Genomic DNA, 230,686 nt, shown 5'->3' on the forward strand with positions numbered 1-230,686 from the left:
AACAGCCCCGGCCGATGGAGCGGGAGTGCCTGCGAGGCCGGCATTTTGCGGGTAGGCACTGTTTCTTCTTGACAGGGGCGGCGCAATGAGTAAGTTTTAGCGACGATAAAAGCGCCCGATTCAGCGGCGGCCCTTGAGACCGTGATGCGGCCCGGCAATCTTGCCCTTCAGGGTGAAATTCGAACGAAGAGAAGGAATGAAGCATGAGCAATCAGAAACAGGAAGATTATCTGAAGGACTGGCAAGGACTGGAAGAACACGCTGAATTGATGCTTCCCCTGATCGGCCGTCTGTACCGCGACCACAACATCGTTACCACGGTATATGGCCGTTCGCTGGTTCACAGCGCCACGATCGACATCATCAAGGCGCATCGCTTCGCCCGTCAGATCCTGGACAGCGAGTTGTCGGTGCGGGAGACGCTTCCCATTCTCGAGGCCATTGCCAAGCTCGATCTGGCACCGGCCAGAATCGATATCGGCAGGTTGACGGTCCGCTATCAGGCCCTGGGGGGCACGATGGGGGTGGAAGAGTTCGTCCGGCAGGAGCTGGCAGCAGTCAATACCGGCCGCAGCCCGATACTGGAAGAGCCGCAGGATATCGTACTCTATGGTTTCGGAAGGATCGGAAGGCTGTTGGCCCGCATTCTGGTCGAGAAGTCGGGCAGCGGTGAAAAATTGCGCCTGCGTGCCGCAGTAGTCCGCAAGGGGAGTGCCGACGATCTGGTCAAGCGTGCCAGCCTGCTGCGCCGCGACTCGGTGCATGGCCAGTTTCACGGGGTAATCACAGTCGATGAGGAAGAAAACGCAATCATCGTCAACGGCAACATGATTCGCATCATCTATGCCGATGCTCCCGAGAACGTGGATTACGGCCAGTACGGGATCCACAATGCCATTCTGATCGACAATACCGGCAAGTGGCGCGACCGCGAAGGTCTGGGGCGTCATCTGAAGGCACAGGGCATCAGCCAGGTGATTTTGACCGCCCCGGGCAAAGGGGACATTCCCAATGTAGTGGCCGGCGTCAACAACGAGCTGATCACGCGCAGCGAGAAGATCTTCTCCGCTGCCAGCTGCACCACCAATGCCATCGTGCCGGTGTTGAAGGCGATCAGCGACCGCTTCGGCATTCTCAGCGGTCACGTGGAAACCTGCCACTCCTATACCAACGACCAGAACCTGATCGACAACTATCATAAGAACAATCGCCGCGGGCGCAGCGCCCCGCTCAACATGGTCATTACCGAGACCGGCGCCGCCAAGGCGGTTGCCAAGGTTATCCCCGAGCTGGCCGGCAAGCTGACCGGCAATGCCATCCGCGTGCCGACCCCCAATGTGTCGCTGGCCATTCTGAACCTGGAACTGGGGCGGTCAGTCGACGTGGCCGAACTGAACGGGTATCTGCGCGATATCTCTCTCGATTCTCCGCTGCAGAACCAGATCGACTACACCAATTCACCCGAGGTGGTTTCCAGCGATTTCGTCGGATCGCGCCATGCCGGGGTGGTCGACTCCCTGGCAACCATCGTTCAGGGCAACCGCTGTGTCCTGTACGTCTGGTACGACAACGAGTTCGGTTACAGCTGTCAGGTTGTGCGCATGGTGCAGAAGATGGCCGGCCTGGAGCTTCCCTCACTCCCCAATTAGACACACTCGATCCTCCAGTCCTCGAAGGGCGCCCCTTGCGGCGCCCTTTTTCGTGCAGTCACTGTTTTATTGTAACTAAAAAGATTCTGCCGGTTGTGACGGTTCACCCCGTATGGTACGAAACGTGCTGCTACAGGATCGAGGGCAGCCACCCTGCCTTCAAAACCGCGCCCGATGCCGCAGGCACGCGGGGGCGTTACGCGGCGGTGCCTTAAAAAGAGGCGTATCGCCTTCCAAAACGGCGCACGGAGTTCCTGTCATGATCATGATCAAGCCTTCGGATCTCAAGTACAAATACCCCCGTGACATTGCCCGCCGCAATGAGCCCAAGTTCGCCGGCAAGCCCGATCCCCATCCCTTCAACCGCGATGATCTTTACGAGATCCTGCCGATGGCGGCTGCCGTCATGGACGCGCTCGGCAGCGACGACGGGCGGGTGCTGCATATGCTGGAGGACCTCCTTAACCGGGATATGCCGCGCTTCGTCGAAACCCGTGAGGATGTTTTCGATTTTCTGGTGGGCACGGCCCGGGAGCTGTTGGACGAGGAGTGAGCGTGATGCAGGAGATCGTCGCAGACATGTGGGGCTTTGCAGGGCAGGCGGTGATTGCGATCACGACCAATGGCACGGTCACCGGGGACGGCCGGGCCGTTTTCGGGCGGGGCTGTGCGCGCCAGGCGGGTGCACGCTATCCGGATCTTGCTCATCGGCTGGGGGGGCTGCTTCTGGAGCATGGCAATCATGTCTTCCCGCTTGGCCACGGCTTGGTCAGTTTTCCAGTGGAAGAAACCGCCTGGAGTCTGCCTGATCCGCTGCTGATCGCGCGTTCCGCCCAAGAGTTGCGGATGCTGGCCGATCATGAGGGGTGGACCCGGGTGGTGGTGCCGCGCCCCGGCTGCGGCTATGGCGGGCTCGAGTGGGGCATGGTACGGCCTTTGCTTGAGCCGATGTTCGACCAGCGTTTCACCGTGATTCGCATCGAATGAAGGGAGAAGAACATGGAAACTGAAAACATCGCAACATTGTCCGAGGCGGCGGCAGAACTGGCAACCACCGAGATGAAGGTGCTGATGCTGCTCAAGCGGAAAGAGCTGGAGGGAGAGCTGGTGGAAGGGGAGTGGCGCATTTCACGGCAATCATTGGCGCATTTCCGGACCCATGGCCCCATTTCGGCCGAGTCTACTACTTCCTGTGCCTCGGCCTGCCGGGGGTGTGGCCAGCATTGATTGCCTGCCGGCTTTCCTGCGCCGGATCAGGTTTCCCGTTACAGAAACGCCCCGCGGCTTGATGCCTGCGGGGCGTTATCGGGTGCTGCCGATGGTGACGCTCAGGCCCCCTGTTTTTCGAGCAGATACCGTCCCACCCAGTTCTTCGAAAACTGGAAGGCGGTCCGGCCGCAGCGTTTGCTCTTGTCGTGGGACCACTGGACGGCCTCCCGTTCCAGTTCCCTGCTCCAGGGGATATCCATCTTGCGCTCGCGGGCCTCGCGCTCCACGTTGAGGCGCACCGCATCCAGGTAGCGGTCCTGGGAGAATGCATAGAAGGCGACCCAGATGCCGAAACGGTCGGACAGGGAAACCTTTTCCTCGATGGCCTCGCTCTGCTGCAGTTCCCCCCGCACATATTTCCCCCCCAGGTGATCCCCCTCGTATTCGGGCAACAGATGGCGGCGGTTGGACGTGACATAGATCAGGACGTTTTCGGGAGCCGAATAGACCGACCCGTCCAGGGCGCTTTTCAGCATTTTGTAGCTGAGCTCTCCCACTTCGAAGGTCAGGTCGTCGCACAGCAGAATGAAGCGGTACGGCTGGTTTTCCACGGCGGTAAAGATTTCGGAGAGGTAGATCAGGTCTTCTTTCTCCACCTGGATGAAACGCAGCCCCTGGGGAGCGAACTCGTTCAGCAGGGCCTTCACCAGCGAAGACTTGCCCGAGCCGCGTGATCCCCACAGCAGGGCATTGTTGGCCGGCAGCCCCTTCAGGAACTGGCGGGTGTTGTTGACCATGATCTCCTTCTGCTCATCCACGCCCAGCAGCTCTTTCAGGGTGGTTGTATCGGTCACCTTGACCGGTTCCAGGTAGCCGGAAAATGAGTGGCGGCGCCAGTTGGCGGCATGGCAGGTCGACCAGTCGATGGGGGCGATGGCTTGCGGCAGCAGCATTTCAACCGAGCTGAGCACACGCTCGAGCCGGGCAACTACGTCGGGTTTCAGATTGAACATGGCATCTCTCTTACAGGGGAATGAACGGACCAAAGTCCGAAAGGGCGCGAAAAGCCATATTAAATACACTGCGCGCTCGTCCGCTGTCAAACCAAATCGACCTTCCTGCAGCCCACCCCCTTTCCGTACCCGGTCCCCGTTTCCGCCTGCTGCCTTTGCGCACGGGCGTGTTATACTATCATTGACAAGATCCAGGCGGCAGAAGGGAGCTGGCCATGTCCATCGATAAAACCTGGTACACCGTGGAAGAGATTGCCGACAAGTTCGGACTGGAAATACCGCTGATCCTGAAATGGGTCGAGGATGGCGTGGTGCGTGCCGAGATGACCGGAGCACGGGTGGATACGATCAACATAAACGACGTGGAACTCAAGGTGCAGGAGATGACCGGAATCTGAAACGCTCCTCGCAGGAAGGGACAGGAGGTGCGACATGAGGGAGTCCGAGATAATCAAGCAGTTGGATGAACGGAGAGACGAAAGTCACCGTTTCGTGAAGTGGTGGCGCAAGGAGCAGGATTTCCTGGATATCGACCTGATAGAGAGATTCGAAGAAAACGCGAGCGGATATGCCGAGATGGCCGGTTTCGAGTTGCTGACCCTGGACGATATGTGGAAGGAACTGAAGCGCCTGGGGGGTAAACGGGTGAATCTGTTGCACGATGCATCGGGTGACCGGATCGAGTGGGTGTATCGTGGCAAGAGCGGCGAGCGGGTACAGGTGTGCGATTACAGCCCCGCCAGCCTGATGACTATTTTCGATGTGGAAACCAAGGGTAATCCCGTGGATTAGCCGGCTGTTGAAATCCCCAGGTTTTTCAAAAATGGGGTAGGTCGTCGCACCCGCAGGAAGCCCTGCGGAGGCGTAGCACCCAAGGGTATAAACAGCGCTACGCCGCACAAGAGGACTGATGAGGGCGGCGGCGAGATGCCTGTTCTTCAACAACCTTATGGGATTGCGGCGTTTCCCACTGGGACTCGCCCCACAAAGGCCGCCGGATCGACGGCCTTTGTTGTGTGAGAGCGATTGGCAGGCCGGGCGGTTTGCGCTAGACTGTGACAGAGAGGAATTATGAAGAGCGCGCCCGACCTGATCATCCTCGGCTCCGGTTCAACCGCCTTTGCAGCGGCTTTACGAGCTTCGTCCTACGGGGCCCGGGTGCTGATGTGCGAGAAGAGCGTCCTGGGAGGGACCTGCATCAACTGGGGCTGCATTCCCAGCAAGACGCTGATCCATGCTGCGCTGTTCAATTACGAGGCCCATCTGGGGGCCGGACTCGGACTCCCGATCAGTGAGGCGAGCGGCGGACTCGATTATGAACGGCTTGCAGTTCATCGGGATGAAGTGGTATTAAAGCTCCGGCAGGAGCGCTATCTCGATGTGCTCAAGCAAATGCCGGGGCTGGAAGTGGTCAAAGGGACGGCCCGTTTCGAGGACCTCCACACGATCAGGGTCGACGAGCGCCGGTTTCGCGCCGACCGCTTTCTGGTGGCGGTGGGGGGAGTGCCGCGCGTTCCTGCTATCCCCGGCCTTGACCAGTGCGGCTATCTGACCAGCCGCAGCGCTCTTTTGACCAACAAGATCCCCGCCTCGCTGGTGATGATCGGGGGGGGAGTGATTGCGGTGGAACTGGGCCAGATGTACCACCGCCTGGGATGCCGGCTGACCATCCTCGAGCACGGACCGCGGCTGCTGCCTGCAGTCGAGCGGGAACCGGCCGAAGCCATCCAGGATATACTCGCGCGGGAAGGGCTGGCAATCGTGCCGGATGCGACGGTGTGCTCGGTGGGGCAGGCGGATGGCCAGAGCGTGGTGGAGGTCGAGGTGCGCGGAGAGCGCCTGAGGTTTTCGGGTGAGAAACTCTTGCTGGCTCTGGGAACCACCCCTGCCACGGCCGATATCGGCCTGAACAATGCCGGCGTGGAAATGGACGGTAAGGGCTTTATCAAGACCGACAGCTCCATGCGTACAAGCGCCGCCGGAATCTGGGCTGCCGGCGATGTCACCGGCGGGATGATGATTGCCACGGTGGGAGCCCGGGAGGGCATCGTGGCGGTGGACGACATGTTCAATCCCGGCTGTGGCTGCACCATGGATTATCTGACCGCTCCCATGGCCATTTTTACCGATCCCGAGGTGGGAATGGTCGGCCATGGGGAGGAGAGCGCCCGGCAGGCGGGCTACGATGTGATGGTCAACACCATCCCGGCCAGCGCCATTCCCAAGGCCCATGTAACCGGTGCCACAGCGGGCGTGATCAAGATGGTCGCCGACCGCGCCACCGGCAGACTGCTCGGCGTGCACCTGGCGTGTCACCGCGGTGCGGAAATGATTAACGAGGCCGCTCTGGCCCTGCACCTGAAGGCAACGGTGGAAGATCTTGCCACGACCATGCATGTCTATCCTTCCATCGGGGAAGGGCTGAAGCTTTGTGCCCAGGGTTTCAGCCGGGACCTCAGCAAGCTTTCCTGCTGCGCCGAATGACAGGTTGACTCGGAGAAGAGCCTGAATAATGGTTAAACACGGAGACGCGAAAATACAGAGAGAAATCCTGGCTGCCTGAAACCGAAGAATCAGACTCTCCCCCGGAAAAAATCCGGGTTTCCAGGTATCTCGTGTCTTGTGCTTTCAATGCTTTTCACGTTAAGAGGGATATTCATGACGCAACGTGCAGTCTTATGTCCGCGGTGCCGGCGGCTGATCGGAAGCGACGAATCGGTCTGCTCCTGGTGCGGCACCTCCCGCACGGCACCCTGGTGGCAACTGCTGTCCTGGTCGCGCGGCGCACTGGGTGGCGAGGGCTTGGTCAAGGCGATCATCACCGCCAATATCATATGGTATGCCGTGTCGCTGATATACTCCCGGGGCAGCGCCGGAGGAGGAGTGCTGGGACTGCTGGCGCCGGACAAGACCAGCCTGCTGGTGCTGGGAGCGACCGGTACGGTTCCGATTGACCATTTCGGACGGGTCTGGACCCTGTTAAGTGCGAATTACCTGCATGGCGGGATTTTCCATATCATCTTCAACATGATGGCCATGCGCCAGATAGCGCCATGGGTTTCCAGCGAGTTCGGCCCCAGCAGGATGTTCACCATCTATACCCTGGGTGGCGTGTTCGGATTCTGGGTCTCCTATCTGGCCGGCGTGGCATTTACCATCGGGGCCTCGGCCGGGGTGTGCAGCCTGATCGGCGCTTTGCTGTACTTCGGCAAAAGCAGGGGAGGAGCCTACGGCAATTCGGTGTACCGGGAAGTGAGCGGCTGGGTGATCAGCCTGGCGATCTTCGGTCTGATCATCCCGGGCATCAACAACTGGGGCCATGGCGGAGGCGTTGTCGCCGGCATCATCCTGGGCAGGCTATTGGGCTACGATCAGCGCCGAGCCGAATCTGCCGCCTATCGCGCAATTGCGGTTCTGTGCGCCGTTGCAACGATCGCTGTCCTTGGCTGGGCACTGGTGGGGGCTTTCTTCTGATCGAAATCCGCTGGAGGTCGTGATGAGAAAATTATTTCTGCTGTTGCTGTTGACCGGTACCTATGCCCATGCCGATATCTATACCTGGACCGATGCCGAAAATACCGTGCATTACGCCAACCAGTTGGAGGATGTGCCGGTCCGCTATCGGGACAGGGCCAAGGTAGTTGTTCCCACGGCCACAACAGCCCCTGCGGCCTCTCCGCCGCCGACAGGCTCCCCGGCACCGACGGCTGCCCCGGCACCGGCAGCCACACCGGTGACCCGGGCCGCACCATCGCCGTCAGCCACCCCGCGGCCGACGCCGGCACCGACACCGGCATCGACACCAACAGCCACGCCGGTACCGAGAGCCACACCGGCCCCGACAGCCACGCCGGTCCCCTTGCCGGTATTCACGCCTGTGCCCACTCCGGGGCCGACTCCCGGGATCACCCCGGCTCCCGGACAAATAACGCCGGCACCGGCGCCCACCCCGGCCCCGGGGAACCCGCCGATCCAGGTGGTGCCTCCCCCCCCTTCCGCCAGGCCGGGCCAGTAGATACGAAGAGGGGAGTAACGGTGGATGCGGCACGGACGGCCCTTTGTGATGCACTACCTACTTTGATTGGAGAGATGGAACATGATGAATAACCACGATTTGGGAGCTGCTCTCTATAAAACCTGGAGTCCGGCACAGCGTCGCGATGAGATTGCCAGGCTTGTTGAGGGATTCCGTTCCGGGCTGCCGGTAGGGATTCTGTGCAAGATGGCTGAGACGATTGCCGGCAGTCGCAAAGCGGCACGTAAATATTTGCAGGACATGCTGACTCCTCTCGAACGGCAGTCGGCCGTCGACCGGGAGACCGGCGGCATGCAGACCATCGCGAAACAGTTTCTGCTGTAGCGCCGCCCCTCCGGCCCCCACTCGGGACGGTACCGGATGTGTTTGCCGGACATACCTGCTATACTGAAAAGGAGAGTGTCGGGCAAAGAAGGAGGTGTCGACAATGGGAGACTCTCTATACGAAAAGGTATGCTACAGGACCGAGCAACAGGAGGAACACGTACCGGTAAGAAATGTCAGGACCGGCGAGATCGGTTACTCCTATCTCTGTACCGAGGCGGGCGCCACTATTCAGGTGCGGCTCGAAAACGGAGAACTCGATTCCTGGGAAAAAGAGGATTGCGCGCCGGTCACCGATGAAGAAGCGGCCAGGATTGGTGCATCCGGCAAGTGGACCGGGTGGGACAAGAACGACGTGTCCCCCAGCACACCCCAGCAGAAGGAGGAACCTGTAACGTGCACCGATGAGGGGCACGAGATGCATATGTGCGAACTCAAGAGAAGAGGTGAGTTCGATCGCATGAAGGTCCTTTCAGCCAATCCGATGGCGAAATGCCGCAGGTGCGGAGCCCTTGCGCGAAACCTCGAAAACCTCTGCGAACCGGATCAGTTCCCCGATGTAAAGGATGTGGGGGATGCCTACGAAGTGAAATGATCGATCACGTGCAGTGATCGGTCGTTTTGTTGCGATTTTTATTAAAATTGCGTCTGTTCTCTCCGATTCCGTCCGAAGTGCTTTCCCCTGAGCCGCCTTTTCCAAGGCGGCTTTTTTTATCCCGTTCGTCCGGTTATTCCCACCCCCTTCCCGGAATCAACGAAGCCGTTCGTCCGATAGTTTTCCTTAGGACGATTGCTGGGGTCCCACCTGCTTTCGAAAACAGACATTGTAAAAGGCAAATGTAAAACAGTTTTCCTTACTGTAAAACCGATCAGTCTTTTGTCGGAACGATTTACATTTTTGAAAGCTCGAAACGCTAAATATTGTTAAATATCAGTAACTTGTTTTGTGGCACCTAAATTGCTCAGCCGTTTCAGGCGTTGGCCCTAGTCCATCCGCTGGTTTTCCCATCCGAAAAATACTGAACACTCAGGCAGACTGAACCGAGGCTTTCTCGGGCATCTTCACTTCAGACGTACGTATCCGACTTCGAGCTATTTCAAGCCCGGCAGAAGTCTGATGGCAGGCCAGTCGGCTTATCTTTTTTCACGTGCACAACCATCATGAAATCAAAGGAGGTGACAGGCGGAACAGCCACGGCAATTGGCAGGACAGCACAAGGATCAAAGACGCTCATTCCACAGTCTCGAAAGGAGGTATCGGTATGGAGTGGCACAAGCATCTGAAGCTGATGTGCCTGATGTTGGCGGTTCTGGTCCTGGCCTGGGAGGCTCCGGGCCGTGCCCAGCCGGTGAAAGATGTACAAACCGGCATTCAGGGGGACGCAGCCACGGAAACGAAAAAGCCGGCTCGCCAGCGGAGGCAGGAGGCCCAAAAGCGTTTTCAGGATGCGCTGGAAGCACGAAACGCCAGCATCGCAGCCGGAGACGCCGCAGCGCCCGATAAAGGCGGCAAGGGGGTGAAAAAATGAGTACCCCCAATCTTCTGTCCAAGGTTCTTTCTGTTGCAGCCTTGATTACGCTTACCGCTCCCCCGGTTCAGGCGGCAACCCCGACCGGCATCAATCCTGCTGTGGACATCAGCCTGCCCAACTATACCAACAGCCCGAATATCAGAAAGTTTGTCGATTCATTGCCAGGGCTGGGATATGCCAACCGGAACAATCTGGGACAATACATTCCCATAGCGGTTCCGGACAAAAATACCTATTCCGGTTCCGATTATTACGAAATCGGGCTCAAGGACCACACCGAGCAGATGAACTCGGACCTGCCCTCCACAACGATCAGGGGCTATTACCAGATCAACGCCGGTGATCCCAATGTATCGGCTCCCCATTACTTGGGCCCGCTGATCATCGCCAACCGCAACCGGCCGGTGCGGCTCAAGTTTTTCAACCAGCTTCCCACCGGCGCAGCCGGCAATCTGTCATTGCCGGTCGACACCACCGTCATGGGCACCGGCACCGGACCGCTGGGCGGTGCCGAAAAATATACCCAGAACCGGGCCACCATCCATCTCCACGGTGGCTTCACCCCCTGGATCAGCGACGGTACCCCCCATCAGTGGATTACACCCGCCAATGATTCTACCTCCTATAAAAAAGGGGCCAGCTTCCAGAACGTGCCCGACATGATCAACGGTTCCGGCATTCCCTGCAAAGGGGGAGCAACCTGCTACACACCGAGCCCGGGCGACGGGATCGGAACATTCTACTATCCCAATCAGCAGAGTGGCCGGCTGATGTTCTACCACGACCACGCTTACGGCATTACACGATTGAACGTCTATGCCGGCGAGGCGGCCGGCTACCTGCTGACGGACCAGGTCGAGGAAGACCTGATCGCCGGCACCAACGTCTCCGGCGGAAACCCGGCCAGTGCCAGGATTCTGCCCGATCTGGGCATAGCCGAATACCGCTACGGTATTCCGTTGATCATCCAGGACAAGACTTTTGTCAATGATAACACCACCAATCCCCACCCCAGTTTTGCGAATACCGGTGCAACCCCCACAGCCAAGACCTCGCTCGTGGACCCGCTCTGGTACACCCATGTGCCCGGCAGCCCCGGCGGAAGTCTCTGGCTGCCGCACGAGTATCTGCCCAACGAGAACATCTATGACCCGAGCGGATTCAACGTCATGGGCAGGTGGGACTACGGCCCCTGGATGATCCCGCCCATGCTGGCGCTGAACAACACCCTGCCCAGCCCGACCATCGTGCCGGAAGCCTTCATGGATACTCCGGTCGTCAACGGTACCGCCTATCCGTACCTGGAACTGCCGTCGACAGCGGTGCGTTTCCGCATCCTGAATGCCTGCAACGACAGGATGCTGAACCTGCAGCTGTACAAGGCGGAACCGCTGACGGTGGTTGTCGGTAACGGTGGCTCCGGGTACACCGCTCCGACAGTTACCTTTTCCGCCCCTGCGAGCGGTGTAACGGCCACCGGAACCGCAGTGCTGTCCAACGGTATCATTACCGGGATCACGGTTACCAACCCCGGCGCCGGGTATACCTCTGCCCCGACAATAACCATCACGGATACCGGCAGCGGCAGCGGCGCCACCGCGTATGCCACACTCGGCACGGAACTCAGGATGGTACCCGCCAGCCCGAATCCCGCCTATCCGACCTGGCCGGTGGACGGCAGACCGGGCGGTGTGCCCGATCCGACCACCGCCGGTCCCACTATGTACCAGATCGGCAATGAAACCGGCTTTCTGGCCAAGGTTGCGGTTGTTCCGCCGCAGCCGGTGGATTTCGACTACAACCGCAGAAGCGTTACCTTCGGCGGCGTCACCAGCAAGGCATTGCTTCTGCCGCCTGCCGTACGTGCGGATGTGGTCGTCGATCTTTCCGGTTACAACGACGGCGACACGCTGATTCTCTACAATGATGCACCGGCACCGATGCCGTTGTACGACACGCGCTACGATTACTTCACCGGTGCCCCGGATCAGACAGGTATCGGCGGCGCACCGTCAACGCCGCCCGGTTTCGGTCCAAACACCCGCACCATCATGCAGATCCGCATCAAAGGTGCCAAGGGAACCCCCTATGACGTGGCCGCCCTGCAAACCGCCCTGCCAAAGGCCTTTGCCGTCGGCCAGGAACATCCCCTGGTACCGGCAGCAGCTTACAACGACGCCTATGGCACCACCTATCAGAACATCTTCGCCAACAGCGTCGATGAAACCTTGAACACAACCGGCACAGCCCAATCGGTATCCAGGGTAATGACGGAGCTGCCCGGCTTCGGCTACACTACGCCCCCCACCGTCTCGTTCTACGGCGGTTTCCCTGTCGGCTGCGTGGCTCCCGCCTGCACCCCCGCTACCGCCACCGCAACCCTGAACGGCGTAACCGGCATTACGCTGGTGACTCCCGGCAGCGGCTGTACCGCGCCTCCGACCGTTACCATCACCCCGGCAGCCGGTGGTGGAGGGACCGGCGCCACCGCTGCGGCCACCGTGTCGGGAGGTGTGGTCACTACCGTTACGATTACCAATCCCGGCTCCAATTACCTCCAGGCACCGACGATCAGCTTCACCGGCGGCTGTACCGTGACTCCCACGGCAGTGAGCAATGTGACCGTCGGATCAGTGGGCACGATCAATCTGACCAATGCCGGCTCGGGCTACATCTCTGCTCCCCGCGTTTATATTACCGGCGGTGGCGGCACCGGCGCCATGGCGGCAGCCCTGTTGAACGGCGCCATGATCATGACCGGCAAGAATCTGGTGGAGGGCCTGGATATGGAGTTCGGGCGCATGAATGCCGTACTCGGCTCCACCCCCAATCCCCTGGCCCCGACCGTCGGAGCCGGACCGGTTATCGGCGCCAGCTTCTATGTCGACCCCCCCACCGAGATCATGAATGCGGGCGAAACGGTGCTGTGGCGCCTGAATCACCTGGGAGTCGATTCCCATGCCATCCATTTCCACCTCTTCGAGGTGCAGGTGGTCAACCGGGTCGACTGGACCAACACCATCAAACCTCCCTACGATGACGAGATCGGCTGGAAGGAAACCATCCGGACCAACCCCTTCGAAGACATCATCCTGGCGATACGTCCCAAGGCGATGCATCTTCCCTTTACCATTCCCGACAGTGTCCGCCTGCTGGACGTTACCTCGCCGGCCGGCTCCACCACCATGTTCCAGCCGGTACTGCCCCCGCCGGGAATGCCGGCAGTGGCCCAGATCACCAATGTCATGACCAACTTCGGCTGGGAGTACGTCTGGCATTGCCACTTGCTGGGGCATGAGGAAAACGACATGATGCGCCCGGTGGTCCTGCTGCCCGGCACCCCTGTGGCTAACGTAAGCCCGGCCTCGCGGGCCTTTGCCGCACAACTGGTCGGCACGAGCAGTCCGGCCCAGGCCGTGACGCTGAGCGACAACGGGTTGCCCGGCACCCAGTCGCTGGTCATCAGGAGCATCACGATTACCGGCACCAATGCCGGTGACTTCGCCCAGAACAATGCCTGCGACGCCAGCCTTGCACCGGGTACCAATTGCGCGATCAATGTCACGTTCACCCCGACAGCCGTAGGCAACCGGAGTGCATCGCTGGTGATAGCCAGTAACGATCCGGCCCGTCCGACGGTCACGGTTCCGCTGACCGGCACCGGTTCCGTGGCAGCCGCGGCCCCGACCAACCTGACGGCCAAGATCACATCAACCACGGGCATTACCCTGAGCTGGACCGACAACTCCAACAACGAAACCAGCTTCGCGATCTGGAGCTCCATCGATGGCGGGGCCTTTGCGCAGATCGGCACGGTTACCCGGACCGGCACCGGTACGACCGGTACCGGGGGCACGGTTACCTTCGTTCACAACGGCCTGACAAGCGGCAGCACCTATGCCTACTACGTTACCGCCGTTAGTGCGACCGGGGCATCTCCGCCGTCCAATACCGTCTCGCTGGTGATGGGGCTGGGCATCGATGCCGCGGTGTGGCGCGATGCTTCCGCGATCAGTACCATCACCACCCCGGCTTTCAGCACCATTGCGCCGAACGAACTGCTGCTGGCGTTCATTTCGGCAGGCAACCAGACCGCCACCTCTCCGGCAGCAACCGCCAGCGGGGTAACGATCAGCGGCGGCGGACTAACCTGGACACTGGTCCAGCGTACCAATACCCAGCGGGGCACCGCCGAGATCTGGCGCGCTTTAGCCCCAGCCGCCCTTACCAACCGGACAGTGACCGCAACCTTCAACCAGACCATGTCATCGGCTTCGATTACCCTGGTAAGCTTCATCGGGGCCGATGCAACCGGCACCAACGGTTCGGGAGCCATCGGAGCGACCGGTACTGCCAACGCCGCAACAGGCGCACCATCAGCCTCCCTGGTCACCACCCGTAATAACTCCTGGATTTTCGGGGTCGGCAATGACTGGGACGGCGCCACCGCCCGCACTCTCGGAGCCAACCAGACCATGGTGCATGAGTGGCTGGCCGCGACGGGGGACACCTACTGGACTCAGCGGCTGACCACTCCCACGGCAGCGGCCGGCACCACGGTGACCATCAACGACACTGCGCCGACCAACCACCGCTACAACCTGAGCACCGTGGAAATCAGGACGCCGCAGCCCCCGGGTCCACCGGTAGCGGGCGTATCGACCGCGGCGCTGACCTTTGCCAATCAGTCTCTGACAACAACCAGCACTCCCCAGATGGTGACGCTGCTCAACAAGGGAGGGGCCGCTCTGACCATCAACAGCATTGCCCTCAGCGGCACCAACGCCGCCGATTTTACCCAATCCAACACCTGCGGCACCAGTCTGGCCGCAGGAACCAGTTGCACCATCAACGTCAGTTTCAAACCGACCATACTGGGCAATCTCGCGGCATCACTCAACATCAGCAGCAGTGATCCTGCCACGCCGCTGCTGACCGTATCCTTGAGCGGCACAGCCGTAGCAGTCGGCTCCATGCTGGCCATCGATGTCAATACCTCCACCGATGCCACCGCCATCCAGGCCATGACCAGCCCAGCATTTTCCACTACCGCTGGCAACGAACTGCTGCTGGCTTTCGTCTCGGCCAGCAATCCGACCGCCACGACACCCGCGACTACCGTTAACAGTGTCACCGGCGGAGGGCTGACCTGGGTGCTGGTAGCCCGGACCAATACCCAGCGCGGTACCGCCGAGATCTGGCGGGCCTTCACCCCCACCGTGCTGACCAACGCGCGGGTAACCGCAACCTTGAATCAGAATGTGCCGTCAGGTGCTATCACCGTCGTGTCCTTCACCGGGGTCGACACCACCGGCACCAACGGTTCCGGGGCCATCGGCGCGACAGCCAGCGCCAACGCTCCGAGCGGCGCTCCCACGGCCTCCCTGGTCACCACCCGCAACAACTCCTGGGTGTTCGGGGTCGGCAATGACTGGACTTTCAACGTAGCCCGCACGCTGGGGCCGAACCAGGCCATGGTGCACGAGTATGTCTGTCCCACCTGGGATACCTATTGGGTGCAGCGGCAAAACAGCACCACGCCGCTGGCTGGCACCACGGTCACCATCAACGATACGGCACCGACCACCGACATGTACAACCTGACCCTGGTGGAAGTCAGAACGCCGTAGTGATATGTGTGCAGGCGGGGAGGGTGCTTTCTCTCCCCGTCTCTTTTCGCAGTTTTCGGTCAAGATGCGTCAAAAGGGCCTCCCGAGCAACCAGGGAGGCCCTTTTGACGTGGTGAAGGAGTCTGTTCGCAAGCAATCAGCAGTCGGCGCTGAAAACCAGGATCGTCAGAGGATGAAATCGGTGGAGAGGAAGTTGGAGCGGCGCTCGCGGACGATTGTGCTGATCAGGGCCTTGTTCTCGGGCAAGTCCCGGGCCGCAACCAGCGTGCGGATCGAGAAGGTACGCAATGCGTCGCTGACCGAGAGGGTGCCTACGGCCGAATCCTTTCTGCCGGTAAAGGGAAAGATGTCGGGACCCCGCTGGCATTGGCTGTTGATGTTGACCCGGCAGACCTGGTTGACAAGCGGATCGATCAGGGCGGACAGCGAGGCCGGATCCTGTCCGAATACGCTGACCTGCTGGCCATAGGGAGAATCCACGATATAGCGGATCGGCGTGTCGGTGGTGCTGAAGGGAAGCACCGGCACCACCGGTCCGAACTGTTCCTCGTGGTACAGGCGCATCTGCGGGCTGACCGGGTAGACCAGCGTGGGGTGGAAAAAGCTGGCCAGGTTCGCTCCTCCCCCCTCGTTGACGATCTCTGCTCCATGCTGCAGCGCATCTGCAACCAGACCGGACAGATATTCCGGCTTTTCCGGTTCGGGCAGCGGCGTGATCTTAACGTCCGGCTCCCATGGCATGCCGCATTTCAGTTTCCCCATGGCGGCGGAGAAACGTTGCAGGAACTCGCCGGCTATCGAATCGTGTACGAAAATGATCTTGATGGCGGTGCAGCGCTGGCCGTTGAACGACAGGCTTCCGGCGATGCATTCCGACACGGCCGTTTCCAGATCTGCATCAGGCAGAATGATTGCCGGATTTTTGGCCTCCAGCCCCAGGACGACACGCAGGCGGTGCGGACGGGGATGGGCCTTCTGCAGGGCATTGACCGCCTTGCTGCTGCCGATGAAGGCCAGCGCATCCACCCTGCCCGAGGCCATCAGCGGCGGAGTGACGGTCCGGCCGGCACCGTAGAGCACATTCACCACGCCGGCAGGGAAGCAATCGCGGAAGGCTTTCAACAGGGGGGCGAACAGCAGGATACCGTGGCGGGGAGGCTTGACCACCACGGTATTGCCCATGATCAGCGCCGGAATCAGGGTCGTGAAGGTTTCGTTCAGCGGATAGTTGTACGGGCCCATGCTGAGCGTCACCCCCAGCGGTGCCCTCCTGACCTGGCCAATGATGCCCTGGGCGATGACGAAACGGGACGAGGCCCGGTCCAGTTCCTTGAGCGCATCGATCGTGTCGGCAATGTACTCCAATGTCCGGTCGAACTCCTTGCGTGACTCGGCCAGCGATTTGCCGATTTCCCACATCAGCAGGTTTACGACCGCGTCCCGCTGCTGCTTCATCCGCCAGGCAAAGTCCTGCACATGTCCGATCCTGCCCGATACCGCCAGGGTCGGCCAGTATCCCCGCCCATGGTCGAAGGCCCGCTCTGCGGCCTCCAGGGCTGCCAGAGCCTCCGGCTCCCCCATCAACGGAAAGCTGCCGATGTGCTGGCGACTTTCCTGGCCGTTCGCAACGACACAGACCGGAGAATACACCTGCTGCACCGGACCGTCCCAGCGCCGCAGCTCCCCATCGAGCAGATATTCGGTGTGGTGGAGCGGTTCGGTCATCCTGAATTCGGCGGGAATGTTTTCCGGGGAGGGGAACAGCGTGGCGAGCAGGTCGATTTCCGGCATGGGCAGCTCCTTCCTTTGGTGTCGGAGGTCCGCACCCGAACGGGTTACGATGAGACTGAATCCGTGGATTCCATGCCTCTCCCGGGTGTTTTACTCCCGGCATTTTGCAGGCATTTCACGGCATGATGTCACGGATTCAAGAAAAAGTCTAACAGCTCCAAGGCGGCAGTCAACGCGGGGAGAGGCTTCCGGAGCGGGCAGGCACCGGCTGGCGTTACGTTGCTGCGGCATCCCCGGAGGAGCAGCGGGCGTTCCAGATCTCTACGATCCTGTCCGCCACCTGTCGCGGAGTCAGGAGGTCGGTCTCGATTTCATGGTCGGCAGCCGATCGGTAGAGCGGGGTGCGGCGCGACAACACCTCTGCCACCTCTTCGGTGAAGCTTTTTCCTTCAGTCAGCGCAGGCCTCTGGTCGTCTCTCCGGATGCGTGAGACGATCGTCTCGACCGACGCCTTCAACCAGAAGATACAGGCGTTTTCCCGCAGCACCTCGATATTCTGCGGGCGCTCGATCACACCCCCGCCGGTATCGATGACGAGGTTGTCGCGTCCCCCCAGTTCCTGTGCCTCCCGGGATTCCAGGTCGCGAAAGCCTGCCCATCCGTGGCGCTCCACGATTTCCGGTATGGAAAGACCGGCCCGTTCGACGATGGCAGCGTCCATGGCAATGTACGGCATCCGCAGGCATGCTGACAGAAGCATGCCCACCCTGCTTTTTCCGGTTCCGCGGTATCCGATCAACACGAGGTTCATAGCCCGAGCCTTTCCATCACCACCCGCCGCATGACCTGGACCGGCGCATCGACGCCGGTGAACCGTTCGAACTGCAGCACCGCTTGATTAATGAACATCTCGACCCCCGAAACCACCGTGAGGCCACGCGATCTGGCATCGGCCAGCAACCGGGTTTCGAGGGGGGTATAGACGACATCGAACACCACCTGCCCCGGTCGGAACAGTCCGACCGGCACCAGGGTGGCGTCCCTCTGCGGATGCATGCCGACCGGGGTGCAGTTGATGATCACGTCGGCCTGTGCCATGGCCCGCGCCACGGAGCTGTCCGACAGCAGTTCGGATTCGATGCGTGAGCTTGTGCCGGCTTGCAGGTCCGCCGCCAGTCCGCCGAGCCGGGACTCGTTGGTGCCCAGGATCACCAATCTGTCCAGCCGGGCGGAACGGGCCAGGGTAAAGGCGATGGCGCGCGCCGACCCTCCCGCGCCCAGCATCAGGACATTGGCGCCCTCGAGAGTTACCCCCGCATCCAGCAGGGCTTTCAGAGCACCGGGACCGTCGGTGCCGAAGCCGATCAGCCTGCCGTTTTCATTGATGACGGTGTTGATAGAACCGATCGAGCGGTCCAGCTCCAGGATTTCGTCCACATGTTTCATGATCTCGATCTTGTGCGGAATGGTGACGCTCATGCCGCGGAAGTTTTCCAGGGCACGCATGCCGGCCAGGGCTGCCCCGGCATCCTCGACCCGGAAGGCCACGTAAACGAAATCCAGCCCCAGTTCGTTGAAGGCGGCGTTATGCAGGGCAGGCGAAAGGCTGTGTCCGACCGGGTTGCCGATGACGGCGCACAGGCGGGTGGCGGGGGATATGGACAGGTCCTTTTTCACATGTTCCTCCAGAGTGGATGCACACACGGCAGACGGCCGAAGCAGCCTTGTGCGGTGCCGTCACTTTATCCGACCGCCGAACGGCAGTCAACCTTGTGTCTGCGGTGGAGCCGGCCGGGCTGGATTTACCGGATGGCCGCACTGCGGCGGGAGTGATATAATTATTTAAGTTCGATGTAGTTATTATTTACGAGGAGGTGTGTCAATGAACAGGCAGGGGATCGTACTTGCGGCATTGTTGCTCGGCGCAGTGCCTGCGGTGTGCTTTGCGGCGCCCGCCGAACCGGGGGCCTATGTTTCCGGCTTCATCGGCGCGACTATTCCGAGGGATTCCGATGCATCCAGTACCGATTTCGTCACGGGTCTGAATTTTGACGACCGCGTGGAATTCGATCCTGGTATCTATATCGGCGGTACCGGCGGATACGATTTCGGTTTTCTGCGGCTGGAGGGGGAGATGTCCTACCGTCATACCGAGTTGAAGGCGGTCAGGGACAGGATCTCCGGCGTCAATTATCGCAGCGTGGACGGCAGCCTGGACATCTTTTCCATGATGGCCAACGCTTACATCGATCTGCACAACGCTACCCCGGTGACCCCCTACCTGGGAGGGGGGATCGGTTTTGCCGCGATGAATCTCAGTGACACCTCCGGCATCAATACTGTCAGTGGTGTCCGGACGAACCTGTATGGCGACGGAGATGACACCGAGTTTGCCTATCAGGCCGGAGGCGGGTTCGAGATCGCCTTGAACCGGCACTCGTCCCTTGATGTGGGGTACCGCTATTTCAGGACAAACCGGGCGAATTTCGAGTCAGACCGAGGGATCGACACCAGTTTGCGATTCGAAAGTCATAATGCCACCATCGGATTCAGGTACAGATTTTAAGCAGGGCCAGGCAGAACGATTGCCATAAAAACTTTGGCAGCCCGCCTGGCGATCAGTGATCACCGAAGGCTGTCGAAAACCTGAAAGGTCTTCGCAGCTCCACAAGGAGCGACGCAATGAGACGTTTCACAATGGCAATGATACAGGTTGCAGCGGTAATGCTCCTGCTGGTCGTGCCGGGGATGATCCGGGCCCAATCGCAGCCACCCGCCTCTGCTCCACCGATAGGGCAGCAAATGCTTCGGGAGGGCACTCTGGCAGTGGAGCTGCAGAAAGCCTTGGAGCTTGGCACGGATGATGATGAAGTCGAAGCGGAAAGCCGGCTGGGAGCGGTCGGGATTACCCCGCGCAACGGCTGGATAGCCGATTATCCGGTAACGCCGGATATCGTGGGCGAGCTTCTTAAATCGGTGCGTGATTCGGCGGCTGGCAACAGGCTCCCGATGGATGCCGACGAGGCGCAAAGGCGCTTGAGCGCGGTTCTGGATGCGCAAGGACTGGCGCTCAAGCCGGCCGAAGGCCCCACCAGTGTTCAGGCGCCTGTGCCCGGGCAGGTTACGGCCCCGGCTCCTCCCGGCGATCTGGGCAATTATTACGTGGACCAGGGACCGCCGATTGTGACGTATTATGCCCCCCCAGTCACCTATTATCCCTTGTACAGCTGGGTTCCCTACCCATTCTGGTGCGGCGGGTTCTGGTTCTCCGGATTTTTCGTGCTCAACGATTTTCACCGGCCGGTTTTCGTGCATAACCGGAACGTCTTCGTTTCGAATCATTTCAGGGATATCGACAGAAACCGCGTTTTTCGGGTCGATCCGTACCAGCGGTACAAAGGGCGTACCTACTCCGGTATCGGCGTCCGGAGCAGAACCGGTTTGCCGACCGGCGTTCGGCACAGTGAACAGACCATCTTCAATCGGAGCATCAATCGCGGAGGTGCGGGCACGCCTCGCACCCCTCATGCCGTGACGCCCGGAACCCGCATGCAGAGCATACCCCGCGGCGGATCACCCAGCGGTGCGGTCCAGACGTCCCCCCGTGGAGGTGCGGCACCCGGTGTCCGTATGGAATCGGTCCCGCGCTGGGGAGATAGTGGCGGATTCGGCAGCAGTCCTGGCGGCGGCGGCTTCAGCCGCGGCGGTGGAGGGGGCGGTGGCGGTGGTGGTGGTGGTCGTGGCGGCGGCGGAGGGGGTGCAGGAGGCGGTGGGGGAGGGAGAGGGCGGTAGCGAACTTTGGGGTACTAAAAAAGGGGAGGCGTGTCTGCCTCCCCTTGTAATGCAGGGATCCTATTTCCTGTTTTTTTGCGCTTTGGCCAGCAGGTCTCCCAGAGTTCCCATGCCGGCAGGTTTTCCCGTTGACTGCTGCCGGAATTCCGCCAGCGACGCTTCCTCCTCTGCGGCTGCGCGGGCGACCCCGCCCAGGGAGAGGGAGATACGCCGCTCCGCCCTGTCGATGCTCTCCACCTTTACCTCGACGCTCTCCCCTTCTTTCAGCACTTCGCGTGGATGGTTGATGCGCTTCCCGGCGCCGAGCTTCGATATGTGGATCAGCCCGTCCACTCCCGGCGCCAGGGTGACGAAGGCTCCGAAAGCAGCCAGCCGTGCCACGCTGCCGGTATGGAAGGAACCTTCCGGAAACTGCAGTGTCACCTGATCCCAGGGATCGGCCAGGGTATCCTTGAGACTCAGGGTAATTTTCTCCTTGTCACGGTCGATGGCTTTGATCGACACCTGCACCTGCTGACCGACACTCAGCACCTCCGCAGCATCCTTCACCCGGGCCCATGCGAGTTCGGAAAGGGGAACAAGCCCTTCCAGCCCCCCGATATCGACAAAGGCGCCGAAGGGCTGTAGAGAGGTGACCGTGCCGTTGACCCTCATTCCCTCGGAGATGCCGGCCTGAGCCTCTTCCCTGAGCCGTTGCTGTTCCTCCTCCAGGAGCACCCGGCGCGAGACGATGATGTTGCGGCCATGTTCGCCGTACTCCATGATCCGGAAGGACAGCCGGGTGCCGATCAGCGAGGCCGGGTCATCGATGCGCCGCAGCGCAATCTGAGAAAACGGGCAAAAGGCGCGTGCCGTACCCCCCAGTTTTACTTCGTAGCCCCCCTTGATCTCCTTTTCGACCAGCCCTTCCACCGGAATGCCCGACTGCCAGGCCCCCTCCAACTGAGCGCTGCCGGATGCGCCTCCGCCGACCTTGGTGGTGAAACGCATCTCGCCATGGCTCGATGACAGGAAATAGACCGAAATTCGATCACCTTCCCCGACGGTGACCTTGCCGTCAAGATCGAGAAATTCCTTACTGTCGATGATGCCTTCGCCTTTTTGGCCGATGTCGATGAAGATCCATTCGCCGGTAACCTTCAGAATCTGAGCCGTTACCTTTTGGCCCGGCTCATGCCAGCGGCTCCCCTTGCTGTCGAGGCTCTTTTCGAACAGATCGGCAAAATCTTCCTCTTCCTGCGTTTTGTCTCTGTTGTTTTCCGCGTCTGTCATGACTCTTCCGCTCCTGTTCCCGAAGTGCGTTTTTTTGCCGGGGGCGCCTTCTGGCATTCCCCACGGAAACGCCCCGCAGGCATGTGCCGGCGGGGCGCGATTGCCAGGAAGGCGCTGCGGACGCTATTCCTTGAAGGCCCGCATCATCAGCTCATAATCCTCCAGAAGAGACTGAAGGTCTTCCTCGTGCTCAACCTCCTGCTCCAGAATCTGCAGCACCATGTTGTAGGTGACCGGATCCTTGTCCCGCGTCAGATCCATCAGCCGCTTATAGACCCCGATGGCACACTGTTCGCCCTTGATATTCTGTACCAGCAGGGTTTTTACAAAGGGATCGTCCGGCGCGTCATACCCGCAGTTGGAGAGCTGATACCAATCGGCCGGCGTGGTCACCGGTGTGCCCCCCAGTTGGATGATTCGCATGGCCACCATGTCGGCATGCAGCAGCTCCTCGGTGGCGTGCTGCAGCAGCTCGGCCCCTACGGCATCTTTCATGGGGCCCTTGACCAGCTTTGCACCCAGCCAGTACTGGTAATACGCCAGCCACTCGTCGCAATATGCCCGCCGGAGCAGGTCCAGCAGTTCATCCACGTTCATGCCGATTATTTCGCGTCCTTTGGATCCCATGCTTGCCTCCTGAGTGTGGTTCTCGAGCTGCGATCAGGCCAGTATAACCAAAAATCGCCAATGTTCAATACAAACCCGATCTCCTATGGCGTCCCGGACTGCCGCTGGTGCTGATGTATCCACGACAGGATTGATTCCGTACTCCTCGTCCCGGATATCTGGGCGATGATGTGCCCGTTTTTCAACAGGAAAAGGGCGGGAATGCCCTTCACACCAAACCTGGCTGCCAGCGCCCGGTTTTCCTCGGTATTCACCGTTACCACCGCACCCGCGCCGGCCAGACTTTCGGCCACCTGTCGCACCACCGGTGCGAACGAGACGCAGTGGGGTCACCAGGGAGCCCAGAATTCCGCCAGGATGAAGCCCTGGCAGTTTCGGACAAAGGCATCGAAGGTTGTATCACTGAGCGGAACCGGATGAATATACAGTACGGGCAAGGCTGACCCGCAGCTGCCGCATCGCCCCGATATCCCTTCACGGGCGTCCGGGACCCGGTTTGCCGTTCCACAGGATGTGCACGTTATCACATGACCGGACATCAGTGTCACCTCCTCAATACGGCTTGTATTTTTCAAAGTATAGAAGAAAAACGGAAAGGAATCAAAAGGGGGGGCAGGGTCAAGATGTGAAAAGCCCCGGTCGGATGACCGGGGCTTGGTGATGCGGCCGTATCGGGAACGGTTACAGGCCCAACTGCTTGAAGAAGTCATTGCCTTTGTCATCGACCAGGATGAAGGCCGGGAAGTTCTCCACCTCGATCATCCAGACCGCCTCCATTCCCAATTCGGGGAAATCGATGCATTCCACCCTCTTGATGTTCTCTTCGGCCAGCACGGCGGCCGGGCCGCCGATAGAGCCGAGGTAGAACCCGCCGTATTTCTTGCAGGCATCGGTCACCTGCTGGCTGCGGTTGCCCTTGGCGATCATGATCAGCGAGCCCCCTTTGGACTGCAGCTCGTCCACATAGCTGTCCATGCGGCCGGCGGTGGTGGGGCCGAAGGAGCCGGAGGGTTTGCCCTTGGGAGTTTTTGCCGGGCCGGCGTAATAGATGGGATGGTTGAGCAGGTACTCCGGCAGCGGCTTGCCGCTGTCCATGATCTCCTTGAATTTGGCGTGGGCGATATCGCGGCCGACCACGATCGTACCCGAAAGCAGGAGCGGGGTGGATACCGGGTGCTTGGTCAGCTCGGCCAGGACCTCTTGGATGGGGCGGTTCAGGTTAACCTTGACGCCATGTTCATGTTTTCCGCGGTACTGCTCGGGGATCAGCCGGCCGGGATTGCGGTCGAGTTCTTCCACGAACAGGCCGTCCCTGGTGATCTTGGCCTTGATGTTGCGGTCGGCCGAGCAGGAAACCGCCATGCCGACGGGGCAGGAGGCGCCGTGGCGCGGCAGGCGGATCACCCGCACGTCGTGGGCAAAGTACTTGCCGCCGAACTGGGCGCCGATGCCGAGCTTCTGTGCCGCTGCCAGGAGCCGGTTTTCCAGCTCGATATCGCGGAAGGCCTGACCATGCGCGTTGCCCTTGGTGGGCAGCCCGTCCAGTTCCCTGGCAGTGGCGAGCTTGACGGTCTTCATGCAGGCGTCGGCCGAGGTGCCGCCGATCACGAAGGCGATGTGGTAGGGGGGGCAGGCGGCTGTGCCGAGATATTTCATCTTCTCGACCAGAAACTTCTCCAATTTTTCGGGGGTCAGAAGCGCCTTGGTTTCCTGGAAGAGCATGGTCTTGTTGGCTGAACCGCCCCCTTTGGCCATGAACAGGAACTTGTAGTAGTCGCCATCGGTTGCCATGATGTCGATCTGGGCCGGCAAATTGGTGCCGGTGTTTTTCTCTTCGTACATGTCGAGCGCAACGGTCTGGGAGTAGCGCAGGTTCTCCTCGGTGTAGGTCTTGTAGACCCCCTTGGAGAGCCATTCCTCATCCTTGACGCCGGTCCAGATCTGCTGCCCCTTCTTGGCGACAACAGTGGCGGTGCCGGTATCCTGGCAAACGGGCAGTTCCAGGTTTGCGGCAATTTCCGCATTGCGCAGAAACGCCATGGCAACACCCTTGTCGTTCATGGATGCTTCGGGATCGCTCAGGATCTTGGCAACCTGCTCATTGTGCGACGGGCGCAACAGGAACGAAACGTCCCGCATGGCTTCGTTGGCCAGAATGGAGAGCGCTTCCGGACAGACCCTCACAACATCCTTATCGGCGAATTTCTCGACGGTCACATATTTCTCTGAGCCCTCGATCTTGCGGTAGCTGGTTTCGTCCTTGCCCAAAGGAAACGGGTCCTGGTAGGTGAATTCGGGGGTTGCCATCGGTAGTACTCCTTTCATGGGGTATGATGCAGGCCTTGAAGAGGCGGATAGATTGGTACGACTCGGGAAAACGACTGTGCAGCACTACAGTCCAACAATAGTAGCAGTATATTGTATACAGTTCAACTTCACGGCATACTAGATAAAAAAGCCTCTTTTGTCGAGAGGGAAGTTCCGGCGGAAAAAAGGATTAAATTTGACAGTTTTCCTGGGGGTGTGATAGGTATGACCTGCTTTGACACTGAAAGTACGAGGGCTTTTTCATGTTTAAAAATCTCCGCGAGGATATAAATTCGGTTTTCGAGCGTGATCCCGCTGCGCGTAATGCGCTGGAGATCATCTTCTGCTATCCCGGTCTACATGCCCTCTGGATCTACCGTATTGCCCACTGGTTCTGGACCAGGGAGTTCTTCTTTCTTGGCCGCTTCATCTCCCATGTCGGACGATTCCTGACCGGTGTCGAGATCCATCCCGGCGCCAGGATCGGCCGCAAGTTCTTCATCGACCACGGCATGGGGGTGGTCATCGGCGAGACGGCAGAAATCGGCGACAATGTGACCCTGTACCATGGCGTGACTCTGGGAGGGGTGACCTGGGACAAGATCAAGCGTCATCCGACCTTGGACGACAACGTCGTCATCGGCTCCGGCGCCAAGATATTGGGACCCTTCACGGTCGGCAAGGGGGCCAAGATCGGCTCGAATTCGGTGGTGGTCAAGGCTGTGCCGGAGAACGCCACCGTGGTCGGTATTCCGGGCCGGGCGGTCCTGGCCCAGGAGAAAAAGGAGGATCAGGGCAAAGCCGATCTGCAGCACGGGCAACTGCCTGATCCGGAAGCCAAGGCCATCGCCTGCCTGTTCGACCAACTGCGCGATTTGGAGAAGAAATACGATGCCTTGGCAAAGGAGCATGAAGAACTGAAGAAACGGCTGGGTTAGTCAGCCAGGAACTGCTTTGCAACGCGTCAGGGATTTGAAAGTCCTTGACGCGTTGCTGTATTCACCATATGCGCGCACAATCCCCATCTTTCGTCCCACCTTCCGGCACCTGCCAAACAATGTATCACTCGGATTTGTCATGCGAATCGTACGTGTAATTTGTCTAAATTATTGCGCTTATATTTTAATTTAAAATTTATTGACATGATCCTGAATGTGTGGTGAAGTTCGTGCCCTAAAATAATTTTATAAGGGCATGCCAATGATGTTGCAGCACATACTGCACGTAATCCGCCCGTTGCGACGACCTTCGGGATTTTACAAAACCGCTCTTCCGGTTTGATGCCGGAGAGCGGTTTTTGCGTTCCAGGAGAGCTGGGGATGTCCCCTGAGCAGAAATAGCCAGCTAGACAGGCCCTGGAAAAGGGGAAAGTGAGGCAGAAACAGGTATCTTCTCGTCTCTGCAGAGCGTACCGGAATGATGAATGGCAATGCCAGCATGAAAGGAGGGTATATGACATATCCCTGGCTCCAACGTGAAATCACCTGTGTCGGCAAAGGCTTAAAGCGTGGCGATCACGTGCCTGACGTCAGGAAAGTGCAGGAATGGCTGACCCTGCACGACTTTGGCGTCGCCATCGACGGCGACTTCGGACCGGCCACGGAACGGGCGGTAATGGCGTTCCAGCAGAAAAATGATCTTTCCGGGAATGGTGTCGTGGATCAGGGTACGTTTGCTGCTCTGACAGCCCCTTTGCAGCGCGTGTTATCTCCTCCCTCTGCCGCGCCGACCTTGGGTGCGATGATGCTTGCCTGCGCCGGTCAGCATCTGGAAGAACACCCCCGCGAAGTAGGAGGTCAGAATCGGGGGCCATGGGTACGGCTCTACATGGAGGGGAACGAGGGGCAGGAATGGGCTTGGTGCGCCGGATTCACCTGTTTCATCATGCGCCAGGCTGCCGATGCCCTCCCGGCGAAGCTTCCCGTCAAACCTACCTTTTCCTGCGATGAGCTGGCTGCGCGAGCGCGGGCAGCAGGGATCTTCGTCTCAGGGATGCATCTCACCGATCCGGTCAGCCAACTCACCCCCGGCTCCATATTTCTCAATCGGAAAAGCGTTACAGACTGGACCCATGCTGGCCTCGTCACCGCCGTCCACAATGATACCTTCGAGAGCATCGAAGGGAACACCAACGACGCCGGTGATCGGGAAGGTTATGAAGTCTGCCGCCGCATTCGAGGGTATGACAACAAGGATTTCGTCCGTATCCAATAGAAAGAGGACCTGCCATGTTCTTTGTCACCAACAAGGCCATCAACGAACCGCTGCTCAGCAAGATTGAAGTACCGCGCCGCATTACCTTCAACACCGAAAACAACCAGGCCGGCCAATCCATCTACTTCTGCCGCCGTAACGGGGCCAACGACTATACCGAGATCGGCAGTGCCAACCTGCTTGAGGAGCTGCGCGTCTCTCCGGCGGAGCAGATCCTTGTCTATATTCACGGCTTCAACAATCAGCCGGAAAGTGACATCTTTCCCCGTGCCCAGGAACTGCAACGGCTTTTCGATGCCGTGAAGCAGAACCTGGTGCTCGTGCTTCCCATCATCTGGCCTTGCAGCGACCATATTGGCATCATTCGCGACTATTACTACGACGAGGATGCCGCCGATGCCAGCGCCTTTGCCTTTGCCCGGCTACTGGAGAAGTTTCTGAACTGGCAGAAAGTCAACTGCACCGATGGCGTGCCGTCATGTCTCAAAAGGATCAATATGCTGGCCCATTCCATGGGCAATCGTGTGCTGCGCGGCACATTGCAGCGTTGGCGTGAATACGGGGAAACTTCATCACCGCTGCTGCTGTTCCGCAATACATTTCTCGTGGCAGCCGACATCGAGGACGAATCGCTCCAGAAGAACGGCAAAGGTACCCAAATCTGCGAATTGTCCCGGAATGTCACGGTTTATTATGCCAATGACGACCTTGCCTTGCGTACAAGCAAAGTGGCCAATGACGGCAATATGATCAACGGCCGGAGAAAGCGCCGTCTCGGCCATTCAGGTGCGGAAGATACCGAGCTTCTTCCGCGGAATGTCTACCTGGTGGATTGCGACGAAATCAATAACCTCTATGACAAACCCAAAGGACACGCCTATTTCCTCAATGACGACAAAGGCCAGCCAGGGCTGGTGTTCCAGCATATTTTGCACTCGGTGCAGTGCGGGCGGGTAGATATTGATGCGGCCACGCGGATGAAGATTCTCGGGTGTACGTGAGAGTGATTCAATGACCCTTTTTGTGTATGGAATCGCCGCTCGTGTGCGGTTTTGAATCCGATCCTGTATTCCCCTGAAATCGGAGGGCAACGAAATGGAGACACGATCACTTCTGGGAATCAACCCGAGCCGTCAGTATCTGCTCGGCAAGCTGATCGATTATCGTGAGCGTTTGAAACGCTATAAATCAGCCGAAGCTGCCCCCGGACCCGAACGTGCCCAAGTACTGGCAAGCTGCGAGGCATACCTGCTGGACATTGAAAAGGCCCTGACCGCGCCGGGGCCGTTCTGGCGGAAAGAGACCTTCACGGCATGGCATCTTTTTCATCGCTTTGACGAAACGCTCTTTCTCCTCATGGAGCGGGCCGAACTGAAAGCCCAGGGATGGGAACTGATCCAGGGGCTGAAAAATTCCTCCCTGCCAGCGCAGAGTTGCGCCGAATGGACTGTCAAGCTCCAGGACAGTCTCAAAAAGCTCGAAGGCACACCTGCGCCTGAAGAGGTGCGGGAAGCAGCCTTCATGATCAACTCGGCCACCTATGTTCATAACGACTTCGCAGACAACCTTTTCTGGGACATCTGGTGCAAGAAGTTCATTGCGCTCATCCACGTAATATGCCTTGTGGTTCTGCTGGCAGCATTCATCTGGTGCTGCCATGGCAGTGGCATTGTCCTTACCTTTTGCTCCGTGCTCCTGCTCGGTGCCATCGGGGGGCTCGGAAGCGGTATCCTCACGTTTCAGCCGGTCAGTATGGCGTACGGGCACTTCTGGGTAACCACGCTGTATCATGCCCTGGTGCGGCCAGTTCAGGGGGCCATGGCTGCCCTTATGGCCTTCTGGCTGATTCAGAGCGGCTACCTGATCAGGATTGATCCTCCTCTGGCCTCCTGTACGGCAATCGTATCCTCATGCACGAACATACAAGGAGAACTGCCGGTGATAGGACATTTACCGTCAGGTGTTGTGCCGGCATTCAGTCTGTGTTCTTCGGCAAAGCAACCAGTCAAGGAAACCGCTTCGTTCATCAACCTGACCGCCACGTGCGGCATGCAGATCTACCTGTATCTGCTGGTTCTTCTTGTGGCGGGTTTCTCCGGTGACAAGGTGCTGAAGACCGTTTCAGACAGGATGATGAACCAGCTCTTCAACGACGCCGAGAAGACGAAGGAGGGGGGGAAGTGAGGTTGAAAGCCTGCAGATGAGCTGATGACGATTGAACTGAACAGCTAACCGGGATAAAGGGAGAATTGCTATGCAAAAAGTGATGATAGTGATATTCGGCGGTCTGCTGGTAGCAATGAGTGGCTGTGCAATACCACAAACCAAAGCTCTGACATTGAACATCGACACTACCAAAAGTTCCGTTCTTACCTATCCGGCTCAGATACGAGGAGCCTACTTTTTCAGACCTGAGGACCATGTGAAGATGTGTTCCGAGCCGGTACCCGACGTGGCGATGGAGTCGCTCGAAAAATTGGCGGCCAGCCTGAAAGCGAAGACTGCGGCAGACCTGACAATTGAACCATCATTGGCTTATGAGCTGAATTCCAAGGCTGTCGAGCTTGCCGGCAGAACGCAACTCGTTTTGCTGGCAAGGGAGATGCTTTTTCGTGCCTGCGAGCTCTCGATTAATGGGAGTGGCAGCTCCGAACTCTCAAAACAGATATTCGAGAAGGTTGTCGATGTCATAGGCGAAATCGCCAAAACCGATCAAACAAAGGCAGATACAGCCAAGGTCAAGGCAGAGAAGGAAAAGGCCGAAGCAGAGGCAGAGCTTGTCAAAGCTAAAAAGGCGTTGGGTGTTGTCCTTGATGGTGACAAGAAAAAGAAGGGAGAGGATAAATGAACAAATATCTCGATGTAATAAAGGCCCTGAAAGACCAGAATACAACGGTGTCGCTGTACTATCCAGGGAAAGGTTTTTGCCGTGGTACTATAGAAGATGTAAGAGACGACTTTCTAACTGCCAAGGTTGATCAGGGAAACGGCGGCAATGACAAACTGGTCATGCATTATACTCAATTCATTATGCAGAGAGACTGAACGGACGTTCAAGTAGTTCGATCCGATCCACGGAAAAGGGCGATCAGAGAAGCTGAATCGTCGCGAGACATCTCACACTCGATGGATATCATCGATCATCTTGACGCCTAAAATCAATTCTGCCATATTCGGACAATGATAAAGCGACAAACCACCATCAATCGCATCTTTAAGGTCTCAGGCATCGGGTTGCATACCGGCCGCGAAGTAACCCTGGAGTTCCTGCCCCGCCGCGAACCCGGCATCGCCTTTGTTCACAACGGTACCATCATCCCGGCCCGCTACGACATGGTGGCCGACACCCGGCTCTCCACCCAGATCGCCAGCAATGGCGCCTCGGTAGCCACTATCGAGCATCTGATGGCGGCCTTCTATTTCTCCGGCATCACCAACTGCCTGGTTTATATCGATGGGCCGGAAGTTCCGATTCTGGACGGTTCGGCCTGGGAGTTCTACCAGGGTATGTGGAAGGCCGGCGTTTACGAATTTCCCGAGAACGGTGTCTATCTCAAGGTGCAGCGCCCCGTGGAGGTCAGTCATAACGATGCCTGGGTGCGCATCAAGCCGCTCAACACCCTCGATATCACCATGTCGATCGAATTCCGCCAGCCGGTGGGCAAGCAGCGAAAGCGGGTCACCGATGTAGAGAATGCCTTCTCGATCGTCAACTCCCGTACCTTTACCTTGCTGGAAGAAATCGAGGCCATCAAGAAGGCGGGGTTGGCCAAGGGGGGATCGCTGGACAATGCGGTGGTGATCGGCGAAGACGATGTGATCAACCCGCAGGGGCTGCGTTACCGCAAGGAACTGGTCAACCACAAGATCCTCGATCTGATCGGCGACTTCTACACCAGCGGCTACCGCATCCTCGGCAAGGTCGAAGCCAACAAGACCGGCCATTATCTCAACAACAAGCTCCTGAGGGAGCTGTTCTCCGACCCCACCAATTACGCCATCTATTGAAAAACTGCAGCAGGTCCGATCTGTTGCGTTGCCACAAAAAAAGCCGCCCCGGGATTTTGGGGGCGGCTTTTTTACATGTTTGATTGGCTGGGTATTGAATAATCTCAGGTTGCTCAAAACTAGTCAGATCGTTGCACCCGCAGAAAGGCCCGCGGAGGCGTAGTACCCAAGGGCATAAACAGCGCTACGCCGCACAAGGATGGCTTTCGAGGACGCGGCGAGATGGCTGTTTTTCAGCAACCCGTCTAGACGTTGAAGCGGAAGTGCATTACGTCGCCGTCTTTGACCACATACTCCTTACCTTCCAGGCGCATCAGCCCCTTTTCCTTGGCCCCGGTTTCGCCGTTGCAGGCAATGAAATCGTTGAAAGCGATCACTTCGGCGCGGATGAAGCCCTTTTCGAAGTCGGAGTGGATTACGCCGGCCGCCTGGGGAGCCTTGGTGCCGTTGACGATCGTCCAGGCGCGTACCTCCTTGACCCCGGCGGTGAAATAGGTGATCAGCCCCAACAGCTCGTATCCGCTGCGGATCAGGCGGTCCAGGCCCGATTCGGCCAAGCCCATGTCCTGCAGGAAGGCCTGTTTCTCTTCCCCCCCCAGTTCCGAGATCTCCGCCTCCAGCTGTCCGCAGATCGTGACGACCCGGGCCCCTTCCTGGGTGGCGATCTCACGCACCATGGCCACATTGGGATGGTTGCCGTCCAGATCGTCCTCGGCCACGTTGGCCACGTACAGAACCGGTTTGTCTGACAGCAGGTGCAGTTCCCGCATCCACAGCCGCTCGTCCTCGTTCTCCACGATTCCCTTCAGCTTCTGGACCTGCTCCAGCCGAGCCTTGACCCGCAGGTAGAACTCGACCTCTTCCTTGGCCTTCTTGTCCCCGCTGCGGGCCATCTTCTCGGCGCGCTGGATCTTCTTTTCAACTGTATCCAGGTCGGCCAGAGCCAGCTCGGTATTGATCACCTCGATGTCATCGGCCGGGGAGACCCGTCCGCTGACGTGCACCACGTTCTCGTCGTCGAAGCAGCGCACCACGTGCACGATGGCGTCGGTGCTGCGGATGTGGCCGAGGAACTGGTTGCCGAGTCCTTCGCCCGAGCTGGCACCTTTGACCAGGCCGGCGATATCCACGAACTCGATGGTGGTGGGCTGGATCTTCTGGGGATTGACAATGGCCGAGAGCTGGTCCATGCGGGGATCCGGCACCTGCACGATGCCCACGTTGGGATCGATGGTGCAGAAGGGGTAGTTGGCCGATTCGGCGCCGGCCGAGGTGAGAGCGTTGAAGATGGTGGACTTGCCCACATTGGGGAGTCCGACAATGCCGCAGTTGAAACCCATGTTAAAAACCTTTCGCTACAGGCAGAGTGTAGTTATGTTTCCAGGAAATTGCGATTGTTGAACAGGCTCATGGTCTTGGGCAGCCCCTCATCCAGCAGCATCTCCAGCATGTCGAGCCCTCCGTCCAGCACGCGCGACAATGCTTCCATCTGGTCAGGGGGGATGGTGCCGAGTACGTAGCCGGTCGTGTCCCCCCGGGGAGGCCTGCCGATGCCGATGCGCAGCCGCAGAAAGTCGCCCCGTCCTAGCTGCTCCATGATCGAGCGCAGGCCGTTGTGGCCGCCATGCCCCCCTCCCTGCTTGAGCCGTACCGTGCCGAAGGGGAGATCCAGTTCGTCGTGGACCACGATCAATTGTGACAGCGGCAACTTGTAGAATTGGAGAGCCTGCATGACCGACCGTCCCGAAAGGTTCATGAAGGTCTGTGGCTTGAGAAGAATCTGGCGGTTTCCGCGGTAGCTCCATTCCCCGGTTAACCCCGAAAAGGCCTTGCGGGTGATGGGAAACTGCTCCAGATTCGACAGGCGGTCCAAAAAAAGGAAACCCGCATTATGGCGGGTCCATTGATATTGGGGGCCGGGATTGCCCAGCCCCGCGATGACAAATGTACTCATGAATAGTAATCGTGCTCTGTGCGCCTTTAGGCCTCAGCAGCCGCTTCTTCCTTGGCCCTGCCGAGTATGCTGACTACCGGCGTGCCGGGGTTGTCGAGAACTTTTACGCCATCCGGAAGCGGAATTTCATTTACGTGGATGGAGTGAGCGATCTTGAGATCGGTGATGTCGATTTCAATGCGGTCGGGGATGTTGCCCGGCAGGCATTCCACATGCAGCTCGTGGTGCGCCAGATCCAGCAGCCCACCCTCCTTGACGCCGACGGCAGCACCTTTCAGAACGACCGGCACCGTGAGGCGCAGCTTCTCGTTCATATTGATGCGGTGCAGGTCGACATGCCGGTAGGTGCCCTTGACGGCATCGCGCTGCAGGTCGGCGATGATGGCCATGCACTGGTCCAGGCTGCCGCCTCCGATCAGCGTGATCAGGTTGTTCTGGCCGCCATCGCCGGTCAGGACACCCTGCAGATCCCGGTATTTTATGCTGACTGCAATCGGGTCCATACCTTTGCCGTAGACGACGGCCGGAACCATGTCGGAGCCCCGCAACTGGCGGCTGATGCTCTTACCGGTCTTCGATCTCAGTTCGACGTTCATCTGTTTCTGTTGCATGGTGTCCTCCCCTGGTAGTGGTGGGTAGTGGCCCTCTTCAACGTGTATTAAACGAACAAAGAACTTACCGATTCATCTTCGTGAATGCGTTTGATAGCCTCGGCCAGCAGGTCAGCCGACGAAAGGACCTGTATCTTGGAGGTCTGCTCTGCCTTGTCTCCCAGCGGGATGGTATCGGTCAGCACGATCTCCTCGATAACGGAATTGTTGATGCGCTCGATGGCCGGACCGGACAGCACGCCGTGGGTGGCACAGGCGTAGATGGCCTTGGCACCGTTGTCCTTGAGTGCCTTGGCTCCGTGAGTCAGTGTGCCGGCAGTATCGATCATGTCGTCCAGCAGGATGGCGATCTTGCCGCGCACATCGCCGATCAGGTGCATGACTTCGGCCACGTTGGGAGAGGTACGGCGCTTGTCGATCACGGCCAGAGTGCAGCCCAAACGTTTGGCGAAGGCCCTGGCGCGCTCGGTGCCGCCTGCGTCCGGGCTGACCATTACCACATCCTGGCCGTCGAAACGTTCCTTCAGGTAGTTGAGGATGACCGGAGCGGCATAGAGATTGTCGACCGGAATGTTGAAGAAACCCTGGATCTGACCGGCATGCAGGTCGATGGTTACGACCCGGTCGACACCGGCGGTGGTGATCAGATCGGCCACCAGCTTGGCGGTAATCGGCGTGCGGGGTGCGGCTTTGCGGTCCTGGCGGGCATAGCCGTAGTAGGGGATGACGGCGGTGATGGTGGCTGCCGAGGCGCGCTTCAGAGCGTCGGCCATGACCAGCAGTTCCATCAGGTTATTGTTGGTGGGCGCACAGGTGGATTGAATGACATAGACATCGCGGCCACGCACGTTTTCACCGATTTCGATCATGATCTCGCCGTCGGAGAAGGTGCGGACGCGGGCGGCGCCGAGCGGAACGCCGAGGCTTGCGCAGATCTTCTCTGCCAGTGGAGAGTTGGAGTTGCCGGTGAAAATTCGTATCTTGTTCTGCATGGCTTTGATTACCTTTCGGCCCCCGAAAAATCTGAAAAAAACCGCTCAAAAGTAACTGCAAGGTATACTAAAAGGACAGCCAAAAAGCAACTTCTTTCGACAACGGACAACCGGGATCTTCGGAGGGATTTCCCGGATAGTATACCAGATTAACAAGGCCCTGCAGGGGGCCTGGAAACCCGCCTCTGATTCGATTCGTCGCCCCTGTCGCGGGAGTCCCGTCATCTAAACGGCGGACGCCTGGGGCTGTCGTATCGTTTCGGCATGCTGATCAGCCCTTCGGTCAGGGCGAATTCCACAAACGATTGTGCTTCATCCGCAGGGATGCCCAATTCTTCGGCGATCCGGCCGCAGGAGGTGTTGCCGTCCAGCCGGTCGAGCAGGCGGTAATACGGCTCCGCAAGAGATTCCGTCAGTATTCCGTCCCGGTGCGGGTAGATCACCGCCCAGGAGCCGGTCGGCGCGTGCCGGCCGGTGAAGGAAATCAGATCCGGCTCGCCTGCCGCCAGGATGTCCAGAATTTCGTAGTGGAAGCTGACCAGGCGCGTTGAGGGTGCAAGCCGGGCAGTACACCCGAGCAGTGCCCCGTGTTTCGGTCGGTGCCGGCCGGTCGGCGGCGGAGTAAGCAGGGCTGCGGCGTAATGATAATGGTAGTCAACTAGGTCGAGAGCCAGGGGCAGTACCCGTTTCCAGCGCCCGGCCCCGAACGCCCCGCTCAGAAAAGTGCGCTGAATCTGCCAGATTTGCTCATCGCTCAGCTGATCCTCGCTGATATCCGCTCCCCTGGCGGCGGCCAGCCAGTCCGCGAACCGGTGGAGCAGTTCCGAAGGGCGCAGCTTGAGTGCCGCACAGACGCTGTTGAACCAGGCGACCGCTTTGCCGCGGGTATAGAATATGTCGCAGGCAGCGGCCAGGGCATGTGCGCGCGACATGTCACCGGGGCTGAAGCTGGGGGAGGAAATCAGCGTGTAGGGCGGGGCAGGGAGATGCTCAAGGCCGATGGCGCCGGCGCGCTCCGCCAAGGCGGTGCCGGGCAGAATCGCCAGAGGAAAGATGTCCAGGTGATTTGGATAGAGGGTGAGCGCAAAGTCGATGCTGGCGGAGAAGCCGGTGAAGCTGTCTCCGGGCAGTCCGTAGATCAGATCGAAGCCGAAGACGGCCCCGGATTCGTTGAGCAGGCTTGCCTTGGCCCTGAAATCGCGGGGATCGAACCTGCGGCCGACCCCCTGCATCACCTGCGGATCGGCGCTTTGCAAGCCGATCTGCAGCGAGCAGCTGATCGCCGCGAACAGATGTGACATTTCCCGGTCGATGAATTCGCTGCGCACCTCGAAATGAAAATGGATCCCGGGTGCGATCCTGGCGATCATCTTCAGGATGGTCTTGGCCCGCACCCGGTCCTGGTTGAAGGTGGAGTCGAGTACGAACACCTGGCTAACTCCCTCTTTTGCGAAGTGCCGCAGCTCCGCCTCGATCCGCTTGAGCGAGAACCTGCGTACACCATGCGCGCCGCGTGCATCGTAGCAGAAGTCGCACTTGAAGCCGCATCCGCGTGAGAGTTGCCAAAGAATGCCGCCGAGGCGGCTGCTGTCGATGATCGAGTTCAGCCAGGGCGAGGGAATGACATCCAGATCGGGCAGAGGGGAGGCGGATATTGTCGATATCGTGCCATCCCTCCCTTGGAGGGCAATGCCCGGTATGCCGGCGACAGCGTCGCCGGTTGCCAGCCTGTTGCAGGCGGCTGTAAAGGGACGTTCTCCTTCGCCCAGGATCAGGAACTCGAAGGGTGCCTCGGCCAGTATGCCGGCTGGATCGGCGGTCGCCTCAGGGCCTCCGGCGAACAGTCGCACTCCCGGCTGGCGGATTGCCAGCTCACGGGCGATCTCCCGGCACATCGTACGGTTCCAGACATACATCGAAAAACCGATTGCATCGGGTTCGAGGGCGAGCAGTTCACGGGTGCAGTTGACGATGTCCTGTCCGGCATAAAAATCCAGCTGCTCGATCTGTGGAAGCGGACCGGGGCTTGCGGCAAGGAAGCCGCGCAGAAAAGCAGTACCCAGTGGTACCGCCTGTGGCGAAGGGTAGGGATGGATGGCGACGAGAATAATGCGCACGGTCAGTCCTGCGGCTGATCTCTGAAGCAAGAGGTGGACGGCAACAAAAAAGGGACAGCCACGTATGGGCTATCCCTGTTTAATAGTGGCTGGGGCGCCAGGGATCGAACCTGGGAATGCCGGAATCAAAATCCGGTGCCTTACCGCTTGGCGACGCCCCATCATACATTACATAGATACTATGGATTCATAAGGTTTCAACTGCCGCGGCGAACCAGTCTCCACGTTCCGACAGGGTAGCGCATGCCGCTTCCGCGGTCGATTGATCCCTGAAAAGGCCAAAGACGGTGGGCCCGCTGCCTGACATCATCGCGCCGAGCGCCCCCATCCGCAACAGCGTCGTTTTGATCTCCTCTATGACCGGAAAAGAAGGGATGGTCACATCTTCCAGATCGTTGGAGAGGATCGCGCAGACATCCTCGATGCTGCTGAAAAACTCCGGGAGCTTAGCCAACTGCCGCCGGTTTGTCAACTGCAAATTTTGGTAGACCCAGGCCGTCGAGACGTGTACGCCGGGGTTCACCAGTACCACCCAGGCCGGCGGCATGGTAGGCATGGCCCGGAGCTGTTCGCCGATGCCCTCGGCCAGTGCGGTCTGCTTGAAGACGAAGAAGGGGACGTCGGCGCCGAGGGTCACGCCGATCTCCATCAGGCGCCGGTCCGAAAGGCCGAGCTCCAGCAACTGGTTCATGCCCATCAGTACGCTGGCGGCGTCGCTGCTGCCGCCACCCAGTCCGGCAGCAACCGGGATGTTCTTGGCGATCGTAATGGAGGCACCCTGCCCGGTGCCGGCCAGGTCCAACAGCGTGCGCGCCGCCTTCCAGGCGATGTTGCCGGGGCCGTCGGGCACGCCGTTCTTGCCGCAGGTCACGACCAGTTCGGCGGTGTCGTTGAGCGTGATCTCTATCCGGTCGCACAGGTTGATCCGCTGCATGACCATGCGCAGGTCGTGATAGCCGTCAGGTCGACGACGGATGACGTCCAGCAGATAATTGATCTTGGCCGGCGCCAGGATGGTCAGGTGATTCACTGCAATCCTCCGAAAATATGGTCATGTCCGGATGCGTGAGCATCCCGGACGCATGTTCAAAGCTCACTGATTACTAGAGCAAAGACCTCTTGAAATCAAGTCAAAACTGGCCGTGACCGGGTTCGGGTACTTGCAAGCATCTTTCGCTCACGATATACTGCCCCCGCAGGTGGCCCTGCGCCATCGATGCCGGAACCGGGAAGGACGGCTCCCGTTACAAATTCAATCGAAGCTGAAAGGATAGTGGCTATGAACCCGAGATTGCCCGCCGAATGGGAAGCGCAGGATGGAGTCCTGCTGGCGTGGCCCCATGAAGGCACCGACTGGGCCTATATGCTGGGCGACGTGCGTCCGGTCTTTGTGGAGATCATCCGTCAGATCACTCGCTTCGAGCGGGTTGTGTTGACGTCGCCTCGAACCGCCGAAACGCAGGCCTACCTTGCGGAGCAGGGCATTGATACGCGGCTGGTCACCATCTGCGAGATGCCCAACAACGACACCTGGGCCCGCGACTTCGGTCCCATAACCGTCGAGTACAACGGCCAGCCGGTGCTGCTCGATTTCGCCTTCAACGGCTGGGGGCTCAAGTTTCCCGCCAACCACGATAATCTTATCACGAGGCAGCTCAAACAGCAGGGGGTGCTGGCCCCCGGCCTCAAGACGATCGGGCTGGTGATGGAAGGGGGCAGCATCGAGAGCGACGGTCTCGGCACCATTCTGACCACTGCCGCCTGCCTGATGTCCGGCAACCGCAATCCCCAGTTGGATCAGAACGAAATCGAGCAGGCCCTGGCCTCGCTCCTGGGAGCGCGGCGGGTGCACTGGCTCAACCATGGGTTTCTGGCCGGGGATGATACCGACAGTCATATCGATACCCTGGCCCGGATCTGCCCCGATAACGTAATTGTCTATCAGGCCTGCGACGACGAGCGCGACGAGCATTACCGGGAGCTGAAGCTGATGGAACAGGAGCTGTCCGCCTTCAAGGCTCCGGACGGTTCCCCCTATCGGCTGATTCCACTCCCCTGGCCCAAGGCGCGCTTCGATGAAGATGCTCACCGTCTGCCGGCCACCTACGCCAATTTCCTGGTGATCAACGGCGCGGTGCTGGTGCCGACCTATCGGGATGAGGCGAAGGATCATCTGGCCCTGGAGCGGATCGGACAGGTTTTTCCCGGCCGCGAGATCATCGGTATCGACTGTCTGCCGCTGGTGGAACAGCACGGGTCGCTGCACTGCGTGACCATGCAACTGCCCCGGGGGGTGTTGTCATGACGATCAAGATTGCCCTGATTCAGCAGTCCTGCGGCGAAGACCGCCAGGCCAACCTGGACAAAAGTGTCGAGATGATTACCCGTGCCGCTGCTGCCGGTGCGGCCCTGGTGGTCCTGCAGGAGCTGCACGCCGGACCCTACTTCTGCCAGGTGGAGCATCCGGACCTGTTCGATCTGGCAGAGTCGATCCCAGGCCCTTCATCCACCCGCCTGGGCGACCTGGCCCGTACACTGGGCATCGTGCTGGTTGCCTCGCTCTTCGAGCGACGTGCCGCCGGCCTGTACCACAATACGGCCGTGGTATTCGAGAAGGACGGCTCCATTGCCGGCACCTACCGAAAGATGCATATCCCCGATGATCCCGGCTTTTACGAGAAGTTCTACTTCACGCCGGGGGACCTGGGCTTCAATCCCGTCAAGACTTCTCTTGGCAAACTGGGGGTGCTGGTCTGCTGGGATCAGTGGTATCCGGAGGGGGCACGCCTGATGGCGTTGGCCGGAGCGGATCTGCTGATCTACCCGACTGCCATCGGTTGGGACCCCTTGGACAGCGAGGCTGAAAAGGAGCGCCAGCGCGAAGCCTGGATCATCAGCCAGCGCGGCCATGCCGTTGCCAACGGCCTGCCGGTGCTGGCGGTCAACCGGGTCGGCTTCGAAGCCTCCAGCGACAAGCCCGAAACCGGTATCCGCTTCTGGGGCAGCAGCTTTGTGGCCGGTCCCCAGGGTGAGGTCCTGGCCGAGGCGACCAGGGATAAAGAGGAAATCCTCATGGCGGAGATCGATCTGCGGAGGAGCGAGACCGTGCGGCGGATCTGGCCTTTCCTGCGCGATCGTCGCATCGATGCCTACGGGGATATTCTCAAGCGTTATCGGGATTAGTCGATTATTTATTGTTGCCACAGAGGATACAGAGAGCACAGAGAACGTCAGAACAAACTGCCTGCTGTGAATTTGAACGGTTGGCATTTGTAAATTGGGTTCGGCTTTCCTCTGCGATCTCTGTGCCCTCTGAGGCAAAAGAGGTTTTACATGGCTCTGCTCGAAAAAGAACTGCTCGATGCACTCTCCAGCTCCCGCATCCTGTCTTCGATGATCACCCCTGCGGTGCTGATCTCGGCCTGCGGCACCCTGATCTTTTCCACTTCGGCCCGTTTGGGACGCATTTTCGACCGGGTCAATGTGATGAAGGGCGAGGTCGAGGCAGTCGTGGACGGTAAGATATCCTATCCTGCCGAGCGTTTGCTGCATCTGAAGGGACAGGTCAACCTGCAGAAGCGGCGGGCCTTTCTGCTGCAGAAATCCATGGCCGCCCTGTACACCGCTACCTCGCTGTTCGTGGCCTCCAGTCTGGCCATTGCCATCAACGTGGCCTATGGCGGGCCGGAGTACAACTGGATAGCGACCGCCATCGCCCTGGGAGGCGGCCTGTTTCTGTTCGCTGCCAGCGCCCTGCTGCTATATGAGAGCCGCTTCAATCTGCGCTTCGTCACCCGTCATATCGACTTCATCGAGTTTTTGGAGGATAAGGCGACCCGATCGGGCGTTGTCACGCCATCAAATAGTATAAGTGCAATTCCGGATGGCAAAGAGGTAGAACCCTTGGTGCTGAAAGTTCAGTGATCCATTCTTCCCGCTCGGTGTGCTTAGCGTAGAAGGAGAGAGTAATGAAGAGCTCAAATGTGAAGATAGGAATCAGACTTGGTGCAGGTTTCGGTATAGTACTTCTCTTTATGGTCACCATGGGGATCTATTCCATCCTGCGCCTCTCCTCCATCAATCAAGAGATCCAGAAGGTGACGGACGACCGTTGGCCCAAGGTGCGTGCCCTGGCTGAACTCAAGGACAACGCCAATATAATTGCCCGGGCGATGCGGAATATGGTGCTTTTGAGTGATCCTGCCGAAGATCAGAAAGAGAAAAAAAGGATACTGGAAGCACGCGACGTGATCGGAAAGAGGATTGAAGACCTGGGCAAAACGGTCGAGTCCACCGAAGGCAAGGCCATGATGGCCAAGCTTCAGGAGAAACGAGTCGAGTATATCAAGTCTCAAAACCTGGTGATCGAGCTCACCGAAAAGAATAAGGACGATGAAGCCAAAATTGAGCTTTTCGGAAGCGTACGCAAATCTCAGGGGGAATATTTCGCCGCCATCGATGAACTCATAGCATATCAGGGTAAATCGATGGATAAGGCGGGCGACGTGGTTGAAGCATCGGTCAGGTCGACGCGTACGATCACCATAATTATTCTTGTTGTTTCGATTGTGATGTCGTTTGTTATCGCGACGGTCATCGTCCGAAGTATTACCAGACCGGTTGCGGCCCTGGTCGAAATGAACAGGAAGTTTGCTGCAGGAGACCTGACGATAGCTATCGATGTGACCGGTGAGGACGAAATAGGACTTCTGGCAGCATCCTCCCGCACGGTTGTGGCAAATCTCAGGAATATACTGAATCAGGTGTCCGATACATCCAGCCAGGTCGCATCGGCGTCGAACCAGCTCCAATCCACCGCCGAACAGATTGCCACGGGTGCCGAAGAAGTCGCCTCGCAGACCAGCACGGTGGCGACCGCCAGCGAGGAGATGGCTGCCACCAGCAGCGACATTGCCCGCAATTGCAGTATGGCGGCGGAAAGTTCCCGGGAGACGAGTGCTTCGGCCACCAAGGGAAGCGCCGTCGTCCAGGAAACGATCACCGGAATGACGAGAATTTCCGAGCGGGTCAAACAAACCGCTAAAACGGTTGAAAATCTAGGAGCACGGTCGGAGCAGATAGGCCAGATTGTCGGCACGATCGAAGACATAGCGGACCAGACCAATCTGCTGGCGCTCAATGCCGCCATAGAAGCGGCACGCGCAGGTGAACAGGGCAGGGGATTTGCGGTGGTTGCGGATGAGGTCAGGGCGCTGGCTGAACGTACGACGCGGGCAACCAAAGAGATATCCGACATGATCAAGACCATCCAGAGCGAGACCAGATCGGCTGTTCGCGCCATGGAAGAAGGCGTGGAGGAGGTCGAAAGAGGGAGTGCAAGTTCCGAAAAATCAGGTCAGGCGCTTGAAGAAATACTCGCCCAGATCAATGAAGTTACCATGCAGATCAATCAGATAGCCACAGCAGCAGAGGAACAGACTGCCACGACAGGCGAGATTACAACCAATGTGCAGCAGGTCACGGAGGTGGTTCAGCAGACAGCCCGCGGGGCAGGTGAAACGGCGACCGCCGCTGCCCAACTGTCATCGAATGCCCAGAGACTGCAGGAATTGGTAAACAGGTTCAGGTTGGCGTAGTCGCGATGCGTGCCCAAGATTCCTCAGGAGGGGCAGGGAAACCGGTTCAAATTGCGGGAAAGCGGTAAACCAGAATTGACCATGTTTTCTATTCAACTGTAAAAGCCGGGATTTCCCGGCTTTTACAGTTGAATAGAAAAATTCTGTCAAAGATTCCGATCAGGTTGGGCAAGCGAAGCTAGGTGGGCTCGGATTCAAGGTACCATACATGCCCCATTGACCCAGGTATTCACCGTTGCTGCTGAATTTCTGGATGCGATAGTTATAGTCATCCACAACATATATGTTTCCATTCTTATCTATGGCTGCAGCGGACGGATATTTGAACTGGCCATTATCGCTTCCATATGATCCCCATCCCATGATGAATTCGCCGCTGCTGCTGAACTTCTGGATACGGTTGTTATGCCGGTCGACCACATATACATTGTCATCCCTGTCTACAGCTATCGCAGACGGGGTCGAGAATTGGCCATCGCCGGTTCCTGGCGTTCCCCATTGGCTTAAATATTGACCGTTGCTGTTGAATTTTTGGATCGTCTTGTTGCGGTTGTTCGCCATGTAAAGGCTGCCGCTGTCGCCTACAGCCAATGCCGTGTAAAAATTGTATAGAAGGCTGCCGTTGTCCGGCATGCTCCATTGTGACAGATATTCGCCGTTACTGTTGAATTTCTGAAGGCGAGGGTTATCTATGATATTGTCGAGAGCGTAGAGGATATTGTTTTTGTCTATGGTGAATGCCGAAAGATAGCTGAACTCCCCATCGCCGGTTCCCCGTCGACCCCATTGTGCTATGAGCCTACCGTCATTGCTGAACTTCTGAATACTGATATCATTGTCGTAATAGTTGCTACCTGCATATATATTTCCGGATGTATCCGTGCCTAATAAGGTTGTGTACGTGAATTGCCCTCCATTTGTGCCATATTTTCCCCATTGCCCCAGGTAGGTACCGTCGCTGCTGAACTTCTGGATGTTGCTATTGAGCACATCTGCTACGTAAATAGTATCGTTCTTATCGATAGTTATTGCGGAAGGATAAGCGAACATCCCCTTGCCGCCATAATCGGCCGTGAAATCCTTTCCCGTGACGTTGGTTGTGTCAATAACCACTTCAATAAAGTCCTGTGTCAATCCGTAACCGGCCAGAGAGGAGACTATCCAGTATCTTCCGCGCTGGACATATAAGGTGTAATTTCCAGCCGAATCGGTCTTTACATGTGGCAAGATCTGGAGTGAAGGCGATTGCACATTTTTATCGGTGGATTTACTGCTTGGTGGAGGCTGAATAGGTATTGCAATTGGGCCGCCGCAGCCCAGAAACGGATAAGCGGTCACGACCACTCCGGGTATGCCTGCGCCGGACAATGTTTTTACGTTTCCTGTTATGGTGCGGAGTCCCAGCTTGCCGGAGTCCGGACTTCCCGTAAGCAGGCCTGAAGTAATAGGGGTGGAGGGAAGAATCTCCTCGCCCCCCTGTTTGTCGATAATGCTCACGCTGCCGTTACTGACATTGATCGAAGCAATGTCGAACAACATGTCCAGTCCCTGTCTGTCGGCCGTGTACTTATCGTTGATTATGTTGTGGGGCGATGCTCCGACCGACTCGAAAAGCGGAGTCAACGTTGTCTGCAGGCTGGTTAGCGAGGTTGGAAGGGTGGAGGCGAGATTTCGCATCGTGGACAGAGAAGGATTGGCAAAAAGATCAGCCGGTGTCTGTCCACCATTCGCCATGGTCACTGCCAAATCAGTCAAGGGGTTGATATTGCACGTTCCGGGATTTGAGCTCAGCGAGTGAAGCGTATAGTTGACTCCAGCGGCACTTCCGGTGGCCTGCAAAAGAAACGGCGGAGCCAGGCCGGTGACGTCGAAGCTGAAAGATCCATCTTCCGCAATAGTAGATGATAACTGTTTGGTTGGGGTTGAGGAATCTTTAATGGTAACGGTGCCTGCGAGCGGTAATCCCGCCGCCGCAACACCCGTTATCTGAGGGGGCGAACCACCATCTCCTCCGCTTCCGGCACAGCCGGTAAGGCAGATGAGCAGAAATGCCAGGTGCACCATCATCATCCACAAATTTGTCGGTTTCACTTCCATGGTCCCCTCCTTGTCTATCCCGTGATTTCAGCCAGAACAAATACTGCCGCAGTTAGCTTCTTTCATTTTCTGTTCCTTCTAAACAGACGATCCTCCTCCTTGTCCTTTCCGTCAGGTGTGTCACTTCCCGACGGTTGATGCCGGTGGCGGTGCTGATACGGCTGATCGTGCCGTGGCTGTATGAGACCTGCAGCAGTGCGGCCGCCTCCTCAACAAAGGCCCGTTTTGGATCTCTTCGACTGCCGAGCCGGGTAAGGTGTGTCAGCGGTGCCAGCAGGTGGCTCAATGATCCATGGTTTTCTGTAATGAGTTGATTTTATAAATGTGCAATTTACACATTTATTGTCAAAAGACAAGATTTTTTTAGAGGGCATTACAAGTTTGATGCTGGCAAAAGGGAGAGCAGAGAGAATAAAAAAGGCGGAATCCCTTTCGGAATTCCGCCTTTCCAGCAACTATCAATGATTGTGTGAGTGTTATCCCCTGAGCCCCGCTTCTTTGGCCAGACTGCTCCAGGCCGGCAGGCTGCGCTCGATCACTCCCTGGTCCACGCAGTAGGCGATCCGGAAAAAACCGGGTGCGCCGAAGCCGGCTCCCGGCACCAGCAGGATATGGTGCTTCTGGGCCAGTTTTACGAAGTCCACATCGTCAGTAAGGGGCGATTTGGGGAAGAGGTAGAAGGCGCCATCCGGCATGACCATCTCGAATCCCATGGCCGACAGGCTGGAGCACAATAGATCACGTTTGGCCTGGTAGCTGGCGATATCTACGGACGAGTTCTGCAGTTTCGCCACCAGCCGCTGCATCAGGGCCGGCGCATTGACGAATCCCAGCACGCGGTTACTGAAGATCGCCCCTTCCATGAACTGCTGCACCGTGTCCATGCGCGGGTTGGCAGCCAGATAGCCGATTCGCTCGCCCGGCAGAGCCAGGTCCTTGCTGTGGGAGGTAACGATGATCGAGCTTTCCACCAGCGGAAAGATGTTGGGTACCTGCTTGCCGTCATAAGCGATGCGGGCGTAGGGTTCGTCGGAGATGACATAGATCAGGTGGCCGTTACGCTGGTGGACCTTTTTGACAAGCTCTCCCAGTTGCCGCAGGTTCTCTTCGGGGTAGATCACGCCGGTCGGGTTGTTGGGAGAACAGATCAGGATCGCCCGTGTCTTGGGAGTCAGGGCCTTTTCAATGGCTTCGATGTCCAACTGGAAGGTTGTGCGGTCGGTCCATACTTCTACTGGCACACCACCATGGTTATCGATGTAGAATTTGTATTCCACAAAGTAGGGGGCCAGGATGATGACCTCCTCCCCGGGATTCAGGATCGTCTTGAGAACCACATTCAGCGCTCCGCCGGCGCCGCAGGTCATGATAACCTGATCGGCGGTGACCCCCAGGCCCGATTCGCGGGCCAGTTTTTCTGCCACGGCAGTGCGCGTTTCCGCATAGCCGGCATTGTTCATGTAGCGGTGCATGCCGGGCAGCGGCTGTCCTGCCAGTGTCATCAGTTCGCGACGAAATGCCTCGGGGGGCTCCACATCCGGGTTGCCCAGGGTGAAGTCGTGCACGTTGTCGACGCCGAATTCCTGGCGCAGGCGTTCCCCTTCCTCGAACATTTTGCGGATCCAGGACGATTTCGAGATGTGGCTGGCGATCTTGTTGGCTATGGCCATGGTGGTCTCCTAGAGCGGGAAGAGATGAAGAATGCGCTGATTCTGAAAGCCCCGGCTTCAGCAGAGGGGCTTTGCCCCGTGGACTTTTCGGCACTCTTCATGGCACCTGTCCGGGGTATTGACATAAATGAAGGCATGTGCTGGATTGTGCCGGTGAACTATGGAATACTACAAACTATTGCCGGAGAACTCAATGCAAATTCCTGTCTATCCCGATTCACGGGCGCTGGCTCTCGACGATAAGGTCTTGCTGGACCCTCTCCTGGGGTCGCTCCAGCCGCAGGTTTCGGAACTGACTTTTGCCGGTCTGTATCTATTCATGTCGGCCCACCGTTACCGTTTGGCCCGCATTGACGAATCACTGATCATACTGGGAAGAGGCTATGACGGCAGGGAGTATTTCCTGCCGCCGCTCGGTGGGGATATTTCCGCAGCCCTGCAGGTGCTGTTCGCCGACGGACGTGAGCTTTACGGAGCCGACGATGCCTTTGCGGTCAACTATCTGACAGGCGAAGATCTGCAGGTGTCGGAGGACAGGGATAGCTTCGACTATGTCTATCTGCGGGATGAGCTGGCCAGCCTGCCGGGCAACCGCTTTCACAAGAAGAAGAACCGCATCAGCTATTTTTCCCGGCGGTATGACTATCGGACGGAGCAGTACCAGGACCGGCACCGGGATGGTTGCCTGGTGCTTTTGGAAGAATGGCGCAGATCGGTTGTGGAAGCGGACAACCCCTCCCTGGAAGCCGAGGTGGAGGCAACCGCCATGGCACTGAAGCTGTCCGGCGAACTGGGACTGGAAGGGGTGGTCGTGCTGGTGGCGGATTCGGTCAAGGCCTTTTCGCTGGGAGAACGGCTCAGAAACGATACCGCCGTATGCCATTTCGAGAAAGCCGACCCTTTCATGGAGGGGCTTTCGCAGCTGGTCAACCGAGAATTCAGCCGGATGTTGTTTCAGGACTGCCGCTATATCAATCGTGAGCAGGATCTGGGGGATCAGGGGCTGCGCAGCGCCAAGCTCTCCTATCATCCGGTGGAGATGATCAGGAAGTACAGGGCATCGCGCCTGGTTGAATGAAGATGAGAATGAGTATGACCTTTGCTGTGACAAGTATCGAAACCAGCGGGAAAATTACTGTTGCGCTCAGTGCGGAAACGTAGTATAAGATCTGTTCTTTAAAAACGGCTTCGGCCGAATCTCCTTGCTCCGGGTTGGACCGGGGCTCGAAAACCGTGAGGAGGAAGCACACATGAGGAAGTACGAAACGATTTACATCCTCCAGCCGGACCTGAACGAAGATGAAATCAAAGTCATCGCCGACAAGGTCCAAGACGTCATTGCATCCTACAAGGGCAATTTTCAGCGACTGGAAGACTGGGGCATCAGGAAGCTGGCCTACCCCATCAGGAAAAGCGCCAGGGGACGCTACCTGTACCTGCGTTTTGATGGCGGCGCCGAGATGATCGCCGAATTGGAGCGTCGTCTCAGGCTTGACGAGAAGGTGCTCAGATACCAGACCGTTAACATCACCGATCAGCCCGAAAAGCCCGTCGCCGAGAAAAAGGCGCCGCTGGCGGAGCCTGAGGCTGCTGAGGCTGTCGAAGCCGGCGCACCTGCTGCAGAAACGGCAACTGAATAATTCCCTGGAGGATAGAATACCATGAGCAATGAGAGACCCGCATCCCAGCAGAGACCCGCAGGCGGCCCCGGCGGCCCCCGCAAGAAGCGTCCGTTCCAGCGTAGGAAGGTGTGCCGCTTCTGCGCCGAGAAGAACCTGACCATCGACTACAAAGAGCCCCGCACGCTCCGCTACTTCATCTCCGAGCGCGGCAAGATCATTCCGCGCCGCATCTCCGGCAATTGCTCGATGCACCAGAGGGAGATCACCGAGGCTATCAAGCGCGCCCGCAACCTGGCGCTGCTGCCGGTTGCCTCGACTCACGTGCTCCCCTAAACCGGCTGCATGAGTCCGCAACCACAAGGCACAGCAGGGGTACGGCTGGCTGCCGCCGTTCTTGGCGTGCTCGGATCGTTCGCTCTGTTTGCCGCGTATATCGCAGTTCCGCCGGCAGGCCTGATATCGGGCCTGCTGGCGCCTTTTCCAGCCGCATTTTCACGATTCAAATTCGGCCGGGGCACGGCAGTAACCATCATTCTGGGGACCATAGCCCTGCTGACCAGCCTTTTCGGGGTTCAAACCGCCATCCTGTATTTGCTCCAGTGCGGGATGGTCGCCCTGATAATGCCGGAACTGCTGGTACGGGGGCTGGGAGCTTCCCGCTCCATCGCCTGGGCCACGGCGGCCGGTTTGGGCATTTGCAGTATGGCAGCTCTGGCAGTAGCCGTTACCAGCGGCCAGAACCCCCATCTTCTGGCGGTCAAGGAGATCAACGACAGTATCACCCACGCCATAAGCCTTTATGAAAAGGCCGGCATCAAGGGTGAAGAACTCGACTTGGTCAAGCAGTCGATGGCCATGGCTGCCGGCTTGATCGTCAAGATCTACCCGGCCCTGATCACCATTGCCCTGATCGCCATAAGCGGTCTGAATCTGGCCCTGCTCAAACGCTCCTCTTCGCGCTGGAATTTTGAGCTGCGAATCGGTGATTTCAAGGATTTCAGAAATGCGCAGTTACTGGTGTGGCTGCTGATAGTCGCAGGATTTGCCATGCTGGCCGATACTCCGGTCATCACCGTACCTGCTCTGAACGTACTGGCAGTTTTGGCGGTGCTTTATTTCCTGCAGGGACTGGCGGTCATTACGGCAGTCCTCGCCCGCCAGGCCTTTTCCGGGATCCTGAAAGCCGCATTGTACCTGATGTTGCTGTTTCAGCCGTATCTTTCCGCCCTGGTGGCGATCATAGGAATATTCGACCTGTGGGGTGACTTCCGCACTCCCAGAAATCAGGAAAACCTGTAATACAGGCTTGAAAGGAGAAGAAAATGAAGGTAATTCTGCAGGAGAACATCGACACCCTCGGCCACATCGGCGATATCGTCAAGGTTGCACCCGGTTATGCGCGCAACTACCTGCTCCCCAAAGGACTGGCTGTCGTGGCCACCGAGAAGAACGCCAAGGCCCTCGAACATGTCAAGCGCCAGATGGCCTACAAGAAGGACAAGGCCCTCGAATCCGCACGTTTGCTGGCTGCCAAGCTGGGCGAACTGGTAATCGAGCTGACGCATCAGGCCGGTGAAGAAGGTAAACTGTTCGGCTCCGTTACCAACATGGAAATCGCCGCCTCCCTCAAGGAGAAAGGCTTTGATATCGACCGCAAAACCATCGTGCTGGCCGACCCCATCAAAAACGTCGGCGAGTACACCGTGCCGGTCAAGATCAATCCTGAAGTCTCCGCTTCGCTCAAGGTTACGGTCAAAGCGGCCTAATAACACTTTACGCCAATTTTAATTGTACTCAAAGAGCCTGCCGGTCACCCGGCAGGCTCTTTGTTTTAGGACACTGTTTCTCCGGTGCGTGACGTATATCACGAACTGATGCAGTCCCCGTTGACAATATTTGCCGCGCAGGCGACAATGACAGTTTATCGGGAGGGTAGCGTGGATACCATGTTGCTTGAAATGCTGGTTATTTGCCTGATGGTCGTGCTGAACGGCTTTTTTTCCTGTTCTGAATTCGCCATCATCTCTGTTCGAAAAAGCCGGATCGCACAACTGCAGACCGAAGGAGACGAGCGGGCGCGCATTATCGACGGTCTGCAGCAGGACCCCCATCGCCTGCTGGCAATCGTTCAGATCGGCGTCACCGTGACAGGTTCCACCGCATCGACCGTCGGCGGCATCATCGCCATCGAAAAGATACGTCCGATCCTGCTCGATCTCCCTTGGCCGGTCATACAGCATGCCGCCGAACCCCTGGCGGTCATGTCGGTCGTCGTTGTGGTCTCTTACTTTTCCCTGATTATCGGTGAACTGGTACCCAAAGCCATCGGCCTGCAATACGCCGATACGATCGCGCTCTGGGTCGCCAAGCCGATCGATTCTCTGGCGCGTGTGGGGTCGATCGGAGTCAGTCTCCTGACCGCTTCCAGCAAGGCCGTCATGCAACTGATTGGCGTAAAAGACGACCGCTCCACCTTCATCACGCGGGAAGAGGTTCAGCACATCGTGGCCGAGGGGCACGAGAGCGGCGTGTTCAGCACCACTGAGCACGAGTACATCCAGAACGTATTCGAATTTACGCATACCTGCGTCCGTGAAGTCATGGTGCCTCGTACCCGCATCGTCGGTCTTGAGCTGTCCGCCTCGCGCGACGAGGTCGTCAGGGTGGTGCTGGAGAATATGTATTCCCGCTATCCGGTCTACCGGGGAACCATCGAGGACATAGCCGGTGTGGTGCACGGCAAGGACCTGCTGGGAAGGCTGGTGGCTGGGGAGCCTTTCGATCTGCTGGCCATCATGAGGCCGCCGGTCTTCGTGCCGGAAAGCATGATGGTCAACGATCTGCTCAAACAGATGCAGCGCAGCAGGAATCAGATGGCGCTGGTGGTGGACGAGTATGGCGGACTGAGCGGGCTGGCGACCTCCGAGGACCTGATCGAAGAATTGCTGGGAGAGATCGAGGACGAGCACGATGCCGGAGAAACGGGTGCTGTTCAGAGCCTGCCGGATGGACAGCTCCTGGTGGCCGGCTACCTGTCGGTGTTCGACCTGGACGAGACGATCGACATCAACCCCGAGGATGATCTGCCCTACGACACGGTAGCCGGGTTGATCCTTCACGAGCTGGGCCGGTTTCCGTTGCGCGGTGAGGCAGTGGAGTGGCACGGGTACCGCTTCATCTGTGAAGAGGTGACCCGCACCTCCATTCTCAAGGTGCGCATCGTTCCGGTCAAAGGATGAACGTGCCGAAACTGAAGCCTTCCTACATCAAAATTCCCGGTCTGATCCTCCTCGCCCTGAGTACCCTCATGATCAGCCTGGCGTTTTTCCTGCCGCGCCTGATCGATGTCAATGCCTATCGCAACGAGATAATCGACGTTCTGCAGAAAACCCTCAATCGCAAGGTCAGCTTCTCGCGCGGCGAATTTTCGATGCATATCGGTCCGACCTTTACCTTCGACGACGTCACGGTAAAGGAGCCGGACGGCGTTTCGGATTTCCTGTCGGCCAGACGCATCACATTCCACCTGGCGCTGCTCCCGCTGCTCGAAAAAAAGGTCGTGCTGAACGACGTAACCCTGGATGGTGCAGGGCTGCGCCTCAAGCGGGGAAGTGACGGCACCTTGAATATCGAGGACCTGCTCAAGCCGGGGAGCGAGTCATATCAGATTCATCTGAAGCGGGTGCAGGTCAGGAATGGTTCTCTGGAATGGCGTGACATGTTCATAGGCAAAGGGGAATTTTCTGCACGTGCCGAACATGTCAACCTGTCGATGGAAAATCTTTCCCGTGGACGCAAGGGGAGCTTCAAATTGTCCTGCGAGCTGCCGGGACAGGCTTCCGGCCCCGCCCTGGTGTCTTTGTCAGGAACGGCCCGTCTGCCGGCCGGCACCACCCCCCTGACGGAAACGGAGCTGAATGCGAACCTCGACCTCAGACAGGCTGATCCGGGACATTTCTGGCCCTACTACGGCAGGTACATTCCCTTCGACAATCCCGGCGGCCGGATTGACCTGGCAACCAGCTTCAAGGGCCGCATGCGCGAGTTCAGTGCCAAGGGAAAGCTGAAACTGGCCGGGGTTACGGTTCACTGGCCCACGGTTTTCCACCATCCGGTCAACCCGCGCCTTGCGCAGCTGGATTACGAACTCAGGCTCAATAAAAACGCCATCGACATGCCTTCGCTCCAGTTCTCCGCCGATGGCTTCAGGATCAAGGGGAGCTGCAGGCTTCAGGATATCACCTCATCCGATCTGCGGATTACCGCGCGAGCGACCTCCGAACCCTTCCGTCTCGAGGGACTGCGCCAATGGATTCCCTACGGCATCATTGCCAAGGACGCCTCGGAATACATAGAGGAACATATCACCGGAGGCACGTACAAACTCGATGAAGGCTCGCTCGATGGCCGCATCAGCCAGATCGTGCACATGGAAAAGGGCACCAACTACAACGTGCTCCATATCAAGGGCAGGGTCGAAAACGGCATTGTCAGCTACGGTCCCAAGGTGCCAACTTTTACCAACATACGGGCCGGGCTGGAAATGCTGGGCAAGGACTTCATCGTCAGCCATGCCACCGGTACGTTCGGCAATTCTCCCTTCAAGGTGGAGGGGCGCATAACCGACTATCCCCTCGACAGCCCCTGCAGCTATCCCTTTCAGATGGAGATAACCCCGCATCCGGGCGATGTGGCGTGGCTCTCCCGTCTGGCGGGTGCCGACCGGCTGAATTTTGCAGGCACCTCCACGTTGCAGCTGCGGGGAAGCGGCCTCGTCTCCTCCTATCGTCTCGCGGGGGAGTGGGAGCTGAAGCAGGCCAATTACGCATTTCCCGGGATCATCCGCAAGCCGTCGGGCATGCCCAATCATATGAGCTTCAGTTCCATTCTCGGTCCCAGCGATACCCGCCTGACCAGTCTGTCCTACACTCTGCCGCCGATGGCCCTGTCCGGAACGGCACACTTGAAATACGCGAAAGAACCGCATCTCGATTTTGAACTGCAGACCAACCAGTTTCTCTTGAGCGAGTCGCTTCCGATTCTCTCGCAGTGGCAGACCTATCGGCCGCACGGCAAGGTCCAGGCTCACATCACCGGCAGCGGCAATCCGTCCGATTTTGCCGCCATGGACTACAACGGCACTGTCGGGCTCACTTCGTTTGCCTTTCTACCCGGACAAAATCTCAAGCCGATCAGCAATGTCAACGGTTTGATCACCTTCAAGGGAAACAGTCTGGAAACATCCAGTATCAGCGTGCGTTACGGCAGTTCGCTTATCAGTGCCAAGGGCAGGATCAGGGATTTCAAGAACCCCGAAGCTGAAATCACCCTCGCGTCACCTGAGCTTTTCCTCAAGGATATCGCCGATGCCGCGCCCAAAAACAATGTCGCCATCCGCAGGCTCCAGGCCTCGCTTGCCATCAGGAGCAACAGCTATGTTGTCCGCAGTTTGTCCGGGCAGCTCAACTCCTCCAATTTCAACATCAGCGGTACCTATACCGGCGGCAGCGCCCCCCAGGCCAACCTGTCGCTCGGCTCTTCCCAGCTCGATATCGAGGATCTGCTGCTGCTGACCAAGCTGACAGGGCAGGGTGCGGGGCCATCCAGTGCATCCGACGGGGAATTCAAGATCACCCTGGCTGCCGATGCCGGCAAATACGGCAAGCTGCCATTTACCGCCCTGAACGCCAGCCTTTCCAGGGATGAAGGCATTGTGTATCTGCAGAAGCTTGAGGCCGGCATATACGGGGGCAAGCTGTCGGCCAAGGGCAGAATCGGGCCCAATACCGCCGGTCCGGGCAGCCGCTACGATCTGAAGTTCAATCTCGAGCGGGTCAATGCCGAACGCCTCCTGCATGCCCTGGACGCCTCCCGCGAAGTTACCGGCACGCTCAATCTGGAAGGGGAGGTCACGGCCCGTGGCGACAGTCTGGCGGAGATCAAGAAGACCGCCCTGGGCAATCTGCGACTGCGTCTGGAAAAGGGGAGCCTGCGTAAATTCAGCGTGCTTTCCAAAATTTTTTCCATCCTCAATCTCTCGCAGTTGCTGAAATTTCAGCTCCCGGACATGGTGGCGGGTGGCATGCCGTACAATACCATCAAAGGCAGCTTCGCCGTCCGTGACGGGCTCCTTTCCACCCAGGATCTGTTCATCCGTGGCGATGCCCTCAATATTTCGCTGGTCGGTAACGCAGACGTGGTCAGGGAGGAGCTGAAATTCACCATCGGAGTGCAACCGCTGCAGACCGTGGACAAAGTGGTGAACCGCATCCCTGTGGTGGGCTGGTTGCTCACCGGCAAAGACAAGGCTTTCCTGACCGCCTATTTCGAGGCAAAAGGGCCGTGGTCCAACCCCCGTGTGGAGGCCATTCCGGTCAAATCGATGGCAAAAGGGGTCCTCAATATTTTCAGGAGGGTATTCGAGTTGCCCGTGCGCCTGTTCACCGATACCGGTGAGGTCATCCTGGGGAAATGAATCGTTCCTGCATCCTCTCGTACAGCCTGACTGAACGGACCTCAGGCGGGGGATCTTTGGGGCGGCACATAAAATTACTGAATAAAAAACGACAAACTGTTGACAGACAGGCCTGATTTCCCCTATTATTGAAAATCAAGTTCAATAGGGGGCGCGATGGACCTGGAAAAGAAAAAGACGTTCAACAATTTTGCTGCACGCAAAGGGCTGCGCTCCACGCGCCAGCGCGACATCATCCTGGACGCCTTCCTGTCCACCCACCAGCATGTCAGTGTCGAAGAACTGTACCTCAAAATCAAAACCACCCATCCCGGGATCGGTAACGCCACGGTATACCGTACACTCAAGCTGTTCGTCGAGGCCGGCCTGGCCCGCGAGATGCTGCTGCACGACGGCCAGACCCGTTATGAGCACATAACCGCCGGCGAACACCACGACCACCTGGTGTGCACCGGATGCAACAGCATCATCGAATTCGAGAACGAGACCATCGAACAGTTGCAGAACGAAATCGCCATGCGTCACGGATTTCTGATCCGGAGCCACAAGCTGGAGATATACGGCCTGTGCTCCGCGTGTCGTGGATAAGGTTTCCGCTGGATCCTGCAGCATAAAAAACCGATCCACACGATACTTACACTGAAACGAACCGGCGAAGGCTTCGGGCATTCAAGCTCAGCTTGTGATGCGGCCCGGAGCCTTTTTGGCGACCGGATGAATATGGATTCCAAAGGCAGAAAAGGGAGCGGTGTATATGGCAACATGCTGTGGCAAGCAATCTGAAGTGAAGAGCGGCCATGCCGTCAGACGGGTTGCGCTGGTCGGCAATCCCAATGTGGGCAAGAGCGTTCTCTTCAACGCCCTGACTGGAGCTTATGTCACGGTGTCCAACTATCCGGGGACCTCGGTGGAGGTATCGCGGGGCACGGCTGCCATCGAGGGGCAGGAATGGCAGGTCATCGACACTCCCGGCATGTATTCGATTCACACCATCACCGAAGAGGAGCGGGTTGCCCGGGAGATCCTGCTGCACGAGACCCCCGACGTGGTGCTGCATGTACTGGACGCACGCAACCTGGAGCGGATGCTGGCCATGACGATCCAGCTGATCGAAGCCGAATTGCCGGTGATCCTGGTAGTCAATATCATGGACGAGGCCGAGCGCATGGGGCTCAAGATCGACCTGGCCCTGCTGCGCGAGCGTCTGGGAATTCCGGTGATCGGGGCTGCCACGGCGCATAAGCGTGGCATGGACGAGATCCGCAGCGCCATTGCCGGCTACTGCCGCACTGATGGCGCAGAGGGGCGGTTTCCCTACAGTCGCCTGCTGGAGCATGACATCAGGGAGGTAGCCGCTCTCATGGAGGGGGACTACATCCTTTCCCGCCGTTCCCTGGCGCTGCTTCTCCTGCAGCAGGACGAGGAGATCATCGGAATGGTGCGCCAGCGTGAGGGGGAACGGTATGCAGTGCTGGCAGAAAAGGTGCGCGAAATCGCCTTTGAGCGCCGTGAATCGTTTCACCTCGACCTGTCGCTAGAGCGCAAGGAGATCGTCAAGAAGGTGGTCCGCGATGCCTTCATCATACCCGACAAGCGGGTGGTGACCTGGCCCGACCGCCTTGCCCGTCTTGCGGTGCAGCCCCTGACCGGCGTACCGCTGTTGTTGATCGTGGTCTATTTCGGCCTTTACAAGTTCGTCGGTGAGTTCGGCGCCGGTACTCTCGTCGATCTGCTGGAAGGCAAGCTGTTTGAAGAGCTGTTCAACCCCTGGGTCACCAGTGTCGTGAAGGGGCTCATCCCCTGGGAGATCATCCAGGAGCTGTTCGTGGGGGAGTACGGCATCATCACTCTGGGGATCCGCTATGCCGTCGGCATCATTCTGCCGATCGTGGCCACCTTCTTCGTCTTTTTCTCGTTTCTGGAAGATACCGGCTATTTTCCGCGCCTGGCGCTCCTGGTGGATCGCATCTTCAAACGGTTCGGCATGAGCGGGCGGGCGGTGATCCCGATCGTGCTCGGCCTGGGCTGCGATACCATGGCCACCATGGTGACCCGTACCCTGGAGACGGTGCGTGAACGGATCATTGCGACTCTGCTGCTGGCCCTGGCCATCCCCTGTTCGGCCCAGATCGGCGTCATCATGGCGCTGCTCTCCAAGACCCCCGGCGCCTTGGCTGTCTGGGGTGCGAGCATACTGCTGCTGTTCATCGCGGTCGGTCTGCTGTCGGCCAGGCTTCTGCCGGGCGATGCCCCCATGTTCTACATGGAACTGCCTCCCATGCGGCTGCCGCAGTTCAGCAACGTGCTGACCAAGACCTATACCCGTATGCAGTGGTATTTCCTGGAGATCCTGCCGCTCTTCATCCTGGCGTCAGTGCTGCTCTGGCTGGGCAAGATCACCCACTTCTTCGAAAAGATGGTGGAGGCCATGACGCCGGTCATGGGGGCCATTGGTCTGCCCAAGGAGGCTGCGGTTGCCTTTATCTTCGGTTTTTTCCGCCGCGATTACGGTGCTGCCGGGCTCTATGACCTGCAGACCAAGGGGTTGATGAGTGCCCGCCAGCTGACAGTGGCGGCCGTGACCCTGACGATCTTCATTCCCTGCGTGGCCCAATTCCTGATCATGAAGAAGGAGCGCGGCTGGAAGGTGGCCTCCGTCATCGGCCTGTTCGTCAGCTTCCTGGCGTTCGGCAGCGGCTACGCCCTGAACCAGTTGCTGCTGGCAACCGGAATTCTCACGTAGGGCAAGGGGGAATCCCCGGAGCATTCGCCTGAAAGCTTTTTGCCACAGAGGACACAGAGAAATTATGAAGGTCTTTTCCTGTGTCCTCTGTGTTCTCTGTGGCTAAGACAGTTTTTATGGTTTAATAACGATTCAACAGGGGCGCATGCATATTCCCCGGTATGGTGGCATACGATGATATGCGGTTTTTGCGGGTACGAGTTCGATGAGAGCGAAGGCAAACGCGGCTGCGGCGGCTGCGGCGGCGGGTGCCATTCTGTCCACTGCCCGCGCTGCAACTACAAAAATCCGGCGGAACCGAAATTCATCGGCACACTCAAAGGCATATTGAAACGCAAAGGAGATTGACATGAAGCTGTCCGACAAGGCGGAAGAGATCCTGGAAGCGCTGTGGATCGCAGTGGAGGAAGAGGGGGCAGCGTTTCTGGACCCGGAGAAGTCGGGCATCGCGATACAGGATCCGGCATACGCCGAACTGACCGGTCATACCCTGGTGGAGATCCGCCAGGGCATGGTCTACTTCCGACCGGAAGGGAAGGAGGAGGGGCGCATGACCATCCGGCGCCACCGCCTGGCTGAACGCCTGATGATGGACGTGCTCAATATCCGCGGCGAGGACGGCGATTACAAGGCCTGTCAGTTCGAGCACCTGCTCAACGAAGGGGTGGACACCAAGGTCTGCACCATGCTCAATCATCCCGTCACCTGTCCCCACGGCAAACCGATTCCTCCCGGTGAATGCTGCGCCGCAGCCCGCGCCCAGGGGGATCTGGGGGTCGTGCCACTGACCGAGTTCAAGGCGGGCCAGGAGGGGGAGATCGCCTACATCCAGACCGAGGACAACAAGAAGATGCAGAAACTGATGGCCATGGGGGTGCTGCCAGGCAACAAGATCGCCCTGGTGCAGTCATTCCCCTCCTACATCTTCAGGGTGGGCTTTTCGGAATTTGCCATTGATACGAATCTCGCCAAGGAGATTTTCGTCAGGAAATAGGGCCCTGGCGAGCCGGGAAGGTTGACAAGCGGCTGACCGGGAACTTAATATAACCGCACCGCTTCCAATTCAGAAAGGCTTCTATGAAGGTTATCATTCTTCTCGGCGACGGCATGTCGGACGAGACATACGAACAACTGGGCAACAAGTCGCCGCTTCAGGCGGCCCAGACACCAAATATGGATTTCATGGCTCGCCATGGCCAGGTGGGACTGGCCAGCACGGTTCCCGCCGGACTGCCTCCCGGCAGTGACGTTGCCAATCTTTCGGTCTTCGGTTACGACCCGCGCAGCTGCTATACCGGCCGCTCGCCGCTGGAGGCTGTCAGCATGGGGGTCGAGCTCGGTCCCGAGGACGTCGCCTTCCGCATGAACCTGGTGACGCTCAAGCCCCACGGCACCAAACTCTACATGGAGGATTTCTCCGCCGGCCATATCTCCACCGCCGAAGGGCGTGAACTGGTGGAGACGCTTCAGAAAGAGATCGGCAGCAAGGAGATCGAATTCCACGCCGGGGTCGGCTACCGCCATTTGATGGTCTGGCGTGGGGGCAAGGACGGTATGAAATCCACACCTCCCCACGACATCACCGGTAAGTCGGTGCTGGAATATCTTCCCAGCGGGGAGGGTGCCGAACGGCTGAACGAGATCATGAACCATGCCCAGATGGTGTTGCATGGTCACCCCCTCAACAAACAGCGCAAGGACGCACATAAGCTGCCGGCCAACTCGGTCTGGCTGTGGGGGCACGGCAAAACGCCCCGCATCGACAGCTATCAGGAGAAATTCGGGCTCAAGGGCGCCGTCATTTCAGCGGTTGACCTGATCAAGGGCATCGGCCTCTGCGCCGGCCTGGACAGCATCGCGGTCGTGGGAGCCACCGGCTACATCGATACCAACTACCTGGGCAAGGCCCAGGCTGCCCTGGCTGCGCTCGAAACGCACGACTTCGTCTACGTGCATGTGGAGGCACCGGACGAAGCGTCCCATTCCGGCAGAATGGACCATAAGCTGCAGGCCATCGAGGATTTCGACCGGCAGGTGGTCGGCACGGTACTGGAAGGCATCAAGCGCTTCGGTGACTATGCCATTCTCTGCACGCCGGACCATCCGACGCCGGTACGCCTGATGACTCACACCGCCGAAGCGGTGCCTTTCGTCATCTACCGCGGCGGCAGCGGTGCGGGCAACGGTGCAGCTTCCTACGACGAGCAACAGGCCCACGCTACCGGACTGGCGGTGGAGGGGCACACGCTGATGGAGATGCTGCTGAAGAATTAGCCATTGCCGGTTTCAGGCGTGGAAACACAAGAAAGGGCACCGTAACGGGTGCCCTCTTTGCGTTTGCAGCAGCGGAAGTTTGGACGCCGCCCTGCCCTATAAGGGATGTCAGCGTGCGAATGTATCGATGATCCAGCGTGCGATGCTCCGGCTGGGGGGCAGGATCGGCAGGGCGTCAACCGGAAACCAGCGGGCATCCTCCAGCTCGTTTTTGTCCACCTGGATATCGCCGCCGGCATAATCGGCCACGAACCCGGCCATGAGCTGGGCCGGGAAGGGCCAGTTCTGACTGCCGACATAGCGGATGTTCTCGGCGATAATGCCGGTTTCCTCGCGGATCTCGCGCAGGGCGCATTCCTCGAGCGATTCCCCGAAGTCGAGGAATCCCGCCACCAGGCTGTAGCGTCCGGCGGGCCACTCGGCCTTGCGGGTCAGCAGCACCTGGTTGCCCCGTTTTACCAGGACGATGGCGCAGGGGTGGATGTGAGGGTAGTGCTCTGCGCCGCACTCGCGGCAGCGTCTGCCCCAGGTGCCGGAAATGTTGTCGGTCTCAGCTCCGCAGCGGGAACAGTGCCGGCCATTACTTTCCCAGTGCAGGATCTGTTTGGCAAGTCCGGAGATGGTCAGGGTGCTTATATCGAGCCGGTTTTCGCTGGCGTTGAATGCTTCGGCAGTGAGAGGGGCCTGCAGTTCGAGGCTGCTGCTGACGGTAAAGCCCCGCAGCGGTTTACCCCGCCACAATCCGATGTACAGCGGCGCCTGATCCGATTCCAGCCAGGAGGGCAGTTCCCCTTCGGGCAGGCTCGGTGCTCCTCCCGGTTGTTCCTGTACGATGATGCCGCCACCCCGGATGATCGCCCAGTAGCCCGGTTCGCGCGGTTGCTGCGGCAATGGCGTGCATGGCTGGAATTCACTCCTGATGGAGGAATAATTGAAAGGAAGATTGATCTGTTCGGGATAGGGCATGGGGGCCTCGTGCGCCCGGCTGAAATGCCGGCTCGAAATGTGTATCTCCTTGTCTAGCAACTTCGGTCAGGGCTGTCAACCCTTGCGGACCAGCTCCTGTGCTTGACTGTACGGATAAAAACCGGGATAATGCTCCCGATGCCTGCTCTGAAACCCACACCTAAAATCCTCACGACACTTCTCGTTCGCGTCTGTCTCTCGATTCTACTGGTCTGGTACCTTTACTGCCTGCTGGTGCCGGCCGGGAAGGGCGCCGTAACTCGCGACGTTTCATTTCCCGCGGGCAGCGGTATTCGCAAACTGGCTGCGGACTTGAAATCGGGCGGCATCATCCGCAGCACCTGGCACTTTGTCCTGGTCAGCCGGCTGAGGGGGCAGGCCCAGCGGCTCAAGGCAGGTGACTATCGCTTCAACGACGGTATGAGCACGGCTGAGATTCTGCGCAAGGTTGCTGCGGGTGAGGTGGATTTCAGGCGTTTTGCGCTGCCGGAAGGCTACTCGATCTATCAGGCAGCGGAGCTGCTGGAACAGCAGGGTATTTTCAAAAAAGATGTCTTCCTGGAGAAGTGCCGCGACAGCGCTCTTCTGGCGCGATTGGGTGTTCCGGGTTCCAGCGTCGAGGGTTATCTTTTTCCTGCGACCTACAATCTGTCGCTGAACGGCACCGAGGAGCAGCTGATCAGCCAGATGGTGGCGCACTTCAACAAGATGGCCGGCAGTCTCGATCTTACCGGACGATCCGGCCTGACGCTGCACAAGCTCGTCACCCTGGCCTCGCTGATCGAGAAGGAAGCGGTCAGCCCCGAGGAGAAGCCGCTGATATCTTCCGTATTCCACAACCGACTGCGTCTCGGCATGCCGCTGCAGAGCGACCCGACTTCGGTCTACGGTGTGCGGGCCTTTGCCGGGAAAGTCACCAAAAAAGACATCGGCCGTCAGTCAGAGTACAACACCTATCTCAATCGGGGCTTGCCCCCCGGTCCCATCGGCAACCCCGGCGCCGATGCCCTTCAGGCCGCATTGCAGCCCGCGGATACCCCCTATCTCTACTTTGTCGCCCGACAGAACGGAACCCACCAGTTTTCCCGCACTCTCGAAGAACACAACCGCGCTGTCAATCACTACCTCAGGCGTTGATCCATACATAAACCTTATCCGTGTTTGGATTCCGCGGGTTGGCCTTATTTTCCTGCCGGCACGAGATCGATGACAGTAACCTCCGGCGGGGCCAGGAAGCGTATGGGAGGACCCCAGGTGCCGCTGCCCCGGCTGACGTGCAGCAGAGAGCCGGCTTTGGTTCTCGCCGTGCCGCTCGTCTGGGGGTAGTGGAGCCGTACCAGCAGGTTGAAAGGAAATATCTGTCCCTGGTGGGTGTGTCCCGAAAGCTGAAGGTCGAACAAACCGTCGCTGGCAGGATGCACCAGCGGACGGTGCTTGAGCAGGATCTTGAAAGAATGGGGAGGCGTCTGCCGCAATAGTCCCTGTTCAGAAGCAGCCAACGCTTCCTTGCCCGCGGGGCCGGCAGGATCGTCGACCCCGGTTATTGAGAGGTACGGTGCGACCGCATATGATCCCCCCTGCAGCAACCTGAATCCCGCTGAACGGGTGAACGCCAGCGCATGCTCGGGTCCGGCATAAAATTCATGGTTGCCGGACACAGCGAATTTTCCGCGTGGCGCCTTTATATCTGCCAGCATACGCTCCATTCTGCTGTCGGCGGTGTCCCCCTCTCTGAGAGAAAGTCTGCCATCCACCAGGTCGCCGGTGGATACCAGGATGTCCGGTCCGGCAGCCCTGACCGCAGCCAGAATGCGCTCCAGTCGTGCTTCGCGTGTGATCAGCCCCAGGTGAACATCGGATATCTGCACGATTCTGATCCGGTTTACACCGGCCGGGATCTTGGCAGAGGGGACGGAGAGATACTCCGTGCGGATTGCCCGCGCTTCGAAGAACCCGTAGATCGTGGCGCTGATAGCGGTCAGCAGCGCAATTTCGCAGGTGCAGCGGGGAGAAAGCAGAACAGGGAAGGGGAGGTTGAAGAGGCTGGTGAATCCGGATGCGGTGAGGCGAAGGATGTCCAGGGTCAGCAGGGCCGCACCCAACAGGAACAGGACGCCCATCCAGAGATAGGCGGGCCAGGCCAAAGTCGTGGCCAGGCGGTCATGGCCGTGATGCTCGGCCAGCCTGACCAGTATCGGGGCTGCGACCATCAGGAGCATCAGTCCGGCCAGAAGGACGGTTACCCCCTGCGACAGCCGGAAGGCAGTACGCAGGCTGATCAGGATGTAGGCGTGCAGGCCGCCGTAAAGGCCCAAAAAAGAGATCAGGAAGAGGGACATGGCACATGCTCGCGGACACCACCGAAGGTCAGGCGGTGGACAATACAGGGCCCCAGTTGCCGGATGGCCTCCAGATGAGAGGCGCAGCCATAGCCCTTGTGTGCGGAAAATCCGTATCCCGGATAGTGCAGATCCAGTTCGCACATCAGGCGGTCGCGGGTAACCTTGGCAATGATCGAGGCGGCGGCGATCGAAAGGCTGAGGGAATCCCCCTTTTTGACGGTCTTCTGGGGGATGGGGGCTTCAATGGTGCTGATGCCGTCGATCAGCAGGAAATCGGGAATGGGGGAAAGCTGCGTGACCGCCTCCAGCATGGCCTGCCGTGTGGCCTGCAGGATATTGATCCGGTCGATCACCTCGGGCCCGACGATGCCGATGCCGACCGCCGAGGCCTGCTCCATGACCAGGTCGAACAGGCGTTCCCGTGTCTCAGGGGTCAGCTTTTTGGAGTCGTCAACCTCGGCCAGGCGCAGTCCCTCCGGCAGGATGACGGCAGCCGCTACCACAGGGCCGGCCAAGGGGCCGCGGCCGGCCTCGTCGATACCGGCAATCGCCCTGTATCCACGGCGTTGGGCCTGCTGTTCGAAGGTCAGGATATCAAAGGGGGGCGAGGCGAACAGTTCAGGCTGTGTCATTGCTGGTCCCCTAAATGCGAAAGGCCCCGCATATGCGGGGCCTTTCGGCGTGATTCAACTGTTACGCACCGGCCACGTATTTCTTTTCGCGGATCCTGGCTGCCTTGCCGCGCAGCTTGCGCAGGTAGTACAGCTTGGCGCGGCGGACATGACCGCGGGTGACGACTTCGACGGCTTCGATGGAGGGTGAGTGAATCGGGAAGACCCTCTCCACGCCGATGCCGTTGGAGATCTTGCGAACCGTGAACGACTCGCGGATGCCCCCGTTCTGACGGGCGATCACCACACCCTGATACGCCTGGAGGCGACGCTTGTCCCCTTCGACGATGGCCACCTGCACCTTGACGGTATCCCCTACTTTAAAAGCCGGGATGTTCTTCTTCATCTGCTCGAATTCAAGAAAATCGATGGTGTTCATTGGTACTTCCTCCTCTATGTCTCTATTGCTGATCGAATGAATCTACCGCGTTCCCCTCAGACGGTCGAGCATGATGGCAGCTGCCGAACGCACCGAGAGGTGATTATATGTGCCTGCCCCGGCAATGGGTGCCAGGATGTGGTCCGCTGACGCAAAGCACTCTTCCGTGAGACCCCAGCCGGTGCCGAGGAGCAGCAGGTAGGGCTGCCCGAGGTCAGTCTGCAGCATCTGGCGCAACTGGTCGAAACCGATGCTGCCGGAGCGTTGCGTTGCACCGGTGATTATCGTTCTGACCGGTGCCGAAAAGCCGCTTTGGAATTCTGCAACGGCTGTCTTGAGCTTATCGCAGATTCTGACGATATCGAGCGCTGCCTTGCGGTCCTTGTTATAGTCGGCGCCCCAACCCTCCTGCCAGTGCCCGGCGATGCGCTGGGCCAAGGTACGCTGATCGGCGGAGGGTGTCACGATATAGAAGCGGTCCAGGCCGAACGTTTTCGATGCGCGGGCGATGTCATGCAGATCGAGGTTCGTCAGCGCGGTCGTCACGGTCTCGCCATGCTTGTTGTAGACCGGGTAGTGCAGAAGCGCGATGGCCAGATTAACCGAAGGTGGTGTCATCTTCCCTCTCCAGTTCGGCCAGCAGCTTCCGGTCTTCCTTGTTCAGTTCAAAGCCTGCCAGCAGGTCGGGGCGCAAGGCTCGCGTCCTGCGCAGAGATTCGCGCCGCCGCCACTTCCTGATCAGCGCATGATTACCGGAAAGCAGAATCTCCGGCACCTTGAGCCCGCGAAAATCGGTCGGACGGGTATACTGGGGATACTCCAGCAATCCGTCGCAAAAGGAGTCGGTCAGTGCCGATTCTTCGCTGCCGAGTACCCCGGGGATCAGTCTGGTGACCGCATCCACGATGGTCATGGCAGCAATTTCCCCCCCGGACAGAACGAAATCACCGAGCGAGATATCCTCCTCGATGTACAGCTCGCGTATCCTTTCGTCGATCCCCTCATACCGGCCGCAGATGATGATCAGGCCCGGCAGGACCGCCAGTTCCGATGCGACCGCATGAGTGAGGCGCCGTCCCTGGGGGGAGGTCATGACTACCCGGGAAGCGGGCTGCAGCGTCTTGACCGCTTCGATGCAGGCAGCCATCGGCTCGACCTTCATCACCATTCCGGCGCCGCCGCCGTAGGGAGTGTCGTCGGTGACCTGGTGCTTGTCCGTGGCATAGTCACGGATGTTGTGCAGTGCTATGTCAATGAGCTGCTTGTCTCTGCCCCGCTTGATGATGCTCGCGTCGAAAGGTCCGACGAACATCTCGGGGAAAAGCGTCAGTATATCGAACTTCATAGGTCCAGCAGGCCTTCCAGTGGGGTGATCAGCATTCTGCCGTCGGCCAGGTCGACGCTGCTGATAACGTCGGCGATGGCAGGTATCAGATATTCCCGATCCTTGCCGGTGACCACATATATGTCGCTGGCGCCCGACTCGAAAATGTCACTGATGGTGCCGAGTTCGATTCCATCCACCGTGGCGACGGAAAGGCCGATCAGGTCGCACCAGTAATACTCGTCCTCTTCCGTTTCAGGCAACTGGCTCCGCAGGAGGCAGATTTCACTCCCTACCAGATGGAGAACCTGGTTGATGTTCTCGAATCCCTTCAGTCCGATCAGGAACTTTCCGCCATGGGCAACCAGACTTGCAACAGCGTGCTTCTGCAACGAACCATCCGACGACTTCAGCGTTATCGTGCCGGCTGCGTTAAGGCTTTCCATGTTACCGGAAAAAGAAAAAACCTTGAGCAGCCCCCTGATACCGTGGGTTCCGATAATTTTCCCCACGGGGACCAGCGTGTCAGGAGCAGGCATTATTCCACGATCTTGAGGATGGCTTTTTTGTTGTCCTTGGTGGAAACCGCATTGAGGATGGTACGGATAGCCTTGGCCGTACGTCCTTCCTTGCCGATGATGCGTCCCATGTCTTCTTTTGCCACGGTCAATTTTATGACCAGCGTATCCTCTTCCATCTCTTCTGCAGCTTGGACCTGTGCGGGATCATCGACGAGTGACTTGGCAATGGTTTCAACAAGTGCTTTCATGTCGGTTTCCTCTGCTGATTAGAATATCCGGAGTACCGGAGGTGGATGACGGATACGCTTTTTCGTCAGGCTGCCGCCTTGTCCAAAATGCCGGCTTTTTTGAGAAGCTGACGGACAGTGTCGGTCGGCTGCGCGCCCTTGCCGAGCCAGGACAGGATTTTTTCTTCGTTCAGTTTGAAAACAGCGGGATTCTTGGTGGGATCATAGGTGCCCATGTTTTCGATGAAACGTCCATCCCTGCGGCTACGCTCGTCGGCGACTACCACCTGGTAGAAGGGTCTCTTTTTTGCGCCTGCGCGTGCAAGCCTGATCTTTGTTGCCATGGTTTATCCTCCTGAGTTGATTCTTTTTTTTAAAGTTGTGAGCTGCTATGTACCCGGGCAGCGTAGAACTGCCGTTCATGCATCGAATCTATCCAAAGGGCAGCATACCCTTGCCCAGTCCGCCCATTCCTTTGAGCAGGCCTTTGGGGCCGAGTTTCTGCAATTGCTTCATGACCTTCTGGGCCTCGGTAAAGCGCTTGAGGAGCTGGTTGATCTCCTGAACCGTTGTACCACTTCCCTTGGCTATGCGCAGACGGCGGCTGCCGTTGATAATGTGATGATTGGCCCGCTCGCCCGGCGTCATCGAACGGATAATGGCCTCGATCCGCTTCAGCTCCTTCTCGCTCGGCTGGGCCCCCTGCATCTGCTTCATCATCTTGCCCATGCCCGGGATCATGCCCAGAATCGACTCAATCGATCCCATCTTCTTGATCTGCTGGAGCTGGGCGAGGAAATCTTCCAGGTCGAACTGGTTCTTCTTGAGCTTCTGCTGAAGACGGGCAGCTTCCTTCTCGTCAAAGACCGACTGGGCCTTTTCCACCAGGGAGAGTACGTCACCCATTCCCAGAATGCGCGAGACAAGCCGGTCGGCGTGGAAGATCTCCAGCGCGTCCAGCTTTTCGCCCAGACCCACAAATTTGACCGGCTTGCCGGTAACGGCCTTGATCGAGAGGGCTGCGCCCCCTTTGGCGTCGCCGTCAAGTTTGGAGAGAACCACGCCGGTGATGCCGAGGCGATCGTTGAAGCCGCTGGCAACGTTGACCGCTTCCTGCCCGGTCATGGCATCCGCCACGAACAGGATTTCCAACGGCTGAACCGCGCCCTGGATCTCGGCCAGTTCGTTCATCAGAAAATCGTCGATCTGATGACGACCGGCAGTATCAAGGATGACGGTGTCGTAGCCGTTCAGTTCGGCGAACCGCATGGCAGCGGTACAGATGTCGAGCGGCTTCTGGTCGGCCGAAGAGTCGAATACTTCGAGGCTGAGCTGTCTGCCGACAGTTTTGAGCTGCTCTATGGCAGCGGGACGGTATACGTCCGCCGGCACCAGCAGGGGACGCCGCTTCAGCCCTTTGATGTGTCGGCCGAGCTTGCCGCAGGTGGTGGTTTTTCCGGCCCCCTGCAGGCCGACCATCATGATGGCGACCGGCGGCTTTGCCGCCAGATTGAGGCTGTTGTCCTCGTGTCCGCCCATCACGGCAATCAGCTCGTCATGGACGATCCTGACGACCTGCTGGCCGGGGGACAGACTCTGCAGCACCTCGGTGCCGACCGCCTTGGTCCGGACCGCCTCAATGAAATCCTTGACCACCTTGAAATTGACATCTGCCTCAAGGAGTGCCAAGCGCACTTCACGCAGCCCTTCCTTGATATTCTCCTCGGTCATTACCCCTTGGCCGCGGAGTTTTTTAAAAGCAGATTCCAGTTTTTCAGACAGGCTATCAAACATCGTTGGTACGCCACTCGATGGACTAATAATTATAAAGAGGATAACTATAAAGTAGACAATTGAAAACTGTCAAGAAATATTTATTTTTCGGGAGTTCCGCTGGGACGCGACAGCGATCGATGAGTTGGGGGCCGAAACCAGGGCTGGAGGGCCATTGAGCGGGCAGCGCCGGCACAAGCCGGCGCATGCCGATTACTTCGCCACCCTGTTTCCGGCTCTCTGCGTATCCCGATATTCGCGGGCATTCCGTGCGGAAGGGATAAGGGGGATGAGCGTTTTACGGCCCAGTGAATTCGTTGTCAAAGTTTTACAACCCGGCCGGCCGTCAGCAGATTCTCGGCCGTGGTGAGCATGTTGGTGGTCTCTCCGACGCGCGGTTTTTCCTTCAGTCCGAAGTAATCGAGACAGAGGCCGCAGGAAAGAACCTCCACTCCCATTCCCCGCAGTTTTTCCAAGGCTTCGAACACATCCGACCCTTCGGTGCTGAGCAACACGCCGGTGTTCATGAAAAAGATGCGGGTGGGGCAGGACCGGGTTTCCAGCAGGGTGTGAATGAAATTCTTCATCAGCAGTCTTCCCAGGTCTTCCGGCCCGTCTCCCAGGCGGTCGGAGGTGATCAGCAGCACCAGATCCTCCTGCATGCCTGCTTTTTCCCCCTGCGGCACAGCGGAGTCGCCTGCCGTCAAATCGACTGCCCAGCCATCTTCCAGGCGCCGTTCGGAAACTTTGAACCCGCGATTGCGGGCAAAACGTGTTACATTTTCAAATGGTGCGCCGTCGTCCAGCAACACCTGCAGCTCGGGCTGCTCCTCCAGGGCCCTTTTGACGGCGATTACCGGCGCGGGGCAGGACATGCCCCTGCAGTCGATGACATTCATATTTCGGTAGTCTCCTTCGAAGAAGTGTCCTTCGCATTCCAGATGACGACGTATTCCGTCGATTGATACCGGGCAACGAATTCCGGCAGGAGCTGTTCACGCTCCAGGTCGTGCATGATCGACTCCCTGTGTTCCTCTTCGAACCGGATGGCAAGCCCGCAGTCGGTCTGAAGCTGGCGGGGGGCCGGCATAAGCAGCATCGGCAGACGGTGCTCCTTGAGGAGCGACTCGGCCTTCATCACGCGGTGGGCCGAATTGAATACCGCCAGCAAATTTCCTTCTTTCACCATCAGTCGATTCTCCATGGCATCGGTCTCCAGGCGCGCCATAAGCGGATTGACAAACCAGACGCTTGTTTCTACTATGCCTGAAAGGAGTGGCTCCATGCAAGCACCAATCCCGACGATCGCCGGACTGCTCACCCTGGCGTTTCTGATCAGCGTCCCGTGCGGTTATCTGCGCGGGAACTACAGGAAGTATTCTTTCATGTGGTTTCTGCTGATCCATATTCCCATTCCGCTCATCGTATTCTTGCGCATCAAGGCCGGGCTCAACTGGCATGTGATTCCTTTGACACTGGGAGGAGCGGTGGCCGGACAGGTCGTGGGGGGCATCATCAGCCGCCGGAAGAGCCGACATGGCTAAGCGATCTCGAATGCGCCATCCCCGGCTTTTGTCGGACCTTCTAGAGGATGGCCTGAAGGAGCTGGGAATTGCCGGACGCCTGCGTGAAGCTGCCATCTGGCGGATCTGGCCTGAAGTGGTCGGCCCGGCGGTCGCTTCCCGCGCACAACCTTTGCGCATCATCGATGGTGCCCTCACCGTCGCTGTTTCCAGCGGTCCCTGGATGCAGGAGCTCTCTTTCCTGAAGGAGATGATAAAGCAGAAACTGAACGCCAGGCTGGGGGGAGAGGTTGTCAGGGATATCCTCCTCCGGTCAGGAAAGGTGGCTCAACCGGTCGTCTCCGCCGAAGAATCCGCACCGCTGAAGAATAAACTGACCGAGCATCAGTTGCAGATGATTGAAGAACAGGCTGCCACAATTTCCGATGCCGAAACCCGGCGTGCCTTTGCCGAGTTGATGAAGTCCAGTCTCGAACTGAAGCGGTGAACGATGTGACGGACTCCATCAACGATGACACTCCCGAGTGGGATGCACTGTGCCACCAGTGCGGCCGCTGCTGCTTCGAAAAGCTGGAAGATGCTCGCGGCAGGATTATCTACACGCAGAACGCCTGCCGTTACCTCGATGTCATTACCCGCCGCTGCAAAATATTCGGGCGCCGTTTCGAAATCAATCCCGAATGCGTCAAGCTGACCCCCGAACTGGTACCGCAGCTGCATTGGCTGCCCAGAGACTGCGCGTACCGTCCCCCCGCTGCCAAATACAAGCAGAAGGAACGCCGCGACCGCCGGAAGCGGCAGCCTTAGGCTATTCCGTCCAAATTCGGAGCAACGCCTCGTAGAAACCCATGGCTGCATCAGCCGGAAACGTGGCCCGATGGCACTTCTGTCCAGGCTCCCGGAACGTCGATCTGCATCCGTCGCTCCGGGTGTATTCCGTAATCCCGCCACATTCGTGTAACGGCGCAGAAAAAACTCTCTTCCGTACAGGCTGTGCACCGCGCGTCGGTGCCATCTCATTCTCCCATCGATAACAGCCCGGCCCGGAGCAGCCGGGAAAAAAGCCCCGCACTGCAGGTGAGACACGCAGAGCGAGGCCGGAAATGATTCCTCTGTGCTTGTGGGTCAGCTTCTTGTCAGCTGGCGGTACTTGATGCGGTGGGGGATTTCCGCTGCCGCTCCCAGTCGCTTCTTTCTGTCCTCTTCATACTCGGAGTAGTTGCCTTCGAACCAAGTTACCCGCGACTCCCCTTCAAAAGCGAGGATATGCGTGGCGATCCGGTCCAGGAACCAACGGTCGTGGCTGATGACCACGGCGCAGCCGCCAAAGCTCTCCAGGGCCTCCTCCAGTGCCCGCATGGTATTGACGTCGAGATCGTTGGTCGGTTCGTCCAGCAGGATCACGTTGGCTCCGCTCTTGAGGATCTTGGCCAGATGAACCCGGTTGCGTTCCCCCCCCGAAAGCAGGCCGACCTTTTTCTGCTGATCGGAACCGGAGAAGTTGAAGCGCGAAACATAGGCCCGGGAATTGACCGCCACCTTGCCCAGTTGAACCATGTCCTGCCCTTCGGAGATCTCTTCCCAGATATTCCGGTCCGGATCCAGGGCGTCGCGGCTCTGATCCACATACGCCAGCTGTACGGTGTCGCCGATCCGGAACGAGCCTGAGTCGGGCTGGTCCTGGCCGGTGATCATGCGGAAGAGGGTCGTTTTGCCGGCACCGTTGGGGCCGATGATCCCCACAATGCCCCCGCGCGGCAGCCGGAAGTTCATCCCCTCGAACAGGAGCCGGTCACCGAATCCCTTGGCGACATTGTCGGCCTCGATGACGATATCCCCCAGACGAGGCCCGGCCGGAATGAAGATCTCCAGTTCCCGTGCACGTTTCTCGCCGGTTTCCGCTGCCAGTTCCTCGTAGGCGCTGATGCGGGCCTGCGATTTGGCATGGCGTCCCTTGGGGGACATCCTGATCCACTCCAGTTCGCGCTGCAGGGTCCGCTGGCGGTCGCTCTCCTGCTTTTCCTCCACTGCCAGACGGTTCTGCTTCTGTTCCAGCCAGGATGAATAATTCCCTTTCCAGGGAATTCCCTCGCCCCGGTCCAGTTCGAGAATCCAGCCCGCCACATTGTCCAGGAAATAGCGGTCGTGGGTGACCGCGATGACCGTACCGGGGTAGCCGTGCAGGTGATGCTCCAGCCAGGCCACGGTTTCCGCATCCAGATGGTTGGTCGGTTCGTCCAGGAGCAGGATGTCCGGTTTTCTGAGCAGCAGCCGGCACAGGGCCACACGACGCTTTTCGCCGCCGGAGAGCACCTTCACGGGTGTGTCGCCTTCGGGGCAGCGCAGCGCATCCATGGCCATTTCCAGCCGGCTGTCCAGGTCCCAGGCATCCAGGTGGTCAAGCTTTTCCTGCAGTTCGGCCTGGCGCTCGCACAGCTTTTCGAAATCTGCGTCCGGTTCGGAGAACTTGTCGGTAATGGCATTGAATTCAGCCAGAAGATCGACTGTTTCCTGGACCCCTTCCTCCACGATCTGGCGCACCGTCTTGGTTTCATCCAGCTGCGGTTCCTGCTCCAGGTACCCGACGGTGTAGCCGGCCGAGAGCACTGCCTGGCCGTTGAAATCCTTGTCCACCCCTGCCATGATTCTCAGCAGCGAACTCTTGCCGGAACCGTTCAGGCCGAGCACGCCGATCTTGGCGCCATAGAAGTAGGAGAGGGAGATATCCTTGATGATCGGTTTTTTATCGTAAAATTTGCTGACCCGCATCATGGAATAGATGATTTTGTTCGGTTCGATTGCCACGCTGAAACCTCCTGATTTTACGTGCTGAAAGGAAAACTTCTTTTACACGCTCGGCCCTGCGGCTGTCAACCGCTTTGGCGTCCCGGCCCCTTACAGTCCGGATGCAGGCATTTGCTTGACAAACCCGGCCTGAAAATTATTATTAAGCAATATTTTTACTCTGATCACACGCGGCATGAAAGGAGCCATACCATGAGCATCGATGTGCAGGAGGCTGTGAAACGTTCGATCCAGACCGAAAAGAATGCCATGAATTTCTATCACATGGGTGCCCTCCGCATGAAGGACCCGGATGCCCGCCGGATGTTCGAAACCCTGGCACGGGAGGAACGTGAACATGCCGGGCATTTTTACCGGATCTACCGCGGCAGCGACATTCCCTCCCTGGATGCCTTCCTGGATGCCCCGCCCGATCACCAGGCCGCCTGGATGTCTTCCCTGGAGCGTCTGATCGAATCCGATTTCAACGAGAAGAAGGCTCTGGAACTGGCCATGGAAAAGGAAAAGAATCTGGAAGCGACGCTGCGTGAAACCGCCGCGGAAATCGAAGACGGCGAAGTGCGCGCGGTGTATGAACTGAATGCCCGCGAAACACACAATCACTACCTGTTGATCGAAGCCGAATATGCCCGCATCATGGGCATGGTGGACGAGTCGGAGATGGATACCTACGTACGGGAGTAATCACGGTCTTCACGTTTTCCCACGGCAGTGCCTCAACGGCCCATTCTTTCTGGAGGATGGGCCGTTTTGCTTGTAATTCCTTTTGATTACCGCCATCTGCATGTGCTATAAATCCAAACCTCTTGCCTATGACATTCCCACACTACGAGGCCTTTTTTTATGTTGCTTCGCACCGCCATTCCGGCATTGACAGCCTGTGTGCTGTTTTCCGCATGTTCGAAGAATCAAGAAAAGCCGCGCCCCCGGCCGCCGGCCTTGGTTGCGGTTGCGCCGGCTGCCCAACGGGATGTGCCGGTACAGCTCAAGGCTGTCGGTACGATGGAGGCCTCGGAGAGTGTCGTCGTCAAGACCCAGATCAGCGGCGAGCTGACCAAGGTGGCATTTCGCGAGGGGCAGGAAGTCAACAAGGGCGATCTCCTGTTCCAAATCGACCCGCGCCCCTATCAGGCTGCCGTGAGGAAGGCCGAGGCTACCCTGGCCCGTGACAGGGTGGTGATGGAGAATGCCCGGGCCAACTATGAGCGCTATCGCCACCTCGTCAAGGAGGGCATTGTCACCCAGGAGCAGGCCGAAGCTTTCCGCACCACCGCCGATGCGGCCGCTGCTAGCGTAGCGGCTGATCAGGCCGAGTTGGAGAATGCCCGCGCCCAGCTTTCCTACTGCACGATCCACTCGCCGATCAGTGGCAGATTGGGCGCCCTGACGGTCGACCGTGGAAACGTGGTCAAAGCCAACGAAACAGTATTGGTCACGATCAACCGGATCAGCCCGATCCATGTCTCCTTTACCATCCCTGAAAAAGAGCTGCCTGAAGTCAAGCACCAGATGAGCATCGGCAAACCGGCCCTGGAGGCGGGGGTGGGTGGCGCCGCCGGCATAAGCGAAAAGGGGATTCTGTCATTCATCGACAACACGGTTGATCCAACCACCGGAACGATCAGGCTCAAAGGAACCTTCGAGAATGTGCAGAAACGACTCTGGCCGGGCCAGTTCGTCAACATCTCGATTACCATGGCCGTGAAGCCGAATGCGGTGGTGGTTCCGACCCAGGCTGTCCAGATCGGCCAGAAAGGGCCCTTCGCCTTTGTCGTCAAGCCGGACGCCACGGCCGAAGTCAGACAGGTATCGACCGGCCCGGCCGACCAAGGGATGACGGTCATAGAAAAGGGGCTGCAGCCGGGGGAGCAGGTAGTGGTGGATGGACAGATACGGGTGATACCCGGCGCCAAGGTCGAGATCAAGACCGAGAAGGAACCGCCGCTGGCAGCCGCACCCGCGGCACCCAAGCCTGCCGATAACGGAGCGGTAGCCGGACGATGAACCTCTCCGAACTGTTTATAAAGCGTCCGATCATGACCAGCCTGGTGATGCTGGCAATCATGATCTTCGGCCTGTTCTCCTATCGGCTGCTGCCGGTCAACGACCTGCCGACCATCGATTTCCCCACCATCCAGGTCAGGGCCGACCTGCCGGGCGCCAGCCCGGAAACCATGGCCTCGGCAGTGGCCACGCCGCTGGAACGCCAGTTTTCGACCATCTCCGGCCTGGACTCCATGACCTCCACCAACGGCCAGGGGATTTCAATCATCGTTCTGAAGTTCTCCCTGGAAAAAAGCATCGACTCTGCGGCCCAGGACGTGCAGTCCGCCATTGCCAAGTCGGCCCGCCAACTGCCCCAGGACATGCCCACCCCGCCGTCCTACCAGAAGGTCAACCCGGCTGACCAGCCGGTCCTGTACCTGACACTCAGTTCTCCCACGCTGCCCCTGTCCGAGGTGAACGAATTCGCCGACACGGTCATCTCGCCCCGGATCTCCATGATCAACGGCGTGGCCCAGGTGCTGGTGTACGGCTCCCAGAAATACGCCGTGCGGGTCCAGCTCGATCCCAAGGCCTTAAGCAGCAAAAAGATCGGACTGGATGAGGTTGCCGCGGCCTTGGCCGATTGGAACGTCAACCTGCCGACCGGAGGTCTGCAAGGGGACCGGCAGGCCTTTACGATCCAGGCCAGCGGCCAACTCTACCGGGCCGCCGACTTCAAGCCCTTGATCGTTGCGCAGCGCGGCGGCGCGCCGGTGCGTTTGCAGGACATCGCCCAGGTAAGCGACAGCGTCGAAAACGACAAGATCGCCGCCTGGTACAACACCAAAGGGATCTCCACCCGGGCGATCGTAATGGCCATACAGCGGCAGCCCGGCACCAACACCATCGAGGTGGTCGACAGCATCAAGCAGCAGATCCCCAACTTCCGCAGCCAGTTGCCCGCCTCGGTAGAGCTGAATACCCTGTTCGACCGGTCGGAAACGATCCGCGAATCGGTGGCGGACGTGAAATTCACTCTGCTCTTGACGATCGCGCTCGTGATCATGGTGATCTTCCTGTTTCTGCGCAATCTTTCGGCCACCGTGATCCCGAGTCTGGCCGTGCCGCTTTCGATCATCGGCACCTTTGCGGCGATGTATGTGCTGGGGTTCTCGGTCAACAACATCACCCTGATGGCCCTGACCCTGTCGGTCGGTTTCGTGGTGGACGACGCCATCGTCATGCTGGAGAATATCGTCCGCCACATGGAGCATGGCGAGCAGCCCCGGGAGGCCTCGTTCCGCGGCTCCAAAGAAATCGGCTTCACGATCATCTCCATGACCATTTCCCTGGTGGCGGTCTTCATCCCGGTGCTCTTCATGGCCGGCATGCTGGGCAGGATGCTGCACGAATTCGCCGTCACGATCACCTGCGCGATCCTGATCTCCGGTGTGGTATCGCTGACTCTGACGCCGATGCTCTGCAGCCGTTTTCTGAAACCGCCGGCCGAGGAGACGCACGGGCGATTCTACAACGCCATGGAGCGGCTGTTCGATGGCCTGCTGCGCCTGTACGAGCGCTCCTTGTCCAGGGTGATCCGTTTCCGGCGCACCACCATGATCGTGACGTTCGTCATGACCGTCGTCACGGTCTGGATGTTCACGCGCATGCCCATGGGGCTTTTGCCTTCGGACGATATTGGCGCCATCCAGGCGACCACCGAGGGGGCGCAGGGGATTTCATTCGAGGATTTGAAGCGGCAGCAGCAGAAACTGGCCGATATCGTGCTCCAGGAGCCCAATGTCGAGGCGTTCATGTCATCGGTGGGGGCCACTGGGTCGCGGGTCGGCGGCAACAGCGGCTCCATGTTCATGAAGCTCAAGCCGCGCCACGAGCGCACGCTGAACGCCGACCAGATCATCCAGAAGCTGCGCCCCAAGGTTGCGGAGGTGCCGGGCATCATGATGTTCATGCAGAATCCGCCACCGATACGCCTGGAAGCGACCACGACCAAGTCCGCGTACCAATTTGTGCTGCAAAGCCCGGATACCGAGGAGTTGTATCGCCAGGCGGCGGAATTCGAACAAAAGGTGCGCAACCTGCCGATGCTGCAGGACGTGACCAGCGACCTGCAGATCAAGAACCCCCAGGTGAGCCTGGACATAGACCGCGACCGGGCCGCGGCCCTGGGGGTAACGGCCCAGAAGATAGAAGATGCGCTCTACTCGGCCTACGGTTCGCGCCAGGTTTCCACAATCTACTCGCCAACCAACCAGTACCAGGTGGTGATGGAACTGGAACGTCAATACCAGCTCGATCCGACAGCCCTGGGGCTCTTGTACGTCCGCTCCTCTGCCAATCAACTGGTGCCGCTGTCGTCGTTGGGTACCCTCCGCAACACTCTGGGGCCCTTGTCGGTCAATCATCTCGGACAGATCACCTCCGTGACGATCTCCTTCAACCTCAAGCCGGACGTGCCGCTGGGGAATGCCGTGTCAGCCATCGAAAAAGAGGCCAAAAACCTGCCCGCCTCGATCACGACCGGGTTCCAGGGCACCGCCCAGGTCTACCAGGCTTCCACCAAGGGTCTGGCGCTGCTGCTGGTGATAGCCATCCTGGTGATCTACATCGTGCTCGGCATCCTGTACGAGAGCTACATCCACCCCCTGACGATCCTTTCCGGCCTGCCGTCGGCCGGCTTCGGTGCCCTGGTCACCCTGCTGATCTTCGGCAAGGATCTGAACCTGTACTCCTTTGTGGGCATCATCATGCTGGTCGGCATTGTCAAGAAGAACGCCATCATGATGATCGACTTTGCCCTGGAGGCCCAGCGCAACGAAGGCAAGAGCCCGGTCGATGCCATCTACCAGGGCTGCCTGGTGCGTTTCCGGCCGATCATGATGACCACCATGGCGGCCCTGATGGGTACGCTGCCGATCGCGGTCGGGTTTGGTGCGGGGGCGGAATCGCGCCGCGGCCTGGGCTTGGCGGTGGTCGGCGGCCTTTTGGTGTCGCAGCTTCTGACCCTCTATATCACGCCGGTGGTTTACTACTACATGGACCGGGCATTGCTGTGGCTGCGGAAGCGCTCGCCAAAAAAAGCTCAAAGGATGGCTTCGTTTTCCGATACAAAAATAATGACTGAATTTGATCAGTAACGGCTCGGGAGAGAACAGTGGCAGCACAGGCAGCGGAATCGGTAAAAACCGTCAAGATACCGGATGACATCGAGTACCGGGCGATCGGAGACGCCTTCGGGCTGTTGATCGCCTGCGGCGGTCTCCTGCCCGGCGCGATGGTGAGCCAACGCAGTCTGGAATACTGGCTGGAGGACATCGTGCCGCTTCTGCTGATCATGGTGATGGGATTCCGTCTGATGCGGAACCTGATGGCGACCATGCTTGCGGTTCAGAACGCGCCGCCCCCCCAGCCGGCGCGGCAGGTCGTTCAGCCGGAGGCGGCCGCCATGGCGCAGCTTCCCGAAGTGCCGGGTTACACGACGGAGCAGGTTCTGGAGGAAGTCGCCCGGCGCATCGAGGCCAAGCGCGCAGCCGCAGCCCATTAGCAGAGTGAGTAAAGGGACCAATGTCATCGCCGAAAAGACTCACCACCGAGAACGTCGCCCACCTGCTTCACCATCGCGGACTGATTTCAAGCGAGCAGTTCAATGATATAAAGACGCGCGGCAAGGGCCAGGAGGCGCGCCTTTTGTCCTCCTCCCTGCCGGGCTCCTCGCGCCGGACCCAGCCCGGCACCGAGAACGTCTCGCCGGCCGAGGTGATCGCCTCGTTCAATATGGAGCTCGGGGGCGCGCCGGGTTCATTTCTGACCGAAGATCTCATCACCGAAGCGGTGGCTGCAGCGGTCGGCATGCCCTACCTGAAGATCGACCCTCTCAAGCTTAACCTCGATGTCGTCACCGCCCACATACCACGCCCCTTTGCCCTCAGAAACCTGATCGTTGCCGTGGCGGAATCGGGGGGAGTGCTCACCGTTGCCGTTGCCGACCCCTTCAACAAGGCCGTGATCGATGGCTTGGCCGGTGCCCGTCGTCTCGAAATACGTCCCGTTCTCAGCACCAAAAGCGACATCCTGAAGATCCTGCGGGAATTCTACGGGTTCAGGGCCTCCGTCAAGGCGGCCGAATCCGAAGTCGGTTCTGTCGTTGACCTGGGAAACCTGGAGCAGCTTTTCAGGCTCAAGGGGCACAATGAGATCGGCGACAACGACCGGCATGTGGTGTCCGCAGTCGATTTCATACTGCAGTACGCCTTCGACCAGGGAGCCAGCGATATCCATATCGAGCCCAAGCGGGAAAAAACGCTGATCCGCCTGCGGCTGGATGGCGTGATGCACAACATTCACGCCATCCCGAAGCCTCTGCACGCCCCGATCGTATCCCGCATCAAGATGCTCTCCCGCATGAACCTGGCCGAAAAACGCCGGCCCCAGGACGGCAGAATCAAGACAACCTTCAATTCCAAGGACATCGAGCTGCGCGTGTCGACCGTGCCGGTGGCCTTTGGCGAAAAGGTGGTCATCAGGATCTTCGATCCGGACATTCTGCTGCAAAACCTGGACAGCATGGGCTTCTACCCCCGCGAGATGAGCCTGTACAACTCTTTCATCCGCCGCCCCAACGGCATCATCCTGGTGACCGGTCCGACCGGCAGCGGCAAGACCACCACGCTCTACTCGACCCTGCGGGCGCTTTCTTCGCCCGAGGTCAACATCGTCACCGTGGAGGACCCGATCGAGATGGTGATGGAGGAATTCAACCAGATCGGCGTCCAGCAGGGAATCGGCGTCGGCTTCGATTCGATTCTCCGTAACATCCTGCGCCAGGACCCGGACATCATCATGATCGGCGAGATCCGCGACCGCGAGACAGCCGAAAATGCCGTTCAGGCTGCCCTGACCGGTCATCTGGTGCTGTCCACCCTGCATACCAACGATTCGGTTTCGTCGGTGATCAGGCTGTTGGATCTGGGAGTACCCCCTTTTCTGATCTCAGCCACCCTGATCGGTATCATTGCCCAGCGCCTGGTGAGAAAGATCTGCCCCCACTGCAAACGGGAGCGCGAACTGACCCGGGACGAGCGGGACTATCTGCAGCTTGGCCGCAAGGCACAACGGGTATGGGAGGGGGAGGGGTGCAAGGAGTGCCGTGGCACCGGTTACAAGGGGCGCACCGGCCTGTTCGAGGTGCTGGATGTGAACGAGCGCATCCGGTCACGGGTCGCAACAGGGGGAGGGCTGGCCGAGCTTGCGGAGGCCGCGCGGGAGGATGGCCTGGTCACGCTGCGCCAGGTAGCCATCCGCAAGATGCTGGAGGGGGCGACCACCTATGAGGAAGTGATCGCCATGACGGGATAACTCTGCCGGCTTGCGTGCCCTGGTGACATGAAGCCGCCCCGGTTTTTCGGGGCGGCTTCGCTATTGGTGGGGCGGAAAAGGCCGGGAATGCTATGGGAGAACGTTCTCCTCGGTCATTTCGACGGTTGGCGGGCAGCCTTTTTTCGGGCCAGGATATGGCAGGCATAGATGAAGTCGTCCTGGTAATCGTGTCTGGCGTCGCCGTTGAGGTCATATTTCGGCTTTTTGGCGTCGCCATCCTTCAGAAAGTCCGCAAAACCGGCTTCAGTCGGCGAGAAACCCGCAACAGGGGGGGCAATCGCGAGGGGGAACTCGATCAGGGCGCTCTCGCTCAGGATGGTAATGACACCCCTGATGGCATTGGCCTGCGGCAGTACCTCCAGGATCCAACCCCCCGTATCGTCATCCCCTTTCAATGAGATCATCCGGGCACCGGAAAAGGCGAAGTTGGGCGCGGTGTCGGTTTTGTAGGCATCCACCACCACCTTCACGGCCGATGTGCCGTCGCTGATGGCGCAGTTTGGTTCCTGGCGGATCAGCGAGGAGGGATGTTCTTCCTGGAGGAGCGCCATCATGCGTGCCGGAGAGCGTTCTCCCTGGTAGGTGCGGAAACGTTCGAGAGCACTGCGGTAGGTGGTCTGTTTTGGCTCTTTGAGCTCGGTTCGCCCCCCACTCTTTCCGTCAGGCTGCTCGCCGGCTTTGGGTGTTTCCTGAACTTCCTGGGGCGCAGGAGCCGGTGGAGGTGCGGGTGCCGGTGGGGCCGGTTCCGCCGGCCGCGCCTCGGTTTGCGGCTGATTTCCGGGCAGGGTGATGGTGCCGGGAACAAAGCCGGTGCCGCTGGTTGAGGTCGACCCTGAATTGCCCGTGCCAGGGGGGAGGGCGGGGTCATCGTTTTGCGGTTCAAGTACGTTCCCAGGGAGCGGAGTCGCCTTGCTGTCGATAAAGCTTGCGGAAACCGAGGGGGTTTTTGCGCCGGACTGCCAGTTGGCGAACCGTATCGTGGCGATGCTGCCGCTGCTGCCCGACAAGCCGCTGGCGCTGATGATGGCGATCTTGATCCTGCCCGCCGCGAAATTTGGATTGGGCAGAAACATTGCTCCGGAAACCAGTCCGCCGGGATTGACCGAAGGATTGGAGAGCGGTGCGCCGTAACTGATCAGCAGATCGATTCCCCCCACTCCCTGCATGTCGCTGCCCTGGATGTCGAACGTGCCGTTGCCGCGGTTGGCAACGGAAACCGTGGCCCCCGGGGCGACCGAAACGCTCAGCAGCGCCAGGAAAACCGCCGCAATTGTTTGCCTGACAAGGCTTTTCATGGGACCTCCATACCGAAAAGTGGGGACGTTTCGTTGCGGCAGTGTACCAGAGCTGCAGCACCAAGGGAATACGCAAAAATAACGGTACAGGGGGTTGTGCGGTATCGGGTATGAACAGTTTGACATCATCCGCAGACCGAGGTTGTAAACTTGTCGGTGGTGCTGCGGTTGACAATGCCTGGTTCTCTGTGTTATCGGTGCTTCCGGAGGTATTTCATGACCATGCGTAATTTTATCCAGAATTCGGCGGACCAGGTTCTCGAGGGTGGAGTCATCGGAGCGGACGACGCGCTGCGGCTCTCCGAGGCTGCCGGCCCCGATCTCTACCTGCTGTTTGCCGAAGCGAGCCGGATCAGGGAGCATTTCAAAGGCACCGCTGCTTCGCTCTGCTCGATCATCAATGCCAAATCCGGCCGCTGTCCCGAGAACTGCGCCTTTTGCGCCCAGTCGTCGGCCCACGCCACCAATGCGCCGGTCTATCCCCTGGTGGATGAGGAGCAGATCGTAGCCTGCGCCAAAAGCGCCGAGAAAAACGGTGCCCGCTGCTATGGCATCATCACCAGCGGAACCGGCATCGGACCGGGCAAGGAGCTGGAAACCATCTGTCGCTCACTGCGCCGTATCGCGGCAGAAACCACCATCGAACCCTCCTGCTCGCTCGGTATCCTGGATCGGGAAACGGCCCGGCTACTCAAAGAGGCGGGCATGGTGACCTATCACCACAACCTGGAAACCTCCCGCAGTTTCTTCCCCACCATCTGCAGCACCCATGACTACGAAGAGGATGTCGAAACGGTCCGGGCGGTCAAGCAGGAGGGGCTGCGGGTCTGCTGCGGCGGCATCTTCGGCCTTGGCGAGAACTTCGGCCATCGCGTGGAAATGGCCGAGACCCTGCGGGAGCTGGACGTGGACACGGTGCCGATCAACTTTCTCAACCCGGTGGAGGGGACCCGCCTGGCGGATGCCCGCTTCCTGACGCCGATGGAGTGTCTGAAGATCATCGCCATCTACCGCTTCATGCTGCCGGGCAAGAGCCTGACGGTCTGCGGCGGCCGGGAGAAGAATCTGCGCGAGCTGCAGTCGTGGATTTTCCTGGCCGGTGCCAGCGGCATGATGACCGGCAACTACCTGACCACTCCGGGACGCGACCCGGAACAGGATCATCAGATGCTGAGCGACCTGGAGCTGACCGTGGAGACCTGTTCGTGAGCAGGGGGCTGTTCGTAACCGGAACCGACACCGGGGTAGGCAAGACCGTGGTGGCGGCGGTGCTGGCCCGCCTGTTGAGACTGCGCGGCGTTGACGTGGGGGTGATGAAGCCGGTCACCAGCGGCTGTCGTGAAGAGCACGGCAGCTTGATTTCGGATGACGCCGAACTGCTCTGCACCGCTGCCGGCATTCCCTGCTGCCCGGATGTGGCCCCCTATCTGCTGCGCGAGCCGCTGGCGCCGGCCGATGCGGCCCGGATCGACGGCGTGCGCATCGACTTCGAACATATCCGGGAATGCTACGACAGACTGGTGAGCCGGCATGAGATCGTGATTGTCGAAGGGGCAGGGGGGCTGATGGTTCCGCTGGTCGGGGGGCTGCTGGTAGCCGACCTGATACGGCAGTTGGACCTGCCGCTGCTGGTTGTGGCCCGCCCGGCGCTCGGCACGATCAACCACACCGTGCTGACCTGCTTCTGCGCCCAGCAGATGGGCCTGTCGGTAGCCGGGGTGATCATCAACAACTATCCCGAACAGCCGGGCCTGGCCGAGCGGGGCGCTCCGCACCAGATCGGCGGGCTGTGCGGTGCGCCGGTCCTGGGGCTGTGGCCGCATCATGCGGGAACGGACGAATTCAGGACGGTGGAATATCTGGCGGGCTGGCTCGACAGGCAGCCGGAGACGGATATCGTGTTGCGGCAGCTGGGTCTCTGAGCCGGTGACGGTACTATTCCATCCCTCGTCGGCCGAAAGCAATCCACCTGGTATTTCTCTTCCTTAAAATCACACCGAAGCAGACACATCCCCGTTTCAATTGTCATTGCAGATACTTCCCCTGTCTCCCGCTGAGGGGCAGGGGAAGTCCTCGAAACGCCAGGCCCGACGTCTCGGCACACCCGTGTGAGGGTCGGGTGCTCTGTAGTAGAAAGAAAATGAAAATGAATATCATTTTCCTGTTGACACTTCCGTTGCTTAGTTTGTATAAATTGACACGATGCTCCTGTCTTGTATAAGGACAAAGAGAGTGTTGTTCGTGCTTTAAGGAGATCAACACGATGAAGACAAGCGGTTTTGAAGGACGTTTCCGCGCCAGGGATGAGGCATTCAAGGTGGCCGCGCTGGTTGGAGCAGTCCGTGATGCATTACTGGCCGTGCCGGGTATGGTTGAAGTGGCGGACAACCGCAGGGTTGGCAGCCTGCTGATCGTGTACGATGTTTCGGCCACAAACAGCGCTGCCGTGCTGGATGTACTGGGCCGGTTCCTGCCGCAGGACAGCAGGGGCGCAGCCAAAGTGTGCAGATTCTCCCGGCCGGCCGTGGGGTTTACGCTCCCTGGCAAGCGGCGCATGATCAATGCAGGGCTCCTGGCCTCCTTCGTGGCAAGCGCAGCAGGTGCAGGGCTGCATCTCAAGGCGCTGCACGTGGCGACCGGAATCATCTTCAGCGCCTTTGCCGGCATACACATGTTCGACAAACGGCAGACTCTGCTGTCGTAGCCGTACACCGGAATCCGTAACACCTCCCTGCCCGGCAAGCTTCCCTTCCGAAAGGCGGCGGCCATAGAGCAGGGGCCCACCCCATAAAAAAAGCTACTGTTCGTACAGGCGGCGTTTTGATCCGGATTCCTCCGGTGATTCGGCTTGTATTCAATGTTCGGCAAGGAGACAGCATGGCGCCGTTGAGCATTCTGCCCGGAAGAATCCGCATCGAAAGCACTCTGGTGGCGGGACGAAGGGACATCATTCGCAGCTTTGAACAGAGGATCATGGAAACGCCGGGCACGCTGGAGGTGTCCGTCAATCACCGCACCGGCAGGATTCTGGTGCGCTACGACGAAGCTGTCGTCAGCCGCGATCTGCTCTGCGAAACCATCTCCGCCGCCCTTGAAGCGCTCAGGTTCGGCGAACTGCCGCTGCCGCCGCACCCGGACCACTCCGGCAGCAGGGACAGGGAGCCCGCTGCCGCCAAACACACCCGCAACATTCTGCTGGACATGGCAGCCCATGTCCTTCTGCCAAAACCCTTTGATCTGCTGGTTCCCGCACTTGGCGTATTACGCGGTTGATTCGAGCCGTTGCATGCTGAACCACCGCCACCTCTGGCGGTGTGATTACATTTGATCAGGAGGTCACGCAGATGGAACACGAAAAAGCGGAACATGCCGAAAAGAAAGGCGAAAAGGAGCGTTATCCCGGTCTGTTCGTGGGTAAGCGGAACCTGTGGCTGCTGGCCGGAGGAGCCGTGGGCGCACTCGCTGCGCTGAGCCTGGAGAAGCTGTCCCCGAAAGTCCGCCCCACTGCCGTGGGGGTGGTCAAAGAGGGCTATGCCTTCAAGGAGTGGATCGCTGCCAAGGCCGAGCGGGTGAAGGAGGATGTGGAGGACATCGTCGCAGAGGGGATCCATAACTACCACAGCGACCTGGAGGCCAGTGCCGATGCCGTGAGGCGTGAAAAAGAGATACTCGACCGCATCGGGAAGTGCGTTGACGAACGGCGTGCAAAAATGTCACGGGACAAGGGGGAGGCATAACCATGGAAAAAGAGCATGCCGAAGTCAAAAAAGGATTTGCCGGAGGCCGGTACCTGCGCGAAATTCTTACCGTGGCAGCCGGAGCGGGTGCCATGCTGGGCGCCTCGTATATCGCCTCCCGCGTCAGGGAAAAGCAGGATACCGAAGCGAGCCTCAGCCGCCTTGAGCAGATGCTGGACGAGCTGTCGTCAACCGGTGGCCGTAAGGAAGCTGAAGGGGCGACGGGCGAGTAATGGAATACCGCATCCTCCATGAAACCAGAGACCGTCTCAGGCTGGGGCTCGCGGTACCTCGCCGCCCCGCGGTGGATGGCGCGCGCATGGAGGCTGTTTTTCACGGTATCGCCGGGCTGCACAGGGTTTCCTTCAGTCCGCGCACCGGCACCATTCTGTTGCGCCATGACGGCAGGGCTTCCACCCGGGAGGCCCTGTTGTCCTTGGCATCATCCGCCTCCTGTCCCGGTTCGAGGCGCCCCCGTCCGCTGACCGAGCTGGAACACAAGAAAAAGGTTGTTGTCCGCTCCGGCAGTCTGCTGCTCCTGAGGCCGCTGATTCCCCCGGTCCTGCGGCCGGCCCTGGCCCTGTACGGCGCTTTGCCCATATTCCGTAAAGGCATGGCCGCACTGGGCAGGCGGGAGCTGAATGTAGATGTGCTCGATGCATCCGCCATCAGTGCAGCCATGGCAACCCGGGATTTACTGACCGCCTCGGTCATCTCGTTTCTTCTGAAACTGGGAGAATATCTGGAAGAGTGGGCCAGGGGCCATTCCCGCCGGCTCTTGGCCGAAATGCTCCATTGCGAGGATGAGTGGGCCTGGGTCGTCAGGGACGGGGAGGAGGTCTGCGTACCCGTTGAGGATGTCCGGACCGGGGAAACCGTGGTGGTGCGCATGGGCGCACAGATTCCGGTCGACGGCCGGGTGCTGGAAGGGGAGGCCCTGGTCAACCAGTCCAGCCTGACCGGCGAGAGCATGCCGCTCTTCCGGTGCGCAGGCTCGACGGTCTATGCCGGCACGGCAGTGGAGGAGGGGCTGCTGCGTATCAGGGCCGAACAGATCGGCTCCGCCACGAGGGTTGCCAGAATGGTAGGCATCATCGAACAGGGGGAGGCACTCAAGGCGGAATGCCAGAGCAAGAGCGAGCAGATGGCCGACAAAGTGGTGCCCTGGTCGTTCCTGCTGAGCGGCCTCACCTTTGCAGCTACCGGCAGTCCGGCCCGAGCGGCTGCGGTGTTGCTGGTGGATTACTCCTGTGCCATCAAGCTTTCAACTCCTCTGGCGATCCTGGCGTCGCTGGCCCGCGCCGTCCGGTCGGGGGTCCTGATCAAGGGGGGCAAATTTCTGGAGCGCTTGGCTGAGGCCGATGCCTTTGTGCTGGACAAGACCGGCACCCTTACCGATGCCGCACCCCAGGTGGCGGAGGTGGTGGCCTTCAACGGCTTTGAGCGCCAGTTCGTCCTGCGTCAGGCCGCCTGTGTGGAGGAGCACTTTCCTCATCCGGTGGCCACTGCCGTGGTGCATCGGGCGGCTGACGAGGGGCTGATCCACTCCGAAGAACATGCCGAGGTGGAGTACGTGCTGGCCCACGGCATCGTCTCCCGGCTGCACGGTACCCGCATCCTGGTGGGAAGCCGCCATTTCGTGCACGAGGACGAAGGGGTGGACGTTACCGTGGCCGAACCCCACGTGGCTGCCTTTGCCGGACAGGGATACTCGGTACTCTATGTGGCCATGGCCGGCAAACTGGCCGGTCTGATCGCCATTCACGACCCGCTGCGAGCCGAGGCCTCGACGTTTCTCGCCCTGTTGCGGAAAGAGGGGATCGAAAAGATCGTCATGCTGACCGGCGACAGCGAGGCCACTGCCGCCGCCATTGCCGGCCGGCTCGGCATCGAGGAGTTCCATGCCCAGGCCCTGCCGGACCGGAAGGTCGAGATCGTGCGGGACCTGCAGCGGCAGGGATACATTGTGGCCATGGTGGGAGACGGCATCAACGACTCCCCGGCCCTGTCCCACGCCGATGTGGGGATCTCCCTGAAGCATGGGGCCGACATTGCCCGCGAGGCATGCGACGTGCTCCTGGTGGAGGGAAACCTGACCAACCTTCTGGAGGCCCGCACGGTCGCCCGGGAGGGGATGGAACTTGTCCACTCCAACTACCGTACCATCATTGCCGTCAATTCCCTGGCCCTGGCCATGGCCATAACCGGCATCATGCCGCCGGTCCTTTCGGCGGCGATGCACAACGCCAGTACCATCGGCGTGGGGCTGAAGGCCCTGAAACCACTGCGTCGCCGGGCGCAGTGATCGCACGTTTTCCCCATCCTCCTCTGTCCCCTGTTGCTCCCCCCTGATTTTCATTTGCTGGCACTGCCTGTTGGGTAGCACCTTCTGCCGATTGATATACTCTCGGAGGCGAATGCGATCGATGTCCGCCGGGAACCCGGCCCGGCGCTCGCAGTAACAATACGGAAGGAAGAATCGGCAGAAAAAGCACGTAATTCAAAAGCTTGACGAAACATCCCGATGTGGTTACCATGTGTGCTGATTATTAGCAATGCTAATTAATATTTGATATTGCGGGGGCTGCCATGAAGCAGGAAATCGGAGCGGTCACAGGGGTAATCGACAACCTGCGGCGGCTGTTTCAGGCCATCAATGAGTATTCGAAAGAGGCCGAGCGCTCGACCGGCCTGACCGGGCCCCAGCTCTGGGCCCTGAAGATTCTGGCCGGCTCCGCTCCGTTGCGGGTTTCCAGCCTGGCCCGCAGGATGTGCCTGCGCCCGCCCACGGTCGTGGGGATCCTCGATCGCCTGGAGGCGAAAGGGCTGGTACGGCGCAGCCCCTCCCGGGAGGACCGTCGGGTAGTGGAGCTTGAACTCACCGAACAGGGCAGGGCCCTGGTGGCGCAAGCTCCCGAAGTGGCCCAGGACATGTTGATAAAAGGGCTGGATGAATTGTCGGACGAACAGTTTATCTGCGTCGAGCAGGGCATGGGGCTGATGGTGGCGCTGCTCGGAGCGGAGCAGCTTGTCCCGCAGCCACTCCACAGTTGAGCGGGTGTATTGGATGCATGACATCTTCAAAACGACTCTGACCCGGCAGGCGCGTCTTTCCGCCCATGTCTGGCAGCGCCGCATGGTCTTTTGGGGAGGCGCCGTGGTGGTCGGCTTCACCGCGGTCCTCTTTTCCCTTGGCAGCGAATATGCCAATCGCCTGTTTCAGCGCCTGCCGGGATACTCCCCCTATCTGCCGCTCCTGGTCACCCCGCTCGGTCTGACGCTGATCGTTGCCCTGACCCGGCGGTTTTTCCCCGGCTCGGAGGGGAGCGGCATCCCGCAGAGCATGGGGGCCATTGCCCTGACGAACCATGCTGACCGGACGAAGGTGCTTTCTCTGCGGATCGCATGCGGCAAGATCGGCCTGACCATGGTCGGGCTGCTGGTGGGGGCCTCGGTGGGGCGCGAAGGCCCTACCGTGCAGATCGGCTCGGCCATCATGTATTCCCTGTCGCGTTTTGCCCGTTTTTCGCGCCTGGAAGTGGAGCGGGGATTGATCCTGGCGGGAGGGGCCGCCGGCATAGCCGCGGCCTTCAATACCCCCCTGGCGGGGATTGTCTTTGCCATCGAGGAGCTGAGCCGCTCCTTCGAGGAACGCACCAGCGGCAACACCATGACGGCGGTCGTGATCGCCGGTGTCGTTTCCCTGGGCTGCATGGGCAACTACAGCTATTTCGGGCACACCTCCATTTCCCTGCCTCTCAATCTGAGCTGGATGGCGGCGGTCATCTGCGGCCTTGCGGGAGGACTGGCAGGGGGCATGTTCAGCCTCATACTGATCAGTGTTGCGGCCAAGGGGCTGCCCGGCAGGGCCGGCAGCATCATGAAAGAATCGCCGGTGCTGTTTGCCGGCATCTGCGGCCTGCTGCTGGCGCTGATCGGCCTTGCGTCCGGCGGCCATACCTATGGCACCGGGTATGCGGAGGCCCGCGGGATTATCGAGGGGACGGACAATCTCCCGCCCAGCTACGCCATCATGAAGATGCTGGCCACGCTGGTCTCGTATCTGAGCGGAATCCCGGGAGGGATTTTTGCTCCTTCCCTGGCGATCGGAGCCGGTTTCGGCGACAATCTGGCCGGGATCATGCCGATCGCGCCGGTCAGCGCCGTGGTGATCCTGGGGATGGTCGCCTATTTTGCCGGCGTTGTGCAGGCTCCCATCACCGCCTTCGTGATCGTCATGGAGATGACCGACAATCACACCATGATCCTGCCGCTCATGGCGGCGTCGTTCATTGCCTGCGCGATTTCCCGGAGAATCTGTCCAAAGCCGCTGTACCGGACCATGGCGGAAGGTTTCATATCGCGCATAAAGTCGCCCGGCTGAGCGCCGGATGGTGCCCTCCGGCACGGCGTGCCTGTCGGGGGCGCCGTCCGGATGGCGTCAAAGGAGATCAGATATGGATGTAAGAAAAGTGACCTCGTCGCTCCGCTCTCTGCACCTTTCCCTCCGTTTCGTGATTCCGCTCGCCATTGCCCTGGGCCTGCTGGCCTATGCCGTAGTGCCGCTGGTGGACGGCCTGACCCTGCGCTGGGCCGTGCGGGACATGGACATCCGCTCGCGCCTGATCAGCAACACCCTGCAGGAACCGCTGGCCGACCTGCTGCAGAAGGACGCACGTGCGCGGATCAATGCGCTCCTGTTGCGGGTAACCAAGGACGAACGGCTTCTGGCCGTGGGGATCAGCGACGAGGCCGGAACGTTCCTCTATCGCACCGCAGCCTTTCCCCCGGCGCTTTCCGGCAGGGTGCCGGAGGAAAAAACGGGCAAGGACCCCGCCCACCTGATCCGTCTTCCCCAGGGGCCGGTGCATGTGGCCGTGTACCCGCTGGAACTGGAGGAGGGTATGCCGCCCCGCTCCCTGGTGCTGGTGCACGACATGAGCTTCATGGAGCGCCGCAGCGAGGCCACGCGCAAGTACATCATCGCGCTGTTTGCCGTCATGGGGGTCGTGATCTCCGTCATCACCGTCTTTGTAGCCCATCTGAGCTGGCGGGGATGGATGGAGGGGGTCAGGGCCATGCTGCGCGGGGAGGGGATTCTCAAGCCGTTTGCCAGTCAGCATGAGGTCGGTTCCGAGCTTCAGCCGCTGGTAGGGGATCTGCGAGCCCTGCTGCGCAGCCTCGATGCGGAGCGGCGCTTTGCCGACGACGCCACCATCACCTGGAGCCCGGACAGTCTCAAGAACCTGCTGCACAAGCAGTTGGTGGGAGAGCGGATCATCGTGGTCTCGAACCGCGAACCCTACATCCACGACAAAAAAGAGGGCCGGATCCAGGTGCATCGGCCGGCCAGCGGTCTGGTGACCGCGGTGGAGCCGGTCATGCGGGCCTGCTCCGGCACCTGGATCGCCCATGGTGGCGGGGCGGCCGACCGGGAAACCGTGGACCGGCACGACCGGGTCATGGTCCCGCCCCACAAGCCGGAATACAACCTGCGCCGGATCTGGATGAGCAGGGAGGAGGAAAACGGCTACTACTACGGGTTTGCCAACGAGGGGCTCTGGCCGCTCTGCCATATCGCCCATGTGCGCCCGATCTTCCGCACCAGCGACTGGAAACAGTACGTGAAGATCAACCAGCGCTTTGCCGATGCCGTGGTCAAGGAGGCGGACAACGACGATCCCGTGGTGCTGGTGCAGGATTACCACTTTGCCCTGCTGCCCGCCATGATCCGCAAGGCCCTTCCCAAGGCCACCATCATCACCTTCTGGCACATCCCCTGGCCCAATCCCGAATCGTTCGGCATCTGCCCCTGGCGCGAAGAGCTGTTGAAGGGGATGCTGGGCAGCACCATCCTCGGCTTCCACACCCCCTATCACTGCAAGAACTTCCTGGAGACCGTGGACCGCTACCTCGAAACCCGCATCGAGCACGAATCATCCACCATCTCCCGCAGGGGACAACTGACCATGGTGGAGAGCTACCCGATCTCGATCCAGTGGCCCCCACCCTGGCAGGGGACGCTGCCGCCGATCGGACAGACGTGCCGGGAGGTGCGGGAGGCCCTGGGTGGGGCTCCCGGCGATCACCTGCTGGGGATCGGGGTTGACCGGATGGATTACACCAAGGGGATTCTGGAGCGTTTTGCCGCGGTGGAGCGCATGCTGGAGCTGCATCCGGAACTGGCGGGGCGCTTCAGCTTCGTGCAGATCGCCGCCCCCAGCCGCTCGGCCCTGGAGGAGTACCAAACCTTCGAGGCCCGGGTGCACGCCCTGGCGGAACGGATCAACAGCCGCTTCGGCCGTCCGGAGCGACCGGCCATCATCCTGAAGGCCGAGCATCACGAACCGGAAGAGGTCAACCGCTATTACCGCGCCGCGCAGGTCTGCCTGGTTACCAGTCTGCACGACGGCATGAACCTGGTGGCCAAGGAGTATGTGGCGGCCCGGGACGACGAACGCGGGGTGCTGGTGCTGAGCCAGTTCACCGGTGCGGCCCATGAACTGCACGAGGCCTTGATCGTCAATCCCTATCACGTGGAGCAGACCGCGGAAGCGCTGTATCAGGCGCTCGTCATGCCGGAGTACGAGCAGCAGGAACGGATGCGCAGCATGCGCGCCCTGGTGCGGGATTTCAACGTCTACCGCTGGGCCGGCCGCATGCTGCTGGACGCCAGCCGGGTGCGCCAGCGCGAGAAACTGGCACTGCGGATCAACAGCAACCTGACAAGCTGACCCAACGAGCCAACTTGGCACGCTGAACTCATAACGCCTCCCTGCCTCCGCGTCTGAAAGGCCTCTGCCCCCGCATTTTCGCGGCATGGGGTATTTCGTCGGAGGGCCAGCCGATTCAGCCACCGCAGCAGCCCGGTGACGTTCGGGCCCCGGCTCTTTCAGGCGCTCCGGCAGTACGGCGTCATGAGTTCGGCTTGAGCGCCACCGGAAGATTGACACAAATCAGTTTACGTCATGACCAGGGAGCATCCCGATGACCTACCTCTTCAGCCCGGCCGGCAGGACTGCCCTGCGCGAATTCACCGCCCATCCGGCCCTGTTCGCCTTTGATCTCGACGGCACCCTGGCCCCGCTGGTCGACGACCCGGCCCTGATAAAGATCCCGGATGAACTGCGCGAGCGCCTGATCCGCCTGAACCGCATGGTGCCGCTGGCCATCATCACCGGCCGGGCCTGCGCCGATGCGCGCCCCCATCTCGGCTTCGAGCCCGCCTTTCTGGTGGGAAATCACGGTGCCGAGGGATTGCCGGGGCAGGAACAGCGGGAAAAGGAGTTCCGCCGACTGGGGCGGGAATGGCGGGCCCGGCTGGAACGGTTACTGCCGGACAGCAGGGAGAGCGGCATCTGGCTCGAAGACAAGGGGGCCACCTTGTCGCTGCATTACCGCAATGCACCCGACCGGGAGGCTGCCAGAGAGCAGATCGTGCAGGCCGTCATGCAGCTTGAGCCGCTTCCGAGGCGGGTTTCCGGCAAGCAGGTGGAAAACATCGTGCCCGCAGACGCGCCCCACAAAGGGGATGCGCTGCTCCGGCTCATGGACCACGGTGGTTATTCGCGGGCACTGTTCGCAGGGGACGACCTGACCGACGAGGATGTGTTCAGGCTGAGGGACCAGCGTATCTTCGGCATCAAGGTCGGGTGCGGGATGCAGAGCGCTGCTGATTACTGCCTTGAGGACTTCTGTGAGATGACCCGTCTGTTCGATGAAGTCCTGAATTCGCACGTTGGCCTGCCCTGAGCTGCTGCAAGGTAATGATCGCTGCCCATGGGGAGGAGAACGTCAGTGGTGCCCATGGCGGTGGTGGATGTCGGGCCAGTGCGGGTGCCGGTGAGTCAGGTGTTCGTGAACATGGTAATGGTCATGGGGCGTCTGCTCTTCCCTTTTTCGGCCGTGGTCGTGGCGATGCCGGTGGCCCTGGGGGAGATGGGTATGGAGATGGTCATGCCGCTCCCGGCAGAGCAGGACAACCCCGGCTAGCATCAGGATAGTGGCAAGCCAGAAGGAGAGGGGCGGGCGCTCGGGGAACAGTACCAGCGAGAGCAGGACCCCGATGAACGGGCCGACGCTGAAGAAGGTGCTGGTGCGGGCCGAACCGATCTCCCGCAGGGCCCTGATAAACAGGACAAGGCTCAGTCCGCAACTGAACGCCCCGATCAGCAGGACGCTGCCCACATGGCCGGCAGTGGCGGTACCCGAACCCAGGGCCAGAGCCAGGAGGATGTTGAACAGCCCGGCTCCGTACCCCTTGATGGCGGCCAGGGCCGTTGGCGGCAACTCCTCCACCTCTCTGGTGAGGTTGTTGTCGATCCCCCAGAAGACGCAGGCCAGCACTACCAGCAGCCCGGAAACGGAGAAGGCAGCCTCCCCTCCGGGGCCCAGAACCACCAGGGCCGCGGCCAGTACGATCAGTACCTTGCCGGCCCAGACTGGGAGGCTGACGTGCTCCTTGAAGATCAGCCGGGCAATGAGGGTGGTGGCCACGGTCTCCAGGTTGAGCAGCAGGGCCACCTCCGAGGCCGTGCCGTACCTGATGCCATAGGCCAGGCAGGCCGGGGCGACGACGCCGCCGGACAGGACCGCGCCCAGCAGCGCGCGCCGGTAGCGTGGGGAGATGCGGGACAGTTCGTGGCGCAGGTTGCTCCCCTGGCCCACGAGAGTCAGGGACAGCCCCATACCGGAGCCCAGGTAGAGCAGGCCGGCCAGGAGCAGGGGGGACATGTCGTTGATCACCAGCTTGCACAGCACCGGTGCAACACCGAACAGGGCTGCGGAGAGCAGGGCCTGGAACGGTCCTCTCAACAAGGATCGGGGGGATGGTGCTGACATGTCATGCTCCAGGTTCATCTTTGAAAAAAAGGACGGAGGAATGGATACTTCCGTCAAAGACAGACAATGGCACGCAGATCTTCGCGGATGCGGCTGATTTCCGCGGATTCAATCGTAACGGTGCTTTTGTTGTCCGCGTAGATCCGCTCAATCCGCGTCATCCGCGTTCCATTACCCTTCAGGTCCGTTCGTTCAGGTCCGTCTCCAGCATCCGCGCCAGCTCAGTGCAGGAACGGGGCGCAGCTCCCCCGGCCGACAGCACCCCCCGTTCCACCAGCAGAGGATGGATCAGCGCCACCTGTGGGACACCCAGACCGTGCTGTTCCAGCACCCCAGTCTGTTGGGGGAAACACTCGGCAGAGAACCGCTTCGCCAGCCGGCCGCGGTCCAGCAGGCAGGCCTCGTCGGCCCAGACATAGGCCAGGTCCACGTCATGGGTGGCCATGACAATGGTGATCCCCTGGCAGTGCAGTCGGTGCAGCACCTCCAGCAACTCCCGCTGCATCCGCAGGTCCAGCCCGGCCGTCGGTTCGTCCAGGATCATAACCTGGGGCCGCATGGCCAGCACTCCGGCGATACAGACCCGTTTCTTCTGGCCGTAGCTCAGGTTGTGCACCGGCTTGTCAGCGCAACTGGTCATGCCCACCGCTTCCAGGGCCTGCTCCACCCGCTCCCGAACTTCACGCCGCTCCAGTCCCATATTCATGGGTCCGAAAGAGACATCCTCCCGCACGCTGGCGGAAAAAAGCTGACTGTCCGGGTTTTGGAACACCAGGCCCACCTTGGAGCGAAGTTCGCGTAGCCCCTGGCGGGCGTAGTCCAGGGGCGAGCCGTTGAACAGGACCTGGCCGTTTCCGGGGCGCAGGATGCCGTTCATGTGCAGAAACAAGGTGGTCTTGCCCGCGCCGTTGGGCCCCAGCAACACGGTCCGGCTGCCGCGTCGGAGAGACAGAGAGCAACCATCCAGCCCCACGCTGCCGTCCGGGTAGTGAAAACTTACGTTCCGCAGTTCCAGGATATTGTCTTCGGTTGTCGATATCATGGTATCACCACTGTCAATACGATCAGGCTGCCGCCGGCCAGGACCGCAATAGTCAGGCTGGCGGCGCTCCGCGGATAGCCGGGTTCCAGAAAGCGCAGCGGCCCGTCGTTATTTCGGGCCAGGGCTCCCTGGTGCAAGGCAAGTGAACGCTGCCAGACCTGTACCATCAGGTTGGCAGCCAGGATGCCGAGGGAACGCAGGGCCAGCCGTGGAGTGGCCTGCCCCAGGCGGGCCGCCTGGGCCGTATGCATGTCGTGCACCGCCTCGGATAGCACGAACAGCATGCGGTAGCAGAGAGTCATCAGGTCCAGCAGCACCTCCGGGGTTTTCAGGCGGCGCAGCAGGGCGATGATGTCGTTCATGGGCGTGGTCAGGCCCAGGAAGAGCAAGGCAGCCAGTCCGCCAAGAGAGCGGGCGCAGACCCGGGCCACGTGGTGCATTTCCTCCGCCGGAACCGGGCGCAGGCTGGGTCCGGCCGGACCGGACATGTTCAGGGAAAGGGACAGGGTCAGGGCGCTGGTGGCCAGGAACAGCAATGCCGGGGCCGCCACCCGCAGGTAGTCCTTGAGCGGTGTGCCGGCCCCCAGCAGGGTGACAACCGCCAGCACCAGGGCCAGCCCGGCGGCCACGGCCGGACGTGGTGCCATGAACACGGCCGCGAGCCCGCACAGGGTGAAAAGCCCCTTGGCGGCGGGATCGACCCGCCGCCAGCGGTTGGCATGGGCATGACGCTCCAGGAGCATCATGCCTGTTCTTCCTGTGCCCGCCGCAACCTGACCCGGGTCGAGGAACTGCCGTACCAGTAGCCGAGGAAACCTGCCCCAATGGCGGCCTGGAGGGAGAAGAGCAATGATGCCACCTCACCGCTGGGGGGCTCCATCAGAGATTTTGCCCAGGGCTTGTAGGAAGGGTTGATCTTGGTGATGGCATCCTTTGCCTGATCGTCGGAGCCGGTGAAGATCTCCACCTCTTTACCGTCCGGGCCGGGCTCCGGCTTCTTGATCATCAGCAGGGGAACGGTAATGAGCACAATCACCAGCACCAGCAGGATGAGATTCTGGAACCGTTTCATGCCTTCACCTCCTGAGGGGAAACTACGTTCAGTTCCTGTAATTCACGGGGATTGAAGCGGGCCAGGGCATTGAAGACGATCACCGTCAGGAATCCCTCGCTGATGGCCAGGGGCACCTGGGTCACGGCAAAGATGCCGGCGAATTTAAGGAACGAGGCCATGAACCCGCCCGCAGGATCGGGAAACGCCAGGGCCAGTTGCATCGAAGTGGTGACATAGGTCATGAGATCTCCCAGGGTTGCTGCCAGGAAGATGCCGACGCCGAAGGGGAGGCGTGCCGTCCTGGCCAGACGGTAGACGGTAAAGGCGGCAAACGGCCCTACAATGGCCATGGAGAAGATGTTGGCCCCCAGGGTGGTCAGGCCGCCGTGAGCCAGCAGCAGGGCCTGGAACAGCAGTACCACGCCGCCAATAGGGGCCATGGCCGCCGGTCCGAACAGCACGGCCCCCAGGCCGGTGCCGGTGGGGTGGGAGCAACTGCCGGTGACCGAGGGCATCTTCAGGGCCGACAGCACAAAAGTGAAGGCCGTGGCAACCCCCAGGAGCATACGCTGCTCCGGATTCTCCTTGATTCTCCTGTTGACGGTGGCGAGCCCCCAGGCTACGAAGGGGGCCGAGGCAATGCTCCAGCCCACGGCATGTTTGACCGGCAGAAAACCTTCCATGATGTGCATGAGTGTTTCTCCTTTTGTTGTTGGAATTGTTGGAATAGTGGTATCCAAGGTACAAGGGCGGCAAGCAGGATCCGCCCCGGCCAGAGCTGCTATTGTGTCACTGCCTTGCGTTTGGTCTTGTCCCAGTTGAAGGTCAGCATGGCATAGGCGTAGCTCAGGTCCTTGCTGCTGCCGGAAGCCTCCCGGAAGAATCCCTCGGTAAAGAAGTGGTCGTAGGCCAGGGTCAGGGCCAGGTTCTTCTGGATCTTCCAGGTCAGGCCGAAGTCGGCTTCTATGCCCAGGTGGCGGCTGACGATGCCGGTCGGTACGTTGTTGGCCATGAACTTGTGGCCGGTGGCTGCAAAGCTCAGACTGTCGGTGAGTTCGATGCCCCAGCCCAGGGTGTAGACCTGCAGACCGCTGGCATGGCTTCCGGCCACATCGATGCCGGAAAGATCGCCGAACAGATGCATGTCGCCCACAATGGAGGTATCGTTGTTGGGGTTGCGGAATTCTTTCCTGCTGGAGATGCCGTCGGCAGCATTCTGGTCGCCGGAGCCGATGGCATAACCGAAGGTCAGGGCATTCTTGAATCCGCCCAGTTCGAATTCGCCGGTCAGGTCGGCATGGCCGCCGTAGGCGTTGACATCTTCGCCGCCCAGTTTACCGGTCTGGAAGACAGGCTCGATCTCCAGGGAGAGCGGTCCCAGTTTGGAGACACTGCGCAGACCCCAGGTATCCAGGTATTCGCCCCGCTGGGGCTCGCCTTCGGCAGCCTGGTTGTCGCGGAACACGTACAGGTCAAGCGTGCTGTCCTCGGTCGGGGCATAGGTGGCATAGGCGCCCCACAGGTTGCCGGTCTGACCACCCGAGAACGGCTTGGCATACACGCCCCCCAGCAGGTCGACACTGAGCCCTGCCAGCGGCTTCAAGCGAAGGCGGGCACCGTCGAAGGTCATACCGTCGAAGGCTGTATCGGCACCCTGGATAAAGGCGCTGCCGTACACGAACTCCTGACGACCTCCCTTGAGTGCAGCCCAGTCATGACCGGGAGTGCGTGCCTCCACGAAGCCCTGATAGAGATTGAAGCGGTCGAACTCGCCATTTCCGCCGGTAAAGCCGTAGCCCTGTCCTTCCAGGTGGATATCGAGGTAATCGGTGGGATGCCAGTACGCGAACGGCTTGACGCGCCAGGTGAACTGCCCCATATCGAAGCCGGGTTCATGGCCGTCGAACAACCGGAAATTCCTGCCCCACTCGCCCCTCAGGAAACCGTTCACCCCAAATTTGTAGGTGTAGGCCGGCGTTTCCGGCTCCACCAGATCGAGGATATCCTCAATGCTGGCGCGTTTTGCGCCGTATTCGGGCTGCTTGGTCAACTCGCCTTCCAGAGCTTCGTGCAAGGCGGAGATACGGACCAGATCGTCACGCAGCAGGGCTCCGCCCCCCTCCTTGTCATACTTGTCCACGACCTTTTCCAGAACGGAAAGCAGACACTGGGCCAGCTCACCTTTTGAACACGGCTTGCCTTCGGGCAGCTTTTTCTGGGCCTCGTACTTGTCCACCAGATCCTTGATCTCCTGGTAGGCCCAGTTCTCGGCATTTACCTGCTCCGGGATCTGACGTTCGCCGGCCCCTTCCTGGGCCTGGTTCATCTGGGGCGCCTGGTCCATGGTGCCCGCGCCTTCCTGGGCATGTGCCGCCCCCGCCAACAGCAGCGTGGTCGATAGTATCGGCAGTATCCTCTTAAACATCCTTCATTCCTCCTGTGTTATGGAATTTCAGGTCAGTCAATCCGGCGATTACGGCTGAAAATAAAAAAAGTCCGCACCTGCAATCGCAGTATGCGGACTTTCCGTATTCAAAGTCTGATAATGGTTCCACTCTCCCTTTACCGTCGGGACTGGTGAGTGCTGAGATCAGGCAGGTCTTCTGGCTCGCGATTCATCCTCCGGGCGCCTTCCCGATCTTTCGATCAGTGACATCTTGCCCTTTGTCCTCGCTTACAGCGGCGGGTCCGCGGGGGAATCTTTCCTGACGGAAATACACCCCTCTTCCCTTTTCACCCTTACGGGCACCGTGATCCGGTATTCGGTTGTCGTACTGATTATGCCCGCTGCGGGAACAGCAGTTCCCTATCCAAAACGGGCAGTTAACCCTAACAAATTTCCGTCATGAAATCAATGTGCATCCTTGCACCACCAACTTCTCCCCCCATTCCTTTTCCACCATGCGCTGCATCGCTTCGATTCGTCCTCCTTCCTCCAGAAAGGGGTCCAGGGTGGTGCGGAACTGGTGGGACACGCCGCTGCGCCGCACCAGCTCCGCGCTTGTCCGGGCCGCCGCACCGCTGTCCGGAACGCCGGTGATCCGCTCGTACTCCTCGAAGGGGGCCTTGAGATCCATGCCGATCCAGTCCAGATGCGGCAGGCACTCCAGCAGCCGGGCCGGGTATGGGCCGGCGGTGTGCAGTCCCACCGCGAACCCCATCCCCTTTACTGTTCTGATGGCGTCGGGCAGGTCGGCCTGCATGGTCGGCTCGCCGCCGCTGAACACCACCCCGTCCAGCAGGCCGCACCGGCTGCGGAGTAGGGCCATGATCTCCAGCCACGGCACTGCTGTGCCGCTCATGGTGGGGAGCAGGTGCCGATTGTGGCAGTAGCCGCAGCGCCAGGGGCATCCCTGGCAGAAAAGCACCGCCGCCAGCCTGCCGGGGTAGTCGATGGTGGTGAAGGGGAGCAGTCCCCCGATCTCAAGCATCTCGCCCGGTTGCCGCGCCCGGCTCCCGGAAGAAGCACCGCGCGGCATGTTCGGCCTTTTTGCCGGTGTTGAAGGACTCCACCGGCCGGTGGTATCCCATGACCCTGGTCCAGACCTCGCAGGGCTGGCGTTTCAGGTGTTGCTGCTCTGTTTCCTGTTGCAATGCGTTGTTTTCAGACATGAGGCTGTTCTCCTTTGGCGTGGTAATACCCGCGCACCAGCTCCTGATCGCAGACCGGGCAGTAGCGGTGCTCTCCGGCCAGGTAGCCGTGTTTGGGGCAGATGGAAAAGGTGGGGGTGATGGTCAGGTAGGGGATGCGGAAATTCTCCAACACCCGTTTCACCAGCGTGCGGCAGGCCGCAGTGCTGGAGACCGGCTCCCCCAGGTAGAGGTGAAAGACCGTGCCGCCGGTGTACTGGCGCTGCAACAGCTCCTGAAGTTCCAGGGCCGCAAAGGGATCGTCGGTGTACCCCACAGGCAACTGGGACGAGTTGGTGTAGAAGGGAGCTGCGGCAGTGCCGGCCTGGAGCATCTGCGGGTAGCGCTTCTTGTCTTCCCGGGCGAAGCGGTAGGTGGTCCCTTCGGCCGGGGTGGCCTCCAAATTGTACATGTGGCCGGTCTCCTCCTGGAAGGCCAGCATGCGCGCCCGGATGTGGTCCAGGAAGCGGAGCGCCAGGTCGTGGCCGGCCGGGGTGGTGATGTCCTCCTGGTCTGACGTGAAGTTGCGGATCATCTCGTTGATGCCGTTGATGCCGATGGTGGAGAAGTGGTTGCGCAGGGTCCCCAGGTAGCGCCGGGTGTAGGGGAACAGGCCGTTGTCAATGTGGCGCTGGATTACCTTACGCTTGATCTCCAGGCTGGTGCGGGCCAGGTCCAGCAGCCGGTCCAGGTCTCGGTACAGGGCTGCCTCATCCCCTGGGTGCAGGTGGCCGAGCCGGGCGCAATTGACGGTCACCACGCCGATGGAGCCGGTCTGTTCGGCCGAGCCAAACAGACCGTTGCCCCGCTTGAGCAGTTCCCGCAGGTCCAGTTGCAGGCGGCAGCACATGGAGCGGATCATGGTGGGGGAGAGCTCGGAGTTGATGAAGTTCTGGAAATAGGGCAGGCCGTAGCGGGCGGTCATTTCGAACAGCAGTTCCGCGTTCTTGCTCTCCCAAGGGAAATCGGGGGTGATGTTGTAGGTGGGGATCGGGAAGGTGAAGACCCGCCCCTTTTCATCCCCTCTTGTCATGACCTCGATATAGACCCGGTTGATCAGGTCCATTTCCTCCTGCAGCTCGCCGTAGGTAAAGGGCATCTCTTCACCGCCGATGACCGGCACCTGGTTCTTCAGGTCCTCCGGGCAGGTCCAGTCGAAGGTCAGGTTGGTGAACGGGGTCTGAGTGCCCCAGCGGGAGGGGACGTTCAGGTTGAAGATCAATTCCTGCATCTGCTGCTTCACGTCTTCGTACGTGAGCCGGTCCTTGCGCACGAAAGCGGCCATGTAGGTGTCGAAGGAGCTGAAGGCCTGGGCCCCGGCCCATTCGTTCTGCAGGGTGCCGAGGAAGTTGACGATCTGTCCCACTGCACTGGACATGTGTTTGGGGGGGGCTGCCTCCACCTTGCCCGGTACGCCGTTGAACCCCTCGGTGAGCAGCATGCGCAGAGACCAGCCGGCGCAGTAGCCGGAGAGCATGTCCAGGTCGTGGATGTGCAGGCTACCCTCCCGGTGGGCCTCCCCCACCTCCGGCGGATAGACGTGATTGAGCCAGTAATTGGCCACCACCTTGCCGGAGACGTTCAGGATCAGGCCCCCCAGAGAATAGCCCTGATTGGCGTTGGCATTGACCCGCCAGTCGGACTGCTCCAGGTATTCGTTGACCGAGGATGCCACGTCCACCACGGTCTTCTGGTCCTGGCGCAGCTTGTGGCGCTGCTCCCGGTAGACCGCGTAGGCCCGCAGAGTGGCAAAGTGGTTGGCTGAGATCAGGGCCTGCTCCACCACGTCCTGGATCTGCTCCACCTGGGGCGGTTCAAGGGGGAAGCGGTGGCGCAGGACTTTCAGTATCTGCCGGGTCAGAAGGTGGGCCTCGTCCTCGGTGAATTCGCCGGTGGCCTTGCCGGCCCGCAGGATGGCGGACTGGATGCGGTTGGCGTCAAAGGGGGCGCGGGAACCATCGCGTTTGACGACGATTGCCGGGACGGGCAGTGGTTCGGTGTGGGGCATGGTGAAGACTCCTTAAAGGCTTTTGCCACAGAGGACACAGAGAACCCCAAAATCTTCATGGAACGCGGAAAAGGCCGGATTTGAGCGGATAGACGCGGATAACCAAAATCTGCGTTCATCCGCCGCATCCGCGTGAATCCGCGTGCAATTGCAGTTCAGGTTCATAGTCAGGCAGAGCAAAGCGTGCCCAACTCTCTGCTGTGGTTTTCTGGTTTGGAGTCCGGGGGGGAGGGTACCGCAACGGAAACAGCCATAAAAAAAGTCCGCATCTGCCGAAGCAGCATGCGGACTTTCCGTGTTCAAAGTCGCCTGTTCCCGTTATCCACCTGCTCCCAGTCCCGGAGAGTTCCGGCCGATGTTCTGGCATCGGCCTTCTGAATAGTGGTTGGGATCATGGCAGGTCTTCTGGCTCGCGATTCGTCCTCCGGGCGCCTTCCCGACCTCATCAGTCAGTGGCATCTTGCCCTTTGTCATCGCTTACAGCGGCGGGTCCGCGGGGGATTTACACCCCTCTTCCCTATCAAGCCCTTGCGGGCGCCGTGATCCGATATTCGATTGTCATATTTTCGCAACAAGATATTGCGTCCGTCGTATAGCACGGTGCCATATTGTGTGTCAATGGCTTTTCTTTTTGCACGGCCGGAAGCGGACATCACGGCAATGGAAACGTGCCGGCCGCCTGGGCAAGCAGGTAATACTCATCCACTTCCTGGATGAGAAAATCGACAAACGCCCGGTTGGCCCGGGAAAGGGTGGTGTTCTTTTTCCAGGCTATGGAGAGATCGAGAAAGAGCGGCGGATCGCAGGAGATCGCCGCAACCTCCGCATCCCGAGCAACCACCATTTTGAGGAAAAAGGCCAGGCCCAGTTCCTCCCTGACCAGACTTCTGACCAGGGAAAACAGGTTCGATTCCGCCACCGTAACGGGAGAGAGCCCTTCCCGGGCTGCCAGTTCGTCGATCATCTCCCGCAGGTGATATCCTTCCTCGAACTGGATCAACGGTTCCCCCAGCAGCTCGGCCAGCGGCATCTTTTTCCGCCCGGCCCAGGCATGGCTGCGATGGACGCAGGCCACAACCTCCTCCCGCACCATGTGGTGGGAATCGAGCCCCTCCGGCACTGCTCCGGCCACCACTCCCATGTCGATCTCTCCCGACTCGATCCTGCGCTGGATGTTCCAGGCGCTGTCGCCGTGAACGGACAGGTGCAGGGCCGGATAACGCCGCTTGAAGGCGGAGATTATCCCGGGAAAGAAAAAACTGCTCAGCATCGGGGTCAGGCCGACCCGCACCTCCCCCTTGAACAGTCCCCGCAGGTCGTCGATCTCCTGCCGTGCCTTTGCCACCCCCTGGCGTATCTCCCGCGCGTGCCGCGCCAGCACCTCCCCCTCGGCGGTCAGGGTAATCTTCCGGTCCCGCCGGTTGAAGAGCACCACGTCCAGGTCCTCTTCCAGCTTTTTGATGGCAATGCTGAGGGCCGGCTGGGCAATGTGCAACTTTTCCGCCGCACCGGTAAAGCTCCCGGAATCGGCCACTTCCAGAAAAAACCGTAACTGTCGCAGATCCATGTCAGCCTCCGTTTGTGTATATATAAAATATATAACGACGATAAAAACAATATATTTTTTATATACACTTTGGTGTTCTATAGTTGGAAAAAACACCGGGAGCGGGATATGGCGATCTATCTGGACTGCAATGCAACCACGCCGCTGGAACCGTCCGTCATTGCGGTGATGCGGCGTTTTTTCGAAAAGGACTTCGGCAATGCCGCCAGCCCGATCCACGACCACGGGGCTTTTGCGCGGAGTGCCGTCGAACATGCCCGAGGCCAGATCGCGGAGGTGGTAAGGGCGCGGCGCGACGAGGTGATCTTCACCAGCGGGGCCACGGAGAGCAACAATATGGCCATCCTGGGACTGGCGGAGACCGGCAGGCAAAGCGGGCGGCGCCATGTGCTGACCACTGCCATCGAACATAAGGCGGTGCTGGAACCTTTCGAGGAGCTGGCGCGGCTCGGTTTCGAAGTGGAGATCCTGCCGGTGCAGGCGGACGGGCGCTTCGAGCCGCAGCGCCTGGCGGATGCGCTGCGCCCGGACACGCTGCTCGTTTCGACCATGCAGGTAAACAACGAGACCGGGGTGCTGCAGCCCCTGGCGGAAACAGCGGATATCCTAGGGGGCCACGAGGCCTGGTGGCATGTGGACGCGGCCCAGGGATTCGGCAAGGAGATCGACCAACTCCGCCATCCCCGCCTGGACCTGATCGCCGTCAGCGGGCACAAGATCTACGGTCCCAAGGGGATCGGCGCCCTGATCGCCCGCAAACGGGATAACCGGCTGCCTCCCCTGCAGCCCCTCATGTTCGGCGGCGGTCAGGAGCAGGGGCTGCGGCCCGGGACCCTGGCGGTCCCGCTGATAGCCGGGTTCGGCGAAGCAGTCCGGTTGGCGCTCAGGGACCGGGACGCTCGCCGGGAGAAATGCCGGGCATTCCGGGCCGAGACTCTGGCGGCCCTGGCCCGGCTCGGCGCGGAGCAGAACGGCGACGAGGCCTGCACGCTCCCTCATGCGGTCAATGTCTCCCTGCCCGGCATCGGCTCGGATCGCGCCATCCATGCCCTGAAAGAGGTCATAGCGATATCGAGCACCTCGGCCTGCACCTCCCATACGCGCACGCCCAGCCATGTCCTGGCGGCAATGGAGCGCTCTCCGGAGCAGGTGGAATGTTCGATCCGGCTCTCCTGGTGCCATATGACCCCGGAGGTGGACTGGGACAACGTTGTAGATATCCTCGAAGCTTTACGGAGATAGGAAAGGAGCGGACCATGGATCAGGTCTTTCAGGAACTTGAAGCGGCCACGATCGAGCAGTACGAACAGCAGGACCTGCCGCAATGGCTGGCGGACCCGGTACTGGCGGTTGCCAGGAACCCGGAGGCCTATCAGGGCAAGGAGTATCTGGTGGAGATCCTGCTTGCCCAGGTGCGGGAGTATGACGTGTATGCCGAGGCCGGTTGCTGCAAGTGGGCCTACGATCACGAGGACATCAAAAGGACCCTGCGCTGGCTGGAGGAGGAGCGGACATGACCGTATTCGACAGGTTGCGGGCCGCCACCGAGGCGGCCCAAAGCGAGCAGGACCTTCCCGACGGTCTGGCAGAGCAGATCTTCCGGATCATCGAGAACCGGCACGATTTCCATGGCAGAGAGGCCGACCTGGCCATACTCGTGGAACAGGTGGCGCTGTACGATACCTACGGCCAGACCGGCTATCTCGGCATGGGGGTCAATAATGCCATCCTGGAAAATGCGCTGAAAAGGCTGACCGGGAACTGACGGACCGTCATGGGGCGGTCCGTCAGGGATGATGCCGATATCCTTCCATCCCCGCACCGCTATTTCACGGTCGCATTCTTGATCAGGAAGAAAATCCCTCGTTTGTTGTCGCTCGCCAAGGTCAGGGTGCCTGAAACCGTGACCAGGTCTTCCTGCCATTTCACCGGTTCAGAGGTAAAGACCTCCACCACCTCGTTGGGGGCTCCGGGAGGGCAGAAGGCGCAGGTAGGGGCGCGCTTGCTCAGGATGAAATGGGTGAATTTCTCCTTGGCCTCCAGGGGCAGCATGAAGCCGCTGATCACGGTCTGCCTGCCGTTCATGGCCTTGACCTCCGGGGTATAGGCGATGCCGTAGGAAAAATCCTGATTCCGCCTGAGCTTGCATTGGGCGAAATGTTTCCAGATCTGGTCCTCCGACTGCATCTGGCGGGGTCCCGGTGGCAAGGGCACCGGATCGCCGGAGCGGGAAAAACGGGCATCGGGCGGGGTAAAACCGCAGGCCAGCGCTACCATCAGGATGCAGAACACAATGCGTATCATAGGGCCTCCTCAGCGTTGTACCAATGTCTTGAAAATGTCGATCCGGTAGACCTGCACCGCCGGCAACAGGGCCGCGGCAGCGCCCACCACCAGGCACAGGGGGAGCAGCCAGGCCTCCTCGGCCAGGAACAGCCGGCCCGTCATGTGCAGGTGTTTGGTGTGCTCCAGCCAGGCGGCGATACCCCCCACCAGCAGATGACCTGCCACGAGCCCGACAGCCGCGCTGATCAACGAAACGGCCAGGCTCTCGGTCATCATCAGGGCGAACAGTTTTCCCGGTTTGGCGCCGAAACCGCGCATCAGGGCCAGGTCGTAGCGCCGCTCGTTCATGGCGTTGTACAGCCCGGCAAAAATGCCGAGGCCGGCCAGTGCGATCAGGAACCAGGCAAAGAAGGTGAGCGTTTCCGTGCCGGTCCCCATGAACGAGGTCAGGCGCGCCACCTCGAAGGCCGGGCTGGCCGCTTGCATCGAGGTGGTTCCGTTGATCATGCGGGGAAGCTCCGCCGCTGCAAGCGGCGAATTGTAGGAAACCAGCAGGGAGGTGATTTCACGCTTGCCTTCGTGTTCATCCGCATCGTGGTGGTCGTGGTCGTCGTCATGGTGGTGCGCCTCCTCCGCATGATGCTCGTCATGGTCCTCATCGTGGTCTTCGTCGTGGTGATGGTGCTCGTGGATATGCCAGACGCTCTCCAGGCCGGTCAGGATCAGCCGGTCCACTACGGTGCCGGTCGGTTCGAGGATGCCGGTCACGGTGTAGGGAAACTCCGCATGCACCTCGCCGCCGGAGGTCAGGCCGTGGGAACCGGCAAAGGAGTCGCCGGGCCTGAGCCCGCTTCTGGCGGCGGCTTCGGCACCCAGCACGGCTTCCATCTCCTTGTGCCAGTAGCGTCCCCCCGGTTTCAGCCTGGCCTGGTAATGACCGGGATAGGCCGGGGTGGTGCCGACGATGCGGAAGCCGCGGTAGTTGTCCCCCAGAGAGAGGGGAATGGCCTCACTGATGAGCGGGTGTTTGCCCAGCTTTTCCGCCTCGTCCAGCGGAATGTTGCCGGTGGGAATGTCCAGGTAAAACACGCTGGAAAGGATGAGCTGCATGGGGCTGCCCTTGCCCCCCACCACCAGGTCGATCCCTTTCAGGTTGTTGGAAAAATCGGACTGGAGCTGGGCATTAACCAGCAGCAGGACCACGATCATGGCCACGCCGGCGGCAAAGGTGACGATGGTGAGGGCGGTGCTCAGCGTCTTGTGGCGCAGATAGGCGAAACTCAGGCTCAGATTGTTCATCGGTCACCTCCGACCATGATCTGTTTGTGGAAATATTTTTTGATGCGCTGGTCGTGGGTGGCGACCACCAGGCTGGCATTGTCGATCGCAGCCAGCTTGAGCAGGAGCCCCATCACGGTTTCGCAGGCCGCGTCGTCCAGGGCCGAGGTGGGCTCGTCGCCGACAATGATCCGGGGAGCATTGATAACGGCCCGCGCGATTGCCACACGCTGCTGCTGCCCCTGGCTCAATGTCTCGGGTTTGTCGTCCTTCTTGTCCGCAAGGCCGAGCTGTTCCAGCAGATACAGGGCCTTGGCCCGGTCCTGGGGCAGTCCGGCCGCATAGCGGGCCAGCAGCAGGTTCTGCATGACCGTCAGGGCACCGGCCATGTGCAGGGTCTGGTAGATGATGCCGATGTTCCTGCCGCGGAACTCGTCCAGGGCCGCTCCCCGCAGGTCGCCGAAGCTTGTGCCGTCCAGGGTCATTGTTCCGCCGAGCGGGGTCAGCAGGCCCGCCAGGGTGCACAGCAGCGTGGTCTTGCCCGAACCGGACGCCCCGAGGAGCAGGCAATGCTCTCCGGGAGCAAGCGTGAGCTGCGGCAGTTCCACGACAACCTTGTCTTCGTATCCTGCCTTGAGTTGGGTGATTTCTAACATGGAAACCTCGTGAGATGATGGGGATGTGGAATGACGGTCGCATCCCGGCGTTTCAGGGATGCCGTTTTTTCCCTTGAGGAAGATCCTGAGCGCGAGCAGGGCGAAAAACAGGCCGGCCAGCCCTGCCACGATGACCGGGGCCGTGGGAAGGTCGAGCCTGAACGAGAGGAAAATCCCGGCCATGCTGACCAGCACCCCCACCAGCCAGCCGGTCACGAGCACCCGGGACGGTTTTCGGAAAAAGAGCCGGCCGATCAGGGCCGGGATAACGAGGAACGAGAAGACCTGCAGGATGCCGGCCATACGTACCGATTTCACCAGCACGATGCTGAAGCTGGCAAAGAAGAGCAACTCCGTCGGAAAGCCCCCTTTACCCTCGAAGGATAGGGCATGGAAGCGTTTTCTGAGCAGGAAATGCAGCAGGCCGACGCAGCCGTACAGGGCCGCGGTGGAGAGGAGTTCATGCGGCGTGACCCACAGGATATTGCCGTTCATGATGGTCTTGAACTCCTCCATGCCGTGGGGGCTGCGGTCCAGGATCAGGGTGGCGGCGGAGAAGGAGAAGATGTAGAGCACCCCGATAAAGGCCTCGATGTTCACATGGCGGGCCGCCGTGCGGGAAAGGGCCAGGACGACCGAGCCGAGCAGGGCGAAAACCAGGGAAAGGAGCAGGCCCCGCTGCTCTCCCACGACAAAGGACAGGGCCAGGCCGATCCCGATGAACTGGGCCAGGGCCAGGTCAACGAAGATGATGCCCCGCTCCAGGATATGGATGCCGAACCAGGCATGGATCAGGATCAGCAGCAGGCAGGCCAAAAACGGCCAGATCAGAAAGGTGAGCGCTTCCATCGGTTCTCCTTCGCGCGCTGCAACGGCGTGACATGACTTTTCAGGACCTCCGGGGCCGCCGATGCCCCGGAGGTTTGTCGTGAATGGCCGGTCCGTTACCGCAGGGCCGCCAGCACCGTATCCATGAAGGCGAACCAGGTGTCGCTCCCCTTCACGGCACCCACATCCTGGGGCAGCACGATCACCTTTACCCCTGTTTTGGCGGACAGGGCCTCGGCTTCCTTCAGGCCGTAGGAAGGGGTGACCAGAATGCCGTCCGGTTTGCTGCTCCGCATGTCGCTGACCAGCTTTTCGATATGGGCCGCCGAGGGGGGAATGCCCGGTTTCGGCTCCACATATGCCGCAATCCCGAAGCCGTAGTCCGCTGCCAGGTACTCGAAGTAATGGTGATAGGCCACGTAGCGCTTCCCTTTCAGGTCAGGGCGGTTCCACTGTTTGCGTTTTTCCTCGAACCTGGCGGCAAAGGCCTTGAAATTGGAGCGGTACGCCTCCGCATTGGCCCGGTCCAGGCCGGCCAGGACGGTGGTCATGCCCTCCGCCACGCGCAGCACATTGACGGGAGAAAAGTTGTAATGGGGGTTGCCGAGCGGATGGATGTCCCCCATGCTCCGCTCCACCACCGCATGCTTTTCGATCACGTTGACGAACCGGGAGCAGTCCAGGTTGCCCGGCCGGCCCGGCATGATCAGCGGATTCCGGGATTGTTCGATAATGATGGGAAGATAGCCGATCTCCAGGTCCAGCCCCTGGTACATGACAATATCGGCCCTGCGGGCGGCCAGGATCATGCTCGGTTTTGCCTCCAGAAAGTGCGGGTCCTGGCTGGGTTTGACCAGGGTGGTGACCGCGACCTTGTTCCCGCCGATCTCCTGTGCCAGGCTGCCGATCCAGGGCAGGGTGGCGACCACGTTGAGCTTGGCAAAGGCGGGGGAGGCCAGTGTCAGTGACAGCAGGACGGTGAATGCAAGCATTGTGTTTCGCATGGTGTATCTCCTTGAAAAGCCTTTAACCACGGAGGACACGGAGTAGGATCAAAACAAGGTCTGCCCGGTTTTCTCCGTGTCCTCCGTGGTAAATCGCCTTTGATTCTTTCGTTAGAACCGTCAGAACGTATGGGCCGGATGGGCGCCGATGGTGAAGATCGCCTGCAGGATGCCTTCGTTGTTCACCCGGCCGCCGGGGTCCGAGCGGTCGTGGGTGTACTGGGCCCGGATGGTGCTGAATTCGGTCGGATTGAACTCCAGGCTACCGGTGGCGCGCCACGGTTTGCCGCTGAACTGCTGCTGGACCCCGGCCACCCGGAAGGTGTCGTCGAACAGCTCCAGCCGGTCGTAGCGCGCCCCGGCCCGCCAGCGGCCGTAGCGGTAGAGCGCCTGGATGTAGGCCCCGTCCTGGTGGCGCTTGAGGCGCTCAACGGAGACCGGGGCACCGCTGGGGTCGCTGGTGGTCAGGTCGCCGTTCTGCACCAGGTAGAGGTATTCCCCCTGCACGGTCACCCCCTGCTGGCCGGACTTCCACTTCCAGACCGCCTCCAGGCCGTAGAGGGCGCTGTCGCCCCGCAGGTTAAAGGTGTTGCCGGTTGCTTCATCGGCCGGCAGGATGGAGCCGCTGTTGGTGGAGCCGAACAGGACCCAGGGGCCGGCATAGAGGGTGGAATTGTCGGAGGTGTCCAGCGACACCTTGGCAAAGGCCGAAAAGGCGTGGGGACCCCAGCGGTCGTCCTTGCCGAACAACAGGCTGTTGCTGTCCCCCTGCAGGACCTCGATCCCCAGCAGGGTATAGACCGGCAGGGGGGGCAGCCAGGTGAACTGGACCCCATTCTCGCCGCCCAGCCCCTCGGACCCGAGAAAGGCCTTGTAGGGCAGGGCGATGTCGGCAAAGTCCCAGGCATGGGGATGCTGGGCATTCAGGCGGCTGGTGTTGCTCTTGAAGCGCCCCCCCTTGATCTGGAAGCCGGCCGGCAGGGAGGTGGTCACGAAGTAGGCCTCTTCCAGTTCGACCCCCTCTTCGTTGATCGGGATGTTGACGTAGAGGTTGAAATAGGGGTCCACCGGGGCAAAGAGGAACAGCTCGGCGGCATCGATATTGAATCCGTTGTGCAGGCCCCGCCCCTCGGTGGTGAAGCCGGGCACGCCGCGGCTCTCCAGTTCGCTGTTCTTGAGGTTGGAGACATAGCCCTTGGCGTCCAGCACCAGCGAGACATAGGGGTTGGTCATCAGCGAGCCGCCGAACAGGCCGGTGGGCTTGCCGCTCTGTTCCGGGACGTGGCTTTCGACCGGCTTCTGCTCGTTCAGGCGGTCTTTGAGGTCATCGATGGTCTTCTGCTGTTCGCGGATGGTCTCGGTCTGCTTGCCCACTTCCGCATCCAGGCGGTTCAGGCGCGAGTTCAGGTCTTCTTCTGCAAAGGAAAAGGAACCGCAAAGGCACACGGCCATGACGGCGGCCGCGGCAATGACAGGCGTACGCATGCAATCCTCCTGTGTCTGAGTAAACCGATAACACGTGACCACAGAGGACACAGAGTTCTCAGAGGAAAACCTTCAGGGGCAAACGTACCTGGATGGGCGGGACCAACGGGATGTTGGCAACGTCAAGACTCTGGTTTTTCTCTGTGTTCTCGGTGAACTCTGTGGCTGATTGATGGTGTCGAAGGTATGTTCAGGCAGGAGGAGCGCGGTTGTGCGGCAGCAGCGGGGCCTTGGCGGCCGGCGCCGTCGGGACGGCGGAGGTGAAGAGGGTGGGGAATTCGACCGGCAGGCTGAGCAGCACGCGATGTGCCACGGCCGTGTCGGCGCTGTGGTGGTGCGCCACGGCGCAGATGCTGCAATCCGGGTGGTCCTGCTCGTCCGCATGGTGATGAAAGGCGGACAGCACCATGGCGGCTGTCAGCAGGAACGACAACAGCAGCGCGCCGGCACGGTTTTTCAGCTTCCGGATGCGGATATGTCCGGGAGGGGCATGCGTCATTCAGTAAATAGAAATTATTTTCATTTGATTGTCAAGTGTCTCCGCAAAAAAAGTCATTCCTGTTCAGCGACGTACTCATAGCGGATCGGCTTGTCGTCAGCCTTGATGTCCCGCGCGATGCCCGATTCCGCCAGCAGCTTGAGCGTGCGGTACACCGTGCTGCACCCTATGTTCTTGTGCCTGGTCCTCAGGTGCCGGTAGAATTCGTCCACACTCAGGTCCTGGCTGCAGTTGAGGAAGGCATCCACAATGAGATTCCGCTGCCGGGTCCACTTGAGGCCGCGGCTCTGAACGATGTAGTCGCGAAATTTCTGTTTGATGTCGGATTTCACAGGTACCTCTTTCAGTGTTTACGCTGCCGCGCTCGCCGCGCCGAGAATCCGTTCCGAAAACCTCCGCGCCAGAAAGGCTTCCGGAGCCGCAAGTATTTCCCGTATTTCATCGCGCCGCCTGCCCAGCATGCCGATGACCGCCGGATCGAACTGTGAACCGGAACAGCGCCTGATCTCGGCCAGGGCCTGTTCGAAGGAACAGCCCCGGCGGTAGGGGCGGTCGCGCAGCAGCGCCGACAGGGTGTCTGCCACTGCCACGATCCTTGCCCCCAGCGGAATGTGTTCTTTCCGCAGGCCCTGCGGATAGCCGCTGCCGTCGTACTGCTCGTGATGCCCGAGTATGATGTCAGCCACCCCTCCCGGAGTATTGAAAGGAGCCACCGGACGCACTATCTCCGCTCCGATCTCCGGGTGGCGTTTCATCCAGCACCACTCGTTCCTGTCCAGGGCCCCCTGCTTTTGCAGCACCACATCCGGAATCCCTATCTTGCCGATATCGTGGAGGTGCCCGGCGATGTGGACCAGCTCCACTTCCGTCGGATCGAGCCCCATGGCGCCGGCCAGGATGCGCCCGGTTTCGGCCACGTCATGGGAATGATTGAACAGCTGCGGATCTTTGGCATCGACCGCATTCCCCAGCGCCTCCGCGAACTGGTGCAGGTTAAGACAACCCGCCAGGCACGGTTCGGAACAACCGGTGTGGGCAACGGGGTTACGTCCGGATGACGGCAGCGGGATGCAGGTTTGCAGAAGAGGTGACATAGGTGCCTTTCATTCGCTTTCTCCGGGTAAATCGGAAATTGCCGGCCATTACAGCTTGAATCGTCCGATCAGCCGCTGCAAGCTGCCGGCATTGTCGTGCAGCAGATTGGACGATGCCGCCGATTCTCTGGCATTGCGGGCAGTCACCTGGGCTGCTTCGACGATGGCGCGGATGTTGTCGGTGATGTCGCTGGTGGAAGCAGTCTGCCCCTCTGCCGCGGCGGCGATCAGGTCAACCAGTGCGGCAACCGTGCCGATCTGCTGCCGGATATCCTGCAGGGCCTGCCCCGATTTTTGCGTCTCGACCGTTCCCTCTTCCACCTGGTGGATGCTCTGCCCCATGGTTGAGACGGCATCCCTGATGTCGGACTGGATGGCTTTCAGCATTTCGTCGATCTCGCGGGCAGCGTTCAGGGCTCTTTCCGCCAGGGCCCTGACCTCGTTGGCCACCACGGCGAATCCGCGTCCCTGGTCGCCGGCCCGGGCCGCTTCGATGGCCGCATTCAGGGCCAGCAGATTGGTCTGGTCGGCGATATCCTCGATGGTGCTGATGATGCTGCCGATCTGGTCGCTGCGGGCTCCCAGACTCTGCACGGTCCTGGTTGATTCCTGCACCTGCTCGGAGATCCTGGCCATGACGGCCACGCTCTTGTGCACCACTTCCGCGCCGTTGTGGGCCACCAGCGCCGCGCGGCGCGCCTCCTCCGTAGCAGTTTGGCAATTGCGGGCAATATCGCCGGAGGTTGCAGCCACTTCGCCGGCTGCCGCGGCTACGGCACTGGCCTGCATCAGAATTCCCTCCGAACTGCCGGCGATCCGCTCCGATGCCGTTCGAAGCCGGCCGGCAGCGGCGGCTACCTGGGACGATGTGCCTGCCACCTGGCTGATGATGGCGTGCAGTTTGTCCATGAAAATGTTGAACCAGCCTGCGGCAGCGCTGATCTCGTCGTTACTGGACTGGGTGAAGCGTTTTGTGAGATCTCCTTCGCCTTCGGCCACATCGTGAAGTCTCAGCCGCAGTTTTTCGACCGGACCGATGATGCTTCCGGCAACCCACCAGCCGAAAAAGACGGAGGCCACCACCACATACGCTACTGCACAGAGGAACAGGCGTTTGTCCTCCGACATATATCCCAGCACCCCCAAGCCGGTGGTCAGAGCGGCTCCGCTGGCGAAACTGCCGATGACGCGGGTCCTGATGGTAAATCTCCGCGGCCATTCGAGCATGCTGCTCTGTGCGATCGGGCGGGACTCCCGATGGGGCCGGCCGATTCCCAATGGTGATACGATCGATTGTTCCATTGCCATGTTTGCCTCCCGGCTTGTTGCGTCTACGGTTTACAGTGTGGCGGAACGATTCCGTGGGGCCCGCCGTCGTATGTCGTTTTCCCGGCGCTTTACCCGCCCCGTTCATTCAGCTGAGCGCCACCCGGTTTCTTCCCCCCCGCTTGGCGCAATAGAGCGCCCTGTCGGCTTCGGCCACCAGGCGGTCGAAACCGCGGCAGGGGGGTACCGTGGCGGCACCGAAACTGACCGTGACCTGACCGCTCCCCTCGAAGGGATGGAATATGGCATCCGCGATCCGCTCCCGGAACCGGTCGGCGATACGCCGGGCCTCATCGGCCACGGTTCCCCTGAGCAGTATCAGAAACTCTTCGCCACCCCAGCGGCACAACAGGTCGGAGCGGCGCAGCCCCTGGCGGATGATATCGCTGAAGTGCTTCAGGACGCTGTCTCCCGCATCGTGGCCGAAGGTGTCGTTGATCCGCTTGAAATGGTCGATATCCGCCATCAGCAGGGAGAGCGGCAGCCCCTCGCTGGCGAAACGCTCCACTTCGTTGCGGATGATGCTGCCGGCGGCGTGGCGGTTGAGACAGCCGGTCAGGTGGTCGTAGTGGGCCATGTTGCGGATGACTTCGAAGTATGCCTTGATGGGGCGCACCGTGATATGGGCGGCCAGCATGACGTCGAAGCCGATCCGCGTGCCGCCGACGCCGATCATCACTTTGCGGGAGACCAGGGGGTCGAAGTGCAGCAGCTCGATCAGCTTGCCCTCCCGCAACCCCATGTTTTTCAGCTGTCTGACCTCCGGGACCGTCTCGCTGATGGCGACGATCTCCGCGGTTTCCCCCACGAACATCTCATCCACATGCATCAATGCCATATCGTTCCTCCGGTAGCGGTATTCCGGGGTTTAGGGTGTGCCGGTGATTCTGTTCCGAGAGCGGGCAGCCTTGCCGACCGGGGTGAAGGAGGGAGCCCCGGGCGGCAGAGCCGGCCCGCTGCCGGAACAGGCCTGTGCGGCGGCCGCCTCCGAGCTGAAGCGACGTTCGCGTACCTGTCGGTCGAGCCTGAAACGATGCCGTCTCACATGCTCTTGTATAGTCGTTGATCTTGATAATTGTTATCGTTATAAGGGCAAAAAACAGCCGGCAGGGACCATCCGCCTCGGGCAGCACCGGCCGGTTACAGCAGTTCGCGCACGGTCTTGTCGAAAACCTCTTCGGTCAGCTCTCCCACGATCATTTTCCTGGCAATGCTGCCACGGTCGATAAAGAAGGTAGTGGGAACGGATTTGACGTTGTACTTCTTGGAGGCGATCTGGGCCGGATCGCACAGCACCGGATAGGACAGCTTCAGCTTCTTGGCAAAGGCCTCGACCATCTCTTTGGAACTGCCCATATTGACGGCAATTACGACCAAACCCCTGTCCGCATAGCGCTTGCTGTACCTGTCCAAAGCCGGCATTCCCTCGACGCAGGCCTTGCAGCCGGTGGTCCAGAACCTGACCACCAGGGCTTTGCCTTGGAAGTCGGAGAGTTTAACGGTGGCATCGTTAAGATCGAGCACGCTGATCTGGGGAGCCTTGGCACCGACCTGCCAGGTCTGCTCTTTCTGGCAGCCGGCGCTCAGCACCGCGCATACTAGGAGCATGACCAACAGCAGGAGTGAAGCGGCGCGCCGCATGATTCTAGCAGGTTGTTGAAAAACAGCCATCTCGCCGCCGTCCTCGAAAGCCCCCTTGTGCAGCGTAGCGCTGCTACGCCTCCGCAGGGCTCTCTGCGGGTGCGACGATCTGACTATTTTTGAACAACCTGAGTTTTTCAACAGTCTGCTAGGCATTGCGGGCAATCCTCCCGTGTTGCAGCCTGACAACCCGGTCGGCGAAGGTGGCCAGTTCGGGGTTGTGGGTAACCAGCACGATGGTGCGCCCCTCGGCATGCAGTTCCTTGAAGAAATCGAGCACAATGCCTTCGTTGGCTTCATCCAGGTTTCCGGTCGGTTCGTCGGCCAGGATGATGGCCGGCTGATTGATCAAGGCCCGGGCAATGCAGACCCGCTGCTGCTCTCCGCCGGAAAGCTGGGAGGGGAGGTGGCCGATGCGATGTCCCAGGCCGACCCGCGTCAGGACCTCCTCGGCGTCGTTGCGGTCGATCATGCTGTGGTAGTACTGGGCCAGCATGACGTTTTCAAGGGCGGTCAGGTAGGGCACCAGGTGGAACTGCTGGAAGACCAGGCCGATCTTTTCCCGCCGCACCGTGACGCGCTCCTTCTCGGACAGGGTGGCGGTGGCGACCCCATCCAGGATGTATTCCCCCTCGCTGGGGGTATCGAGGCAGGAGAGGATGTTCAGCATGGTGGTCTTGCCGGAGCCGGAGGGCCCCATGATGGCGACCCACTCTCCGACCTCGACCTGCATGTCGATACCGTCCAGAGGGGTGACGCTGCCGAACCGTTTGGTCAGGCCCCTGGTCTCCAGGACTATCTTTGCCATCTTCTGTCTCCTTTAAAAGGTTGTTGAAAAACAGCCATCTCGCCGCCGTCCTCGAAAGCCTCCTTGTGCGGCGTAGCGCTGTTTATGCCCTTGGGGCACTACGCCTCCGCGGTGCTTTCTGCGGGTGCGACGATCTGACTATTTTTGAACAACCTGAGTTTTTAACGATCTGCTCTATGAGCGTCGTTTTTTACGGATCCTGAGGTCAGTCTTCCTTCAATACCCGCGCCGGCACGATCCCCACGGCCATGCGCACCGGCAGTGCCGCTGCCAGCAGCGACGCCAGCAGTGACGGAACCAGGGTCATGGGGAGCACCACCAGGCGGAAGGCTATCGAGGAGCCGAAAACCGCATGACCCAGCACCTGGGCCAGGACAAAGCCGGCCACCAGCCCGGTCGCCACACCGGCTATCCCGATGATCAGGGTCTCGGCCAGGAACTGCAGCACGATGTCCCGGTCATGGGCGCCAATGGCCTTCATCAGGCCAATCTCGCGGGTCCGTTCGGAAACCACGGTGATCAGGGTGGTCATGACACACAGGGTGGTGACGGTCAGGATGATCACGGCGATGATTGCCATCAGCCCTTTGATCTTGTCCAAGATGCGCCCCTCGGAGTAGGAGATCTTGCGGATCGGTTTGGCATCCAGCTCGGGAAAAGCTTTCTGCATCCCCAGGGCCAGGGCGTCGATATCGGTCCCTTCGGTGACGATGCTCAGCAGGGCGTGGTTGGCCCGTCCGCCGCTCCCCAGGATCTTCTCCGCCAGATGGATGTTGACGAAGATCTGCTCGTCCTCGGCCTGGCCGGTCTCGGCGATCCCTTTCACGGTAAGCGCCTTCTGGAAGCCGGTTTCGCTGCGGATGACATTGACCGAATCCCCCACCTTGAGCTCCATCTTCTTGGCCAGGGTTTTGCCGATCATGCAGGCGTCCTCGTCGAAATCCACCGTGATCCATTTGCCCTCCACCTGCCAGTAGGGGGAAAGGCGCCGCAGGCCGGCAAAGTCGATTCCCGCCAGCACGGCATTGCCCAGGTCGAGCCGTACCACGCCGTACAGGTAGGGAGAGGAGCCGGTCAGCTTGTCCCGGGGAACCATGGCAATGGCCCGGGCAATGGTGTCGCTGTCCAGGCTCCGCTCTCCCTGCGAGGCGGCCGGACCGATGAAGAAGTTGGCCCCGTAGGCACGCAGTTCCCGGCTCATCTTGGCCGAAATGTCGAAATAGATGCTCGACAGGGCGGTGATGATGGATGCACCGATCATGATCGAGAAAAAGGTGATGAACACGCGGTTCTTGCGGACCTTGAGGGATTTGAACAGGATCTGCAGAAACATGGCGTTCCTGCTGATTTCATGACGTTTATCGCCTGCCATGGAGCACCTCCGCGGGATGGAGCCTGGTTATCAGCCGGGAGGGCATGAAGGAACCGGAAAGGGCGATCAATACCGAAACAGCGATGTTAACCGGGATGACGATCGGGCTGAACGATACGGTGGAGCCGAAAATGGAGAGCCCGATGATCTGGGACAGGATCGCGCCGGCCCCGCACCCCACAAGACCGCCAACGACCCCCACCACGGCCGATTCGCTCAGAAACAGGAGGTACACCTCCCAGTCGGCGGCACCCAGGGCCTTCATCAGACCGATCTCCTTGGCCCGCTCCATGATGGTGGTAACCATCAGCGACGAGATGCCCAGGCCCGAGGCGATGAAGGCGGCAATGGTCACCACGATCATCAACAACTGGATTTTGCCCACCACCGCGCCTTCGCCGGCCGCCACCTGCCAGATGGGGCGGGAGGTGACATTCGGAATGGCTTCTTCGATCTGCAGCGATACGGAGCTGACATAGGCCGTGCAATACCAGCGGTCGTACTCGGCGGAATCGAGGCTGTCGGCGCTGTGGCGCGCCTTGCGGGACAGCTTGTCTTCGGGCACGGTCAGGGCGCTCACGCTGACGGACTGTACCTGGCCCGGCCGGCCGGCAAGCTTCTGCACCGCGGCCAGGGGAGCCACCAGGGCCGACTCCTCAGGGCCGCCGGTGGTCAGGATGCCCCGGATGGTGTAGCGCTCTTCGCGGGGCTCCTTTCCGGCTGACCTGACCGTTATCCGGTCTCCGGCCTTCAGGCTCAACTCGCGGGCCAGGGCGGCGCCCGCCAGAATGTCGCTGTCCCCGGTATTCCCGCTTCCCGTTTCCGCGGGCCAGGTCCCCTGCACCTGCCAGTAGGGGAACACCACCTTGGTGCCGGTATGAAACTCGTCGTCCCCGGCAATGGGCACCTGCTTGTCGAACCAGGTGCCGATCAGGTTGACCCCCTTGCCGTTCGCCCCGGCCAGGGTTACCGGCGTCTTCAGGAACGGAGCAAAGCCGGCGATGTTGTTGTGCCAGAAGATCTCCTTGATCTTGGGCAGATCGGCTTCATTGATGAAGACCCGGTCCTTGAGCGGGTTGTAGTCCACCCCGCCGATCTCCAGGGGAATGGCTTCGCTTTTGGGAACCACGTTGATGTTGGCCCCGTAGGATTTCATTTCCCGGGCCATCTTGTCCCCCACGTCGATGGAGATGTTCATCAACGCGGTGATCAGGCTGGCCGACAGGACTATGGTGGCGGCGGCCAGCACCTTTCTGCGGCGCCCCCGGAAAAAGGACTGTTTCAACATCATGAAAAACATTTTAACTGACCTCGCTGGGTAACCTTACGATATCGGAAAATCTTCAGAGAAATTCAAAGACATGGAATGCGGAAAGGGCGGTACAAACGGATCAAAACGGATAATTTCAATTGGATCCTGACGTTTCCGCCGTTTCCGCTTTTTCCGTGTGCAATGCCTTTCCGGTACTCCTCCGTTGTTACGACTCCCGGAAACCCTGCGCCCGGAAATAGCGCGATTCCTGCTGTCCCACATACTTGTCGGGCTCGGCCTGGAAGCGTTCCAGCGTTCCGGCCGACTCGAAGAAATAGGTGCGACCCTTGTATTCGTAGCGCTGAGGCGCATCGCGGCTGATCAGCTCCTTGCCGCTGACCGGGTCCTTGACCTTTACCGTGACCACCTGGGAGAAATAGCGGGCACCCTTGTCCAGTTCCGCCGCGCTGACCAGCACCTCGCCCCCCTCGATCTGGTGGGGAAGGGGGATGGGGTTGCAGCCCCCGGCCTTGCCGATGGAGGGAATGAAGATCCGCACGTTGCAGGCAATGCAGATGACTTCGTTCTTTTCCTGCAGGTATCCCATGTCGCCGCACAGCATGCAGGCGTCGTAGACCACGCCGATCTTCCTGCCACCGGAGCGGTTGATCATGAAAAAGCGCACCACGTGCCCGTCGTCGGTCACATAGGCGTAGCGGTGGAGATTGCCGTCCGCCAGGTCCTCGACCTTCACCCGGATGATCCCCCGGTTGTCGGGCGTCAGCCGCAGCGGCTCCGAAATCTTGGGGGGGCGGGAGGCGTAGAGATCATGGTACAGGAGCGCCGTCACGAGCAGCAGCACCGTTGCCAGGGCACCGCGGAACCAGCGCTGCTCCAGCAGCACCCGGCTGAGCGTCTTTCTCCGTTCCGCCATTCCCATTTCCGCCAGTGCATCGGGCGCGGCCTTCGGCCGGTTCCGGAAAAAGGCCAGGGAAAGGGTCGCCACGGCCAGTATCAGGAGATAGGAAATCAGGGGGGTGTATTTGCCGATCCTGGCGACGATCGAGACGCGGGTGCTGGTAAGCTCGACCAGTTCCAGGCGCATCATGCCCAGCAGCAGGTCAGCCGACCAGGCGGTCATCAGCAGTGCCGAGACCAACAGCAGCAGGCCTCTGACGGTCCGCTTCCCGTTGCGCGCGCTCATGTGAACCGTCAGGGGAACGAGTAGGCCGGTAAGCGACAGCCCGGCCAGAATTCCGGCCAGGTTCAGGATCAGTTCGGTGTTCAGCACCGAACTGGCCGAGACGGTCTGTTCGGTAACGAAGGCTGAAAAGGAGAAGCCCGATACAACGGCCAGGGTGCCGGCAAAGAAGAGCGCCGCTCCATGAACGAGGGTGTCCCGTATCCGGCTGCGTTGAGGGATGAACACAAGGGCGGCTGCATTGAGCAGGGCCGCCGCCAGGGCTGTGCCGTTAAGGACGGTGCGCGCCGCAGTGATGGTTTCATGGCGCAGCGCCAGCGGGTGAAGGATGCAACCGGCCAGTATGCCGCAGGCCACGGCAATCATCAGGGGACGGCAGGGGCGTTTCCCACCGGTTTGCGGCAGCAGGGGGATCAGCAGCCCGATCACCAGCGACAGGGGTATGAAGGCATGGACGAAATTAACCAGAAAGGCCAGCATCTCTTCTCCGTTCAACAGTGGCGAGACGCGCCGGCGGCACGTCTCGCCATTTTTTGACAGGACCCCTTGTCACAAGGGGAGGGTGAGTCTACTTGATCGGTACGTACTTGAACTTGTAATCAACGGTAAAGGTCTGGAACCATTTGCCGACGCCGCTGTATGCGTCGGTATGGCGGCCAAAGCCCTGCTTGGCGGGAGAGTCGATGGTATAGGTGACCTTGTAGTTGCCGGCACCCATCATCTTGATGTTGCTGCCGTAGTGGGGGCCGTCCTTGGCGACCATGGGCATGAACTTGCCTTCCTTCTTGGCGCCCGTATCCAGGTTCTCCAGCTTGTAGGTCACGGTCAGGTAGGGAATCCATTCACCGGCGCCGAAGCCGTTCGGGTTTCCTTTGAGGGCATGGATATCCGCTTCCAGGTGGATGTCAGCCTGCGATGCAGCCAGATCGGCACCGCGCGGTTCCATGTCGATCGGCCGGAGATACACGGCAGCGATCTTCATGTGATTGATTTCCTTTTCCTCGCCCGCCGGATACTCCTTCATCTTCTCCGCCCCATATGCAGCCAGGGAAAGCCCCGACAAAAGGCCCGCCATCAGGCAACCGGTCAACAGCTTTTTCATCTTGAACTACCTCCTTGTTATTTTTCCGGATCATGCCGGTCCATGCGGTTACTGCATAAATCCACATTCAAAATTCAGATGTCTCAGGTCCTATCCTGTTCATCCTGTCCATCCCTGTAAAAGTTCTTACACGTTTTGAAGATTATCCTTGGCTGCCGTCTGTTCTGCATGCAGGTTCCGCTGCCGTGATACCACGGCCAGTCCCGCCAGGGCGGCCAGGACGATCAGCGCCTGGGGGATCAGGGTCTGCACGTAGGGATAGACGCCGATGAAGGGCAGGGACGGCATCCACGAGATCAGCGAAGGGGTGAACATTTTCCCTTCGATCAGCTCCATGACCCCTTTGCCGGCGAAGACGAACGCCATGTAGTACATGAGCGCACCGGTGAAGAGGAAGAAAGGGCGTATGGGCAGCTTGACGGCACCGTGGCGCATGGCCAGGTAGATCACCACCAGCAGGCCGCAGCCGATGGCAAACCCGGCCACCAGAGCGGTCAGGCCGGAGGCGCTGCCGGCATCGACTGCCAGGGCCTGGTAGAAGAGCACGGTTTCGGCCCCTTCGCGGTAGACCGCCAGGAAGGCGGTGAACCACAGGGTCCACATGGAGCTGGAGGAAATCGAATCTCCCACCTTATCCTTGAGGTAGGCACTCCATTTCTGGGCTTCGGCCTTGGAGATCAGCCAGTAACTGATGCTGAACAGCACCACGCAGGCCAGCAGCATGGTTGCCCCTTCCATGATTTCCTGGCTGGCGGCCGATGTCTTGAAGACCCATTTCACCAGCACCGCCGTGATCACGCTCAGCACCAGGGCGGCAATGCTGCCGTTGTAGATGACCTTGAGCTTGTCCCGGTTGCCGGTCTTGACCAGATAGGCGATGATGGCGGTGATGATCAGGATCGCTTCGAAGCCTTCCCTCAGGATGATCATCAGCGAGTAGATGAAGATGGCCATGGGAGAATCGCTGCCGGTGCCGAGCATGTCCACGGCCTTGGCAAAATCCCCTTTCATGGCGCCCAGGGAGGCTTCCAGTTCCGAGGCATCGGCATGGTTCTTCATCTGCCCCACGATCCTGCTGAAGTGTCCTTCCAGGGTTACCTTGAAGTTGGCGTCCCGGCTGCCGATCTTGGCCTCCATGCCGCTGGCTTCGAAGACGTCGAAGTAGGTGTCCTGCATGGCCAGGAGCGCCTCTTTCACCGAACCCTGCTTGTACAGGGCAATGGCCTTGTCGATCTCACGGAACAGGTCTGCCGTAACCGCGCTCCAATCCTTGCCCGAGGTGGCGTTGGCGGCGGTTCCGGCTGCTTCGCGTTTGGAAACTGCGCCCTCCACCAGGGCCAGTGCCGGCAGATCCGCTTTGATCTCGTCCGACAGGAGTTTCATGCGCTGCTCCACCTCGGCCGGAGCGGTCCCCTTGGCGATCATGGCCTGAATTTCGGAAAACCCGGAATTGTTCTCGAAATCTTTCTTTTGGGAGACGGAACGTCTGACCGCCGTTTCGAGCAGCGTGTTCTTGTAGCCTTCGAACTGGGCCTGAACCACCAGCTCGGCCGCTTTTTTGCGGTCTCCTTTCCGGTAGGTCTCAAGGGCATTTGCCAGGCCGGTGCGCACGGTTTCCAGCGCCTGGAGCCAGACCGGTTCTCCCTGCGCCTTGCCGGATTCGGCACTCTCTTCGGCATGTTTCGGTTTTGCACCCTTGTCGGCTTCAGCGACGAGTTCGACCCCTCCTTCCAGTTCAGGGGCCAGGGTCCGCAACTGGGCCATGAAGTCGGTTATCTTCTTTTCCACCGAGCCCGCCGGTTCCCCGGCCACGATCATCTTGCGGATGGCGACAAACTCCTCCTCCAGCTCGATGTTCTTTTTGGCTGAGACATTGACGCGGATCGGGCCTTCGAGGTTTTCGTACACTTCGAAGTAGGCCGCCTGGGCCTTGCGCTTGGCTCCCTGTTGGTCACCCTTGCGGTACAGGTCGAGGGCCTGGTTCAGGAAGGTGCCTGTTTCCTCGATCAGCTCCCGATAATTCAGGGCGTGCTTATCCTTGGCTGCCGCAGTGGAGACGAGCCCCGTCGCAACCATCAGCGCCACGGCGCAGAAGATGCCAGCCGCTCTCAGCATTCGTACCATTCTTCCCATATCCGCCTCTTTTCAAAAAAATCGATTGTCCGCGAAGCACACGACACGTAATTACCAGGGCGATCAAACCCGTAGGCTGACCAGAACGGCAATGGAACGCGGATTTGGGCGGGTGCAGCGGATTTGCACGGATTCACATCGTGTACCTGTTCGGTTTATCCGTGAAAATCCGCTGCGATCCTGCCTGTACCGCGTGTCATCGCCTTTTGATGTGCTGCAGGATTATTCTTTGACCGCCTTGCGCTTGGTCTTGTCCCAGTTGAAGGTCAGCATGGCATAAGCGTAGCTCAGATCCTTGCTGCTGCCGGAAGCCTCCCGGAAGAACCCCTCGGTAAAGAAGTGGTCGTAGGCCAGGGTCAGGGCCAGGTTCTTCTGGATCTTCCAGGTCAGGCCGAAGTCGGCTTCTATGCCCAGGTGGCGGCTGACGATGCCGGTCGGTACGTTGTTGGCCATGAACTTGTGGCCGGTGGCTGCAAAGCTCAGACTGTCGGTGAGTTCGATGCCCCAGCCCAGGGTGTAGACCTGCAGACCGCTGGCATGGCTTCCGGCCACATCGATGCCGGAAAGATCGCCGAACAGATGCATGTCGCCCACAATGGAGGTATCGTTGTTGGGGTTGCGGAATTCTTTCCTGCTGGAGATGCCGTCGGCAGCATTCTGGTCGCCGGAGCCGATGGCATAACCGAAGGTCAGGGCATTCTTGAATCCGCCCAGTTCGAATTCGCCGGTCAGGTCGGCATGGCCGCCGTAGGCGTTGACATCTTCGCCGCCCAGTTTACCGGTCTGGAAGACAGGCTCGATCTCCAGGGAGAGCGGTCCCAGTTTGGAGACACTGCGCAGACCCCAGGTATCCAGGTATTCGCCCCGCTGGGGCTCGCCTTCGGCAGCCTGGTTGTCGCGGAACACGTACAGGTCAAGCGTGCTGTCCTCGGTCGGGGCATAGGTGGCATAGGCGCCCCACAGGTTGCCGGTCTGACCACCCGAGAACGGCTTGGCATACACGCCCCCCAGCAGGTCGACACTGAGCCCTGCCAGCGGCTTCAAGCGAAGGCGGGCACCGTCGAAGGTCATACCGTCGAAGGCTGTATCGGCACCCTGGATAAAGGCGCTGCCGTACACGAACTCCTGACGACCTCCCTTGAGTGCAGCCCAGTCATGACCGGGAGTGCGTGCCTCCACGAAGCCCTGATAGAGATTGAAGCGGTCGAACTCGCCATTTCCGCCGGTAAAGCCGTAGCCCTGTCCTTCCAGGTGGATATCGAGGTAATCGGTGGGATGCCAGTACGCGAACGGCTTGACGCGCCAGGTGAACTGCCCCATATCGAAGCCGGGTTCATGGCCGTCGAACAACCGGAAATTCCTGCCCCACTCGCCCCTCAGGAAACCGTTCACCCCAAATTTGTAGGTGTAGGCCGGCGTTTCCGGCTCCACCAGATCGAGGATATCCTCAATGCTGGCGCGTTTTGCGCCGTATTCGGGCTGCTTGGTCAACTCGCCTTCCAGAGCTTCGTGCAAGGCGGAGATACGGACCAGATCGTCACGCAGCAGGGCTCCGCCCCCCTCCTTGTCATACTTGTCCACGACCTTTTCCAGAACGGAAAGCAGACACTGGGCCAGCTCACCTTTTGAACACGGCTTGCCTTCGGGCAGCTTTTTCTGGGCCTCGTACTTGTCCACCAGATCCTTGATCTCCTGGTAGGCCCAGTTCTCGGCATTTACCTGCTCCGGGATCTGACGTTCGCCGGCCCCTTCCTGGGCCTGGTTCATCTGGGGCGCCTGGTCCATGGTGCCCGCGCCTTCCTGGGCATGTGCCGCCCCCGCCAACAGCAGCGTGGTCGATAGTATCGGCAGTATCCTCTTAAACATCCTTCATTCCTCCTGTGTGGTTGATGATATGCATGCACTTCAGACATTCGCGGAGCGTGCACACCCCGCAGGCATGGTGCATAAAGACCGGTATCTTGTTGGCCTTGGCGGCGCTCAGGGCCTCGTTTCTGGCCCGGTGGGAAACCTTGTTGGTGAAGATCACCACGGCATCGACATTCTTCAGCTTGGCTGCAATGCCCGGTTTGGCCGTATTGAAGACACGCAGGCTGACACCGGCGCGCTCGGCTTCGTCCACGTACTGCCGTTCAAGGCGGTCCATGCCGCCGATCAGGACAACGCTCATGACAATCCTCCTTGAAAAAGATGTTGATAGCCATTATCAATTGCTGTTGAAAAAAACGTCGTCGTTTCGAGCTTCCGTTTATGTTGTGGGTGAATCCGGTGGGTAGTGCGATGCGAAGTCTGTAGTGCAGGAGCACTGTGAATCCGGCGGTCATGTCTCCTGCGGGGGGACCGCCTCACCATGATGCCTCTCCCGGACGTAGTTCCAGGATAAGGGAATGCTCATGGTTGGTATTGAAATTCGTTATCAACATACGGAAGGAGTTGCAGGTTGTCAAGATTAAAAATATAGGGGTGCTAAAAAAAGGCTCTCATTACCCGGGCTGGAGCTGTTGCAGCGACGTTTCTCATGAGGAGGAAGTTTCGCAGGAACAGGGATGGGCAGGTATGAGGGACAGGGGGCGCTGGCGATGGAGGCAAAAAAAGGGGATGTCAGATATACCCCGTGACATCCCCCTGGATTCTTACTTGCGGCCGTCGTAGTAGAACGAATTCCCGTCCTACACGATTATGTCTCTTCCTCCGATGCGCTTGGGATCGCTACCCACCTTTTAGTATCAATTACTTCGAGGACAGGACTCTGCAGTGCAATCAGTACTTCTCTTTAAAGGAGGACTGTTTCCACTGGTTGAGCAGCATGATGACCGGCAGGATGGCACGCGCTCCTTCCACCACGGAAGTGCGGGGATTGCCGGAGACGGTGACGCCGATGCCGGTGCGCTGTTCGAGAAATTCCCGAACGCCGGGAATCAGGGCACCACCGCCGGTGAGGCAGATGCCGCTTTCGATGACCTCGCATCCCAGATCATCGGGTATATCCCGCAAAAAGCTGTCAATGGTGACGGCGATCTCTTCCAGCACCGGTTGCAGGGCAGCGGCCGCCATCTGGCTGCCGGTCCGGTCGACCGAACGGGCAAGGCCGCAGGTGCGCATCAGGGTATCCGCATATGAATCGTCGATGGCGGCGCACCCTGCCTGGTGCGCGGCATGCACGATGGCGCGGCGCATCCGGTCGCACCCGATCCTGATTGCACAGGTGGCACGAATTTTACTCGATCGTATGATGGCGCAGTCACTGACCCCTTCGCCGATGTCGATCACCATCTGGGCGTAGGGGGAAGAGACGTCAAGGCCCGATCCAATGGCTGCTGCGAGCGGTTCGGGCACCATGGAGACCGATGCAGCGCCGGCCTTCATGATCGAGTCGAACAGGGATTGCCGTTCTTCGCGCCGCGCATCGCTGGGAGCGCAGGTCAGAACGTACGGTTTTACGATTCCGAATGCCCTGGTCCGGTCCAGAAGCGGTTTCAGCATGTGCGAAACCGCCTCGCCATCCACCACCACTCCATTGCGGAGTGCCCGTTTCGTACCTACGCAGGAGGGCTGTTCTATCGTCCGGGATGTGCCTGCGGCAATTCTCGTGGTTGCCGTGCCGACATCCAATGCGACATGCTGCCGCCAGTGCGTGCCTTTGAACATGGATACCATGATTGACCTTCAATGCCTTTCCGGCGGTCCGACATAAACGCATGCAGAAGCGATGCGGCCGATGTTTGCTTCAGTTCGTTCCGGAACAGGCAAAAATGCGAAACCCCACGGGCCCGTGCCGGTGGGGTCGTGATCCAGAACTGGTTATCTTCATTGTGGAATGCCTTCACCGGTGCGGAATGATCAACCGCTGCGATTTCAGACAGAACCTGAAAAGACTCGGTCCCGCCAGGCGGGAATACCGTATGATTTCAACACATTCTAGTCCAGCGAAAGGGATGAGTCAACTGCCTGTTTGGCGGGGGAATTGAACTCGGTCAGCTGTTTTCTGTAGCGGAGGGGAACATGTTTCCGTTGCAGCTCCGGATTATGCCGTTCAGGGATGGCAAGGCGCTGGAAGTAGCGCTGCCAGAGACCGGCGTAGTCCTGTTCACCGGCCGCCGGATCCGGCTGCGCCAGCAGTTCGACATCCGTCACCAGACGCCAGGTCCTGAGGTCGAACAGCACAGCCTGTGCGCGGCCGAGGTCGTGGATCATCCAGGGGCGGTCCCCGATGCGGCCGACAAAATGCGGCGCAATCAGTGTCAGGATATCGGCAACCGGTTCGATCGGCGCATACAGAAAGCCGTCGGCCACCTCGCCGAATCTGACAAATCCCTTGAACTTGTGCGCCTCGTGGGAAACCTGCCGCGCAAGGCGTTCGACGGTGTGCACCGGCTCCGTGGCCTGCATCAGGGCCAGGCGGGGTCCTGCTTCAAGCCCCAGCTTGAAATAACGCCACAGCAATCGCTCGATCCCCTCCTTCCGGCTGTGAAAGGCATAACGGGCAGCGGCAAAAGCCGACTGCGAGACGGTTTCCACGAATGTCTTCCGAAAGGCCAGCGCCGTCTCCCGTACATAGGGCACTTCGCAAATGTCGGCACTGAAAAGCCCGTTGTTGCCGTTGCGTTCGCCCGTGAATTCGGGATGGCTCTCCTGCCGCCCGAGCGCTTCGGTCACGGCGCAGATAAAGCCCTCGAAGCTGTTGTCGTAGCGATAAACATGCATCACAACTCTCCCGTCAGGGCCGAAGCGTCCGCTGGGGCAGGCGTGGTGGCAAACAGCTCCAACTGGTCCAGGCGGGCCGGCCGCCGTGCCGGCGCCAGCAGGCGTTCCATCAGGCGCGGGCCATCCAGTCTGATTCCCCCCAGATAGCGTCCGCCGGCGGTCAGGAAGTATCGGGCCCGCCTCAGCACCACCCCCAGCTTTTTCAGCTCCGCCTCCCCCAGGCGCGTGACGCGCCGCGCCTGCACGATCCGCTGGGCCGAGCGGACCCCGATGCCTGGCACCCGCAGCAGGACCTCGTACTCGGCCCGGTTGACCTCTACGGGGAACAGCTCCAGGTGCCGCAGGGCCCAGTCGCTCTTGGGGTCAAAGCGCATGTCCAGGTTGGGGCGCTCGTCGTCCAGCAACTCGTGGGCGGCAAAACCGTAAAAGCGGAGCAGCCAGTCAGCCTGGTACAGTCGATGCTCGCGCAGCAGCGGGGGAGGGGCGAGCGTCGGCAGCCGGTTGTCGTCCGAAACCGGCACAAAGGCCGAATAGTAGACCCGCTTCAGTTCCAGGCGCTTATACAGCCCTTCGGTCAGGGTGATGATCTCCCGGTCGCTCTCCGGGGTCGCTCCCACGATCAGTTGCGTGCTCTGGCCGGCCGGAGCGAAGCGGGACGCCCTGGGGGATTCCTTGCGGTTGGCGCGCGATTCGACAATCAGGCCGCTCACCTGGCGCATGGGGTTGATGACCGATTCGCGCGGTTTGTCCGGTGCCAGCAGCGCCAGGCTGTGGCGTGTGGGAAGCTCGATGTTGATGCTGACCCGATCAGCATAGCGTCCGGCCTGGGCGACCAAAAGCGGATCAGCCCCCGGCACCAGCTTGAGGTGGATATAGCCGTTGAAGCGCTCCTGTTCCCGGAGTCTGCGCGCCACGTCGATCAGAAGCTCCATGGTGTAATCCGCGGAACGGATCACGCCGGTGCTGAGGAACAGTCCCTCGATGTAATTGCGGCGGTAAAAGTTCATGGTCAGGGCCACGATTTCGTCCGGGGTAAAGGTGGCGCGGGGGATGTCGTTGGAGCGGCGGTTGAGGCAGTAGGCGCAATCGTACATGCAGACATTGGTGAGGAGGATCTTGAACAGCGAGATGCAGCGGCCGTCCGCGGTCCAGGTATGGCAGATGCCGCCGGAAGCGGTATTGCCGAGGCCGCCTGGTCGAGCGGTGCGACTGCTGCCGCTGGACGAACAGGAAACGTCGTATTTGGCGCTGTCGGCCAGGATTTCCAGGCGCTGTTCAAGGGGAAGTGCTGTCATGGCGGCCAATATAGTTCATATGCACGACATAATATGTCGTACTCTGTTTGCAGTTCAAAATAGCGGAAAAGTTTCATACGGCGTGCCCGGAATATGATAGCATTGCGCGACGCTCACGGTGGCGGAAATACTGCCCGAGAACAATCTCGGAAGGGAATATATCACACTCGTATGGTGAACGGACGCAGGGAATCGATATCTGATCGTACCGGAAAAACGGTGTCCGCGCTGGTGGCAGTGGTGGTTGTGGCGGCCTGCGGTTTACTGGCAACGGTGCCCGAACTGCGCCTGGCGGTGCCGCTGCTGGTCGGGACCACGGCCGTCATGGTAATGGTGCTGGCGTTTCTGCTCTACCGGGGAGAACGAGGCACCCTGGCATGGCCGCCGGTCATGATCCTGGGCATTGCCCTGCTGCTGCGCCTGATGTTTGTGTTCTCACCACCGCAGCTCTCCGACGATCTTTACCGCTATCTGTGGGACGGCGGCAATCTGCTGCGGGGGATCAATCCCTATGCCGCGGCGCCGGCCGTTGTCCGGCCCCCTCCCGAACTGGCAGCCACGCATGCGTTGGTGAACCATCCCCAGTATGTCACCATCTACCCTCCGGCCGCCCAGGTGGTGTTTGCGGCCGGAGCCGCCTGCGGCGGTTCGCTCCTCGGGATCAAAAGCCTGCTGGTGACGCTGGACCTGGGATTGTGCGCCCTCATGATGGTGCTGCTGCGGCGCCTGGACCTGCCGGTCTGGCGGAGCGCGTTGTACGCCTGGAACCCGCTGCCGGTGCTGGAGATAGCCGGTTCCGGGCATATCGACGGGGCCGGGCTGACCATGGCAATGGGGGCCTTCTGCCTGATCTTCGGCAATCGGGACCGTGCGTCCGGTTCACGCTGGCGGCCGCTTCTGGCCGGAGCCCTGCTGGCGGCGGCCGGACTGGTGAAGCTGTTCCCGTTCCTGCTGGCACCAATAGCGTTCATGCTGCTCGCCAAACGGGAACGCGCCCTGTTTGCCGCCGGTTTTGGCACAGCCCTGGCAGCGCTTGTGCTGTCGTTCATGCCCCATCTGGCCAATGGCCTGGCCACCCTGGAGGTATATGCGCGCAATTGGGAGTTTGCCGGCTTCGGATTCAACCTCCTGCGCCGGACGACCGGCTCGGGAACAACTGCCCGCCTGCTGCTTTCGGGATGCTTGCTGCTGATTGGCGTGGCGCTGTACGGCAGACTGTTGCGTATCCTGCAGCGGGAGCGGGATGCGATCACCGCACGGCGGCGGGCAATCGAAACCTGCTACGGCATTGCCCTGGCCCTGTTGCTGCTTACTCCCACACTGCAGCCCTGGTATGCGCTCTGTCTGGCGGCATTCCTCCCGTTCTGTGCCGGGCCTGCCGGGCTCGTGCTCTGCTGGACGGTCTTCCTGACCTATCAGGTGCAGATCCCGTATTTCATTCTGGGGGAGTGGATCGAAAACCCGGTTGTCACTGCCGCGGTATTCGCGGCACCGGTGACGGCCGGGGTGCTCGGCCGGATGATCGGCGGCGCGGGCGGCATATCTGCGGGGCGGATGAAAGCGGGTTGCGTCAGTCCGCCCAGTTGAGAAGGGTAAGGGCAGGGATGCGCCCAAATTCGCGGGTGTTGTTGGTAACCAGGGGAATACCCAGGGACAGCGCGTGGGCAGCAATCAGCATATCCATGGCGCCGACCGGCGTGCCCGCTTTTTCCAGCGCAGCCCGGATCTCGCCATAGACGCGGGCTGCTTCCTCATCGAACGACACGACTTCCAGCGGAATGATGAACTCGTCCAGGGCCTGAGCGTTCTTCTCACGGTGGGCACTTTTGGCGACACCGTAGCGCAACTCCGCAACCGTAATGGAGGACAGTGCGATCTCTCCGACCTGATACCCCAGAAACCGTTCGAGCACGGCAGCCGGCTGCTGCTTGATAATGTAGATGCAGATATTGGTGTCGAGCAGCAGCTTCATCAGAACTCGTCCCGTTTGTCGAACTCCGGTTGTATGCGTTCGGCCATGAAGTCGCCGGAAAATTTTTTCAGACTGTCGAACAGGGAGTTCCAGGAGCCGCTACGGGGGATCAACTGCACCACATTGCCGCTTTTTTTGATGAACACTTCGCTGTCGTCGAAGCGGAACTCCCTGGGAAGCCTGACAGCCTGACTCTGGCCGTTCTGAAATATTTTCGCCGTCTTCATCGTACGCCTCCTCATGGTAATATATATTTAAAATATATACTGGTGCATTCGCAATGGCAAGCTGAGTTTGCACAAAATGTATGCCTGCCCCATTGAATCGCTATTCTCTGCCGCTACCGGGCTGCCAGAAAGGCTTCCCTGACATCCTTGACCACAACCAGGGCAAAGCCGAACGGAAAGACCAGGAACAGCGGAATGGCGGGCCAGGTTTCCCGCTGCCAGGCGAACGTCAGGGGCAGCAGGCAGTACAGGCAGAGCAGGGTGTTGATGAGGATATAGGGTAGATTTTTACGATGATAAAGAAAGGCCAGCCCCGGTATGCGTTCCCGCCCGAGAATGCCGAACTTGGGGGTTCGCTCGAATTCCCCCCCTCTGCTGAACATCCCCTTTAGAACCGAACACGAGATGCTGGGAGCCAGCCCGATGGTAAGGGCCGGGAGCAGCAGCACATGCCTGAGACTATGCCGCCTTCCGCTGCCGAAGGAGTAGACCAGGAAGTAGCCCATGATGGCGCCGCTGGTGGCCAGAAACAGGGGCAGGTCGATCCTCAGGATCTGGTGCAGGCCGATCCCGACCCGCCAGGTAACGGTCGGATAGAGTGTCAGCATGACGATCATGCCCAGCAGCCAGTAGACGTTGGCCATCAGGTGGGCGATCGCTTCGAGCTTGACCGCCAGCGGCAGGCGCTCCTTCAGCAGGCGGGGCAATATCTTGCGGGCGGTCTGGATGGAGCCCTTGGCCCAGCGCTGCTGCTGGCTGCGCAGTGCGGAGAGGGTGATCGGCAATTCGGAGGGCACCGGGCATTCTTCGCGGTAGATGAAGCGCCAGCCGGCCAGCTGCGCCCGGTAGCTCAGGTCGAGATCCTCGGTCACCGTGTCCGACTGCCAGCCCCCTGCCGTCTCTATGGCCTGTCTGCGCCACACCCCGGCTGTACCGTTGAAGTTGAAGAACAGCCCCTTCTGATAGCGCAGGCGGTGTTCGATGCTGAAATGCGGCCCGAGCAGCAGGGACTGGATGCCGGTAAACCAGGAGTGCTCGGCATTGCAGAAACTCCAGCGGGTCTGGACCATGCCCACTCCCGGGGCGCGGAACCACGGCATGACCGATTGCAGAAAATCGGTCGGCGGGATGAAGTCGGCATCGAAAATCGCCACGAACTCCCCCCGTGCCAGCGTCAGCCCGTGCGCCAGAGCCCCGGCCTTGTAGCCTGCGCGGTTGTTCCTCCTCACCACGCCGATGGTCACCCCCTGGCGCTGCCACCAGGCAGCACGCTCGTCCACCAGTTGACAGGTGTCATCGTCCGAATCGTCCAGTACCTGGATCTCCAGCCGGCCGCAGGGCCAGTCGATCCGCGCGGCAGCGTCGATCAGGCGCCGGGCAACGAAACGTTCGTTGTAAAGCGGCAGCTGTACCGTGACAAAGGGGATGTCATCCGTAACGGAGGCTGGGGGGAACGGCGGCGGTTGGTCGGCATGTTTGTCGGCCCACAGGCAGAACATCAGCCAGACCCGGTGCAGGCCGTACAATGAGAGCCCCAGCAATGCGGCAAAGTGCAGCACGGTCAGGGCCGGTATCAGAAGTGTCGAAAATGGAATGGTCATGCTCCTGGTTCATGGGGGCGCACCGGCACGGTCTTGTTACGGTTCGTCCGGCTCCGGGCAGTCGCACGGTATACCGAGCTGCTTTTCCTCGAAAAGGTATCGCTCCGGCCGCCAGGCGGTCAGCGAGCCGGCCTCTCCCACCTTTCCCTTTACATCCTCGGCCGCTACCAGCCAGAATTTTTTGGTCCAGTTGTGCCAAGTACCTGCCAGTTCCAGACGCCCCTGCCGGTCGGCCTGGGCTTTGGCGAGAATTTCCACTTTCGGCGGAGTGTCGGCATATCTGACCAGGGCATAGGACGCGCGGGAGCGGAGTCCGGCGGCAGTCAGGGTGAACGCTCCCGTTGTTGCCCGGTACACCATTTTACCGCTGCCGCCGTTTTTGATAATGCTCCAGGTGGCGGGGTTCTTGGCAAACAGCAGCAGTTTCTTTTTTCCGGTCGTGACCGGCGGGTTGGCCCCTGGTTTGGCTCCCGGTTCCGCTGCCAGACACGGCACAACGGACAGGAACAGGACAAGAATGATTGAAACAAGTGCAGGCATCGCATCTCCAATGGGTATGGCCGGACGAACCGGCAATCCCGACTCAAGCGTTATGTACCGTTGTGCATGTGTCTTCTGGGGCAGCCATCCGTTTATCCGGAACTACCGGCCACTCCGTTTTTCCCAGGCAGCCCAGCTGCCCTTGTAATTGATCGCCTCCGACAGCCCGGAGAGCTGGTGCGCCATCCAGGCATACCCGGAACGCACGCCGCCGGTGCAGTAGTACACCACGGGCCGGGAAGTGTCCACGCCATGTTTTGTCAGCAGTTTTTTCAGCTCGGCCGCAGGGAGCGGCCGGCGTTCCTTGCCGGTGTAGAAATCATCCCAGGGGATGTGCACCGCACCCGGTATCCTTCCCTTGAGCCATTCTAAGGTGGAGCGGACATCCACCAGCGTAAACGTTCCCCTGTGCTGCTGTATATCTTCGGTCGAAATAAGGTAGCGCGGCTTGAGATCCACCAGGTAGCGGGCTTTCGCGGCCGTTGCTTTTTCCTCCCCCTTGACCAGCGGCAGGTTCAGGGAGTTCCAGGCCTGGATGCCCCCTCCCAGCAGTCGGATCGGCCCCTTGTGACCCAGCCAGGAAAACAGCCAGATGTCATATCCCTCGCCCCCCCAGCTCTTGTCGGCATCGCCGTAGATCACCAGCGGAGTTTTCTCATCGATGCCCAGGCCGGCCAGAATGCGGGCCAGCTCCTGGGGAGGGAAGGAACTGAACTGTACCCCTTTTTCATCGGTGCGGGTGTAGTTGTCCCAGGAAAACGACAGGGCGCCCGGGATATGGCCCGCTTCCCAGGCCGACTTAGGACGGGCGTCCAGGATGACCCATTTGGTTGGGGTGCTCCGCAAGGCACCGGCCTCGATCACCCCCAGATCGGCAGCCGGAGCCACTGACGGCGATGCGAAGAAGATCGCCGCCAGCAGCAGGAACAGCGCCAGCGTGTTACGTACAAGAACTGTGTTCCAGCGTGTCATTGCTATCATGTTTTCTTGTCTCCTGTGGATGTGGTACGCCTATGGAACGGTGCTGCCGCTGCAGGACGAACCTGAGCCGGCGGTGCAGGTAAAACAGTAATCGGCCGTGGCGATGGGGCTGCCCGGCTGCGGCAGTTCGCGCAGTTCCGTGATGTGTCGCCGGGTTCCGCCGAGGGGGATTCCGGCGGCCAGGTTGAAATCGCAATCGTAGAGATGGCCGTTCCAGTCCACGGAGATGAAGGAACGGCACATCAGTCCCTCCACTGCGCACGGGTTGAAACCGGCCTCCAGCTTCTCCAGATAAGGGGTCAGGTTGCCGGAGGACTCCAGCCATGACCGGAAGCGCCCCAGCGGCGCATTGGCCAGGGTGAAGAGTTTGCTGAAGGTGATGCCGTGACGCCGCTCCAGGTCCCGGTGGAAGCGCTGTTCGGCCTGGGCCTGGGCCGGGGAAAGAAACGCCCCGGCAGGATTGGAGATCAGGATCAGTTCCAGGCCGCTCCCCTCCCGGCCGTATCCCAGATCGTTCAGCCGGCGGAGCATGTCCAGGCTTGCGCTCCAGACGCCGCTTCCCCGCTGGGCCTCGGTCTGTTCCGGGTTAAGGGCCGGGAGCGAGGCGGCGACGGTCACGCCGCAGCTCCGGTACAGTTCCGGCAGGCTGCGGGCTTCCGGGCGGGCCAGGGCGGTCAGGTTCGTTCGCACGATCACCTTTGGCGTCGACTGCGCCAGGGCGGTCACCAGCCGTGACAGGCCGGGAAACAGCTCCGGCGCCCCGCCGGTGATATCCGCGGTTTCGAAGCGCAGCCGCCGGGCGCAGGCAATTACTTCATCAATAACGGCCGCAGACATCTGTTCCGGCCGGTGCGGTCCGGCCTGCTGATGGCAGTGGCGGCAGGTCAGGTCGCAGGTAAGTCCGACATTCACCTGCAGGGTGGTTGTCTGGCTGCGTTCGAGGAGCAGACCATGTTTCTTCACGGTATCGCTGAAAGTCATTTCGGCTCCGAGCGCTACAGTGAAATCTTCTCGGCCAGCTTGCGCATCTGCACGCCATGCACCAAGGAGGCGCCGCCGCGGATGGCCGTGACCACATGCAGGGCTTCGGTCATCTCTTCGATGCTGGCCCCTTTTTCCAGGCTGTCCTTGGTGTAGGCATCAATGCAGTAGGGACACTGGACCGCATGGGCAACGGCCAGGGCGATCAGGGACTTTTCCCGCTGCGTCAGGGCGCCTTCCGCGAAAACGGCACCGTAATATCCGAAAAACTTCTCGGCCAGTTCAGGGGCGCTTTTGCCGATATCGCCGAATTTGGCCAGGTCGGCCGGATCATAGTAGGTTTCCATCTGCGATGTCTCCTTTGTGTGTGGAATCGGCACCCGTGCAGGATACCGGAAAACTCGACGGGCCGCGGTTCTCGGTGATCGAACATCGCCGGAGCAGGCTCTGAATTCGTGGCGATGCATTGCCGGAGCGCCGGGCAGATGTCAGGAGTTCAGAGTCTGCGGCCGCAGAGCCCTGAGCCGGTCAGGGCGGATATGCAGCGAAACCGTTTCGCCCACCGTCGGGATGCTGTCGTTGGGGGCATCCACGGTCAGGGGACATCCGTCACAGGCAACGGTCAGGCTGGCCCGGCTGCCGAGAAAGAGCGAGGAGGTCACCTGTGCCCGCAATTGTCCGCTCCCCTCCGGCACAATCAGGATATCCTCCGGACGGATCATGACCGCGCAGGGACCCGCTGCGGAGCCCGCCGGGGCCGGCAGTTCGGCGGTCAGGAAGCGCAGGCGCGGCCCCTCCGGGGCGGATATGCACTCGCCGGCCAGCAGGTTGGCCGAACCGAGAAAGTCGGCCACGAAGGGGCTGGCAGGGTGCCGGTAGACATCGAGCGGCGCGCCGGCCTGCTCGATACGCCCTTCCTGCATGATGATCAGTTCGTGTCCCAGGCTCATGGCCTCCACCTGATCGTGGGTGACGTAGACAGCGGTCAGCGACAGCTCGTTCAGCAGGCGCCACAGTTCCCCCCGCAGGCTTTCGCGCAGCTTGGCGTCCAGGGCCGAAAGCGGCTCGTCCAGCAGCAGCACGCGTGGATTGAAGGCCAGGGCCCGCGCCAGGGCCGTGCGCTGCTGCTCGCCGCCGGAAATCTGATGGATGCGGCGTGGGGCCAGGTGCACCATATGCACCTTTTCGAGCGCGGCCAGAGCTCGCTGGCGCCGTTCGCGCCGGCCAACGCCCCGCACTCTCAGGCCGAATTCGACATTTTCCAGCACGGACAGGTGCGGGAAGAGCGAGTAGTTCTGAAAGACCAGGCCGAAGTCGCGTTGTTCGGCCGGCCGACGGGTGATATCAGTTCCGTCCAGCAGGACCGAACCGGCATCCGGGTCAGTCAGGCCGGCCAGCATGGCCAGTGTCGTGGATTTGCCGGAACCGCTCGGGCCGAGCAGCGTGGTGATCTTGCCGGCTGCGAAACAATGGCTGAAACCGTGCACGGCAGCGACCGTGCCGTAATTTTTTCCGAGGCCGCGTGCCTCGAGGAATGCGTTCATGCTCCCTGCTCCAGGTCTGCCGTCTCCCGGTCGCCGAGCCATTGCACGGCAATCAGGGCAGGAATGACGATGGCAAGGAAAATGGTTGTGGCCGCGCTCGAAATCTGGATGCTCTGGTTGGTGTAGGTATCGTAGAGCACCGCCGGAAAGGTCTGGGGGCGGCCGCGGTTGAGCAGGAAACTCACGTTGAACTCGCCCCACGACACGGCAAAGACCAGCAGGCTGCCGATTGTCATGGCATGTCGCAGGTTTGGCAGGACCACCAGGAACAGCCGCTGGAAAAGCGAGGCCCCCAGGCTGCGGGCCGCGTCTTCCAGCCGGGCCACATCGAAGCTGCGCAAGGTGGCTGTCACGACCTTGAACATGAAGGGAATGGTGTAGAGCAGGTGACCCGCCAGGACCAGCAGGGGGCCGCGCAACTCGCCATAGGTCGACAACAGGGCGATGGACAGGGTGATGCCGGGCAGCGAGAGCGGCAGCAGCACCAGTTCCTCCAGCACCCCCGACCCGGGAAAGGGATGGCGCACAACGGCATATCCGGCCGGAACCGCGGCCAGCAGGCAGATAACCACGCAGGCCAGGGCCAGTTCCAGGCTGAAGAACGCCCAATCGCCATAGTGTTCCAGGATATAGCCGAAGGCGCTGAAGTCCAGCAGTTCGTGCCGGTTGCCGGACCACAGGTCGGACGAAAGCCCCAGCAGCGAAACATTCACGCACGAACCGAGCACTACCGCCAGCAGCGGCAGCAGGATCAGCGCCATCAGGGCCGCGGTCACGGCCAGGCAGAACAGAAAGCCGGCATTCCTAGGCATGACGGATCTCCCCGCGTCCGGCCAGCCGGCGCAGGCCATAGCCGGTGGCAAAGGCTATGGTCAGCAGCGTCAGCGACATGGCAGCCGCAATGCCGTGGTCGCTGGGCGGGGCCAGGTACTGGGTGAATATCTCCAGCGGCAGCAGGGTGAAGCGGCGGATGGAGAGGACCAGCAGCACTCCGAACGAGCCGAGCGAAACGCTGAAGGTGACCGCAAAGGTCGAGAGAAGGGCGGGCCATATGGTCGGCAGCACGACCAGGCGGAAGCGTTGCCAATGGCCGGCTCCCAGGCTGCGGGCGGCCTGTTCCAGGCGGCTGTCCAGCTTGGCCAGGGCCGACTCCAGGGTCAGGGTGGCGCGCGGGATCTCGAAATAGAGGTAAGCCAGCACCAGTCCCGGAAACTGGTAGCCGACCCCGCTCAGGAGCGGCCTGCCGGTCAGGCTCTCCAGAAATTGGGGGACAAAGCCGGCCCGTCCCAGCATGATCACCATCAGGAAGCCGACGATCATCCCGGAGAAGGTCATCGGCAGGGTCAGGATGCCGCGCATCAGACGCTTGCCGGGAAAACGGTAGCGGGTGAAGAGCCAGGCCGGAGCAAGGCAGATGGCGGTGGAGCCGGCTGCCACTGCCAGGCTGAGTTCCAGCGACCACAGCAGGGCGCGGCGGTAGCGCGGAACCGCGGCGATCTCCAGGTAATTATGCAGGGTGATGCCGGCCGTGGGCGCATCTGTCAGCAGCAGGCTCTGATGGAGCAGATGCGCCAGGGGGCGCAGCAACAGCGCCAGCAGCAGCAGAAGCAGCGGAAGGCAGAGCAGGAGCGGCGCCACTGTGCGCCGCTCCCCGACCCGGTTGGCCGGCAGTGCGCATGAAGAATCCCGGATAGGCACCGCTCGTCACCGTCCCCCGTCGATCTCTTTTTCCCACCGTTTTTTGATCTCGTCGGCCTGGGCCGCCATGCGGTCCAGCGGAATGACCTTGGCCTTGGCATAGGCGCTCTTGGGGGGGAACTTGGCCTGCAGCTCGGGGGAAAGCTTGACCGGCATGACCGGCTGGAAGAACGATTCGGCCATCAGGCTCTGGGCCTCGCTGCCCAGCAGCCAGTCCAGGTATTTCCTGGCTTCTTCCTTGTGGGGCGCACCTTTGACCAGCGCCATGACCAGCGGCATGGTAATGGTCCCTTCAGCCGGAATGACCACTTCGATGCTGCCTTTATCCACATGCTTGGCCTTCAGGCCGTTGCCGTCGGCATTGATCCAGATCGGCACTTCGCCGCGCAGCAGCTCGTTGTAGATGTTGTCCTTGTTGTACTTGAGGATGTTGGCGTCCAGTTTTTTCAGGTAATCGAACCCGGCCGTGAGATCCTTGCCCCCCAGCACGCTGCTGATCCCGGCCACAAAGGTGAAGCCGGTGCCGTTGAAGCGGGGATCGTCATACACCACCATCCCCTTGTAGATCGGGTTGAGCAGGTCGGCAAAGGAGCGGGGAATGGGTTTTCCCTTCAGGGCCGCGGTGTTGACCAGGATGGCGATATGCCCGGTATGCACGGTCCACCAGGCGCCGTTGGGATCTTTCAGCCCGGCCGGGATCTTGTCCCACCCCTTGGGCTTGTAATGGTCGTGCAGCCCTTTGGTAGCCGCCTGATAGCCGATGGCCCCGGAATAATAGACGCAGTCGGCTTTGGGATTGTTCCGCTCGGCTTCCAGAGCGGCCATGCTGGGGCTGGAGCCTTTCATGTCCGGCGGCACCACCACGCCGGTCTTCTGCTGGTAGGCCTTGGTCACGCCCCCCCAGTTGGCGTAGTTGGGGATGCAGTCATACTGGATCACAGTGGTTTGCGCCGCCAGGACGGGGACAGCGACCAGCAGGGCTGCTGCCAGGAATTTCACGATACGGTTCGGTTTCACGTACATTACCCCTTTCAGTTTCTTTACGGACAACAATGGATATAGGGCAACAAAAGTTTCTTTTCCTGAGCCCCTCTGGCAGTGAATGGTATCTGAATCCGTGAAGCCTTCCAGCCTTCACTCGCTACCCATGCCTCTGCTCGTGCGTTTCCGGTATGAGAAACATTTCGCCGTAGATGAGACAGTTGGGCAGCATGAGACAGGGTCGGCGACGATCGAGCCCCGGCATGACGCTCGCTTCGGCTTCCAGGCTCCACGGATTCAGATAGAGCTCAAGAGCAACAGCCTGACTTTTCTCTGTGAACTCTGTGTCTCCGTGGCAAAGCCTTTTACGTTTGCAACGCCTCCCTACCAATCACCCACAGGATCTTGGCGCCGGCCCGGACAACTCCGGTCATGGTACGGCTGATCTTGGACTCTCCGGCGATCCTGACAAAGTAGGGCAGGGGGATTTCGGTCACCCGCAATCCCGCTTTCAGGGCCCTGATCTGCATCTCCACGGTCCAGCCGAAGCTGCGGTCGTGCATCTGCAGACGTTTCAGGGCCTGCCAGGTAATGGCGCGCATCGGTCCCAGGTCGTGGTAGTCGTGCCGCCAGAACAGGCGGATCAGGCGCGTGGCCAGCCAGTTCCCGAAGCGCTGCTGCGGGCTCAGTGCCATCCCGGCCGCGGGCAACCGCCGGGAAAGGGCCAGGTCTGTCTCCCCGGCCAACAGCGGCTGCAGCAGCAACTCCAGGTTTTCCACGCCGTCGCTGCCGTCTGCATCGGCAAAGGCCACGATGTGCGGTGGATCGTGTTCGAGCGCCGCCAGCCCCGCCAGGCAGGCGCTGCCGTAACCGGCCCGTGGTTCGTGCACGACCTGTGCACCATGGGCAGCCGCGACCCCGGCGGTGTTATCGATGGAGCCGTTGTCCACCACGATCACGCGGCCTATTTTCCGGGGCACGCGTTCCAGCACCTGCGGGAGCGCGAGCTCTTCGTTGCGGGCTGGAATGATCAGGGCTACGGAAGGGACCGTCACAGGGGTGGCGTCCCGTTCCCGTTCCGCCGTGCCTTGAAGCGCCGGTACAAAAGCGGCAGCAGCGACACCAGCACTATCAGCCCGATGCCGATGATCGCCGCGGGCGATACTGTCCCCCGGATCAGCCCCAGCAGGGAGCTGGAAAAGACGATGAAGGCGATGCAGGCCGGCAGCATGCAGATGAACGTGGCAACCAGATAGTGGGTGAACGGGATCTTGGTCAGGCCAAAGGCGTAATTCAGCAGGTTGAAGGGAAAGGCGGGTATCAGCCGGGTGAAGGCCACCACCTTCCAGCCGTGCAGGGCCACCTCGCTGTCCAGTTTCTCCCATTTGGGACCGGTCAGCTTGGCAGCAACCCAGTCGCGCGCCACGTAGCGCGCCACAAGAAAGGCCAGGGACGCGCCGATGGTGGCGCCGGTAATGGCGTAGACCACGCCCCAGAAGGGCCCGAACAGGATGCCCCCCGCCACGGTGAGCGGCAGGCCGGGCAGGAACAGTACCGGCGCCAGGGCGTAGATCAGGATGTAGATGGCCGGGGCAAGCGCACCATAGGAGCCGATCAGTGCCTGCAGTTTTTCTTGCTGCAGGTAATGCGTTGCGCCGGAAAGATGCACGCCGATCACGGCAGCCACCAGTAACAGCGCGACGATCAGGGATCTGAACGGGCGTTTCTTTTTTTCTTTTTCCGGGGCAACGGTGCGTTCGCGGGTCACGGCGGTTCCTTTCATTATATTGTAGCGCTTTTTAAGCCTGAGGCGGTTCAGATAGGTAAACGGGGTGCGGGCGCCCCGGGTTTTGCCGGCCATGGTCCGGGCCGGCGCAAAGAGCAGATCCACCAGATGGCTGGTGGGGGTATGCGTTCCCAGGGCCTGGGTGCAGCCGGCACAATAGGTGACGATCCTCCGGCCCGCGGCCTCGCTTTTACGCAAGGCGCCCCAGGAAGCGGCCAATTCCGGGGCCAGCATGTCCACCGCCCCCCCTTTGCCGCAGCAGACGGTCGTTCGGCCGGAATGGGGCATTTCCTCCACTGTCAGCCCCTGGCGTGTGAGCAGGGTCCTGACCGCGCCGTGTACCGGCTCGGCGTAGCGGATCACGCACGGGTCATGAACCGTCACCGTACCGGTTGTTCGCTGCAGTTGAAGGCCTGACGCGGCCAGCGCCTCCCAGACCGTTTTCACGGCCAGGCCGGCTCCGAATTTCTCGAACATCACCTGGCAGTTGGGGCAGGCGACCAGCACCTCCCTGACCCCCTGTCCCAGCAGGTATTCCCGCATCTCTTCGAACATGGCGCTCACGTACTGTTCGCGTCCCAGACTGTGGGACGGTTTCAGGCAGCAGTCGAAGACGATGCCGATATTCGGGTCACCCTCTTGGAGACGGGCAAAGACCTGGTTGACCCCTTCCGGCCGGGTGCCGGAAAGGGAACAGCCGGGAAAGAAGATGGTTGTACATCCCTGCGGCAGGCGGTAGAGGGTGAAGCGCCGGGAGGTTCCCAGCCGCTCGTAGGTTACGAGCGGCTGGTGTCCCGGGTATTCCCCGCAGCCGCGGTCGACCGCTTCGCGCCGCATCTCCAGAAACAGTGCGTCCAGTTCGAGCCGCTCCGGGCAGACGGCGGTGCAGAGACCGCACAGGCTGCATTCGAACGGACGGGAAAGGCTGGCGGCATTGCCCGGATCGAACGAGGCGGCGATGTCTTTCGGTGTGCCCTGTTTTTTCAGGAACGAGCACTCCCGGACGCACAGGCCGCACTCGCTGCAACCGGCAATTGTCGCTTCCCGCAGTTCTCTCAGTGCCGCACGTTCGGCGGGGATGCTGGTGGGGTTCACGCTTCAGGCTCCTCAGGGACTCGTGTAGTACAGGGCAAAGGAATAGTTGGCGCCGGCAGCGGTGTTCTGTCCGTAGATGTCGGGCCGGTAGCCGATTTCAACGCCGAATTTCGGAGTGATCTTGTATCCGAATGCAACATCCAGCTTACCCAGGTCGAAGTTGTTGGTGGCCGTGGGATTACCGTTGCTGTCCTGTTTTTTCCCGTTGTCCATGCTATAGGTGCCATCCAGCTTGACCCGGCCGTAGATGTTTTTGGTGATATCCACGCCAAACTCGATCAGGTAGCGCAATTCGTCGGATGGATCCTGGGCGCGCCAGCGGTACCCGATTTCCACATTACCGTATCCGGGAATCAGCGGGTAGAGCGAACGACCGTACAATAGACGCAGTTCAGTGTCAAACTGACCATTGCCGAGGGGCAGGGGGTCGTTTTTGTCATAGGTGCCCGGCACTTTTACCAGCAGTTGCGTGGAGACGATGCCGATCTTGTCGTGATCCAGCAGCTTGTAACGCAGCCCGAGGTCCACGTCGCCAAGCCCGTACCCTTTGCTGCGCAGGTTGTTGTCCTCGTTTTCCAGCCATTTGTAGGTCAGCGAATTGATTGCGGTCAGGTCGTCGGTCAGGCCGATCTCGAAATAGTTGCTGATGTCATAATCGGTGAACTTTCCGTTATTGGGTGTCCCTTCGCGATGCCCTGTGCTGCTGAAGTTTTCGTGGGCGTAATAATAGTTGAAGGAAGCCTTCTCGTAGAATCCCCCTTTAGGCGCTGTCCAGGCACCGGCAAAGGCGGTGGTGGCAGAGGCCAGCACTGCGGTCAGAGCAAGAAACGTGAATATCTGTTTTTTCATTGGTTCTCCTTGTTTGGCTACGGCTCAGTAGGCAGTGTCGCATCCGCATTCCATTCAGCCCAGGAACCATCGTAGTTGCTGACATCGTAACCCATGAGCCGGAATATGAAATACTCCTGCCCGGAACGGTATCCCACGTAGCAGTGGGTAATTACTTTTTTATCCAGGGTGATTCCTTTGCCGTTCAGCAGCGCCTTGAGATCGTCGTAGGATTTGACCGCGTTGTCGGCGTTCAGGAAATCACCGTTCAAAATATTGATGGCATTGGGGATATGCTTGGCACTATAGGGCAGCATGGTCCCGGTTTTGGTGCCGGTCGGGTCTGTGGCATCCCGGGAATCGACAATCGCATAGCTGCTTCTGTTACTGTAATTGGCCAGCACGATCGCCTTGGTGGCAAGTTTGGTGTCATCCACTGCCGGAACAAAGGTTGCTGCCGTCGGCACCGGCACCGTTGTCACCGTGGCCCTGATATCGCCGACCCAGTTGTCGTAACCGCCATTCAGGATGTGTACATCCTTGGCCCCCAGGTACTCCAGCATCCAGAAAACACGGCCGGCACTGGCATCCACTGTTTTGCCGTACACCACAATACGGGAGTTGGCCGAGATTCCGGCATTACCAAGTATGGTGGCAATATCCGCGGGGGTTTTCAGGTCGCTGCTATCCACACCGGAGCCACCCTTGTCGAATGTCCCCGGGGTCAGGTTGACTGCTTTTGCGATATGTCCGGCAGCGTAATCGGTGGCACTTCTCACATCAATAACAACCAGGTTGACATCGTTGAGCCCCGCTGCCAATTCATCGACACTGACCAGTAATGCGCTGTTTTTATACGTCTCCGGCGCCGATGTCAGTACTGTGGCACTGCTGCCGCACCCCGTAATCACTGCCATGCACAGGGTGACACTCGCAACCAGAACTACCCATCCAAATCGTGCTGCTGCCTTCATAACTGCCTCCTTCCAGTAATATCGGGTAATCCCCGGCAAAAGGGGGGTACGGTAGCAAAGCCCGAAACTGGAAGTCAAATTATCATTACCGCGTGTTTTGTCAGTTTTTATTGAAAATACCAATAGTTAAGCGTTTTAAATATGCGGTGTAAACAGTTTGTAGAGCAGTCAGCGATCGACATCCCACAGGATACGACCGTGGCGTATTGCCATTGTTTTCCCGTCGTCTGCACGTCAGGGATTGGTTCCTGTTGAGATGGGATATTTATAGGTAATTCCATCGGGTTTGAGAGCAGCGCTCCACTCACCCCATGAGCCGGTGTAATTTTTTACCCTGGTGAAGCCCAGCCCCAGCAACGTGTCGGATGTATAGGAGGAGCGCACCCCGGCCTGGCAATAGATGATGATTTCCTTGTCGGGAGTGATGCCATGCTGTTGCAGCAGTTCCAGTATCTCGGAAGGGCTCTTCAGGACATACACGCCATTGCTGGTCGGCTGCTGCAGATTCGTCCAGTCGAGGCTGACGGCATAGGGGATGTGGCCTCCTCTCGGGTTGGTGCGCAGGTCATAGCCGATATACTCCAACACCGAGCGGGAATCCCAGATTACGATTCCGGGGGTATTGATGCGGGCCAGGACGTAATCGGCGCTGACATCGATGTCGGCTGTATTGGTGACCACGTACGAAGTTGCGTTGGGGATAGGCAGGTTTGCGGCGGTTTCGGTCGGGCGTCCCTCAGCTGCCCATTTCTGGTAGCCGCCGTCCAGTATGGCGACATTTTTATGTCCGTAGCGGAGCAGTGTCCAGACAAAGCGGCCGACCGAGGAGCTGTTGTCCGTATCGTAGGCAACGACTTTTGTTGACGGGGTGATGCCCAGGGTGTCGGCCAGGGCAATGAATTCTGCCTGGGTCAGGCCGAGGGTTCCGGCAGAACCGGTTGCCGTGGGTGTAGTCGAGTTAATCGAAACGGTATTGCGGATGGCTCCCGGAATGTGCCCGGCATTATACAGGGCCGCAGAACGGACATCCACGACCAGAATGTTCTGCCGGTCAGCGCTCAGGGTATCGGTAGTGGTGAAGGTTTCGACGTTTTTGGCAACCGCTGCCGGTGCGTTTGTTGTGGACGTCGATTCCACCGAGCTTCCGCATCCTCCCAGGAGTGCCGAGCCAGAAAGGACTACTGCTGTCAGCATGGTGATTACTGCTCTTGATTTCATTTGTGCTATTCTCTCCTTTAGCCGCGGTTCAGGCGGCGCCTGTATTTTTCTTCATTCATACCCGGTCATCCGAAAGACAGCACTTCCATGCAAATACACCATGCCGCCAGCTCCGGGGTTCTCCCTGTCATTTTCGCTCTCCTTTCCGATGGTCTTCAGCGGCCGCAAAAACAAAAAGGCCATGTTCTATCTCCCGGGGAGATAAACATGGCCTCCAGTTTTTCTGGTCAGCTGTGAATATACGCGAGCGCAATCCCCATCCGTGAGGGAAGGAGTGCGGGTTCTGCCTTTCGGACGGGTGACCGACCGAAAAATATGGTGTTGTATAACAGACGCGAAATCGCCTGTCAATAAATTAAATATATTGTCTATTGATTTTGTAGTGTTTTTTAATGACCGGCAAAAGCTGGGTGCGCGGTAAAGTGGGGAAGCGCCGGAATGCGTGGCTTGGCATGGTTTGCCAGGTCGATAGGGTGTCCGGAAACATTTGTTTGGTATTGAGGAGAGAGCGAGGCTGAGAGTGGATTCCCAGTCTCGCGTTCCGGAAGGCAATTATCTTTGGATCAATGGCAGGGCAGCATGTTGGCAATGGCAAGGATGGTGTCATCGGTCAGGTAGGAGAGCGTACCCATTCCCCCGGTGTTGCTCGCGATGGCCGCCTTGATGTTGTTGGGTGTGCCATTGGTGATGGAAGTGGCCGTAACCGGTCCATGACATCCTGCGCAGAGGGTGCTGTAGAGATTGGCACCATCCGTGGCAGCCACTGTCGCCGCCTGGCTCGATGCAGGGCTTTCCACACCGTGGCTGACGGCGGTAACAACATAGAAATATGTCTTGCTTACAAAAAGGCCCTCATGAACATAGGGGCTGGTAACCCCGGCGATTTTGGTCCCGGTTGCGGGTGACGGTCCGGGAGTGTCCGACCAGTAAATATTGTATGAATCGGCACCGGCAACAGGATTCCAGGAAAGGGTGATCTTGTTGATGCCGCTTGTCGCCGTCACATCGGCCGGTGCAGCCGCAACCTTGGCGGCTGCTGCCGCTCCCCCGGAGCCGTCTCCACAGCCAGCCAGCATGAAAACGCTTAGCAGCAGGCAGGCCAGCGAGATGTGAATGATCGTTCTTTTCATTACGCTTCCTTTCTCTGAAGTGAAAATTCCCTTCAACCTATGCCGGTTAAACGGTGCGCGCCCGTTCCCTTTTTCAGGAAGCGGGCGCGCGTTTATCTACCCTGCGGGTGCTAATCTCCGTTCACACCGGGAAACAGGACACCGTGGGGGTTCCAGCCGATCTTGAGGCTGTCTCCGACCTTGGTGACGCTGGGGGTGGCATTGGACAGACCGCTGGTGTCGAGCTTGATCAGCCATCCCTGGCCGTCGGCATCCGCGCTGACCGCATAGTACAACAGCCCTGTGGTCGGATCCCATCCGGCATGGCTGCCGCCGTATCCCGGGTGGTTATAGTGCAGGATATCCTTGATCTTGGTCGGATCGGGGGTGGCGGTGAGCAGGGTGGAGATGTCGATGAACTGCAGCAGGCTGGCCGGGTCGCCGGGGGTGATATCGCAATCCGCTGCGGTGGATTCCGTGGAAATCAGGTACTTGCCATCCGGAGAAATGGCGAAGTTATGCGGGCGACCCGGTATGGTGGCGATGATCTTGGGCGGATTGGCGGTAAGATCGATGACGTTCACCCCTGAGGTGGAAGTCTTGCCGGTCGGTACCGGCCAGGTATTGTTCCCGGCAAACAGATACTTGCCGCTGGGGTGCAGACGCAGGGCATGGATGTTGCCGTAGCCGAAGTCCACATCCAGGACTTTGTTCAGATTGAGCGTGGTCCTGGTGGCGGTGTCCGTGGTGGACTCGGCCGCAGTGGCCAGGCCCGAGATATCGTAGCCCACCACATGGTAGGAACCGGCCGTGGAGGTGTAATAGGTCTTGTTGTCCGCGGAAACCGCGCCTACGTGGGGAGCGGTATTGCCATTGGTGATATTGCCCAGATAGGCCTTCTTTTCCACATCAAACACATTGACCCCTTTGGGGGACTGATCGGACGAGATAAAGACATACTTCCCGCTGGGGGACTGAACGTTCTGCACGCCGCATCCCACGGTCCAGGATTTCTTGATCAGCGTCGCCTTGTTGCTGTCGTTGAGGGTGCTGTAGTTCTTGAAGCCGACCAGATCGAATACGTTCACGTCGCCGGTGGCGCCGCCGGCCTTGTTGGTGCACAGCCACAGCTCGGAGCCGTCGGTGTTGACGTTGCCGAAATGGTTGACCCTCACGCCGGGCAGATTGGTGAACCGGACGGTTTTTGTCACGGTTTTGGCTACACGGTCGATGATCGAGAAACCGGGCGTAGCGGTTCCGGAACCGCCGGTGTTGATCACGTAGCCGACGGCCAGATTGGGCAGCACTTCACCCTGCACATCGGCAACCTTGGCAGCAACAGCGGCGAGGGTGGTACCATTGTGAAGCACGCCGCCGTCACCCAGTACACCGCCGTGAGCCAGATCAGCGGACACTTTGGTGACAACCACATCCGAATTCGGACCGATGGCCTTGCCGGAAAGCGTAGCGCCAACCGTCAGCGTATCGGTGACCAGCAGACGGTAGGCTTTGCTGTTGGTGGTGAGGGTCGCTTTCAGAATGACCCCGGCTTGAGTGGTGGGAGGGGTGACATTGAGGCTGAAGGTTCCGTCGGCATTGATGTTGGCATCGGCGGTGCTGATCACGTTACCGGTGGCGGCATCAATGGCCTTGACCGTGCCGATGGCGCCGGTCGCCGCTGCCGCCGTTTTCAGCGTAACCTTGCTGGCGCCCGGTTCCAAAGCCCCGCTGATAGTGGCGGTCTTTGCCGCTGCCGGTGCGGAGCTGGAACTGCCGCAACCGGCCAGGCCCAGGGACACCACGGCCATGGCTGCAAGTAACAATCGTGATACCTTTTTCATCTGTTCCTCCTATGGTTGATTTTCCTCCGGCGAAACCGGGGTACTGTCATGTCAGAAAAACAAAAAGGCCGGGAATAGCGCGCTCAGGGCGCATTACTCTCGGCCTCCGGTTTTTCCGGTCAGCAGATTGTCGTGAAACATCGGTTCCTGTTGGTCGGGGCAGTTGGTACCGGTTTCACATCCGTTTCCCCCTTTGCTGGAGGGACAACAGAATACGAGATTTTAAAAACCAAGCACCTCGGCAATTGCCTGGACCTGCTCCGCCGCAAGCGTAGACAGGCTGCCCATTCCGCCCTTGTTGGCCGTTATTGCCGCCTGGATCTGGGTTGCGGTTCTCCCCTTCTTCTCGGAGATTGCCAGCGGATTGTGGCATGAGGCACATTTGGCACTGTACAGGGCCAAACCGTCGACGGTCGAGGTTGTGGCCGAAGCGATCTCCGATTCGCCGCTTTCACCGATGCTGTTCACTGCCGTGACAACATAGGCGTACGGGAGACCGGCGGTCAGGTTGGTGTGGCGGTACGGACTGGTAACACCGGCAATCTTCGCGGCCCCCATTTCTTTCATCACGTGAGTCGGGTCGTTGGTCCAGTAGATATTGTACGAGGTTGCTCCGCTGACCGGGCTCCAGGTGATAGTTGTCTGGTTGATGCCTCTCGAGGCGGATACACCGGCCGGTATTGCCGGAACTGTGGGAACAGCGGCGGGCGTGCTTGCGGACACCTGGCTCGACGCGGCACTCTCGCCGGTGCTGTTGACCGCGGTGACGATGTAGTAGTACGTACTGCCGGCGTTCAAGCCGGTGTGCATGTAATGGTGATCGTCGACAGCGGCGATTTTGGTACCAGTGCTTTTGGTGACGCCGCTGGTGGTTGACCAGTAGATGTTGTATGAGGTGGCACCGCTGACTGCTCCCCATGACAGGTGAACTGCATTTTCTTCAGCGGTAGCGGATACGCCGGCAGGAGTGGCAGGGGCATTCGGGATGCCGGTCAACACGGCGGAGGGACTTACTGAAGCGGCGGCAACGGAAAGCAGCGTTACCGGGATGGCATCCCTGTTGCTGACGGTGATCCCACTATCCGGCCTGACACTGATAGTGTAGGAATCGAATACTGCATCTATCCCCTTACCGGCGGTGATGGTTCCGGTAAAGAAATCCGAGGCTGAGGCGCCGGCTGGCAGGATGGCGGCCAGGGCTGTGGTGACCTTGGCAGCCTGGGCGGCATAGGTGGCGTTGATGTCGGAGAGTTTCTGGGCGTTCAGTCCGCTGAACAGCGCCTCCGGATCCGGGTTTCCGGCGGCCAGGGCCACGACCGCGGTCGTGACGGGGTTTATGTTGGCTGTTCCGGCTGTTGGTGCAAGGGAGACATAGGTGCCGTTGGTGCCGGTCACGGTTACCAGAAACGGGGCCTTGAGGCCCGAAACATCGATGGAATAGACGCCGGTTGCAGCATCGGTCGTAGCTGCAGGGGCGGTCTTGTTCTCCGCGTCCCTGAGCTGCACGGTCTTGCCTTTGATCAGTGCTCCTTCGGAAGCGGTACCGGTCACCTTCGGGCTCCCCGCCGTCCCGGAGCCGCCGCACCCTGCGATCAGCAGCGCCCCTCCGATGATGTATCCCGCTGCCAGCCTGAATACGGTTCTCCTTGTCATGCGTGTTCTCCTTCTCGTTGGTCTTCATCAACCGTAATAAATAAAAAAGGCCATGTTTATCTCGTGGGAGAGATAAACATGGCCTCCAGTTTTCTGGTCAGCTGTAAAGGTTCGTGAAAGCAATACCCGCCGTGAGGGGGAAGTGCGATCGGTCTTTCGTGCCGGGCACGGCCGAAGAATATGTGCTCGTATAGCAAATGAAAATTGCCGTGTCAATAAATAAATATATTATCTGGTGATTTTATAGAATTATCTAACGGTAGCCACCTCGCCGCTCATGCTCTCCAATGCACGCTGGTGCAAACAGGCCCCGCATTCTTTTTCCCCGTGCTTCTCTTGTGCTGCATTGATGGATATGTCGAGCAAATACCACACGTTTCAGAAAACGATGAAGGGTCTAGGATCCGCCAACCAAAAGCATCCGGGGGTGAAAAAAGGACAGGCCGCTCTGCGCGGGAGCGGCCTGTCCTTTTGTGCAGCAGTCACGTTTGAAACGTGTCCGCAAATAACCGTGTTCAGGTATCGCGCCGCTATCTGCCGGATGTCGTTCCAGCTTTGAAGAGCAGCGCCAGTGATCCGGCCAGCAGAACAACCCCGACGTAGCCCAGGGCACTGAACCGTTCGCCGAAAACCATCCAGGCCAGTATGGTGGAGGTAAGCGGTTCCATGAGGGTCGCCACACTGGCGACGGTTGCCGTGGTATGACGTATTCCGGCGATGAAGAGCACATATGCCAGGGCCGTCGGGATCACCCCCAGGTAGAGCAGAAGCCCCCAGCCGACCGGGGAGTAGTGCAGGACAATCCCCTTGGCCAGGGCAACGAAAAACAGCAGCAGTGCGCCGATGCTGAAGCTGATGGCTATGGGCTGGATCGGGTGGTAACGACCGGACAGCCTGCGGGTGGTCAGGGTGATGACGGCATAGCCGAAGGCCGACCCGAGCGCCAGGAACTTCCCGCTCATGCTCCGGCTCACGTCGCCGGTGCTCTCCTGGAAACCGACCAGGACGGCGGTACCGGCCAGTGCGCCTGCCAGAGCCAGAAGGACAGGGGCAGACAGCCGTTCCCCCGTTATTACCATGGAAAAGGCTGCCACCATGACCGGTGCGGTACAGAGCGTGATCAGCGTCGCCACTGCCACGCCGGTCCGTTCTACGGCAGCCAGATAGCAGAGCTGGTACAGTGCCGTCATCATGCCGGTCAGCAGCATCAACAGCAGGTCGTGCCGCGGTATGGCGAACATCCGGCCCCGCTGCGTGAGCCAGCAGGCCGACAGCAGTACCGGCACTGCCAGGGCCAGACGAAAGAAACCTACGGACAAGGGGGTCGTGGCTGCCACTCCGTAGAGGAATTTGCTCGTGATGCCGACGGTCCCCCACAGGACTCCGGCCAGCAGAATACAGGCGAGTCCGCGGCGTGATACCACGTGGTCGCGGGATAGGGAATGCATGGAAGTATCTCCTTGTTCTCAAGATGAATTAACGGGTTACAGGAACAAGGCAGATAGGCGCAATTCAGGTGCGGTCGCGGAAAGGCGAGAGAGTGAAACGATGCCAGTCTGCCCTGTCAGGCGAGAATGGCTGGTGGAGGGGGAAGTATGCTAAAGGTAGGGTAGAACATGGCGTGAACATATCACGCAAAACCTGGCCATGTCATCTACTTTCGGTTCCCGAGTTCTCGAGGCCCGCTTCTGCGGATGCAAAGTGTAAACATTTTCTCTCCCCGCCTCACCCCATTTCGTGCTAAATTTCCCGGCATGAGCGATACGAACATAACAACCGAACAACTTCAGGAGTGGGATAAACGCTACGTCTGGCACCCCTTTACCCAGATGCAGGACTGGGAGCGGGAGGAGCCGATCGTGATCGTCAGGGGAGAGGGGAGCTGGCTGATCGACAGCGAGGGGCGCCGCTACCTGGACGGGGTGGCCTCCATGTGGACCAATGTCCACGGCCATTGCCGCAAGGAGCTGAACGAGGCGCTCAAGGCGCAGGTGGACCGGCTGGAGCATTCCACCCTGCTGGGGCTGGCCAGCGAGCAGAGCATCCTCCTGGCCCGCCGGCTGGCGGGGATCACGCCGCCGGGGCTGGACCGCTTCTTCTACTCCGACAACGGCTCCACCGCCATGGAAGTGGCGGTCAAGATGGCCTTCCAATATCAGGTGCACCGCGGCCGGCCCGAGCGGACCCGTTTCATCACCTTCAAAAACGCCTATCACGGCGATACCCTCGGCACGGTCAGCGTGGGGGGCATCGATATCTATCACGCCACCTTCCGCCCGCTCCTGTTCGAAACTATTCAGGCCCCGGCCCCCTATTGCTATCGCTGCGAACACGGCTGCGCCAGCCCGGCTGTCTGCGGCATGCAGTGCCTGTCCGCCCTGGAGGCGCTGATGGAAGAGCATGGCCCAGCCTGTGCCGGACTGGTGATCGAGCCGTTGGTGCAGGGCGCGGGGGGGATGCTGGTACAGCCTCCGGGATTCCTGCGCGGCGTGCGGGAACTGTGCGACCGTTATGGTCTGTTGATGATTGCCGATGAGGTGGCCACCGGCTTCGGACGAACCGGCCGAATGTTCGCCTGCGAGCACGAAAACGTGGTGCCGGATATCATGGCCATCTCCAAGGGTATTGCGGCCGGCTACCTGCCGTTGGCGGTGACCGTCACCAATGACCAGGTTTACAACGCCTTCAGGGGCGATTATGCCGAACTGAAAACCTTCTTTCACGGTCACACCTTCACCGGCAACCCGCTGGCCTGTGCGGTGGCCCTGAAGAGCCTGGAGCTGTTCGAACGGGACAACCTGCTGGAAACGCTGCAGACCAGGATCATCAGGCTGGCCGAGCGCCTGGCCCGTCTTACGCAACTACCGCACGTGGGGGATATCCGCCAGTGCGGCCTGGCGGCAGGGATCGAACTGGTCGAGGACAAATCCACCAGGCGCCCCTATCCCTGGGAGCTCAAGACCGGCATCAGGGTCTGCCTGGAGGCGCGCAGGCACGGGGTGTTCTCGCGCCCGCTGGGGAACACGGTGGTGGTGTTCCCGCCGCTGGCGATCACGGAGGATGAGCTGGAATTGCTGATGGATGGACTGGAACGCTCCATCGTCGCGGTGACCGGTGAATGATGCAGCTTTTTCCGGTCACCGGCCTCACATCCGTGAAGTGATCTCCCATGAAACCCCGCCTCCAGCGGGGTTTCGCATTCCGGCCAATGATTTTCTGATTGCATTTCCCCTTGATTGCAGATTAAATGCCACACATCTGACCCGGCACGAGGTACGACAATGACCCCTGAAACCCGTCTGCTGCTGGTTGACGATGACGATTCCGGCCGTGAAATGCTGGAATTGCTGCTCAAGGCCTCGGGCTATGCCGTCGTCTCGGTTGCCACCGGTGATGAGGCCTTCGAGGCCCTGGAGCGGGAGCAGTTCCACCTGATCGTTTCCGACCTGTTCCTGCCGGACAGAAGCGGCATCGAGATCCTGCAGCATTCCCGCCGGATTTCCCCCACCACCGAGGTGATCGTACTGACCGGCTACGCCTCGGCCGAAACCGCTGTCAGCGCCATGAAAGAGGGGGCCTTCGACTACATCACCAAGCCGGTCAACTTCGATGAATTGAAGATCCTCCTCAAGAAGGCGCTCGAAAAGCAGCAGCTTTTTCTGGAAAACGTTTACCTGCGCAATCAGCTCAAGGGACGTTTCGAATTCAGCAACATCATCGGCAGCTCGCCGGCCATGAAGCTCGTTTTCGAGCGCATGTCTCGCATCGTAAAGACCGACTCGACCGTACTGATCACCGGCGAATCAGGCACCGGCAAGGAATTGGTCGCGCAGGCCATCCACCACAACGGCAGCCGCCAGAACAAACCCTTTATTGCCGTCAACTGCGGGGCGATCCCGGAGCAGTTGCTGGAAAGCGAGCTGTTCGGCCATGTGCGCGGCGCCTTCACCGGGGCTATCAGGGACAAGGCCGGCAAATTCGAGGCGGCCAATCAGGGCACCATCTTTCTGGACGAGATCGGCACCATGCCCATGCATCTGCAGACCAAGCTGCTGAGGGTGCTGCAGGAGCAGGAGGTGGAGCGGGTCGGTTCCTCGACCAGTCCCATCAAGCTGAATGTGCGGGTCCTCTCGGCTACCAATCTGGACCTGGAGCAACAGGTGCGGCAGGGGAACTTCCGCGAAGACCTGTTCTACCGCCTCAACGTCATTCCGCTGCACCTGCCCCCCCTCAGGGATCGCAAACAGGACATCATGCTGCTGGTGGGCACCTTCCTGGAAAAATACTGCCGGCTGATGGGACGAGGGCCCATGACCATCAGCAGACGGGCCCTGGAGGCGCTCGAACAGCATGCCTGGCCCGGCAACGTGCGCGAACTGGAGAACCTGGTGGAGCGCCTGGTGGCACTCACGGAGGGGGATGTCATCCATGTGGAGGACCTGCCGACCGAGATGTCGGGACAGCGGGGCATGCCGGGCGGCCCCAGCCTGGAGCTGACCGAGGCCGGGATCGATATGGTGGCGGCCCTGGCCGAGATCGAGCGCCAACTGGTAGCGCAGGCCATGGAGCTGGCCGGCGGGGTAAAGGCCAGGGCGGCCGCGCTGCTGGGGATCAACCGCACGACCCTCGTCGAGAAACTGAAACGGCTGGGAATGGGCTGAACCACCTGAAATCTTCTTTTCCTCGATCGATATTCCCGCCGAACAGCGCGGAGCCCGGGCGAGATCAACCCCTTGTCCGTGTTGGACGGGCGTGCCGGACACCCGGAACCGTGACAGTTCCCACCCTGAAGGCCTGAAAATCATCTGCTGCATTATTGCTCCCTACCGACTCCATTCCTGAGCTTTTTCCCCATTATTCCCGTTATGATCGGGAATGCCCCGCAGTTGATGCTGCCACCCCACGGGATCTTCCCGGTACCACAAGCACCGCCCCCCATGAGCCCGCTACTGCCGGCGTCGCCGGTCTTTCCTTTCGTCCCGGACTCCATCCTCTTTTTTGACTAATGTAAAAAAAAACTTATGCGTCAGTTGAAAGATTAAAAAACGATGATACAAAGATAGGAATGTTGGGAGAACCTTCATGTAAAGGAGCGGGTATGAACGGAAATGCCAAGCTGGTGATGGGGGGTATCGTGCTGTCAATTGCTGTCGTGTGCCTCGGCGGCTGCAGCAATTCCTCGAAAGCTGAGCCAGAAGCCAAGATCGCCAAAAGCGGCGCCAAACAAATGGCCATGGCCGCACAGGGGGAGGGCAAACCGGCGGTTGCCGCGGCTGCCCAGGTCGGCGATCAGCCCTCGGGCGCAGTGGCAGCCAAAGAGGATTCGAAATCCGCAGCCGGCGAGGCGGTCACCGAAATCAGCAGCATTTCCGGAAAGGTCGTGGAGACCATGTCCGTCAGCAATTACAGCTATGTATACCTGGATAACAACGGCAAAAAAGAGTGGGCAGCCATTCCGCTCGGGAAGATCCAGGTCGGCGCCGTCATGAACCTGCGTCCCGGCATGGTCATGCATGACTTCCATAGCAAGAGCCTCAACCGGACCTTCGACAGGATCGTCTTTTCGGAGGGACCCATGGTGACCGCTCAAGCCCAGCCGGTAGCGCACGGCGGCAAGCAATAACTGTCATTTCTGTTCTGTCATGGCGTCGTAATCCGGGAGAGGGCGATGGGAAAAACGGCTGTGTGCCGCCTGATTGTCATGCTGGGCGTGTGGGGATTGCTCGCTTTTCCGGCGGGCGCTGCGGAAACGGGCAAAAAAAAGCAGAACTCCAGGGATGGCTCGTTCTCATTGACCGCTACCGTTGGCGGCTACCTGTTTGCCGGATCGGAAAACCTCCGGGCAACCCCGCTGTACGGGGTCAAGCTGGGCTATGACATGCAAGGGCGCTCCATTGCCGACAGTCTCGGCATCGAGGTTTCCTACAGCTATCTTTCGACCTCTTCGACAAAATCTTCCGACGACACCCGGGGCCATCTCGTCCGTCTTGACGTCACCTACCCGTTTACCCCGGGAGCGCGCCTGGTTCCCTTCATCGCTGTCGGGGGCGGGGCCCTCGACCTGATCACCGCTTCCCGTTCCAACGTTGATCCGTTGCTGAATTACGGCGGCGGCCTGAAGTACCTGATTGAGGACTACCTGGCCGTGAGGGGTGATGTGCGTCAGCTGCTGGTCTATCATGAGTCCCATTTTCGGAACAACTTCGAATTCGTTGCCGGGTTGACCTACTATTTCGGCAAGGAGCGCAAGAAAAAAGCAGTCACGCCGCCGCCCCCCCCAAAGCCGGACAAGGGGGCCGGTTCAGGGAAGGTTTCGGGGACCGGGGGAGCGTCTGCAGTGCCGGTCTGGCCGACAGAGGGCAGCCTGCCTGAAAAGCTCGAAAAAGCCGGAGTAGTTGGGATAGGCGTGCTCTATCCCCCTGCTGACAAAATCCCGCCACCGCCGGCTCCCCCTCTTGCCCCCCCCGCGCCGGCTGCTCCGGCAATCCCGGCCGATCCGTCTGCCGGGGGTGACGGCAGCGCTGCGGCCAAGATGTCGGAACAGGCTGCGACCGGAGGAAGCACGGATGCCGCGGCACCGGGCACTGTCGCAGAAGGGCCCGGCGGGGGCGCTCCGTCATCCGCCCCGGAGACGGCCTCTGCCGCACCCGTTGCGCCGCCGCCGGAGCGGCCGATCGAGCAGCGGGTTTCGAAAGTGACGGAGATCGATTTCGACAAGGGCAGCAGCTTCATAAAGCCGGAGTACTACCGGGATCTGATCGATCTCTCGCTCTACCTCAAGGCATACCCGGATGCCTTCCTGACCATCGAAGGACAGGGAGATCTCCCCGACAGCCGGGAAGCGGAAGAAGGGCTCTCCCGGGAGCGGGCCGACAGCGTCAGGCAGAAGCTGCTTCTGTTCGGCATCGAGCCGGAGCGGCTCATCATCAGGGAGGGCAAGGCCAGGCATCAGAGCAGGCAGGGCAAGCACCGGGCCATCATTACCATCGACCCGTTCGATGGTCAGCAGTGAATGCGGACCCCCAGCGGAAGCGCTATGAATCACATCACACCACCAAAGGAGAGCTTCGCCATGAAAAGAAGAGAGCTGTTGACCATCGGCGCCATAGCTGTCTGTATTGCCGCCGGAGAGGCTTTGGCAATCACCGAAGCGGACCTGCTCAGGGATCTGGCCGAGCCGGCTGCCGGGCCATCCGCGGCCGTCAAGGAAGTTCGGCCGCTCGAAGCAGCTTCCGGAGCGCCGGAGGCCAGTGCCGCCCGGCTGCCGGATGCGCCGCTTCTGGCGGGGAAGGTCGCGGAGACGATGGATGCCGGCGGATATACCTACATCCTGCTGGAAAAAGATGGCAGGAAAAAGTGGGTGGCCATCCCGGAGGCCAAGGTTGCAGTGGGGCAGGAGGTTCAGGTTGCGCCGGGGATGGAAATGGGGCGCTTTACGAGCAAGAGCCTGGGGCGCAGCTTTGACGATATCCTGTTCTCCGTGGGACTGGTTGCGGATACGGAGCAGAAAAAACCGGACGGACACATGCAGATGCCTCCGGGCCATCCCGGCGGAGAGGTCCAGGCCATGCCCAAGGGGATGTCCGCCATGCTGGCGGCCGGCGGCGGAGCACAGGATGCTGCGGCACTTGCCGGTAAGGTGGTGGAAACCATGGATGGCGGCGGCTATACCTATCTCTGCCTTGAAAAGGAGGGGGGTAAAACCTGGGCTGCGGTGCCGCCTATGAAAGTCGCGGTCGGCGATGTGATTGAACTGCAGCCGGGCAATGTCATGACCAATTTCACCAGCAAGAGCCTGAACCGTACCTTCGAGCGCGTCGTGTTCTCGGCCGGCCCTGCCCCTAAAAAGCAGGAGCAACGCTGACGGGGGCAGTGCTTCCCGGAATAACAGGGAAGGCATATCTAAAGGGGCTTGGGGAATCGATTTCGATCCCTCAAGCCCCTTTTTCAGAAACTCCGGCAGCTGAATCCGTGAATCCTTCCAGCCTTCACTCGCTACCCATGCCTTGTACGATACCAGAGACTTATGTTGTAAAGCTGTTTACTCCAGGACGCTGAAGTAATAGGGAGAGGTGAATCTGTCACATGCCTGTGGTTTTGAACCTGTAGTAGAGATGAGATCCCTTTCCCATGCGCTTTGTTCAAAGTTTGGAAAATTCTATTCTTAATGGCCTTTATCTTTACTGTCTTATTCGGCTGACTCACCAAGAGACTGAAAACAGCAGACATCCGAACAGGTTTCGTTGAAGCAGATTTTCAATTTCTAAAGGACGGCTTCAGCGTGGGCATCCTAAATCATGTTCAGAGAGAGGAGGTGAGCCCAGATAAGAAAAAGTGCAAAATCCCCTGCACATCCGCATTGTAAGCAAGCTTCCCGGCAATGAAAGTCCAAACATTTTCTGAATCCAACCAAGGAGGGAATAAGAATGATCCGTTTAGCTTCTCTCGGAATTCTGCAGTACCTTTTGAGGATAACGTTGATTATCTGTGCAACAGTGGGGTTGAGTGGAACGGGACGTGCCGTATGGGCATTATCGGTTCAGTGGACAGAACAGGCAGATTTTGAAACCAATGCTGTAACCACCGGTACGCCAACCACTCGCGTAAATATCGATACAGCGACAACTCCTGGTGACATCAAGATCGGTGTCACAAAAGACTTTGTCACCACCGCGACCATTACGTATGGTACCTCGCATAACAAGATCTATACCACTGGAGTTGATCGCACCTCTATTGCCGTCATCGATGCCGCAACGAATACAATGATCGGAATGATACCCCTTCAGGCGCGGCCGGCAGGCGTCATCTACAACTCTGCAGGCAACAAGCTGTACGTGGGACAGTACAACGAGAACAAGGTCTCAGTGATAGACCTCAACTCCGAGCCACCCGGCGTCTATACCCTCACAAGCCCCATCGTCGGCAACGGCGCCTATGCCGCAGCCTACAACCCGATAAACAACAAGGTCTACATCGCCAATACCGGCGATCAGACCGTTTCGATTCTTGATGGAGTTTCCGACTCTCTTCTCGCTACCGTGCCGGTAGCAGCAGGGGCCACGACCGCTTCCTTCGATTCCGCCACCGGAAAGATCTATCTGACGAGTATGGTTAATCAGTCAGTTACTATACTAGATGGTGCCACGGATCAGGTGGTCAAAAACTTCGAAATCGACCCGGCACTGAACCTCCTTGGCGGGCAAGACCCCGGAAAGGTCGGGTTGCGGGTGTATGCTCCGGCAAAAGGAATCACCGGAGCCGATGCCCTGCGTCTGTCATGGAATCACGACCCTCTCGGGCCACACCAGGACATCCAGTTCCAGGTTCGAACGGCGCAGGATATCCAGTCCCTCGACAATGCCACGTATGTAGGGCCAGACGGTACGGCCAACAGTTGGTATGTCACCGTAGCAGGTGGCTCGGAGACGACCGTTGATCTCAATGTTCCCTATTCCCCTGCTGTGGAGATCCAGGGGAAGTTAATTTCCGATGGGTCCGGTACACCGGTACTGCATGAGGTGAGACTGGAATTTATATTCTACGCCGACCTCGTTGTTTCCAACGTCAGCGGACCATCCTCCGCTGAGATAGGGGCCGTCGTGCCAGTGTCTGTGACCGTTGCAAATCAGGGGGAAGGGACTGCGGCTCCGTCCAAACTTGGATTGTTCCTTCATAACGAATCCACTGGTGCGTCCTACCTCCTTGGTGAGCAGGCAATAGGGGCACTTGCGTCAGGCGCAACCGCACCGGGTACCTTGCAGGTCACAATTCCATCGATCCCGCCCGGTAATTACGAGTTCAAAGCGTGCGCCGATTATCTAATGGAAGTGATGGAAGGGCCCAATGAAAACAATAACTGTAGCACGAGTCCGATAACTATTCAGGGAACTGATTTAGTCGTTACAAGTGCATCAGGAACGGTAAGCGGTGGAGCCCTCACATATTCGATTACAGTAAAGAATCAAGGCAACCTAGCTACCAACAAGACTTTTTACGTTACAATCTATCTTTCTACTGACGACGTGATCACAACATCTGACAGCCGCTTTAACGTAACTCCGGCCGTATACGGCTTGGCAGCAGGGGCAAGCAAGACGCTCACGGGGACAATAGTAATTCCTGTACGTCTACCTGTGGGGCATTATTATATAGGTGCAATTGTGGACAGCAATCCATTACCCACCAGCAATAATCTGGTCAAAGAATCGGATGAAACAAATAATGCTTTGAGCAGCACAGCTACCCAATACATTTACAATGATTTGGTCGTTACATCAGTCGAAGGGACATTCGTTAACGGACAGTTACAATATTCGGCAACCATCAAAAATAATGGCAATGGCTCAATGGCGGCGACAAATTACTCCTTTAAACTTTCTCAGGATCAAGTCATCGAAGAGGGAGATATTACGGTAAAGGCGGGGCAATACCTTGTTCTTGATGGCGGCGAAGAACACGTAATTTCCGGAACAACCCCCGTCTCTGGTTCGCTTCATGGCCCGTATTATATTGGAATTATTGTAAAACCATCGGATACGATTTATGAGGATAATCCGCTAAACAATACGCTTGTAGGCAATCAAGTTGTCATTCCCTAATTGACGGGAGCGGTGCGGCCAAAAGGCCGCCCCAGACCATTGGCAACCCCGTCTTCTCAGGCGGGGTTGTCAATTTTATGCGTGTTGCAGTGTTCAAGGCTTGTTTCTTTGAACCTTGATATTATCGCCACCAGCTTCTTGGCACGGTCTTTTATAGAACTCCCATGGCTGCCAACTCTGCTGCAACAGCTTCAAAGCGCAACAAATCGTCCCAGGCATTGCTCAAAGCCTTGCTGATACCCCGCAGTCGCGCATATCGATGATCATGGAGTTGTTTGGAATCGACAAAGCTCCGCTCGACAGTTTCTTTTCGTCTCCGGTAGATCGCTTTACCCTGTTCCGTATCGCGATGTTCGTTGATCCGGTCTTTATGGTTCTGCCAGATGTGGCGGATAAATATTCTGGTGGAATTGGGACGTGCCGCTAAAAAATGGAACCGGCGACGATCAAGCCCCGGCATGACGCTCGCTCCGGCTTCTATGCTTCACGGATTCAGGCTGTGTAGCAGAACTCACCGATAGCTGAATCCGCAAAGCCTTCCAGCCTGCACTCACTATCCATGCCTCTTGCTCGTACATTTCCGCATGATAAGCATTTCTTTGCCGGTGGGGCAATGCTGCCGGGATGAAACTGAGCCGGCGACGATCGAGCCCTGGCATGACGCTCACTCCGGCTTCCATGCTTCACGGATTCAGGCCGTATGACAGAACTTCCGATAGCCGAACCCGTGAAGCCTTTCACCCCGTCTCCGCTCACAAAGCCTCCTGTCCCATGAGCCTCCATTCCTGTTTCAGATCGTCAGAAGCATGGAAGTCTTATAGGTGCTGTCGTCATAGTCGGTCCTGGTTGCCTTCACCCGGAAGGTGTAGGTGCCTGGAGCCAGGCCGGTAATGGTGGTGCTGGTGGAACGGCCGCCGTAAGCCGGGGTCCACTCGCCACCGTTCAGGCTGTACTCCAGGATGTAGGTCACGCCGCTGACAGTGCTGTTGCCCCAGCTTATGAAAATGCTGCCCGGGCCGTTGGCGGCCGGAGCGGAAATGGAGTCCGGCATTCCGCAGGCAAGCGCTACCGTGCAACTGCCGGAGACCGTGCTGGCGCTGTCCGCAAAAGCCGGTTTGGTTGCCCTGACCCGGAACACATAGGAGCCGCTGACCGGGACGGTGATGGTGGCGCTGGTGGATGGCCCGCTGTAGGCCCGGGTCCAGGCGCCGCCATCGGCGCTGTACTCGATAACATAGGTTGCGCCGCTGACAGTGCTGTTGCCCCAGTTCAGGTAGATGCTGCCGGTGCTGTTGGCGGCGGGGGCATTGATGGAATCGGGCGTGCCGCAGACCAGTGCTACCGCACAGGTGCCGGAGAGGGTGTTGCCGCTGTCCGCAAAGGCGGCCTTGGTTGCCCGCACCCGAAACACATAGGAGCCGCTGGCCAGGGCGGCGATGGTGGCGCTGGTGGACGGTCCGCTGTAGGCCTGGGTCCAGGCGCCGCCATCGGCGCTGTATTCAACGATGTAGGTGGCGCCGCTGACGGTACTGTTGCCCCAGCTCAGGTAGATGTTGCCGGTGCTGTTGGCAACAGGAGCGCTGATGGAGGCCGGGGCGCCGCAGACCAGCGTGACCGCGCAGGAACCGGAGGTGGTAAAGGCGCTGTCCGGGAAGCCGGCCTTGGTGGCCTTGACCCGGAACGTATAGGTTCCGTTGATCGGCACCGCAATGGTAGCACTGGTGGATGGCCCGCTGTAGGCCGGTGTCCAGGCGCCGCCGTCTGCACTGTATTCCACGACGTAGGTGACGCCGCTGACGGTGCTGTTGCCCCAGCTTACGAAGATGCTGCCGCTGCTGTTGGCAGCGGGAGCGCTGATGGAGGCGGGTGCGCCGCAAACCAGCGTCACTGTGCAACTGCCGGAGCTGGTATAGCTGCTGTCGGGAAAGCCGGCTTTGATTGCCTTGACCCGGAAGAGATAGATTCCGTCGGCAGGGGCATTGAATACGGTGCTGATGGATGTGCCGCTGTAGGCCGGGAGCCAGGCTCCGCCATTCGTGCTGTACTCCAGAATGTAGGTGACGCCGCTGATGGTGCTGCTGCCCCAGTTCACGGTGATGCTGCCGGTGCTGTTGACGGCGGGCACGCTGATGGAATCGGGAGCGCCGCACAGCAGCGTTACCACGCAATTTCCGGAGACCTTGGCGGCGCTGTCGGCATAGCCGGCCTTGGATGCCCTGACCCGGAACAGATAAGTTCCGTTGGTGAGCCCGTTAATGATGGCGTTGGTGGCCGGCCCGGTGTAGGCCGGGCTCCAGGCGCCGCCGTCCATGCTGTACTCGAGCAGATAGGTGGCGCCGCTGACGTCGCTGCTGCCCCAGCTTACGTTGATACTGCCGGTGCTGTTAGCGGCAGGTACGGTAATGGTGGCCGAGGGGCCGCAGGCGAGCGTCACCGCACAGGGGCCGGATGTCGTGTAGGCGCTGTCGGGGAAGTCCGCCTTGGTCGCCTTGACCCGGAAGGTATAGGTGCCGTTGGCAAGGCCGGCGATGCTGGTGCCGGTGGCGGTTCCGCTGTAGGCCTGAATCCAGGTGCTGCCGTCGCTGCTGTACTCGAGCGTGTAACCCGCCCCGGAAAGAGTGCTGCCGGACCAGGTTACGGCGACGGTTCCGGTGTTGTTTGCGGAGGGTACGTTGAGGGAGGCGGGAGCGCCGCAGACCAGCGTTACCGCACAACTGCCGGAGACCCTGGCGGCGCTGTCGGCATACCCTTCCTTGACCGCCTTGACCCGGAAGGTGTAGGTCCCGTTGCCCGGCACCGTAATAGTGGTGCTGTTGGTTGTCCCGCTGTAGGCCGAGGTCCAGTTGGCGCCGTCCGTGCTGTAGTCGAGGATATAGGTAACGCCGCCGATAGTGCTGCTGCTCCAGGTTATGGCGATGCTGCCGGTGGTGTTGGTGGCCGAAACCGAGATGGTGGCCGGTGTGCCGCACGTCAGGGTGACCAGGCAGGTTTCGGAAGTCTTGGCAGGACTGTCGGCATACCCTGATTTGGTGGCCTTGACCCGGAAGGTGTAGGCGCCGTTGGCGAGTCCGCCGATGGTAGTGCTGTTGACTGTGCCGCTGTAGGCCTGGATCCAGGTTGCACCGTCGGTGCTGTACTCGAGAATGTAGGTAACGCCGCTGACGTTGCTGCTGCTCCAGTTTATGCCGATATTGCCGGTGCTGCTGGTTGCCGGAACGGTGATGGTGGCCGAGGCGCCGCAGGCGAGCGATACCACGCAATTCCCCGAAACCTTGATCGCACTGTCGGCATACCCTGCCTTGGTGGCCTTGACCCGGAAGGTATAGGTGCCGTTGGCGAGTCCGCTGACGGTGGTGCTGTTGAGCGTGCCGCTGTAAGCCTGAGTCCAGGTTGAGCCGTCGGTGCTGTACTCAAGGATGTAGGTAACGCCGCTGACGTTGCTGCTGCTCCAGTTTATGGCGACATTCCCGGTACTGTTGGCGGCCGGCACGGTGATCGTAGCCGAGGCGCCGCAGACCAGGGTTACCGCACAGGCAGCCGAGGTCTTGGCAGTGCTGTCGGCATATCCCGCCTTGGTGGCCTTGACCCGGAAGATATATGCCCCATCGGTGGAAACGGTAACAGCGGTACTGGTTGCCGTTCCGTTGTAAGCCTGGGTCCAGGCGCCGCCATTCAGGCTGTACTCCAGGATATAGACTGCTCCACCGGTACTGCTGGCACCCCAACTGGCAGTGATCGTGCCCGTGCTGTTCGTGGCAGGAACGCTGATGTTTCCGGGAGTTGCACAGGGGCCCAGTACTGTGACGTTAACGCTGCCGGTAACGGTGGCGTAGTTTGCGGCATCGGTCGGGGTAAAGATCACTCCTGCACTGTAGACGCCCGGCTCGGGCGTGACCGAAGGCGTCGTGAAAGCGAAGCTGCCCGCAACCGACGCCGATCCGCCGCTGAGCGCGGCTGTCGCAAGCGTCTGGCCATAACCCACAGTACCGGCAACCGGCCATGCGGTGACGCTGGGAGTGGCCTTGATGACGCTGATCGTGACGGACTTGGTGGCTGTGGTGTAGTTGGAGGAGTCGGTCGGCGTGAAGGTCGCCGAGATGGTCTGGCTGTTGCCTGCGCCCAGCACGGTTCCTGCGGCAGGCTGGTAGACGAAGCTGCCGGCCACTATTGAGGCGGCATTAAGCTGGGCAGCTCCCAGAGTCGCTCCATAGCTGATGTCGGCGGGATTGCTCCAGGTGATGACCGGTGCCGCCTTGAGGACATTGATCGTAACGGCCTTGGTAACGCTGCCGTAGTTGGCCGGGTCTTCCGGTGTGAAGGTGACGGACAGGGACTGGCCATTGCCGGTGTTCGGTACGGTGCCGGCAGCCGGCGTATAGGCGAAGCTGCCGGGCGCGGGGGCAGCGGCGTTGAGCTGTAAAGCCCCCAGTGTCGCGCCATAGGTGATATCTGCCGGGTTGGCCCAGGTGATGGCGGGGGTCCCCTTGAGGACAGTGATCGTCACGGTGGCAGTGGCCGTATCGTAATTGGCGGTGTCGGCCGGCGTGAAAATCACTGACAGGCTCTGGCCGCTGCCGGCCTTTGGCATGGTGCCGGCAGCCGGCGTATAGGCGAAGCTGCCGGGCACCGTGGCAACGGCGTTGAGCTGTGCTGCCCCCAGTGTCGCGCCATAGGTAATGTCGGCCGGGTTGGCCCAGGTGATGGCAGGGGCTCCCTTGAGCACGTTGATCGTTGCGTTGGCGGTGGCAGTACCGTAATTGGTACTATCGGCCGGCATGAAGGTCGCGGACAGGGTCTGGCCGTTGCCTGCGTTCAGCATGGCGCCGGCCGCCGGCGTGTAGGTGAAGCTGCCGGGCACCGTGGCAACGGCAGTGAGCTGAGCTGCCCCCAGCGGCGTGCCGTAGCCGATGTCAACGGGATTATTCCAGGAAACTGTCGGCAGTGCCTTGAGGACGTTGATCGCTACGGTTTTGGTTGCGCTGTTGTAATTGAGCGTGTCGGCCGGCGTGAAGGCCACCGACAGGGTCTGGGCATTGCCTGCGCCCAGCACGGTGCCGGCAGCCGGCGTATAGGCGAAGCTGCCGGCCACGGTGGCGGCGGCGTTAAGCTGGACGGCTCCCAGAGCCGTACCATAGGTCGCATCGGCGGGGGTGGCCCAGGTAATGACCGGTGTCGCCTTGAGAACATTGAGGGTCACGGTCTTGGTGGCCGTAGTGTAATTGGCCGCGTCAGCCGGTGTAAAGGTAACCGAAAGGGTCTGGCCGCTGCCGGCATTCAGTACGGCCCCGGCCGCCGGGGTGTACTCGAAGCTGCCCGGCAGGGGGGCGGCTGCATTGAGCTGTGCTGCTCCCAGGGCGGTTCCGTAAAGGATATCGGCAGGATTGTCCCAGGTGACGGTATGGCTGGCCTTGGCGATGGTCAGGGTGTCGGTGGCGCTTCCCTGGTACCTGGCGTCGGCGATGGCCGCTGACACGGCATAGCTGCCGGCAGTGGTGGGGAGCGTGGCAGAGCCGTTATAGGTTATGGCGACATTCAGGCCCGCCGGGGTCGTTCCGGCTGAAACGGCCTTGGCAGTGCCGTCGTAGATGGCCGAAAGACCGGCCAGGGTGACTGTTGCCACGGCTTTTTGGGCAGTGGTGGTGCTTGTCACCTGGCTGGCCGGATTATAGTTGCCGTTGCCCGCCTGGTCGTACAGCACGATGCAGGCGCCGCTGCCGCTTACCATGGTGAATTGCGGACCGATGTTGGTGCACACCTCCGGGGAACCGCTGCCGTAGGTTACCGGCAGGCCGGAGGCGGCTGTTGCCGCCACGGTGAAGGTGGTGTTCGCGGTGGCATTCACCGGTGCCGGAGCAGTCACGGTAATGGATTGATTGGCCTTGGCGATGGTGAAGCTGCCGCTGGCGCTTCCCTGGTAGTTGGGATCGTTGATCGTGGCTGTCACTTGATAGATGCCGGCATTGGTCTGCGGTGCGTTGGTCCAGGTGATGCCGAGGTTGTCGGGATTGGTGGCAACGGTCGGGCTCAGGGGGGTGCCCGAGTAAGTCTGGGTCAGATTACCCAGGGTCAGGGTTGCCGCGGGCCTGTCGATCGTCAGCGTGCCGGTGCCGGTAACGGCATTGACACTGTTGCGCACCGTAAAGGTGAAGCTCCCGGCAGGGGTCGTCGGCATGGTGACGATCGTTAAAACGGTATCCTGGGTGTATTTGAGGTTGAACCAGTTGGGGTAAAACAGGACCATGGCACCGGCGGGCAAGCCGGTGACCGACAGTCCGACGGTCTGGCTGCCATTGCCCACGGTGGTGATCGAGGTGGTGTAATTCGCGCTGTCCACGGTCCCGTATCTGAGAGTACCGTTCTGTATGCCGACGGTGATTCTGTATGGCTGGGTATTGCTGTCCGCGGCAGTGTACGGTCCCAGGTACGGCCCGCCGCTGCCGACAGGTGCCGCGCCGGCCGGCTGGACCGGTTCGGTCGAGGTATCGGCAAGGGCGTTGGCCATGTTGATGCGGCCGTTGCCGAACATCGCGGTGTTGTCGGCATCACCGGAAGCCCCCACGGCATCGGCCGATTTCGCCAGGCGCCCGACGATGACGCCGTTGGTGAGCGTGGGATCGGCTGCTTTCATGAAGGCGGCCACACCGCCGACGATGGCCGATGAGGTGGATGTGCCGCTGACGTATGCATAGGAACCGTTCAGGCCGGTGGTATAGATGTCGGTACCCGGGGCGGCCAGGAACACATCCTGGCCGTAATTGCTGAAGGGGGCCAGGAGGTCGTTCGCATCGGTGGCGGAAACTCCGATGACCCCCCTGTCGCCGGCGGGGAAGGTGGGGGCGGCGAGGCTGTCATTGCCGGCTGCTGCCACCAGGACCGCTCCTTTCGACCAGGCATAATCCACGGCGTCCTGAAGGTTCTGACTGAAGCCGGGGTTGCTGAAACCCATGACAATGACATCGGCGCCGTTATCGGCTGCCCAGACGATACCCGCGATGATGGCGCCGTCATCGCCGTTGGCGCCGGAATCCAGCACGGTCACCGGCATGATGGTGACCCCCTGGTACGCAATGCCGGCAATGCCGCTGCCGTTGTCGGTCAGGGCTGCAATGATCCCGGCCATGGCGGTGCCGTGTCCGTTGGGATCGGCCAGGCCCTGGGAACCGTCCAGCATCGAGGTGCCGGCAACCACCGTGCCGAGCAGGTCGGGGTGGGAAGCATCGATGCCGGTGTCGAGCAGTGCCACCCTGGCTGAACCTTTAGCCGTTATGGTGCCGAAAACCTTGTCATATCCGATTTTGGGCAGCGCCCACTGGACCCCGTAATGGAGATCGCCAGGAATGCCTTCCGCTTTTCTGGTCCTGTTCTGCTCGACCCGTTCCACCTGGGGATCAGACTGGTAATTCTGCAGGACCAGAGGCAGGCTGGCCAGCGGGACCGTTACAACGTGCAGACGCAGTGCCGGCATGGAGGACACCTCGCTGCCTCCGTTCCGGTCGATGATCATCGCCTGTTCCACGCCGGAAAGTCCGCTTGCCGTTTTGACGATCAGGGAAGCGGTGGCTGGCTGGTCGGCGCCACGGGCGGGAGAAAAGCCGGCGCCGGTCATTACCATGGTGAACAACAGGACGAAAAACAGCCGTACGATGAGCCTGTTCATCTTTCCCTCCTTGGGATATCCGGATTACATGGAATGGTTGCGGTGGTTGCGTTTACTCGTCGTCTTCTCCGCTGCCTGGCTGGCGCAGCCGGCGCGCCATTCTCTCCGCCTGCTGTTTCCGGCGCAGTTCCAGCGCTTGTTCCCGTTGGATCGCTCGCTGGCTCGGCTGGGCCGGCTCGGCCTGCTGCGGCCGTGCGACCGCCCTCTCCGCGTCTGTCTGTGCCGGGGGCTGTGCAACCGCAACGGTCTGCAGGGGGACGGCAGGCGGCTGGACCGGCGATTGGGCCGGCTGATCCGGCGACGATGCCGGTTGGGCATCGTATTTGTCGGAGGCGTCGCCGTAGTATTCGACTATGATCTGCGTTTCAGTCTCCCGGATGGTCCCGTGACCGGCATAGGCCGGAGCGGCACCGCAGGTCAGCAGGGTGCCCCAAAGTACGAATCCTCTCATACCTGTCTCCTTGTCGATCGGTCTCCCCTCGGGCGGTGCGTCGCTCTCCTGCGGCTGAATGCCGCAGGAGAGCCCTTCTCATGTGAGACCGGTATTCTTTCTCCTGCCTTTTATGGACGTACCCCAATGTATTGCAGTGCCTTGTCTTTTAAATCCTGTGTAAATGTGGCGGTAAGCGGCATGTTCTGAATCGTGGTCTGCACGCTGCTGTTGTTCGGGTTGCCGTCATCAAGAAAATCGACGGTGTCGTACAGCAATCGCTTGGTGTAGAAGCTGTTGTGGGCCCACGATCCCGCATCGGCCTGCAGCAGTTTGAGGTTGAAGGCCGCGCCCATCATGTCGGCCCCCTTGAAGGTCGGGGCACCGGCATCCCAGTTCACGGTGCGGGTGGCAAACGATTGCTGGGACGGGTTCGGAGCCGTGAAGAAGTAAGGGTAGGCATCCCGGTTGAAGTAAATGCCTTTGGCTGCCAGGAGTTCGGCTACTGCCTGCAGGGAAGCCTCGTAGCCCTGGCGGAATGCTTCCAGCGCCGCACCGTCCGGTATCGGGTGCAGACCGCCGGCATGGCAGTCGTTGCACCGTGCAGAGGTAATGGCGTTGATGACGCCGTTTGCATCCTTGGTGACCGGTGAGTAGGAGTGCTTCTCGGGTGAGCTCATGTGGCAGATGATGCAGTTGCCGGTTTCGCCGTCCCCGATGCCGTTATGGTTGTATGCACCCGGATTGCTGTAGTCGCTTGCACCGGTGCGGTAGGTGTATCCCGTGAGGCGATACATAACACCCGCTGCACCCATGTAATGCGGGTTGATGAAGGTGACGTTCTGCCAGAAGGCTCCCGTTCCCTGACCGCCGGGAGTTGCCAGAGCCGCAGCCTTGATGGTGACACCGGCTGCCCTGCCCGTGTGACACGCCACGCAGATATTGGACTTGCCGAGCGATTGGGGGAGATCCCTCTTGATCAGGATCTTTCCGGTGGCCGGCGAGGAATAGTTGTAGTATCCGGATGGCGGAGGCAGTGGTCCCCAGGTTGCAACGTCGCCAAACTGATCCCTTACAAAGCCTCGCGTGCTGTAATCCGCATCGAAAGGGGTATTGTGACAGGCGTTGCAGGCAATCATCTCCCTGGTGCGGTCGCCGCCGGGGGCGAGGCCGGAGGTTCCCCACGGCTTGATGTCGGTGTAGCCGGAGGTCATGAAGTTGATGTATCCGGTTGTGGTATGGCACCTTACGCAGTCGTCACCGGTGGAATTTGCCGGAGTGGCGGGCCCCGGTGTGCCGCGGGTCTTGAAGTCGTAGGCGGTCCATGACGGCGATTTCGGATTGGCCTTGCCGCTCTGCGCCCACTCCCCGTTGGCCGGGTAAATATGGAAGTCGCTGTCTGTTTTCGAAGCATGGCAATTGTCGCAGGTGATGTTGGTGGTGACGTACTGGGCCGTGCTGAAGCTGCTGAAGTGGGGATAGGGCATTCCGGTGATTATTCCCGGGTTATGTACATCGTGGCATCCCATGCACTGGTTGGTGGTGGAATAGGCGGTGTGGAACGACAGTCCCGCCGGCGGCCAGGGGAGGCCGTACGAATTGCCGGGAGTGTGGCAGGCGGCGCAGGCCGGCTGCAGGTCGTTGTGCGGCGTGTCGGTATGGCAGGACTGACAGCTGATGTGGTTTGCCTTGTGGTCTGAGTCGTCATAGGCAGAGACCACCTGGGGAGTGTTCAGCGAATGGCAGCCGGTACAGAGGTTCTCCAGGTATTGGGTATGGTCGAAAACGGTCACGATGGCGCTGTCCTGACGCACGATCCCCCCCGAGGTAACCGTGAGGGTTGCCGTGTAGGTGCCGGGGATCGCAGCAAAGACGGTGGTTACGGCGGCATTGGGGGTTCCGAAGCTCAGGCCGGTGCCGGTCCAGGCATAGCTGATGCTGCCCTGGTTGCTGGTGGCTGAGCCATAGAGGGTCGTGGCATACTCAGCACCGGCGCCATTGGCGGTGACATCCGCGCCGGCATTGGCCGTGACCATCGCTGCCGGTGAAAAGGTGGCCGATACGGACTGGTTGGCCTGCAGGTTGTTGAAGATGACGATCTTGCTGCCATCCGTATTGGTGGTGATGCTGGTGGCCCCGGGTGCCGTCAGCGCTGAAATCATATACCCCGGATTCGGCTGGACCAGGAGCTGCCGGTTTGAGCCGACCGGAATGTTGGTAAGAGACTCGTTGGTATCTTCGCGGATCGCGCCGCTCCCGGTCACGCTGGTCGTGATGGATACGGTACTGGCGGTAAAATAGGCCACGATGTAACGCGTAGTCTTGGCGGGATCGTACGGTGCGACATACTTGCCGTTCGCGTTGGCACTGATGGCCAGGCCGTCCAGGGTCACGCGCGAGATCTTATATCCCGTTGCTGGCGATACGGTGTACTCGCCGCTGTCGGAGCCGGCTGCATAGGTCTGGGTGCCGGCCGGACTGATGGTGCCCTGTCCGGTGAGCGGCGATGTTTTCGAATTCACGTACCAAGCATTTGCAAAGGCGGGTATTGCCAACAGCATGGCCAGGATGAGGAACAGCTTTCTGATCATGTGAGCTCCTTTCAATGCGTTATTGGTACCTTCGAGAAAAAGACCCCGATACTGCGCTTCTGCAGCACTAACGCTCCCTCCTGGATATCACTGCTCATGGCTGACGGCCTGCATGGCGGAGGCTTTCAAGGCACTTCCCTGGCGGTGGGAATATTCACGCTGACCCCACCAAAAACATCCAGAGGTACCTTGACCAGATCGATACTGTCGCCGAAATCGGGATTGGGATAATTGAACGTCCAGCTCGTATTTTTCTCAGCCGAGTGAGGTACACTGTCCAGGGTAGTGGGCTCATAGATAGTGAGGGTTCCTGTGGTATCAAGCAGAGCGCTGTTAATGTAGAACTCTCCTTGGCCATACAACGTTCCGACTTTCAGGACATTGGGAACCTTGACGGAGATATGGGCGGCCGATTGCCCGCTGGTGGCGTGCAGCGCGGAACTGACCTGGGTGGCGTCGGTTTTCAGGAAGAGGTTCCAAGCCACCTGCAAAGGAGTAGGCTTTTGCAGATCGGCGTTGATGGCATCGAGTGTGGCCCCGGAATAGACGGTCTCGGTCGGGAAGTTGAAGCCGGCTGTGATCGTGTCCAGGTTCAGGTCGATACTGGTGTCGGTTGCGCTGACGTTCACATTGCTGACCCTGGCGTATTTCAGCATCCTGTTCACGGTTGTTGCAGTGGTTCCGACCGGAAGAGGCACATAGGTTATCAAGTCGAAGGCATACCCGTTGGCGATCGGAAATTTGAGCCCAGTGATCTTGTTTCCGGCCGGTGGGGTGCCATCGATGATGTATTTGAACGGTGCGCCGTTGATGTTCAGGTTGGGATTGGTGATGACCAGGCGTACCCTGGTTGCTGCCGGTGCTGCAGCAACACTCTTGGCCGTATTTTCCCTGATGGTGATTTCAACCTTCCCTGTTGAGTTCGGGACCCCGGAAGCGCTGCTGGCGGTGCTGCCGGTGCCGGTGCTCCCTCCCATGCCGCAGGCGCTCAAAAGCAGCATCACGAACCAGGCCGCTATCTTTTTCATGCTCATCTCCCACTTTTTAGGTTGAATGCTACCGGTTGGTCGTTCTCTTCGTTACTGAGGCGGGCTGTCGGCCTGGAAACACAGGGGTCTGCAAAATAGGCGGGAAGATGGTGGATGTCTGTCGCGCAAGTATTGCAGATCGAGGCATGCTGCCTCGCGGAACGTGCCGATTATGTGCGGATGGTATTTCCGCGTTCTGAAACAGCCGGCAGGGTCAATAAAGCCCCGTCTCTTGCGAGACGGGGCATGTTCTGCATTGAAATTGCACAGATGTCAGAGCGTCATGTTACGGGCGCTCGTAAGCATTCCAGGCACCGGTGGTACGGCTCCAGCCGAGGAGGTAGACCATGCTGTCGGTCGTACCTGCGGCGAGGGTTTTCAGAGTGCTGTCGGTGTAAGCAGTTGCACCCTTGCCGAAATGGGCCGGATCTGTAGCGATGGCAGTCGTACCGGCCGACTGGTTGATGATATTGTCATCAAGGAAGTCGATCGTGTCATAGAGCAGGCGGCGAGCATACGAACGGGCGTGTACGTAAGCAGCCGGATCACGCTTCAGCAGGTTGATGTTGAAGCAGGCACCCATCAGCTTCTCGGCATTGGCGGCGGAGAGCGCATTAGCTCCGAGGGCTACCGGGCGGGTCCAGTTCTTCACTGCACCGTTGGAGGCATCCTGATCATAGAAATACGGGTAGACCGACTGGTCGTAGGTGATGTGATACTTGGACTGCAGCAAGCTGAGAGCCAGCGCCAGGGAATTCTGGAATCCAACGGCCTGCTCTTCGATGAAATTCTGAAGCCCGGCAACGTCGGCAGCCTCAGAAGCGTGGCACTGACCGCAAACGTTGGTCAACTGTGCCTGACCCATTTCCAGAGTGTGATCCTTGGCTGTTACGGGAGCCGGTCCGCCTGCTACCTGTACCTTGATGGTTCCGGCATAGTGGCAGGTGACGCAGGGACCATCGGAATCGAGGTTGCCAGCGACGAAGAAGGCTGGGTTATGAGAGTCGCCATTCATTTTAACTGTCCCAAGATTGCGATGGGTGCTGGTGAGCTTGCCGGCCACGGTGGCGCCGGTGATGTCCTTGGTAGTGTCGGCATCGGAGGTCATTGTCTGGCCGTAGGAAACGATGCCGGTACCGGTCGTGCCGGCGACCTGTGTCTGTGCCGGTACGAAGTTGGTGTAGCCGATCTTGGCGTAGGTCAGGCCGGCGGCTGCCATGTAGTGCGAGTTGACGAAGCTTACGTTGGTGAAGTTGTTGCCGGCGGCGGTCAGGTCGGTGATGGAGTTGCCGCTGGCCTGGCCGTCATGGCAGGTGATGCAGACGTTGGTTGCACCGACGTTCGGATAGACAGCAGGTGCGCCGTTGAATTTATAATCGGCAACGACTGCGCCGGGATTGCGCATGGCGCCAGTCTGGCTGTCACTGTGGCAGCCCCAGCAGTAAAGCAGTTCGTTCTGCGGCGAACCGGCGGTCGGGGTCCAACCGGAGAGGTGGGAGAAGTCGTTGTTGGCCGGGTTGTAGTTGGCCGGGTCGTTCATGTAGTTTGCTGCGCCGGTGGAGGTGTGGCACTTCTCGCAGGTGGCGCGGTTGCCGGTACCCTGAGTCTGATCCCAGTTGTAGTGCACCCAGGCGGCGCCGCTGGTTTCGTCAACGCCGGCAGCCTTGCGGGCAGTGATGGCAGCAGCACCGGAAAGGCCTGTTCCGGCGGTGTCCTTCTGTGTTGCAATTTTGCCGGCATGACCCGATGTGGCCCATTCATCCTGGATGTCCACATTGGCCTGGTGAAGGTTGTGGCAATCGGCGCAGGGGGTGTCGGACTTGGTACGAACGACATAGCCTTCGATGATGGCAGTGGTGGTCGGGTTGTCGTAATGGCTGTCTGAGATGGTACGTGCGTAATTTACGACGCTGCCGTCATGGTAGTTGCCTACCAGGGCGCCGGTGCTGTCGGTCAGCGTGTGGCAGGAGGTGCAGACGTCATATTGATCGACTTTGCCGTTTGCGTTGGGGTCCCAGGCAACTTTTGCGCCGGATACGTAGGTATTGACCGGGCGCAGGCCGTTGTGGGAGTCGTGGCAGACGATACAGCCGACGCCGGCTGCCGACACGGTCGGTTGAACCGGGTTCCAGACAGCCGTCTGATTGGCGACGAGTACTGGTTGGCTGCCGGTCCAGCCGGCAGCTGCGCCGGCAATTGCGCCGTCCGTGGCGTGGCAGCGCTGGCAGGTGCCGGTGGTGTGGCCTGAGGCGGTGCCGTGGGCGCCGGCGGTGTAGTCGGCCACCAGGTTGGGGTTGTTCTGGCTGTGGCAGCTGGTGCACTGGTTCAGATAGAAAGTCTTGCCGTCAAGAACCGTAACCGTGGCGGTAGCGGTTTGGGTCACACCGTTGGAGACTGCCGAAAGCTTGGCGGTGTAGGTACCGGCAGCATTGGCATACACGGTGGTGCTGGAAGCGTTGGGGGTGCCGAAGATCAGAGCGGTGCCGCTGTTGTTGCTCCAGGTATAGGCGATGGAACCCTGGTTGCTGGTGGCGGAGCCGACCAGGTTGACGGCATAGGCGGCGCCGGGGGCATTGAGCGTTACGTTGCTGCCTGCGGACACGTCAAAGACCGGAATCAGCGAGAAGGTAGCCGATACTGTCTTGTTTGCCTGCAGGTTGGTAAAAGAAACCAGTTTCGAACCGGGCGCGAATCCGAGCGGGTTGTCGGTCACGGTGCCGTCAGCCGGATCGAATGCGGAGATTTGATAGCCGGGATTGGGCAGGATCACGATCTGGCGGGCCGATCCCGCCGGGACGTTGGTCAGCGACTCGAAGGTATCCTCGCGGACTGCACCGCTGCCGGTGGCTGAGGTTGTGATGTTGACGGTCTTGGTGGCGAAATAGGCCACCATGTAGCGGGTGGATTTGGCGGCATCATAGGGGGCAACATACTTGCCGTTGCCGTTGGGCGCGGCCTGGAGTCCGTCCAGAGTGACGCGGGATATCGTATATCCCACCGCCGGGCTGACAGCATACTCGCCGCTGTCCTGTCCAGCCACATAGGTCTGGGTTCCGGAGGGGGTGATGGTGCCCTGGCCGGTGGTGGATGTCTTCGCGTTCACGGACCAGGCATTGGCAAAGGCCGGCAGCGCGAGCAGCGTAGTCATGACCATAAGGGATTTCTTAAACATTGGCACTCCTTTCACATATTTTGTTTAAATTGGTGTGACCCCGAGGGTGTCCGGAGCACGCTCCGAATCAGGCCGTGTCCGGAACCCCTGGAAATGCATGGTGACGATTAGGGGGTCTCGCTGCCTTTGGCATGGCAGGTCAGACAGAGCGAAGAACCGGCCTGGTCGGAGTAAACGAAATAGTTCAGACCACCCTGGGAGTTGGTGGCGTTGTCTTTGTTGTGGACGTCGTGGCAGGTTGCGCAGGTCATGGTTTCGCCATTGAGCAGCACGTCCTTGACCGTCAGGGTGGAGTTGTTGTTGTTGCTCTTGAAGGTGCGGCCCAGAGCGGGGAAGAGTCCGCCGCCGATGTCGGCAGCCTGGGCTTCGTTGTAGTTGAATCCGATCGGATGGTCATTGCTGAAGTCGGCACTGCCGCTGGTTGCCTTGCCGATGGCTGCACCATTCCAGCTGTCGCTCTGGAGACGTGCGTTGGTGTTGCCGCCGACGCTGCCATAGTGCTGGTCAGCAGCGACCACGCCGTCGTGGCAGCTCATGCAGAGACGGCTTGGTCCCTTGAGGGGATCTTCGATGTTGGCTTGGAGCGTGGGGGACTGATAGGGAATCCAGTTGTTTATGTACTGAGTGTACTGGTGGGACCAGAGCGGCTGTTGTTCGTTGTTGGTCGGGTCGGGCATGGCGTGGTGAGGCGTGTGGCAGAAGGCGCAGACGCGGCCCTGGGCATCCTTGGTGAGGCCGGTGATAGTATTCATGTCATGGGCCGAGCCGACAACACCTGTCCCGGGGGCGGTACCGGCAATTGCGGCTCCGGCGGCAAAAGAAGCGAGGAAGATTGCTGCGAGAATTTTGCTTTTCATGTTTGTCTTCTCCTTTGTATTGTTGTTTTGCTGCCTGAGTGACTGATACTTCCTGCCTGAAAACGTCCTGCCTCCTCCTTTCGTTTAATTTTAAAAAAATAATTAATTTTTATTAAAGCAATGGCCGTGCCATTTTTGAAGCAACGCTTTCGCAACCACTCATTCGCGCAGTCGATATCCTGCAATGAAGCCAGTGACTGATCCGATCGATGTTACGAATTGGGAACATGTCGGTGCTATCACGCCATGGTCCCCAGTGGCTGATCCCGGAGGCTACCATCCCATTCCCAGGGTCTTTCTGCGGATCCTGCGGGAGGTTATTGCCAGCGGAAGAAGGTTGTTGTGCTTTTCCAGCACCTCTTCCAGGGAAGAGCCGTCATTGATGATGATGTCGTCTATGCCGAGTGGCGTTTCGGCAAACATCCGCCCGTTCGTGCATTCATAGACAAGGACTTGGTATGTCTGGCCTTCGTGGTTCATGTGCCCTTTGTGCACCAGTTTCTTCTTGGCCATGGCCCCCTCCGAGCATGTGATGAGCCTGCCCGCAATCGAACAGGGCAGGAGATGTGCTTAAAGAGCACTAATGATGCCATCATGTTCGAGCCTGCTTTTGATGGGGGAGATGAGGGGCGTTACAGGCGAAGCAGCGTGGGGGGAAGCTGAAAAGTGGTTTCCGGTGTTACGAAATGGGAACAAAAACGGCGATAGGACGGTATCGATGAGAGGGGCAGACAACGTGAGCCGGAGGGGAGGAAGAACGCTCGATGTTACGTTTTGGGAACAACCCGGTGTTTAGACGGTGAGACCGGGGAGAGGCAGGCCGAGGTTAAGTTGAGCTATCTTCACATTTGAGGACACACCTTATATCCTAACGGACCAGGAGGGTGTGTCATGAGAATGAACCGAAAATACGATGCCGAGTTTAAAGCTGAAGCGGTGAAGCTGGTTTTGGAAGACAACCGCACCATTCGCGAAGTTGAAAGCAGTCTCGGGATCACGCATGGAGTCTTAAAAGGATGGATCCGGAAACACCGTGACCAGCAGGATCCGGCTATAGCCAGTCAAATATCTGCCGAAGCAGAGCTTAAGCAACTCCGCAAAGAGAACGAGCAACTCCGTCGGGAGCGTGAAATCCTAAAAAAAGCTGTGGCCATCTTCTCAACGGATCCGCATCGTTATTCGGGTTCATAACCGAGCACCGCTCCGAATTCGGAGTGAAGGAGATGTGCCGAGTTCTGGGAGTGACTCGGAGTTGGTACTACGCCCATGCGGCCGGCCGAGTAACGAATCGGCAGCGCGAAGACCAGGCGTTGTTGCCAACGATCAAATCAGCCTTCGAAGAGAGCGACAAAACATATGGCGCGAAACGGATTACCCATAACCTACGGCAGTTAGGGCGGCGCGTCGGTAAAAACCGCATCTGGCGCCTGATGCGAGAAAACGGCCTTAAAGTCAAGACGACGCGGAAGTTCAAGGTTACAACGAATTCAGATCACAAGCGTCCTGTAGCGGACAATCTGGTGAAGCGTCAATTCTCCGCTGACGCTCCCAATCGGCTCTGGACCGGCGACATAACGTACATTGAAACGGTCCAGGGCTGGCTGTACTTGGCAGTGGTCCTCGATGTATTCTCCCGCCGGATCGTGGGCTGGAGCATGAACAAACGCATGACGGATGATCTTGTTATAGCTGCCCTTACCAATGCGATAGTCAGGCGTCGGCCGTCACCAGGATTCATCTTTCACACGGATCGTGGTTCGCAATATTGCAGCAAACGGTTTCGTGCCGTGGTCGGGAAAGCAGCTGGCATCCAAAGCATGAGCGGAACCGGATGCTGCTATGACAATGCAATTACGGAGACCTTTTTCTCCACATTGAAGAGAGAACTGATTTACCACTGCTCCTTCACGACCCGGCAAGAAGCACAGAGCCGGATATTTCGTTACATCGAAGGTTTCTACAACCGCAAGAGGATTCACTCTGCGATTGGCTATCTCACTCCTGAACAGTTTGAGCAGCAGGAGCTAAAGATGGCAGCATAGAATTTTGAGTGTGTCCTCTATTGCGAAGACAGGTCAAGGTTGAGGATTTTTCCTTAGCCTCAACCTTAACATCAACCTGGTCCTAATAAGCCGGGTAGGGCTGGGGGCCGGTATGGCAGGCGCCGTTGACCAGACAGGTCCTGCTCGTCGCGTTGTAGGCGGTGCCGGCCACCAGATTGGCTCCGGCATAGATCTTGTCGAAATTGATCAGGTGGCCGGCATTGATGGAGTCGGCGCCGGTACTGGCGGGTATGCCGTGGGGATCGTGACAGTTGGAGCAGGAGGCTTTTTTGTTGTGCTGTTGCATATGGGAGCGGTGCAGGTTTGCCGATGAAGAGTTGTTCATGAGGTAGAATTCGTCATGACACCGGTAACAAAGGGGATAGGTGATGGCGAGGGAAGGGAAGGTATCGCTGTTCTGACCGCGCAGCATGTGCGGTTCGTTGGAGCCGTGCGGATCATGGCAGTCGTTGCAATAGATCCTGATCATCTTTGCCTGGTATTGGCTCAGCAGGCTGCGCCCGTTTCCCTTGCGGTCGACCGTAATGGGATGGAACGAGGGATTGGCGGGATTAAAGCGCTCGCTCTCGTCGTAGGAGCTGAAGAGGCGGGCCGGAAGCTGGGCGGAGAGGCTGGTGAAGTAATCGGAACTCGCCCCGGAATGACACCGGTAACAGATCTCGTACTCATAGCGCGCTACTGCCACTACTGCCGTGCCGGACATATCCACCCCCCGCACCCCGTACAGCGGGCCGTTGACATTCGGAGCAACGGACGCGGGGCCGAGTCGCGGAAAGGGATCGCCGAGCGGGAAGCCCTGCGATCCTGCCTGGTGTGGATTGTGGCAATCGACGCATTCCACATGTTTCCTGTTCAGATTGAGCGGCAACGTCTCATTGGGCTCATGGGTGCCGTAGTAAGCCTGGACCGGATGCCGGTAGAGGGACGAGTTGAATTTGCTCCAGATGTCGCCATAGGGGGCCTCGCGATGGCATGAGATATAGCAGTTGGTCTCCTCTCCGGCGCCCGCCACCGGCAACTTCAGCAGATACTCCGCTTTTTGCGCGTTGTGCGGAAGGTGGCAGCTGGTGCAGCCATCGGCCGCCACTTTGCCCGACACGCCGGCAAGTCCCCCGCCGGTGCGGTGGGCATTGTCCGGGTTGCTCCAGCCCTGCTTGTTGTGGCACTCGGTGCAGAGCGCATCATGCTGGACGCTCACGTCCCTGACCAGAAAGTTGCCGTACTGGTTGTTGTGCGGCTCGTGGCACGAGGTGCATTCCACGTATTGACCCTGCTCCAGTTTGATTCCCCTGGATTGCAGCGTCAGCGGATCGTTCAATTCCTGGTTGATGCCGTAGGAGTAGCCGAATGAAATGGGATGGTCGTCGGAAAGATCGGTTCCGAGGTTCGGGTTTTTCCGGGGATCGCTTTCCTGGGGCATGTCCCGGAAAGCCCGGAGCCCGGGATCGAGGACATAATCCCTGGCCAGGTGTCCGAGCGCAATTGTGCCGTCGTGGCAGCTCAGGCAGAGGCGCGAAGTTCCCATGGGCTGCTGGGGGTTGGCCTTGATCGTCGGCGATTTGTACGGCACGTAGACTGTCAGGGAGGAAACCTCGCGGCTCCACAACGGGGTGACGGAGGTGGCATGATGGGGGGTGTGGCAGAAAACGCAGATCCTGGTTTCCGTGGCGGATTTGATGTCGTGGGCCCCGCCGCCGCCGCTGGCGGAGAGGTTGTGCGGAGTTTGCGCGATGTCCCGGCTGAGGGGTTTTGCCAGCCCGGCGCCGGAGGAAAGCATGCCCATGATGACTGCCGCGAATACGAGAAGGGGTCTGCCGATATTCATGTGTTCACCGCCGTTCGTCAGATGGGCCGGTACCATCCGCCGTCTGCCTGTCTGCTGCATTGTCCTCTTGTCCGGGGGAAGCATCCCCGGCATCCAGGTACTTGAACACCTGTATCCTGCGGTTGTAGGAGTCTGCCACGAAGATGGTGTCGTTTCTGTCGATGTAGATGCCGGCCGGCATCCAGAACTGGCCGTTGGCAGTGCCGTTGCTGCCGAAGGTCAGCAGCAGGTCGCCCCGGTCGTTGAATATCTGGACCGCATCGAGCAGGGCATCGCAGACATAGATGTTGCCTTTGCTGTCCACCGCGACCCCCTTGGGCTTGGCAAAGCTGCCGCCGCTGTCGCCGGGGCTTCCGAAGCTCTTCAGGTAAGCGCCCTGAGGGGAAAAGATCGATATGCGGGAATTCAGCGAGTCGGTCACATACAGCAGGCCATGCTCGTCCACGAACAGGTCGGTCGGAAAGTTGAACTGACCCGGCCCGTCTCCGCGGCGGCCGATGCTGAAGCACTGTTTGCCGCGCACATCATAGGCCGCCACCTGATGCTCGGTGGTATTGCTGACATACAGCAGCTGGTTGACCCTGTTGTAGGCGATGCCGGTCGGCCGGCCGAAATCGTAGACAACGAAAGGCTCCAGCAGTTGTCTCCTCAGACTGTACCGGTAGATCGTTCCGGCTCCCGAGTCGGTGATATACAGATTCTCCGCATCATCCATGGCGATTCCTATCGGCGAGCGGAGTATTCCTTCACCGATAACAGAGTAGGCATTTTCCCTGCTGTCCATGACATGGAGCCGCGCCTGGCTGACATCCGCGATGAACAGGCGCTGCTGCTCGTCGGACAACACTCCGTACGGCTTGCCTATATGCGTATCCGGTTCCCCGGTGAAGAATTCAGCGAATCGTTTCCAGAAACCCTTGCGTATGGAGGCATCGTGATAGTCCCGGATGCTTCTCACCCAGGCAATGCGGGGTTTTACGGCAGGCCATTGCAGGTCCCGATCCGACAGGGGGGCTGCTGCAGGGGGGGCGGATGCGCAGGAGGCCAGCAAAAGCGGAATGAAGAGCAGTACGGCGCCGAAGCCTTTCCATGACCGAAAATGTACGCTCACCGATCTGTTGATTGACATGTGTGCTCCTTAAAAGGCCCGGATCAGATGAAGCCGGATGGACTGATCCGCTGTGGAGGTTCCCGGCAGTATTTTCCAATTCATCTGGGACACAAGCGACAGGGAGAGTTTGCCGTAACTCCAGCGCAGGTTGGCCCCCAGGCAGATATCGTCCCTGTCGACCGTATCCCCGCGAAGATTAATGTATTTTGTCGTCAATATCAATTGCGCGGTGCTGAAGAGCAGGGAACTGTACGTTCCCCCGGCAGAGAAGCTGGTGACTTTACTCTCCGGCAGCTGGACATCGCTGATGGGGGGCTTGGATACGGTATAGGAATCGGTCAGGTACAGTGCCAGAGAGCTGCGGTAAAAATTCTTGGTGTACCGTACGAAACCTAATATCGTCTGATGCCTGTCGATATCAGAATCTATGTTTTCGTATTCGCCGCCATACGAGAAGAAGTTGTACTTGCCCTCGAATCCCAGGAAATAGCGTATATCGTTGGTCAGGCGGACATTGTCGGCTCTCCCCGATATCAGGTTCTGATTGGAGGCGGACCAACTGCCGGTGAGGCTGTAGGTGTTTCTGAACAGCGTCAGGTTGAAGCCCACCCTCTGGCTGTTGGTGGAATACTTTATCTGCGGATTGGCCTGGTATGAGTAGGAGATGAAAAGGGCATTGCCCGGATTTATTTCCGATCCCGGGAGGATGACTATCAGGGTCGTAAGCCCTGATTGCCTGATGGCGTAATCCACATTCGGCACATACGGCAGCAGCCGGATTCGCGGGTCGGCGTTGGTGACAATGATCGTTTCGGGCAGCACCGCCATGTTGCGCAGGGGGATGTCGGTAAACAGGCTCGGAATCTGGGGGTCGGTAGCGGCGGTATGCGCTTCATTCAGTACCGCTACGGTACTGTTCAACAGGGATCGGTCAGTCACCTGATACTGTTCGATAAAATTGAGCCGGAGCTTCGAATCTGAGGGGAGATCCTTCTGGTAGAGCAGATCGATGGCGCCGATCACGTTTTGCTCGCTCCCCCCGATCAGCCTGTCCTTGCTGAACTCTCCGTTCAGCACCGTTGAAAGACTGTTAAAGAGTCGATGCTGGAGCCACAGCCTGCTATCCTGGTGATTCTCCGTTCCGACGGTGCCGTCGCGGTTTGTATAGAGGAAGCTGGCACCGCTCGTGAGGGCTTTTCCTAAAGGCCACAAGAACTGTTCGTCCAGTGTCACGGTTTTGAAATCCTGGTCCGGGGTAGCGACCTCTTCCCGCAACTCCACTCTGCTGGACAATACACGCCCCGGCACGGTTTCGGACAGACGAAGCTGATTGTGCAGGGTCATACTGGAGGTTCTGTTTTCGGATTCGATGCCGCCGTCTTTCGGCTTGGAGGTGACCCGCAGGATAGAAATCAGCATATCCGTATCTGAAACGGGCATCCTGTGGTTCAGACTCAAGGTTGCGGTGTCGCTCGTCTGTGCGCGGCCGCCGGTTCCCGTTTCGGAGGTTTCCGAGGTTGAACGGCTGTAATCGAACTTGACGGGCAAAATCCTGTTCTTCAGCATGAAGATGAAGCCGTTTCTGGCCACGTCGATATCAGTGGAACGACCGAATTCCCGTTGCGCATGGACCGTTTCATACTGGCTGAAAAAATGGAGCGGGTAGGGGGATCTTTCCAGCACCGCTCCGGTCAGGTTGTACTGAATGTCCGTTCCGGCTTTGAACTGGCTGGGGGTATTGGTGGCGGTAAAGAAGTCCTGATCCGTGCCGAGCCCGACGTTCAGCTTGCCGCGCAGGATGCGGGGGTCCAAAAGGGCATAGGCGGTGCTGAAATGGTATTCCTCCCTCAGGTAGTGCTGAGCGGTGGATAAGGAGTTTCTTGATTCGGCAGTCTGGCGATCGAAAGTATATAAAAGATCCACCCACTGCTCGAAATCCCCCAGCAGGAGCAGGGCACGACCGGCAGCCAGGGCTTCGCCAGCCGGAATCAGGAGGGCTGGGAGAAGCACCGACAGAAGGAGGGCAAGTCTGATCCGCATCACTTCACCGTTATTTCAGGAAGAACGGGGCATTGCCAAAATGCGGATCATGGCAATCGGTACACCCGATTCTCTGGGCGGCGAGTTTGTCATGCATGGCCGAAGCGGTGCGCTTTTCGCGGTGGCATGTCAAACAGATGGCATTTTTATCGGCCCTGAGCAGTGACGGGTAGTTGGAGCTGTGCGGCAGATGGCAGGCCGAACAGTCTCCGACCGCAACAGGACCATGGACATAGAGCCCCTTGACGAACCCGGTATGGCAGACCATGCACAACTCGGTACGGGAGGTGATCAGGCCGTTCTGATTTTTTTTGTCATGGCAGTCGTTGCACCTCTTCTCCAGGTACGGGGCATGTTGGGATTTCGAATCAACCACGGCGGACGGCACGCTCTTTTTTCCGGAAAGCTCATCCCTGACCTCTGCGACCCGTATCGCCGCATACTGCTCACAAATCTCTTCGGGGGGGGGCAGGCTTGGCACCCCGTCAAAAATAACCGATAGAGCCTTGTGCCTGCCGACGGCGTCACACCCCGCCGACGCAATGACAGCGAGCACGAGTAAAGATGCACCGAGCACTGTTTTTCTCATCTGCTCCCCTGGATCGTTTCCACCCGGGAAAACCCTGGATGTGAAACCGTTATTTCTTGGCCGTGTCCGCTGTGCCGGCCACCTTTGTCTCAGTGGTTCCCTCCCCGTTGGCCGCTGCCCCTTTCATCTGCCCCAGGCCGTAAATCGAGATTTTCTCGGCTCCATACTGATTGGTGACGAAAATAACCGCTTCCAGGATGAAGTCCGGTTCCGCCAACGTTTGATAATATTCAAGATTGTCCCGGCTCACCGAGACGCTGACCGGAAGGTTGAGCGAGCCGCGCACCAGGCCGGGATCGCCGAAAAAGATCAGGAGGCGCCCCTTTTCATTGAACACCTGCACGTTCTGGTTGCCCCCGTCCACTACGTAGATGCGATTCTCATGGTCGACCGCTATGCCTTTGGGACGGGAAAATTTCCCGATGATGTCGCCCATTTCGCCAAATGAAAGCAGGATGTGTCCATCAGGGTCGAACTTGATGACTTTGCCGCTGCCGGAATTGGTCGTATAAATGAAACCCTTGTCGTCCAGAGCAAAGTTGGTCGGCATCGCCAGCCCTTCGCTTTCTGACGTCCATTTGCCGAAGCTGTTCCTGAACTGCCCGCTTTTGCGGTCGAAGACCTTGATTTCGTTGTTTCCTTTCTGCAGATCGAGTACATAGACCGATTCGCCCTCAACGGCCACATCAGTGGGCTTCATGTCGACTTCCCTGCCAAAGGCCCGAATGTATTCCCCGGCCGGGTTGTACACGACGATCTCTCTCCTGGCCACATCCGCCACATACAGGTTTTCTTCCGCATCTACAGCGATGTTGGCGGGTTTTTTGAGCTTTCCGACGTTGTTATTGCCCTTCAGAAAATTGAAGCTCTTCTTGACCGGGTCGATGATGGCCACATTGCCCACCCCGATATCGCAGACGTAGATCTTGCCCTTGTGAGTCATGACGCCATAGGGCTTCATGATCGATTTCACTTCGTCGAGTTCTTCCTTGCCGGTCATGATCAGTGAAAAGGTGCTTTTCTTTCCCTCGATATCGCTCGACCTGGAAATACCCATCAGATGCTGGATCCTGGGCGGATTGGGGGCAGGTGGGAAGAACACGGGAGTGGGTTTGACGGCCTGTCCGCCGCAGCCTGCGAGAACCAGCGCCAGCAGTGATATCAGGAAGTTTTTGAGGTTTTTTTCGAACATCTGCGGGATGAAATTGAACATTCTGTTATCTCCCTTCGATTGAAATCCAGCGTGAGTCTGCGTACATTCCGGCTCAATGTTCCTGTTCCTCGGTGCCATAAGACTGAGGAGTGTTGCGGTCATAGGTGAAGGCACGGTGACAGCCAGGCGCACAGCTTCCCCCGGTCGGAGTTATCTGGAAGTTCAGGGGGATTTTCCAGTCGCCGAATTGGCTGCCCTCCTTGCTGATCAATTTTTCTCCGTTGCTGGCGTGGGCTTCGTGGCAGACCCGGCAGGTGCGACCTTTCCGTTTGATGGCCACATGCACGTAATGGAGATTGCGGTTGCCGTTTCTGAATTTGGTGTAGACGGTCGTATCGGCGAAGCGCAGCAGATTCTTCTCATGACAGTTCAAACAGGCGCCATAGATCCCATCCCGGTAGGGCGCGTACAAATCGGCCGGATAGCTTCCGCGCAGCAGGCGGAAATTCTGCGAGCCGTGCGGGTCGTGGCAGCCCCTGCATTCCCCCTCCCGCAGCGGGCCGTGCAGGAATTTTTTCCCCTCGATCTCCTTTTTTATGTTCCGCAGGGGAGGGGAGCCGAGTTTGTCGGTTCCATGGCAGTCCAGACATAATCCCTTCGCATCGGCCGGAAACAGCCCCTTGACCTTTCCGAAATGGGCTGAATGGCAGTTGCCGCACCCTTTTCCCTCCTGGACCGGTTTGTGCGGCGTTTTCAGGTCAGCCAGATGCTTCCCGATTTTCTGGTGGCATCCCACGCACAGGTCCGGCATCTTTTTCTTGAGGAACATGTTGTTGGGGGCTCCGTGCGGATTGTGGCAGGAGGTGCAGGCATCGTTTCGAACGGGTGCGTGCACGATGGGAGACTCCTGGATCAAGCGGGAAAAATCGACATGGCATCTCAGGCACAGCTCCCGGCTGGGCTGCGTGAGCAGCGCATTTTCGGCAGAGCTGTGCGGGTGATGGCATTCCGCGCATTGGCCCACAGCCACCGGACCATGCATGAACTGCTGCTTGAAGGGAGCACTGTCATGACAGCCGGTACAGGTGGCCGTGAGATTCTTGTTGTCGTCCAGAAGGTTGCGCCCTTCCGCCCCGTGCGGTCTGTGGCAGCCGGTGCATTCTCCGCTCTTGACCGGTGAATGCACGACCTTCTTGAGAACCAGAGGGGAATGGCATTGTTCGCAGAATGCTGCCCCTTTGGCGGTCAGTTCCCAGCTTTTGCCGCCGATCAGGGGATGGGCGGCGGAGCGCCTGACGTGGCAGGCAGTGCAGTTCTCCTCTCTGACCGGCTGATGCATGTGTTTCTTCCCGAAAAGGGCTTTATGGCACGAAAGCATGCAGTCATCGGCCAGGCTTGCTGAAGCGGCCGAAACGATCCAGAGGAAGACCGCCATCCTGAAGAGGGTGAGCAGTCCCCCCGGCCTCGGGGATGCGGAGGACCCCACACCTCCACCGGGCCTCCGTGAACGGCCGGCAGACCGGATTTGGGAAGTTTCCGCTGTGCGGAAGAGTTTCATGGTTGCACTCATATGATTCCTCTGATCCTGCCCGTGTAGTGCCCGCTTCATGGCAACGGCCGGTTGATCCGCTCCCAGAGCACCTTCCGTGAAAGCCCCAGTATCTTGGCGCTCAGGGATTTGCGCCCCCCTACGCTCCGCATGACCTTTTCTATGTATCGTTTTTCGAATTCGGCCACCGCAATCTTGAGAGGTTTGCCGACCGGGAACGATTCGAACAGGGCCCCGGCGATGCTGGCATCGTTCAGGGGTACGATCAGGTGCCGGCGGGAGATCTTTTCGCCCGGGTACATGACCGAGATCTGTTCGATGATGTTTTTCAGTTCGCGGATATTGCCGGGGTAGTTGTACTGGCAAAGGGCATCGAAGGCGTCCGGCGAAAGGCTCACCTGGCGGCGCTCGGTGCTGGGCTTGAACAGTTTGACGAAGTAGGCGATCAGCAGCGGTATGTCTTCACGCCGTTCACGCAAGGGGGGAATGGTGATGGGCACCACGTTGAGCCGGTAAAAGAGATCGGAGCGGAACTCTCTGGCTTCCACCATCTGGTGCAGGTCCCGATTCGTGGCTACCACCAGGCGGAAATCGACCCTGCGCGGCTGGTTGCCGCCGACCCGGTAGATGGTGCGCTCATCCAGGGCGCGCAGAAGCTTGGCCTGAACAGCCAGTGGCAGTTCTCCCACTTCGTCCAGGAACAGTGTCCCTTTGTCCGCCATTTCGATATACCCTTTGCGGGTCTGGTGGGCATCGGTATACGCTCCACGCTCGGCCCCGAACAATTCGCTTTCCAGGAGTGATTCCGGGATGGCGGCGCAGTTGACCTTGACGCAGTCCTTGTCGCGCCGTGCACTGTGGGCATGGATGAAGTCGGTCAGGAGCTCCTTGCCGGTACCGCTTTCGCCGGTAATCATTACCGTTGCATCCGTGCCGGCCACAATGCCCGCTTTCTTCAAAATTTCCTGCATGGCTTTGCTGCGAGCGACCAGGGGCCTCTCTGCCGAAGCGCCGGCATCGGTTGCGCTCACATCGGCCTCGAACTGCTTCAGGTTGAGCACCCGCTGCAGTTTGACGAGCAGCGACTCCAGAGAGAACGGCTTGGTCAGGAAATCGAACGCCCCGATCTTCATGGCCTCCACGGCATTCTCGATGGTCCCGAAACCGGTCATGACCAGTGCCTTGCATTCGGGATTTTTGGTCAGCATCTCCTTGAGTATGTCCAGGCCGCCGGCATCCGGCAGATGCAGGTCCTCCAGCAGTATGTCGAAGCGCTCCTCGTGGATCGCTTCGACGGCTGCGCTGCCGTTTTCGGCATACCGCACGCCGAAGCCTGCATTCTCAAGCGCCCTTTTGAGCGGCGTGGCGAACAAGGGCTCGTCATCGACGATGAGGATCTTAACTGATTGCATGCTGTTTCTCCCCGTCAAGAGGAATGATCACCGTAAAGGTAGTCTCGCCCGGCCTGCTTTCGAGCAGGATGGCGCCGCAGTGCATGTCCACGATGTTTCTGCTGATGGCCAGGCCGATGCCGTTTCCTTTTCGGTTCGATTTGAGGGTGTAGAAGAGTTCGAAAATCTTTTCCTGCAACTCCGGAGGGATCCCCATGCCGTGGTCTTTGATGGCCAGACAGTAAGCGCCCTCTTCCGTATATGCCGATACCTCCACGCTCTCTCCCGGCGGGGATGCCTCGGCCGCATTCATCAGAAGGTTGAGAGCCACCTGCGTCAGTTTCCACTTGTCGATCGTCAGTTGCAGCGGAGGGCTGCAGCGGTCGTTGATCGAAAAGACAACCCCCTTTTTTTTGAGGGCCATCTCGGACATTGCAGTGATTTCCCGGAAGAAGGCATCGCTCTGGACAGGCTCCAGTATCAATTGGCCTGCCCGGTTGAAGTCCAGCAATTGCTGGACAATGTTTTCGATCTGCCTGCAGGCCTGCGTGAGTATGTCGATGTCGGGCGAGGTCTCACCGGTTGCCGTCTGCTTCAGGTTGAAAATACAGTTATTCATTGCCGCCAGCGGATTGTTGACCTCGTGGGCCACTCCGGCGGCCAGCTTGCCGACGATGGCCAGTTTCTCGCTCTGGACCAGCGAGTTGACGGCCCGCTGCCGTTCGGACTCGCTCTGTTTCAATTTGTCGAGCATCAGACGGAAGCTTTTCTGAAGGGTACCGATCTCGTCTCTACGATTGACTTTGAGAGGAGAGGTGAGGTTGACCGGGTCCACAGCCGCCATTGCTCCGGCCAATTCCTTCAGAGGCCGGGTCAGGCTGAGCCCGACCACAAAGAAGACCCCCATCTGGATCAGGCAGATGATGAAGGTCAGGGTGAGGATGACCCCCTTCAATTCGGCCAGCTGCTTATGGAGAGGACGCAGGGGGAAGCTGACCCTGAAAACCCCCCACTTCTTGCCGTGTACGTTCAGCGGCATGGCAATGTCCAGCAGGCCGGTATCATCCCAGCGGTCTCCGACTATCCGCTGTTTGAAATCCCCCTGTTTCAGGGCTTCCGCTGCGAAGGCATCGCCGTTTCTCCTGCCATATTCATCGAGTTTGTCGCTGACCACGACCGTTCCGGAAGGGTCGGTGATGTAGGCATACAGGGCTGGCAATTCGCTGTTGTGGACCAGCTCGTCTACGATGTTTTCCAGGGTTTCGCGGCCGATCAGATTTTCCAGTTCCACTTCGAGAATTGCATCGATTACCGGGTCCTTGTACGAGGTGACGATCAGCCTGGCCTTGCTTTCGAGCTTTTCGAAAAGCAGGTGGCTGGCCATGTGCTGGAACCAGCTGCCCCAGACCACCGCAGAGGTGATTACGATGATGGCAGCCACCATCATGAATTTGCCTTTGACTCCCAGCAAATCAGCTACCTGCTTTCGGATGGCAACGTTGTCCGCATCCTGCCGGAATGGATCGGTACATCCTGATGACCTGCTGGTAATCGGAGGTTCTGGCATTGGTAAAGCCGTACCTCAGACCAGGGTCCCACTGTTTCATCGTTTCTTCATGCCGGGGATTGTTGCGATCGAGGTTCAGCAATGCCGATGAGACCGTTCGGACCAGTTCCCGGGAAGCATCTTTGCGGACCAGGATGGGAAGGGAAGGGAGAGGATGGGAACTTGCCAGGATGCGCAGTCCGAGATGCGCGTATTTTTCAGCGACCCCCTCGGCCAGAGCGCCGGCGTCACAGGTCCCCGACAAAACTGCCTTGACCACTTCCGACTGATTGCCGATGTTCTTGACGGACTCGATTTCGGAGAGGTCAATGCCGTTTTTCCACAGGAGATAATGCGGCAGCAGGTTTCTGGTTGTTGAGTGGTGCGGGCCAAAGGCCACACGTTTGCCGCGCAGATCGCCCAAGGTGCGGATGGGAGACCGGCTGGACACCACGATGGTACTCCGTATCACTGGGGCACCTTCTGCATTGAGAGGTTTCAGGATGGGCAGTGCCTTGAATTTCTCGCTGGCCTCCATAAAGGAGATATCATCCAGCAGGGCAATCTGAGCTTTTCCTCTGCCAAAGGCATGCAGCGCTTCCCTGTTGCTGCGGCAGAGGATCAGGTCGAACTGGTAAGGGGTATGTTCTGTCAGGTAATCCATTAATGGTTGGTAGCGCTTGTACATGAGCAGGGGACTGTAAATCATGCTCACACAGAACCCGATCCGGGGTTTTTCCGTCGACTGACCGGCCCGTGGGCTGGGAACGAATGACAGAACCAGAATGAGAATCATCACTGTCAGCTTCTGTGGTGCCACGTGAATGCTCCCTGTACCGTTCTTTATCCCTCTCTACGATGAGATGGATCGAAAACGTAACGCCAAATGACCGGTTACCCCGTTTTTTGAACATGCGTCGGCAGCGCCATTGATTGCCGTTGATGAATGGCGCTTGTTTCCGGATACAATGGATGATGGTGAGAGCCTGCGGCAGACCGGGAATCCAATTTTGGAATACCGTCATTCGCCGGTCCGCTGCATTAGAAATACCTACGAGAAAAAGTGTACTACAGAAGTTGCTGTTGTCTAATTTTGTGAAATGTATGGTGGGAAAAAATGGAGAAGTAGAGTGAGGTTCTGTCTGAAAGGCTGCTTTCGGGAGGTGTCTAAACGGCGCGCTTGACTCTGAAAACCGCCTGAAAGGAGGCGGCTTTGACACCATCTTCGGTTATGATGTCGACCTTTCCGCTGATGTCCCTGTCTTTTCTTTCCAGAACGCGGGCGTGGGCCGAAACGGTACCCCATTGCACCGGCGAATGAAAGGTGAGTTTCATCTCGATGGTGGCGAAGTGGGTTCCTTCGGGCAGCAGGGTTTTGATGGCGATTGCCAGTGCCGTATCGGCCAGCGAAGTGACGGCGCCGCCGTGCATCAGGCCGGCCCCCTGGCAGTGGAGGACACGAAACGGCATGATGAGCAGGGCTCGACCATCACAGGCCTCCCTGATTTCCATGCCGAGGTATTCCTCGAACGGGGCCAGTGCAATCCAGGCGGGGAGAGAGAAGGGCAGGCGGCTGTTTTGGGTCATATGCTGCTGGAGCGGGATAGTAGACATGTGATGCTCTCCGTCATCGGTTTCTGTCGAGAAGGTGCTGAAGTGGGCCGGTGAGATGACCAAATGGAAAAAGGGCATCCGCTGTGAAGCAGATGCCCTTTTTCATGATGGCGGGGTTGACGGGGCTCGAACCCGCGACTTCCAGCGTGACAGGCTGGCACTCTAACCGACTGAGCTACAACCCCTTATTCAGAGTTTACCTCTGATTTCGGAAAAAACAGGGAAAGAGTTTTTCTTTCCCTGTGGTGTATGGTGGGCGAAACAGGGATCGAACCTGTGACATCCAGCTTGTAAGGCTGGCGCTCTCCCAGCTGAGCTATTCGCCCTTAAATTTATGGCGGGGTTGACGGGGCTCGAACCCGCGACTTCCAGCGTGACAGGCTGGCACTCTAACCGACTGAGCTACAACCCCGCAATCACAAAATTAACGTTTTACTACTTTTTGCTATTTACAGCTTCCTTCAGAGTTTTGCCCGGCTTGAACTTGGGTACAGTGGCAGCAGGGATGCTGATTTTTTTGCCGGTCTGCGGATTCTGACCTTTCCTGGCAGCACGCTTGGCGGTGGTGAAGGTGCCGAAGCCAACCAGGCTCAATTTGTCGCCTTTTTTGAGAGCTGCAGTTACAGAGGAGATAAAGGCACTAACTGCTTTTTCAGCTTCAACCTTTTTCAGCCCAGACTGCTCTGCTACTGCGCTAATCAGTTCAGCTTTTGTCACAATACACCTCCTGAAGCTTTAGTGTGATAACAAGGCGACACACTGTTTATCAAATTCACGCAGAAGGTGTCAAGAAAAAATATCTCGCAAACGTACAGTCTATGGGCAGTTGAAGGTTTTTTTGCTAGATTGCCAAGTATTACAACAGGAGATGCACAAGTTTTACTTTACTATCATACTGTTTTTACTGAACTTGTTCTTTTGGGTCGATCAGGCCGCATCACTTACTTGTTGCTCGTAGACAACAATTGGTTTTTCCTTGTGATAGATCACATCTTCGCTGATTACAACTTCTTTGACATTCGGCTGTGATGGCACTTCGTACATAATGTCGAGCATCGAGTTTTCGAGGATCGAACGGAGGCCGCGGGCGCCGGTGTTGCGTTTGAGAGCCTCTTTGGCAATGGCGATCAGTGAGCCGTCTGTAAAGCGCAGACGCACGTTTTCGAGGTCGAACAGTTTCTGGTACTGTTTTACCAGAGAGTTCTTCGGTTCCTTCAAGATCTGCACCATGGCATCTTCATCCAGTTCGGTCAGCGTGGCGAGCATGGGCAATCTGCCGACGAACTCGGGAATGTAGCCGTATTTCAGCAGATCGTCAGGCGTCACGTTATTGAGTAGTTCGCCGAGCTTCTTTTCCGAGCGTTTCTTGACGTCAGCGCCGAATCCGAGGCTCTTCATACCGATTCGCTGCTGGATCACGTTGTCCAGTCCAGCGAAAGCCCCCCCGCAGATAAAGAGGATATTGGTGGTATCCACCTTCATGAATTCCTGCTGGGGATGTTTCCGTCCCCCTTTGGGAGGGATGCTGGCAATGGTACCCTCGATGATTTTGAGCAGCGCCTGCTGAACCCCCTCGCCGGAAACGTCGCGGGTGAGGGAAGGGGACTCGCTTTTGCGGGCGATCTTGTCGATCTCGTCGATGTAGATGATGCCCTTCTGGGCGCGTTCCACATCGTAGTCGGCAGCCTGCAGGAGGCTCAGAATGATATTTTCGACATCCTCGCCGACGTATCCGGCTTCCGTCAGGTTGGTCGCGTCCGCCATGGCAAAGGGAACCTTGAGGATACGTGCCAGTGTTTGTGCCAGCAATGTCTTGCCGGAGCCGGTCGGTCCCAGCAGCAGAATATTGCTCTTCTGCATCTCGACGTCGCCCGGCTTCGAAGCGGACTCGATACGTTTGTAGTGATTATAGACCGCGACCGAAAGAACCTTCTTGGCCCTGTCCTGGCCGATAACATACTCGTCCAGCACACTTTTGATCTCCCGGGGTTTCGGGAGCTTTTTCATGTCCGGCCCGAGGGTCTCCTCCATCTTCATCTCTTCCGCAATGATGTCATTGCAGAGCTCGATGCATTCATCGCAGATATAGACCGCCGGTCCGGCGATGAGTTTCTTGACCTCTTCCTGGCTCTTGCCACAGAAGGAGCAGGTCAGATTTTCCTGGGTAGTGTCTCGTCGACTCATGGTGTACCTCCGGCTCCAGGCTTCCTGGTCACGATGGTATCGATCAATCCGTACTCCTTGGCTTCGCTGGCGGAGAGGAAGTAATCGCGCTCCGTGTCTGCCGCGACCTTCTCAACGGCCTGACCGGTCAGCGAGGCCAGAATCGAATTCAGCTCGTCCTTCATGCGGAGAATTTCTTTGGCATGGATGTGAATGTCGGTAGCCTGTCCTTGAAATCCACCCAGCGGCTGATGAATCATGATTCTGGAATGATCGAGGCTGAAGCGCTTGCCTTTTTCTCCGGCTGCCAGCAAAAAGGCCCCCATGGAAGCGGCCTGGCCAACACAGATCGTGGATACCGGCGCCTTGATGTATCGCATGGTATCAAAAATGGCCATCCCGGAGGTAACCACTCCACCGGGGGAGTTGATGTACAGGTGAATATCCTTGTCGGGATCTTCGGCCTCAAGAAACAGCAACTGGGCGATGACAAGGTTGGCAACCTGGTCGTCGATGCCGCCACCCAGGAATATGATGCGTTCCTTGAGCAGGCGCGAATAGATATCGTACGCCCGTTCACCGCGACCGCTCTGCTCGACTACCATCGGGATATACATGATGCCCTTTCCTCTAACTACTTTCTTTGTCAGGCTCTGGTTTACTGCAAGGGGGCGTCCGCCACGAGGAAATGTAACGATGTCGCCCTGGCTGTTTTTCTCACTCGCCGTTTCCGGCTTAGGCAGCTTTCTGCTCGGCAGGCTCAGTTTCGGTAATTACGGCACTGTCGAGCAGGAAACGGATGGCCTTATCCTCTTTAATCTCTGCAACGAGCGCGTTTTTCGCATTCTTGTTGGAATGGTAATATTCCTTGACGCGATTCAGCATGTCGGGATTCCCGGCCGCGATCTGCTCGTAGCGCTGCTCGAAGTCCTCGTCGTTTGCGCTGATATTTTCCTTTTCCACCAGCGCCATCAGGAGCAGGCCCCCTTTGACCTTGTTCTCGGCTGAATCACGGAAGCGCTGCCGGAATCCTTCTTCGTCCAGCCCCATCATTTCCAGGGACATGCCCTGGCCCTTCAGGCGATTTCTGAAATTTTCCAGCATGTGGTCGAGTTGGCGCTTGACCATCGATTTGGGCACTTCCAGCGGATTCTTTTCGATCAGCGCCTGGATGACATTCTCCTTCAGGTCGTTCTCGATCCGCTCGAGTTCATGTTTTTCATGGTATTCGGCCAGTTTGGCGCGCAGTTGTTCCATGCTTTCGTTTTCGCCGAACTGCTGGGCGAACTCGTCATCGAGTTCAGGCAGTTCCTTGCGCTTGATCTCTTTGATGGTCACCTGGAATACGCCGGGCTTGCCAGCAGCTTCAGGGGTGCGATAGCCTTCGGGCAGCGTGATGGTTATCTCCCGGGTTTCTCCGCGCTTCAGGCCGATCAGCTGCTCTTCGAAGCCGGGCACCAGTTTGTTCTCACCGACCTCGACTTCGGCATCTTCGGCGTTGGAGGTCTCCTCCGGAAAGCCATCTACCGAAAAGGTGTAATCGAGAGTGACCTTGTGGCCGTTCTCCACAGCTGCATCGTCATCAACCGGCACGAGCTGGGCCATGTTCTCTTGCATGCGCTTGAGCTCTCCCTCGATGCTTTCCGGTTTCTGCACGTACTTTTCCTTGGTAACGGCAAGGCCGCTGTAATCGCGGAGTTCGATTTCCGGCATGACCTCCACCAGGGCGCTGTACTTGAAAGATGTACCCTGCTCCAGGATTTCACTTTCGATAGTGGGGGCTTCCACCGGTTCGATCTTGTGCTCATCCAATGCCTTGAAAAGGGTCTGATCGTAGAAACGCCGCATGACCTCATCCCGCATGGAATCACTGTAGGTGCGTTTGACGAGATGCATGGGGGCTTTGCCCTGACGGAATCCCTGAATCCTGGCCTGCTTCTGGATGCGGCTGTAAACCTTTTCGATTTCGGCATCTACCTGGTCGGAGGGAATTTCAATGGAAACCTTTTTGGTGACCGGGTTCAATGCTTCGACAGTAACCTGCATGGGAACGCCTTTCATCATGAAAATGGAATTAAAAGCTTTCTGAGGAGCCGGAAAAGTAAATGGTGCGAGAGAGGAGACTTGAACTCCTATACCTTGCGGTGCCAGATCCTAAGTCTGGTGCGTCTGCCAATTCCGCCACTCTCGCTCTATTAAAATCAAATACATTCAGGGACTTAATGGATACAGCAGTTCCCGTTGGTGGCACCTTAAGAACCACATTTGTTACAGATTCGGTCACACCTTCCAGGCACTTTGCCATCTGTGAGAAGGCATGAGGAGCCGTGTGGAGATACCTCTGTGTGGTCTTGATGTCTGTATGCCCAAGCCACTCCTGGACCTCCTTTAGGGTCCTGCCTGCTTCCAACAACCTTGAGGCACACGTATGCCTACACGCATGGCGGTCACTATCTTCATCTAGGCCCAAGGCTGCTCTCATTGGCAACCACTTGTCCTTCGCCTGTCCTTTGGTGAGGTGGAACGGCTGATCACCCCTTCTTGACAGTATGGAGTGGACCCTGGAGGTCATAGGGATTGTCCTCGGGAGTGCTGTCTTGTTCTCCCACGATGATAGTGTCCTGAGGTTGAGCCTCATTTCACTGATCAGCTTACCTTCCTCATTGCGCTTACCAATGCCAAGAGCCTCAGAGAGTCTGAAGCCGGTGTCAAGGAGGACGGCTGTGAGGTCTGCCATGTCATAGGCCTTATGCTGAGTGAACCAGCCTAATATTGCAGCCTCTTCCTCTAAAGAGTACACCCTTATGCGGCCCTCAGGTTCCTTTGAGAGAGTGAACTTTGGAGCCTTGAAGTTGTAGGACTCAGAGGCATGGAGCATGACGGTTCTGAATGCTGCCATGTAGCGGTTCACAGTGCTCTCAGCACATTCCAGTTCCTTACGGAGTTCGGCCTGGATCTCACGTACCTTCTTGGTGTCAATGGTGTGAACAGGTGTGCTACCATCTAAGATCTCAGCTACCACATAGGCCTGATTATATGATTGTAGGCCACTCCGGTTCTTTTGCCAACGTTCAGACCATACATCCTCTATGGCCTTATTTAGTGTGACTACAGGCACCTCAGGTACAACCTGCATCACCTTCTCGTATATCTCTTTCTGAGCCTTCTTGATGGCGAGAGCAGCCAGCTTAGGATCATCAGTCCCTGTGGACCTGTGAACGTATTGTCCCATGAAGGTAAACTTCATGTAAAGGACCTTGCCCCTGAAATAGAGGTTATCCATCTTACCCCTAGACACTGAGGATCTCGTCCAGGTGCTTGACTATACGTTCTCCCTTAGGAGTCAGCTTAATCTTTACTAAAGTTTGATACTCAGGGTCTCTCTCTTTATCTAAGAGACCAAGGCCCTTCATTTCCAAGTTCCCTGTTTTAGTGTTTCTTTCGGGGAATTGAGAGAGTCTCTTAACCGCTACAGATACAGCAGACTTGGGAAGGTTTAAATCTTTGGCTAGGTGTCCCACGGAGACTTCAGACTTGTTGTGAACATACACAAGGATCTCTAAGTGCCGAATAGGTAGCTCCTCAGAGGCCTCTTTACGTAAATAAGCCAATGCCTCGCTTAGACCTTTCAGTCCAGCCATAAGACCCTCCATATGATGCATAGCAATCTTACTTTTATGCCTAAGAGGGTTTATTTTGTCAACTGAAAATTGACTCAATCCACCTGAAGCCATGATCATTGACCTCCATTATTATCTGAAGCGAGATGGACCAGCAGGCCAAAACTTCTGAGCACGTTCAAAGAGTTCCCTAAGCTGTTCAGTCCGGTTTCCTCTTGGAAGCCACAGGGAGAGCCAGTTCCATTGATCCTCAGTGAGCCCTATGGTTTTAAAGTCCAAGGGCTGAGGAGAGCGCGGTCTGCCTCTTCTCTTTACCTCATTTAATTTCACTGTAGCAATATTGTTTGTATGGCTATTCATAATTATATCACCTGACAAACGATTTGACTACCCAATGGGATACCCTAAGAGGGACCTAAGGTATCCGGTTCGGCAGTGAAACGATGGGCAATACTCCGTATTTGTCAAAGTTCTCTTAATCTTCTGTTGAGTTCCTCTTTGATCTCCTTATGTCCCTCGTCACTCCAGTTCGTTAGGTGAACCAGGAGAAAGACAAAGGAGGTGACGGATGGTGATACCTCTAGTTCCTTAAGGTAGGGCAGGCAGGAGCGTGGGAGGGTGAGGCTGTAGGTGGTACGGATGTGGGACATAAGGTCCGGCAGTGAGAGGGGCTTTAGATCAATCATACTGTTCCCATAGGTACAATTCCTGAGTTTTGGAGCCGATCCAGGACACCAAACAATCCATTACCCTTGATGTAGTGGATTCCCTTGTCTCGCAAAAGTGTGATGTCTGCTTGTGAAGCTGTGGGGAGCGCCAATGTTCCTGCTACAGTTTTATTAATACTCTTGCCTTGTTGCATTGCCTGTATCTCTTCCCAGGTCCTACCAAAAATCAATCCATCCATCATTCTTACCTCCTTTGATGTAAAGGCCTACCGGCCCTGACGGGACTAACGCCCCTGTGACATTTCATAGAGTGAGTAGAGGAGACACATTAGGCTCCCTAGTGTGATGAGCTCCATTTTGGTGGCTCCTTAGCTGCAAATTCACACATTTCCTGGTTGTGATGTTTAATACATTTAGTTGCAAACAGTTTAGCGGCGTGAAGTGATTTGAATGTCTTACCCTTGACAGTGAAAATCTCAATGCCTTGAATTCTGTCTGTTTTGGCGTGAATGTAAATGCCTCTGTAATTCACTGTGTAGAATGTATCGTGCATACTCCTACCTCCTCTGTTGTGGGTGTTTGTACCACCTCATGGACTCCTAAAGCTTGGGACTTTAGGAGCCCTAAAGGGAGTCAAACCTTTTGAGAAGTCAAACTCTTAATCCAAAGGTTCCCACAAGAAACCAATTCGCTCCATGTCAGTCTTGAACTCTGCCAGAAGCGCCGACAACCTCGCCTCAAGTATTTTCTTAAGGTCCTCAGGTTCCATGCGGAGCTGTTCATTGGTTGCCTCAGGCCAGCAAGCAGATTCCCGAGCAGCTTCTAAGTTGCGCTCTTTCCCCTCACCAATTCGGCACCACGGCATCCACTTATATCCCCCCTTAGGTGCTTCTGGCTCAGTATCGCTGTCTACATATTGTGGTGGCTTCTCACCAGTAAACACCAGTTGCCAGCACAATTGCCCTGTCTTGCCGTTTCTGATTTGCTGTGATTCCCCTTTACGCAATCCATGACAATCCCTATCGCCTGCGTGATAGAGTGTGTTGGCTATGTAGTGCATGGGACCATCAGTGCTCACAAGATGCCATTTGACCAATGGTTCCAGCTCGGGGAACACTCTAGCAATCTCCTCATGCAAACAGCCACCCGCCGCTATATCTTTTTGTCTTCTGGACTCTGCGGTATAAACATCAGCGGTGATACTAAAGCTTTGGTGTCCGTTCTTACACTCATCATCAAACCTGATATTAACGTGCATAACACCATTGGTGCCGTACCCCTTTATAGGTCTCCCCTCGCTGATCCACCTTTGATTCCTGTGAACCAAATTTCCTCTTACCTCTTGAGGTGCATGGACGGTATGCATGCGCCCGGATACTCCATTGATAGTGTGAACATGCTCTTGGATTGGATACGTTTTTGTGCTCATGGTTACACCTCCTGTGGGTTGTCTTGATGAATATGGTTAATGTTGAACAGCTCCATGCGGTCCCTTTGGTATGCCTGGAATTGACCTTTGGTCATGATCCCAAGTCCATCTGAGTGGTGATAGATGAGTTGCACCTGTCTCTTGATCGTTGGCCGGTTCATCGTGACACCTCTACTACCGCCCCCACTCTGTTGTCTCTGCCAAGAATCAACCAATTTTCATGCTGAAACCAAAAGCCCCAGCCGTCCGCATTGGCTTCTTTTTCGTTGTCATAGATAGTGTGAATATTGAATGTTCCCCTTGGGCTCACAATCTTCATCTCACAGCTTTTCATGATGGTGTCCTCCGTTGTGGTGTTTGACGTATTAAACCGTATCAGTAATCAAACGGTATCAAGGATTGTTTGAGATGTCAAACAAAATAATTACATCTGATGAAAATAATTTTAAAGATGTGGAGTGGTCTAGGGTAGACGGTAGGTGGAGACTGATGGTGCGGCTTGAGGGTGGACCTAGTGTGTTACTCAGGTGAGTAAATAAACTACACAAGAAAAAAGACAGATGATCATAGATGAAGACAGGCATCCACTAGATATAGTGTTATTGTCCTATGTGAATCACAACATATAGTGAAAAAAAAAGGACCATGAGCCCCTGTATATGGAGACTCACAGCCCTTTAGGTTGTGCTTTATGGTCCTGCTCATGATCTCTAGTCTGGTGTGCTTATAGTAAAATCAATAAGTTATCCAAGACTGTGACCGCTTTTGCAGTGGGGATGCCATGTCTCCCTTGCCTGGGAGTGCATCAGGATCATATGTGGTAGGCCTGGAGTGTCCCCGCTGTCACCACCTGGGAGAGACCCCACGGGGGTAAATTCGGGAAAGCCTTATTGCGTATCCATCTTCACATTTTTGCAGCATTTTGATCAGCGGATCTTAGGGCATCCACCAGTAAACTTCAAGTCTGGACATAAGGGTATCCCTCAGTTCACCACCACTCCTACCGCTCGGTCATCCCAAAGTTCTACCATCAGCCAATCCTTAATGTTGGTGATCTCCAAGGCGGGGAGACCATTGTTCTGAAGCCATGACGTGATCAAAGGTATCTGCTCAGGGTTGGTGGCCCTGGCAGTGAATATCTTTACACGCTTACCTTCTTTGATCCAGGCCAGTACACGGTTCTTCATGTTCAATATGGGAGCCCCGATGTGCTCAGGACCTCTCCACTTATCGTAAAACGCTAGGGTTCCATCAAGGTCTACACCTATCCAGCTCCTTGTGTCTTCAGCAATGCTCATTTGCATCCTTATCAGTTATGGGTATCTTCCCTGTGGAAGTGATCAGCTTGAAGGGAGACACCTAAGTACAACCTTAGGGAACACTTTAAGTCATACCTTAGGTATATACTTAGGTATCTCTTTAGTAATTATACCTTTGCCCCTTTTGGATTCTATCTAGGGTGGTGAGGTGAACGTCCAAAATGAGCTAAATACCTTGTGTCTTCAGCCAGTTGGGACCGTTTTTCACCCCTCCAATTGCGTGCTCCATGAACTGCTGAAGGGCAGCCTCAAGTTGAGCATCCTTATAGGCCTCCTGAGACTCCTTCTCGTCCTTTGCCATGCTGTCCACCCAATAGGCAACAGCACCAGCCAAGGCATCAAGGCGGTCATCGTGCTTGAGAGCCCCTCGTTCCTTGGTGATATGGGTGAGCTGGTAGAGGAGTGAATACCTTACCTCACTCTCTACAACCTTCAGGTCTTCCTCAATGACGGACCTACACATGATCAGCCTGTGTCTGTTCATCACCGGCTCAAGGGTGTCAATGATCCTCTTCTCTTTCTGAGCAACAGCCCTCTTTGCATCCTCACAGGTGCATGGGTGGACTGCCTTCAGGACCGGAGTGAAGATCTTTAGGAACATACCGTCCCCAAAGTTGGGTTCGATCTGTATGTAATTGACCTTGTGCTCTCTTGCTACAAGAGCCAGTTGCATCAGAGTGGTGTCATCATAACCACCTTTGAAGCCGCCTGCCGCAGTAATGAATAGGTAGCCATGCAATTGCTTCACGATGGCATATCCTGTCTCATCTTTGCCCCTACCGCTTGGGTCAATGAACATCATGGTCCCTTCATACGGAGACCACTCTTTATCCACAAACATTGGCCGGTAGTATCTGTCACCTGAGAAGCCAACATTAGGGAGATCCTTAAGTTGCAACTCAGGGGAGCTACCATAGGAGACAGCAATAGGCCCCTTGTCCGGCAACAGGTTCATGATGATCAGGTCAGAGGTCTTTAAGGGGTAGCGTTCGGCATCGGCCAAGGAGGTATCAAGCATGAACTGGAGCAGGAAGCCTGCCCTGCCGTAGGACATCTCGCGCTCAATCAGGTCCTCATCGGTGAAGCGGGTAGGGTCGGTGGGCAGTCCTGATTTGCCTTGTTCAACAAGGGCCAGAATGGATGGTGCAATCTGCCCGTTGTACTTTCCAACAGCCGCAGGCTTAGGGACCCGAGCAGGCCATATCCTGATGGCATACCCTTTGGAGGGTAGCTTATTGTAGACTGACTCTTCTGACTGAGGTGTCCCGAGGTAGGTGATCTTTCCACCAGGGACAATGATAGCCTCAAACTCTTGGGTAGCCTTCTCAAGCTTCTCCCTGGAGTCTTGGGTAGCTGAGTTCTGAGCCACCTCAATGTCGTCAGCAATCAGTTCATCAGCACGAGACCCTGTGAGCTGCCCAAAGATACCAACGGACTTGACTGAGGGGGCATGTGCTGGTTTACAGCCGTTGACATCAAAGGACACCATTGAGTCCCGTTGGTCATTCTTGGGTTTGAGGCACTTCAGCTCAGGCATGTCCGCAATGAGACGCTTGGTGAACGTGGTGAAGTCATCAGCCCTGCTCTTGGAGGCTGAGACGATCTCAAACTTATGGTTTCTGTCTTTGTACCTTAAGACCCACAGCACGTATGCTGAGGTGATCCAGCTCTTGCCTTCCCCCCTGAAGGCTCCGATCATCTTTCTCTTGGGTCCGAACTGGAGCCAATCGGCAATCTCGTACTGGATTGGGGTGGGGGAAGGAAGACCAAGGAACTTCCAGACTGCATACAAGAAATTCTTGAAGTCGGCAGCCAGGAGTTCATCCCTGGTCTTCCTCTTCTTTTGGGGAATTACAGCCATATTCTCCTTTGAGGAGGGTGGGTGAATAGGAGAGGGTGGGGGAGAGAACTTGAAGCGTTTATAGGTGCTAATTCCTAATGTCTTGTGCGGATTAAGCCTTTCGTTTCTTCAGATTCTCCGAGAGCTTTTTCCGATGTTCTTCCGAGAGGGTCTTCCTCTTCACAGTTCCCCCTGTTCGGGCAGGATTGAGAGGGTAGAGGGGACAGGATTCAACCTTACAGTCAAACCGTCCTTGGTCGTGAAAACCACAGCACTCATAACAGAAGGCAGCAATAGCCTGAGAAGGACTGAGTTTGCCACCTTTGATGTGCTTGATCAGCTCCATCCTCCCCTTGAAGTGTCCTCCCTGCTCTACTTCAACGAGGATTGCCATAGATTACTTTACGGCCCTCAGAGGTGCTCCAACAGACTCACCCTCGGTGAACGGGAGATCCTCCTCATCCGGCATGTCAGGGTCTTCTCCTTTGCGGCCAGCAGATTCCAACGTAACTTCATTGAGCTTAAGCATGGCAATGGAAGCCTGAACATCGGCAGCCGCACATTCTCCCTTAAGTTTCTCCGTGAGTTTGTCCACGGTTGTCTCCATGAGGTTGTGCAGTTTCTCCTCAAGGCGTTTGTGTCTACTCAATTCCACGCTTATTTCTCCTTGTGGCGTTCTTCACAACGGGCTTCAACAGCAGCAAGGCGTTCCTCAATCTCGCCACGAGCATCACGTTCTTCCTTCAGGTCTGATCTGAGACCCTTGATGTCAGACCTCATGCCATTGACGCTCCAGGCTACCAAGCCACTGATGGCGCTGCCTATAAGCTGTATGATCAATGCTTCCACTAAAGTTGCTCCTCCTTACGTGCTTCAATTTCAAATGGATTTTTCTGGTAGCCTTTCGTGAAGTGATACCAGAGGTACAGCACCAGAAAGCCAATGTACCAAAGTCTCTTCCACTGCCGCTTGTGGCACTCCTCATGTTTACGCCAACTCACGGATACTTGTTCCTGAGGCACTGAGTAGAGGGTGGTAGGACCAAGGGTGATTGCCCACCTCTCTGTGCCTTTAGGTTTGAACAGCAGGGCAAACTTGGAGTTATAAATATCCATTACCATTCCACCGATAGGTCAAGCATGGCCTTACCTTCCTTGAGTTTTACTACGGGCTGGATCTGACCGTTCAATTCACCATAGACCCCAAGCTTGGCGGGGCCAATACCAGCAAACTGGAAGCGTGCATGAACGTCCCCCACAGTCTGCATGGAGGTGTTGATACCACCACGTATGCCAACCTCTCTGACGTTCTCAAACCTCAGGAACGGATGGGGTATCTCCTGAGCAATGATGGAGGTTCGGCCTGTGGACATGTTCATGTAGGCAACAGCAGCCACCCTAGAGTTCTTGGTTTTGATGTCTGCTGAGGTGAGAACTTCGGTGGAAGCTTTGGTTGCCTCAGGTGGCAGATTCAGTTTTATTGAGGCTTCCTCTTTGTTCAGAGTCACAATCTTTTTGGGTCCTGGTTTTACTTCTTCAGAAATGGAGGCTACAGGCTTCGGCGCACTCCAATTACCTTGAGTTACATTAGGTGTTGCCTTGAAATGGTTCCAGATAAACCACGAGAAAACAAAGAGGGCGACTAATGCCGCCCCCCAGGTTTTCCAACTTATGTCTTTGATGGTCATGTGTCTTCCTGATTTGATACTTTCGGCTCGGTCTTGGATTTCAGAGCCACCCCCGCTCCGCCTCCAGCAAGAATAGCGCCTAAACCTATGCCAAAGTCCTGAGCGCTCCAGGTTTGCTTGAGATGGACTACAGCCCAAATTGATAGGAAGAGGAAGACACCAACGGCGGCCAGGAGGCACGCTCGGGATGGGTCAAAGGTTTTACCATCTATACCTGTTAGCCAATCGTTCAAAAGCTGATTCATTTATAAAGCCCTACCTGTTTGTATTCAATTATTTGTGTAAAAGATTTATTATGTCCAAGCTGTCCAAGTGCCTCCAATGCTCCCCATTCTAGTCTTACTAGATAAATTGTCCTGTCTAATGGCGGTTTGAACGATAAAGTCAGAGCCGTTACCAATTACAGTTAAAGCAATCCAGCCTCCAAAACCACTAGGAGCATTTGTAACGCTAAATCCACAATAGGTTCCTACATCCTTTATATCGTTAGCGTCCTTACCAGTTATGTTAGCTGAAGATATTAAATCCGTTGTTGAACGGTTGCCGGACTTGAAAGAATTTACTAGGATGTTTATAGTGGCGTTGATTGCAACGTTGTTGGTTATAAAGTTGCTTCCTGACGCATCTTCAATACCATTGCCACTATAAACATGATCTCGCTCAATTCTGTTACCGGTAATCATATTACCAGTGCCCACAACAAGTAATTCGTGCCATACAGCAGGGGTAGCTAATAACAAGCCATTATTTTCTAAATAATTACCTTCTATCAAGGAATTATTAACACTAAAAAACGCCATTCCAAACGTACCATTGTGTTTAGAGTAATTACCATTGTAACAGCAATGTTCTCCTGAAGTACAGAACCCGGTTCTAGCGTTGTACATGGATTTGTTGTTGGTGATCATATTACGGTACTCTTGTACGGTTGTAGTTCCATAATCGGAGTTCATATCAAAGCCATCGAACCACGAGAATTGAACTCTGTTATTGGATATAAGCATATTGTAACAGAATACTGAGTGTCCAGACAAAGTACCGTTGTGTGAAAACGACCACAGCTTAATCCCACTTTCGCCTGCATTATTGACCAGATTCCCCTGAGCAAGCCCATCAAAGTTTCGCAAAAATCCGATTCCGTTGAAAGATGGGTAACGTACAACGTTATTGATTACTCGGTTGTGGTTTCCCTGAATACTGTCTGCATTCCAAAAAACAATCCCCCCGGCCCAATTTTTACCTGCCCTGAAATTACAATTTTTGACAGTGGAGTTGGTCGCGGATTCCAAAATCACAGAAACAAATCTCCCTGTTATTTGCTCCACTTCAATATTTGAAGCGTCACCATGAAAACTAATTACGGGACCAATATTTTGATTTTGCTGTTCTGTGGTTAAACTGTCCCATATATCATAGTCATTCACTGTTGGTTGCCAACCAATCTCATCGTTAGTTGTTTGAAACGTAGGGGGAGCCGCCCAATTGTTTGGGTCTCTTACAATTAAGAAAGGTGCAGTTTTGTTTTCCATCCAAATGTTTCCAATGTAGGAATTAGTACCAGATTCTATCCTAAACACTGTCGTATCAGAAATTATTTTAGACTGTTCCCCCATACCTATAATAGTAACGGTCCCTGTATATGTAGCTGGACCACTAAGGTAATAAGTGGACTTAGGTATCCTAAGCACCGCACCAGAAGCCAGTGCTTTGGTGAAAGCTAATGTCATATCTGTTACGCCTGGAATACTATTTACGTCCCACCAATCTGGATATACTTCGGTAACACTTCCATTACCAAATACCACTTTTCCTGTGCCAATACAGTTAAAGCATCTATTTAGGCCAGAGGAGAATGGCCCATTTATTGTAAGAGTCATTCCATTTGGTATTGTAATAAGACCGCCAATCCCAACCTTCAGTTCGATATTAGCAGGAACAGTCAAACTAGATGTAAGTGTTTGAACTCCATGCACAAGTAGTTGAATTTCAGTTCCACCCAAGGCCATAATGGCCAAATTAATATTGGAATAACCACGGATGTCTGCCCAAGGATTACCAAAAGCGCCAGTTGAAGTAACAAAATTTGTAGCCATACAAATCAATTTACCGAAAGAATTAAACCCTAATACCTTTCCGGCTCTATTTGCATATTCTGTCACATCCATATCATCACTCTGTTCCCCTATTGGAACCTTGATGGAGCGTTCCTCAAGCGTTTCAGTAACATAGAGTCTCTCTTGGAGAGAGTTCAGAAGCTGGTCGGTATTCTTGTCAAAGTCAGCCGGATCTATTGCTGGAACACTAGCAAAAGAAGCAGCTCTCTGTTCTATAGGGGTTTCCCGTTTGATGGCAATAGCTACACCAGAATTAGGAGCAACAAGCAATTGAATCTGAGTGTCATTCAGCCACACAAAGTCATTGGTGGGTATCCCATCCAGGTAGACCTTTACGTATGATCTGGAGATGTAACTGAAGGGGACGGTAAAGGTTCTTGTAGTTCCATCCCCCCTGTGGTTAGCCGCTGCGTAAGCCATTGTTACCGGCCTCCATTGCGTATAGTGCTGATGAATTTATCCCACGGAAATAACTTTCCAGGGCAGGACTTGGGGGCATACTCGGAGTGCCTGTGGATGTCATCAGGAGTTAGGTAAGGGAACTGCCCGAGGAGTGCCAAGGTAAGCTGCACTAGGGTGTTCATGTGGGCCTCATCAGGCGGGGCAAGATCAAAGTTACCTACCACACAGACACCTATACAGTCGTTGTGTCCTACGGTGTGCGCTCCGGTCTTGTTGATTGGACGGCCAGTACAGATGTTAATTGTGCCATTCATGTTCTCGATCAAGAAGTGGTAGCCAATGTCATCCCACCCCTTCTCCTCCATGTGATAACGCTTGATGCCCTCAAAGTCAGAGACAGTGCCATCCTTGGTCAATGAGTGGTGAATGATTATACCTTTTGGTTTTGTCAGCATGTGTTCTCCTACAAGAAAAGGGGAAGCCGTATGAGCCTCCCCCTTCTCCTTTTGGTTGTATGTGAAGTTGAGAACTACTGTTCTGCTAAAGAGTCCTGTAGTTCCTGAGCGAATTCCTTATGCTTATCCTGAATAGCTTTCCCTATCTCAGGAAACTCCTGGAGCAGTTTACCGGTGGCAGCGGTCTTGGTTTTACCCATAATGCTCTGAATTAAAGCCTGCTTAGACTTAGGGTTCTCCTTATCTTCCGGCAGGTTGCTAAACTGTGGATTGCCGATGATCTTATCCAGAGCTTCCTTCAGGAGTTTACCTCTCACCTCCACAAATCGGGAGTGTTGCTCCACAGTCAGTGGCACCCTATCTACCTTCTGCATTGCCTTCAGGTCAGACTTGGTGTCAATCCCAAGGTCAGAGAACATCTGCCTCACAGGATCTTTGGAAGCTGAGGAGACTGCCACTGGTGATATGAAGTCAGGCCCGAGGTTCCCCTCAGGTGTGATTGGTTCCCCAAAGATGTCCCTCTTTTGAGGCAGCGTCCTGGAGAGACCAGGAGTCTTGGCCTTTACCTGATCCATGAAGGATATGGTGTCTCTCAGGATGGGGTCCATCTCCCTCTCAAGGGCTCCAGCACCGGCAGGTATCCAGGACAAAGCAAAGTTCTGGACAAAGGCAGGCATCTTCTTGTCACCCTGAGCTACAGCATCAAGCATCTCCGTGAAGCCCTTCAGCATGGTCTTGGAGGTAAGGTTGCGGGTAATTGCTATCAGGGCTGCTGTTGATGCCTTGGCTGCATCTCCTTCATCAGTGGCATATTGCATGATCTCATGAGTGTCGGCAGCAAGGCCAAGAAGCGAGGATATAGGGTCCAGCCTGTTGTAGGAGTAATACTTGTCTCCCACTTTGATTGAATAAGGCTGCCATCCATCAACACGCTTGGCTGCTTGGTTTTCCCCACCTCCACCTGTGATCATACCCGCTGCCGCCATGCCCAAGGCAGAGGACATTAGGAGACCACCAGTAGACCATCGTGCAAGATACTCAGCCTTTTGTTCCCGAGTTCCACTTCTCATGATGTCTCTGACTTCCTGTTGAAAGAGTGACAATCCAGGGAGCCGGTCAAAGACGTATTGGATCAGGTTGGTTGGGGTTCTGGTGAAGGGAATGAAAAGTTGCAGGGTAGGGTGTTTTGCCACAAGGTTGTTGGCAGACCCCAGGATTCCCTTAGGGTTGGCCGTGAAGGTGTTGATCCTGGTGGTATTCAAGGCCTTCTCCATCAGTGATTCTGTAGGAGAGTCAACCAGCTCTGCCTTGAGTGTGCCAATGCGTTTTGCTAATGCGGAACCTTCAAGACCTTCAGAGACACCCACACGGTATGCTTCCAGGTATGCCTCACGGTGCAGCGCCCCTCTGTAGTTGATGACCTTGAAGAACTCATCCTCTGCACCAAGGGCATCAAAGGTGGTCCTCAGGAACTTACCGGAAGCATCCACCCCTCTCCCGAGAGCACCATCCATGCCCAACGCTGTAGCAAGGTAATCTACCCCTTGTCCTACCGGAGTGACCTTGAAGTTCTCTGATGAGATCCCATGAGCCAGCTCGGTTCCATCCACCTTGGAGATAAGAGGATCAATGGTGGATTGTGATGTAGTCCAGGCCCTCTTTGCCAGCCTGAGGGCATCCATCCAGGTATCCTTCTGAGCAACACCTTCCAGGAGTGCCTTGGCATCCCCCAAGCCCCTGCCTGAGAAAATACCGGCCAGGGTGTCCTCACCAAGATTCATGATACCGGCCAGGAAGTTGCCGGACATGTTGGCGGCATGGGTGATCGGATTTGAGAGCATGACCGTTCGGTGCAACTCATTGAGGAACCGCAAGGAAGGGCTTGAGTTCAAACCCCTCAGGTAACGGTTGACCTGAATCTGATCACCTTCCCGCATGATCTCCTTAAGCTTCTGGACAGCAGCAACCATTTGGCGCTTACCACCCTGTTGGGCCATCATCTGATCAACAGACTTGAAGTCCATGCTCACGGTATCTGCTGCAATCTTCATGGAGTTGAGTGCTCGGGCTACCTCAGTCTGACTGCCTTTTACCTCAGCCTGAACAGCAGCGGCCAATGATGTCATTTCCCGAAACTTCATGAGGAGTTCTGCCGGTGGATCAGCATGGGTGAGAATCTGATCCATGACTTCCAACAGAGGCGTCTTGATGCTGTTCATTGCTACTCTGGCAGCCAGGAGCCTTTCAGAAAGCTTCCTGGTATCCCTGGAGAGCATGTTAACATTGTGCAGGTTTACACCAAGCTCATCAGCACCCTGAATGGTAGCCTCATGGGATACCACACCTCGGGTCATCTTGGCTGTCTCCTCGGGGATATGCTCTGAGATCAGGTTAGTAAGACCATCAATGGCCTCCTTGAGATCATCAGGTGCCTTGATACCATTCAGGTTGAAGTCCTTCCCTATGGCTGTGGATACACCCTGGAGGTCCCCATCACGGAGAGCCTGCACGATAGCTTCAGATTTACCTTCAGGGATCTTCACGAGTGGTTTGTACTTCTCCCTGACCCATGAACGGTTCAGAACCTTCTCCCATCCGGCCTTACTGTTCTCACGTTTGACCAAGGCATCACGTACCTGTCGCACTGTGGTGAGGGAGTGTTCCACTTGGGTCTTGGCTTCTGGTGTAAGGTCCCCTTTTAGCCGTTCAGCATAGGCAGCCTCGATGGTGTTGAAGTCCTCGATCTGCTTTTGTGTGTTGGCCTGAATATCAGTGAGGGCAGTAGCCTTTTCCTCAGGAGTTCCATGCAGAAACTTCCTTAAGGTTTTAGCCGCGATATACCCACCTGTGCCTATGGCAAGACCAATGCTTATGTCTTCCCACCCGCCCACTTTACCGTCCCCATTGTAGTCAATGAAGAAGCCGGAGCTTGCACCCGCTGTTGGAGCCAAAATAGCTCCTGGAGAAGATACAGCGCCACTCTCATTACCCACCAGACTCCCCATTGAATCCAGGAAGCCTGTCACCGAGCGCCTGTCAGAAGCGGCAATCTCCTGTATCTTCTTTGGAAGCAAGGATTCATCCAAAGGGGGCAACTTGCGTATATCGTAAGGCTGCCCTTGAGCATCCAGGATGGAGGTCTGGTATTCCTCAGGTGTCCCATTTACCCCCCACTTAGGAAGGATCTGAGGTGTATCCAAGGAACCTGACGGCAGGGTATCACTTGCTGTTCGGGCTATATCAGGAACACCATTCAGGTGGGTATCTTCAGGGTAAGCCCTCAGGTCTCCCTCAGGTGTTGAACCAGAGAGAGGCACCTGTTCTCCTTGGATCTCGGGGATGATTTCAATGTCTCTGCCTTCTGCTTTGGCCGCAGAGATGGCGGTTAGCTGATCTTCCACTTCCTTGGAGATCTCTTCCACAGGGCGCTCAGGCTCCAGCTTAGTCAGGGCGTTGACCCGTCCTTCCTTGGTAGCAGCCAAGAGCCTTGCTTCTATTTCATCAGGACTCAAAGGAGCTTCACCAGCGGGAAGAACCTCAGGATTGGCTACAGGTTCAGTGGCTTTAGGCTGTACCTCAAGGTTAGCTTCCGTTCCTGGCGGTGGAGGCTCTGCCGGTTTTGCTGGTGCTGGCCCAAATTCAGGATCAGCAACAGGTCCTTTGGCGGGAGTACCTGGAGGAGTCACCTCAGGATTGACAACCTCAGGAGCATCCTTAGGCTGCACCACAGCGGTTGCCTCAGTGTCATTTAGGTGGTTCTCTTTGGCATTCGGATCAAGGATAGGCTCCTTACGTACAGGCTGGACTTCATCTCCAAGTTGGCCTGCTTCCTTGGCCTTAAGTTTTCTGATGCTTTCGGACTCTCGGGCTAGAACCTCTTGGGCAGCCTTCAGCGCCTCCTCACCTTCCTTGCCTGAAGCCTTCAGGGTCTTTGCTGCTCGGTAAGCCTTCAAAGCGTTGAAGAGACCCTTAGCACCTTCTATTCCCAGGTCCAGACCAGCACCGAGCAGGGCATTCTCCACCCCGTTCTTCATACGAGCGGTGGCCTTACTGTCACCAGGGGAGGCCTGGAGATATTCCGTTATGGGATTCTGGAGGGCTGGAAGTGATTGCACCAAGTTGGACAGTCGGTGTTCATAAGGATCAAAGGCAACAGCGGAAGTGACACCACCGGCTGCTGCACCTTGGGCAACCTTAGCTGCCACTGAAGCTGCCTTCCCTAGCTTCATGCCTTTGGTCAGAGCACCTGCCGCCCTGTTGATAGGGATGAAAGCGGTTACAAACTGCGTGATTCCTGAAGCCAGATTGTAGGCCAGCCCTGTTCCCTGTTCCTCAGCCTTGAGCTTGTCCTTTGAGAGACCTGTAACGTTCTCCAGGAGATTGCTGAAGTTGTGGCGTTCGGGAGCATTTGAATCAGGGATCCGAGCTACGAAGGTGGACAACTCATCCAGGGAGTTGAACAGCTCATGGGTGGCTTTCTTTACCCCATGTACTGAACCTTTAAGAATGCTTGCGGCCACCCCAGGCTTCTCAGTGGGTTGAGGAGCTGAAGGAGTTGCCTGGGGCGCCGCATCCGCTTGTGAGTAAAGGGCATTGAACTCGTCCATCTGTTGACGGTTGTAGTCGGCTGCCGATTTACGCTGGTAGCGCGATGTTATGTTACCCAATCTGTTCTCCTTATTTTATCTGCTTGCCGGAAAGGAAGCGTCTCAGTTCCAGGACACCCTCATCCGGCCTGAGCTTGCCGGACTCAACGTCTGCCTTGATAGCTTCTGCTGATGTATATTTGGAGGGACCAAAGATCTCGGCAGCCGTCCTCCCTGTGTCCTTGCCATATTTGCTGATGAGGTCTGAGGCTACCTGCTGTGGTGTCTCCCCGGCGTTCACCCTGCCAAAGAACATGCGGCCATAGGTGTCCATACGCATGGCTGCCTGAGTGCCATCCAGGTCATACATGCTCTTCTCACCTACAACCTGTTTCAGCATGTCCCACCCAAGCTTTCGTTCCTCGACAGTAAGGGTCCGGTTTGCCCTTGCTTCAGATTGAATGTGGTTGATCCGAGAGGTGATCCTCTCCTGGAGATCCTTAGCAGTCTCATGGTTCATCCTGGAGCCATAACCTGTAATGACTTCCTTACGGAGTGCATCTAGGTTGGAGACTGAAGTGGACATCTCAACACGTTCCCTGATGTTAGTGATATGGGGCCAATCCTGGATGATGTTCTTCTCTCCATTCCGGTACTCATAAAGCTTTGCCACGAGGGACTGAGTGTTGTTGGCATCCAGGTACTTGGCTCCGGTAATGGCAGCCTGAGCCTGGGAGTAGAGGAGATCAGGATTGAGCACCACATTTACAAACAGGTCCTTCTCTTCATTGTCCTGCTTCTGCTTTAACCACTTGGCATCTGCCTTCTCACGTTCAGTCTGAATATGAGTGATCCTGCTTTGGATGTGCTCAATATCAGGCCTGAACTTCAGCTTCCCCTCAGCGTCCACCATCGTACTCCAGGACTGCTTGGTGTCAGGGTCAGGAGCATCATAGAGGGACAGCAGTTTGTGGGCCTGAGTCAAGGCTTCAGATGCCGGTATGGTCTGGTCCTGAGCTATCTTCATAGCTGTGGCACCAATGTTGGCTACCACCATCCTGGAATATTCATCCCGAGTGACAAAGTTGGTGGGCTTCACCTTGAGAGCCCAATCGTCACCCATGAGTCTCCTGAGGTTGGCTATGTCCTCCTCGGTCTTGGCACCCTTGGCATAGGTGTAAAGGTGGTCCTGCTGCATTTGGCTGATGGAGTTGGTGAAAGAGGTTTTGGCTGTGTCGTAGGAAGCCTTCTGGAACTCCATTGAGCCTTCAACCTGTGCCTGCTTCAGTTGTTCTGAGGCACCAAACATGATGGTGGGATTATTACCCACAGCGGAGAAGTGATGGGTGTAAAGATCCTGAAAGAACTTATCATGGGCTCCTTGTGGATCGGGCTGGTTCTGAAAGTAATTGTTCTCCTTCAGCTTCAGCAGATACTCTTTTCTGAACTCAAGACCTTTGGCTTCCCCTTGGGTGACATCATAAGCCTCACGATAGCCATAACCATTGTTCAAAAACCCTTCAGGTTCTTGGTAAGGTTTACCTGCGATAGCATCAGCCTTACCCTGGAGAGCATTCTCATCCTTGTACGCTTTCTGAATCTGAATGAAGCCGTTTGTGATCTTGTCTACATTTTTCAGGGCATCCACAAAAGAAGCCACATCGGGAGATACCTCAGGTCTTTTGTAAGGATCGGTAGGACGTGCCTGAATTTTGAGATTGGGGGTGGTAAAGCTGAAGAAATCCCTTGGGTCCGCCTGCTTACGGGAGGACGGTTGTGGTTTTACAAATTCGGCCATTACGCCTCCTTATGTTTTGGGTGCCGGACCTGCGATTGATCTACCAGCGGCGTATCCTTGTGCTCCTGCGGCTGCTGTTGAGGTAGCTATCTGGAGTCCTGCCATGAATGGAGATGGAACACGGGAAGCAGCAGCCCTAATTCTGCCTTGAGCGTTGGCGAAGATAGCATCCTTCTCAGCCTGGGATTGTTCAATACCGGCAGACCTGTTGGCTTCCATGATGGAAATATCCTTGGATGCTGCTTGGTGGGCTGCAAGTTCCTCTCTGCCTGTGGTAAGCCCTGCTTCGGCTGCTGAGAGCCTGATGGCTGCCCGTTCCTTTAAGGACTGCCTGAGTCTCTCCGTCATATCCAGACCGGCAGAGGCATTGATTTGTTCTTGCTGAAGGGTAGCCCTTTGGTAGTCAGACGCAGCGGCAGACTCGGCGGACTTGGTTTCCGCTTCGGCTTGGTTTTGGGCCTGCACTATGCTGATAGCTGATGCAGTTGCTGAGGCAATCACGGAAACAGCCGCCACAGCCAGCATGGGGTTACACATGTTTGTACCTCACGAATTGTAAGAAAGTAACGGCAGGGTCATGGAACCTGAGGGGTGTTGGTAAGATCGTAAACCCGAGCCACTTGAGCCACCGTATTGCTACCTCGTGCCTGGAATCCACCGTGTTTGACAGAACATCATACTTTTCGTGGAACCTCAGGATAACCTCACGAGAGCCTTTGAGGAAGGTCTTGGAGAATGCACTTACTTCCCCTGTAGAGAGGAACCAAGGCACCCCGAATGTGCCTCCATGAGAGACACCATAAACGGCAACTATTCGTCCACCCAAAAGGACAACCCACGGCTCCTCACAGAGATCCAAGGAGGCTGCCAAAGCCTCACGAGGGGTAAGACCCGTAGCAGCTCTCAATTCAGCCACATCAGCAGCACAAAGGTTCATGCTAAGGATGGCAGAGTGGTCCTCCAGGGTGGCTGGCTGGTGTGTAGCTACACTCATACCTTTCGAGCCCTGGAGTAGAACGTCCCCTCGTAGGTGGCACTGGTTACAATAGAGGGGAGGAAGGTGTTGTTCTGAATGGATATCTGAATGTCCTGGGGATCTCCCTGAACAAGAGTGTCACTGAAGATGCCGGAAGGTGTCACCAAGGCACCCAACGGAGAACCGGCATAGAAGGGAGTGAAGGTATAGATGTCAGTCTCCCTGCCAGTTGCCGTAACGTGAACCTCAAAGTACCCTGTGTTGGCATAGGCCAGAGACAAAGTCCGCAGGATGGTATGGCCGTGGAGGTAGGGTTTGTTGTTGGCATCCTTCAGGATGAAGCGTGTGAGATCCAGTTTCCACAGGTACTCAGACCCGATGTAATACGCCACGCCACTGAAGTCTCCCACAGCGGAAAGAGAGGTTCCATCCTCACTTTTGGTGAGTGCGGCCTTGGGATACCCCTTTACTGATTGAACTGCAATATATGTAGCATCTGAAGTATCTGTGAACGGTATACTCCAGGTGGTAGTATTGGTCACTGAGCTGTAGGTTCCAGCAGCCATGAAGCGTCTGTCCAGGCAAATCAAAGGGAGGGAGCCGGTCTTGATGGCATTCAAGTTGATCTTCTGGAGACACACCTGGCCTGAACCTTTTGTAAGGAGGTACAGGTATTCATCCAAGAGGGATATTGAGAGAACATTTACAGGAAGTACCCACTTGCCCCAAGCTGATTGAACCTTCTCGTCACCCTGCCAGTAATACTTGTAAACGTAGAGAACGTTTGGGGTGTCTGCTGAGAGGCCTATCATCAAATCAAAAGTGGAGGAGCCTACCATCTTGATCATGTTCTTCGGGATGTACGTTGGGCAATGAGCCGTGATGTCAGCGGCATCAAAGGAGGCACTGTCACCTTGGACAAAGTATTCCCTGATCTGTGTTGAATCGCCAGACTTGACGGCCATAAACGCATTGGAGCCCACCAAGGCGGGCTTGCAGTTGGTAGCCAAAGTGAAGCGGGTAGCCGGATCTGATACCAGCGTCCTCGGGGTCAACGTGGAAGCATTGCCAGTGTGGAAGTTAAGCTGAACCTGCTCCCCCATCCCAAGCAGGGTATTGGCATAAGGTACGGCATGTTTGAGGGTGACAACTTCATTGGTACTTCCAGCAACATCTATTGGGTCATCATCAAGAGAATCAGTGGCGGTTGTAGGCCAGAAGGTGAAGAAGAAGGCGGCTTTGGAGAGGATGATGTTTTCCCCCGCGAAGAAACCTAATCGGTTCCTCCAGTAGAAGATGTCACTGATGGACTTGCCAATGAATGAGGGGTTTGAACAGGAGACTTCATCCCCAACTTTCCTTGAGTTCCACTCAATGTCACAGAAGGTAAACTCATTGGTATTGGTTCTGACGAGACGGTGTGGCATGGTGGAGGCTAAAAAGTCATTGTCCAATCCAGGCTTTCTTGTCTCGCTCCAGGTGTTTGACTTGCCGTCATAAACCACCCAATAATTGTCAAAGGTATTGGAGATATCCCCCACGATCTCAATAATGACACCATCAAAGAACCTTGCCGGTAACTTTTCAAATGATTGGGTGCGTTTGTAGATACCCTCCAGAGCCTCATTTGAGTAAGTGTCCTCCACCCTCAAGGTGAACTCTGCCCCATCAATGCGTTTTATCTTGATGATGCTATCCTGAAGGTAGACACTGTAGCCTCCAATAGCTCCCCCTTGGATCTGGATAGTATAGCCTGTCCATCCACCTTCCTCGAAAAAACCAAGTGCAACACTTGTATCTACAACCAGTTTCCATTGGCCGGAATAATCCGCCACAGTCCACAGATCGTTAGAGAGCAGTACCCCATTTACCAACACTGAAATGGGTGATCCAGAAGGAGGATGCGGGAGGAGGTAGGTGTGAATATCCATCTCGCCCCTTAAAGTAAGAGAGCTACCCCCAAGGATGGAATCGAGCAGCGCCTGAGCTACGTTTCTTGAGTTGTATGACTCATAATCAGTGGTCTCCCCACTAGTGTACGAACCAGCCAGGATTTCATTCAGGTAGATCCTGTAGTTGGTCTTGGCTACACCCTTCTTCACATAGACATACCCTGTGTTATCCTGGGTGGTTGTGTCAATGGTTCCAGACATGGCACATACTTTTGTTGAGTTGGCAATCAAGGAGTGGTCTGCAATGGTGACAGCTTGGAAAGCTTCCCGAGGTAGCTTCCCCGAGGTGGACGTGAGGTAATTCTTTATTGTTGCATCCGAGGTGAACACAAGGTCTTCGCTCAAATGCCCGTACCTGATGGTACACTTGGTCCCATCAAACTTGTAGACCTCCAGCGGTTCTGTAGGATCTCCGGTGATGATCATATTGTACTTCTCATTGGCATCCCGATTGATCGTGTGCATGAAGGCACCCTCAGTAGCCTGAGATGCCAATACATCAACGTGCTCCATCGGGGGTCTCTGCATGTTGCCGTAGACCAGGGAGGGAAGCGCATTGAGCATCTCATCACATTGGGTATCACTCCGCAGGAAGGGAGGCTGCTGGCTTACCCCCCCCGTGAAGCCTGTTATGTCTCTTTGGAATTGCATAAGTTACTTCACCGGATTGACCCTGCGATTCAAAGCAGGAATGTTGTTGAGGAAGTTAGGAGCATCAGCACAGGACTCCGAATCAAGGAAGTCCCTGAAGGCCAACTTCTCATCCTCCTCAGTGAGACTGGCCTGATCAGGTGCGCCGATTGCCTGCTTCTGGAAGACCCTTGCTGCCTTGATCTTGATGTACTTTCGGGCAGACTCGGGGATCTCATCCCAAGTCAGATAGAACACGATGTTCACGGACACTACGGCATCAAAACTATAAGAGTGGGTGGTTCTGTTGTAGAGCTTGGGGCCTCTATTGACGCAATCAAGGCTCTGATCGGTGGGGTCACATCTCAAGGCATTGGGCGGAATGGAGATTTCATTGGTGGAAACATCAGGTGATAACGGGTACTGCTCCTCTGAGTTGAAGGACCACCCTCTCTCCTGGACCTCCCTTGAGGTGTCTCTGAGGGTGTCCCTTGCCATGATAGCTTTGGTGATGCTTGGGATACTATCAAGGTTGGAAACGGGCCTCTCCCCAATGGCCCTCAACATATAATTCACCGCCTCAAGTTCGGTGGTGAGAGTTTGAGGCATAGGTGCTCCTTTCAAAGAAATGAAAAAAAAGGAGGAAGACTTGGTTAGAGTCCTCCCCCTTTAGGATTTGTACTACAGTAGAATTACTTCAACCGCTATTAGGCGGTGGCGTTGGTAACGGTGTCCAGACACAGCTCAATGAGTGCATCAGGGCGCAGGTACTTGTGACCCATGGCGTAGGTGGCCGTGGTCAGGTGGCCCTGGTAACGGTTGTCGAAGTCGCCCACCTGAATGGACAGGTCCATCAGCTTAACCGTACCGATTGCGGATTCAACAAACACCAGACCAATGGTCTTGGTGAAGTCACCACCATGGAAGGTATTGCCGGTCAGGTCGGTAGACGGAACGTTGTTGGACATCAGGATAACAATACCGGCAACCTTCAGGACATTACCTTCAGCAATGGAACCCTGACCGCCATACAGGTTGTTGATGACGTTGAGGTTCTGTGCTAGTGCGTAGTATTCAGCCGGACGGAGAACACAGTAGGCCTGCTCGGTGACGTTGTTGGAAGCCAGATACTGAGCAGCCAGGAAGAGGGACTCGGCAATAGCGGTGTACTTCTCGGTCATGTTGGCAGCACCACCGGTACAAATACGCAGCTTGTTGTTCTTGATCTGCGTACCACCAGGGAGGCCGGTAATCTTGTTGGAAGCACGAGCACCCAGGATACCTTCCTGGAGAACGTTCTTGTCAAAGGCAACCTTCAGGGCATTGCCGAGTTCTTTGGCGTAAGGACCCCGCACATCGTAGTGGTTCATTGCCTCATCCAGGTTGGACAGGAAGACATCAGCAACCAGCAGGCCATCAATGGTGATGATCTCCTCGTTGTGCTTGATGGACTGACCGGAAAGAGCTGCACCGGGGGTGTGGTAGTTAGCCACCGCACGTCCCATAACCGGAAACTGAGCGGACTTGCCGGACTGAATGGTACGGATATGGTGACGGTTAAGCATGATGTTGGCGATCTCAAAGGCGGTCAGAATCTCGCCTGCAAAGACCTTGAGAAAATTAGCCAGGGCATCGCCAGTGGCGTTCTGCTGCCCAAGGCGGGAAGGGGTGAAATCACCTGCTGCCATGTAGTTGGGTACTCCTTTGGTGGGATGTGTGGTCCGCACCTCGGGGACTCCCAAAGGTCATCCAATAGGGTCAAAGAGAAGTTAGGCAAAACCGCAGCATTGCCTTATGTCTTTCAACGGGGAGGGATTACTTTGGAGGGGAACCTAAGGTGGGCTCTAGGGTGGGTACTGCGGGGATTGGTTAGAACAGCTTGGAGTTCTGGATCTTCTTCTCAACCTCGGCACGATACACAGGGTCTCTGTGGTATTTCGGATCTGCGATTGCCGCAGTCATCTCAGCCCGAGAAGAAAATGCGCTGGTGGTGCCCCCATTGGGATTGCCCTTCAGGAGACCTTGCGGCGGTTCACCTACGTTATTGGTGAACTGAGCATATAAGCCTTTCACCGCAAGTTCAGCTTTGGTCATATCACCTGAGGTAACTGCTGAGTTGAAAGCCTGGATCTCCTCAGGTTTGAGGGAACCTTTGGCCCACTCCAGCATCTCCGTGTACCGTTCAGTACCACCGGCTGCCCCATGCAGACTGTTGGTCAGAGCCTCGGCTATGGCCTTCTGTCCGGCAATGTAGGAGTCAACGGTGGCCTTATCAATACCGGCCTTCTCAAGCTTCTGATATGACTCGGGGGAAAGTTCCCCCTTCTCATCAAACTCCTTCTGGAAGTCACTCAGGTTCAGCCCCTGGTTCTTCAGGGCCTCCTCAGCAGCTTTCTCTTCAGGAGTCTTACCATCCCCACCATCGGCAGGTTTATGTTCCTCTTCCTTCTTGGGGGGAGGGGCCTGCTTGGCAAGGAGTTCTTCATACAGTTTCTTGTAATCCTGTCTACCCTCCTCAGGTTTGACCTCAGGGGTAGGTTTGCTGTCAGGCTTCTTTTCTTCCTGCTTTGCCGGTTCTGCTGACACAGGCGGAACATAAGTCCTGCCCTCAGCTTTTGCGATCATCCGGTCATTGTAGGTGGGATCAGCAGCAGGAGAATTAGGGGTGACAGGTACGGTAAAATTACTGGATGCGCTCAATGTTTCACCCCTTAGTGCTGGACTACGGTGAAGCCGTTAGGGAGTTGAGAGGGCGCAATCTCTTTGGATATGGAGGGAGCTGCTTCAGTTGCAGTCTCTTCGGGTGTTTCCTCAGGCGTGGGTGCCTGGGTCTGTTTCTTGGGGGGCATTCTGTACTGCTCCTTTGGTGATCTCTTGGGCTACCTTGGGTCCTGCCTGAGCTGCCATGTTAGCCAGCATGGTTTGTTGAGTCTCCTGGGCCACCTCTTCATCTGACTTGATCATGTCCTTCACGTCTACGTTGAGGGCGGTTGCACGTCTGAGGAGGTACTTCTCCCACTTGATACGTGCCAGAGCATCGGGAGGTAGGCCAGCAAGGAACTGCTCAATCTTGGTGAGTTCATAGGAACGGCTCAGGGCATCAACTCCAGTGGTAATCACCGGCTTCACCAGCTTCTTGGGCAAGGGTGGGAGTTTGCTCTGTCGGCGCATACGGGCCATATGCCGTTTCAGGAAGGGGAGCTGAAGTTCCAGGGAGAGGAGTGAGTACACGCCCCCCAAGGTATTCTCCAGCTCAGTTGCCATAGCTCTGATCTCCTCTGCCGTTACCCTCTCAGCGTTGCGCTGGATGGAAGACATAAGGAGGAACGCTTGGGAGATGGCAGTTTCAATCCGAGTGAGTGCCTCCAGAGCCACCTTGAAGTCATTGAACTTATCAAGTTGCATGGCTGCTATGTCTGCCTTGTTGCCGGTCACGATGTCACCACTCTTGGCACTCGCAACCTTCTTGGCATTGGTGGTCCCATTCGGGTTGTTCAGGAAGACCACCTTTGCAGCAGCAGCAGAACCTTCAACAATGGATTGGGTGAGGGACTCGGAGGATCTGATGTCTCCGATGTACTCTTCCACATGGCCGCGACCATAGTTCTCACCGGCAAGAGCACTCCACCTGGGAGCAATCCACGGGCATTCATCTACTGGGTAGGTCCCTCGGGAAGACTCTATGGTTTGACCGCAGGCCTCCTGAACGACATACATCAGGTTCTTCCTGCGTTTGACTTGGGTGTAGAGTTCTACGGTGTCATCACATGCCTTCGATTTGGCAGCTATGGATTGAACTTCAGGGGGAAGGAGGGAGATATGGATACGCTCCTGGATGACTACCTCCAGCAGATTACCCATGGGGTCACGGACCACCACGAATTGATCAGGCCGGTAGGTAATTGCTCCACCATCATCAGGGAGGTACATGAGGGTGTAACCAACTACAACTAAGTACTTCAGGGCGAGGGCAAAAGGAACTCTCATTCCTTGGTCCTCGATCTCCTTTAGAGTTGCCCGTTCCATCTCGGCAAAAGCAGATGCCACCAGAGAGACGGTATCAGGGTCATCCTTGAGCTGAAGCAATGCTTGGTTGTCAAGGTCCAGTTTGAAGAAGGGAGTGTTGGGTGCAAGCATGGCGAGGAGAAGTTTGGAGGACAGGTTATTGATGGCTCTAGCGCCTAACCCTTGGTAGGGAGTAACCAGCTCCTGATTCTCTGTGAAGCCTGCGGGGGGAAGTAAAGCGGGGATAGTGAGTTCCGCACATTGACGGCCTCGGTTGAGGATCTGAGACCGAGCAGAATCCAAAGTGTTCCATCGGGCTCTGACTGTTCCCTTACCCTCAGGATTCTCTACCCCCATCTTCACCCCTGCTACGAGGGACATGGGGTTCTCCTTTAGGTAGGAATAGTGAGGGGAGCTGAGGCGGCAGCAGGATCAAGCGGAATGGTTAGCTTGGCCTTACCTGTCTTCTTTCGTACGGTGGCTGCTGTGGTGTCATCGACATTCTGGCCTCCAATCTTGAGGGGCGCTGCGGGGGCGGGTGGGGCCGGGGGTGGTGGTGCGGCTGGTGCCGATCCTCCTCCACACATAGGCGGTACTCCTTTGAGGTGGGTTATGTACGTTCCTCCCGAGCCTTGATGTGCAGGACCACAGAATGTTGACCACCTTGGAACATCAAGTCATCATGAGGTTTCTCAGGGGTGACAATCGGGGAGGGGAACATTCTGAGTAGGTAGGCAATCTGCTCAGGAGCGAAACCGGGATACTTCAGTTCTTCCAAAGTACCTCCTTAGGTAACACTTGAGTGGTTTAAGTTAAGGGATTTGTTTCATCAAAGGTGGTGAGGTGAAGGTGAGAAAATGAGGCTAAGTTTATGAAAGGACAAAAGAAAAGGGAAGTCAAGCTTGCCTGTACCTAATGGTACTCACACTTTGTTGAGCAACCGGAACAGGGCTTGACTTCCCTCAACTTCTTTATACTACAGGAGAAGCTTACACTACAACTTTCTTCATGTCAACCACCCCCTTTCGTTATGTGTAATTTTTTTACACAGTGAGGTAGCTCAGTAGTCGCAAGGGCAATCTTCACACGGTGGTACTTGACCACAGTTGATTCCCTCACAGAAAACTCCTCTACCTCGGGGGCATTTGACACAGGCCATACTTCAGTTGAACCTCCTGAAACTCATGGATTTGATGGTCGTGTGGTGTTTGAAGGGATCATCTAAATCCGCTACGTCCTCGGTCACGACATCAAGGACGTAATGATAGGGCATCCGCCCCATAGGTACGGGTTCAAAGTTGACACCGTATGCAGTGTACTCAACAGCATCACAATGGAACAGACACTCAGCCCTCACCGGGATGATCTGCTGCTCACCAAAGAAGGTAGCCAGCTCAGGGCCAAACTGCTCTATGAGTTTTCTGCTCACATGGAAGGTGCCTATATGTCGGCCGATTATGGTTTCATTTGCAGGGTGAGCCAAGGAGATCCTCCAGGGATGAAGTTTAGTAGTCCGTCATGTCCCACTTGTCACGAAACCCTTTGATGATGGGGAGCCGTGGTGCTTCAATGCTGCCATATGGTTGGTACTTGAACGTTACGATCTTACCGATGAGTGACTCCCTGGTGTCCCAAAGCTTCTGCCTTGCTTCAGCAGTGAGGCCCTTCCAGGTGCCACAGGCGAAGGACTTCTCCCACTTGTCACACCTGAGGATCAGCTTACCGAGTGTTCCCTTGGGCCTCTTGTTCTCCTTGTGAGAGGATCTCTTGGAGGTGCCAAGCTCGGATGTCACCTTCTCGTTCAGGTTCTCTTCCTGCTCCTCGAAACCAATGATCTCTGCTTCACAGTCAGCAAAAGGTTTCCTCTTGAAGATGTAGGCTTCCTTGGCTGTGCATCTGCCGAACTTGTAGGGAGCATTAGGGGACCTGAGAATGATGCCCTCGTAGCCTTGCTCCAGCATCGTAGACTCATAGGTGAGAACATCAGATGGAGTATGGAGCAAAACCTGGGGCAGTGCTTTCAGGACTCCATTCTGTTTCAATACGTGGGCTTGTGGGTTCCGGTCCCGATACGGCCACTCAGGTTTGTAGAACGTGTCAAACACATAGAACGTGAAGTCAGGTTCCCCATGAGATCTCCTCAGGGGACCACTCGTCCGGTTGAACACGTCATCCTCAGGACCGGTTGAGTAGGGTGAACCCACGATGAGTTCACCATCAAGTCCTTCCAGCTCAGGGATGCCTAGTGTGGTTTGGACAAATTCGTTTGGTAAAGGCTTCAAAGAGGAGGTGAGCACCGTACCACCTTGGATCACTGCCCGAAAGCCATCCAGCTTGGGAGAGCCATAGACCGGATAGGAGAGGGACTCAAGTTGCTCATCGGTGATGGCCTCGGTGGGTGCCTTCATGGGTCTTAGAAGTCTAACGTTCATCGGTGTATGTACCTCCAGATTCCATCAGCCAACACACAGCCACCAAAGAAGATGGCTCCAATCAGCAAGGTGTCCAAAGTTTCACCTCTTCTTTCTTGAAGTCCCACTCCTTGTTGGTAAGGATCTTGGCTACTCTCGCTTGCTGGAGTGCTTCCGCCTCAGTAAGACCTTTGGCCTCGTATTGTGAGACGATTGCTGCCCACAAGTCATCCGTGGGCTCCTCCTTGTAGCGCACCTCAGTTTGTCCCTTCCTCGGTCCTGCCTTGAACGTGTGCTCATATGGAACCAAAAGGTAAGGGCTTTCGATTAAACGACCAGCCCCCTGCTTACCCACTCCGGGACAACCACCATAACCATCAGTGGCATCTCCTGTAAGAACCTGAGTAAAGAAGAAAGCGTTTCCTTCATCTTCAGAAACATAAAAGAACTCCTCATTGGTCATGTGGAAGTGTGTACCTGGGATCTGCCTCAGGTCCTTGTCAATGGTGCAACACACGTACTTGTCAGGTTCATTGGTCATCATGATCCCCATGACATCATCACCCTCAAGGCAATCCTTTTCCTTGAATGGATAGAACTCCCTGATGTGTTGCTTCAAAACATCCACAAGTTCTGGCTTCTCGCCCCTGTGGTGTTTGTAAGTTGGCAGGACTGAGTACCTGAAGTTGTTGGACCCTGAGAGAACCAGGATAGCTTCCTTACAGTTGGAAACCTTAAGGAGATGCTCCACGTAGGACGCAAGGTCAGCTAAGGCCTTACGCCTGTTGGTCTGCTTGCTGGCTATGCCTTCACCCCAATCAATGTCATACTCATTGATGAAGGCAAACTTGTGGCAGAGAACATCTGCATCTATGAGGAGGATCACTGGTTCACAAACCCGTTGATAACTCGTTGGCACCGATCCTGAAAGATCCACAGAGGGTCCACGTTTTGAATCACCATGTCCCAAGCAGTCCACCCATCAAGGGCCACCTCAGAGGGGTGTTCAGGGTTGGAACCTATAGGCCTGACAGGACGTTCAATCCTCACCAGCTTTCCACCGGCTTCCTTGATGGCCTGAGCCTCATTGGGGAACCGGCAGTCATCCACCACGTAGAGCTGCTTAGGGTTGTCACATGCCTCAAGGAACCGCGAGATCCAGTAGTTCTCCCCAAAGTAGTTTCGCCTGAACTCAGTACCCCACCACTGCATCAGGGCGCGAGGAGTGAAGCTCCAGGTGGTCCCTACACAAGACCCGTAGTGCAACAGGAATTTGAGAAAGTAGGGATAATAAGGGTGCTGGATCAGTAAGACATTATGGTGGTCTGTCTTCAGGATCTCCTCTTTGTCTGCCGTGTCTCCTGTCAGGTTCTCCAATCTGAAACCAATGCCACTGTCCAGAAGGAACTCCGTAACCTCCAGCTTGAGTGGTCCTGCAAAGCTCACCTTCTGAGCCCCAAACGCCTTCACTGCAATGTCTGAGAAGACACCCTTACCGCTTCGGGCCTTACCGGAAACACCAATGATCATGCGGAGGCCACCAACGTACCTCGTTCAATCTGAGCCTTCCGTCTTGCAATTTCACCAGCACCCGAGTAGCGCCGGACCTGTGCTACATTGGTGCGCCTGGACTTACGGTTGCCAGGAAGGGAGGCCTGAGGTAGATCAACTCTTTCCTGCTTCTTGAAAAATGATGAGGCACCTGAGGCAATGGCCGCAACAGCACACATGAGAGATTTGAAGTTCATCTTCCGGTCTCCTTATGGTATTTGAATGAAGTTGTTATGATTACAAAGCTGGAGGTTGCTGATGGGATCTATTGAGTTTCTGAAAGTTGTCGGGATACTGATGGTAGGTGCGTTCCTGCTGATGTTCGTGCTAAATGATCTTCCTGGGCGCTACCAGATGGAAGGTGGTTTGGTGATAGACACTAGGACTGGCATTGTTAAACAACTCAGAGGCATCTACAACCTTGGGAAACCCTTTGGTGAATACACACAGCCCTAGTGCGTCTCCTTCCAGTTGTTCCCAATCTTGAACTCACCGTCCAGCGGACAGCGGAACTTGAAGTGGACTCCGGTTTCCCGGATGCTCTCTACTATGGCCTTCCCTACAAACTCAGCATGTTGCTCCTTCACCTCAACCTGGAACTCATCGTGGATGTTGCCTACAAATTCGTAGTCATCCCCACCTTCCCCAAAGGGAACCAGACCGGCAGCCTGGAGTTTCTCATCAAGGAGCACCAGGGCCTTCTTCATGATGATGGCACCCGCAGACTGAAGGAGCGTGTTGAGTGCAGCATGGGCGTGGCGAATAGGGATCTTTCCACCGTCAAGACCTATGATGAAACCTTGCTTCACTTTTGATTGAACCGCTGAGATCAGGGCTCCCAAAGCTGGAAGGTTGGTGGTGAATCTCTTCCTGAGATCGGCTCCTATCTTTCTGAGCTGCTGCGAGGTATATACCTTTCCGTCACCTTCAGTTGCATTGGCACCCAAGAGTTCATCTCCAGCCCCATAGAGGAAGGAGTAGATCCACGTCTTAGCGAGAGCCCGTGTCCTGAGTCCAATTGCCAATTGATTTACGGTGTGGATGTCACCCTCAAGGATGACCTTTATGTATTCCCCGTTGTCCCACCTTGCCATGTAATGCCCGAGGTTCCTGAGTTCGATACCTGAGGCATCACCACCTACCAGCTTGTATCCAGGCCTCACTTCAAAGAGGGACCGACACTCAGCACCGTAGCCACCCTCCAGGCCATACAGAATGTTGCCTTCCTTATCTACCGAGACAGCCGGAACCTGAGCCACATTTGGTTTACTGTGAGTCATCCTTCTGGTGACAGCCCCCATGGTGTTGACTTCACCGTAGATCCTGCCGTCCTCCTTGACGCACTTCAGCCAAGCCGACTCAGGCTTGCCGTCAGCCAATTGTCCAAGGACCTTGGCAACAACAAAGTATTCAGACAGGGCTTTTGCTTCAGGGTAGGGTAGGGCAGAGAGAACGGCTTCATCCATCTTGGGCTTACCATCATTGGTGAACTCAAGAGGCTTCCACTTGTATTTGTGCTGCAACCGATTGATGATGTGGTCACGGCTGCCTGGGTTGAACTCCACCAGCTTGATCTTGGTGTATGGGCATCCGGCTAGTGCTCGGGCCTTCAGGAGTTGTCCATCGACAGAGAGCCACTCACCAATGGTCTTGGAGTTCTTGGCCTTGGGTGGCCCAATGTCCTTCTTAGGCGTTATGTCCTTGCCGTCCCGCATGTAGAACGGTGGGAACATCTTCTGAAGTGGACCCTTGAGTTCCTCCCTCTTGTTGACCAGAGTGGAGTAAAGCTCCCAGGCCTTCTGAACATTGAATTGCCAACCGTGTTGAACCTGCCTCTGGATGATACGGGCTACAGCCAGCTCCAGGTCCAAGGCTTCCTGTGATACAGGGATTGCCTCCAGCTTCTCAAAGAGAGCTTTCGTTACCATGACATCCTGTTCACAGTAGTCAGACATCTCGGGAGTCCACTGAGCCCACGCCTCATCCGAGGATTTACCTTTTGAGTATTCCCCTTTGAGGACACCCAGGCGATACCCATAGGACTCCAGGGAGTGTCTCCCCATGAGTTGACCTGGGAGTTTCCCTGCTTTCCAGAGGCCTATGTCCTTGGTCTTGATGTCACCGTAGACCAGCTTTGCCCACACAAGGGTATCCAGAGCCTTGCCCGTGGTGATGAGCTTGAAGAGTTTCCTTAGGGCAGGAAGGTCATACCCTATGATGTTGTGTCCAATCAGTACGTCTGCATTACGCAGAGGCTCCAGGCACTCCTCCAGGGTTTCCTTCTCGTAACGAGTACACGCCCCTGTCACCGTGTCATAGGTAACAAGGACGTGCATTTTCGTTACTCCCCTGAGGAGATCATTGGCCTCAAGGTCAAAGATCAGGGCCAAGGACTACTTGAGGGTCCTATACCTTTTGGTGAGCTTCTCCTTCATGGCAATGCAAAGGCAGGCGGCAGCCAGCACCAGGAGGACTGCTACGGTAATGGCAATGAGTGAGGGAGCAAAGCAGATCAGCCAGGGTGTCATTATGACACCCGCCAACTTCAGGGCCACCAGGACGGCTGTGATGATATGTGCAATCAGAAAGATCAAAAGTCACTTTCTCCTTTCTTGGTTTCATCCCCAAACATGGGGTTGACCTCAGCTACCGACAGCAGGCCAGCCTCTTGGTCATACTTCAGTGGAATCGTCCTGCCGGTACTCTGCCCGGTGTAGCGATCCTTGAGGATACGGAAGGTGGTTGCCTGCCGCTCAACCTCATCTTCTGCCTGTTGGTTTCGCTCTAGGCCAAACATGAAGTAGCTCCAGAAGCCGATAGCCCTGGAGCCTTTGAAGTGGCGGATGGTGACACGTCCCCCCTCTTCATGGGGTTTACCATCGGGGGTGGTGAGGTGGGAAACAAAGTGGATGATACAGCCTAGCTCATTGGCTAGACCGGCCATCTCCTTCATGATCTGCTCAAGACTTCCTTTCTCATCTGAGGTATCAGCGAGAGCGGTCAGGTGATCCAGGTAGATAAGCTCAACACCTTGAGCCACCACCATGTACCTGATCTTAGCCTTCACGGTTTCCCACTCGGTTTGACCAAAGTTGTCATAGAAGGTGATCTTCCCTTCCAAGGCACTTGCGGCTTTCTCAAGTTCCTCCAGGGTCCAGCCACCATCCGGCACATGAAACTTCTTGCCTACAACCTTACCAGCCACCCTCTTGGCAGTCTCCACAGGTTTCTGCTCCAGGAATAGTAGGCCCACGTTCTTACCCAGAATTGTAACGTCATGGGCAATCTGCTGTGTGAGAAGGTCAGTCTTACCCACACCAGTTCCTGCACCAAAGGCATAGAGTTCACCCTTGCGTCTCCCATAGGTGAGCTTGGTGAGTTCCTCAAAGCACCACGGAAGTCCCCACTCAACGGGCTTCTTGACTTCCTCCAGGATATCCTTGATGGATACCAGACCATCAGGCCTGTACCTCTTAGCCTCGTAGATCAGGGCAGGTATCTCGGCAATACGTCCAGCCCCATCCCGAACGAGATCATTGGCATCCTTAATGCCTGTGGGCCACTGGACGATCTTTACCTTGTTGGGGCTGAACAGGGGAGCACACTCTTGTATGGCATCCCGCCCTGGATCATCGTTGTCAAAAGCGAGGACCACCTCCTCAAAGGAGTTCAGGAAGTCCAGCTCCTGAAGGATCTGCTTCTTGGCACGATCAGCTCCAGCCACGGCAACCACAGGCCACTTCAGGCCAAAGGCTTGTGCCACTGTCATGGCATCAATCTCACCCTCGGTAATGACTATGCGTTTGCCCCCTGTGTTCCTCCAGAGGTGCTGCCCAAACAGCTCCACGGACTTACCATCACCAAGCCAGGGGAACCCTTTGTCCTTGTCAGGGAACCTGAGGTGTTGCGCCACAATGCTGCCCTTCTTGTAGTAGTTGGCAATGTGGACAGACTCACCTTTGTAGAGCCCCACCTGATAGTTGAACTTCTTGCAGGTCTCATCGGAGATGCCTCGGGCCTTCAGAGGTCTGAACTCACCGCCTGCAATCAGGGCTGCCGGACGTTTCCCCTTGGGTGGAGCCTGGGGTGCCTCCCCCTCACCACCGAACCAATTCTTGCAGACAAAGCAATACTTGGTGTTGTTTGAATACACAGCCCTGCCATCTGAGGAACCGCAGTCGCACTGTTCGTGGTAGAGGAAGACACTCTCTTCAGACCCCTTAGAGGCCATTCAGGAGGGACTGATAGGCCTTGCCGGTCCTGATGGTTTTGTCCCGCAGCTCCTCCAGCTTGCGAACGTGCAGGGTCCGAGCATAGCGTTTACGGACGCTCCACTGACAGAAGCGTGAGGCAAGGGTCAACATCAGGTTGTGAACCCTGTGACAGTGAACCAGGAATGTAGTGATGGAGGACTCTTCCTTCTGGATCTGACCCTGAACACGGGAGGCTGCCTGAAAGAATCGTTGGGCCTGCTTCTCAGCATTACCGATCAGGGCCAGGGCTTCCTTCTCCGGTGAACGGAAAACCCTCAGCATACGCAGCTCCTTTTGATGGCCGGACAGGTGCCGATCATCAATGTGTACTTTGCGTACCGCTCATTCTTGAGAGGGGATTTGTGGAACGTAGTCTTGATCCACCGTTTCTCACTTGGCTGCTTGGTAGCACCTTCAACGGCAAGGCGCTTCCGCAGGAAATAAATCTGGTCCCTCAGATCGTTGGTGCCATATTCCTTGGCAGCAATCAGTTGGGTGATGTCACCTACCGCTTCCAGGTGCTTCAGGATCTGGTCTTGGAGGTTCTGTTCTTTGGACACGGGGTCTCCTTCTGAGGCTCAAAGATCCAATCCATAGGGATGTGCTTATCGGCAAAGAGGAAGCCGTTCTTGTTGCACCAATCCGCATAAGTGGTCTTGGAACCTTTAGTGATGGGTGATTTGGAATTGCTGAAGACAAATCTGATGTCGATGTGAGGATGTTGTTCTTGGATCAGGAGGTGTTTCATCCTGTCCTCAGCGAGAAAGCGCCCCTTTGTCTCCACATAGATACCGTTGGGGAGCTTAAAGTCTGGGGTGTATTTGCGGACCTTGGCAGGCTGTGTGTAGGTGATCTTGTCAACCTCATAAAGAACCGGGACTTGGGCATCTTCAAGCTCTTTGGCTATCCGTTCCTCAAGTCCCGATCTGTAACCTTTTGCCAATGCCCGAGCTTTCCCGTTAGCGTAACGGGGCCATGCCAACCTTAGAAATCTTCCGGGCCAGCAGGAGCATCATCGGTTTCATCTCTGAAGCCCTGCTCATTCTCAGGGTTAGCTTCGTAACCTTCCTCAGCACCAAAACCATAGGAGCCAGCATTACCACCCCCACCGAACTCCACCAGCTCAATGATCTGAACAGCGTTGAGCCTGAGGGTAATACCTGCCTGATGGGAGGCATCGGTGTAGTAGCCGGTGGGAGAGAAGTTCACCTTGATCTGAGAGCCACCACCAATGTTGGGGATGGACTTCAGCTTGGTCCCCTTGGCATCGAACACCTGAGGGGACATCTTGACCACCTCTTCAGAGTCCTTCTTCTTGTACTGAGCGGCCATCTTGAACCGGAAGATCAGGTTGCCGGTCTCATCCCCATTGTCGTCATACTCAGGGGTGTAGAAATCACCGCGCTTGATCTCACCTTTGGCCTTCATCTTGGCCTTCTGAGGTCCCTTGGCATCATCCATCTTCTTGTTGAAGCCTTCGCACTGAGCAGCATAAGCTTCCTCAAAGATAGGCTCAAGGATGGCAATCAGGGGGGCAGCTTCAGCAGCCGGAATACTCAGGCACACCGAGTATTCGCCATCAGGTTTGAACTTGGTGTCCGGCTTCTTCAGCCAGCAGAATGAAGCGGTCCCTTTCGGGGTGGTGAAGCGCGGGACCTTAGGTTTCTTACTTTCAGACATTACGTTGTTGTTTCTCCTTCCGTTTCGGGGTTAAGGTCTTCCTCGTTTGGTTGAGGATCTTCATAGAAATCAGGAGGTTCAAAGATCCCTGCGGACAAATGAGTCACCCTGAGTTTCCTCATGCGTTTACTGATGGTCATGCCAAATCTACGGCAACGTTCAAGGCCTTCTTGAGGTTCTGCTTCTTGGTAGACATCGCCGCCTCAGCGTATTGATCACCGTAGGCAGCCAGCAGGTTCTCCACAAAGGAATCAAACTCCTTCTCGGAGAAAACAAAGGCTTTCAGCCGGTACTCGGTGGCACCGGGAGCACCTGGGAAGAACAGACCACCGTACGTGACGTTGTCCTTACGT

209 protein-coding genes, 5 tRNA genes, 2 pseudogenes and 2 riboswitches (1 of these 218 cut by a window edge) are annotated in these 230,686 nt (G+C 58.1%); of the genes and pseudogenes, 71 read left to right on the forward strand and 145 right to left on the reverse strand.

Annotated elements, in window-relative coordinates:
• The first annotated feature begins 203 nt into the window (after window positions 1-203).
• The 4 genes from GSVR_RS07085 (at window position 204) to GSVR_RS07100 (ending at window position 2,876) form a co-directional block, all read left to right on the forward strand.
• Window positions 204-1,649: a glyceraldehyde-3-phosphate dehydrogenase gene (locus tag GSVR_RS07085; RefSeq protein ID WP_173197143.1), complete on the forward strand. Its 1,446-nt coding sequence runs from the start codon at window positions 204-206 to the stop codon at window positions 1,647-1,649.
• Between the two features lie 259 nt (window positions 1,650-1,908).
• The gene (locus tag GSVR_RS07090; RefSeq protein WP_173197145.1) at window positions 1,909-2,202 is read left to right on the forward strand and encodes a hypothetical protein; all 294 of its coding nucleotides are present in this window, start codon (window positions 1,909-1,911) and stop codon (window positions 2,200-2,202) included.
• Between the two features lie 5 nt (window positions 2,203-2,207).
• Window positions 2,208-2,636 carry an ADP-ribose-binding protein gene (locus tag GSVR_RS07095; protein WP_173197147.1) on the forward strand — a complete coding sequence of 143 codons (429 nt, stop codon included), beginning with the start codon at window positions 2,208-2,210 and terminating at the stop codon, window positions 2,634-2,636.
• Window positions 2,637-2,648: 12 nt separating this feature from the next.
• Window positions 2,649-2,876 (forward strand): hypothetical protein, encoded by a 228-nt coding sequence (locus tag GSVR_RS07100; RefSeq protein WP_173197149.1) that lies wholly within the window; start codon window positions 2,649-2,651, stop codon window positions 2,874-2,876.
• Window positions 2,877-2,977: 101 nt separating this feature from the next.
• Here GSVR_RS07100 and GSVR_RS07105 read toward each other — a convergent pair whose 3' ends face one another.
• Window positions 2,978-3,871: an ATP-binding protein gene (locus GSVR_RS07105; RefSeq protein ID WP_173197151.1), complete on the reverse strand. Its 894-nt coding sequence runs from the start codon at window positions 3,869-3,871 to the stop codon at window positions 2,978-2,980.
• Between the two features lie 215 nt (window positions 3,872-4,086).
• On the opposite strand from GSVR_RS07105, the gene GSVR_RS07110 reads away from it, so the two are divergent.
• The 9 genes from GSVR_RS07110 to GSVR_RS07150 all read left to right on the forward strand — a co-directional run bounded on the left by GSVR_RS07110 (window position 4,087) and on the right by GSVR_RS07150 (window position 15,393).
• A complete protein-coding gene (locus tag GSVR_RS07110) occupies window positions 4,087-4,269 on the forward strand; it encodes a MerR family transcriptional regulator (protein WP_173197153.1) in 183 nt (60 codons plus the stop codon).
• A 34-nt stretch (window positions 4,270-4,303) separates the two neighbouring features.
• Complete coding sequence (locus tag GSVR_RS07115) at window positions 4,304-4,663, forward strand: hypothetical protein (RefSeq protein WP_173197155.1); 360 nt, start codon at window positions 4,304-4,306, stop codon at window positions 4,661-4,663.
• Between the two features lie 279 nt (window positions 4,664-4,942).
• On the forward strand, window positions 4,943-6,355 hold the full coding sequence (gene merA / locus GSVR_RS07120) for a mercury(II) reductase (RefSeq protein ID WP_173197157.1): 1,413 nt from the start codon (window positions 4,943-4,945) through the stop codon (window positions 6,353-6,355).
• Between the two features lie 174 nt (window positions 6,356-6,529).
• On the forward strand, window positions 6,530-7,345 hold the full coding sequence (locus tag GSVR_RS07125) for a rhomboid family intramembrane serine protease (RefSeq protein ID WP_173197166.1): 816 nt from the start codon (window positions 6,530-6,532) through the stop codon (window positions 7,343-7,345).
• Between the two features lie 22 nt (window positions 7,346-7,367).
• Entirely contained in the window at window positions 7,368-7,886 is a 519-nt protein-coding gene (locus GSVR_RS07130) for a hypothetical protein (protein ID WP_173196726.1), read from the forward strand.
• A gap of 81 nt (window positions 7,887-7,967) precedes the next feature.
• The gene (locus GSVR_RS07135) at window positions 7,968-8,231 is read left to right on the forward strand and encodes a hypothetical protein (protein WP_239077482.1); all 264 of its coding nucleotides are present in this window, start codon (window positions 7,968-7,970) and stop codon (window positions 8,229-8,231) included.
• A 103-nt stretch (window positions 8,232-8,334) separates the two neighbouring features.
• Window positions 8,335-8,826, forward strand: coding sequence for a hypothetical protein (locus GSVR_RS07140; RefSeq protein ID WP_173196728.1), 492 nt, complete (start codon window positions 8,335-8,337; stop codon window positions 8,824-8,826).
• A 667-nt stretch (window positions 8,827-9,493) separates the two neighbouring features.
• Window positions 9,494-9,760 (forward strand): hypothetical protein, encoded by a 267-nt coding sequence (locus GSVR_RS07145; protein ID WP_173197168.1) that lies wholly within the window; start codon window positions 9,494-9,496, stop codon window positions 9,758-9,760.
• Window positions 9,757-15,393, forward strand: a complete 5,637-nt coding sequence (locus GSVR_RS07150) for a choice-of-anchor D domain-containing protein (RefSeq protein WP_173197170.1) — start codon at window positions 9,757-9,759, stop codon at window positions 15,391-15,393. The genes GSVR_RS07145 and GSVR_RS07150 overlap by 4 nt, the downstream gene beginning before the upstream one ends.
• A 165-nt stretch (window positions 15,394-15,558) precedes the next feature.
• Here the strand turns inward: GSVR_RS07150 and GSVR_RS07155 are convergent, their stop codons facing one another.
• From GSVR_RS07155 to GSVR_RS07165, 3 genes are all read right to left on the reverse strand, one after another.
• Window positions 15,559-17,184 (reverse strand): NADP-dependent glyceraldehyde-3-phosphate dehydrogenase, encoded by a 1,626-nt coding sequence (locus GSVR_RS07155; protein ID WP_173197172.1) that lies wholly within the window; start codon window positions 17,182-17,184, stop codon window positions 15,559-15,561.
• Window positions 17,185-17,398: 214 nt separating this feature from the next.
• On the reverse strand, window positions 17,399-17,935 hold the full coding sequence (locus GSVR_RS07160; protein WP_173197174.1) for a shikimate kinase: 537 nt from the start codon (window positions 17,933-17,935) through the stop codon (window positions 17,399-17,401).
• Entirely contained in the window at window positions 17,932-18,801 is an 870-nt protein-coding gene (locus GSVR_RS07165) for a shikimate dehydrogenase (protein ID WP_203978827.1), read from the reverse strand. Before GSVR_RS07165 ends, GSVR_RS07160 begins: the two co-directional genes overlap by 4 nt.
• A gap of 205 nt (window positions 18,802-19,006) precedes the next feature.
• Here GSVR_RS07165 and GSVR_RS07170 point away from each other — a divergent pair, with 205 nt between their 5' ends.
• Both GSVR_RS07170 and GSVR_RS07175 read left to right on the forward strand, forming a co-directional pair.
• Entirely contained in the window at window positions 19,007-19,690 is a 684-nt protein-coding gene (locus tag GSVR_RS07170; RefSeq protein WP_173197176.1) for an outer membrane protein, read from the forward strand.
• Between the two features lie 116 nt (window positions 19,691-19,806).
• Complete coding sequence (locus GSVR_RS07175) at window positions 19,807-20,916, forward strand: hypothetical protein (protein WP_203978828.1); 1,110 nt, start codon at window positions 19,807-19,809, stop codon at window positions 20,914-20,916.
• A 60-nt stretch (window positions 20,917-20,976) separates the two neighbouring features.
• On the opposite strand, the gene rpsA is transcribed toward GSVR_RS07175, so the two are convergent.
• From rpsA to GSVR_RS07195, 4 genes are all read right to left on the reverse strand, one after another.
• Window positions 20,977-22,188: a 30S ribosomal protein S1 gene (gene rpsA / locus GSVR_RS07180; protein ID WP_173197178.1), complete on the reverse strand. Its 1,212-nt coding sequence runs from the start codon at window positions 22,186-22,188 to the stop codon at window positions 20,977-20,979.
• 123 nt (window positions 22,189-22,311) lie between these two features.
• Window positions 22,312-22,815: a ferritin-like domain-containing protein gene (locus GSVR_RS07185; protein ID WP_173197180.1), complete on the reverse strand. Its 504-nt coding sequence runs from the start codon at window positions 22,813-22,815 to the stop codon at window positions 22,312-22,314.
• 83 nt (window positions 22,816-22,898) lie between these two features.
• Window positions 22,899-23,354, reverse strand: a complete 456-nt coding sequence (locus GSVR_RS07190; protein WP_173197182.1) for a co-chaperone YbbN — start codon at window positions 23,352-23,354, stop codon at window positions 22,899-22,901.
• Window positions 23,355-23,496: 142 nt separating this feature from the next.
• Window positions 23,497-25,122 carry a fumarate hydratase gene (locus GSVR_RS07195; RefSeq protein ID WP_173197184.1) on the reverse strand — a complete coding sequence of 542 codons (1,626 nt, stop codon included), beginning with the start codon at window positions 25,120-25,122 and terminating at the stop codon, window positions 23,497-23,499.
• Between the two features lie 263 nt (window positions 25,123-25,385).
• Between GSVR_RS07195 and cysE the strand changes: the two genes are divergently transcribed.
• The 7 genes from cysE to lpxC all read left to right on the forward strand — a co-directional run bounded on the left by cysE (window position 25,386) and on the right by lpxC (window position 31,344).
• Window positions 25,386-26,060 carry a serine O-acetyltransferase gene (cysE, locus tag GSVR_RS07200; protein WP_173197186.1) on the forward strand — a complete coding sequence of 225 codons (675 nt, stop codon included), beginning with the start codon at window positions 25,386-25,388 and terminating at the stop codon, window positions 26,058-26,060.
• A 514-nt stretch (window positions 26,061-26,574) separates the two neighbouring features.
• Window positions 26,575-27,336, forward strand: a complete 762-nt coding sequence (locus GSVR_RS07205; RefSeq protein WP_173197188.1) for a peptidoglycan-binding protein — start codon at window positions 26,575-26,577, stop codon at window positions 27,334-27,336.
• A 14-nt stretch (window positions 27,337-27,350) separates the two neighbouring features.
• Window positions 27,351-28,337, forward strand: a complete 987-nt coding sequence (locus GSVR_RS07210; RefSeq protein ID WP_173197190.1) for an alpha/beta hydrolase — start codon at window positions 27,351-27,353, stop codon at window positions 28,335-28,337.
• A 94-nt stretch (window positions 28,338-28,431) separates the two neighbouring features.
• Window positions 28,432-29,520, forward strand: coding sequence for a hypothetical protein (locus GSVR_RS07215; RefSeq protein WP_173197192.1), 1,089 nt, complete (start codon window positions 28,432-28,434; stop codon window positions 29,518-29,520).
• 70 nt (window positions 29,521-29,590) lie between these two features.
• The gene (locus GSVR_RS07220) at window positions 29,591-30,184 is read left to right on the forward strand and encodes a hypothetical protein (RefSeq protein ID WP_173197194.1); all 594 of its coding nucleotides are present in this window, start codon (window positions 29,591-29,593) and stop codon (window positions 30,182-30,184) included.
• Window positions 30,181-30,381, forward strand: coding sequence for a hypothetical protein (locus tag GSVR_RS07225; RefSeq protein ID WP_173197196.1), 201 nt, complete (start codon window positions 30,181-30,183; stop codon window positions 30,379-30,381). Before GSVR_RS07220 ends, GSVR_RS07225 begins: the two co-directional genes overlap by 4 nt.
• A gap of 135 nt (window positions 30,382-30,516) precedes the next feature.
• Window positions 30,517-31,344 carry a UDP-3-O-acyl-N-acetylglucosamine deacetylase gene (gene lpxC, locus GSVR_RS07230; protein ID WP_173197198.1) on the forward strand — a complete coding sequence of 276 codons (828 nt, stop codon included), beginning with the start codon at window positions 30,517-30,519 and terminating at the stop codon, window positions 31,342-31,344.
• A 245-nt stretch (window positions 31,345-31,589) separates the two neighbouring features.
• Here lpxC and ychF read toward each other — a convergent pair whose 3' ends face one another.
• The 7 genes from ychF to ispE all read right to left on the reverse strand — a co-directional run bounded on the left by ychF (window position 31,590) and on the right by ispE (window position 38,048).
• Window positions 31,590-32,684: a redox-regulated ATPase YchF gene (gene ychF / locus GSVR_RS07235; RefSeq protein WP_173197200.1), complete on the reverse strand. Its 1,095-nt coding sequence runs from the start codon at window positions 32,682-32,684 to the stop codon at window positions 31,590-31,592.
• A gap of 32 nt (window positions 32,685-32,716) precedes the next feature.
• On the reverse strand, window positions 32,717-33,298 hold the full coding sequence (gene pth / locus GSVR_RS07240) for an aminoacyl-tRNA hydrolase (protein ID WP_173197202.1): 582 nt from the start codon (window positions 33,296-33,298) through the stop codon (window positions 32,717-32,719).
• 26 nt (window positions 33,299-33,324) lie between these two features.
• Window positions 33,325-33,909 carry a 50S ribosomal protein L25 gene (locus GSVR_RS07245; RefSeq protein ID WP_173197204.1) on the reverse strand — a complete coding sequence of 195 codons (585 nt, stop codon included), beginning with the start codon at window positions 33,907-33,909 and terminating at the stop codon, window positions 33,325-33,327.
• Between the two features lie 47 nt (window positions 33,910-33,956).
• The gene (locus tag GSVR_RS07250; protein ID WP_173197206.1) at window positions 33,957-34,901 is read right to left on the reverse strand and encodes a ribose-phosphate pyrophosphokinase; all 945 of its coding nucleotides are present in this window, start codon (window positions 34,899-34,901) and stop codon (window positions 33,957-33,959) included.
• 221 nt (window positions 34,902-35,122) lie between these two features.
• Entirely contained in the window at window positions 35,123-37,018 is a 1,896-nt protein-coding gene (locus GSVR_RS07255) for a B12-binding domain-containing radical SAM protein (RefSeq protein ID WP_173197208.1), read from the reverse strand.
• Window positions 37,019-37,104: 86 nt separating this feature from the next.
• Window positions 37,105-37,179 (reverse strand) — tRNA-Gln (locus GSVR_RS07260).
• 26 nt (window positions 37,180-37,205) lie between these two features.
• Window positions 37,206-38,048: a 4-(cytidine 5'-diphospho)-2-C-methyl-D-erythritol kinase gene (ispE, locus tag GSVR_RS07265; protein WP_173197210.1), complete on the reverse strand. Its 843-nt coding sequence runs from the start codon at window positions 38,046-38,048 to the stop codon at window positions 37,206-37,208.
• 249 nt (window positions 38,049-38,297) lie between these two features.
• Between ispE and GSVR_RS07270 the strand changes: the two genes are divergently transcribed.
• The 4 genes from GSVR_RS07270 to GSVR_RS07285 all read left to right on the forward strand — a co-directional run bounded on the left by GSVR_RS07270 (window position 38,298) and on the right by GSVR_RS07285 (window position 42,615).
• The gene (locus tag GSVR_RS07270) at window positions 38,298-39,323 is read left to right on the forward strand and encodes an agmatine/peptidylarginine deiminase (protein ID WP_173197212.1); all 1,026 of its coding nucleotides are present in this window, start codon (window positions 38,298-38,300) and stop codon (window positions 39,321-39,323) included.
• On the forward strand, window positions 39,320-40,201 hold the full coding sequence (locus GSVR_RS07275) for a carbon-nitrogen hydrolase (protein WP_305040945.1): 882 nt from the start codon (window positions 39,320-39,322) through the stop codon (window positions 40,199-40,201). The genes GSVR_RS07270 and GSVR_RS07275 overlap by 4 nt, the downstream gene beginning before the upstream one ends.
• Before the next feature lie 150 nt (window positions 40,202-40,351).
• Window positions 40,352-40,942, forward strand: coding sequence for a DUF2721 domain-containing protein (locus GSVR_RS07280; RefSeq protein WP_173197214.1), 591 nt, complete (start codon window positions 40,352-40,354; stop codon window positions 40,940-40,942).
• 44 nt (window positions 40,943-40,986) lie between these two features.
• The gene (locus GSVR_RS07285) at window positions 40,987-42,615 is read left to right on the forward strand and encodes a methyl-accepting chemotaxis protein (protein ID WP_173197216.1); all 1,629 of its coding nucleotides are present in this window, start codon (window positions 40,987-40,989) and stop codon (window positions 42,613-42,615) included.
• A 159-nt stretch (window positions 42,616-42,774) separates the two neighbouring features.
• Here GSVR_RS07285 and GSVR_RS07290 read toward each other — a convergent pair whose 3' ends face one another.
• Both GSVR_RS07290 and GSVR_RS07295 read right to left on the reverse strand, forming a co-directional pair.
• Entirely contained in the window at window positions 42,775-44,712 is a 1,938-nt protein-coding gene (locus GSVR_RS07290) for a 6-bladed beta-propeller (RefSeq protein ID WP_173197218.1), read from the reverse strand.
• A gap of 476 nt (window positions 44,713-45,188) precedes the next feature.
• Window positions 45,189-46,382 carry a pyridoxal phosphate-dependent aminotransferase gene (locus tag GSVR_RS07295; protein ID WP_173197220.1) on the reverse strand — a complete coding sequence of 398 codons (1,194 nt, stop codon included), beginning with the start codon at window positions 46,380-46,382 and terminating at the stop codon, window positions 45,189-45,191.
• Window positions 46,383-46,575: 193 nt separating this feature from the next.
• Between GSVR_RS07295 and GSVR_RS07300 the strand changes: the two genes are divergently transcribed.
• The 12 genes from GSVR_RS07300 (at window position 46,576) to GSVR_RS07355 (ending at window position 59,496) form a co-directional block, all read left to right on the forward strand.
• Window positions 46,576-47,460, forward strand: a complete 885-nt coding sequence (locus GSVR_RS07300; protein ID WP_173197222.1) for a DUF2156 domain-containing protein — start codon at window positions 46,576-46,578, stop codon at window positions 47,458-47,460.
• Between the two features lie 172 nt (window positions 47,461-47,632).
• On the forward strand, window positions 47,633-48,022 hold the full coding sequence (gene rpsF, locus GSVR_RS07305; RefSeq protein WP_173197224.1) for a 30S ribosomal protein S6: 390 nt from the start codon (window positions 47,633-47,635) through the stop codon (window positions 48,020-48,022).
• 21 nt (window positions 48,023-48,043) lie between these two features.
• Entirely contained in the window at window positions 48,044-48,337 is a 294-nt protein-coding gene (rpsR, locus tag GSVR_RS07310) for a 30S ribosomal protein S18 (protein WP_173197226.1), read from the forward strand.
• A 9-nt stretch (window positions 48,338-48,346) separates the two neighbouring features.
• Window positions 48,347-49,303 carry a YybS family protein gene (locus GSVR_RS07315; RefSeq protein WP_173197228.1) on the forward strand — a complete coding sequence of 319 codons (957 nt, stop codon included), beginning with the start codon at window positions 48,347-48,349 and terminating at the stop codon, window positions 49,301-49,303.
• 23 nt (window positions 49,304-49,326) lie between these two features.
• A complete protein-coding gene (gene rplI / locus GSVR_RS07320; protein ID WP_173197230.1) occupies window positions 49,327-49,770 on the forward strand; it encodes a 50S ribosomal protein L9 in 444 nt (147 codons plus the stop codon).
• Between the two features lie 171 nt (window positions 49,771-49,941).
• Window positions 49,942-51,243 (forward strand): hemolysin family protein, encoded by a 1,302-nt coding sequence (locus GSVR_RS07325; protein ID WP_173197232.1) that lies wholly within the window; start codon window positions 49,942-49,944, stop codon window positions 51,241-51,243.
• A gap of 2 nt (window positions 51,244-51,245) precedes the next feature.
• Complete coding sequence (locus GSVR_RS07330; RefSeq protein WP_173197234.1) at window positions 51,246-54,479, forward strand: DUF3971 domain-containing protein; 3,234 nt, start codon at window positions 51,246-51,248, stop codon at window positions 54,477-54,479.
• 156 nt (window positions 54,480-54,635) lie between these two features.
• On the forward strand, window positions 54,636-55,067 hold the full coding sequence (locus GSVR_RS07335; RefSeq protein WP_173197236.1) for a Fur family transcriptional regulator: 432 nt from the start codon (window positions 54,636-54,638) through the stop codon (window positions 55,065-55,067).
• A 166-nt stretch (window positions 55,068-55,233) separates the two neighbouring features.
• Complete coding sequence (feoB, locus tag GSVR_RS07340; protein WP_173197237.1) at window positions 55,234-57,222, forward strand: ferrous iron transport protein B; 1,989 nt, start codon at window positions 55,234-55,236, stop codon at window positions 57,220-57,222.
• A 174-nt stretch (window positions 57,223-57,396) separates the two neighbouring features.
• Window positions 57,397-57,570, forward strand: a complete 174-nt coding sequence (locus GSVR_RS07345; RefSeq protein WP_173197239.1) for a hypothetical protein — start codon at window positions 57,397-57,399, stop codon at window positions 57,568-57,570.
• Between the two features lies 1 nt (window position 57,571).
• Window positions 57,572-58,216, forward strand: a complete 645-nt coding sequence (locus tag GSVR_RS07350) for a metal-dependent transcriptional regulator (protein WP_173197241.1) — start codon at window positions 57,572-57,574, stop codon at window positions 58,214-58,216.
• 83 nt (window positions 58,217-58,299) lie between these two features.
• Window positions 58,300-59,496 carry a cofactor-independent phosphoglycerate mutase gene (locus GSVR_RS07355; RefSeq protein ID WP_173197243.1) on the forward strand — a complete coding sequence of 399 codons (1,197 nt, stop codon included), beginning with the start codon at window positions 58,300-58,302 and terminating at the stop codon, window positions 59,494-59,496.
• A gap of 108 nt (window positions 59,497-59,604) precedes the next feature.
• On the opposite strand, the gene nudC is transcribed toward GSVR_RS07355, so the two are convergent.
• Window positions 59,605-60,462, reverse strand: a complete 858-nt coding sequence (gene nudC, locus GSVR_RS07360; RefSeq protein ID WP_173197245.1) for an NAD(+) diphosphatase — start codon at window positions 60,460-60,462, stop codon at window positions 59,605-59,607.
• Between the two features lie 138 nt (window positions 60,463-60,600).
• On the opposite strand from nudC, the gene mltG reads away from it, so the two are divergent.
• Window positions 60,601-61,599, forward strand: a complete 999-nt coding sequence (gene mltG / locus GSVR_RS07365; RefSeq protein ID WP_173197247.1) for an endolytic transglycosylase MltG — start codon at window positions 60,601-60,603, stop codon at window positions 61,597-61,599.
• 44 nt (window positions 61,600-61,643) lie between these two features.
• On the opposite strand, the gene GSVR_RS07370 is transcribed toward mltG, so the two are convergent.
• The 11 genes from GSVR_RS07370 to GSVR_RS07420 all read right to left on the reverse strand — a co-directional run bounded on the left by GSVR_RS07370 (window position 61,644) and on the right by GSVR_RS07420 (window position 68,984).
• Window positions 61,644-62,801: a metallophosphoesterase gene (locus GSVR_RS07370; RefSeq protein WP_173197249.1), complete on the reverse strand. Its 1,158-nt coding sequence runs from the start codon at window positions 62,799-62,801 to the stop codon at window positions 61,644-61,646.
• A complete protein-coding gene (locus GSVR_RS07375; RefSeq protein WP_173197251.1) occupies window positions 62,786-63,436 on the reverse strand; it encodes a ribonuclease HII in 651 nt (216 codons plus the stop codon). Before GSVR_RS07375 ends, GSVR_RS07370 begins: the two co-directional genes overlap by 16 nt.
• 61 nt (window positions 63,437-63,497) lie before the next feature.
• Window positions 63,498-63,854: a 50S ribosomal protein L19 gene (rplS, locus tag GSVR_RS07380; protein WP_173197253.1), complete on the reverse strand. Its 357-nt coding sequence runs from the start codon at window positions 63,852-63,854 to the stop codon at window positions 63,498-63,500.
• Between the two features lie 42 nt (window positions 63,855-63,896).
• Window positions 63,897-64,472 carry an RNA methyltransferase gene (locus GSVR_RS07385; RefSeq protein ID WP_173197255.1) on the reverse strand — a complete coding sequence of 192 codons (576 nt, stop codon included), beginning with the start codon at window positions 64,470-64,472 and terminating at the stop codon, window positions 63,897-63,899.
• Window positions 64,453-65,199 (reverse strand): tRNA (guanosine(37)-N1)-methyltransferase TrmD, encoded by a 747-nt coding sequence (trmD, locus tag GSVR_RS07390; protein ID WP_173197257.1) that lies wholly within the window; start codon window positions 65,197-65,199, stop codon window positions 64,453-64,455. The genes GSVR_RS07385 and trmD overlap by 20 nt, the downstream gene beginning before the upstream one ends.
• Window positions 65,196-65,717 (reverse strand): ribosome maturation factor RimM, encoded by a 522-nt coding sequence (gene rimM / locus GSVR_RS07395; RefSeq protein WP_173197258.1) that lies wholly within the window; start codon window positions 65,715-65,717, stop codon window positions 65,196-65,198. The genes trmD and rimM overlap by 4 nt, the downstream gene beginning before the upstream one ends.
• The gene (locus GSVR_RS07400; protein ID WP_173197259.1) at window positions 65,717-65,947 is read right to left on the reverse strand and encodes a KH domain-containing protein; all 231 of its coding nucleotides are present in this window, start codon (window positions 65,945-65,947) and stop codon (window positions 65,717-65,719) included. Before GSVR_RS07400 ends, rimM begins: the two co-directional genes overlap by 1 nt.
• A 65-nt stretch (window positions 65,948-66,012) precedes the next feature.
• Window positions 66,013-66,270: a 30S ribosomal protein S16 gene (gene rpsP / locus GSVR_RS07405; RefSeq protein WP_173197261.1), complete on the reverse strand. Its 258-nt coding sequence runs from the start codon at window positions 66,268-66,270 to the stop codon at window positions 66,013-66,015.
• An 88-nt stretch (window positions 66,271-66,358) separates the two neighbouring features.
• Window positions 66,359-67,720, reverse strand: a complete 1,362-nt coding sequence (ffh, locus tag GSVR_RS07410; protein WP_173197263.1) for a signal recognition particle protein — start codon at window positions 67,718-67,720, stop codon at window positions 66,359-66,361.
• 299 nt (window positions 67,721-68,019) lie between these two features.
• Window positions 68,020-68,598 carry a sulfurtransferase-like selenium metabolism protein YedF gene (yedF, locus tag GSVR_RS07415; protein ID WP_173197265.1) on the reverse strand — a complete coding sequence of 193 codons (579 nt, stop codon included), beginning with the start codon at window positions 68,596-68,598 and terminating at the stop codon, window positions 68,020-68,022.
• Window positions 68,595-68,984, reverse strand: coding sequence for a DUF3343 domain-containing protein (locus GSVR_RS07420; RefSeq protein WP_308936459.1), 390 nt, complete (start codon window positions 68,982-68,984; stop codon window positions 68,595-68,597). The genes yedF and GSVR_RS07420 overlap by 4 nt, the downstream gene beginning before the upstream one ends.
• Here GSVR_RS07420 and GSVR_RS07425 point away from each other — a divergent pair.
• From GSVR_RS07425 to GSVR_RS07435, 3 genes are read left to right on the forward strand one after another with little or no spacing between them, the layout of a single operon-like run.
• On the forward strand, window positions 68,983-69,243 hold the full coding sequence (locus GSVR_RS07425; protein WP_173197267.1) for a hypothetical protein: 261 nt from the start codon (window positions 68,983-68,985) through the stop codon (window positions 69,241-69,243). The genes GSVR_RS07420 and GSVR_RS07425 overlap by 2 nt on opposite strands.
• Window positions 69,236-69,709: a DUF721 domain-containing protein gene (locus GSVR_RS07430; protein ID WP_173197269.1), complete on the forward strand. Its 474-nt coding sequence runs from the start codon at window positions 69,236-69,238 to the stop codon at window positions 69,707-69,709. The genes GSVR_RS07425 and GSVR_RS07430 overlap by 8 nt, the downstream gene beginning before the upstream one ends.
• Before the next feature lie 5 nt (window positions 69,710-69,714).
• Entirely contained in the window at window positions 69,715-70,029 is a 315-nt protein-coding gene (locus tag GSVR_RS07435; protein ID WP_173197271.1) for a hypothetical protein, read from the forward strand.
• A 318-nt stretch (window positions 70,030-70,347) separates the two neighbouring features.
• On the opposite strand, the gene ettA is transcribed toward GSVR_RS07435, so the two are convergent.
• A complete protein-coding gene (ettA, locus tag GSVR_RS07440) occupies window positions 70,348-72,027 on the reverse strand; it encodes an energy-dependent translational throttle protein EttA (protein WP_173197273.1) in 1,680 nt (559 codons plus the stop codon).
• A gap of 192 nt (window positions 72,028-72,219) precedes the next feature.
• Here ettA and GSVR_RS07445 point away from each other — a divergent pair, with 192 nt between their 5' ends.
• The 5 genes from GSVR_RS07445 (at window position 72,220) to GSVR_RS07465 (ending at window position 79,389) form a co-directional block, all read left to right on the forward strand.
• Window positions 72,220-72,711 carry a ferritin family protein gene (locus GSVR_RS07445; RefSeq protein WP_173197275.1) on the forward strand — a complete coding sequence of 164 codons (492 nt, stop codon included), beginning with the start codon at window positions 72,220-72,222 and terminating at the stop codon, window positions 72,709-72,711.
• A 159-nt stretch (window positions 72,712-72,870) separates the two neighbouring features.
• On the forward strand, window positions 72,871-74,031 hold the full coding sequence (locus GSVR_RS07450) for an efflux RND transporter periplasmic adaptor subunit (protein WP_173197277.1): 1,161 nt from the start codon (window positions 72,871-72,873) through the stop codon (window positions 74,029-74,031).
• Complete coding sequence (locus tag GSVR_RS07455) at window positions 74,028-77,171, forward strand: efflux RND transporter permease subunit (RefSeq protein ID WP_173197279.1); 3,144 nt, start codon at window positions 74,028-74,030, stop codon at window positions 77,169-77,171. Before GSVR_RS07450 ends, GSVR_RS07455 begins: the two co-directional genes overlap by 4 nt.
• A gap of 17 nt (window positions 77,172-77,188) precedes the next feature.
• On the forward strand, window positions 77,189-77,578 hold the full coding sequence (locus GSVR_RS07460) for a hypothetical protein (protein ID WP_173197281.1): 390 nt from the start codon (window positions 77,189-77,191) through the stop codon (window positions 77,576-77,578).
• Between the two features lie 20 nt (window positions 77,579-77,598).
• Window positions 77,599-79,389 carry a GspE/PulE family protein gene (locus GSVR_RS07465; RefSeq protein ID WP_173197283.1) on the forward strand — a complete coding sequence of 597 codons (1,791 nt, stop codon included), beginning with the start codon at window positions 77,599-77,601 and terminating at the stop codon, window positions 79,387-79,389.
• Between the two features lie 113 nt (window positions 79,390-79,502).
• On the opposite strand, the gene GSVR_RS07470 is transcribed toward GSVR_RS07465, so the two are convergent.
• On the reverse strand, window positions 79,503-80,705 hold the full coding sequence (locus GSVR_RS07470) for a cohesin domain-containing protein (protein WP_173197285.1): 1,203 nt from the start codon (window positions 80,703-80,705) through the stop codon (window positions 79,503-79,505).
• 222 nt (window positions 80,706-80,927) lie between these two features.
• Here GSVR_RS07470 and bioB point away from each other — a divergent pair, with 222 nt between their 5' ends.
• The 11 genes from bioB (at window position 80,928) to otsB (ending at window position 92,194) form a co-directional block, all read left to right on the forward strand.
• On the forward strand, window positions 80,928-81,914 hold the full coding sequence (gene bioB / locus GSVR_RS07475; RefSeq protein WP_173197494.1) for a biotin synthase BioB: 987 nt from the start codon (window positions 80,928-80,930) through the stop codon (window positions 81,912-81,914).
• Window positions 81,911-82,627 (forward strand): dethiobiotin synthase, encoded by a 717-nt coding sequence (bioD, locus tag GSVR_RS07480; protein WP_173197287.1) that lies wholly within the window; start codon window positions 81,911-81,913, stop codon window positions 82,625-82,627. The genes bioB and bioD overlap by 4 nt, the downstream gene beginning before the upstream one ends.
• Window positions 82,628-82,968: 341 nt before the next feature.
• Window positions 82,969-83,409, forward strand: a complete 441-nt coding sequence (locus GSVR_RS07485; RefSeq protein WP_173197289.1) for a hypothetical protein — start codon at window positions 82,969-82,971, stop codon at window positions 83,407-83,409.
• A 173-nt stretch (window positions 83,410-83,582) separates the two neighbouring features.
• The gene (locus tag GSVR_RS07490) at window positions 83,583-83,978 is read left to right on the forward strand and encodes an HMA2 domain-containing protein (RefSeq protein WP_173197291.1); all 396 of its coding nucleotides are present in this window, start codon (window positions 83,583-83,585) and stop codon (window positions 83,976-83,978) included.
• 71 nt (window positions 83,979-84,049) lie between these two features.
• Complete coding sequence (locus tag GSVR_RS07495) at window positions 84,050-84,442, forward strand: hypothetical protein (RefSeq protein ID WP_173197293.1); 393 nt, start codon at window positions 84,050-84,052, stop codon at window positions 84,440-84,442.
• Window positions 84,443-84,444: 2 nt separating this feature from the next.
• The gene (locus GSVR_RS07500; protein ID WP_173197295.1) at window positions 84,445-84,675 is read left to right on the forward strand and encodes a hypothetical protein; all 231 of its coding nucleotides are present in this window, start codon (window positions 84,445-84,447) and stop codon (window positions 84,673-84,675) included.
• Entirely contained in the window at window positions 84,675-86,747 is a 2,073-nt protein-coding gene (locus GSVR_RS07505; RefSeq protein WP_173197297.1) for a heavy metal translocating P-type ATPase, read from the forward strand. The genes GSVR_RS07500 and GSVR_RS07505 overlap by 1 nt, the downstream gene beginning before the upstream one ends.
• A 284-nt stretch (window positions 86,748-87,031) precedes the next feature.
• Window positions 87,032-87,496: a MarR family winged helix-turn-helix transcriptional regulator gene (locus tag GSVR_RS07510; RefSeq protein ID WP_173197299.1), complete on the forward strand. Its 465-nt coding sequence runs from the start codon at window positions 87,032-87,034 to the stop codon at window positions 87,494-87,496.
• A gap of 13 nt (window positions 87,497-87,509) precedes the next feature.
• Window positions 87,510-88,826: a chloride channel protein gene (locus GSVR_RS07515; protein WP_173197301.1), complete on the forward strand. Its 1,317-nt coding sequence runs from the start codon at window positions 87,510-87,512 to the stop codon at window positions 88,824-88,826.
• Window positions 88,827-88,899: 73 nt separating this feature from the next.
• Entirely contained in the window at window positions 88,900-91,176 is a 2,277-nt protein-coding gene (locus GSVR_RS07520) for a trehalose-6-phosphate synthase (RefSeq protein ID WP_173197303.1), read from the forward strand.
• A gap of 253 nt (window positions 91,177-91,429) precedes the next feature.
• Entirely contained in the window at window positions 91,430-92,194 is a 765-nt protein-coding gene (gene otsB, locus GSVR_RS07525) for a trehalose-phosphatase (protein ID WP_173197311.1), read from the forward strand.
• A gap of 42 nt (window positions 92,195-92,236) precedes the next feature.
• On the opposite strand, the gene GSVR_RS07530 is transcribed toward otsB, so the two are convergent.
• The 10 genes from GSVR_RS07530 to GSVR_RS07575 form a co-directional block, all read right to left on the reverse strand.
• Window positions 92,237-93,283, reverse strand: coding sequence for a DMT family transporter (locus GSVR_RS07530; RefSeq protein WP_173197313.1), 1,047 nt, complete (start codon window positions 93,281-93,283; stop codon window positions 92,237-92,239).
• A 178-nt stretch (window positions 93,284-93,461) separates the two neighbouring features.
• Entirely contained in the window at window positions 93,462-94,325 is an 864-nt protein-coding gene (locus GSVR_RS07535; RefSeq protein WP_173197315.1) for an energy-coupling factor ABC transporter ATP-binding protein, read from the reverse strand.
• Window positions 94,322-95,071 carry a cobalt ECF transporter T component CbiQ gene (cbiQ, locus tag GSVR_RS07540; RefSeq protein WP_203978829.1) on the reverse strand — a complete coding sequence of 250 codons (750 nt, stop codon included), beginning with the start codon at window positions 95,069-95,071 and terminating at the stop codon, window positions 94,322-94,324. Before cbiQ ends, GSVR_RS07535 begins: the two co-directional genes overlap by 4 nt.
• On the reverse strand, window positions 95,068-95,397 hold the full coding sequence (locus tag GSVR_RS07545; protein ID WP_173197317.1) for an energy-coupling factor ABC transporter substrate-binding protein: 330 nt from the start codon (window positions 95,395-95,397) through the stop codon (window positions 95,068-95,070). The genes cbiQ and GSVR_RS07545 overlap by 4 nt, the downstream gene beginning before the upstream one ends.
• Window positions 95,394-96,071 (reverse strand): energy-coupling factor ABC transporter permease, encoded by a 678-nt coding sequence (locus tag GSVR_RS07550; RefSeq protein ID WP_173197319.1) that lies wholly within the window; start codon window positions 96,069-96,071, stop codon window positions 95,394-95,396. The genes GSVR_RS07545 and GSVR_RS07550 overlap by 4 nt, the downstream gene beginning before the upstream one ends.
• An 89-nt stretch (window positions 96,072-96,160) precedes the next feature.
• Window positions 96,161-97,804 carry an alginate export family protein gene (locus tag GSVR_RS07555; RefSeq protein WP_173197322.1) on the reverse strand — a complete coding sequence of 548 codons (1,644 nt, stop codon included), beginning with the start codon at window positions 97,802-97,804 and terminating at the stop codon, window positions 96,161-96,163.
• Window positions 97,805-97,955: 151 nt separating this feature from the next.
• Window positions 97,956-98,147: riboswitch (cobalamin riboswitch) on the reverse strand.
• Between the two features lie 75 nt (window positions 98,148-98,222).
• Window positions 98,223-98,810: an anaerobic ribonucleoside-triphosphate reductase activating protein gene (locus GSVR_RS07560; protein ID WP_173197324.1), complete on the reverse strand. Its 588-nt coding sequence runs from the start codon at window positions 98,808-98,810 to the stop codon at window positions 98,223-98,225.
• A complete protein-coding gene (nrdD, locus tag GSVR_RS22180; protein WP_173197325.1) occupies window positions 98,803-98,991 on the reverse strand; it encodes an anaerobic ribonucleoside-triphosphate reductase in 189 nt (62 codons plus the stop codon). Before nrdD ends, GSVR_RS07560 begins: the two co-directional genes overlap by 8 nt.
• The gene (locus GSVR_RS07570; RefSeq protein ID WP_173197327.1) at window positions 98,984-101,017 is read right to left on the reverse strand and encodes a ribonucleoside triphosphate reductase; all 2,034 of its coding nucleotides are present in this window, start codon (window positions 101,015-101,017) and stop codon (window positions 98,984-98,986) included. The genes nrdD and GSVR_RS07570 overlap by 8 nt, the downstream gene beginning before the upstream one ends.
• A gap of 377 nt (window positions 101,018-101,394) precedes the next feature.
• Window positions 101,395-101,574, reverse strand: a riboswitch (cobalamin riboswitch).
• Window positions 101,575-101,669: 95 nt separating this feature from the next.
• Window positions 101,670-102,584 (reverse strand): LysR family transcriptional regulator, encoded by a 915-nt coding sequence (locus tag GSVR_RS07575; protein ID WP_173197329.1) that lies wholly within the window; start codon window positions 102,582-102,584, stop codon window positions 101,670-101,672.
• A gap of 108 nt (window positions 102,585-102,692) precedes the next feature.
• Here GSVR_RS07575 and GSVR_RS07580 point away from each other — a divergent pair, with 108 nt between their 5' ends.
• From GSVR_RS07580 to GSVR_RS07590, 3 genes are read left to right on the forward strand one after another with little or no spacing between them, the layout of a single operon-like run.
• A complete protein-coding gene (locus GSVR_RS07580; RefSeq protein WP_173197330.1) occupies window positions 102,693-103,826 on the forward strand; it encodes a cysteine desulfurase family protein in 1,134 nt (377 codons plus the stop codon).
• Window positions 103,827-103,840: 14 nt separating this feature from the next.
• Window positions 103,841-104,101: a GSU3529 family protein gene (locus GSVR_RS07585; RefSeq protein ID WP_173197332.1), complete on the forward strand. Its 261-nt coding sequence runs from the start codon at window positions 103,841-103,843 to the stop codon at window positions 104,099-104,101.
• On the forward strand, window positions 104,098-104,349 hold the full coding sequence (locus GSVR_RS07590) for a GSU3529 family protein (protein WP_173197334.1): 252 nt from the start codon (window positions 104,098-104,100) through the stop codon (window positions 104,347-104,349). The genes GSVR_RS07585 and GSVR_RS07590 overlap by 4 nt, the downstream gene beginning before the upstream one ends.
• A 59-nt stretch (window positions 104,350-104,408) precedes the next feature.
• Here GSVR_RS07590 and GSVR_RS07595 read toward each other — a convergent pair whose 3' ends face one another.
• From GSVR_RS07595 to GSVR_RS07700, 22 genes are all read right to left on the reverse strand, one after another.
• Window positions 104,409-104,888, reverse strand: coding sequence for a DUF3299 domain-containing protein (locus tag GSVR_RS07595; protein ID WP_173197336.1), 480 nt, complete (start codon window positions 104,886-104,888; stop codon window positions 104,409-104,411).
• Between the two features lie 9 nt (window positions 104,889-104,897).
• Complete coding sequence (locus tag GSVR_RS07600; protein WP_173197338.1) at window positions 104,898-106,169, reverse strand: ABC transporter permease; 1,272 nt, start codon at window positions 106,167-106,169, stop codon at window positions 104,898-104,900.
• Entirely contained in the window at window positions 106,166-107,653 is a 1,488-nt protein-coding gene (locus tag GSVR_RS07605; protein ID WP_173197346.1) for an ATP-binding cassette domain-containing protein, read from the reverse strand. Before GSVR_RS07605 ends, GSVR_RS07600 begins: the two co-directional genes overlap by 4 nt.
• Window positions 107,654-107,748: 95 nt before the next feature.
• Window positions 107,749-108,636, reverse strand: coding sequence for a metal ABC transporter substrate-binding protein (locus GSVR_RS07610; RefSeq protein ID WP_173197354.1), 888 nt, complete (start codon window positions 108,634-108,636; stop codon window positions 107,749-107,751).
• Between the two features lie 120 nt (window positions 108,637-108,756).
• Window positions 108,757-110,121, reverse strand: a complete 1,365-nt coding sequence (locus tag GSVR_RS07615; protein WP_173197356.1) for a TonB-dependent receptor — start codon at window positions 110,119-110,121, stop codon at window positions 108,757-108,759.
• A gap of 190 nt (window positions 110,122-110,311) precedes the next feature.
• Window positions 110,312-110,620 carry a hypothetical protein gene (locus tag GSVR_RS07620; RefSeq protein WP_173197358.1) on the reverse strand — a complete coding sequence of 103 codons (309 nt, stop codon included), beginning with the start codon at window positions 110,618-110,620 and terminating at the stop codon, window positions 110,312-110,314.
• 53 nt (window positions 110,621-110,673) lie between these two features.
• Window positions 110,674-110,952, reverse strand: a complete 279-nt coding sequence (locus GSVR_RS07625; protein WP_173197360.1) for a Fur family transcriptional regulator — start codon at window positions 110,950-110,952, stop codon at window positions 110,674-110,676.
• A gap of 18 nt (window positions 110,953-110,970) precedes the next feature.
• Window positions 110,971-111,714: an HD-GYP domain-containing protein gene (locus GSVR_RS07630; protein ID WP_173197362.1), complete on the reverse strand. Its 744-nt coding sequence runs from the start codon at window positions 111,712-111,714 to the stop codon at window positions 110,971-110,973.
• 48 nt (window positions 111,715-111,762) lie between these two features.
• Window positions 111,763-113,022 carry a methyl-accepting chemotaxis protein gene (locus GSVR_RS07635; protein ID WP_173197364.1) on the reverse strand — a complete coding sequence of 420 codons (1,260 nt, stop codon included), beginning with the start codon at window positions 113,020-113,022 and terminating at the stop codon, window positions 111,763-111,765.
• A 106-nt stretch (window positions 113,023-113,128) separates the two neighbouring features.
• Window positions 113,129-113,878, reverse strand: a complete 750-nt coding sequence (locus GSVR_RS07640; RefSeq protein ID WP_173197372.1) for a GGDEF domain-containing protein — start codon at window positions 113,876-113,878, stop codon at window positions 113,129-113,131.
• A 302-nt stretch (window positions 113,879-114,180) separates the two neighbouring features.
• Window positions 114,181-114,711, reverse strand: a complete 531-nt coding sequence (locus GSVR_RS07645; RefSeq protein WP_173197374.1) for a TlpA disulfide reductase family protein — start codon at window positions 114,709-114,711, stop codon at window positions 114,181-114,183.
• 118 nt (window positions 114,712-114,829) lie between these two features.
• On the reverse strand, window positions 114,830-115,489 hold the full coding sequence (locus tag GSVR_RS07650; RefSeq protein ID WP_173197375.1) for an ABC transporter ATP-binding protein: 660 nt from the start codon (window positions 115,487-115,489) through the stop codon (window positions 114,830-114,832).
• A gap of 205 nt (window positions 115,490-115,694) precedes the next feature.
• Window positions 115,695-116,861, reverse strand: a complete 1,167-nt coding sequence (locus tag GSVR_RS07655; protein WP_203978830.1) for an ABC transporter permease — start codon at window positions 116,859-116,861, stop codon at window positions 115,695-115,697.
• Window positions 116,848-118,161, reverse strand: a complete 1,314-nt coding sequence (locus GSVR_RS07660; RefSeq protein WP_173197377.1) for an ABC transporter permease — start codon at window positions 118,159-118,161, stop codon at window positions 116,848-116,850. Before GSVR_RS07660 ends, GSVR_RS07655 begins: the two co-directional genes overlap by 14 nt.
• Window positions 118,162-118,339: 178 nt before the next feature.
• On the reverse strand, window positions 118,340-119,794 hold the full coding sequence (locus GSVR_RS07665; protein WP_173197379.1) for a Fe-S-containing protein: 1,455 nt from the start codon (window positions 119,792-119,794) through the stop codon (window positions 118,340-118,342).
• A gap of 88 nt (window positions 119,795-119,882) precedes the next feature.
• Window positions 119,883-120,416 (reverse strand): iron transporter, encoded by a 534-nt coding sequence (locus GSVR_RS07670; RefSeq protein WP_173197381.1) that lies wholly within the window; start codon window positions 120,414-120,416, stop codon window positions 119,883-119,885.
• A gap of 126 nt (window positions 120,417-120,542) precedes the next feature.
• A complete protein-coding gene (locus GSVR_RS07675; RefSeq protein ID WP_173197383.1) occupies window positions 120,543-122,549 on the reverse strand; it encodes an FTR1 family protein in 2,007 nt (668 codons plus the stop codon).
• Between the two features lie 222 nt (window positions 122,550-122,771).
• Window positions 122,772-124,415 carry an alginate export family protein gene (locus tag GSVR_RS07680; protein WP_173197385.1) on the reverse strand — a complete coding sequence of 548 codons (1,644 nt, stop codon included), beginning with the start codon at window positions 124,413-124,415 and terminating at the stop codon, window positions 122,772-122,774.
• Window positions 124,408-124,719, reverse strand: coding sequence for a DUF2325 domain-containing protein (locus GSVR_RS07685; RefSeq protein WP_173197387.1), 312 nt, complete (start codon window positions 124,717-124,719; stop codon window positions 124,408-124,410). Before GSVR_RS07685 ends, GSVR_RS07680 begins: the two co-directional genes overlap by 8 nt.
• Before the next feature lie 590 nt (window positions 124,720-125,309).
• Window positions 125,310-126,206 carry a rod shape-determining protein gene (locus GSVR_RS07690; RefSeq protein ID WP_173197389.1) on the reverse strand — a complete coding sequence of 299 codons (897 nt, stop codon included), beginning with the start codon at window positions 126,204-126,206 and terminating at the stop codon, window positions 125,310-125,312.
• A gap of 261 nt (window positions 126,207-126,467) precedes the next feature.
• The gene (locus GSVR_RS07695; protein WP_173197391.1) at window positions 126,468-127,253 is read right to left on the reverse strand and encodes a TIGR03915 family putative DNA repair protein; all 786 of its coding nucleotides are present in this window, start codon (window positions 127,251-127,253) and stop codon (window positions 126,468-126,470) included.
• A complete protein-coding gene (locus tag GSVR_RS07700) occupies window positions 127,253-128,548 on the reverse strand; it encodes a putative DNA modification/repair radical SAM protein (protein WP_173197393.1) in 1,296 nt (431 codons plus the stop codon). The genes GSVR_RS07695 and GSVR_RS07700 overlap by 1 nt, the downstream gene beginning before the upstream one ends.
• Before the next feature lie 219 nt (window positions 128,549-128,767).
• On the opposite strand from GSVR_RS07700, the gene GSVR_RS07705 reads away from it, so the two are divergent.
• On the forward strand, window positions 128,768-130,135 hold the full coding sequence (locus GSVR_RS07705; protein ID WP_173197395.1) for a glycosyltransferase 87 family protein: 1,368 nt from the start codon (window positions 128,768-128,770) through the stop codon (window positions 130,133-130,135).
• On the opposite strand, the gene GSVR_RS07710 is transcribed toward GSVR_RS07705, so the two are convergent.
• From GSVR_RS07710 to GSVR_RS07805, 21 genes are all read right to left on the reverse strand, one after another.
• Entirely contained in the window at window positions 130,119-130,520 is a 402-nt protein-coding gene (locus tag GSVR_RS07710) for a type II toxin-antitoxin system VapC family toxin (protein ID WP_173197397.1), read from the reverse strand. The genes GSVR_RS07705 and GSVR_RS07710 overlap by 17 nt on opposite strands.
• Window positions 130,520-130,747, reverse strand: a complete 228-nt coding sequence (locus tag GSVR_RS07715) for an antitoxin (protein WP_173197399.1) — start codon at window positions 130,745-130,747, stop codon at window positions 130,520-130,522. Before GSVR_RS07715 ends, GSVR_RS07710 begins: the two co-directional genes overlap by 1 nt.
• A gap of 113 nt (window positions 130,748-130,860) precedes the next feature.
• Window positions 130,861-132,348, reverse strand: a complete 1,488-nt coding sequence (locus tag GSVR_RS07720; protein ID WP_173197401.1) for a glycosyltransferase — start codon at window positions 132,346-132,348, stop codon at window positions 130,861-130,863.
• A 36-nt stretch (window positions 132,349-132,384) separates the two neighbouring features.
• Window positions 132,385-132,888, reverse strand: coding sequence for a hypothetical protein (locus GSVR_RS07725; protein WP_173197403.1), 504 nt, complete (start codon window positions 132,886-132,888; stop codon window positions 132,385-132,387).
• Window positions 132,889-132,990: 102 nt separating this feature from the next.
• Window positions 132,991-133,869: a sulfurtransferase gene (locus tag GSVR_RS07730; protein ID WP_173197405.1), complete on the reverse strand. Its 879-nt coding sequence runs from the start codon at window positions 133,867-133,869 to the stop codon at window positions 132,991-132,993.
• Between the two features lie 30 nt (window positions 133,870-133,899).
• Window positions 133,900-134,850 (reverse strand): arsenosugar biosynthesis radical SAM (seleno)protein ArsS, encoded by a 951-nt coding sequence (gene arsS, locus GSVR_RS07735; RefSeq protein WP_173197407.1) that lies wholly within the window; start codon window positions 134,848-134,850, stop codon window positions 133,900-133,902.
• A gap of 14 nt (window positions 134,851-134,864) precedes the next feature.
• Complete coding sequence (locus GSVR_RS07740; protein WP_173197409.1) at window positions 134,865-135,197, reverse strand: arsenosugar biosynthesis-associated peroxidase-like protein; 333 nt, start codon at window positions 135,195-135,197, stop codon at window positions 134,865-134,867.
• Between the two features lie 141 nt (window positions 135,198-135,338).
• The gene (locus tag GSVR_RS07745) at window positions 135,339-136,394 is read right to left on the reverse strand and encodes an ABC transporter ATP-binding protein (RefSeq protein WP_173197411.1); all 1,056 of its coding nucleotides are present in this window, start codon (window positions 136,392-136,394) and stop codon (window positions 135,339-135,341) included.
• The gene (locus tag GSVR_RS07750; protein ID WP_173197413.1) at window positions 136,391-137,206 is read right to left on the reverse strand and encodes an ABC transporter permease; all 816 of its coding nucleotides are present in this window, start codon (window positions 137,204-137,206) and stop codon (window positions 136,391-136,393) included. Before GSVR_RS07750 ends, GSVR_RS07745 begins: the two co-directional genes overlap by 4 nt.
• The gene (locus GSVR_RS07755) at window positions 137,199-138,092 is read right to left on the reverse strand and encodes an iron ABC transporter permease (RefSeq protein ID WP_173197415.1); all 894 of its coding nucleotides are present in this window, start codon (window positions 138,090-138,092) and stop codon (window positions 137,199-137,201) included. Before GSVR_RS07755 ends, GSVR_RS07750 begins: the two co-directional genes overlap by 8 nt.
• A 6-nt stretch (window positions 138,093-138,098) precedes the next feature.
• Window positions 138,099-139,109 (reverse strand): extracellular solute-binding protein, encoded by a 1,011-nt coding sequence (locus GSVR_RS07760; protein WP_173197417.1) that lies wholly within the window; start codon window positions 139,107-139,109, stop codon window positions 138,099-138,101.
• Between the two features lie 329 nt (window positions 139,110-139,438).
• The gene (locus GSVR_RS07765) at window positions 139,439-140,128 is read right to left on the reverse strand and encodes a glycosyltransferase family 2 protein (protein ID WP_173197419.1); all 690 of its coding nucleotides are present in this window, start codon (window positions 140,126-140,128) and stop codon (window positions 139,439-139,441) included.
• Complete coding sequence (locus tag GSVR_RS07770; RefSeq protein WP_239077485.1) at window positions 140,125-141,954, reverse strand: VTT domain-containing protein; 1,830 nt, start codon at window positions 141,952-141,954, stop codon at window positions 140,125-140,127. The genes GSVR_RS07765 and GSVR_RS07770 overlap by 4 nt, the downstream gene beginning before the upstream one ends.
• 12 nt (window positions 141,955-141,966) lie before the next feature.
• Window positions 141,967-142,803 carry a hypothetical protein gene (locus GSVR_RS07775; protein ID WP_173197421.1) on the reverse strand — a complete coding sequence of 279 codons (837 nt, stop codon included), beginning with the start codon at window positions 142,801-142,803 and terminating at the stop codon, window positions 141,967-141,969.
• 17 nt (window positions 142,804-142,820) lie between these two features.
• Window positions 142,821-143,756, reverse strand: a complete 936-nt coding sequence (locus tag GSVR_RS07780) for a sulfurtransferase (protein ID WP_173197423.1) — start codon at window positions 143,754-143,756, stop codon at window positions 142,821-142,823.
• 234 nt (window positions 143,757-143,990) lie between these two features.
• Window positions 143,991-144,974, reverse strand: a complete 984-nt coding sequence (locus GSVR_RS07785; RefSeq protein ID WP_173197425.1) for a sulfurtransferase — start codon at window positions 144,972-144,974, stop codon at window positions 143,991-143,993.
• A 51-nt stretch (window positions 144,975-145,025) separates the two neighbouring features.
• Window positions 145,026-145,157: a hypothetical protein gene (locus GSVR_RS22185; RefSeq protein WP_255569689.1), complete on the reverse strand. Its 132-nt coding sequence runs from the start codon at window positions 145,155-145,157 to the stop codon at window positions 145,026-145,028.
• A gap of 380 nt (window positions 145,158-145,537) precedes the next feature.
• Window positions 145,538-146,104, reverse strand: a complete 567-nt coding sequence (locus tag GSVR_RS07790; protein ID WP_173197427.1) for a hypothetical protein — start codon at window positions 146,102-146,104, stop codon at window positions 145,538-145,540.
• A 110-nt stretch (window positions 146,105-146,214) separates the two neighbouring features.
• A complete protein-coding gene (locus tag GSVR_RS07795; protein WP_173197429.1) occupies window positions 146,215-147,924 on the reverse strand; it encodes a YncE family protein in 1,710 nt (569 codons plus the stop codon).
• A 222-nt stretch (window positions 147,925-148,146) separates the two neighbouring features.
• The gene (locus GSVR_RS07800) at window positions 148,147-149,577 is read right to left on the reverse strand and encodes a fibronectin type III domain-containing protein (RefSeq protein ID WP_173197431.1); all 1,431 of its coding nucleotides are present in this window, start codon (window positions 149,575-149,577) and stop codon (window positions 148,147-148,149) included.
• 530 nt (window positions 149,578-150,107) lie between these two features.
• Window positions 150,108-151,025, reverse strand: coding sequence for a DMT family transporter (locus GSVR_RS07805; RefSeq protein ID WP_173197433.1), 918 nt, complete (start codon window positions 151,023-151,025; stop codon window positions 150,108-150,110).
• A 306-nt stretch (window positions 151,026-151,331) separates the two neighbouring features.
• Here GSVR_RS07805 and bioA point away from each other — a divergent pair, with 306 nt between their 5' ends.
• From bioA to GSVR_RS07835, 6 genes are all read left to right on the forward strand, one after another.
• Window positions 151,332-152,699, forward strand: a complete 1,368-nt coding sequence (gene bioA, locus GSVR_RS07810) for an adenosylmethionine--8-amino-7-oxononanoate transaminase (protein WP_173197435.1) — start codon at window positions 151,332-151,334, stop codon at window positions 152,697-152,699.
• 159 nt (window positions 152,700-152,858) lie between these two features.
• On the forward strand, window positions 152,859-154,238 hold the full coding sequence (locus GSVR_RS07815; protein WP_173197437.1) for a sigma-54 dependent transcriptional regulator: 1,380 nt from the start codon (window positions 152,859-152,861) through the stop codon (window positions 154,236-154,238).
• 437 nt (window positions 154,239-154,675) lie between these two features.
• A complete protein-coding gene (locus GSVR_RS07820) occupies window positions 154,676-155,200 on the forward strand; it encodes a hypothetical protein (RefSeq protein WP_173197439.1) in 525 nt (174 codons plus the stop codon).
• A 45-nt stretch (window positions 155,201-155,245) separates the two neighbouring features.
• A complete protein-coding gene (locus GSVR_RS07825; RefSeq protein ID WP_173197441.1) occupies window positions 155,246-156,589 on the forward strand; it encodes an OmpA family protein in 1,344 nt (447 codons plus the stop codon).
• Window positions 156,590-156,649: 60 nt separating this feature from the next.
• Window positions 156,650-157,441 (forward strand): hypothetical protein, encoded by a 792-nt coding sequence (locus GSVR_RS07830; protein ID WP_173197443.1) that lies wholly within the window; start codon window positions 156,650-156,652, stop codon window positions 157,439-157,441.
• Between the two features lie 562 nt (window positions 157,442-158,003).
• Window positions 158,004-160,178: a CARDB domain-containing protein gene (locus GSVR_RS07835; protein WP_173197445.1), complete on the forward strand. Its 2,175-nt coding sequence runs from the start codon at window positions 158,004-158,006 to the stop codon at window positions 160,176-160,178.
• Between the two features lie 229 nt (window positions 160,179-160,407).
• Here the strand turns inward: GSVR_RS07835 and GSVR_RS22015 are convergent.
• The 8 genes and pseudogenes from GSVR_RS22015 to GSVR_RS07875 form a co-directional block, all read right to left on the reverse strand.
• Window positions 160,408-160,527 (reverse strand): annotated as a pseudogene (locus tag GSVR_RS22015) (transposase); the annotation flags it as partial.
• Window positions 160,528-160,968: 441 nt separating this feature from the next.
• A complete protein-coding gene (locus GSVR_RS07845) occupies window positions 160,969-167,835 on the reverse strand; it encodes an MBG domain-containing protein (protein ID WP_173197447.1) in 6,867 nt (2,288 codons plus the stop codon).
• Window positions 167,836-167,887: 52 nt separating this feature from the next.
• On the reverse strand, window positions 167,888-168,286 hold the full coding sequence (locus GSVR_RS07850) for a hypothetical protein (protein WP_173197449.1): 399 nt from the start codon (window positions 168,284-168,286) through the stop codon (window positions 167,888-167,890).
• Window positions 168,287-168,396: 110 nt separating this feature from the next.
• Window positions 168,397-170,856, reverse strand: a complete 2,460-nt coding sequence (locus GSVR_RS07855; protein ID WP_173197451.1) for a cytochrome c3 family protein — start codon at window positions 170,854-170,856, stop codon at window positions 168,397-168,399.
• A gap of 125 nt (window positions 170,857-170,981) precedes the next feature.
• Window positions 170,982-171,884, reverse strand: coding sequence for a hypothetical protein (locus GSVR_RS07860; protein WP_173197453.1), 903 nt, complete (start codon window positions 171,882-171,884; stop codon window positions 170,982-170,984).
• A gap of 286 nt (window positions 171,885-172,170) precedes the next feature.
• Entirely contained in the window at window positions 172,171-175,056 is a 2,886-nt protein-coding gene (locus tag GSVR_RS07865; protein WP_173197455.1) for a hypothetical protein, read from the reverse strand.
• A 107-nt stretch (window positions 175,057-175,163) separates the two neighbouring features.
• Window positions 175,164-175,913 carry a cytochrome c3 family protein gene (locus tag GSVR_RS07870; protein ID WP_173197457.1) on the reverse strand — a complete coding sequence of 250 codons (750 nt, stop codon included), beginning with the start codon at window positions 175,911-175,913 and terminating at the stop codon, window positions 175,164-175,166.
• 273 nt (window positions 175,914-176,186) lie between these two features.
• On the reverse strand, window positions 176,187-176,426 hold the full coding sequence (locus tag GSVR_RS07875; RefSeq protein ID WP_173197459.1) for a hypothetical protein: 240 nt from the start codon (window positions 176,424-176,426) through the stop codon (window positions 176,187-176,189).
• A 378-nt stretch (window positions 176,427-176,804) separates the two neighbouring features.
• Between GSVR_RS07875 and GSVR_RS07880 the strand changes: the two genes are divergently transcribed.
• On the forward strand, window positions 176,805-177,104 hold the full coding sequence (locus GSVR_RS07880; RefSeq protein ID WP_173202482.1) for a transposase: 300 nt from the start codon (window positions 176,805-176,807) through the stop codon (window positions 177,102-177,104).
• Window positions 177,101-177,955 carry an IS3 family transposase gene (locus GSVR_RS07885; RefSeq protein WP_203978876.1) on the forward strand — a complete coding sequence of 285 codons (855 nt, stop codon included), beginning with the start codon at window positions 177,101-177,103 and terminating at the stop codon, window positions 177,953-177,955. Before GSVR_RS07880 ends, GSVR_RS07885 begins: the two co-directional genes overlap by 4 nt.
• A gap of 82 nt (window positions 177,956-178,037) precedes the next feature.
• On the opposite strand, the gene GSVR_RS07890 is transcribed toward GSVR_RS07885, so the two are convergent.
• From GSVR_RS07890 to GSVR_RS08110, 45 genes and pseudogenes are all read right to left on the reverse strand, one after another.
• Window positions 178,038-179,801, reverse strand: coding sequence for a cytochrome c3 family protein (locus GSVR_RS07890; protein ID WP_173199285.1), 1,764 nt, complete (start codon window positions 179,799-179,801; stop codon window positions 178,038-178,040).
• A gap of 4 nt (window positions 179,802-179,805) precedes the next feature.
• Window positions 179,806-180,930, reverse strand: coding sequence for a 6-bladed beta-propeller (locus tag GSVR_RS07895; RefSeq protein ID WP_173199283.1), 1,125 nt, complete (start codon window positions 180,928-180,930; stop codon window positions 179,806-179,808).
• Window positions 180,931-180,939: 9 nt separating this feature from the next.
• Window positions 180,940-182,952 (reverse strand): hypothetical protein, encoded by a 2,013-nt coding sequence (locus GSVR_RS07900; RefSeq protein ID WP_173199281.1) that lies wholly within the window; start codon window positions 182,950-182,952, stop codon window positions 180,940-180,942.
• A gap of 10 nt (window positions 182,953-182,962) precedes the next feature.
• Window positions 182,963-183,541: a cytochrome c3 family protein gene (locus GSVR_RS07905; RefSeq protein WP_173199279.1), complete on the reverse strand. Its 579-nt coding sequence runs from the start codon at window positions 183,539-183,541 to the stop codon at window positions 182,963-182,965.
• Window positions 183,542-183,590: 49 nt separating this feature from the next.
• Window positions 183,591-184,754, reverse strand: a complete 1,164-nt coding sequence (locus GSVR_RS07910) for a hypothetical protein (protein ID WP_173199277.1) — start codon at window positions 184,752-184,754, stop codon at window positions 183,591-183,593.
• A gap of 52 nt (window positions 184,755-184,806) precedes the next feature.
• On the reverse strand, window positions 184,807-186,033 hold the full coding sequence (locus GSVR_RS07915) for a cytochrome c3 family protein (RefSeq protein ID WP_239077486.1): 1,227 nt from the start codon (window positions 186,031-186,033) through the stop codon (window positions 184,807-184,809).
• Between the two features lie 266 nt (window positions 186,034-186,299).
• Window positions 186,300-187,655 (reverse strand): sigma-54 dependent transcriptional regulator, encoded by a 1,356-nt coding sequence (locus GSVR_RS07920; RefSeq protein ID WP_173199275.1) that lies wholly within the window; start codon window positions 187,653-187,655, stop codon window positions 186,300-186,302.
• Window positions 187,642-189,105 carry an ATP-binding protein gene (locus tag GSVR_RS07925; RefSeq protein ID WP_173199274.1) on the reverse strand — a complete coding sequence of 488 codons (1,464 nt, stop codon included), beginning with the start codon at window positions 189,103-189,105 and terminating at the stop codon, window positions 187,642-187,644. Before GSVR_RS07925 ends, GSVR_RS07920 begins: the two co-directional genes overlap by 14 nt.
• Before the next feature lies 1 nt (window position 189,106).
• The gene (locus tag GSVR_RS07930; RefSeq protein WP_173199272.1) at window positions 189,107-190,000 is read right to left on the reverse strand and encodes a PhnD/SsuA/transferrin family substrate-binding protein; all 894 of its coding nucleotides are present in this window, start codon (window positions 189,998-190,000) and stop codon (window positions 189,107-189,109) included.
• Window positions 190,001-190,347: 347 nt separating this feature from the next.
• Window positions 190,348-190,794 (reverse strand): PaaI family thioesterase, encoded by a 447-nt coding sequence (locus GSVR_RS07935; RefSeq protein WP_173199270.1) that lies wholly within the window; start codon window positions 190,792-190,794, stop codon window positions 190,348-190,350.
• 108 nt (window positions 190,795-190,902) lie between these two features.
• Window positions 190,903-190,979 (reverse strand) — tRNA-Asp (locus GSVR_RS07940).
• A gap of 65 nt (window positions 190,980-191,044) precedes the next feature.
• Window positions 191,045-191,120: transfer RNA gene (locus tag GSVR_RS07945), tRNA-Val, on the reverse strand.
• A 9-nt stretch (window positions 191,121-191,129) separates the two neighbouring features.
• Window positions 191,130-191,206 (reverse strand) — tRNA-Asp (locus GSVR_RS07950).
• Window positions 191,207-191,229: 23 nt separating this feature from the next.
• Window positions 191,230-191,511 (reverse strand): HU family DNA-binding protein, encoded by a 282-nt coding sequence (locus GSVR_RS07955; RefSeq protein WP_173199268.1) that lies wholly within the window; start codon window positions 191,509-191,511, stop codon window positions 191,230-191,232.
• 210 nt (window positions 191,512-191,721) lie between these two features.
• Window positions 191,722-192,978, reverse strand: a complete 1,257-nt coding sequence (clpX, locus tag GSVR_RS07960; protein WP_173199266.1) for an ATP-dependent Clp protease ATP-binding subunit ClpX — start codon at window positions 192,976-192,978, stop codon at window positions 191,722-191,724.
• Complete coding sequence (clpP, locus tag GSVR_RS07965; RefSeq protein WP_173199264.1) at window positions 192,975-193,574, reverse strand: ATP-dependent Clp endopeptidase proteolytic subunit ClpP; 600 nt, start codon at window positions 193,572-193,574, stop codon at window positions 192,975-192,977. Before clpP ends, clpX begins: the two co-directional genes overlap by 4 nt.
• 118 nt (window positions 193,575-193,692) lie before the next feature.
• Window positions 193,693-195,003, reverse strand: a complete 1,311-nt coding sequence (gene tig / locus GSVR_RS07970; protein ID WP_173199262.1) for a trigger factor — start codon at window positions 195,001-195,003, stop codon at window positions 193,693-193,695.
• Between the two features lie 60 nt (window positions 195,004-195,063).
• Window positions 195,064-195,148 (reverse strand) — tRNA-Leu (locus GSVR_RS07975).
• 144 nt (window positions 195,149-195,292) lie between these two features.
• A pseudogene (locus GSVR_RS22370) lies at window positions 195,293-196,240 on the reverse strand (tyrosine-type recombinase/integrase); the annotation flags it as partial.
• A 7-nt stretch (window positions 196,241-196,247) separates the two neighbouring features.
• Window positions 196,248-196,598, reverse strand: coding sequence for a hypothetical protein (locus tag GSVR_RS07985; protein ID WP_173199260.1), 351 nt, complete (start codon window positions 196,596-196,598; stop codon window positions 196,248-196,250).
• A gap of 661 nt (window positions 196,599-197,259) precedes the next feature.
• Complete coding sequence (locus tag GSVR_RS07990) at window positions 197,260-197,487, reverse strand: hypothetical protein (RefSeq protein ID WP_173199258.1); 228 nt, start codon at window positions 197,485-197,487, stop codon at window positions 197,260-197,262.
• A 416-nt stretch (window positions 197,488-197,903) separates the two neighbouring features.
• A complete protein-coding gene (locus GSVR_RS07995; RefSeq protein WP_173199256.1) occupies window positions 197,904-198,674 on the reverse strand; it encodes a hypothetical protein in 771 nt (256 codons plus the stop codon).
• Window positions 198,675-198,831: 157 nt separating this feature from the next.
• A complete protein-coding gene (locus tag GSVR_RS08000) occupies window positions 198,832-199,008 on the reverse strand; it encodes a hypothetical protein (RefSeq protein WP_173199254.1) in 177 nt (58 codons plus the stop codon).
• A gap of 649 nt (window positions 199,009-199,657) precedes the next feature.
• Window positions 199,658-199,972 (reverse strand): hypothetical protein, encoded by a 315-nt coding sequence (locus GSVR_RS08005; protein WP_173199252.1) that lies wholly within the window; start codon window positions 199,970-199,972, stop codon window positions 199,658-199,660.
• A gap of 187 nt (window positions 199,973-200,159) precedes the next feature.
• A complete protein-coding gene (gene terL, locus GSVR_RS08010; protein WP_173199251.1) occupies window positions 200,160-201,854 on the reverse strand; it encodes a phage terminase large subunit in 1,695 nt (564 codons plus the stop codon).
• Between the two features lie 376 nt (window positions 201,855-202,230).
• Window positions 202,231-202,488, reverse strand: coding sequence for a hypothetical protein (locus GSVR_RS08015; protein WP_173199249.1), 258 nt, complete (start codon window positions 202,486-202,488; stop codon window positions 202,231-202,233).
• Window positions 202,489-202,490: 2 nt separating this feature from the next.
• Entirely contained in the window at window positions 202,491-202,682 is a 192-nt protein-coding gene (locus tag GSVR_RS08020; protein WP_173199247.1) for a hypothetical protein, read from the reverse strand.
• Window positions 202,682-202,948, reverse strand: coding sequence for a hypothetical protein (locus GSVR_RS08025; RefSeq protein ID WP_173199245.1), 267 nt, complete (start codon window positions 202,946-202,948; stop codon window positions 202,682-202,684). Before GSVR_RS08025 ends, GSVR_RS08020 begins: the two co-directional genes overlap by 1 nt.
• The gene (locus GSVR_RS08030; protein WP_173199243.1) at window positions 202,948-203,520 is read right to left on the reverse strand and encodes a hypothetical protein; all 573 of its coding nucleotides are present in this window, start codon (window positions 203,518-203,520) and stop codon (window positions 202,948-202,950) included. The genes GSVR_RS08025 and GSVR_RS08030 overlap by 1 nt, the downstream gene beginning before the upstream one ends.
• A 293-nt stretch (window positions 203,521-203,813) precedes the next feature.
• Window positions 203,814-206,054, reverse strand: a complete 2,241-nt coding sequence (locus GSVR_RS08035) for a phage tail fiber protein (RefSeq protein WP_173199241.1) — start codon at window positions 206,052-206,054, stop codon at window positions 203,814-203,816.
• Between the two features lie 2 nt (window positions 206,055-206,056).
• Window positions 206,057-206,491, reverse strand: coding sequence for a peptidoglycan recognition family protein (locus GSVR_RS08040; protein ID WP_173199239.1), 435 nt, complete (start codon window positions 206,489-206,491; stop codon window positions 206,057-206,059).
• Window positions 206,492-206,565: 74 nt separating this feature from the next.
• Complete coding sequence (locus tag GSVR_RS08045) at window positions 206,566-211,158, reverse strand: hypothetical protein (RefSeq protein WP_173199237.1); 4,593 nt, start codon at window positions 211,156-211,158, stop codon at window positions 206,566-206,568.
• Window positions 211,159-211,168: 10 nt separating this feature from the next.
• Complete coding sequence (locus GSVR_RS08050; protein ID WP_173199236.1) at window positions 211,169-212,875, reverse strand: hypothetical protein; 1,707 nt, start codon at window positions 212,873-212,875, stop codon at window positions 211,169-211,171.
• Window positions 212,876-212,884: 9 nt separating this feature from the next.
• Entirely contained in the window at window positions 212,885-213,412 is a 528-nt protein-coding gene (locus GSVR_RS08055; RefSeq protein WP_173199234.1) for a hypothetical protein, read from the reverse strand.
• 453 nt (window positions 213,413-213,865) lie between these two features.
• Entirely contained in the window at window positions 213,866-216,316 is a 2,451-nt protein-coding gene (locus GSVR_RS08060) for a hypothetical protein (protein WP_173199232.1), read from the reverse strand.
• 141 nt (window positions 216,317-216,457) lie between these two features.
• Window positions 216,458-217,042 carry a hypothetical protein gene (locus GSVR_RS08065; RefSeq protein WP_173199230.1) on the reverse strand — a complete coding sequence of 195 codons (585 nt, stop codon included), beginning with the start codon at window positions 217,040-217,042 and terminating at the stop codon, window positions 216,458-216,460.
• Between the two features lie 98 nt (window positions 217,043-217,140).
• The gene (locus GSVR_RS08070; RefSeq protein ID WP_203978834.1) at window positions 217,141-218,160 is read right to left on the reverse strand and encodes a hypothetical protein; all 1,020 of its coding nucleotides are present in this window, start codon (window positions 218,158-218,160) and stop codon (window positions 217,141-217,143) included.
• A gap of 142 nt (window positions 218,161-218,302) precedes the next feature.
• The gene (locus GSVR_RS08075; protein ID WP_173199226.1) at window positions 218,303-219,133 is read right to left on the reverse strand and encodes a hypothetical protein; all 831 of its coding nucleotides are present in this window, start codon (window positions 219,131-219,133) and stop codon (window positions 218,303-218,305) included.
• Between the two features lie 111 nt (window positions 219,134-219,244).
• Window positions 219,245-220,819, reverse strand: a complete 1,575-nt coding sequence (locus GSVR_RS08080) for a portal protein (protein ID WP_173199224.1) — start codon at window positions 220,817-220,819, stop codon at window positions 219,245-219,247.
• A gap of 229 nt (window positions 220,820-221,048) precedes the next feature.
• On the reverse strand, window positions 221,049-221,216 hold the full coding sequence (locus tag GSVR_RS08085) for a hypothetical protein (protein ID WP_173199222.1): 168 nt from the start codon (window positions 221,214-221,216) through the stop codon (window positions 221,049-221,051).
• Window positions 221,217-221,600: 384 nt separating this feature from the next.
• Window positions 221,601-221,921, reverse strand: a complete 321-nt coding sequence (locus GSVR_RS08090; RefSeq protein WP_173199220.1) for a hypothetical protein — start codon at window positions 221,919-221,921, stop codon at window positions 221,601-221,603.
• A gap of 22 nt (window positions 221,922-221,943) precedes the next feature.
• Window positions 221,944-222,870, reverse strand: coding sequence for a hypothetical protein (locus GSVR_RS08095; protein ID WP_173199218.1), 927 nt, complete (start codon window positions 222,868-222,870; stop codon window positions 221,944-221,946).
• Window positions 222,871-222,931: 61 nt separating this feature from the next.
• Window positions 222,932-223,735 (reverse strand): exonuclease, encoded by an 804-nt coding sequence (locus tag GSVR_RS08100; protein ID WP_173199216.1) that lies wholly within the window; start codon window positions 223,733-223,735, stop codon window positions 222,932-222,934.
• The gene (locus GSVR_RS08105; RefSeq protein ID WP_173199215.1) at window positions 223,732-224,379 is read right to left on the reverse strand and encodes a hypothetical protein; all 648 of its coding nucleotides are present in this window, start codon (window positions 224,377-224,379) and stop codon (window positions 223,732-223,734) included. The genes GSVR_RS08100 and GSVR_RS08105 overlap by 4 nt, the downstream gene beginning before the upstream one ends.
• Window positions 224,376-224,597 carry a hypothetical protein gene (locus GSVR_RS08110; RefSeq protein WP_173199213.1) on the reverse strand — a complete coding sequence of 74 codons (222 nt, stop codon included), beginning with the start codon at window positions 224,595-224,597 and terminating at the stop codon, window positions 224,376-224,378. The genes GSVR_RS08105 and GSVR_RS08110 overlap by 4 nt, the downstream gene beginning before the upstream one ends.
• A gap of 61 nt (window positions 224,598-224,658) precedes the next feature.
• On the opposite strand from GSVR_RS08110, the gene GSVR_RS08115 reads away from it, so the two are divergent.
• A complete protein-coding gene (locus GSVR_RS08115; protein WP_173199211.1) occupies window positions 224,659-224,856 on the forward strand; it encodes a hypothetical protein in 198 nt (65 codons plus the stop codon).
• On the opposite strand, the gene GSVR_RS08120 is transcribed toward GSVR_RS08115, so the two are convergent.
• The 8 genes from GSVR_RS08120 to GSVR_RS08155 all read right to left on the reverse strand — a co-directional run.
• Window positions 224,853-226,790, reverse strand: coding sequence for a DNA polymerase (locus GSVR_RS08120; RefSeq protein WP_203978836.1), 1,938 nt, complete (start codon window positions 226,788-226,790; stop codon window positions 224,853-224,855). The two genes, GSVR_RS08115 and GSVR_RS08120, sit on opposite strands and share 4 nt — an antisense overlap.
• 3 nt (window positions 226,791-226,793) lie before the next feature.
• Complete coding sequence (locus GSVR_RS08125) at window positions 226,794-226,994, reverse strand: hypothetical protein (RefSeq protein ID WP_173199209.1); 201 nt, start codon at window positions 226,992-226,994, stop codon at window positions 226,794-226,796.
• A complete protein-coding gene (locus GSVR_RS08130) occupies window positions 226,991-228,631 on the reverse strand; it encodes a toprim domain-containing protein (RefSeq protein ID WP_173199207.1) in 1,641 nt (546 codons plus the stop codon). The genes GSVR_RS08125 and GSVR_RS08130 overlap by 4 nt, the downstream gene beginning before the upstream one ends.
• The gene (locus tag GSVR_RS08135) at window positions 228,621-228,935 is read right to left on the reverse strand and encodes a hypothetical protein (RefSeq protein ID WP_173199205.1); all 315 of its coding nucleotides are present in this window, start codon (window positions 228,933-228,935) and stop codon (window positions 228,621-228,623) included. The genes GSVR_RS08130 and GSVR_RS08135 overlap by 11 nt, the downstream gene beginning before the upstream one ends.
• Window positions 228,929-229,213, reverse strand: coding sequence for a helix-turn-helix domain-containing protein (locus tag GSVR_RS08140; protein ID WP_173199204.1), 285 nt, complete (start codon window positions 229,211-229,213; stop codon window positions 228,929-228,931). The genes GSVR_RS08135 and GSVR_RS08140 overlap by 7 nt, the downstream gene beginning before the upstream one ends.
• Window positions 229,177-229,596: a hypothetical protein gene (locus tag GSVR_RS08145; RefSeq protein WP_203978838.1), complete on the reverse strand. Its 420-nt coding sequence runs from the start codon at window positions 229,594-229,596 to the stop codon at window positions 229,177-229,179. The genes GSVR_RS08140 and GSVR_RS08145 overlap by 37 nt, the downstream gene beginning before the upstream one ends.
• A 41-nt stretch (window positions 229,597-229,637) precedes the next feature.
• Window positions 229,638-230,333: a DUF2815 domain-containing protein gene (locus GSVR_RS08150; protein ID WP_173199200.1), complete on the reverse strand. Its 696-nt coding sequence runs from the start codon at window positions 230,331-230,333 to the stop codon at window positions 229,638-229,640.
• Between the two features lie 136 nt (window positions 230,334-230,469).
• On the reverse strand, window positions 230,470-230,686 hold the 3' portion of the coding sequence (locus GSVR_RS08155; protein WP_173199198.1) for a hypothetical protein. Its footprint extends 206 nt past the window's final position; 217 of the gene's 423 nt are visible here — the last part of the coding sequence; its start codon lies beyond the right edge, outside the window; it ends in the stop codon at window positions 230,470-230,472.

The sequence above is a fragment of the Geobacter sp. SVR genome, assembly GCF_016865365.1.
GTDB lineage: Bacteria > Desulfobacterota > Desulfuromonadia > Geobacterales > Pseudopelobacteraceae > Pelotalea.

Excerpts from the sequence above, each read along its gene's own strand:
- GSVR_RS07385 (WP_173197255.1), bottom strand. The coding sequence starts at position 64,472 with ATGACACCACCTTCGGTTAATCTGGCCATCGCGCTTCTGCACTACCCG.
- GSVR_RS07830 (WP_173197443.1), top strand. The coding sequence starts at position 156,650 with ATGAAAAGAAGAGAGCTGTTGACCATCGGCGCCATAGCTGTCTGTATT.
- GSVR_RS07935 (WP_173199270.1), bottom strand. The coding sequence starts at position 190,794 with ATGTCTACTATCCCGCTCCAGCAGCATATGACCCAAAACAGCCGCCTG.
- pth (WP_173197202.1), bottom strand. The coding sequence starts at position 33,298 with ATGAGTACATTTGTCATCGCGGGGCTGGGCAATCCCGGCCCCCAATAT.
- rpsF (WP_173197224.1), top strand. The coding sequence starts at position 47,633 with ATGAGGAAGTACGAAACGATTTACATCCTCCAGCCGGACCTGAACGAA.
- otsB (WP_173197311.1), top strand. The coding sequence starts at position 91,430 with ATGACCTACCTCTTCAGCCCGGCCGGCAGGACTGCCCTGCGCGAATTC.
- GSVR_RS07125 (WP_173197166.1), top strand. The coding sequence starts at position 6,530 with ATGACGCAACGTGCAGTCTTATGTCCGCGGTGCCGGCGGCTGATCGGA.
- GSVR_RS07450 (WP_173197277.1), top strand. The coding sequence starts at position 72,871 with ATGTTGCTTCGCACCGCCATTCCGGCATTGACAGCCTGTGTGCTGTTT.
- GSVR_RS07835 (WP_173197445.1), top strand. The coding sequence starts at position 158,004 with ATGATCCGTTTAGCTTCTCTCGGAATTCTGCAGTACCTTTTGAGGATA.
- rpsP (WP_173197261.1), bottom strand. The coding sequence starts at position 66,270 with ATGGCAACAAAGATCAGGCTTGCACGCGCAGGCGCAAAAAAGAGACCC.
- GSVR_RS07335 (WP_173197236.1), top strand. The coding sequence starts at position 54,636 with ATGGACCTGGAAAAGAAAAAGACGTTCAACAATTTTGCTGCACGCAAA.
- GSVR_RS07145 (WP_173197168.1), top strand. The coding sequence starts at position 9,494 with ATGGAGTGGCACAAGCATCTGAAGCTGATGTGCCTGATGTTGGCGGTT.
- GSVR_RS07685 (WP_173197387.1), bottom strand. The coding sequence starts at position 124,719 with ATGAGCGTTGTCCTGATCGGCGGCATGGACCGCCTTGAACGGCAGTAC.
- GSVR_RS07245 (WP_173197204.1), bottom strand. The coding sequence starts at position 33,909 with ATGCAACAGAAACAGATGAACGTCGAACTGAGATCGAAGACCGGTAAG.
- GSVR_RS07535 (WP_173197315.1), bottom strand. The coding sequence starts at position 94,325 with ATGATATCGACAACCGAAGACAATATCCTGGAACTGCGGAACGTAAGT.
- nrdD (WP_173197325.1), bottom strand. The coding sequence starts at position 98,991 with ATGTCTGAAAACAACGCATTGCAACAGGAAACAGAGCAGCAACACCTG.
- GSVR_RS08095 (WP_173199218.1), bottom strand. The coding sequence starts at position 222,870 with ATGAACGTTAGACTTCTAAGACCCATGAAGGCACCCACCGAGGCCATC.
- GSVR_RS08080 (WP_173199224.1), bottom strand. The coding sequence starts at position 220,819 with ATGTCCCTCGTAGCAGGGGTGAAGATGGGGGTAGAGAATCCTGAGGGT.
- clpX (WP_173199266.1), bottom strand. The coding sequence starts at position 192,978 with ATGAGTCGACGAGACACTACCCAGGAAAATCTGACCTGCTCCTTCTGT.
- GSVR_RS07130 (WP_173196726.1), top strand. The coding sequence starts at position 7,368 with ATGAGAAAATTATTTCTGCTGTTGCTGTTGACCGGTACCTATGCCCAT.
- GSVR_RS07745 (WP_173197411.1), bottom strand. The coding sequence starts at position 136,394 with ATGAACGCATTCCTCGAGGCACGCGGCCTCGGAAAAAATTACGGCACG.
- cysE (WP_173197186.1), top strand. The coding sequence starts at position 25,386 with ATGTTTAAAAATCTCCGCGAGGATATAAATTCGGTTTTCGAGCGTGAT.
- GSVR_RS08115 (WP_173199211.1), top strand. The coding sequence starts at position 224,659 with ATGGGATCTATTGAGTTTCTGAAAGTTGTCGGGATACTGATGGTAGGT.
- GSVR_RS07700 (WP_173197393.1), bottom strand. The coding sequence starts at position 128,548 with ATGACAGCACTTCCCCTTGAACAGCGCCTGGAAATCCTGGCCGACAGC.
- GSVR_RS07815 (WP_173197437.1), top strand. The coding sequence starts at position 152,859 with ATGACCCCTGAAACCCGTCTGCTGCTGGTTGACGATGACGATTCCGGC.
- GSVR_RS07445 (WP_173197275.1), top strand. The coding sequence starts at position 72,220 with ATGAGCATCGATGTGCAGGAGGCTGTGAAACGTTCGATCCAGACCGAA.
- GSVR_RS07135 (WP_239077482.1), top strand. The coding sequence starts at position 7,968 with ATGATGAATAACCACGATTTGGGAGCTGCTCTCTATAAAACCTGGAGT.
- GSVR_RS08005 (WP_173199252.1), bottom strand. The coding sequence starts at position 199,972 with ATGAGCATTGCTGAAGACACAAGGAGCTGGATAGGTGTAGACCTTGAT.
- GSVR_RS07140 (WP_173196728.1), top strand. The coding sequence starts at position 8,335 with ATGGGAGACTCTCTATACGAAAAGGTATGCTACAGGACCGAGCAACAG.
- GSVR_RS08035 (WP_173199241.1), bottom strand. The coding sequence starts at position 206,054 with ATGGCTTACGCAGCGGCTAACCACAGGGGGGATGGAACTACAAGAACC.
- GSVR_RS07355 (WP_173197243.1), top strand. The coding sequence starts at position 58,300 with ATGAAGGTTATCATTCTTCTCGGCGACGGCATGTCGGACGAGACATAC.
- GSVR_RS07650 (WP_173197375.1), bottom strand. The coding sequence starts at position 115,489 with ATGGCAAAGATAGTCCTGGAGACCAGGGGCCTGACCAAACGGTTCGGC.
- GSVR_RS07490 (WP_173197291.1), top strand. The coding sequence starts at position 83,583 with ATGGCGCCGTTGAGCATTCTGCCCGGAAGAATCCGCATCGAAAGCACT.
- GSVR_RS07900 (WP_173199281.1), bottom strand. The coding sequence starts at position 182,952 with ATGCGGATCAGACTTGCCCTCCTTCTGTCGGTGCTTCTCCCAGCCCTC.
- GSVR_RS07160 (WP_173197174.1), bottom strand. The coding sequence starts at position 17,935 with ATGAACCTCGTGTTGATCGGATACCGCGGAACCGGAAAAAGCAGGGTG.
- GSVR_RS07860 (WP_173197453.1), bottom strand. The coding sequence starts at position 171,884 with ATGAAAAAGATAGCGGCCTGGTTCGTGATGCTGCTTTTGAGCGCCTGC.
- GSVR_RS07620 (WP_173197358.1), bottom strand. The coding sequence starts at position 110,620 with ATGACGCATGCCCCTCCCGGACATATCCGCATCCGGAAGCTGAAAAAC.
- GSVR_RS08050 (WP_173199236.1), bottom strand. The coding sequence starts at position 212,875 with ATGGCCGAATTTGTAAAACCACAACCGTCCTCCCGTAAGCAGGCGGAC.
- GSVR_RS07280 (WP_173197214.1), top strand. The coding sequence starts at position 40,352 with ATGGCTCTGCTCGAAAAAGAACTGCTCGATGCACTCTCCAGCTCCCGC.
- GSVR_RS07910 (WP_173199277.1), bottom strand. The coding sequence starts at position 184,754 with ATGTTCAATTTCATCCCGCAGATGTTCGAAAAAAACCTCAAAAACTTC.
- GSVR_RS07350 (WP_173197241.1), top strand. The coding sequence starts at position 57,572 with ATGAAGCTGTCCGACAAGGCGGAAGAGATCCTGGAAGCGCTGTGGATC.
- GSVR_RS07515 (WP_173197301.1), top strand. The coding sequence starts at position 87,510 with ATGCATGACATCTTCAAAACGACTCTGACCCGGCAGGCGCGTCTTTCC.
- GSVR_RS07990 (WP_173199258.1), bottom strand. The coding sequence starts at position 197,487 with ATGATGGATGGATTGATTTTTGGTAGGACCTGGGAAGAGATACAGGCA.
- GSVR_RS08060 (WP_173199232.1), bottom strand. The coding sequence starts at position 216,316 with ATGGAGCACGTTGATGTATTGGCATCTCAGGCTACTGAGGGTGCCTTC.
- GSVR_RS07645 (WP_173197374.1), bottom strand. The coding sequence starts at position 114,711 with ATGGCTGTTTTTCAACAACCTGCTAGAATCATGCGGCGCGCCGCTTCA.
- GSVR_RS07985 (WP_173199260.1), bottom strand. The coding sequence starts at position 196,598 with ATGGCTGGACTGAAAGGTCTAAGCGAGGCATTGGCTTATTTACGTAAA.
- GSVR_RS07300 (WP_173197222.1), top strand. The coding sequence starts at position 46,576 with ATGCAAATTCCTGTCTATCCCGATTCACGGGCGCTGGCTCTCGACGAT.
- mltG (WP_173197247.1), top strand. The coding sequence starts at position 60,601 with ATGCCTGCTCTGAAACCCACACCTAAAATCCTCACGACACTTCTCGTT.
- GSVR_RS07225 (WP_173197196.1), top strand. The coding sequence starts at position 30,181 with ATGAACAAATATCTCGATGTAATAAAGGCCCTGAAAGACCAGAATACA.
- GSVR_RS07635 (WP_173197364.1), bottom strand. The coding sequence starts at position 113,022 with ATGGCAATGGAACAATCGATCGTATCACCATTGGGAATCGGCCGGCCC.
- GSVR_RS07590 (WP_173197334.1), top strand. The coding sequence starts at position 104,098 with ATGACCGTATTCGACAGGTTGCGGGCCGCCACCGAGGCGGCCCAAAGC.
- GSVR_RS07375 (WP_173197251.1), bottom strand. The coding sequence starts at position 63,436 with ATGACACAGCCTGAACTGTTCGCCTCGCCCCCCTTTGATATCCTGACC.
- GSVR_RS07585 (WP_173197332.1), top strand. The coding sequence starts at position 103,841 with ATGGATCAGGTCTTTCAGGAACTTGAAGCGGCCACGATCGAGCAGTAC.
- GSVR_RS07595 (WP_173197336.1), bottom strand. The coding sequence starts at position 104,888 with ATGATACGCATTGTGTTCTGCATCCTGATGGTAGCGCTGGCCTGCGGT.
- GSVR_RS07905 (WP_173199279.1), bottom strand. The coding sequence starts at position 183,541 with ATGAGAAAAACAGTGCTCGGTGCATCTTTACTCGTGCTCGCTGTCATT.
- GSVR_RS08065 (WP_173199230.1), bottom strand. The coding sequence starts at position 217,042 with ATGCCTCAAACTCTCACCACCGAACTTGAGGCGGTGAATTATATGTTG.
- GSVR_RS08150 (WP_173199200.1), bottom strand. The coding sequence starts at position 230,333 with ATGTCTGAAAGTAAGAAACCTAAGGTCCCGCGCTTCACCACCCCGAAA.
- GSVR_RS07175 (WP_203978828.1), top strand. The coding sequence starts at position 19,807 with ATGAGACGTTTCACAATGGCAATGATACAGGTTGCAGCGGTAATGCTC.
- GSVR_RS07425 (WP_173197267.1), top strand. The coding sequence starts at position 68,983 with ATGCAAGCACCAATCCCGACGATCGCCGGACTGCTCACCCTGGCGTTT.
- GSVR_RS07820 (WP_173197439.1), top strand. The coding sequence starts at position 154,676 with ATGAACGGAAATGCCAAGCTGGTGATGGGGGGTATCGTGCTGTCAATT.
- GSVR_RS07465 (WP_173197283.1), top strand. The coding sequence starts at position 77,599 with ATGTCATCGCCGAAAAGACTCACCACCGAGAACGTCGCCCACCTGCTT.
- GSVR_RS07150 (WP_173197170.1), top strand. The coding sequence starts at position 9,757 with ATGAGTACCCCCAATCTTCTGTCCAAGGTTCTTTCTGTTGCAGCCTTG.
- rpsA (WP_173197178.1), bottom strand. The coding sequence starts at position 22,188 with ATGACAGACGCGGAAAACAACAGAGACAAAACGCAGGAAGAGGAAGAT.
- GSVR_RS07800 (WP_173197431.1), bottom strand. The coding sequence starts at position 149,577 with ATGACAAGGAGAACCGTATTCAGGCTGGCAGCGGGATACATCATCGGA.
- GSVR_RS07295 (WP_173197220.1), bottom strand. The coding sequence starts at position 46,382 with ATGGCCATAGCCAACAAGATCGCCAGCCACATCTCGAAATCGTCCTGG.
- GSVR_RS07205 (WP_173197188.1), top strand. The coding sequence starts at position 26,575 with ATGACATATCCCTGGCTCCAACGTGAAATCACCTGTGTCGGCAAAGGC.
- GSVR_RS07430 (WP_173197269.1), top strand. The coding sequence starts at position 69,236 with ATGGCTAAGCGATCTCGAATGCGCCATCCCCGGCTTTTGTCGGACCTT.
- GSVR_RS07555 (WP_173197322.1), bottom strand. The coding sequence starts at position 97,804 with ATGTTTAAGAGGATACTGCCGATACTATCGACCACGCTGCTGTTGGCG.
- rimM (WP_173197258.1), bottom strand. The coding sequence starts at position 65,717 with ATGCCTGCTCCTGACACGCTGGTCCCCGTGGGGAAAATTATCGGAACC.
- GSVR_RS07550 (WP_173197319.1), bottom strand. The coding sequence starts at position 96,071 with ATGCACATCATGGAAGGTTTTCTGCCGGTCAAACATGCCGTGGGCTGG.
- GSVR_RS07345 (WP_173197239.1), top strand. The coding sequence starts at position 57,397 with ATGATATGCGGTTTTTGCGGGTACGAGTTCGATGAGAGCGAAGGCAAA.
- GSVR_RS07895 (WP_173199283.1), bottom strand. The coding sequence starts at position 180,930 with ATGTCAATCAACAGATCGGTGAGCGTACATTTTCGGTCATGGAAAGGC.
- GSVR_RS07455 (WP_173197279.1), top strand. The coding sequence starts at position 74,028 with ATGAACCTCTCCGAACTGTTTATAAAGCGTCCGATCATGACCAGCCTG.
- GSVR_RS07270 (WP_173197212.1), top strand. The coding sequence starts at position 38,298 with ATGAACCCGAGATTGCCCGCCGAATGGGAAGCGCAGGATGGAGTCCTG.
- GSVR_RS07780 (WP_173197423.1), bottom strand. The coding sequence starts at position 143,756 with ATGAAGGCAGCAGCACGATTTGGATGGGTAGTTCTGGTTGCGAGTGTC.
- GSVR_RS07470 (WP_173197285.1), bottom strand. The coding sequence starts at position 80,705 with ATGAAAAGCCTTGTCAGGCAAACAATTGCGGCGGTTTTCCTGGCGCTG.
- clpP (WP_173199264.1), bottom strand. The coding sequence starts at position 193,574 with ATGTATATCCCGATGGTAGTCGAGCAGAGCGGTCGCGGTGAACGGGCG.
- GSVR_RS07795 (WP_173197429.1), bottom strand. The coding sequence starts at position 147,924 with ATGAAAAAGGTATCACGATTGTTACTTGCAGCCATGGCCGTGGTGTCC.
- GSVR_RS08130 (WP_173199207.1), bottom strand. The coding sequence starts at position 228,631 with ATGGCCTCTAAGGGGTCTGAAGAGAGTGTCTTCCTCTACCACGAACAG.
- GSVR_RS07775 (WP_173197421.1), bottom strand. The coding sequence starts at position 142,803 with ATGAAAAAACAGATATTCACGTTTCTTGCTCTGACCGCAGTGCTGGCC.
- GSVR_RS07890 (WP_173199285.1), bottom strand. The coding sequence starts at position 179,801 with ATGAATATCGGCAGACCCCTTCTCGTATTCGCGGCAGTCATCATGGGC.
- GSVR_RS07855 (WP_173197451.1), bottom strand. The coding sequence starts at position 170,856 with ATGATCAGAAAGCTGTTCCTCATCCTGGCCATGCTGTTGGCAATACCC.
- GSVR_RS07115 (WP_173197155.1), top strand. The coding sequence starts at position 4,304 with ATGAGGGAGTCCGAGATAATCAAGCAGTTGGATGAACGGAGAGACGAA.
- GSVR_RS07995 (WP_173199256.1), bottom strand. The coding sequence starts at position 198,674 with ATGAGCACAAAAACGTATCCAATCCAAGAGCATGTTCACACTATCAAT.
- arsS (WP_173197407.1), bottom strand. The coding sequence starts at position 134,850 with ATGACTTTCAGCGATACCGTGAAGAAACATGGTCTGCTCCTCGAACGC.
- GSVR_RS07250 (WP_173197206.1), bottom strand. The coding sequence starts at position 34,901 with ATGCAGAACAAGATACGAATTTTCACCGGCAACTCCAACTCTCCACTG.
- GSVR_RS07730 (WP_173197405.1), bottom strand. The coding sequence starts at position 133,869 with ATGATAGCAATGACACGCTGGAACACAGTTCTTGTACGTAACACGCTG.
- GSVR_RS08040 (WP_173199239.1), bottom strand. The coding sequence starts at position 206,491 with ATGCTGACAAAACCAAAAGGTATAATCATTCACCACTCATTGACCAAG.
- GSVR_RS07805 (WP_173197433.1), bottom strand. The coding sequence starts at position 151,025 with ATGCATTCCCTATCCCGCGACCACGTGGTATCACGCCGCGGACTCGCC.
- GSVR_RS07170 (WP_173197176.1), top strand. The coding sequence starts at position 19,007 with ATGAACAGGCAGGGGATCGTACTTGCGGCATTGTTGCTCGGCGCAGTG.
- GSVR_RS07845 (WP_173197447.1), bottom strand. The coding sequence starts at position 167,835 with ATGAACAGGCTCATCGTACGGCTGTTTTTCGTCCTGTTGTTCACCATG.
- bioB (WP_173197494.1), top strand. The coding sequence starts at position 80,928 with ATGCGTAATTTTATCCAGAATTCGGCGGACCAGGTTCTCGAGGGTGGA.
- GSVR_RS07825 (WP_173197441.1), top strand. The coding sequence starts at position 155,246 with ATGGGAAAAACGGCTGTGTGCCGCCTGATTGTCATGCTGGGCGTGTGG.
- GSVR_RS07400 (WP_173197259.1), bottom strand. The coding sequence starts at position 65,947 with ATGAAAGCACTTGTTGAAACCATTGCCAAGTCACTCGTCGATGATCCC.
- ffh (WP_173197263.1), bottom strand. The coding sequence starts at position 67,720 with ATGTTTGATAGCCTGTCTGAAAAACTGGAATCTGCTTTTAAAAAACTC.
- GSVR_RS07510 (WP_173197299.1), top strand. The coding sequence starts at position 87,032 with ATGAAGCAGGAAATCGGAGCGGTCACAGGGGTAATCGACAACCTGCGG.
- GSVR_RS07220 (WP_173197194.1), top strand. The coding sequence starts at position 29,591 with ATGCAAAAAGTGATGATAGTGATATTCGGCGGTCTGCTGGTAGCAATG.
- GSVR_RS07370 (WP_173197249.1), bottom strand. The coding sequence starts at position 62,801 with ATGTCCCTCTTCCTGATCTCTTTTTTGGGCCTTTACGGCGGCCTGCAC.
- GSVR_RS08000 (WP_173199254.1), bottom strand. The coding sequence starts at position 199,008 with ATGAAAAGCTGTGAGATGAAGATTGTGAGCCCAAGGGGAACATTCAAT.
- GSVR_RS07580 (WP_173197330.1), top strand. The coding sequence starts at position 102,693 with ATGGCGATCTATCTGGACTGCAATGCAACCACGCCGCTGGAACCGTCC.
- GSVR_RS07920 (WP_173199275.1), bottom strand. The coding sequence starts at position 187,655 with ATGCAATCAGTTAAGATCCTCATCGTCGATGACGAGCCCTTGTTCGCC.
- lpxC (WP_173197198.1), top strand. The coding sequence starts at position 30,517 with ATGATAAAGCGACAAACCACCATCAATCGCATCTTTAAGGTCTCAGGC.
- GSVR_RS08135 (WP_173199205.1), bottom strand. The coding sequence starts at position 228,935 with ATGCTGAGGGTTTTCCGTTCACCGGAGAAGGAAGCCCTGGCCCTGATC.
- GSVR_RS07740 (WP_173197409.1), bottom strand. The coding sequence starts at position 135,197 with ATGGAAACCTACTATGATCCGGCCGACCTGGCCAAATTCGGCGATATC.
- GSVR_RS07110 (WP_173197153.1), top strand. The coding sequence starts at position 4,087 with ATGTCCATCGATAAAACCTGGTACACCGTGGAAGAGATTGCCGACAAG.
- GSVR_RS07750 (WP_173197413.1), bottom strand. The coding sequence starts at position 137,206 with ATGCCTAGGAATGCCGGCTTTCTGTTCTGCCTGGCCGTGACCGCGGCC.
- GSVR_RS07485 (WP_173197289.1), top strand. The coding sequence starts at position 82,969 with ATGAAGACAAGCGGTTTTGAAGGACGTTTCCGCGCCAGGGATGAGGCA.
- feoB (WP_173197237.1), top strand. The coding sequence starts at position 55,234 with ATGGCAACATGCTGTGGCAAGCAATCTGAAGTGAAGAGCGGCCATGCC.
- GSVR_RS07215 (WP_173197192.1), top strand. The coding sequence starts at position 28,432 with ATGGAGACACGATCACTTCTGGGAATCAACCCGAGCCGTCAGTATCTG.
- tig (WP_173199262.1), bottom strand. The coding sequence starts at position 195,003 with ATGCAGGTTACTGTCGAAGCATTGAACCCGGTCACCAAAAAGGTTTCC.
- GSVR_RS07605 (WP_173197346.1), bottom strand. The coding sequence starts at position 107,653 with ATGGAAGCGCTCACCTTTCTGATCTGGCCGTTTTTGGCCTGCCTGCTG.
- GSVR_RS07520 (WP_173197303.1), top strand. The coding sequence starts at position 88,900 with ATGGATGTAAGAAAAGTGACCTCGTCGCTCCGCTCTCTGCACCTTTCC.
- GSVR_RS07500 (WP_173197295.1), top strand. The coding sequence starts at position 84,445 with ATGGAAAAAGAGCATGCCGAAGTCAAAAAAGGATTTGCCGGAGGCCGG.
- GSVR_RS07870 (WP_173197457.1), bottom strand. The coding sequence starts at position 175,913 with ATGAAAAGCAAAATTCTCGCAGCAATCTTCCTCGCTTCTTTTGCCGCC.
- GSVR_RS07725 (WP_173197403.1), bottom strand. The coding sequence starts at position 132,888 with ATGCCTGCACTTGTTTCAATCATTCTTGTCCTGTTCCTGTCCGTTGTG.
- GSVR_RS07575 (WP_173197329.1), bottom strand. The coding sequence starts at position 102,584 with ATGGATCTGCGACAGTTACGGTTTTTTCTGGAAGTGGCCGATTCCGGG.
- GSVR_RS07495 (WP_173197293.1), top strand. The coding sequence starts at position 84,050 with ATGGAACACGAAAAAGCGGAACATGCCGAAAAGAAAGGCGAAAAGGAG.
- GSVR_RS07785 (WP_173197425.1), bottom strand. The coding sequence starts at position 144,974 with ATGAAATCAAGAGCAGTAATCACCATGCTGACAGCAGTAGTCCTTTCT.
- GSVR_RS07195 (WP_173197184.1), bottom strand. The coding sequence starts at position 25,122 with ATGGCAACCCCCGAATTCACCTACCAGGACCCGTTTCCTTTGGGCAAG.
- GSVR_RS07665 (WP_173197379.1), bottom strand. The coding sequence starts at position 119,794 with ATGCTGGCCTTTCTGGTTAATTTCGTCCATGCCTTCATACCCCTGTCG.
- GSVR_RS07875 (WP_173197459.1), bottom strand. The coding sequence starts at position 176,426 with ATGGCCAAGAAGAAACTGGTGCACAAAGGGCACATGAACCACGAAGGC.
- GSVR_RS07210 (WP_173197190.1), top strand. The coding sequence starts at position 27,351 with ATGTTCTTTGTCACCAACAAGGCCATCAACGAACCGCTGCTCAGCAAG.
- rpsR (WP_173197226.1), top strand. The coding sequence starts at position 48,044 with ATGAGCAATGAGAGACCCGCATCCCAGCAGAGACCCGCAGGCGGCCCC.
- GSVR_RS07420 (WP_308936459.1), bottom strand. The coding sequence starts at position 68,984 with ATGGAGCCACTCCTTTCAGGCATAGTAGAAACAAGCGTCTGGTTTGTC.
- GSVR_RS07640 (WP_173197372.1), bottom strand. The coding sequence starts at position 113,878 with ATGGCATTGATGCATGTGGATGAGATGTTCGTGGGGGAAACCGCGGAG.
- GSVR_RS08055 (WP_173199234.1), bottom strand. The coding sequence starts at position 213,412 with ATGTGTAACCCCATGCTGGCTGTGGCGGCTGTTTCCGTGATTGCCTCA.
- GSVR_RS07155 (WP_173197172.1), bottom strand. The coding sequence starts at position 17,184 with ATGCCGGAAATCGACCTGCTCGCCACGCTGTTCCCCTCCCCGGAAAAC.
- GSVR_RS07545 (WP_173197317.1), bottom strand. The coding sequence starts at position 95,397 with ATGAAACGGTTCCAGAATCTCATCCTGCTGGTGCTGGTGATTGTGCTC.
- GSVR_RS07915 (WP_239077486.1), bottom strand. The coding sequence starts at position 186,033 with ATGCATCAGCCGGTCAGAGAGGAGAACTGCACTGCCTGCCACGTCAGG.
- GSVR_RS07530 (WP_173197313.1), bottom strand. The coding sequence starts at position 93,283 with ATGTCAGCACCATCCCCCCGATCCTTGTTGAGAGGACCGTTCCAGGCC.
- GSVR_RS07100 (WP_173197149.1), top strand. The coding sequence starts at position 2,649 with ATGGAAACTGAAAACATCGCAACATTGTCCGAGGCGGCGGCAGAACTG.
- terL (WP_173199251.1), bottom strand. The coding sequence starts at position 201,854 with ATGGCTGTAATTCCCCAAAAGAAGAGGAAGACCAGGGATGAACTCCTG.
- GSVR_RS07630 (WP_173197362.1), bottom strand. The coding sequence starts at position 111,714 with ATGTCACCTCTTCTGCAAACCTGCATCCCGCTGCCGTCATCCGGACGT.
- GSVR_RS07715 (WP_173197399.1), bottom strand. The coding sequence starts at position 130,747 with ATGAAGACGGCGAAAATATTTCAGAACGGCCAGAGTCAGGCTGTCAGG.
- GSVR_RS07600 (WP_173197338.1), bottom strand. The coding sequence starts at position 106,169 with ATGAACAATCTGAGCCTGAGTTTCGCCTATCTGCGCCACAAGACGCTG.
- GSVR_RS08030 (WP_173199243.1), bottom strand. The coding sequence starts at position 203,520 with ATGACCATCAAAGACATAAGTTGGAAAACCTGGGGGGCGGCATTAGTC.
- rplS (WP_173197253.1), bottom strand. The coding sequence starts at position 63,854 with ATGAACACCATCGATTTTCTTGAATTCGAGCAGATGAAGAAGAACATC.
- GSVR_RS07610 (WP_173197354.1), bottom strand. The coding sequence starts at position 108,636 with ATGCGAAACACAATGCTTGCATTCACCGTCCTGCTGTCACTGACACTG.
- GSVR_RS07290 (WP_173197218.1), bottom strand. The coding sequence starts at position 44,712 with ATGGAAGTGAAACCGACAAATTTGTGGATGATGATGGTGCACCTGGCA.
- trmD (WP_173197257.1), bottom strand. The coding sequence starts at position 65,199 with ATGAAGTTCGATATACTGACGCTTTTCCCCGAGATGTTCGTCGGACCT.
- GSVR_RS07850 (WP_173197449.1), bottom strand. The coding sequence starts at position 168,286 with ATGAGAGGATTCGTACTTTGGGGCACCCTGCTGACCTGCGGTGCCGCT.
- GSVR_RS07675 (WP_173197383.1), bottom strand. The coding sequence starts at position 122,549 with ATGGGAAGAATGGTACGAATGCTGAGAGCGGCTGGCATCTTCTGCGCC.
- GSVR_RS07680 (WP_173197385.1), bottom strand. The coding sequence starts at position 124,415 with ATGTTTAAGAGGATACTGCCGATACTATCGACCACGCTGCTGTTGGCG.
- GSVR_RS08105 (WP_173199215.1), bottom strand. The coding sequence starts at position 224,379 with ATGATCATTGGTGTTTCCGGTAAGGCCCGAAGCGGTAAGGGTGTCTTC.
- rplI (WP_173197230.1), top strand. The coding sequence starts at position 49,327 with ATGAAGGTAATTCTGCAGGAGAACATCGACACCCTCGGCCACATCGGC.
- cbiQ (WP_203978829.1), bottom strand. The coding sequence starts at position 95,071 with ATGATGCTCCTGGAGCGTCATGCCCATGCCAACCGCTGGCGGCGGGTC.
- GSVR_RS07105 (WP_173197151.1), bottom strand. The coding sequence starts at position 3,871 with ATGTTCAATCTGAAACCCGACGTAGTTGCCCGGCTCGAGCGTGTGCTC.
- ychF (WP_173197200.1), bottom strand. The coding sequence starts at position 32,684 with ATGGGTTTCAACTGCGGCATTGTCGGACTCCCCAATGTGGGCAAGTCC.
- GSVR_RS07315 (WP_173197228.1), top strand. The coding sequence starts at position 48,347 with ATGAGTCCGCAACCACAAGGCACAGCAGGGGTACGGCTGGCTGCCGCC.
- GSVR_RS07670 (WP_173197381.1), bottom strand. The coding sequence starts at position 120,416 with ATGAAAAAGCTGTTGACCGGTTGCCTGATGGCGGGCCTTTTGTCGGGG.
- GSVR_RS07720 (WP_173197401.1), bottom strand. The coding sequence starts at position 132,348 with ATGACCATTCCATTTTCGACACTTCTGATACCGGCCCTGACCGTGCTG.
- GSVR_RS07655 (WP_203978830.1), bottom strand. The coding sequence starts at position 116,861 with ATGGCAGGCGATAAACGTCATGAAATCAGCAGGAACGCCATGTTTCTG.
- GSVR_RS07560 (WP_173197324.1), bottom strand. The coding sequence starts at position 98,810 with ATGCTTGAGATCGGGGGACTGCTCCCCTTCACCACCATCGACTACCCC.
- GSVR_RS07185 (WP_173197180.1), bottom strand. The coding sequence starts at position 22,815 with ATGGGATCCAAAGGACGCGAAATAATCGGCATGAACGTGGATGAACTG.
- GSVR_RS07505 (WP_173197297.1), top strand. The coding sequence starts at position 84,675 with ATGGAATACCGCATCCTCCATGAAACCAGAGACCGTCTCAGGCTGGGG.
- GSVR_RS07880 (WP_173202482.1), top strand. The coding sequence starts at position 176,805 with ATGAGAATGAACCGAAAATACGATGCCGAGTTTAAAGCTGAAGCGGTG.
- nudC (WP_173197245.1), bottom strand. The coding sequence starts at position 60,462 with ATGCCCTATCCCGAACAGATCAATCTTCCTTTCAATTATTCCTCCATC.
- GSVR_RS07090 (WP_173197145.1), top strand. The coding sequence starts at position 1,909 with ATGATCATGATCAAGCCTTCGGATCTCAAGTACAAATACCCCCGTGAC.
- GSVR_RS07865 (WP_173197455.1), bottom strand. The coding sequence starts at position 175,056 with ATGTTTAAGAAATCCCTTATGGTCATGACTACGCTGCTCGCGCTGCCG.
- GSVR_RS07790 (WP_173197427.1), bottom strand. The coding sequence starts at position 146,104 with ATGAAAAGAACGATCATTCACATCTCGCTGGCCTGCCTGCTGCTAAGC.
- GSVR_RS07710 (WP_173197397.1), bottom strand. The coding sequence starts at position 130,520 with ATGAAGCTGCTGCTCGACACCAATATCTGCATCTACATTATCAAGCAG.
- GSVR_RS07275 (WP_305040945.1), top strand. The coding sequence starts at position 39,320 with ATGACGATCAAGATTGCCCTGATTCAGCAGTCCTGCGGCGAAGACCGC.
- GSVR_RS07570 (WP_173197327.1), bottom strand. The coding sequence starts at position 101,017 with ATGCCCCACACCGAACCACTGCCCGTCCCGGCAATCGTCGTCAAACGC.
- GSVR_RS08025 (WP_173199245.1), bottom strand. The coding sequence starts at position 202,948 with ATGGATATTTATAACTCCAAGTTTGCCCTGCTGTTCAAACCTAAAGGC.
- GSVR_RS07615 (WP_173197356.1), bottom strand. The coding sequence starts at position 110,121 with ATGCGTACGCCTGTCATTGCCGCGGCCGCCGTCATGGCCGTGTGCCTT.
- GSVR_RS22185 (WP_255569689.1), bottom strand. The coding sequence starts at position 145,157 with ATGGCCTTTTTGTTTTTGCGGCCGCTGAAGACCATCGGAAAGGAGAGC.
- yedF (WP_173197265.1), bottom strand. The coding sequence starts at position 68,598 with ATGAATGTCATCGACTGCAGGGGCATGTCCTGCCCCGCGCCGGTAATC.
- GSVR_RS07285 (WP_173197216.1), top strand. The coding sequence starts at position 40,987 with ATGAAGAGCTCAAATGTGAAGATAGGAATCAGACTTGGTGCAGGTTTC.
- GSVR_RS08110 (WP_173199213.1), bottom strand. The coding sequence starts at position 224,597 with ATGAACTTCAAATCTCTCATGTGTGCTGTTGCGGCCATTGCCTCAGGT.
- GSVR_RS07690 (WP_173197389.1), bottom strand. The coding sequence starts at position 126,206 with ATGGTATCCATGTTCAAAGGCACGCACTGGCGGCAGCATGTCGCATTG.
- GSVR_RS07085 (WP_173197143.1), top strand. The coding sequence starts at position 204 with ATGAGCAATCAGAAACAGGAAGATTATCTGAAGGACTGGCAAGGACTG.
- GSVR_RS07660 (WP_173197377.1), bottom strand. The coding sequence starts at position 118,161 with ATGTTTTTCATGATGTTGAAACAGTCCTTTTTCCGGGGGCGCCGCAGA.
- merA (WP_173197157.1), top strand. The coding sequence starts at position 4,943 with ATGAAGAGCGCGCCCGACCTGATCATCCTCGGCTCCGGTTCAACCGCC.
- GSVR_RS07695 (WP_173197391.1), bottom strand. The coding sequence starts at position 127,253 with ATGCATGTTTATCGCTACGACAACAGCTTCGAGGGCTTTATCTGCGCC.
- GSVR_RS07095 (WP_173197147.1), top strand. The coding sequence starts at position 2,208 with ATGCAGGAGATCGTCGCAGACATGTGGGGCTTTGCAGGGCAGGCGGTG.
- bioA (WP_173197435.1), top strand. The coding sequence starts at position 151,332 with ATGAGCGATACGAACATAACAACCGAACAACTTCAGGAGTGGGATAAA.